Consider the following 230,686-nt stretch of genomic DNA (forward strand, 5'->3'; position numbering starts at 1 on the left):
ACGCGGTTTATGCTCGGCGCCTTCGTGTACGACTGGGCGGCGCGAGGCTGCCACGCCATCTGGCGATGGTGATGGACGGCAACCGTCGGTGGGCTCGGCAGATGGGCTTCGACGATCCGAAAATCGGCCACCGGTACGGCGCGGAGCACCTCGCCGAGGTGCTGGGCTGGTGCGTCGAGGTCGACATCAGGCACGTCACGGTCTTCCTCGCCTCGGTGGACAACATGCGCAAGCGCGACTCCGACGAGGTCGACAACCTCATGCGGATGATCGAGGAGGTCATCGTCCGGCGACTCTCCCAGCCGACGAGTCTGTGGCGGCTGCACCTCGCAGGACGGTTGGACGTCCTGCCGGACTCGACCCGCCACGCGTTGAAACTCGCCGAGGAATCCACTCGTGACACCGGGGCGAAGTTCCACCTCAACATCGCCATCGGGTACGACGGCCGCGAGGAGATCGTCAACGCCGTACGCTCCCTGCTGGAGGAAGAGGTACGGGCCGGCTACGACGTCGAGGACATAGCCCAGCGGCTCACCCCGGACGCGATCGCCGGCCACCTCTACACCAGTGGTCAGCCCGATCCGGACCTGGTCATCCGTACCAGTGGGGAACGGCGCATGTCGGGGTTCCTGCTCTGGCAGGCGGCCTACTCCGAGCTGCACTTCTGCGACGTCTACTGGCCGGGCTTCCGGAAGGTCGACTTCCTGCGGGCCCTGCGTTCCTACGCGGCTCGTACGTCGGCGGCCGAGCGGGAGGACGCTCAGTTGAGGGTCTGGCCGAGGAAGCCCCGGATGTAGCCGGTGATCGGGTCGAGGTGGGTTTCGAGGGCGAAGTGGCCGGTGTCCAGGAGGTGGACCTCCGCGTCGGGAAGGTCACGCTGGAAGGCGCGTGCCCCGTCCGGGCCGAAGATCTCGTCGTTGCCGCCCCAGACAGCGAGCAGCGGCACCTTCGTACGCCGGAAACAGTCCTGGGCAGCCGGGTAGATGTCGAGATTCGTCTTGTAGTCACGGAAGAGCTGGAGCTGGATCTCTTCGTTGCCCGGCCGGTCGAGCCTCGACTGGGCGTGCAGGTACGCGTCCGGGCTGATCAGGCTCACGTCGGGTACGCCGTTCTCCCACTGCCACCGGACCTCGTCGGGCGTGAAGGCCGCCCGAACCGTCTTCTCCGTCTCCGGACCGGGAGCCTTCCCGTACGCGAAAAGCGGTGTCCAGAACGCGTCCACGAAACCCTCCATGTACGCGTTCCCGCTCTGGCTGATGATCGCGCTGATCTGATCGGGCTTGCGCAGGAACAGCCGCAGGGCGATGGGTGCGCCGTAGTCGTGCATGTAGACCGCGTACCGGCGGATCTTGAGCTGGTCCAGCAGCTTGGCCGTGACGTCGGTGAGCGAGTCGAAGCTGTACGGGAACTCGGCCGGACTCGGGTCGGACGAGTAGCCGAAGCCGAGGTGGTCCGGAGCCACCAGGTGATAGCGGTCGGCCAGCGCCGGGATCAGCTCGCGGAACATGTGCGAGCTGGTCGGGAAGCCGTGCAGCAGGACCAGCGTCGGCGAGGTCGGTGCGCCCGCCTCACGGTAGAACACCTCGAAACCGTCGACCTTCGCGGTCCGGTGATGCACAGGGATCATGTTCGCCAGTATCGGGTTGGCCGCCGGCCAAGTCCCGATATCCGCGAATTACCCCACTTCCGGCGCTGCCTGAGGTTCAGGCTACGAAGCTCACCGCCTTGACACCATCGACAAATGCCTGCCAGCCCGCTGGGCTGAGAGTAAGGGTCGGTCCGGTCTTGTCCTTGCTGTCGCGTACGGCCACGGCGTGGCCCTGGTCCATGGCTTCCACACACTGACCGTTGCTGCCCGACCGGCTCGACTTGCGCCACACGTTCGGTTCCACTGGCCGCTCCTTGATCAACGTTGGTGCCGCCGGCCGCACAACGGGTCCGGTGGTGGCTGATGCCCATTGCCAATCACACGTTGATTGCCGACGATACCTCTGAGCCACGAGGAGGCCGAGCGATGCAGGCGGTAGCGGTGACCGCGCAGGGCGGTCCGGAGGTTTTGCAGGTTATCGAGCGGCCGGACCCGGTTCCCGGTCCTGGACAGGTGCTGGTCCGGGTGCTGGCGGCGGTGGTCCACCCGGCCGACGTGGCCGCCAGGCTCGGGCTCATCCCCGGTGGGCCGATCGAACCGCCGTTCCTGCCCGGCTGGGACTTCGCCGGTGAGGTCGTCGAGGTCGGCGACGGGGGCGGCGAATACCGGCCCGGTGACCGGGTGGTCGGAATGGTGCCCTGGTACCGGACCCGAGGCGAGGTCGGGGCGTACGCCGAACTGATCGCCGCCGACAGCGACTGGGTGGTGCCGCTTCCCGAGGGACTGGACCCGGCGGTTGCGGCCACCGTGCCGCTGAACGCGTTGACCGCACGTCAGGCACTCGACCTGATGGCCCTGCCGCCGATGTCCACTGTGCTCATCACCGGGGCGAGCGGCGGGGTCGGCGGCTTCGCCGCCCAACTGGCGGTACGGGCAGGCCACCGGGTGCTCGCCCACGCCGGCCGCGACGATGAGGACTGGGTACGTGACCTGGGGGTGGCGCAGGTCGTACCGAAGGAGGTCGACCTGGCCGAGATCGGCCCGGTGCCGGCGGTCCTGGACGCGGTGCCACTCGCCGAGTCCGCCGCAGTGGCGGTCACCGACGGCGGCACCCTGCTCACCACCCGCCCCACCCCGCCGGTCGACCCGGCGCGGGGCGTCCGGCAGCAGGTTGTCCTGATCCAGTTCGACCGGTCGCTGCTGGGCGAGCTGATCGTCGAGGTCGCCCAGGGGCGGCTGCGGACCAGGGTCGCGACCACGTTGCCACTGACCAGCGCCGCCGAGGCGCACCGAATCGTGGAGGCCGGCGGCGTACGCGGCAAGGTCGTGCTGACCCCCGCGTGCGGGACCTCCGGCTAGAGGGCTCCGGCGCCCGCCTCGGCCACGCTCTGGTCCTGGTCACCCATGCCGCCGCTGACGCCGATGGCGCCGATCATCTTGCCGTCGCGGACGAGTGGGATCCCACCGGCGAAGATGACCACCCGGCCGTTGTTCGTGGTGTTGAAGCCGAAGAACTGCTGACCGGGTTGGGTGTTCGTGGCCAGGTCCTTGGTCTGGATGTCGAACGCCCGCGCGGTCCAGGCCTTGTTGATGCTGACGTCGACGCTGCCGAACCACGCCCCGTCCATCCGGACGTGGGCGATCAGGTTGCCACCGGCATCGACCACCGCGATGTTCTCCGGCTGGCCGATCTCGTTGGCGCGGGCCTCGGCTGCGGCGATCACCTTGCGGGCGTCGGCAAGCTTCAGCATGGACATGGGCGCTCCTTCGACGAGAGTGGGAATCACCGCCCGGTTCAGGCGGCGGGCTTCAGCACGACCTTCGAGTAGCCGTCCTCCCGGCGGTCGAACCGGGCGTACGCGTCCGGTGCGTCGTCCAGCGGCAGCCTCTTGCTGACCACGAAACTCGGCGTCGCCCGGCCGGCGATGATCAGGTCCCGCAACTGCTCGTTGTACGCCTTCACGTTCGCCTGCCCGGTACCCATCCGCTGCCCCTTCTCGAAGAACTTGCCGACCTTGAACAGCAGTTCCCCGTGGGCGGAGTGCTCGTCGGGTGCGCCCGGATCGTGGGGCAGGTAGAGGCCGACGACCCCGATCCGCCCGGTGGCCCGGACGATCTCGACCAGGTTGTTCAGCACGAGTGCGGGCTGTTCCTTCCCGCCCGTACCGTGTGCCTGGTAGCCGACGGCGTCGACGCCCTTGTCGGTCCCGTGGCCGTCGGTCTGGTCCAGGATCTGCATCACCGGGTCGGCGTTGCCGAAGTCGATCGGGATCGCACCGATCGACTCGGCCAACCGGAGCCGGGAGGCCACCCGGTCGACCACGAAGACCTTCGCCGCCCCGATGAGCATCGCCGAGTACGCGGCCATCAGCCCGACCGGTCCGCCGCCCATCACCGCCACCGTCTCGCCCGGCTGGAGGTCGGCGAGGGCGACGCCGTGGTAGCCGGTGGGGAAGACGTCGGCGAGCATGGCGAAGTCGTCCTCGTGCTCGTCACCGGGCGGCAGGTCCAGGCAGTTGAAGTCGGCGAACGGGACCCGGAGGTACTCCGCCTGACCACCCCGGTACGGCCCCATCGCGGCGTAGCCGTACGCGCCGCCGGCGAAGTCGGTGTTGACCGTCAGGCAGAACGCGGTGTTGCCGGCAAAGCAGTTCTTGCAGAATCCGCAGGCCACGTTGAAGGGGATGGACACCCGGTCGCCCTTGCGGACCCGGGAGACACCGGGGCCGACCTCGGTGACGATGCCCATGTTCTCGTGGCCGAACACCATGCCCGGTTGCGCCTTGGTCCGCCCCTCGTACATGTGCAGGTCGGAACCGCAGATCGCGGTAGTCGTGATCTTGATGATGACGTCGTTCGGAGCCTCGATCCGCGGGTCCTCGACGTTCTCGACCGAGACGTTGTTGGCACCGTGGTAGACAACCGCCCTCATGTCCGCTCCCTGTCCCCAGCCCGGGATCCTGCTTCCGACCCTAGGACGGCTCCCCGGCCCGCTATGCCGGAATGCGGAAACGGCGAACCCCCGCGACGGTGCGCGGGGGTCCGCCGTTCGACGGTTGCGGCAGGTGCGCCGCCGCGAGGTCTACTGCGCCGCGAGTACGTCGACCACGAAGCGGAGCGCGCCGGCCGGAGCGCCGTTGCCCGGGTTGTCGCCGTACGCGAGCGCGGGCGGGATGTCGAGCTGGATCCGGCTGCCGACCTTGACGCCGACCAGGCCCTGGTCCCAGCCGGGGATGACCTGACCGGTGCCGATCTGGAACGGAACCGCCTGGGACTGCTTCCAGGACGAGTCGAACTCCTGCCCGTCCTTGTACGTCACGCCGACGTAGTTCACGGTGATCTGCTGACCGGCCTGGACCACCGGGCCGGTCCCCTCGATCAGGGCCTTCGAGGTCAGCTTCGTCAGCTCACCCTCGCCCTTGGTCACGACCGGCTCCTTGCCCAGAGCCGGGTCCGCGCCCTCCGGCAGCGGCGGGAACTCCGCGTCGGCCGGAGGAGCGGCGGGATCCGCCGGGGGAGCGGCCGGATCCGCCGGGGCGGTGGCGCTCGGGACCGAGGCGACGTTGTTGTCGGCCGGCTCCTTGCCGGTGTCGTCGAGGGCGACGAACGCGACGACGATCACGGCGACCACGGCCAGCCCGGCGAACGCACCGGCGAGCGCCTGGTTGCGGCGCTTCCTCGCGGCGGCCTTCGCCTTGGCGGCCTTCGCCAGGGCACGCTTCTCGGACTTGGTCAGCGGCGGCTGCTCACTCGGGACGTAGGAGGAGTGGCTCTGGACCTGGTCGCTCATAGGTGTCGGCTCCTGCAGGAAGAGATCGGGGCGGGGCGGCCTCGCCCGGATGTGTTCCGACCGAAGGGCCTTGCATACGGTACTCGGCCAACCGCCGGTTGGGGCCGGTCCGATGATCACAAGCCCCACCCGCCACAGCGGCCACCCTCGTCACGCCGACTTGCGGGCGGTCTTCTTCGCCGGGGTGCTCTTCTTCGCGCCGGTGGCCTTCGCGCCGGCCGACTTGGTGCCCGTGGACTTGGTGCCGGTCGATTTCTCGGCGGCGGATTTCGCGGCGGCGGACTTGGTGGCCTTCTTCTCGGCCGTCTTCTTCTGGGCGGTCTTCTTCGCCGGGGCCTTCGCGGCCGTTGCCGCCTTGGCCGCCTGCTGGGCGGATTTCGCCGCCGAGATCGGCGTCGCCTTGGCCACCCCACGGCCGCCGGACGGCTCCTCACCGCGGGCCGCCCTGGCCCGGTCCACCGAGGCGCGCAACGCCGCCATCAGGTCCACGGCGGCCGGCGGCGCCTCCTCCGCCTCCTCCGGTTGCACCACCTCCCGGCCCTCGACCTTGGCGTTGATCACTTCCTGCAACGCCGTCCGGTAGTCGTCGGTGAAGACGGACGGCTCGAACTCGCCGGCCATCGAGTCGATCAACGAGCTGGCCATCGCCAGCTCCGGCGGGCGGACGCTGATGTCCTCGTCGAGGAACCCGAAATCGGGTACGCGTACCTCGTCCGGCCAGAGCATGGTGTTGAGCAGCAGCACTCCCTCGCGTACGCGCAGGGTGGCGAGCTGTTCGCGCTGGCGCAGGGCCACCTTCACGATCGCCACCCGGTCCGAGTCGGTCAGCGCGTCCCGCAGCAGCACGTACGGCTTGGTCGCCGCACCGTCCGGCTCCAGGAAGTACGCCTTGTTGTAGAGGATCGGGTCGACCTGCTCGGCCGGTACGAATTCCAGCACGTCGATCGCGTGCGAGGTGGTCAGCGGCAGTTCGGCGAAGTCGTCGTCGGTGAGGATCACCATCTCGCCACCGCCGAGGTCGTACCCCTTGGCGATGTCGTCGTAGCTGACCTCCTCACCGTCGATCGAGCAGGTGCGCTTGTATTTGATCCGCCCGCCGTCGGTTCGGTGCACCTGATGAAACCGTATGTCCTTTTCCTCGGTGGCCGAATATAGCCGCACACCGATGGACACCAGACCGAATGAGACCGCACCTCGCCAGATAGCCCGCATTCCCCCGCTCCTTTCCCCGGTATTGACCAGGATTGCATCTGATAGAAGGTGGGGCGAGTGTTTCCTTGCGGACCTAGAGTGATGTCGTGCCGGGCGCACCGCTCAGACCGATGCTCGCCATGACCGGGGAGCTGCCCAGCGGCCCCGGCTGGGCGTATGAGTTCAAGTGGGACGGAGTACGCGCTCTCGCCCAGATCAACGACGGTGCCGTACGCCTGTTCGCCCGTTCCGGTTCCGAGATCACCGCCGCCTATCCGGAGCTGGTGCCCCTGGGCGCACAGGTGCCCGACGCCCTGCTCGACGGCGAGGTGGTGGTGCTGACCGACACGGGACAGCCCTCGTTCACCGCACTCGCCGAGCGGATGCACGTACGCGAACCGGGCCGGGCGGCGCGACTGGCGGTGACCGTACCGGTGACGTACATGATCTTCGACGTGTTGCGACTTGCCGGCGCGGACCTGACCCGGCAGCCGTACGAGCAGCGCCGGGCGACCCTCGACGGCCTCGGCCTGGGCGGCGCACGGTGGGCCGCCCCGCCGGTCTTCCCGGACGGCCCGGCCACCTACGAGGCCGCCGGTGAGCACGGGCTGGAGGGCGTGGTCGCCAAGCGGCTCGAGTCGGTCTACCGACCGGGGGTCCGGTCACCGGACTGGCTCAAGGTCAAACTGGAGGTGACCGGGGACTTCGTCATCGGCGGCTGGCGTCCCGGCGCCCGCCGGCTCGGCGGACTGCTGGTCGGGGTGCCGGCGCCGGACGGCCGGCTGATCTTCCGGGGTCGGGTCGGTGGCGGGATCGGCGCGGCTGCCGAACGTGAACTCCTGGCCGTGCTGGAACCGCTCCGGGTCGACACGGCCCCGTTCGTCGACACCGTGCCCCGCGAGGATGCCAAGGGCGCAATCTGGGTACGTCCCGAGATCGTGGTCGAGGTGAAGTACGGCCAGCGCACCCCGGACGGGCGGCTGCGGTTCCCCCGCCTGCGCCGGTTGCGTCCCGACAAGACGGCGGAGGAAGTCGACGATGCCGGCTGAGAAGATCAGGGTCGAGGTCGAGGAACGCACGCTCGAGGTCTCCAACCTGGACAAGGTGCTCTATCCGGAGGTCGGTTTCACCAAGGGTGAGGTGATCGACTACTACACCCGGATCGCCCCGGTGCTGCTGCCGCACCTGCGGGACCGGCCGCTGACCCGGATCCGCTACCCGAACGGGGTGGACTCGTCCTTCTTCTTCGAGAAGAACGCCCCGGCCAGCACTCCGGAATGGGTACGCCTGGAGCGGCTGCCCGCCCCCGGCTCGTCCAAGGACCGCGACGAACTGGACTATGTGGTCTGCGACGACCTGCCCACCCTGGTCTGGCTGGCGAACCTGGCCGCGCTGGAAATGCACACCCCGCAGTGGCGGGTGGGCACCCGCAGCCGTGGGGAGCCCCGACCGGACCTGATGGTGGTCGACCTCGATCCCGGCTCTCCGGCCGGGCTGCCGGAGTGCTGCGTGGTGGCGGTACGGATGCGCGACCGGCTGGCCGAGGACGGCATCGCCAGTTACCCGAAGACCTCGGGCAAGAAGGGGATGCAGCTCTGCTGCCCGATCGCCGGCAAACAGTCCGCCGAGGAGGTCTCCGGTTACGCCCGGCGGATCGCCGAGGAGTTGGAGCAGGGCGACCCGAAGCTGGTCACGGCGAAGATGGCGAAGCGGCTGCGACCAGGCAAGATCTTCATCGACTGGAGTCAGAACAACTCGGCGAAGACGACGGTTGCGCCGTACTCGCTGCGGGCTCAGGCGGTGCCGGCCGCGTCGACGCCGCTGACCTGGACCGAGGTGGAGGCGGCAAGCTCGGGGGAGTTGGGCGCCGTCCGCCCGTTCACCGCCGCCGAGGTGCTGGCCAGGGCCGAGGAGTACGGCGACCTGATGGCGGACCTGCTCGTCGCCGGCCCCAAACTCCCGCGCTGATTCCGGGCGGTCGGGCGGCCGGTCCGCGCGGGACCAACACATGCGAAAACTTTCTTACATCTTCTTTGATGTACGTACATCAAAGAAGATGTAAGAAGAAATCGAGTTACACCACAAATTTGGTTGTCCACAGGGTTATCCACAGGAGTACCGGGCGGGGTGGCGACCTGTGGGCAGGACGTGCACCATCGGCGGATGTCGAACAGACCACTCGCCGGTCAACTCGGTCACCTGCTCCGGACCGAGCGGGAAGCGGCCGGACTCACCCAGGCGAGGCTCGCCGTCCGGGCCGGCGTCTCCCAGCAGTCCCTGTCGCGATTCGAGAGTGGCCGCCTGGCACCCACCACAACCGTGGTGGAACGGCTCTTCGACGCGCTCGGCAAGCAGCTCCGGCTGGAGGTCGAGGAACGCGACGCCGACCTGGACGCGGCGATCGACGCGATCAGCGAGTACGAGGGGATCGAGTCGGACCACGTCGAGATGTGCCTCGACGACCTGAACATGATGCACCGGCGGGCGCCGGACGGGTTGGTCTACCTGATCGACGGTCGGCTGGCGGCGGTGCTGCAGGGGGTGCCGATCCGGCCCACCAGGGTCGAGGTGGCGATCGCGGAGGACGACCTGCCCCGGCTGGACGATTGGATCTACGCGATCCCCAACTGTCGGCGCTGGGTGGAGCGCTGGCGGGACTTCAGCGGGTACGACATCAGCCCACTGCGACCCGGCCCCCTGCGCTGGGCGTCCACCAGCGGCGAACTGTGCGTACGGCTGCTGCCCCGGCTGCCGGACGCGGTGCCGATCCGGTCGCGGGACCGGGAGTTGGCGGTCCGGCCGCTGGTCGAGGTCGAGCGGGACGACCCGCAGATCGCCCGGATCGCCGCCCGGGTCAGAGCCCGGACGGCGAGCCGGTAGGACCTGCTCAGTCGACGCTGGGCAGCGGCGGCCCGAGTACGTCGTCGGCGTCCACGATCCGGTAGGCGTAACCCTGCTCGGCGAGGAAACGCTGCCGGTGCGCGGCGTACTCGGTGTCGATGGTGTCCCGGGACACCACCGTGTAGAAGTGCGCCTGCCTGCGGTCGGCCTTCGGGCGGAGCACCCGGCCGAGCCGCTGCGCCTCCTCCTGCCGGGAACCGAACGTGCCGGAGACCTGGATCGCGATCCCGGCCTCGGGCAGGTCGATGGAGAAGTTGCCCACCTTCGAGATGACCAGGGTTGGCACCTCGCCCGAACGGAACGCGTCGAACAGCCGCTCGCGTTCCTTGTTCGTGGTGGAACCCTCCACGATCGGCGCGTCCAGGAACTCGCCCAACTGGTGCAACTGGTCGATGTAACCGCCGATCACCAGCACCTGGTCGCCCCGGTGCCGCTCGATCAGCGCCTTCACCACCGGCAGCTTCGTACGCGCGGTCGCCGCCATCCGGTAACGCTCCTCCGGCTCGGCGGTCGCGTACGCCATCCGCTCGGCGTCGGTCAGCGTCACCCGTACCTCGGTGCAGTCGGCCGGGGCGATCCAGCCCTGCGCCTCGATGTCCTTCCACGGCGCGTCGTACCGCTTCGGGCCGATCAGGGAGAAGACGTCGCCCTCGCGGCCGTCCTCGCGTACCAGGGTCGCGGTCAGGCCCAGCCGGCGGCGGGCCTGGAGGTCCGCGGTGAACCGGAAGATCGGCGCCGGCAGCAGGTGCACCTCGTCGTAGATGACCAGGCCCCAGTCGCGGGCACCGAACAGGTCCAGGTGGGTGAAGGCGCCGTTGCGGCGCGCGGTGAGCACCTGGTACGTCGCGATGGTGACCGGACGGATCTCCTTGCGCTCACCCGAGTACTCGCCGATCTCCTCCTCGGTCAACGAGGTACGGGCGATCAGCTCGCGCTTCCACTGCCGGCCGGCGACCGTGTTCGTCACCAGGATCAGGGTGGTCGCCTTCGCCTCGGCCATCGCCGCGGCGCCGACCATGGTCTTGCCCGCCCCGCAGGGGAGCACCACCACACCCGACCCACCGGCCCAGAAGTGCTGCACCGCCTCCCGCTGGTACGACCGCAGCGTCCAGGGCGCCTGGTGCCGGGCCGGGTGCCGGCCGTCCGCCGGTACGTCCTTGCCCGCCTCGGCCAGCTCGATCGGGTGCGCCTCGCCGTCGACGTAACCGGCCAGGTCCTCCGCCGGCCAGCCCAGCTTGAGCAGCCCCTGCTTGAGCCGGCCGCGCTCGGACGGGTGGACGACCATGGTGTCGTCGTCGACCTTCGCGCCGAGCATCCCGGCCAGTTTCTTGCTCTTCGCGACCTCGATCAGCACCATCCGGTCGAGCGCGTGCAGGACCAACCCGTGGTTCGGGTGGTTCATCAGCTGCAACCGGCCGTACCGGTCCATGGTCTCGGCGATGTCGACCAGCAGCGCGTGCGGCACCGGATAGCGGGAGAACTTCAGCAGCGCGTCGACCACGCCCTCGGCGTCGTGCCCGGCGGCCCGCGCGTTCCAGAGCCCCAACGGGGTCAGCCGGTAGGTGTGCACGTGTTCCGGCGAGCGCTCCAGCTCGGCGAAGGGTGCGATGGCCATCCGGCAGGCGAGCGCGTCCGGATGGTCGACCTCCAGCAGCAGCGTTTTGTCGGATTGCACGATCAATGGGCCACTGCTCACGCTCAGTTCCTCTCGACAGCGCGGAACAAGACCCTCAAGTGTTGCACGGTCGGTAATAAAAAAATCCTTCATCTCAGGCAACCCTGACCACCCTCCCGGCGTCTAGCAGACGACGACCGCTCTGGGTCAGGGCGCCGGAGGAATCCATCCGGTGGCCGCCCCGCGTGGTGGTCATGCTGGTCGGCGCCGGTGTACGCGCGTTCGATCCGCCGGGCGACCGGGGTGGGTGCGGGGGCACCAGCCGGTCACCGCGGCGGAAGGCAACGGGGGCGAACGGCTCGCCGGCGCCCGACCAGCTTCCGCGCCCCTGTCACCACGGGCGTCCGGGTGCGAGTCTTGACGAACACGACGGGCCCGGGTGGGGAGGCAGCGATGTCACTGGACCGTGAGCTGAGAACCGGACCGCAACTGCCCGTGGACAAGCCCGTCGCCCCGCCGGACCGGAATGCCCCGGTCTCCCGGGCCACCCTGATCGGGTACGCGACGGTCGCCGTCGGCCTGGTCGGCTGGTTCCTGTTCGGCTGGCTGGTGGAACGCCAGGGCTTCGTCAACTCCGTCGGTGAGGCGGCCGGCAGCGCGTTCACGCTCCTGCTGGTCATCGCGATCGTCGGCACCGTACGCCGCAGCCGCTCCGACCCGTCGGCTACTCGTCCAGCACCGCCGCCGTGATCCGGTGCAACGCGAACGTGTGCAGCATCTCGGTCCGCTCGTCCTCGGCACGCAGGTACCCGGCGCCGATCGAGACCGGCCGGACCAGGCGGGACGTCGTCGCCCCGTGGGCGTCGACGTAACCGACCCAGACCGGCGACTTGTCCCGGATCGCCTGCTGGAGCACCGCGAGTGCCTGGGTGTGCGCGTGTGCCGGAGTCGCGCTCCCGCCGGCCCGCCCGGCCGTGCCCCGGACGGGATCCGGAGCCCGTCTGGCGGCCCGCGCGGCGGCGTCACCCCGGCGCATCTGCTCGACGATGCCGAGGACCCGGGGCGTGGTCAGCCTGGGCGTGGCAAGCGGATCGCCGACCCGGTTCGTGACCGGCACCCGGGCCGGGGCCCGACGCACCTTCGTCCGGCTGAGCACCACCGCGCCGCTCGCGTCCTCCGGGACCGGCGCGTACCCGGCCTCGCGCAACATGGTGAGCAGCCGACCCACCTGGAACGGGGTGGCCAGGACCGTCGGGGCCAGCCGCCGGAGCGACATGGTGCTCAGCCGGCGGTCGGCGACCACCTCGGCGAGCAGCGCCTCGTCGTCACTGCGGACGTACGCACCGGCGGAGCCGACCCGCAGCCCACCGTGCTTGCGGGCCACGTCGTCGACCAGGTACGTCAACCCCTGCGGCACCGGCGTACGGGACCGGCGCTGGAAGAGCGCGTGCAGGTCCTCGGCGGCGTACCCGGCGTCCAGGGCGCGACGCAGGCTGGTCGAGGTCACCCGGTACACGCTGGCCCCACCGGCCGACTCCGGGTCGGCGAGCGCCTCCAACTCCGCCGCCAGGGTCGGCTCGGGCGGGCCGGGCACCACCAGGCTCAGATCGGCCTGGAGCAGGAAGTGGTCCACCGGTGCCGGGAGCAGTTCGTCCAGCGCCCGGACCGCCGTCGACGCCTCACCGGCGGACTCGTCCGCGCCCAGCCGTACGCCCAGCGGGTCGTCGGTCCCGGCGGTCAGCCGGTCCTCGGCGCCGGCCGAGTCGGTCAGCAGCAGCCGCCCGTACGAGGTGATCGCCCCGAGACCGGTCAGGCCGAGCTTCGCCGCCTCGGCGAGCACCTCCCGCTGGGCGGCCTCGCGGCCCCGCAGCCGCCGGGGCGAGCGCCAGGCGAGCAGCGCCAGCACCTCGTCGGGGCCGGGCGCCGTCCCCGGATCCAGCCCGGCGAGTACGCCGAGCAGCGCCCGCCGGGCGGTCGGCGTACCGGCCCGTTCCAGCTCCGGTGAGAGGACGGTGATCAACCGGTCCCGCTCGTCGCGCTGGCCGATCAGCCCCGGCTGCCGGGTCATGGCCAGCCACGCGTGGGCCAACTGCTCCCAGCGCCGGGCCAGCGTTCCGGCCCGCCACGCCTCGTAGCCGGCGGTCGGCAGCACCTGCTGGTCGGCGCCGGCCCGGGTGGTGGTGGCGCCGGCCAGGTCGACCTCCCCGGCCAGCCCGGCGGCGTAGACGACCTCCAGCAGCAGTCCCGTGGTCGGCTCGTCCAACCCGACACCGCGGGCGATCCGCCGCAGGTCACGTACGCCCAGACCGCCGGAGCGCAGCACCGGGGGCGGCTCGGCGGCGAGCGCCTCCAGCACCGTCTCGGCCTGCCGGACCACCTCCATCGCCTGCCCGGCGCCGGCCGAGTCGACGGCCTTCGGCTCCCGCAGGGCGGCGGTGCCGAGCGCCGGTGGCAGCGGCTGCATCGGCCCGAGCGGGCCGGAGTCGCGGCGCAGCAGCAGTCCGATCTCGCGGGGCAGTTCGACCGCGCTGCCGCCCGACCCGGAATCGGCGTCCGAGATCGGGACGAGCAGGGCGTTCTCCACCAGCCAACGCACCGGTGAACCGGCACCGGGTGCGTCCGGGTCGTCGGCCGGCGGGGCGTCCAGCGCCTTCGGCGGGAGCGTGCCCACCGGAGGACCGGCCGCGAGCCGGTCCAGGATCGCGCGGGCGGCCGGCGGCGCAGCCAGCACCGTCCGGCGCAACCGGGCCGGGTCGGCGCAGAGGGCCGCCGCGGCCGGGTCCAGGTCCGTCGCGCTCCGCCCCAGACCGGCCGGGTACGGGGAACTGACCTCGTCGACCCCCTGTACGACCCGCAGCGCGTGCTCCGGGCCGTACAGCAGGAAGAGGGCGCGGAGCCGGTTGAGCGCGGCCCGTACGGCGGCGGGGTCGGCGCCGTGCGTGGGCACCGCCGCGACGGCCAGGATCGCGTCGACGGAGGTGGTGCCGTCCGCCGGATCGCGGGCGAGCCGGGCACCGTCGAGGATCTGCAGGGTGAACTGGTCCAGCCCGTCCAGGGCGCGGGCGACCGACACCCGCGACTGCGCCCGGATGGCGAGCGCGGAGATGTCCGCCGGCACCGGCAGGACCAGATCGGGGCGCAGTTGAAGCAGCGCTGCCAGGGCTTCGTCCGGCAGCGACCGGAGGTGATCGGCGAGTGAGGTGGTCATCGTCATTCCACGCTATCCGGCCGAGTGCCAGTGGCGCCCCTCGGTCGGCCGGCTGGACTCCTCGACTCGGTCGGCGTGCGACGATGATCGGATGGCGACCACCCCCTCGGTCGGGTTCGACCTCGACATGACCCTGATCGACTCCCGGCCCGGCATCGCCGCCACGTACCGCGAGCTGACGGCCAGGACCGGGGTGCACGTCGACGCCGACCTCGCGGTCAGCCGGCTCGGCCCGCCGCTGCGGCACGAGCTGGCGCACTGGTTCCCGCCGGAGCAGGTGGAGGAGGCGGTGGTGACGTTCCGCTCGCTCTACCCGGCGTACGCGGTCACCCCGGCCCTGCTGCTGCCCGGCGCCGCCGAGACGCTGGCCGCGGTACGCGACGCCGGCCTGCGTGTGTTGGTTGTCACCTCGAAGCTCGGCCGGCTGGCCCGGCTGCACGTGGAGCACCTGGGGCTGCCGGTGGACGAGGTGGCCGGTGACCTGTTCGCCGAGCAGAAGGCGACCGCGTTGCGGGAGTACGACGCCCGCGTCTACGTCGGTGACCACGTCGCGGACATGACCGCCGCCCGGATCGCCGGGGTCCCCGGGGTCGGTGTCGCCACCGGGCCGTGCGATGTGGATGAGCTGCGCACGGCCGGGGCGGAGCTGGTCCTCGATGACCTGACCGGATTCCCAGCGGCGTTGCCGGGCCTGTTGCGGCTAGCCTTGTGAGGTCAGCAGCCGCATACGGAGTCGAGGTCAATCAGGTGCCGACGGGTCGAGTGAAGTGGTACGACGCGGCCAAGGGTTATGGATTCGTCACCAGTGACGAGGGCGGCGACGTGTTCCTACCCAAGAGTGCGTTGCCCGCTGGCGTCACCGATCTCAAGGGGGGTCAGCGGATCGAGTTCGGCGTCGTGGACAGTCGCAAGGGCGCCCAGGCCCACGCCGCGAAACTGCTGGACGCGCCGCCGTCCATGGCGGAACTCCGCCGCCGCCCCGCCGAGGAACTGCACGGTCTGGTCGAAGACATGATCAAGGTCCTGGAGGCCAAGATCCAGCCCGATCTGCGCCGTGGCCGGTTCCCGGACAAGAAGACCGCAGCGACTGTCGCTCAGCTGGTCCACGCGGTGGCCAGCGAACTGGAAGTCTGAGGGGTCGCCGGGGTCAACCCGGCAGCCGCGGCCCGGCGGAGCAGGGTGTCGATCGCGTGATAGCCGTCCTCGCCGAGATCCGCGGTGAACTCGTTCACATAGAGCCCGATGTGCTGGTCGACCACGTCCGGTTCCATCTCCTGCGCGTGCGCCAACACGTACTCGCGGGTGCCGGCCGGGTCGGCCCAGGCCTGTTTCACGGACGCGCGGATCCAGTCCGCCGCGGCCACCGGATCCACGGTGCCGCGGCGGGCCAGGATGGCGCCGAGCGGGATCGGCAGGCCGGTGTTCAACTCCCACCACTCACCGAGGTCGACCAGGGCGGTCAGCCCGTGCCGGTGGTACGTGAACCGGGCCTCGTGGATGACCAGTCCGGCGTCGTAGCGACCGGCCGCCACCCCCGGCATGATCTCGTGGAACGGCACGACCTCGATCCTCGCCGGCCGCTGGTCCGCCGCCCAGAGCCGGAACAGCAGGTACGCCGTGGTCCGGTCGCCGGGCACCGCGACGGTCGCCCCGCCCAGGTCGGTCCGGTCGCCCCGGGTCAGCACCAGCGGCCCGCAGCCCCGGCCCAGCGCACCGCCGCAGGGCAGCAACTGGTAGTCGTCGAGCAGCCACGGGAGTGCGGCGTAACTCACCTTCACGATGTCGTACGCACCCTGCTGGGCGGCGGTGTTGGTGACGTCCACGTCGGCGTAGGTCACCTCGACCGGTGGCGCACCCGGCACCAGACCGTGCACCAGGGCATGGAAGACGAAGGTGTCGTTGGGGCAGGGGGAGAACGCCAGCGAGAGTGCCACGTCCCCCACCGTAACCCGCTGTGGATCAGCGCAGCGCGGCGGCTGCTGAGCGGAGCGCCTCGAACGCCTCGGTGATCCGCCACGCACCCCGGTCCCGGGGGCCGACCGGGTTGGAGATGGTCCGCAGCTCGGCGAAGGGGACCCCGGCCTGGGCGGCGGCGGTGGCCACCCCGTACCCCTCCATCGCCTCGGCGACCGCGTCCGGGTAGCGGGCGGCGAGCGCGCTGGCGCTCTCGGACGTACCGGTGACGGTGCTGCACGTGATCACGGCCCCGACGGTGGCCCGGGGCAGCGCCTCGCGCAGCCGCTCCAGCAGGGCCGGGTCGGCGGGGGCCGACGACGGTCCGAAGCCCAGTTCGTCGAGCGGGAGGAAACCCTCCGGCGACTCGGCGCCCAGGTCGGCGGCGATGCTCCGGGTGGCCAGCACGATGGTGCCGAGCGCGACCCGGTTCGGGAAGCCGCCGCCGATCCCGGCGCTGATCACCGCCTGGTACGGCTGCCCGCCCGCCTCGGCCAGCGCGAGCAGCCGGGCGGTGCCCGCACCGGCGGCGGCCGGCCCGACCCCGACCGGCGCGACGGTCACCGTGGTGCTGGACAGACCGGCCCGGACCGCCTCCGCCTCGGCCGGCACGGCGGTGACGATCAGCAGTCCAGCGCTCATGTGGTCGGCTCCCGGGGTTCACGTTGTTGGCGCGCACCGTCGTCGCCGGAACCCGGTGCGGGTACGGCCGACGACGGTCGGTAGATGTGGTAGCCGGGCGGGGCCAACGGCCGGTCGCCACCGCCCGAGTTCCCGGTCTGTGCGGCTGCCGCCGTCGCCGGTTCGGTGATCCCGGACCGGTTCCCGGCTTCCGTCGCGGCCGTGGCCCGCTGCCGTTCGGCCTCGTCCCGGGCCTGTTGTTCGGCGGCCCGCTGTTCGGCGGCGGCCTGTTCCTCGGCGGCTTCCTGTTCGGCGTCGGGGATGGCCCGCCCGTGCAGCCGTTCCCCGCGCAGCCGGCCGGCGACCACCACCGCGCGTACGGCGGAGAGCGTGGCGAGCCCGCTCAGCACGGCGATGCCGACCCGGCCGTCGAACGGGATCAGGCCGATCGCGCCACCGGCCACGAAGGCCAGCATCAGCGCCGTCTCGGAGTGGGCGAACGCGCTCGCCCGTGATCGTTCCCGGACCCGTTCCTGGATCGAGGCGTCGACGGCGAGCTTGGCGATCCCGCTGACCAGGGCGGTGACCAGGCAGAGCAGGGCGACCGTGAGCAGCGAGAACTCGACCGTGGTCAGCACCGCCAGAGCGGCGACGATGACCAGGCCGCTGGACTGGATGGCGGTCGGCCGGTGGATGCGCAGCCGGGTGCCGAGCGCGGTGGCCAGGAAGGTCCCGACCACCAGTGCCCCGCCGACCAGACCCAGTGCGGCCTGGTCGGAGAGGTTCCGCCCGAGGACGACGGTGGTCACGTCGCCGCTCTTGATCGCGAAGGCGAGGAAGAGCAGGAGGAAGCCGTACAGGCCGCGCAGGGTGGCGCCGCCGACCAGGGTGCCGATCACCAGCCGACCGCCCGGACCGCCGCTGAGCGCCCCGGTGCCGTTGCCCCGCCAGATGCCGCGCCACGCCCGGGGCACCGCCTCCGGCGGCTCGGAGTCGGCGCGTGGCGGCAGCCGGAGCGCGATCACCATCCCGACCAGGAAGATCACCGAGGCGACCCGGAGCGGCCACTGTGGACCGAGCCAGAACGCGGCCAGGCCCAGCGGGGCCACCACGGCGCCGGCGATGGTGCCGTAGACGCTGGCCCGTGCTCCCGCCTGGGACAGGCCGATCCCCGCGGGCAGCAGCCGGGGTACGGCGGCCGACCGGGCCACCCCGTACGCGCGGGAGAGGGCCAGTACGCCGAACGCGGCGGGGTAGAGGCCGAACCCGTGGATGTAGTCGGAGATCAACCAGGCCAGGAAGGCGCGGCCGAGCATGGTGGCGGCGAGGGCGTACCGGCGGCCGTGCCGGAAGTGGTCGAGCAGCGGGCCGACCACGGGGGCGAGCAGCGCGAACGGGACCATGGTGATCAGCAGGTAGAGGGCGACCTTGCCCCGCGCCTCGCCGAGCGGGGCGTTGAAGAAGATCGTTCCGGCCAGCCCGATCGTGATCAGTACGTCCCCGGCACACGAGACGGCGTGCAGGTCGAACAGGCGCACCATGCCGGTCTCGCCGCCGGCGCCCCTGGTCCGTACCCGCCCGGCGCCTCGGGTGATCCAGGCGCCGCCCCGGAATGTCCCGCGCAGGACCGCGCGGGTGCCCCGGATCGTCCTACCGAGGGCACGCCCGAGGAACGACCCCTTGGGGCGGTTGAACAGCGGCATGTGCACCATCCTCGCCCATCCGGCGCACGCCCGGAGGATGTGGCGCGAGAACGTGTACGGGGAGTCCCTGCCGCCAGGCTGACGGGATAGGGAAGAATGAGCATGTGACCAGGACCGTCGGCGCTCGCGCAGCCCGTCTCGACCAGGTTTGTGCCGCTGCCGTTGAGGTGGCGCGGGCCGGCATCACCGAGGTGGAGCCGACCGACGTCGGCGATCACCTGGAGGTGGTTGCCGAGGGTGAACGCCTGGTTACCCATTTCTTCGAATGTCTGCTCGACGGCTACCGGGGTTGGCGTTGGGCGGTGACCGTCACCCGGGTCTCGCGCAGCAAGCAGGTGACCATCTGCGAGACGGTCCTGCTGCCCGGCCCGGACGCCCTGCTGGCGCCGAGCTGGCTGCCCTGGCAGGAACGGCTCCAGCCGGGTGACCTGGGTGTTGGTGACCTGCTCCCGGCCCCGGCCGACGACGACCGGCTCGTACCCGGTTACGTCCTCTCCGACGACCCGGCGGTCGAGGAGACCGTCTGGGAACTCGGGCTCGGCCGGTCCCGGGTGATGTCCAAGGAGGGCCGGGAGGAGACCGCGCAGCGCTGGTACGACGGCGACCACGGCCCGACCGCGCCGATCTCCGCCGCCGCTCCCCGTACCGCCCGGTGCGGGACGTGCGGCTTCTACCTGCCCCTGGCCGGCGCCATGCGTCAGGCCTTCGGTGTCTGCGGCAACTTCTACGCCCCCGACGACGGCCGGGCGGTCAGCGCCGACCACGGGTGCGGGGCCCATTCGGAGACCATGCTCGACACGGTCGAGACGCCGGTGGACGAGCTGCCGACGATCTACGACGACAACGAGGTCGAGGCGGTCTCGGTGAGCCGGGCGCCCGGTTCGGTGGCCAGCGAGGAGCCCGCCGAGCCGTACGGCCACGGCTGACCGGACCGGGTGCCGGTCAGTGCTGCTGGCCGGCCCGGCGGCGACGGCGGTTGGCGTCGTGCCGCAGCATCACGGCCAGTCCGGGGAAGCCGACCAGGAAGCCGGCGAGGCAGGTCCAGAGCCAGTCCCGGTGACCGTGCTCGGTCAGCCAGTCGTTGAAGAAGATCAGCAGAACCAGCCCGACCACCGCCCAGATCACGATGCCGCCGACGGCGAACGGGACCATCGGTGGGTCGAGCGGCTCCGGCCGCGGTTGCTGCTGCTCCGGCACGTGATCAGCGTACCCGTGGGCAGGGATCGAACTTCGTAACCGGAACGTACTTTCCCGGTAACCGGTCGTCTGGGACGATGCGCGGATCAAACCCCCTTGATCGCTGCATGCGAGGTACCCATATGACGACCACCTCCACGGAAGCCGGCGCGCCGCCGGCGACCACACCCCCACCCAACGGCTTCGACCGGTACTTCGAGATCTCCGCCCGTGGCTCGACGATCAGTCGTGAGATCCGGGGCGGACTCGCCACCTTCTTCACGATGGCCTACATCGTGGTGCTCAACCCGCTGATCCTCGGCAACGCGGTCGACGGGGACGGGCAACGGCTGGCCATTCCGGCGGTGGCCGCCGCAACCGCCCTGGTCGCCGGGGTGATGACGATCCTGATGGGGGTGGTCGGCCGGTTCCCGCTCGCCCTGGCCGCCGGCCTCGGCGTGAACGCCCTGGTCGCGTACGAGATCGCCCCGCAGATGACCTGGGCCGACGCGATGGGCCTGGTGGTGATCGAGGGTGTGATCATCGCGATCCTGGTGCTGACCGGCTTGCGTACGGCCGTGTTCCACTCGGTGCCGACCCAGCTCAAGACCGCGATCGGGGTGGGCATCGGCCTGTTCCTGACCATCATCGGGCTGGTCGACGCCGGGTTCGTCCGGCGGATCCCGGACGCCGCCGGCACCACCGTCCCGGTCGGCCTGGGCATCAACGGCAAGCTGGTCACCTGGCCGGCGCTGGTCTTCGTGCTCGGTCTGCTGATCACCCTGGTACTGGTGGTACGCAAGGTGCGGGGCGCGATCCTGATCGGCATCGTCGCCTCGACCGTGCTGGCTCTCGTGGTGGAGGCGATCGCCAACGTCGGCCCGTCGTTCGTCGACGGCAAGCCGAACCCCTCGGGTTGGTCGCTGAACGTGCCGGAGTTGCCGTCCACCGTGCTGGACACCCCCGACCTCTCCCTGCTGGGCAACTTCAACGTGCTCGGCTCGTGGTCGACCGCCGGTTGGCTGGTCGCGCTGATGTTCGTCTTCACCCTCCTGGTCACCGACTTCTTCGACACCATGGGCACGATGGTGGCGGTCGCGCAGGAGGGCGACCTGCTGGACGAGAACCAGACACCCCCGCGTACGCGGGAGATCCTGCTGGTCGACTCGATCGCGGCGGCGGCCGGCGGGGCGGCGAGCACGTCGAGCAACACCTCGTACATCGAGAGCGCGGCCGGGGTGGCGGAGGGTGCCCGTACCGGGGTGGCGAACCTGGTCACCGGCGCGCTGTTCCTGCTGGCCATGTTCCTGGCCCCGCTGGTCGTGGTGGTGCCGTTCGAGGCCGCCTCGACCGCGCTGGTGGTGGTCGGCTTCCTGATGATGACCGGCGTACGGAGCATCGACTGGACCGACTACGAGATCGCCGTACCGGCCTTCCTGACCATCGTGCTGATGCCGTTCACGTACTCGATCTCGAACGGGATCGGCGCGGGGGTGATCACCTTCGTGGTACTGAAGCTGGCCCGGGGCAAGGCCCGCGAGGTGCACCCGCTTTTGTACGGCGTGGCCGTGCTCTTCGTCCTGTACTTCCTGCGTGGCCCGATCGAGACGCTGATCGGCTGACCGGTCGCGGGTACCTGGCACGGGCGGGGGAAACTGGTGGTCACCGGGTCCCCCGCCCGTTCGCGGGTTCGGTGACCGTGGTCATAACAGTGGTCGTTAGCAAGGCTTATTAGTTAGGCTAACTATCGTGACGGAGCGGACGGTGATGGCGCAACGTGTGCCACCTGCGCAGCTGGCAAGTTTGCTGCGCGATGCGATCACCCGGCTCAATCGACGGGTCCGGCAGTCCCGGCCGGTCGGTGAACTGACGCTGACCCAGTTGTCCGCCCTGACCAGCCTCGAGCTGGCGGGTGCGCTGAGTCCGCGTGAGTTGGCCGACACCGAACGGGTGCAGCCACCGACGATGACCAAGATCGTCGCGAAGCTGGAGGAGCGTGGCCTGGTACGCCGCACTCCCCATCCGACCGACGGACGACAGGTCATTCTCTCGACGACCGAGTCCGGCCGCGCGGTGTTCGCCGATTTCGAGCGGGCCCGCAACGAGTGGCTGGGCCACCGGCTCGCCGAGCTGACCCCGGAGGAACGGGAAACGCTGCGGCTGGCCGCGGCGATCCTGCAGAAGGTGGCTCGCGCCTGATCGGCGCCGCTCACCGGGTCCGCTTCGTCCGCTGTGGATGACGCGTACGACCCGAGGAGGCGCACCCCGAGTGCGGGCAAAACTAGGTACCACCTTCCAGTCCCTGCAGGTTCGAAACTACCGGCTGTTCGCGATCGGTCAGCTCACCAAGCTGATCGGCGTGTGGATGATGTTCACCGCGCAGGACTGGCTCGTACTCGACCTCTCCGACAACTCGGCGACCGCGCTCGGCTGGGTCACCGCGCTGCAGTTCACCCCCGTACTGCTGCTCACGCTCTTCTCCGGCCGCCTGGCCGACCGGTACGACAAGCGCCTGCTGCTCTTCATCGCCAACGCCGCCTGGTGCGTGCTGGCGCTGGGCATGAGCCTGCTGGTGGTCACCGGAGTGATCGAGCTCTGGCACGTCTTCGTCTTCGCCGCCCTGCTCGGTACGGCGAACGCGGTCGAGACGCCGGTACGCCAGTCCTTCGTCTCCGAACTCGTCGGCACCCCGCTGCTGCCGAACGCGCTCTCCCTCTCCGCCGCGACCTTCAACTCCGCGCGGATCATCGGCCCGGCCGTCGCCGGTGTGGCGATCGCCCTCTTCGACGTCGGACCGGTCTTCCTGATCAGCGTCTTCGGCGCGCTCGCCCCGCTGATCGGCCTGGTCCGGATGCGCGGCGAGGAACTGCACCGCGAAGCCCTGCCGCCGATGGACGAACGCGCCCCCGCCAAGGTCATCGACGGCCTCCGGTACGTCCGGGTCCGGCCCGACCTGGTGCTCCCGATGGTGCTCATGTCGGTGATGGGGATGACCCTGTTCAACTTCCAGATCACCCTGGCCGCGCTCGCCAAGACCGTCTTCAACACCGGGGCGGCCTCGTTCGGGCTGTTCACCACGGCACTGGCCGTCGGCGCGCTCGGCGGCGCCCTGGCCGGCAGCGGCCGGCGTAGCCGCCCGTCGGTCTGGGTGGTCCTCGGTGCCGCCGTGGCCTGCGCCATCGCCGGCACCCTGGTCGGGGTGGCGACCACGTACTGGCTGGTCCTGGTGCTGCTGGTGCCGGCCGGCTTCCTGATGGTCTACTTCGCCCAGGCGTCCAACCAGCGGGTCCAGCTCGGTGTCGACGCCGCGTTCCGGGGCCGGGTGATGGCCCTGTGGGTGCTGGTCTTCCTCGGCACCAACCCGGTCGGTGCACCGGTGATCGGGTGGGTCGCCGAGCACGCCGGTGCCAACGCCGCGATCTGGATCGGCGGGCTCATCTCGCTGGCCGCCGCCCTGCTCGCCGTGCTCTGGCAGCTGCGCCACGACGGCTCCCGGCTCCGGCTGCGGATCGCCCCGCTGCCCCGTTTCTACGTCGTACCCGCCGACGCCAACTGATCGGGGAAGGGCCCCCGGTTCCCGAATTCCGGACCGGAAGGGGCCCTTCCCGACCGTGATGGTGGTGGGAACTGTCGTAGGTGTCTGATTGGTTGGTGTGATGGAAACGTCGCGGTTCGGCGCGGCAACCCGGTAGCGACCCGGCTCACTTTGCAAATCGGTGGCGTGCCCCGATCGTGGGGCCTAGCGTCGGAGGATGGCCGTCGTGCAGGTTTTCGTGCTGGCCCTGGCACTCCTGTCACTGGTCTGCCTTCCGGCGCTGGTCGCCGGGGTCCTCTTCGCCGACGAACTGGTCACCTGGCTGGCGGCTGAGGCGGTCAACCGGCGTACCGGACGGCGGCAGCGGCGCGAACTCGACCGCCTCGACCGTACGTTCCGGGCCGGGGCGGGGCGGCATCACCTCGATCCGTCCGAGTTGGACCGGCCGGGCGGGCCCGCGATCGAGCAGGTCGCCGCCGATCTTCGCCGGCTCGGCGGGCAGCGGCTGGGACGGCCGCCCCGGTCCCGGTCGGCGCACGGCGAGCTGCTGCGGGCGTACGACGAGCAGTTGCGGGTGGCCAGCCGCTACCTGGGGGTGGCCGAGCACCTGGCGGACCTCGACGGGCTGGACCGGGAGATCGAGCGGGTACGGGTCGAGGGCGAGTTGCAGGCCGCCGGTCTGGTCCTGTCCACCGCCGACCGACCCTTCCGGCCATGAGCGCGCCGGCACCGAGCGGGGTGCGCCGGTGCGCCTGTTCGTAGCGATCTACCCGTCGCCGGAGGCGTTGGCCGACCTGACCGGGGAACTGGCCCGGCTGCGGGTCGGTACGGCACACGCGTCCGGTGTCGACGTACGGCTGACCCCGCCGGACAACCTGCACCTGACCGTGGTCTTCATCGGCGAGGTGGCCGACACCCGGCTACCCGAGGTGCGGTCGGCGCTGGACCGGGCGGCCCGGACCTGGCGGCCTCCGCTCGGCACCGACGGCTCGGTGGAGGTCGTCGGCGTACCCCGGTTGTCGCTGGGCGGGGGCGGTCTGTTCGGGGCGGCGCCGGACACCGTGCTCTGGGTGGGGGTGCGCGGGGACGTCGACGCCCTGCACGCGGTGAGCCTGGCCACCCGACGGGAACTCGCCACCATCGGGCTGTCGTCCGACCTCCGGCCGTACGTCCCGCACCTCACCCTGGCCCGGCCGGGAAGGCGGGTCCCCCCTGAGGCCGTCGAGGCGGACCGGGCGGTGCTGGACGGCTACCTCGGCCCGACCTGGCCGGTGACCGAGATGGTGCTGGTACGCAGCCACCCCGGCCCCCGGCCGGTCTACGAACGCCTGGCGGCCTGGTCGCTGTAGGGCCAGGCCACCGTGGGAGTCGTTACCAGGCCCAGGCCTCCGGGCCGGCGCCGCCCTTGCCGACCGGCGGGAACAGCTCGTCCAGCCGGGCCAGGGTCTCCTCGGAGAGGTCGACCTCCAGCGCACCGAGGCTCGCGTCGAGCTGCTGCACGGTACGCGGCCCGATGATCGGCGAGGTCACCCCGGGACGGGAGAGCAGCCAGCCGAGCGCGACGTCGGCCGGGTCGCTGCCCAGGTCCGCACAGAGCTTCTCGTACGCCTCGATGGTCGTACGGTGCTGGGCCAGGACATCGGTGACCCGCTCGGCCCTGGACCGCTCGGCCCCACCCTCGGCCAGCTTGCGGATCGCCCCGCTGAGCAGCCCGCCCTGCAACGGCGACCAGGGGATGATCCCGATGCCGTAGTGCTGGGCCGCGGGGATGACCTCGAGTTCGACCGCCCGGGTGAACAGGTTGTAGATGCTCTGCTCGGAGACCAGCCCGAGGAAGTGCCGCCGGGCGGCCGATTCCTGGGCGGCGGCCAGGTGCCACCCGGCGAAGTTCGACGAGCCGACGTACTGCACCTTGCCCTGGGCGACCAGGGTCTCCATCGCCTGCCAGATCTCCTCCCACGGGGTGGTGCGATCCACGTGGTGCATCTGGAACAGGTCGATCCAGTCGGTCTGGAGCCGGCGCAGCGACTCCTCGCAGGAGCGGATGATGTGCCGGGCGGAGAGCCCGCGCTCGTTGGGCCAGTCACCCATCCGGCCGTAGACCTTGGTGGCCAGCACGATCCTGTCCCGTCGGCCGTCACCCTGGGCCAACCAGCGACCGATGATCTGCTCGGTCCAGCCCTCGCCGAGCCGCTGACCGTAGACGTTCGCGGTGTCGAAGAAGTTGATGCCGTGCTCCAGCGCCCGATCCATGATCTCGAAGCTGTCGGGTTCGCTGGTTTGTGGCCCGAAGTTCATCGTGCCCAGGCAGAGGCGGCTCACGGACAGGCCGGTACGGCCGAGTGTCGTGTATTCCATCTCCCTACCCTGCCACGCGCCAACGGTAGATGTCGATCAAGAAGATCGGCGCGCAGCGGGGAGGGCGGTCAGGAGGTTTCGCGTTGTGCGGGACCGCTGCCGAACAGGACGTCGTCCCAGCTCGGGAGCCGCTTGCGGGGCTTGCCGGACTGGTCGGTGGTCTCGTTCGTGGCCGCCGGTGCGGTGGTCCGACGGGGCCGGAGCACCGCCAGCGACGGTACCGCGGGGACCTCCTTGGGCAGGTCCGCGTCGTCGTCGAAGGCCGAACCCTGGCCCCCGCCGAGCAGTGCCGCGGCACCACCGGCGACCGGCCGTGGCCGGGGCGCCTCGTAGTTGGTGTGGGCGGCGGGGGAGACCGGTTCGAGCCCGCGACCGGCGCTCGACCCGAGTGGACGGTCGAGCGAGGCGAGCAGCGCGTCCCGACCGGCCCGGATCGGGTCCCGGGTCGGGCGGGGGGCGTGCTGGTCGCCGGTGGCGGCCGGCAGACCGTGCCCACCACGGGTCGGCTCGACCCGCGTCGGGCCGGGCAGCCCGTGTCCGCCCCGCTCCGGCGACGGCTCCTGGCCGAGGATCGGCGTCGGCCGCTCGGCGCACAGGTATTGCGCCATGTCGTCGTGCGGGGACACCATCTGCCGGGTCTTGTCGAGGTCCCAGACGGCCTGGGCGGTGGCCTTGCCGGACGGCCAGCTCGCGATGATCCGCCAGGTGCCGTCGTCGCGGCGGTACGCGTCCCAGGAGATCTTCTCGGTGTCGATGCTGTGCTGGGCCAACCGGCCGTCGACCACCTCGGCGAGCGGAACGCTCTTCTCCGAGTTCTTCAGCCGGGTACGCCGCGCGTGCTGGGCGACCATCGCCCGCTCCTGCAGGACCGGGCCGGCGTAACGCAGCACCCGGTCGACCGGGACCCCGGCGATCCGGGCGACGTCCTCGGCGGACTCGCCGGCGCGGATCCGGGCCTGGATGTCCCGTGGCGACAGTGAGGCCACCGGGTCCTGTGCCGGGGAGACCACCGTCAGGGGAGTGCCACCCGGTTCGGCGTGCAGAACCGTGGCAACCCGCTCGTCGATGGGGAGCGCGAGCAGGCGGCCCACCTCGTCGGCGAGCACCAAAGCCTGGCCGTCCTCGGAGAGGGCGACGAAGCGTACCGGTCGCATCGCGTTGCCTCCGTCCCGCTTGCTCGGCCCACGCCACGAGCCAGCCACCCGGGCGTCCTCGCCACACGGTACGCCGGTCCGCCCGCGCGTGGGGGATGCCACGCCCGCATGTCGTGGGTGAGCTGCACGAATGATCAATGAACACCCCGTGCAGCCGGGCATCCGACACCCGCCCCGCCGACCGGGTGGCCCGGACGCGTTCGTAGGGTACGCGTCCGGGCACTCCGGGTTGGACCACGGGAACCGTCGGCGGGGGTCCGGCGGATGCTAGAGCGCGGCGACCACGTGGTCGATGCAGGCGGTCAGCGCCTCCACGTCGGCCGGCTCGACCGCCGGGTAGAGCGCCACCCGGAGCTGGTTGCGGCCCAGCTTCCGGTACGGCTCGGTGTCCACGATCCCATTGGCCCGCAACACCTTCGCGATCGCGGCGGCGTCCACCCGATCGGTGAAGTCGATCGTGGCGACCACGTTCGAGCGCAGCGCCGGGTCGATCACGTACGGTGTCGCCACTTCGGAGCGTTCGGCCCAGCCGTACACGATGGCGGCGCTCTCGGCGGTGCGCTTGGCCGCCCAGGCCAACCCGCCCTGCTTGTTCATCCAGTCGGTCTGCTCCGCGGCCAGGAAGATGGTCGCCAGCGCCGGGGTGTTGTAGGTCTGCTCCAGCCGGGAGTTGTCGACCGCGGTGACCAGGTCGAGGAAGGCCGGGATGTAGCGCCCCGACTCCTTGATCTCGGTGGCGCGGGCCAGCGCGGCCGGGGACATCAGCGCGATCCAGATGCCGCCGTCGGAGGCGAAGCACTTCTGCGGGGCGAAGTAGTAGACGTCGGTCTCGCGTACGTCGACGTCGAGCCCGCCCGCGCCGGAGGTCGCGTCGACCAGCAGCAGCGAGTCCGGGTCGGCGCCGGCCACCCGGCGGACCGGCACCGCCACGCCGGTCGAGGTCTCGTTCTGCGGGGTGGCGTAGACGTCCACACCGGCCTCGGCGACCAGCGCCGGAGCGGAGCCGGCCTCGGCCTTGCGTACGGTCGGCGTACCGAGGAACGGTGCGTCACCGACCGCCTTGGCGAACTTGGCGCCGAACTCGCCGAAGTTGGCGAACTGCGCCCGGTCGCGGACCAGACCGAAGGTGGCGACGTCCCAGAAGGCGGTGGTGCCGCCGTTGCTGAGGACGACCTCGTATCCCTCGGGCAGGGAGAAGAAGTCGGCGAGGCCCTGGCGCAGCCGGGCGACCTGGTCGCGTACGGTCCGCTGCCGGTGGGAGGTGCCGAGGAACGTCGTCGCCACGTCGGCGAGCGCGGAGACGGCCGCCGGGCGGATCTTGGACGGGCCGGCACCGAACCGGCCGTCGGCGGGTTTCAACTCGTCGGGGATCCTGATGGTCGATGGGTCAGCCACGGTTATCGACGATCCTTCCGATGGGCCGGCGCGGCCCGGGACCTGGGATGCGGGGACTCCGGGCGCGCGGGCAGCGGGGGCGCCGCGAGCCGGATCCATGGATGTCCGGCGACGCTGCCGAGCCCTCATCCTCGCACTACCCGAGCCCCTGACCCGGTGCAGTCCCACCGCCCCGGTGAGTCGTCCGCCACAGCCGTGGGGCGGAAACGGCGGTGGCCCACCCGACCGGAGTCGGATGGGCCACCAGCGTGGTCGGGATCACACGTTGTGGACGACCGCGTCCCAGCCCTCGACGTCGGCCGGCTTGCGGGTGCCCGGACCGGTGTAACGGGCGGCCGGGCGGACCAGCCGGCCGAGCTTCTTCTGCTCCAGGATGTGCGCGCTCCACCCGCCCATCCGGGCACAGGTGAACATCGAGGTGAACATGTGCGCCGGCACCTCGGCGAAGTCGAGCACGACCGCGGACCAGAACTCGACGTTGGTGGCGAGCACCCGGTCCGGCTTGCGGGCCTGCAACTCGGCGAGGGCGGCCTTTTCCAGCGCCTCGGCGATCTCGAACCGGGGGGCGCCCAGTTCCTTGGCGGTACGCCGCAGCACGCGCGCCCGCGGGTCCTCGGCCCGGTAGATCCGGTGGCCGAAGCCCATCAGCCGCTCGCCCCGGTCGAGTACGCCCTTGACGTACCCCTCGGCGTCGCCGCTGCGCTCCACCGCCTCGATCATGTGCAGCACCCGGGACGGCGCACCGCCGTGCAGCGGGCCGGACAGCGCACCGATGCCGGAGGAGATGCAGGCCGCCGCGTCGGCGCCGGTGGAGGCGACGATCCGGGCGGTGAAGGTGGAGGCGTTCAGGCCGTGCTCGGCGGCGGAGATGAAGTACGCGTCGACCGCCTTGACGTGCCGGGGGTCCGGCTCGCCGCGCCAGCGCTTCATGAACCGTTCGACGATCGTCTGGGCCTTGTCGATCTCCTTCTGCGGCACCGCCGGCAGGCCCAGGCCACGGGCCGACTGGGCGACGAAGGAGAGGGCGGTGACGGAGACCCGGGCGAGGTCCTCGCGTACCTGCTCGTCCTTGATGTCGAGGAGCTGGTCGAGACCCCAGTACGGGGCGAGCATCGCGACCGCGGACTGTACGTCCACCCGGATGTCGCCGGAGTGCACCGGCACCGGGAACGGCTCGGCCGGCGGCAGGCCGGGGCCGAACCGGCCGTCCACCAGCAACGCCCACACGTTGCCGAAGGAGACCTGTCCGATCAGATCCTCGATGTCAACGCCTCGATAGCGCAGCGAGCCGCCCTCTTTGTCGGGCTCGGCAATCTCGGTCTCGAAGGCGATCACGCCTTCCAGCCCCGGCTTGAAGTCGGACATTTCGCTCTCCTGGATCTGCATCGTCCGTACACCCGGGGCTCATCGGCGTAACCGGAGCTCCTTAGGCGACCCTCAGGGATGTATTTCGTGCCATCTTGCCTGGTGAGTAACTAACTTTGCGACCCGAACGGGTTGTGCTACGCACAACACAGGTGTGGCCGGGAACCCGGCGCGGATTCATCGACTGCCGGCAAATTACCTGGCCGGTGCCGGTTCGCGCAGGTCGTAGCGGGTGCAGCAAGATGGCGGGGTGACGGGAGACACAGTTCCACCAGCGGGTATTCGCCGCGATTATTCCGGCGAACGCGGCCTGCACCGCGCCGATCTGGCCCCGGACTGGTTCACCCAGTTCGACCGCTGGTTCGCCGATGCGGTCGCCGCCGGCCTGCCCGAGCCGAACGCGATGGTGGTCGCCACCGCGGATGCCGCCGGTCGGCCGAGCGGGCGGACCGTACTGCTCAAGGGGTACGACGAGCGCGGGTTGGTGTTCTTCACCAACTACGGGTCGCGCAAGGGCCTCGAAGCGTTCGCGAACCCGTACGCGAGCCTGGTTTTTCCGTGGTTCCCGATGCAACGCCAGGTGGTGGTCTGCGGGGCGGTGGAGCCGGTGGACCGGGCCGAGACCGAGGCGTACTTCGACAGCCGGCCGCGCGGTTCCCGGCTCGGGGCGTGGGCGAGCCCACAGTCGCAGGTTCTCCCGGACCGGGAGACCCTCGACGCCGGCTACCGGGAGGTTGTGGACCGGTTCGGCGACGATGACCCGATTCCACCGCCGCCGAACTGGGGCGGCCTGCGGGTGCTGCCGGAGACGGTGGAGTTCTGGCAGGGACGGACCAGCAGGCTGCACGATCGGCTGCGCTACCGTCGAGGCGACGAACAGGGGTGGATCATCGAACGACTGGCACCATGAGTTCAGCGCTCGCGGCGGACAAGAACGAGAAGACACCGTCGCGGTGGGCGATCGACGTACGCCCGCTCCGGGTGCCCGCGTACCGCCGGTTGTGGATCGGCAACGGCGTGTCGATGTACGGCATGCAGTTCACGGCGGTCGCCGTACCGGTGGAGATGTACAGCCTGACCCACGACTCGCTCTGGGTCGGCCTGCTCGGGCTCGCCACCCTGGTGCCGTTGGTGATCTTCGGCATCTGGGGCGGAGCCGTCGCCGACCTGGTCGACCGGCGCAAGCTGCTGCTGGTCAGCACCACCCTGCTCTGGGCCACCACCCTCGGCCTGCTGCTCCAGGCGGTGTTCCGGGTGGGCAGTCCGGTGCTGCTGCTCGCCCTGGTCGCGGTCCAGTCGGCCGCGTTCGGGATCAGCTCACCGGCCCGCCAGGCGATCATCACCCGGCTGGTGCCGACCCGGCTGGTGCCGGCCGCGTTGACCCTCGGCTTCACCACCTCGCAGGCCGCCGGGGTGGCCGGGCCGCTCACCGCCGGCCTGATCTTCTCCGCCTGGGCCCCGGCGACCGGCCTGCCGCTGGCGTACGGGGTGGACGCGGTGCTGTTCACCGTCTCGCTCTGGGCCACCTACCGGCTGCCCTCGCTGGCGCCCCTGGTCGAGGACGCGACCGAGGGTGACGCCGCCGCGCCGCCCGCCCGCCGGTCCGGCCTGCGCACCATCGCGGACGGCTTCCACTACCTGGCCACCACGCCCCTGCTCCTGCTCTCCTTCGCCATCGACCTGATCGCGATGGTCCTGGCCATGCCCCGCAGCCTCTTCCCCGAGGTGGCCGAGGAACGGTTCGGCGGCGGTGCGGCGATCGGCCTGCTCTACAGCGCGATCGCGATCGGATCGGTGCTCGGCGGGCTCACCTCGGGCTGGATCGGGCGGATCCAGCGCCAGGGCCTCGCCCTGGTTGTCGCGGTGGTCGGTTGGGGGATCAGCATCGCGCTGGCCGGTCTGGCGCACCAGCTCTGGCTGGTGGTCGGGCTGCTCGCCCTGGCCGGCGCCGCCGACCTGGTCAGCTCGGTGTTCCGGCAGTCGATGCTGCAGGTCTACGTGCCGGACCGGATGCGCGGCCGGTTGCAGGGTGTCAACATCACCGTGGTGGCCGGTGGGCCCCGGCTCGGTGACCTGCGGGCCGGGCTGATGGCCTCGTCGCTCGGGGTCGGGTTCGCCTGGGTCGGCGGTGGGCTGGCGGTTGTCGTGCTGGCCCCGCTGCTCGCGCTCGCCTTCCCGGCCCTGCTGCGCTACCGGGCCCCGGCCACCCCGGCGGACTGACTCGCTGGTGGCCGGGTCGGCGGGTGACCGGGCGGTGGCCGGGGACAACCGATATCGTCCCGGCATGGACAACGTCGAGACCGGGCCCCGCCCGCTGTCCGGAACACAGTGGACGATCACGGGTGGCGACCAGCAGGCCGTCGTGGTGGAGGTGGGCGGTGGACTGCGCGCCTACCGGGTGGGCGGGGTGGACTACCTCGACGGGTACGCCGACGACGAGGTCTCGCCGGGCAGTGCCGGACAGGTGCTCGCCCCGTGGCCGAACCGGATCCGGGACGGCCGGTACAGCTTCGGCGGGCGGGCGTACCAGCTCTCGCTGACCGAGCCGGACAAGCACACCGCGATCCACGGGCTGGTCAACTGGCTGCCCTGGCACCTGGTCGAGCAGGCCCCGGACGCGATCACGGTCGCCTGTGAGCTGCCGCCCCAGATCGGCTACCCGTGGCCGTTGCGGCTGAGCACCCGGTGGTCGATCGGCCCGGACGGGCTTCGCGCCGAGCACGAGGTGACCAACCTGGGCGCGCAGGAGTGCCCGTTCGGGCTCTCCGTGCATCCGTACTTCCGGCTGCCGGGGGTGCCGGTCGAGGAGGTGCGGGTCCGGGTGCCGGGGCGCAGCCGGCTGCTGACCGACGGTCGGCTGCTGCCGATCGGGGCGGTGAAGGTGACCGGCAGTGAGTACGACTTCACCGAGCCCCGGCGGATCGGTGAGGCGGTGCTCGACGTCACCTTCGGCGACATCGACCAGGGGCCGGACGGCTCCAGCGTGACGCTCGCCGGCCCGGTCGGGGAGCCTGCGGTCAGCATCTGGGCGGATCCGGCGTTCGGCTGGTGGCAGGTGTTCACCGGCGACACCCTGATCGGGGACCGGTACCGCCGTTCGGTCGCGGTGGAGCCGATGACCTGCCCGCCGGACGCGTTCCGGTCCGGCCGGGACGTGATCGTGCTGGCACCCGGCGCGACCTGGCGGGCGAGCTGGGGCATCCGCCCTGCCGCCGAATAGGCATCGGGTCGCTCGGATGGAATTCGCGGAGGTCGTACGGCGACGGCGGATGGTGCGCAACTACGACCCGGACCGACCGGTCCCGCCGGAGGTGGTCGACCGACTGCTGGACCACGCGGTACGGGCACCGTCGGCCGGGTTCTCCCAGGGCTGGGGCTTCCTGGTGTTGTCCGACGCCCCGGACCGGGACCGGTTCTGGGGCGCGGCGACTCCGGCGCGGGCGGGGCGGGGGCGGTGGCTCGACGGGATGCGGCGGGCCCCGCTGATCGTGGTCCCGCACGCCAACCGCTCGGCCTACCTGGACCGGTACGCCGAACCGGACAAGGGTTGGGCCGATCGGGACGAGAACCGGTGGCCGGTGCCGTACTGGTATGTCGACACCGGTTTCGCCGCTCTTTTGATGCTGCTCACCGCGGTTGACGAAGGGCTCGGTGCGTGTTTCTTCGGCATCCCGCCGGAGCGGCTTTCGTCGTACCGGGAGGCGTTCGGCGTACCGGAGGAATTTGTTCCCATCGGGGCGATCACCATCGGTTATCGCGCTCCGGACCATCGGTCGCCGTCGTTGGATCGAGGTCGTCGCCCGGTTGAACAGGTCGTGCATCGCGGTCAATGGAGTTGACCGGTTGGTCGGCAGTCGCCGGACGGGCAGTAACGAAATCGACATCCGGGAACAAACCGCAATGTCGTTGTCGGTCGCTAGGCTGACACCGGCCTTCGGTTTGGTGCCGGTGTCACCGGGCGTGGTGAGGCACGGTCAGACTGGCACGGTCGAATGGCAGGGCCGGCTCGGCCACGGGGAGGGGAGCGTACCGTCGTGATCTTCAAAGCGGTTCGGGACGGACGTCCCTACCCGGACCACGAGTTCACCCTGAAGCAGTGGGCGGAGATCCCGCCGCGTCCGATCCGGCTCGACCAGCTCATCACCACCAAGCGGGAGCTGGCTCTGGACAAGCTGCTGGCCGAGGACTCCACCTTCTACGGCGACCTGTTCCCGCACGTCGTGCAGTGGAACAACGGCCTCTACCTGGAGGACGGCCTGCACCGGGCGCTCCGTGCGGCGTTGCAGCAGCGCAACCAGATCCACGCCCGGGTGCTCGTGCTCGGGGCGACCCAGTGAACGCGCCCGCCTCGCCCCTGGACCTGCTCGACCTGGACGCGCTGCTGTCCGAGGAGGAGCGGCAGATCCGTTCGGTCGTACGCCGGCTGGTCGACGACCGGGTCCGCCCGCACGTCGCCGGGTGGTACGAGTCCGGCGAGGCGCCGATCCGCGAGCTGGCGGTCGAGTTCGGCAAACTGGGCCTGCTCGGCATGCACCTGACCGGGTACGGCTGCGCCGGCGCCTCGGCGGTCGCGTACGGGCTGGCCTGTCTGGAGCTCGAGGCGGGCGACTCCGGGCTGCGGTCCCTGGTGTCGGTGCAGGGCTCGCTCGCCATGTACGCCATCTGGCGGTACGGCAGCGAGGAGCAGAAGCAGTCCTGGCTGCCGACGATGGCGACGGGCGAGACGATCGGCTGCTTCGGCCTGACCGAACCCGACCACGGCTCGGATCCGGCCTCGATGGCGACCACCGCCCGCCGCGACGGCACCGACTGGGTGCTGACCGGCACCAAGATGTGGATCACCAACGCCCCGCTGGCCGACCTGGCGGTGGTCTGGGCCCGGACCGACGACGGGGTACGCGGTTTTGTCGTACCGCTGGACAGCGCCGGGGTGACCGCCCGCGAGATCCGGCACAAGATGTCGCTGCGCGCATCCTCCACGGGTGAACTCGTCCTGGACGGGGTAAGGCTGCCGGCAGCGGCCCGGTTGCCGGGGGCGACCGGGTTGAAGGCGCCGCTGTCCTGCCTGACCGAGGCGCGGTTCGGGATCGTCTGGGGTGCGCTCGGCGCGGCCCGGGACTGCCTGGAGGTCGCGCTGGACTACGCGGTCAACCGGACCCAGTTCGGCCGACCGATCGCCGGTTTCCAGCTCACCCAGGCGAAGCTGGCCGACATGGCGGTCGAGTTGCAGAAGGGCAACCTGCTCGCGCTGCACCTGGGTCGGCTTGCCGACAGCGGTGTGCTGCGCCCGGACCAGGTCAGCGTCGGCAAGCTGAACAACGTACGGGAGGCGCTGGCCATCGCCCGGCAGTGCCGGACGATCCTCGGTGCGAACGGGATCAGCGGCGAGTACCCGGTGCTGCGCCATGCCAGCAACCTGGAGACCGTGTTGACCTACGAGGGCACCTCGGAGATCCACCAGTTGGTGATCGGCCAGCGGTTGACCGGAATCGCCGCGTTCAACTGACCGTCCCGTCGGGTACAAGTACGGCAGTGGTCGTGTTGTCGTACCCGACCCGTACCGTTTGTACCAGGCAAACGGTCTGATGAGGACGGTGAGGGCAGATGTCCCGTAGCGGAGATGTCAACGAGCCCACCCGGGAATACCCGGAGTACGCGCAGGGCAAGGCACCGGCGGCGCAGGGCAAGGCGGCACCGACCGCCCCGGCCCCCGATCGCCGCTGGGCCGCCGACGCCGAGGATGCCGACCACCCGGTGGACCACGACCACGGGACGGATCCCACCCAGCCGGAGCCGGTGATCACCACCGCCCCGGCGCGCGGGCGCGGACTGTTCTGGCTGGCCGGCGCGCTCGCCGTGGTTCTGGTTCTGGTCCTCGGCGTACGGGCGACCGGGTTGTGGCCGACCTGGCGGAACCCGTTCGCGCAGGAGACGACCGATCGCAGCCAGCCGCCGTTGCTGAAGTCGATCCAGGACCTGAGTCGGTACGTGGCCGCCGAGGGGAACTTCCAGGTGGTGATCGACCTCCAGCAGGACCGCAAGTACGTCCCCGACTTCCTGCTCAACGAACGTACCCTTTTTGTCGGAGCGGGATCTGTTGAGTCATATGTCGACTTTGCGAAGATTTCCGAGGGTGGAGTGATCGAATCCGCCGATCGGAAGTCGGTGGAGATCCGGTTGCCCGCACCGCAACTCGGCGAGACCAATCTCGATCTGGAGAAGAGCTACGTATTCGCCGAGGATCGGGGGCTGCTCAACCGGCTCGGCGAGGTCTTCGGTGGCGATCCGAACCGGCAGCGCGAGGTCTATCAGAAGGCGGAGGAGAGCATTGCCGCCGCGGCTCGGGACAGCGGACTCGGTGACCGGGCCCAGGAGAACACCCGGAAAATGCTCGAGGGACTGCTGCGCTCACTCGGCTACGAGAAGGTGACCGTCACCTATACCGCTCCCTGAGCGTAGGAGTTCGATGACTCGGTGTCATCCCAGGTCAGCCAGGTATGCCGGGTATTCTCCTAGCGTCCCCTGGTGGCGTCTCAACGCGGGCGGGATGTGGCGGTAGGATCCAGCGGCGTCTTGAGAAGGCGGCCGACGGAGCACCGCGCTGCCCTCGCCGCCGGCCCCTCGCCAATCGACACACCGAGAAATCGAATCGGGAGAAACGCCTGTGGCACTTTCTGTTGCCGGAGACGAGATCGAGGTTACCGTCCTGCTGCCCTGCCTGAACGAGGCAGAGACGTTGGAGATCTGCGTCACCAAAGCTGTCCGGGCTCTGGCCGAACTCGGCGTGGTGGGCGAGGTGCTGGTCAGCGACAACGGGTCCACCGACGGTTCGCAGGAGATCGCCACCCGGGCGGGGGCGCGGGTGTCACACGCCCCCATCCGTGGTTACGGCGGCGCCCTGCTCAACGGCATCGAGCAGGCCCGCGGCAAGTACATCATCATGGGCGACGCGGACGACTCGTACGATCTGTCCGGTCTTGAGCCGTTCATCCGTGAACTGCGCGCCGGGCACGACCTGGTCATGGGCAACCGGTTCCGTGGCGGCATCGCCAAGGGTGCGATGCCGCCGCTGCACCGCTACCTGGGCAACCCGGTGCTGTCCTGGCTGGGGCGCCGGCTGTTCGGGCTGCGCAACGTCGGCGACTTCCACTGCGGCATCCGGGGCTTCAACCGGGACCGCATCCGCGAACTGCAGCTCTGCATGCCGGGCATGGAGTTCGCCTCCGAGCTGGTGGTCCGGGCCGCCCTCAACAAGTACGACATCGTCGAGGTGCCGACCACGCTCCAGAAGGACGGCCGCAGCCGCCCGCCGCACCTGCGTACCTGGCGGGACGGCTGGCGTCACCTGCGCTTCCTGCTGGTCTTCGCCCCCCGCAAGACACTGATCTGGCCGGGGCTGGTGCTGTTCGTGCTCGGTCTGCTCGGCACCGCGACGCTCTCCTTCGGGCCGCTGCAGGTGGCCGGGGTCGGCTTCGACATCAGCACCATGGTCTACACCTGTTTGGCCGTACTGAGCGGTGCGCAACTACTGCTCTTCGGGGTCTTCGCGCTGCTCTACGGGCACACCGAGGGGATCACCAACCAGGACCAGGTGGCCTGGTGGGGCAGGTGGGTACGGTTCGAGACCTGCACCGCCGCCGGGCTGTTCCTGATCCTGCTCGGGCTGGCCGGGTCGATTCTCGCCGTCACCGCCTGGGGAGCCAGCGGCTTCGGTGAGCAGAACCTCGCCGAGACCCTGCGGGTGGTGCTTCCCTCGTCCACGGTGATCGGCCTGGGCGTGACGGTCCTCTTCTCCGGCCTCTTCGCCAGCCTGCTCAACCTGCGCCGGGTCAGCCCGAGCGTGAACGCCGCCGTCACCCCGGTCGACGACGCGCGCACCGACAGCGACCTCGCCTCGGCCCGCGGCTGAGTACGCCGTGACGCTGCAGACCACGCCCGACGGGTCGGCCAAGCCGGCCGGCCCCGCTCGGCCGGACCAGGCCGACGAGTCACCCGAGGCGAACGTGTCAACCGAAGACCGCAACGCGGCCGACTCGACGGCAGCCGTCGAGCCGGCCGGGACCGCCGCGACCACCACCACCACCACCGACGCGCCGGCGACCACGGGTCGCCGGGTGCCGGGCTGGCTGGGCAACGGCGGCACGGTGGCCGTACTCACCTGGCTCGTGGCGACCCCGGTCGCGATCCTCATCCCCCGGCTGATCGACCGGAACCCGTTCTCGGCGGGCGCGTCCACCATCCCGCTCGCGGCGGCGTTCCTGCTGATCATCGCGGTGTTCGTACTGGCCCTGCGCTGGTCCGGCGAGGCGGTAGCCGGGATGGCGGCCGGTCTCGGCGCGGCCTGGACCGTGCTGATGCTCCGGTCGGCACTCAACGGCACCCCGTTCGGCTTCGCCGGACTGGTCGGCGACATGGGCCGGATGTCGGCCTCGGCGGAGCGCTACACCACCACCATCGCCTCCAGCGACACCCTGGTCCACGGGCTTCCGTCGGAGTACCCGCCGTTCTACGCCTGGCTGGTCGGGCGGGCGTCGGTCGTCCTGGACGAGCCGGCCTGGCGACTGCTCGCCGACGCCGAGGTGCTGTTCAGCTCCCTGGCGGTGCTCGCCGCGTTCCTGATGTGGCGCCGGCTGGTCGGGCCGTGGGTGGCCGTGGCCATCTCCGCCCTGACACTGATCACCTGGTCGGACCCGCGCAAGGCGTTCGAGGTAGTGACCCTGGCGATCTTCGTACCGTGGGCGCTGGAGGTCTTCGCCCGTCCGGCCCGGCGCCGGATGCACTGGCTGCCGGCCGGCATCCTCGGCGGATTCATCGTGATCACCTACCAGGCGTGGATGGTCTACGCGGCGATCGGCCTGATCACCCTGATCGTGATCGCCTGGCGGACCGAGCCGGACCGGTGGGCGTACCTGCGTCGGCTGGGCCTGATCGTGCTGGTCTCGTTCGTGGTCGCGTCCTGGTACATCGTGCCGTTCGGCTGGGCCACCCTCACCAAGGGCGGACAGTCGATCTCCGACCTGTACGTCTCCGGCTCGCTGAACTCCGACCTGTTCCCGTTCCTGAACGTCAACCCGATCGGGCTGCTGCAACTGGTCGGTCTGGTCGGCCTGGTGTGGCTGTGGCGCTCGGTCTGGTGGGCCCGGCCGCTGCTCCTGCTGATCATCTCCGCGTACGGCTACCGGGTGCTGTCGATGATCCGGTACGTGCTGACCCAGCACACCGGGTTCATGCACTACACCGCCCGCCTCTACGGGATCCTGTTCACCGTCGCCGGCATCCTCGTGGTCGCCCACCTCGCCCCGATCGTGCTGCGCCGGCTACGGCTGACCCCGCCCCGGCTGGCCGGGTCGGCGCTGCTCGCCGTTGTGCTCGCCTGGACCGCGGCCGGCTTCACCAGCACCTGGATGCCGGAGAGCGGCAGCAAGTACGCGATCATGGCGCACAGCGAACCGCTGCCCGGTGGGGGCTACCCGACCTACGCCCCGAAGGAGGGTCGCCGCCCCGGCTTCCCGATCACCGAGGTCGAGCAGGCGGTCGAACGGGAACTCGGGCCGAAGGCGCAGCCGATCACCCTCGCCACCGACGACCGGGTCTTCTCGTTCCTGCCCTGGCCCGGCTTCATGGACAACGACCGGACCGCCGGCAGCACCCTGTCGCGGTGGGACGACCGGCTGGACGAGGTGGAGAAGCTCGCCTCGACCCGTGATCCGGCGGCGTTCGCGGCCAAGGCGGCGAACGTCGGCGAGTTCGGGCCGATCCAGGTCTTCGTGCTGAGCGAGCAGCCGGACGGCTGGGCCTGGCGCAGCCTGCGGTTCACCCCGGACCAGTTCTCGACCTCGGACTGGACCATCGTCGAGCTGCCGCAGAACGTCGTGGTGGCCATCCGGCGCTGACCGGCGCCCGGGAACACGAGCAGGACCACGAATCGGGGCCGTACCCAGCCGGGTACGGCCCCGATCGGCGTTGCTAGGCGACGTACGCCTGCTGGGCGTTCTCGTTCGGCATGATGATCCACAGCGCGATGTAGAGCAGCACCTGCGGGCCGGGCAGGATCACGGAGAGCACGAAGAGGAGCCGGACCACTCCGGTGGAGAGACCGAAGCGGCGGGCCAGCCCGGCGCAGACTCCGGCGATCATCCGGTGGTCCCGGGGTCGTACCAGTTTGCGACTCATGGTCGTCGTCTCCCAACTCTGCGGCCGTCCGCCGCGTCTGTATCCACCGTACGAACCGACATCCACCGACGCCCTCCGCCCTGAGGGCGATTCGGCGCATCCGTACCCGTAGGTGCTTACCCCGGTTGGCCGCCCGGGACGCATGCTTGGGGTGACGGGTAGGCTCGCCGCTCGGTGCTGGCCTGACCCAACGGCAACGGAGCCGGATGCGGCAGCGCGAGCGGCGGGAGGAGGATCGATGATCAGCGTCTTCGATCTGTTCACGGTAGGGATCGGGCCGTCCAGCTCACACACGGTGGGGCCGATGCGGGCGGCGCGTACGTTCGTCACCGGTCTCAAGGCCGACGGACTGCTCGTCGGCACCACCCGGATCCACGCCGAACTCTTCGGTTCGCTCGGCGCCACCGGTCACGGGCACGGCAGCGACCGGGCGGTCCTGCTCGGGCTGGCCGGTGAGGCACCCGAGACCGTGGACCCGGACCGGGTCGACGCGGCGGTGGCCGAGATCCGGGAGACCGGGCGGCTGGCCGTACTCGGTGCGCACACCATCGACTTCGATCCGGCCCGTGACCTGGTGCTGCACCGCCGCCGATCGCTGCCGTTCCACCCGAACGGGATGACCTTCACCGCGTACGACGAGACCGGTGAGGCGGTACGGGACCGGACGTACTACTCGGTCGGCGGCGGTTTTGTGGTCGACGAGGCGGCGGCCGGTGCCGACCGGATCAAGCCGGACCCGACTCGGGTGCCGTACCCGTTCAGCACGGGGGCGGAACTACTCAAGGTGACCGAGGAGACCGGGCTCTCGATCAGCGGGGTGATGTTCGCCAACGAGCGCGCCCGGCGCGGGGCGGACGAGATCCGTACCGGCCTGCTGGAGATCTGGCGGGTGATGCAGGAGTGCGTCGAGCGGGGCAGCCACCGTGACGGGGTGCTACCGGGCGGTCTCAAGGTGCGCCGGCGGGCGGCCGAGCTGCGGCGGTCCCTGGCGACCGAACGCGGGGCCGGCTGGTCGGGGACCGGAGGGTCGGAGGACCCGCTGCGGGTGATGGACTGGGTCACCCTGTTCGCGCTCGCGGTGAACGAGGAGAACGCCTCCGGCGGCCGGGTGGTCACCGCGCCGACCAACGGGGCCGCCGGCATCATCCCGGCGGTGCTGCACTACTACACCCGGTTCGTCGCCACCGCGTCGCCGGACGGTGTGGTCCGTTTCATGCTCGCCGCGGCGGCGATCGGGGTGCTGTTCAAGGAGAACGCCTCGATCTCCGGGGCCGAGGTCGGCTGCCAGGGCGAGGTCGGATCGGCCTGCTCGATGGCGGCGGCCGGGCTGGCCGAGGCACTGGGCGGGACCCCGGCCCAGGTGGAGAACGCGGCCGAGATCGGGATGGAGCACAACCTCGGCCTGACCTGTGACCCGGTCGGCGGGCTGGTGCAGATCCCGTGCATCGAGCGGAACGCGGTGGCGAGCATCAAGGCGATCACCGCGGCCCGGCTGGCGCTGCGCGGGGACGGCGTACACACGGTCTCCCTGGACAAGGTCATCAAGACCATGCGGGAGACCGGTGCGGACATGAAGGTCAAGTACAAGGAGACCGCGCGGGGTGGGCTGGCGGTCAATGTCATCGAGTGCTGAGGGTTGATGGATCCGCGCTCAGCAGCGCTCGCGCAGGCCCGGCACCGCCTACCGAGCGTGCTGACCGACTGCTAACCTATGGCGCGTCAGCGGCCCGCCCTGGCGGGGCCCGCAGCCGCGGTCCGGGTGCCGTGTCCGAGATTCCGGCACGAGACGCGGGAGCACAATAGCTGTTAGGGCGGTCGCGGACGGTGACCGGGAGAGGTCGTCACGTGATCCGTACCGGACGCGTCGGTGGGTCCTTCCGGCGCAGCCGCCCTCGATCATTTTCCGGTTCGGGAAGGCGGCCATGACAACGAGCGTCGCGGGTGTGTGGAGCCATCGCAACGCGCTACGGCTGCTGGTTCGCCGGGACCTGGCGGTCAAGTACCAGCAGTCGTTCCTCGGCTATTTCTGGTCGTTGCTCGAGCCGCTCGCCATGGGGGCCATCTACTGGTTCGTCTTCGGTGTGCTCTACGGCACCAGCAACCACGCCGGCCCGGCGAAGGACTCGTACCCGCTGTTCCTGGTGACCGGCATCTTCGCCTGGATGTGGACGAACTCCGCGATCAGCGAGGCCACCAGTGCGCTGACCGGCCAGGCCCGGTTGATCACCACAATGAAGGTGCCCCGCGAGGTCTTCCCGATCGGGCGGGTGATCGGCCGGTTCGCCGAGTACGTCGCCGGCCTGCCGGTACTGGTCGTGCTCGCCGCGTACTTCGGTGAACTGCACTTCGGCTGGGAACTTCTGTCGCTGCCGCTGGCGGTGCTGTTGCAGACCATCCTGCTCACCGGCGTCGCGCTGCTGCTGTCGTCGCTGAACGTGCTGCTGCGGGACGTGGACCGGCTGATGCGGCTGTTCACCCGGCTGCTCTTCTACGGGACCCCGATCATCTACCCGTTGCAGCTCGTCCAGGAGTCCGGCATGCCGGGCTGGGTGAAGACGATCTACGAGCTGAACCCGCTGGTCGGCATCTTCGAGCTGTTCCGCGCCATCTGGTACCCGTCGGAATTCCCCGACGCCGGACTGCTCGCCACCTCGGTGGTCGGCAGCCTGGTGCTGTTCTTCGGCGGCTGGTGGGTCTTCCGCCGGCTCGAGCCCGCCGTGCTCAAGGAGCTGTAGTGAGCAAGCCGATCATCGAGGCGCACAACCTCGGCATCCAGTTCGTCCGCGGCCGGCGGCGTCAGCTGCGCCTGCGGGAGATGTTCATCCACCGGGGCGGGCGGCAGCCGAAGGCGAACGAGTTCTGGCCGCTGCGCAACGTGTCGTTCGAGGTACAGGCGGGTGACGCGGTCGGCGTCATCGGCAAGAACGGCACCGGCAAGAGCACCCTGCTCCGGCTGATCGCCGGGGTGCTGATCCAGGACGAGGGCACGATCGCCGTACGCGGTGAGGTGGCGCCCCTGCTGGAGCTCTCCGCCGGGTTCTCCAACGACCTCACCGGCCGGGAGAACGTGCACCTGGTCGGGTCCCTGCACGGGCTCAGCTCGCAGTACCTGAAGACCCACTTCGACGACATCGTCTCGTTCGCCGGTGATCAGGTGGAGAAGGCGATCGACACCCCGGTACGGCACTACTCGTCCGGTATGAAGGTCCGGCTGGGGTTCTCGGTCATCTCCCACCTGCAACACCCGATCCTGCTGATGGACGAGGTGATGGCGGTCGGCGACACCGAGTTCCGGAAGAAGTGCTACACCACCATCGAGCGGATGCTCGGTGAGGGGCGTTCGCTGGTGCTGGTCTCGCACAACGAGAGCGACCTGACCCGGTTCTGCAACCGGGGGCTCTACTTCAACGCCGGCAAGCTGGAGATCGACGGCACTGTCCGCGAGGCGCTCGACGCGTACAACAACGTGGTCCGGACGTGACGCTGGCCGTCATCCTCACCCGTTCCGCGTACCCCGGTCAGGCCCAGCCGGTCGACGGCGTACCGCCGGTCGACCGGCTGCGCGACCAGTTGGGCCGGGCCGGTGCCCGGCAGGTCGTGGTCACCGCCGACCCGACCGAGGTCGCCACGCTGGCCGAACACGCCACCGAGCCGGTCCTGCTCTGCGCGGACGACCTGGTCGCGCACGCCGCGGTCCTGCGCCACCTCAACACCAGCCCGGTCGGCCCGACCGTGGCGCTGGTGCTGACCGATCCCGCCGCGACCGGTCAGGCGGTGCTCCGGGAGGAACGCGGCCAGGTGGTCGCCGCCGGCCTCGACGCCGGCCGGTTCACCGACGCGACCGGCACCTTCGGCGGGGCGGTCCGGGTCGGGGTCGAGGACCTTCCGGCCCTCGCCGCCGCCGCCCGGCAGGCCGGCCCGGGATCCGCGCCGGACCGGGTGTTCACGGCCCTGACCGGCACCGACGCCACGATCTTCACCCATCGGGTACGCCTGCTCGTCGCCCACCGCGCCACCGACGCCGAGAGCATCAACGAGGCCGTGTCGGCCATCGGCTCGGTCGACGAGGACAAGGCCGAGCTGCGGTTGTCGGTCAAGGAGAAGGACGACTTCTTCACCACGTACTTCGTCAGCACCTGGTCGCCGTACGTCACGAAGTTGTCCGCCCGGGTCGGGCTCGGCCCGACCGGGGTGACCGCGCTGTCGGTGCTGTTCGCCCTGGCCGCCGCCGCCCTGTTCGGGTACGGCGCCCGGTGGGCGGCGGTGCTCGGCGCGATCCTGCTCTACCTCGGCTTCGTCCTCGACTGCGTGGACGGGCAACTGGCCAGGTACACCCGGCAGTTCAGCCCCTGGGGTGGTTGGCTGGACACGATGGCCGACCGGGCGAAGGAGTACGTCGTCTACGCCGGTCTGGCGGTCGGTGTCGACCGGGCCGGACTCGGCAACGGCTGGACGCTGGCGATCGCCGCGCTGACCCTCCAGACGGCCAGGCACATGACCGACACCTGGTACGGCGCCCTGCACGACGAGGCCGCCCGCCGCCCGAATCCGTCCGGGGCGTCCGGTGGAGGGCTCGGTGGCCGGCTCAGCCAGGCATCGAACCGGGTGCAGGCCGACACGGGTTCGCTGTCGTACTGGCTCAAGCGGACCGTTGTTTTCCCGATCGGTGAGCGGTGGGCGCTGATCGCGCTGACCGTGGCCCTGTTCAACCCGCTGGTGAGCCTGGTCGCGGTCCTGGTCTGGGGCGGGCTGGCGGCGGCGTACACGTTGGCGCTGCGTACGGTGCGGGCCCGGTCGATGCGGGTCTCGGTGCTGGGTCGGGTCGACACCGCGCTCTACCGCGACGACGGTCCGATCGCCGGCTGGCTCGGCACCCTCGGCCGCCGGCTGCCCGGCTGGGCCGGACCGCTGCCGCTCGGTGTGCTGGCGGTCGCCGCCAGCGCGACCCTGCTGGGGCTGGCGCTGGCCGGACTGGGTGACACCGGGGTACGCGTCGCGGTGGCCGCGACCGGGTTGGTGGCCGTACTCGCCGCCGGGCTGCCGGCCGGCAGGTCGCACAACCGGCCGCTGGACTGGCTGGTGCCGGCAGCCCTCCGGGCCGCCGAGTACCTGTTTGTCATCGCCATCGACGTGGCTGCCGGCGTTCCCGGTCCGGTGACCTTCGCACTGCTTTTTGTGCTGGCGTTGCACCACTACGACCTGACCGCCCGGCTGGAGAAACGGGGCGCGGCGCCCGAGTTGCGGCAGTACGGCCTGGGCTGGGACGGGCGGCTGTTGCTGCTGGTGGCGGTGGTGCTGGCGGGAGTCGCCGCCGCGGGTGAAGCGACGCTGGCCGGGTACCTCTTCGTGATCCTGACCCTGGGCGCGGTCAGCGGGTGGATGCTGCCGGCCGCACCGGCCCGCCGTACGCCCGGTGCCGGGCACGGTGTCGACGGCCGGGCCGCCATGGCGGCCGGGGAGGAGCGGAACCGATGACCCTGATCAGCTTTGTCGTGCCGGCCTACAAGGTCGAGGGCTACCTGCGGGAATGCCTCGACTCGATTCTCGGGCAGCCGTTCACCGACATCGAGGTGATCGGGGTCGACGACCGCTCCCCGGACAGCAGCGGTGAGATCTTCGCCGAGTACGCCGCCCGCGATCCCCGGCTGACCGTGGTGTCGCTGCCGGAGAACGTCGGCCTGGGCGAGGCGCGCAACATCGGCCTCGACCGCGCCACCGGCGAGTACGTCTGGTTCGTCGACAGCGACGACTGGCTCGCCCCCGACTGCCTGCCGACGGTGGCCCGGCGACTGCGGGAAACCTCCCCGGAGCTGTTGATCGTCGACCACGTCCGGTCGTACTGGGACAACGCGGTCCTCGGCAGCGCGATGCGGGAAGTGTTCCCGACCTCGCCCGGTCCGACCACGTTCAGCCTGCGCCAACGGCCGGAACTCATCGGTCTGCTGCACACCGCCTGGAACAAGCTGGTCCGGCGGGACTTCCTGGTCGACCTCGGGCTCCGGTTCGGCCCCGGCTGGTACGAGGACGTGTCGTTCACGTACCCGCTGGTGCTGGCGGCGGAGCGGATCAGCGTGCTCGACCTGGTCTGCGTGAACTACCGGCAGCGCCGGTCCGGCGCGATCACCCGTACCCAGGGGGACCGGCACTTCGAGGTCTTCCCGCACTGGCAGCGGGTGTTCGAGCTGGTGGACGAGTGGTCACCCCGGGTCGACGACCTGCGCCCGGTGCTCTTCCGGCGGATGATCTGGCACTACCTGACCATCCTCGGCAACGGGGACCGGATCGGGCCGAAGTTGCGGCCGGCGTTCTTCGCCCGGATGCACGCCGACTACCGGCGGTGGCTGCCGCCGGGCGGTTACCCGGTGCCGGGTGGCGCCGAGGGGCTCAAGCACCGGCTGGTGGGCGAGGGCAAGTGGCGTACGTTCAGCGCCCTGCGTACCGCGCACCTGGTCCGGGGCCGGTTGCGCGACGGCGTCGGCGCGGCCCGACGCGCGGTGGTGCCCCCGGCCCGGCGGTCCGCCCGGCTCGGCCGGGACGCGGTCCTGCGCGGCTACTACCAGGCCCAGTTGCGGCTCCCGATCGACCGGTCGCTGGCCCTGTACGCCGCCTACTGGTACCGCGGTTACGCCTGCAACCCGGCGGCGATCCACGCCAAGGCCGCCGAGCTGGCTCCGCACATCCGGGGCGTTTTTGTGGTCCGCCGCGACCGGGTGTCGAGCCTCCCGCCCGGCGTGGAGTACGTGGTCGCCGGCACGCCCGCCTACTACCGGGCGCTGGCGCGGGCGAAGTGGCTGATCAACAACGTCAACTTCCCCGACTTCGTGGTGAAGCGGCCCGGCTCGGTGCACATCCAGACCCACCACGGCACCCCGGTCAAGGTGATGGGGCTGGACCAGCAGCGGTACCCGACCGGTGCGGTCGGGATGGAGTTCCCGAAGCTGCTGCGCCGGATCGACCGGTGGGACTTCAGCATCAGCTCGAACACCTTCTCCACCCAGATGTGGGACCGGGCCTACCCGGCGAACTACGTCGCGTTGAACACCGGCTACCCGCGCAACGACCGGCTCGCGAACGCCACCGCCGACGAGGTCGCCGCGATCCGGTCCGATCTCGGGTTCGCCCCCGAGGACCTGGTGGTGCTCTACGCGCCGACCCACCGGGAGCACCTGCCCGGTTACCGGCCGCCGTTCGACCCGACCGAGTTCGTCGAGGCGCTCGGCCCGCACGGTCGGCTGCTGATGCGCAGCCACTACTTCCACGACCGGGACGTGGCCGCCGAGGTCAGCGCCTCCGGCCGGGTACGCGACGTCAGCGCCCACCCGTCCGTCGAGGACCTCTACCTCGCCGCGGACGTCCTGGTCACGGACTATTCGTCGGCGATGTTCGACTACGGCACCCTGGACCGGCCGATCGTCATCTACGCCCCGGACTGGGACGCGTACCGGCTCGCCCGAGGGGTCTACTTCGACGTCACCGCCGAACCGCCGGGTGCGGTCGCGACGAGCTTCCCGGACCTGCTGGACCTGTTCCGCGCCGGTGCGGTCGACAACGACGCCGCGGCGAAGTCCCGCGCCCACTTCCGGGTCCGCTTCTGCGTGCTCGACGACGGCCGGGCCGCGGAGCGGGTGGTACGCCGTACGCTGCTCGGCGAGCCCGGCTGACACGGGTGCCTGGGAGGCCGGCTTTGGGCGCGTTGATCACCGTCGTCGTACCGATCTACAACGTACGTAGTTACCTGGTCGAGTGTCTCGACTCGATCGCCGGTCAGACGTACCCGGATCTGGACGTGGTCCTGGTCGACGACGGGTCCACCGACGACAGTGGCGAGATCGCCGAGCGGTACACCGCCACCGACAACCGGTTCCGGCTGATCCGACAGGAGAACCGGGGACTGGGTGCCGCCCGGAACACCGGGGTGGAGGCCGCCGCCGGTGACTACCTGACCTTCGTGGACAGCGACGACCTGCTGCCGCCGTACGCGCTGGAGTTGCTGGTCGGGGCGCTGGAGCAGACCGGGTCCGACTTCGCCTCCGGCAACGTCGCCCTGCTCACCTCGCGCGGGCTGCGGCAGTCGCCGCTGCACCGGGGCACCCATCGGGTCACCGCCCTGCGGACCAGCCTGAAGGCGCAGCGGAACCTGGTCTACGACCGGCTGGCCTGCAACAAGGTGTTCCGCCGCTCGTTCTGGGACAAGCACGGGCTCCGGTTCCCGGAGGGGGTGCGCTACGAGGACATCCCGCTGACCGTGCCCGCGTACGCGTTGGCCGGGTCGGTGGACGTGCTCGACCTGCCGGTCTACTACTGGCGCCAACGTGAGCCGGGCGCCGAGTTGTCGATCACCCAACGGCAGCACGAGGTGCGCAACCTGGTCGACCGGTTCGCCGCCGTGGACAGCGCCAGCCGGTCGCTCGCCGCCCTCGACCGCAAGCTCAAGGACTGGTACGACGAGACCACGCTCGTCAACGACCTGCGGATCTTCCTGGATCTGCTGCCGGACGTCGACCAGGCGTACCGGGAGCGTTTCCGCGACCTGGCCACCGACTACCTGAGCCGGGTCGACGAGCGGGTGCTCGACCGGCTGGTGGCGCGGCTGCGGGTGGCCTGGCACCTGGCCCGCGCACGGGCCCTGCCGGAGGTGGTCGAGGTGGTGGCGGCCAGCCGGCTCGACGCCACCCCGCCGGTGGTACGCCGGGGCGGCGGGCGTTACCTCCGGTTGCCGCTGCTCGACGCCGGTCACCCGGCCGCACCCCGTCGACTGTTCCAGCTCGGCCCGGGGGTGCGGACCGAGGTGCACGAGGCGCGCTGGGTCGACGGGCGGCTGCACGTACGCGGCCTGGCCTACGACGTGGCCCGTGGGGCGGCCCAACCGTGGGCCTCGGCTCGGGTGTTCTGGCTGCGTGAGGCGACCGGTCGGCGCCGGATCCTGCGCCTGCCGAGCCGTCCCCGTCGGGTGGCCGAGGCGCCCAGTTCGGTGCCGTACGGCTGGTCCGGGTTCTCCGCCGTGGTCGACCCGCGCCGGTTGACGGGGCGGGACGGGTGGCGGGCCGGCGAGTGGGTCTTCAACGTGGCGTTGGTCAATCCCGGTGGACCGCAGCGGCGCACCCTCGGCCTCGGCGACGCCCGGCCGGCGCTGCCCGCCCGCTGGGTCGCCGACGGGGTACGGGTGGTTCCGTACCCGCACCGCGCCGGGTTGCGGCTGCGGGTGGAACGGCCGCAGGCGTGGGTCACCGGCACCCGGATCGACGGCAACACCCTGCTGGTCGAGGGGCGGGCGCTGAGCCGTCCGGCGGGGGCGACGCTGCGGCTGGCCCGTACCGCAGGGGTGCTCTGGCGTTCGTACCCGGTGGAGCCGGCCGACGGCGGTTCGGTCGAGGCGGCGTCGGTTGGAGTCGGTGCCGGGGCGGGGCCGTGCGGGGTGGGGTGGACGGCACGGATTCCGGTTGCTGAGCTGGTGACCGCCGCCGGGTTGGCGCACTGGTCACCCCTGGTCGGCGAGGTGGGCGCCGGGTGGCGGGTGGCCTACGCCGACCCGGACGGCGGGGCGTGGGAACTGCCGGTGGCCGCCGGCTTCACCGGTGCCCGGCAGACCGTCGGCGAGGTGGAGGTGCTCGCCCGCCCGACCGACGACGAGATCCTGGCGGTGCGGGTGCTGCCGCCGGGTCCGGTGGTGCATGCCGCCGAACTGGCCGACGGCATGCTGTCGTTCCTCGGTGAGCTGCCCGGCGGTCAGCACGACTGGGGTGACCTGCGGATCGTGCTGCGCCAGCGCACCGGCGCGGACCCGAACGAGGTCCTCCCGCCCGATCTCGAACTGCCGGCCGAGGTCTCCGCCGGCTGGCGGGTACGGATCCCGGTCGCCGGTGCGACCGCCCTCCCGGACGGCGACTGGCTCCTGCTCTACCGGCAGGGAGCCGACGCACCCCCCGTCGACCTCCCCTTCGACGTCGCCGCCCGCCGCTCCCTCCCCCGCGACGTCGCGGTCGCGGGCCGCCGCCTCGAACTCCTCCCCGACCGAGAACGAGAAGCAATCCGCCTCACCCCCCTCACCTAGCCCCCACCCCTCCCCACCCCCCGCCCCTATGAACGCGACGATCTTGCAGTTGTGGTGGTGCACAAATGCGACTACTCGCGCATCTTGGGCGCCACAACTGCAAGATCGTCGGCAGGGTGGGGCTGGGGGTTAGTTCGACGGTGGGGTGGGGCGGGTTACGCGGCGGCGGACTTTGCGGGCTACGCCGATGGCGGCCTGGCGGGCGACGAAGCGGGTGGCGTTGGCCAGGGAGCGTACGCCGCCGACGGGGATGGTCTCGGTGTCGCTGTACGACCGGCGGGCGCGCTTGCCGGACGGCTGGACCAACCGGGGTCGGGGCGAGGTCAGACCGGCGGGGGAGAGCAGGGCGAGGTTGACCACCCCGAACTCGTCACCGCTGACCCAGCGCTCGCCGGCCACCTCCGCCACCACCTTGTCGAGCTGCTCGCCCGGTCGGCGTACGCGCTGGGCGCGACTCAGGGCGGAGGTACGCCACAGGGCCAGCGCCTCGGCCGGCGATGTCGCCCCGGTGGGCAGCAACCGGACCAGGCCGGCCTGCCACTCGTCGGCCTCCGCCACCATCCGCCGTACGGTGTTGACGTCCACCCCGAGGTGCGGCGGGACGTTCAGCAGGAACGGGGACGGGAAGACGGTCTCCGGCGCCTGGCGTACGAGTTCGACCCGGGACTCGGACCGGTAGGTGACCTGGAGCAGCCGCCGGTCGAGCAGCGGATCGGCGAGTACGGACCGACGGTTGTCGTCGATCGCGTCCCAGTCCGCCACCAGCTTGACCCGCAGGTCGGTCTGGTCCCCGGCGAGGAGCCGGTCGACGCAGGCGCGTACCAGTTCGAACGACCCCTCGGCCTGGACCACGGCGGTGATCAGCGGGACCGCCCAGGACCGGTTCGCGGCCGGTCGCAGGTAGCGCGGGTGGGGCATCAGTTCGGCCAGGTACGGGTGGTTGTAGCGGCGCAGCGCGTCGCCCTTGGTCATCATGTGGGTGGCACCCATGTGCCAGCTCCCGGCCCGTGGCTCGGGGATGAGAACGGCGCCGAGCTGGGTCAGCCGGTAGCCGAACTCGGTGTCCTCGCCCAGCCGCAGTTCGGTGTTGAGGCCACCGGCGGCGAGGTAGAGGGTGCGGGTGAGCGCGGCGGTCGCGCCGACGTGGGCCCGGAAGTTGAGGTGGTCACCGCCCCGGAGCTGGTCGGTGTCGTTGATCAGCTTCTCGACGTAGTCGTGCGGCTCGGTGTCCTGGATCCGGTAGAGCTTGTCGAGGGTCCCGGCCACGGCCCGCTCGGAGACCTCCTCCGGCGTCGGGAAGTCGCTCGCCACGAACCTCTTGTAACCGAGAGTGACCGCCTCTTCGGATACGTGGTGCCAGCGGACCTGGGCCTCGACGTGCTCCGGGAAGACGACCATGTCGGCGTCGAGCCAGTGCAGGATCTCGCCTTCGCTGTTGATCGCACCGACGTGCAGGGCGTTGGATCGGCCCCAACCGGTGGAGTGGTCCGGGACCCGGACGATCCGGCAGTTGGTCGGGCGGATCTTCGGCAGTTCGATCGGTGGTTCACTGCCGTCGTCGGCGACGACCACCTCGAGCAGGTGGTCCGGGTACGTCTGGTGGCTCAGCGAGGCCAGGGTGAGATTCAGCGACTCCTGGCAGTTGTACGCGGGGATAACGACCGAGACCGACCTCGTCGGCTGCCACTCGCCTATTTCGCCTGGCTTGAGCGGGCTCCAATCGTTGCGGACCAACTTGACCTGATGTGGGTGCACATCCGATGGGACACGATTCCGGCTCGACACGAACCACAGTCTAACGATGTGCAACCGCCGTACCGGGCGGTGCTCGCCGGTCGGAGCCGCCCGTCCACCGGTTCGAGAGCGCCCCGCCGACCCGAACGTAACCGGCCCGGAGCACCCCGTGCACATCGGATGAGCTGCCGAACCGGTTCGCCTACGGGCTTGCGGGCAACTCGGCGCGTACGCTTTTGACGGGCTATCGTGGGATCTTCGGGGTTGTCAGTACGGCTGTGGCGGCGTCTGTCCGGCGTCACAGGCTGTCGGCGGCGAGCCCGCCCTCGGCCGCCACCAGACGCAGAGAGGGACCGGGTTTGTCGAGCAAGGACACGCCGGAGATGTACAGCCACTGGCGGCTGGTGATCGGTGACCGGCGAGGTCTGCGCCGTCGGCGCTGGCCGGTCGCGATGATGGGCTCCGGACTGACCGAGGTGCCCGGCAGGTCCGGCGGCCGTCCGGCGCCGGGACCCGGTGACCAGGTCGGCCGGGTGGCGATCGCGGCCGAGTCCGTCGACTGGCTGCGGCACCTGCTCGACCACCCCTTCTCACTGGTTCACGTACGCCGGGTCACCGTTGTGGTCGACTCCTGGCGGATCCCGCAGGGCGGCTGGTCCGGCCGGCTCGGCGCGATCCGGCACGTACTCGCGCACCGGACCCGGTTCCCGCGTACCGGTGAGGGTCGGGCGATGGTCGACATCGAGGTGCGCTGGTCGACCCCGCTACGCTCCGTACTCGCCGCGGTCATCCCGCTGTTCACCCCGGTCCGGGCGTTGCCGCAGCCGGCGAGCGCCGACGTGACCGCCCAGGACGTACTGCCGGCCTGGCTCGGCGGGGGACAGAACACCGCCGTGGTCTCCGGGGCGCTGCCGGAGAACAACGACATCCGGGCCCATGACCTGGTGCTGACCGCCAGTGGTGAGCCCCGGCCGCTGGAGCAGCCGGCCGTCACCGAGACCAGCGTCGTCGAGGTGGTCGACTCCGCGGTGGCCGCACCCACCCCGGCCGACCTGTACGCGACCACCCTCGCCGCCAACCCGTACGGTGCCGGCGCCGCCTCCCGGCCGGCGACGGTCCTGGTCGACCTCGAACGTTCGGTGGTGCAACACCGCTACGGCCCGTTCGGCCGGTCCGCCGGCCGGGCCGAGTTGACCTTCACCGACGCCGAGGACGGTTGGGGTTACCGGCTCACCGGCCCGGACGGTCCGCTCTGCGAGGGCCGGATCGACCGGCCGTGGTTCGGCGAGGAGGCGCTCGCGGCGCTGGTCTCGACCGGGGTGGTGCACTGCGCCCGGGTTCCGGCCCGGCATCCGGTCGCCGAGGCCGCGTTCCTGGTGCACCTGGTCCTGGCCGGGCTGCTGGTGCACGTACCAGGGCTGCCGGACGAGGTCGGGGTGCACCTGGCCGACGAGGTACGCGACGCGCTGCGTGAGGACCTGCCCGCCCGCAGCGACGACGACCTGGAGTGGGAGGTACGCGCGGTCGCGCTGCGCCGGTCGGCGATGCGGCTGCACGCCAGCGGGTTCACGTTGCCCCGGCTGGCCGCCACCACGTTCCCGAGCCTGACGGCGGTCCCGTCGGTGAGCGCGTTGCTGGTGACGAAGCGTCTCCAGCACGTGATCGAGGCGGTCAACGCGATCGAGAACCAGACGTACCCGAATCTGGAGATCGTGCTCTGCCTGCACGGCGTCGAGCTGCCGGCGGAGTTGCGCGCCCGGGTGGCCCGCAATTCCCGGCCGATCGAGATCATGACGCTGCCGCCGGAGCACGGTTTCGGTGAGGCGATCGGTGCCGCCACCGCCCGCGCCCGGGGCAGCCTGGTGACGAAGTTCGACGACGACGACACGTACGGCCCGGAACACGTCTGGGATCTGGTGCTGGCCCGGCACTATTCGGGCGCGACCCTGGTCGGCAAGGGTGCGGAGTTCGTCTACCTGCAGACCCTGGACACCACCGTCCGCCGGGACGTCGGCCTCGCCGAGGAGTACATCTCGGTGGTCGCCGGCGGCACGATGCTGATCAGCCGGGGCGACCTGGAGCAGGTCGGCGGCTGGCGTCCGGTGCCGCGCTCGATCGACCGGGGACTGCTCGACCGGGTACGCCGTTCCGGTGGCCTGATCTACCGGACCCACCCGCTCGGTTACGTCTACCAGCGCCGCTCGGACGGCCACACCTGGGATCCGGGTCTGGAATATTTCCTGCGCGGCGCCGGGATGCAGTGGTCCGGCCTGCCCCGGCACCGGGAGTTCGGGACCGAGTCCAGCCTCACCGGGCTGACCGGGCTGGGGGTCGACCAGGACACCGAACCGTGGGTGACACACCGGCGCTGACCAGCGTCTATGCGTACCGGTCGGTGTGGCCGGGTCGCCACGCGCGGGACCCAACGGCCGGGCCGGCGGGGTCCGCGTACGGGCTAGCAGAGTCCTTTTGCGAGCGAGTTACCGCGTCGTCACAGTATGAGCATGGAACGTTTACCCGATGGGCGTGGGCGATGATCCTCGTCACAGTCATCTCGGGGGCCGGCTCGATGCTGCGGGGAGGTGACGGTGACAACCGTCGCGCTCAAAGACGTGACCAAGGTGTTCGCGGACGGAACGGTCGCGGTCGACAGCGTGAATCTCGACGTCAACGACGGCGAGTTCATGGTGCTGCTCGGACCGTCGGGCTGCGGCAAGTCCACCGTGCTGCGGATGGTCGCCGGGCTGGAGGAGCCGAGCAGCGGTGCGATCCTGCTCGACGGCGAACTCGCCAACGACCTGCCGCCCCGCGACCGCCGGATCGCCATGGTCTTCCAGGACTTCGCGCTCTATCCACACATGACAGTCGGCGACAACATCGCGTTCCCGCTGCGGCTGTCCGGGGTCGAGCCGACGCCGAGGGCCGAACGGGTCAACGACGTGGCCAGCGCACTGGGCATCGGTGACGTACTCGCCCGCAAGCCGAGCCAGCTCTCCGGCGGGCAGCGGCAGCGGGTGGCGATGGGGCGGGCGATCGTACGCCGACCCGGCCTGTTCCTGATGGACGAGCCGCTGTCCAACCTCGACAGCGGTCTCCGGGCCGAGCTGCGGGCGGAGATCTCCGGCCTGGTCCGCGAACTCGGCGTCAGCACCATCTACGTCACCCACGACCAGGCCGAGGCGCTGACCATGGCCGACCGGGTCGCGATCATGCGCAAGGGCGTGCTCCAGGACGTCGGTACGCCGACCCAGGTCTACGGCCGCCCCGCCACCCTCTACGTCGCCGCCTTCCTCGGCAGCCCGAGGATGAACCTGCTGGAGGCGTCGGTCTACGTCCACCTCGACCGGTACGTGACCCTCAACCTCGGGGAGCAGTCGCTCTACCTGCCGTGGGACGACATCCGGTCGCGGGCGGTGGCGCACTACCACGGTGAGCGGATCGTGGTCGGGATGCGGGCCGAGGCGCTGACCCCGGTCGCGGCGGACGCCCCCGGTGACGTGCTCCAGGGCCGGATCCGCTACCTGGAGCACCACGGGCACGAGTCGCTCGCCTTCCTGGACATCGGCGCCACCGCCATCGTCGTAGACGAACTCGGTGGGCCGACGCGGGAGCAGGCCGCCAGCGGCAGCCGGCTGCGCCGGTTCGGCCACGCCGTGCAGCGGCTCACCGGTCGGGCCGCCGTGCCGAACCAGCCCGGCGTCGAGCGGGAGACGGTCGGCCCCGGTGCGCGTACCAGCGTGCTCAACGATCCGGGCCGGCACCATCGCCGTCCGGCGGAGCTGGCCGTCCGGCTGGCGCCGTACCCGGCGGTCGCGGCCGGACATCCACTGGCCATTTCGGTACGCATGGACGCGCTGCACTTTTTCGACGAACGCGGCGACCGGATCGATGTGGGGTGGCGGTAACGCGCCCCCACCACTTAGCGTCAATGGGCTGAGTTTCGCTTTCCACCACCGAAAGGGATCATCCGTGGCAACTGACGGCTCCGGCCTGCTCGTCATCGAGCGCATTCTCCGGGATCGGCACGGCATCTGGCAGCAGGTGGTCGAGGAGCGGGACCTGAACGCGTTGACCGGCAAGATGCTGGCCGCGTCGGCGATTGCCCTCGCCTGTTACGGCGCCGTGCTCGGCGCCTTCCACAGTTTCCTGATGGCGCTCACCTCGGCGGTGAAACTGCCACTGCTGTTCCTGATCACGCTGGCGATCTGTCTGCCGACGCTGTATCTGTTCAATCTGGTCTTCGGCGCCCGCCTCTCCGTACGCCAGGCGGTGGCGATGGTGATGGTCGCGATCACGGTCACCTCGATGTTGGCGGTGGCGTTCGCGCCGATCAGCCTCTTCTTCCTGATCACCGCACCGGACTACGGATTCTTCAAACTGCTCAACGTGGCGATCCTGACCCTCTCCGCCTTTGTCGGGCTGAAATTCCTGACCGGCGGCATGCAGGTCCTCAACGAGCACGGCCTGCTCGCTCCCGCCCAGCCACAGCCGCAGGCCCAGCCGGCGCAGGTGCCGCAGCAGGCGCAGGTTCCGGTCGCTCCCGCCGAGGTGCCCGCCGTTCCGGCGCCGGTCACGGTCGGTGCGGCGAACGGTGACGGGGGAGCGCCGCTCGCCGCGCCCGTACCGGTGACCGCCGCGCCCGTACCGGTCGCCGCGGCACCCGCCGCCCCGGCCCAGGGTGCCCCGGCGCAGGTGGCGACCCAGCCGGCCTGGCCGTTGTACCAGCTTCCGCCCGGATACCGGCAGCAGCCCGGTGCCCGGGTGGCGCCGGCCGGTACCGGTCAGCGGCCGGCGAGCATGACCCTGCTCTACATCTGGATCCTGCTGTTCGGCTTCGTCGGCACCCAGCTCGCCTGGACCCTCCGGCCGTTCTTCGGCAGCCCCGGGCAGGACTTCGCGTTCTTCCGCAGCATCGACGGCAACTTCTACGCCGAGATCCTCCGGACCATCGCCAACCTCTGACCGTCGCCCGCCCCGTTCCGCCCCGACCCGGCGACCTGCCCGGTCGGGGCGGGGCGATGCAGCAACAGGTTTCCGTTGGGTATTGCCGAGGTAAATTACTGGCGAGTAGCCTCCGGCTCATGACCATCGACTCACGTCAGATCGCGGCCGGCATGCTCGACGCGGTGCCGTTCGTCCGTACCCTCGGGTTCGAATTCGTGGAGATCGCCCCCGACGGCGCCGAAGGCGTCCGGGTCGGGGTCCGGTTGCCGGACAGGCCCGCCACCCACAACCACGTCGGCGGCCCGCACGCCGGGGCGCTGTTCACCCTCGGGGAAACCGCCTCCGGAGCGGTGGTGCTCGCCGCCTTCGGGACGATGCTCGACCGGGCGGTGCCGCTGGCCGTCACCGCGAACATCGCCTACCGGAAGCTGGCCCTCGGCCCGGTACGGGCAACCGCCCGGCTCGGACGACCCGTGGCCGAGGTGACTGCCGAGTTCGACGCCGGCACCCGTCCCGAGTTCCCCGTGCTGGTCGAGATCGGCACCGAGGACGGCGAGGTGACCGCCGAGATGACCGTGGTCTGGACGCTGCGCCGCCGCTGACCTCGTACGAGGTGGGAAACACCATCGAGGAAAGACGTTTATCCGACCGGTTCCCCCGGATAAGTTGAGAGCGTGCTGGGTCTACCCGCTCATGTGACCGCGTGCCTCTTCGACCTCGACGGAGTGCTGACCCAGACTGCCCGGGTCCACAACTCCGCCTGGGCCGAGACGTTCGACGCCTTCCTGCGTCAGTGGGCCGACGCCCACGGGCAACCGTTCGTGGCGTACGACCCGGGGCCGGACTACAACCGGTACGTCGACGGGCGCCCCCGAGCCGACGGCGTACGGACCTTCCTCGCCTCCCGTGGCATCGAACTGCCGGAGGGGAAACCCGACGACCCGCCCGAGGCGAACACGGTCAACGGCGTCGGCAACCGGAAGAACGAGATCCTGCTCCGCCGGATCCACACCGACGGCGTCCAGGTGTACGACGGATCGGTCGCGTACCTGCACGCCGCCGCCCGCGCCGGGCTGCGCCGGGCGGTCGTGTCGGCCAGCGCGAACTGCCGGGACGTGGTGGCCTCCGCGGGACTCGAGGACCTGCTGGAGGTACGGGTCGACGGGGTGGTGGCCGCCCAGCGGGGGTTGCGCGGCAAACCGCACCCGGACACCTTCCTGGCCGCCGCCGAGCAGCTCGGCGTCAAGCCCGACCAGGCCGCCGTCTTCGAGGACGCGCTGTCCGGGGTCGAGGCGGGCCGGGCCGGTGGCTTCGGCTATGTGGTCGGGGTCGACCGGGTCGGGCAGGCCACGGCGCTGCGCGAGCACGGTGCCAGCACCGTCGTCACCGACCTGGCCGAACTGCTGACCCGCGAGGATGCCGCATGATCCGGGAACGGGCCTATCCGGTCGAGCCCTGGCACGTCCGGGAGACCCGCCTCGACGTCGACGTGCTTGCCCAGTCGGAGTCGGTGTTCGCCCTCGCCAACGGTCACATCGGACTGCGCGGCAACCTGGACGAGGGCGAGCCGCACGGGCTGCCCGGCACCTATCTCAACTCGTTCTTCGAACTCCGGCCGCTGCCGTACGCCGAGGCGGGTTACGGCTTCCCCGAGTCCGGGCAGACCATCGTCAACGTCACCAACGGCAAGCTGATCCGGCTGCTCGTCGACGACGAACCCTTCGACGTCCGGTACGGCGAGCTGTTCGACCACGAACGGGTCCTCGACCTGCGGGCCGGGACCCTGCACCGGGAGGTGCTCTGGCGTTCCCCGGCCGGCAAGCGGGTACGGATCCGCAGCACCCGACTGGTCTCCTTCACCCAGCGCTCGGTCGCGGCCATCCGGTACGAGGTGGAGCCGGTCGACGAGCCGCTGCGGCTGATCGTGCAGTCGGAACTGGTCGCCAACGAGGTCCTGCCGGCGCAGAGCAAGGATCCCCGGGTCGCGGCGGTGCTGGAGTCGCCGCTGCAGTCCGAGGAGCACCTGGCCCTGGAGGACGGGGGTCTGCTGGTTCACACCACCAGGGCCAGCGGGCTCCGGCTGGCCGCGGCGATGGGCCACGAACTGGAGGCACCGGCCCGGACCACGCTGAGCACCGAAACCTTCGACGACTGGGCCCGGACCACCATCACCTGCGTACTCCAGCCGGGTGAGCGGATCCGGTTGGACAAGTACGTCGCGTACGGGTGGTCCAGCGAACGGTCCCGACCCGCCCTGCGCGACCAGGTCGGCGCCGCCCTGGCCGGGGCACGTTTCTCCGGCTGGGAGGGGCTCTGCGCAGAGCAGCGCGACTACCTGGACACCTTCTGGGACACCTCCGACGTACGGGTCGAGGGCGATCCGGAGGTGCAGCAGGCGGTCCGGTTCGGCCTGTTCCACGTACTCCAGGCCGGTGCGCGGGCCGAGTTGCGACCGATCGCGGCCAAGGGGCTGACCGGTCCGGGGTACGACGGGCACGTCTTCTGGGACACCGAGACGTTCGTGCTGCCGGTGCTGACGTACACCCTGCCGTCGGCGGTGGCGTCCGGGCTCCGGTGGCGGCACTCCACCCTCCCGATGGCCCAGGAACGGGCCCGGACCCTCGGGCTGAACGGGGCCGCGTTCCCGTGGCGGACCATCCGGGGCCAGGAATGTTCGGCGTACTGGCCGGCCGGCACGGCCGCGTTCCACATCGCGGCGGACATCGCCGACGCCGTACGCCGCTACGTGCAGGCCACCGGCGACCAGGACTTCGAGCGCGAGATCGGGCTGGAGTTGCTGGTCGAGACGGCCAGACTGTGGCGTTCGCTCGGGCACCACGACCGGGCCGGCAAGTTCCACCTGGACGGGATGACCGGCCCGGACGAGTACACCGCGGTGAAGAGCGACAACGTCTACACCAACCTGATGGCGCAGCGGAACCTGCTCTCCGCCGCCGACGCCGTGTCGAGGCACAGCGACCACGCCTGGCGGTTGGGCGTGGACGACGAGGAGACCGCCGCCTGGCGGGACGCGGCGAACGCCATGCACATCCCGTACGACGAGGAGTTGGGCGTACACCAGCAGGTGGAGGGCTTCACCCGGCTCCAGGAGTGGGACTTCGCGGGCACCCCGCCGGAGAAGTACCCGCTGCTGCTGAACTACCCGTACTTCGACCTGTACCGCAAGCAGGTGGTGAAGCAGTCCGACCTGGTGCTCGCCATGCACTGGCGCGGGGACGCGTTCACCCCGGAGGAGAAGTCCCGCAACTTCGCCTACTACGAGCGGCGTACGGTCCGCGACTCGTCGTTGTCGGCCTGCACCCAGGCGGTGCTCGCGGCCGAGGTGGGGCATCTCGAACTGGCCCACGACTACCTGGGCGAGGCCGCCCTGATGGACCTGCACGACCTGAACCAGAACACCCGTGACGGGGTGCACGTCGCCTCACTGGCCGGGGCGTGGATCGCGCTGGTCGCCGGGTTCGGCGGGATGCGCGACCACGGGGACACCCTCTTTTTCGCGCCCCGGCTACCGAACCGGATCGATCGGCTGGAGTTCTCGCTGGTCTGGCACGGGCACCGGCTCCGGGTCGACGTACGCGAACGCGAGACGACGTACTCCCTGCGCGACGGCGACAGCAGCGGCGGGGTGGTGGAGCTGTTCCACCACGGGGAGAAGGTCCGGGTCACCTCCGGCGAACCGGTGACCAAACCGGTGCCGGAAGCGCGCCCCGCGGGTCCCGCACCGAAGCAGCCGCCCGGCCGCGCCCCGGCCCGCAGGGCTTCGGTGGCCGAGATCGCCGGTCCGACCGTCAAGTCCGAGGTGGAGCCCCAACGCCCCCGCGCCCAGAAGTAGGTCTGCGGCCGTCCCCGGTCAGAGCAGGGACAGGTGTACGTGGTTGGTGTGGTCGCTGGACGGGTCGCCCTTCCCGGACGAGTACGCCTTCCAGCCCGTTGCCGGGAACCAGATCTGCCGGTACCAGATCACGTAGAGGATGCCGAGCCGGTCGGCGTTGCGGACCAGGAACGCGGCGAGGTTGTTTCCGTACGTCTTGTCGCCGCCGCTGGCGTCCCCGCCGAACCCGCCGGCTTTCGCGGAGAAGTCGCAGGCCCGGCCCTTCGGGTGTTCGAACGGCCCACCGCTGCGGTAACACGACACGTAACGGGTGAAGCCGAGCCGTTTGGTCTCGGTCAGCGCATGCAGGGTGCGCGGGGTGAGGCAACCGCTGGTGGTCGGGTCGTTCTGGTTGCAGGACTGCGCCGGCAGGGACCCGTCCCGGTTGCGTGGCACGGGTTGCGCGACCGGTGAGCTGGCGTTCACGAAACCCTCGGTCGTGGTGCCGCCGACCTGGGAGAGGGCGCGTTCCGCCGCCTCCTTCTGCTTGGCCATCACGGAGAGCTGGCGCTGCTCCTCGGCCATCGCCACGTCGGCCGCCGCCTTCGCCCGGGTGGCCCGGTCGCGTGCCTCGTACAGTTGGCGAAGTTTGCTGTTGTCGCGCTGCGCGATCAGGTCGAGCCCCCCGGCCCGGTCCATGAAGTCGTCCGGTGAGGCGCTGCCGAGCAGCGCGGAGATCGGCCCGATCCGGCCGATCCGGTAGGCGCTGACGGCGACCTCTCCGACCTCGGGCGTGAGCTGGTCGAGCTGTGCCTCGATCTGCCGCAGTTCGTCGGCGAGCGCCACCTGGTGCTTGCGGGCGTTCTCCACCCCGACGCTCGCAGCGGCGTAACCACGCCCGGCCGACTCGAGTACGTCACGTAAGAGGGGGTTGCCGCCCTCGTCCCCCGGCGCGGTCGGCGAGGAGGGTGCGGCTGCGGCCGGCCCGGCCGCGACGGCGGCACCGCCCAGCAGAGTCACCACGGCGAGCAGGGTCAGGGCCAGCGAGAACCGCTGACGCTTAGGTCTCGTCATGCACGTTCCTCCCGTCGGCCGCCGACCGGGTTAGCTGACGGGTTCGGGACGGAACAGGCCCTACCGCGTGTGCGGACTCACCCCGACTACCTGGTTCCCCGGCTCGCACAAGGCGATTGGGCGGCGGTCGTCGCCGACAGCAGAGGGGGTACCACCGGGTCGGAACCGAGGGTGACATTACCGGATCAGACGGACTTAGTACCCGATTTCAGGGTCGCCGCCAGAGATTTCTCCTGCTAGCGCACCGAACCCCGGCGGGCCTCCGTGAGGAGTGCCCGCCGGGGCGTGTCGTCGTGCCCGGCCCCTGCCGCGTCCCGGAGACCGAAATCTCCGGTGTCGGCCGAGCCATGGTGTCTCTCCTGGTCTAGCGGCGGTCCCCGGTCGAGGGAACACCCGAAGGGTCGTGCGGGGTCACCCGGCGCGGGTCGTCCGAGGCCCGTGCCTGTGCCGCCTCGTCCGCCCAGTCCCGCCGCGCACCCTCGCGCTTGTCGCGTTTGTCCTTCGGCGGACTGGTGCCGGCTCGACCGGACTCCGACTTAGCGGATTTGTGGTGGGTCATGGCATCCTCACGATCGCCTCAGCGCGGGCCGCTGCCACGGCCGCCGTGGTCTTCCTGCCTGACCCGGTTCGCCTTCCCGACCACCGAGCCCGCAAACGGGGATTGGCGGCCCGGCGGCGGGTTGTTCCACTCGTAGGCGGGTACCGGACAGCGGGTGGAGACAGTGACGACCGAGACCACGATCTGGGCCGGGGAGGTGCAGCTCACCGCCGACCTGGTCACCCCCACCGAGGGGACGGTCGGGGTGGTGCTGTTCGCCCACGGCAGCGGCAGCTCCCGGCGCAGCCCGCGCAACGTCGCGGTGGCCAGGATACTCAACCAGCGGGCCCTGGCGACCGTGCTCGTCGACCTGCTCACGCCCGAGGAGGAGCAGGTCGACGAGAAGACCGCGGAGCTGCGCTTCGACATACCGATGCTCGCCGGCCGGGTGGTCGGTGTGATCGACTGGCTGCGGGCCGAGCCCGACACGGCCGCCGTGCCGATCGGGCTGTTCGGCGCGAGCACGGGTGCGGCGGCGGCACTGGTAGCCGCGGCCGAGCGGCCGGAGCACGTACCGGCGGTCGTCTCCCGCGGCGGCCGCGCGGACCTGGCGGGTCCGGCCCTTTCCCGCGTACGGGCGGCGACCCTGCTGCTGGTCGGGGGTCAGGACGAACAGGTGATCCAGTTCAACCAGCAGGCCCGCGACGCGCTCGGCGGGGAGGTGGAACTGCGGATCATCCCGGACGCGACCCACCTGTTCCCGGAGCCCGGAGCGCTGGAGCAGGTGGCCGACCAGGCCGCCGACTGGTTCGCCGACCGCCTACCCAGCTTCGGCGCCGCCCCCTGACCGGTGCGCGCTTTCGCCGCTGCCCGAGGCCGTCCGTCTGCGGCCCGGACGCCGAACGCGGACCCCCGTCCGACCCGTTCATCGGCGGGATTGGCGGGTAACCCGCTGGCATGCACATCGGGATCATCGGCGCAGGAAACGTAGGTGGAACGCTCGCCCGTCGTCTCGCCGCGGCGGGCCACGAGATCGCGATCGCGAACGCGAGCGGCCCACAGAAGATGCAGGACCTCATGGGCGATCTCGGACACCGGGCGCACGCGGTACCCCCGTCGGAAGCGGCGCGCTTCGGTGACGTGGTGATCGTCGCCGTACCGTTCGGACGGTACAACGAACTGCCCACGGCGGAGCTGAAGGGCAAAACCGTCATGGACACCGGGAACTACACACCGGACCGGGACGGGAACATCCCCGAGTTGGACCAGGACCAGACCACCTCCAGCGAGATGGTGCAGCAGCACCTGCGCGGTGCGCACGTGGTCAAGGCGTTCAACACCCTGCACGCCGAGAACATGCGCGACCACGCCCGCCAGTCCTCGGCCCAGGAGCGGTACGGCATTCCGATGTCCGGGGACGATCCGCAGGCCAAGCGGGCCGTCGCGGACCTGGTGGAAGAGCTCGGTTTCCAGCCGGTGGACGCCGGTGATCTCGCGTCCGGTGGGCGCAAGCAGCAGCCGGGCGGCATCACCTACGACGCCGACTTCACGGCAGACGAGCTGGTCGAGGCGTTACGCCTGGACTCCTGACCCAACCACGTCGCTGCCGTCGGCTGGCTGCCTCCGCAGTGCCGGTCACGAGGGGTCCCGCCCCTGCCGGAGTGCGGTGATGGTGTCGACAACCCGGTAGACCACCGCGGTCACCGGCACCGCCACGAAGGCCCCGGCGATCCCGCCGAAGAGCGTGCCTGCGGTGACCGCCACCAGGATCACCACCGGGTGCAGGCGCACCTGCCGTTTCATGATCAGTGGTTCGAGCAGGTTGCCCTCGGTCTGCTGTACGGCGATCACCGCCAGGAGCGTCAGCAGGGCGGTGGTCGGACCGTTGGCGGCGAGGGCGACCAGGACCGCGACGCTGCCGGCGACGGTGGCGCCGATGATCGGGATGAACCCGCCGAGGAAGGTGACCACCGCCAGCGGAAAGGCGAGCGGGACCCCGAGCAGGACCAGCGCCAACCCGATGCCGATGCCGTCGATCGCCGCGATCGCCACCGTCCCCCGGGTGTACGCGCTCAGCGTGTGCCAGCCGTTGCGCCCGGCCTGGACGAAGGCGGGACGGGACCGTTCGGAGACCCGGCTCAGCACCCAATGCCACATCGGCCGCCCGTCCTTGAGCAGGAAGAACAGCAGCACGAAAATCAGCAGTACGGCGCCCGCCACCTCGGCTGCCGTACGGGCGCCGGCCACCGGGTCCGGTGTCGACCGGCGCAGCCCGTCGGTCGCCTGCTTGGTCCACCGGTCCAGTTGCTCGGGGCTGACCGGCAGCGACCCGGTGATGAAGTCCCGGGTCCGGTCCAGCCCCTCGTCCAGTTGCTTGCTCAGGCTGGAGAACTGGTCCGCGGTGAGGGTCCACACCAGGTACGCGGCCCCGCCGATCACCGCCAGCAGGAGGAAGAGGGAGATCAGCGCGGCCAGTGCCGGGGGCAGGCGCAACCGGCGCAGCCGTACGGCCAGCGGGTCGAGCATGGCGGCCAGGAAGAGGGTGGCGGCGAGCGCGATGGTCAGCGGCGCGAGCCGGGAGGCGAGGGTCGCGAGCAGGTAGACCCCACCCGCGATGATCAGCAGGCAGGCGCTCCAGACCACGGACCAGCGCAGGAACCAGGGCAGACTGTCCCAGGTGCTGTGCACCCGTTGCTGGGCACCCTGGATCCGATCGAGCCTGCCGTGCAGCGGGGCCTCCGGCTCCGGCGCTGCCGGGCCCGCCCCGACAGCCTCCGGATCGGGTGCCGCGGTGCCGTCAGACACTGTCGGCCCCTCGCTCGCTCGCCATGGTCACGGTGACCCCTCTCGATGTCGGCGGAGGGGCAGTACCCGGTCAGGGGTGGGTCGACACGTCTGGGCGGGGCGTCCAGAAGCCTACGCGATGAGGCGATAGCTCCGGGTTTCGTCCTGAATATCGCTCCGTCGGCGTTCCGGTAGCCCGCCGCCGCCCACGCTGCTGTGGTCACCGTCCGCGGTGGTCGCGGCGCTGCTGAGTCTCCGGGAGTCGGGCGGCGTCGAGGGCCCCGGGTCCGGGTCGGGCCCGGCGTCGCCAGGACAGACGGATGGGGGCTCCCGCTGGCACGGGAGCCCCCATCGGGTCAGGTCGGATCAGGGACGGCCGTCGGCACCGCACTTGATGATCGGCCGGATGCAGTCCTGCACCCGGCGGGCCATCTCGGCCTCGGGCCAGGCGTTGAAGAAGTCGCCGTGCATCGTGTAGCCAGCACCGGAGGCGAGCCGGAACCGGGCCGGGTCACCATTGGCCGGGTACCGCAGGACCTGGCGCAACTTCGGGACCGGCACCGGATGGGTGCTCGGGCAGCCACCGTTGACCGGGTACGCCATGTGGCTCTTGTGGTCGGGTGAGTCGAGGTCGACCCCGTTCCAGCACTGCGGGAAGTCCAGATACGACTCGATCATGCTTCCGGCGGGACAGTTCACGAAGTCCTTCGACGCACCGACCTCGCCGTGATGCAGACAGGACCAGCGGGAGTTGGTGGAATCGTCCGGCGCGGTCGCCCTGGCGTTACCGGCGACGATCCGCAGCCCGAGCGGCAGCGGCTGGATCTGCGCGATCACATCGTCGCGTACGCCCTCGCCGAGGTAGTAGAACGTGGTGATCTCGGGCTCGACCGGCTGGTCACTGACGTACAGGGTCGGCACCCAGTACGACGACTTGTCCACCGCCGGATTGCAGTTGCTGTTCGCGTTGAGCAGGTCCGGCAGCTCGGTGTGGGCGTTGGTGACCTCGCTGCCGAAGAAGCTGTGCATGTGCGAGGCGCCGGGCAGGCCGGGGAAGACGATCGGGTCGTCGGGCAGGCGGTGGCTGAACGGGCAGTCGGCGAGGAACTCCGCCACCCTGACCGGTTCGGCGGCGGCGTCGGCCTTCGACACGGCGGCGGTGAGGTAGCTGCCCATGAGCGCGACCAGGGCGGCGAAGAGCAGGGCCAGGCGCAGGCGTGGCCGGGTGACGAGAGCGGATCTCCGGTGCATACGGAAACTCCTTGGGCTCACGGGTGGGGGTACGTGCGGTGGAGTGCCGGGGCGCCGAGGGGACGCCCGCGGGGGCCGGCCGGGGTGACCGGCCCCCGAAGCGAGAGACGGTTACTGGTAGACGCGTACGTAGTCGACGAGCATCCGGGACGGGAACGGGGTGGTGCCGTCCACCGGTCCGGGGAAGTCGCCGCCGACCGCCAGGTTGAGGATGATGTAGAACGGGTGGTCGAAGATCCACGGCCCGCGGGTCGCCTCGACCGTCTCCTTGCTGGCGTAGAAGACCGTCTGGCCGTCGAGCTTGAACGTGATTCCCCGGCTGTCCCACTCGGCGGCCCAGACGTGGAAGTCGTCGGCCAGGTCGACCCCGCCGGGCGCCGGATACTTCTGCCCATAGCCGCCACCGCCGTTGTACTGCGGTGCGTGGAGGGTGGAGTAGCCCTCGAACGTGTTGCGGCCGAGGACCTCCATGATGTCGATCTCACCGTTGTACGGCCACGGGCGGCCGGTGAGGAAGTCGGCGCCCATCATCCAGAACGCCGGCCACAACCCGTTGCCCTTCGGCACCTTGACCCGGGCCTCGACCCGCCCGTACTGGACGGTGAACTTGCCGCCGGTGTTCATCCGGTGCGACGTGTAGTCACGGCCACCTGCAGTTTCGCGCCGCGCTTCCAGGACGAGCGAGCCGTTGCCGTCCATGTTGGCGTTGTTGTTGTCGGTGTAGTACTGGACCTCGTTGTTCTGCCCGGTGCCCGGGTCGATGGTCCACTTCGCCGGGTCCGGCTTGCTGCCGGCGGCACCGTTGAACTCGTCGCTCCAGACCAGCTCCGTGGCCGGGAACGTCGGGTCGGCCGGCTGCGCGGGCGGGGCGGTCGGGTTGCCGCCGGTCCCGTACACCTTGAACTCGTAGAGCGAGTAGCCGTACGGCCCGGACCGGGCGGTGCCGTACATCCGGACGTAGCGACCGGTGCCGGTGGCGTTGATCGTTTCCTTGAAGCCCCGACCGGTGGTGGTGGAGTAGATGGTGGTCCAGGTGGTCGCATCGGGCGAGACCTGGATCTGGTACGCGGCCGCGTACGCCGGATCCCACTGGAGGACCACCTGACTCACCGTTGCGGTGGCACCGAGGTCGACATAGATCCAACCGGGATCTACCCAGCCCGTGGTGGAACTGGTTGCCCAGCGGCTCGCCGGGTCGAGGTCGAACGCCTTGTCGGGTGTGCACTCGAAGCAGTTCACGTCGCTCTGGTCGGTCGAGGCGACGGCCGGCTTGCCGTACGACAGCAGCCCTTCCTCGGCGGCGCTGGCCGCGCCCGGCGTGACGGTCAAATAGCCGCCGAGCAGGGCGACCAACGCGGTCAGCGTGGCGATCCCGCGCCACCGACCAATGCTTGGAGCAGTAGGAGCCCGATCCATCAGTCCTCCTTCGCGGAGTAGGACGAATGGCATCAACCCATGATGGGCTGGTGTCATCTGGACGAAGAGAGCGCTCCCTTGCAACCCACTCTTAACCGGATCATCACCACTGTCAATTCGGGGAGGTGGTCGGAGAGCGCTCTCCCTTCCGGGTAGCGCTCCCAGGTGGGTGATCGAAGGACGGGCTGGCAGAGACCTCGCCGGACCAGCGAAAGGTCTGAATTGCCAGGTAGAGAGCGCTCCCGCAACAAACGCTCGACCGATCGATCACGGCGCCCCGGCCCGGCGCCCCAGATTTCTCAAAAATTTCGCCGATATCGTGCTGTGGCATGAGCATCGAACCCTCGCAGACCACCCACGAGCGCGGCACGACCGTGCCGGAGCTGACCGAACGGCTGCGGACGTTCGTCGCCGAGCGCGACTGGCAGCAGTTCCACACCGCGAAGAACCTGTCCATGGCGCTGGCCGGCGAGGTCGGTGAACTGCTGGCCGAGTTGCAGTGGCTCACCCCGGACCAGGCGGCCCGGGTGATGACCGACGACCCGGCGGCCGGCGCGCGGATCCGCGCCGAGATCGGGGACGTGATGATCTACCTGACCCGGCTGGCGGACGTACTCGACATCGACCTGGTGGCCGCCGCCCACGACAAGCTCGACGACTCGGCCCTGCGCTACACGGTCGAGCGGTCCTACGGCTCGGTCGCAAAGGTCCCACCCAACCAGCCGTCCGGGTTGTAGCCCTCGGTTGATCTTCTGGCTACAGTCGTGGCAACAAAGCGGTCCGACGGGCTTCCGAGGTCTGGATATGCCCCCCATCCGCACGATCAATTCGTGCTGCCCGGGGGCAACTGTCGATGTCGGCGTACCGTACGTCCGCTGCTGGTCTATTGCGTCTGGCCACCGAGGGCACCCTCGCTGACCGAGTGAACGAACAGGTCACGATGGCACGCGGTCACGGAGTCGGCCTCGCGGAAAGGCGATCCTGGGCGCGCAGCCTCTCCGTGCTGGCCCAGGACCTGGTCGACGCCGGGCTCGGCCAGGTGGAGGTGCTCGCGGAGTACCAGTTGCCGCTCACCAGCAAACGGGTCGACGCGATTCTGGCCGGAGTGGATCCTCGTACCGGCGCCGACTCGTTCGTTGTGGTCGAGCTGAAACAGTGGTCGTACGCGACCGCTTACGAGGACTCGTCCACGCTGGTCGCGGTCGAACATGCCCGAGGTCCGCGACTACATCCCGGTGAACAGGTTGCCGACTACTGCGAGTACCTCACCGACTTCCTCGGAGTGCTGCATGACCAACGCAACCCGGTGCACGGGCTGGCGTACCTGCACAACGCGATGGATCGGGACGTCAGCGATCTGTTCCAGCGGCAGCCGAGCGAGCAGAGCCTGATCTTCACGAAGCAGCGGCGCGGGCAGCTTCTCGACTACCTTCGGGAACGTCTCGCCCCGGAACCCGGTGCACCGGCCGCGGACCGGTTCCTGAGCAGTTCCGTACGGCCGAGCAAGCATCTGCTCACCCACGCTGCGGCTGAACTGAAGGAACGATCGAACTTCACCCTGCTCGATGAGCAGCGGGTCGCGTACGAGTTGGTGTTGCACTCGGTCGAGCGAGCGCGCTCGGCGGACCACAAGCGGATCGTGGTGGTGGCCGGCGGACCCGGCAGCGGCAAGAGTGTCATCGCGCTGTCGGTGCTCGGCGAACTGGCCCGCCAACAGCGGCCGGTGATGCATGCGACCGGGTCGCGATCGTTCACCCAGACCCTGCGCAGATACGCTGGCCGCGGATCGACCCGACTACAGGCGATGTTCAAGTATTTCAACAGCTTCATGGACGCGGACCGAAACGGCTTCGACGTGCTGATCTGCGACGAGGCACACCGAATCCGGGAGACGTCGGTCAACCGGTACACCCCGAAAACAAAGCGTGACTCCGCCCGGCCACAGCTCGACGAACTGATCGCCGCGGCACGGGTGCCGGTCTTCCTGCTCGACGAACACCAGGTGGTCAAACCAGGTGAACTGGGCAACGTCGACATCATCTCGTCGTATGCGGAGAAACTCGGGCTGACCGTCGACGTCGTGTCGTTGCACGACCAGTACCGGTGCGGCGGCAGCGAGCTGTACGAGAGTTGGGTGATGGATCTACTTGGCCTGACCGGCCACGGCCCATCGATCTGGGACGACGATGGACGGGTTGATCTGCGACTGGCCGAGTCGCCGGAGGAGCTGGAGTCGTTTCTCGCCGAGCAGCAGCAGCGGGGTGAAACAGCGAGGATGTCGGCCGGTTACTGCTGGCCGTGGAGCGACCCCCGCTCGGATGACACGCTCGTGCCTGACGTCCGGATCGGCGCGTGGGAGCGACCTTGGAATGTCAAGAGTGACCGCAGTGTCGGCGATGCCCCAGGCAGCGCGTTCTGGGCAACAGATCCCAACGGCTTTGGCCAGGTGGGATGCGTCTATACCGCCCAGGGCTTTGAGTACGACTGGTCAGGCGTCATCATCGGACCTGATCTGGTGGCGAGGGACGGGCGGTTGATCACCCGGCGGAGCGAGTCGAAGGACCCGGCTTTCAAAAGCCGCAAGTCGGTCAGCGACGAGGAGGCGGACCGGCTGATTCGCAACACGTACAAGGTGCTCCTCACTCGGGGAATGAGCGGCACGATGCTCTACTCCACCGACCCCGAGACGCGCGACTACCTCGCGAAGCTGGTGCGACCCCGCCGCCGTTTGGGAACCCGGTAGGAGTCGATCGCCGACGGGTGCGCCGGGTTGACAAGGTAGCTATAGGCGGCCGAGGTGGCTACAGTTTGAGCGGTTAGGCGGATCGACGGGCTTTCGGTGAACACGGACACGCCCCCACCGCACGAGTTTTCGTGCTGTCGGGGGTTCCACCGGTGTCGGCGTTCCACAGCTCGCCCGAAGATATCTGGCGATTGATCAAGACCCGTGAGCTTGTGCCGAGGATCGAAGCAAAGCTGCTGGCGAAAGGCCACCAGCCGGAGCAGTCCGAGCGAAACTCCTGGATGAACAGCCTTACCGCGCTGGTGACGCCGCTGATCGCCACAGGTCTCGGCAACATCGACATGCTGGTCGAGTTCCAGCTACCGCAGACCAGCCGTCGGGTGGACGTCATCCTGGCAGGTCTTCATCCCGAGACAGGACGAGACTCCTATCTCGTCGTCGAGCTGAAACAGTGGTCCGGCGCCGAACCTGTCGATGATGCCGAACACCTGGTCAAGGCGAGCGGGGTCGAAAAGCTGCAGCTACACCCGATGACCCAGGTCACCGGGTACTGCGACTACGTGGCCGATTTCCTCGCCGTGCTGTGGGAGTGGCCCGAGGCATTGCGTGGCCTGGCTTTCCTTCATAACGTACGTGGCCAACGGGCCAGCGCGTTTCCACGCCGGTTCGAGACCGATCGGGTACGGCTGTTCACCGGGGACGATCGGCGCGAACTCGTCGCGTTCGTGAAGTCACACCTGCGCCCTGCTCCGGGTAGGGGAGTGGCCGATCGTCTGCTCGAGAGCGCGGTCCGGCCGAGTCGCCAACTGCTTTCGTATGCCGCTGACGAACTCGCGGACCGTAGCCATTTCGTCCTGCTCGACCGGCAGCGGGAAGCCTTCGAAAAGGTCCAGCTGGCGGTGCGCCGGGCGCAGCGCGGACGGCGGAAAAAGGTCGTCATCGTCAGTGGCGGCCCAGGTAGCGGAAAAAGCGTCATCGCGCTGTCGCTGCTTGCCGCGCTTGCCAGGGAGGGGCGCCTGATCGCCCATGCCACCGGCTCTCGTGCCTTCACCCGAAGCATGCAGCGGTACGCCGCCCGTGATCCCGAGGTTCGTAGCTCGCGCCAGGCGCCTCTGTTCAAATACTTCTACGACTACATGGAGGCCGGGCGGGACGATCTCGACGTGCTCGTCTGCGACGAATCGCACCGCATCCGCGAGTGGTCGAAAAAGGGCAAGATACGCGGTGAAGTGACGCAGATCGAGGAGTTGATCGACGCGGCCAAGGTGCCGGTCTTCTTCCTTGACGACCGTCAGGCGGTGCGGCCAGGCGAGATGGGCACCGTTCGTGCCATCAGCGACCACGCACGGCACGCGGGCTACGAGTTCGAGGTGATCGACCTCAACGGACAGCACCGTTGTGGCGGGAGCGTCGAGTTCGAGCGATGGGTCGATCGGCTGCTCGGACTGACCGAAGGTGGCCCGTATCCGTGGCCGGGGGATGACCGCTTTCATGTTGGAGTGGTGGACACACCAGAGGTGATGGAGTCGCTGCTCGCTCGGCAGCAGAAGGATGGCTCAACAGCTCGGATGACCGCCGGCTTCTGCTGGCGCTGGAGCAAGAAGCCGTTACGAGACGGCACTCTCGTCCCAGACGTAGTGATCGGCGACTGGAAGCGTCCATGGAACGCGTCTGAGGACTACCCCAAGGGCGGGGTACCGACAAGTGCCTACTGGGCGACCGATCCCGCCGGGTTCGGGCAGATCGGCTGCATCTACACGGCCCAGGGCTTCGAGTACGACTGGAACGGGGTGATCATCGGTCCCGACCTGGTGGTTCGTGATGGTCAATTCACCACTCGCCTCGGCGCGTCACGGGATCCAGCATTCAACGGCGAGGAGCCACCCTCTCCTGAGGATGCGGATCCACTGCTGAAAAACGCGTACAAGGTTCTGCTCACACGAGGGCTGAAGGGCGTCCTGATCTACTCGACCGACGCGGCGACCCACCGGTTCCTTGCCGATTTGGTTGGTCCTGCGCGTGTGCTGCGCGCAGCCACCGATGAGGAGCAGGCGGGCGTTTACCGGATCAAAGCGCGAACGGGTGACGCGCTTGATCAGGAGGCAGGATCAACGGACGTCAATTCGGCAGCACCTGCACCACACCGGCAACGCAACTGATAGCGCATCCTGGCAGCGTGGATGACCTGAACGGTCGGCTGGACAACATCCTGAATGGTGATGCCTACCCTGTGCTCCACCCTGGCTGGCGCCGCACCGATGACTGGTCGATCACGTACGACTACCTTCGCTCAGCAGATTTCGCCGTTGCGCGAGCTACTCGAAGGGGTTGCCCCGAGAGATGGCGACTGCCGATAGCAGCGGCTTGAGGAGACGCGGCGGACGTTGACCGACTTGGCCGAGGGATGCCGCCAGGCGCTTACCGTCACCCCTGCCTGACCTGGCATCACATGAACTTTGCTGCGGTCTCCTCCACTTCGGAGATGAACTCCTCGAGCTGAGGCTCCGTCAGATCCTCGTCCCGCAACAGCTTGCCGAGCATGACGATCTGGATCTGCAGCGCGTCGTCGGGCGTGATGCTGTCGACCAAATCGACCTCGCCCAGCGCGGCCCTGATGAGTCCCTCCATCTCAAGCGCGGAGAGTTGGCGACTGTCCTCGAACTGAGACCGGGTCTCGGCGACCAGACGCGTGATTTCGCGCAGGTCGGAGGTCGAGTCGAACCGGCGGTGAACGGCTATCGCGAACGCGGCACCTATGACCTGAGTGCTGCCCTGCCAGCCCAACTGGTCGAGCTCGGCTATGAGGCGGTCAGCGCTTCCCCAGTCACGGCGAGCTATCGCGCGGATCAGATCGCTCAGTTCGATCCTTGTGCCCATCTTTTCTCAACCTCGCTATCCCGTTGCTAATCGTCTGGCTGAGCCTGTATATCGCAACCCCGGTCACCAGACCGACGACGACGATGTGTCCCGCTGCTTCGGGTGCATCGATCTTCGGCCTGGGCGGTGATGCTGGCATGGTCGGTGTGCTCGTCTCGGGCTGGTGGAGTCCGGGTGGACCCGGCGGCTTACGGACGATGTTGACTGCTTGCTGGACCGTCTCGGTCGAATTCTTTGCGGCGTCCTGGAGGTTCTCGACACCGCGCGTCATCCTACCCAGGTAGCTGTCGATGCTTCGTCGTGCGTTTGACCGTTCGACCGAATCCGTGAGGATCTGCTCGCCGGTAGGCGTCGCCGAGTCGGCAGCCTGGTGAGCGGGTACGGAGCCGGGGGCGATGGTGTTGAGGTAGGTGGTCAGGCTCTCGTTTGCCTTCGCCAGGAGGCGGGCGTACCTGGCTGCTTTCTGGCTGGCGGTGCGGCTGGCGGTGATGGCCTCGCGGATCTCCTTGTGGTCGGTCCCCATCGCAACCTCGGCGAAGTGGTTCGCTGCCTGGTCGGCGTCGGCCTGGGCGCGTAGCGCGGTGACGGCGGCGGCGTCCAGGCTTTCGAGCACGGCGCGCAGTTGCCCGACGACCTCGCCGATGCTGACGGTCATCCGAGCTTGGTGAGGTAGGTGCCGGCATCCTCGGCTGCGGCGGCGAAACGGCCGAGGGTCCGGTCGGCCTCGGTTTGCGCGTCGTCCAGATTGTCCCGGACTTCATCGACGTGCTCATTTTGGCTGTCATGCAGGAGTCGCATTGCGCGTCGCGTTGCCTCCGTGGCATCGCTGGCCGCCCGCTCGAACGTGTCCTGCCCATGCTTGATCGCCTGGATGCCTTGACGCAGGGTCGCCTTCACCTCGTTGATGCTCACCGGCTCGGCTCCGGGTCAGCCGAGGAGGCCGATGTAGGCGCGGGCGGCCTGTTCACTGCCCTGGATCAGGGTCGCCGCTTCGCTGAGGCGTTGCTTGCTTTGTTCGGCCCGGGCGATGGCCTCGCCGATGGTCTGGTGGCCGGAGCCGGCCGCGACGGCGCGGAGCCGCGCGAGTAGCTGCTCGGTGCTGCTGATCGCGCCCTGGATCTGGCTGACCGTGGTGTTGCCCTGCTCCGCGGCCTGCATCAGCGCCGCCTTCACTTCCTCGATGCTGGCCACATCCGCTCCCTCGGCTCGCCGTTGTCACGGGCTGACCACTCGTGCGGGCAACTTCGCGTGGACAACCCGAGCGGTCGTCACGTTTGAGTGGTCTGCCGAACACTATCGGGAGTGATCGATCGATCGCAGCCCCGAAACCGACAGTGCGCTGATCGGTCGTAGTGGTGGACGCTGCGGCAGAAGGCCGGGGGTGGCTCAGGCGGCCTCGCCCTCCGAGTCGACCGAGCCCCGAGGTGGGCTGAACAGCGTCAGCTCCAGTAGATCCGGTCCGATGGCCAACTGGTCGGCGGTCTGATTCATCCAATGCAGGTACACGGCGTATCGGTAGGGCGTCCAGGTCACCGATCGGCCATCGGGTGTAACGAGATGCTCCATCCCGCTGATCTTGTGGACCGTGTTGGCAAGAACGTTGTCCAGGATCAGAGCGCCTGGGGTGGAGAAATACAGGAACTTGGTGAAGAAGGCGGGGCCGAACCGGTGGATCCTTGCCCAGGGTGCTTGGAAGGCGCGCGCTCGTGTCTTCCGATCGTCGCCGCCGTACAGCGCGGCGTAGCCGGCTATCGGGTCTTCGGCGGCCTCGGCTAACGCCGACGACAATGCGGGCTCGAGGCGGTCGCCCGCTGTGTCGGCGATGTCGTGGTGTCGGGAGGCGCCGTAACCGGTCATGCCTGTGCCCCAGAGGAAGCTGGCGGTGAAGAGATCCGTCGCTGGTCGTGTGTGTTGACGTACCTCTGCGGCGATGTCGAACACATCCCCACGGGAGATCTTTCCGGAGTTGACGACGTGACCAGGTAGCCGTCCCAGTGAGTCGGCCCAGGCCGAGTTGGAAAACCCGACGGGGTGCGCGAGCACGCCCAGCGGGCCCAATTCTTTGATCTTGCGTTGAGAAAGTTGCCGCAGTCGCGCAAGCTTTTCTCGGGCTGGTGGGTGACTGGCCGCCTCACGTCGGGCTTCGTCATCGTGTCGGTAAGTCATGGCGGCACTTTGCCACGGGCATGCGACTGATTCAGCGACCGATCGGCCTTCCCTGCAAGCCGAAAAGACAAGTGCCCCGGCCAGAGCCGGGGCACCGGGAGACGCAGGTCGGTCAGCGAGTGCGGGTGGCGGCCTTGACGCTGGAGACGAAGGCGGACCAGGCGTACGGGTGGAAGGCGAGGACCGGTCCGGCCTGGTCCTTGCTGTCGCGTACGGCGACGATGTCGGTCAGGTTGTCGGCGATCTCGACGCAGTCGCCTCCGTTGTCGCCACTGCGGGTGCTCTTGCGCCACTCGGCATCGGTCAGGTTAATCATGGTGGACCTCCCCAATGATCTTGTCGATCATGAGCCTCGATTGTCCCTCACTCAGGGCGAGTCTGTTCAGACCAGTCCACACGCTTTCGTAGGCAGCGATTTCGTCCGGTCGATCAAGGTAGAGCGCCCCGGTCAGCGACTCGCAGTAGATGAGCGGAGGCTCCGGGGTCGCCCGGTTGCCTGGCGGGAAGCTGAGCATGACGAACGTCCCGGCAACGGCGCCGGGATGCAGCCCGGTTGTGAGCGGGAGCACCCGGATGGAGACGTTGGGGAGGGCGCTGACCTGTTGCAGGTGACGTAGCTGCTCGGCCATGATCTCCCGGCTTCCGACGATCCGTAGCAGGGCTGCTTCATGGATGACGACCTCCATCCTGGGCGCAGGTGGTAGGCGACGAGTCAGCAGGGACTGTCGTTGGAGTCGGATCTCGACCAGGCGATCCCGCTCCTCGAAGGGCATCTCCGTCCGATGCTGGTACACAGCGAGGGCGTAGTCCTTGGTCTGGAGTAACCCTGGGACCAGTGTCTCGTCATAGCGTCGGATGCGGGAGGCGGCGGCTTCGAGGCCGACGTACATCTCGAACCACTCGGGGATGGCGTCGCCGTACGCGTGCCACCAGCCCTTGGCCTTGGTTTCGCCGGCCAGCCCGACCAGGGCGGTGACCAGCTCCGGCGTCGCGTCGTAGAGCTGGCACATCGCCTTGACGTCGAGCGAGCGGACCGAGCCGAGTCCACTCTCGATCCGCCAGACCTTCTGCCGGCTGCACTCCAGCGTCTCGGCCGCTCCGTCCAGGGTCACCCCAGCCTCGGTACGGAGCTGACCCAGGGTCCGGCCGAGTTGCCGCCGGGGCACCGTCGAGCCCATGTCCTCTGCCATTTGATCACGCCCCCGTTCGTTTTTTTAACATCCCGCCGCCTCCACTGCAACGCCTGCCCGTTGCGCGAAAATAAGCGAACGGGCGTGGCCGGATTCCACTGAAGAATTCATTGCGATCCCCGTATCGCACATTACAAGATGACGCTTGTAAGGGCGACCATCAATACGGTCCGCGTTCAGCTCATCGAGCTGATCAACAATTTTTCGCCGAAAGGTTGATGCCGTCGCGTGCGTACCCGTCTCTCGTCAATGGTCAAGTGATCGCCGATGACCGGGCCGATCGTCGTCACCTGCCATCGGTGCGCCGGAACGACCGTCACCGAAGGGCCGTGTGCTTGCCTCAACGGTGGGAACCGGCTGCTGGTCACCGACGATCCGGTGCCGCGCGAGGCGTACCGGGAGTGCAGGATGTGCGGCGGATCGGGCAGGGTCGCGACTGCCTGCCACACGTGCGGACAACGCGGCCGGCAGCGGGCGCAGATTGTGCTCACCGTCGCCAACGTCGACACCGGTGCGGTCGCCTCGACCAGCGTCGAGCCCGGCACGGTGGCCCCCGTGCCCGACATCGGCGGCGGCTGGCGGCTGCGCCTCGGCCCGCTGATCGGCGAGCTGGCCGCCACGGTCGGGGCCGCCACCTGGTCCGACGTATGGGGGAGGCCGGACGGCGACCTGGACGTTTCCCTACCCCGGGACTGGCGACCCGACCTGCCGCTCGAACGTTGGCGGGCGCTGGAGGCAGCGGCGATCGCCGCCCAGGCGGGCGAGGGATGGCACCTGTATCTGGGCCGGAGTATTGCCGCGTCGCCGGTCGACCCGGAGCGGCGGTTGGGCGAGTTGTGCGCGGTTGCCGACCTGCTCAGCCTCGATCTGGTCGTGGAGGCGCGGCGCAACCGGACCGAGGATCAGCTTTACTGGAACATTCGGTACGACGTATTCGGTGCCAGGGTGCCGGCGCGGCCCCGGCTGGATGCGACCAGCCTGGCCCTCGCGGCCACCGCCGCCACCGTCCTGCGTGCGATCGGCGGCATCTCCGCCCGAGGGTTGACCGCACCCGCCCACTACCTGCGTCAGGCTGGCGAATCCGTGCCGGTCAGGACTCAGGTCAACCTGGACGAGTTGGAACGGCGGGTGGTTGCCGACTGCACCGACCTGCGTACCGGTCTGACGCTGCCCGGTGCCCAGGCGATCTGGCGCGACGGGCGGTGGTGGCACACGAGTTTGCGGGTCACCGGCCACATCGAGAGCCTGAGCGAGCAGCAGACCGGTCAGCTCCTCCGACGGGTGACGCCGGTGTTGGAGCGTGGCTGGGAGCCGCCCGCTCCGACCTGGCTCGGCGAGCCGATCGAACACTCGCCCTGCCCCGACTGCGATCCCGGCAGCCGGTTGCGGGCCTGTCTCTGCAGCATCGGTGGCAGCCCGGTCGACCCCGACTGCGGCAGTTGCGGTGGTGCGGGCGTACGCGCCTTTGCGCTGCCCTGCCACACCTGCGGGGACAGCCACCGGATCCACTCCGGGGTCGTCGTCACAATGACCGACCTGGATCGGCGGGTCGAGCATCTTCGGTGGCGGGCCGGCGAGGTCGTGCCCAGTCCGCAGGTCGCCACCCACCCGAACGGGAAGTCGCTGGTCCAGCTTCCCGACCGCTACCGGCTGGACGCCCAGGCCAGCAGGATCGGCGTACGGCCGGAGGACCTCACCGAGCTCGACGGTGGCTGGCAGGTTGACCGGGACCTGCGCGAAGGGCTGGTAACCCTGCATCGGAGCGACGTGGACGGGCTGACCCAGTTCGTCGCGCGGGCCGCACGGGGGCATCCCGGTGCCCGGTTGCTCGTGCTCGCCGTCCCGCCGGACGTACCCTCGCTGGCCGAGCTGGTCCGGCTTGCTGTCGGGCTCGGTCTGGGTCTCGTTGTCACCCTGAGGGACAACCGGATCAACGCGGGCGACCCCACACGTGCCGGTGGGATGGCATGGCACGTCGAGTTCACGCCGGCTGACCCGCCGACCGTCACCATCGACCCGCCCACCCGGCCGAGCCTGGCGGCGGCAGTCGCGTACGGACTCGAATATCTGGAGACCGCCCTCGCCGACGAAGTGCCGACCGACCCTGCCCAGCCGATCCCGGCACCGCAGTGTCCCGATCCGACGACAATCGAAGACCCGGAACGGCTCATTCGTCGGCTTGCCGCGCATCACGGTGGCGAGCAGGTGTCCGTCCAGTTCGGTGTGAACGAATGCCACGTCTATCTGCGTGAGGAGGATGACCTTCGCCTGTTGGCCAGCGCGAGGGACGTGATCGCCGCGTTTGCGGCGTTGGGCATGGCCTCGCAGGCGTCGACCGGACAGCCGCCCGAGAGCTGAGCCGAGCGCGCCAGACGGTGTGGGGCCACGTGTTGGTAGCACCTGACGGCTGTGTGATGAGTCACTATTACCCCTTTTGTCCTGGCGTGAATGCTGTGGAACAGTCGTTCCCTGCGGCGTGGGGCATCAGGTGCGGGCAGGGAGCGCGAGCCATGTCTCGGGCGGGAGCGGACGCTGAACCGCTGGGGGCCTGCGGCCGTGTAGAAGTCGGGTCCGAGTCAGAACGAGCAGAGAGAGCTGAACAGCCACCATGAGCGTCAAGATGGCCGATGTCCGCGACATGTACACCGTACATATCGCGTTTCGGCGTGAGTTCGGCCAGCTAGCGTCGTTGGTACGGGCGGTCGGGGACGGCGACACCGCCCGCGCGGAACTGCTCGGCGATCACATCGAGCTCCTCTGCGCCGCGCTGCACTCCCACCACACCGGTGAGGACGAACTGCTGTGGCCGAAGTTGCTGGAGCGTGGTGCCGAGGAGGTCGCACCCCTGGTGCACCTGATGGAGGCACAGCACCAGGCGGTCGACAACGCCATCACGGAGATCAACGGGACGTTGCCCCTGTGGCGCAGCACCGCTTCCGCGACCGGTCGGGAGACGCTGGCGGATGCCCTCGACCGGCTGAACGCATCGCTGATCGAGCACCTGGGCATGGAGGAGGAGCGGATCCTTCCGCTGGCCGAGAAGCACATCACAGCAGTGGAGTGGGAGCAGCTCGGGCAGCACTCCATGGCGGGCATGCCGAAGAAGCGGCTGCCCCTGATCTTCGGCATGGTCATGTACGAGGGCGACCCGCAGGTGATCAAGGAGGTCCTCGACACGATGCCGCTCCTGGCACGCCTGCTCATGCCGACAATCGCCCGCCGGTTGTTCGCCTCGCACTCCAAGCGGATCCACGGCACTGCCAGCCCCACCCGCGTGGCCGCCCACTGACGGCCGGCATCCAGCGATAACCCGTGCCCCTGGCCGACGGTTGGGGGCACGGGTCGTGCAGCCGGTAGCACGATGGCCCTCTACTCACTGCCGAGCGGATTCGCATCAACTCTCAAGCCCGGATACCGAAGACGGTCGCGTAGGCCTGACGGAAAAGTGGCCATCCGGTCCGGTCGGCAACCTCCACAAGCGACGCCTGTCGGGCGGTGGTCGATCGCGCAAACGGTCATCGGCCTTCCGGTGATGCTCATTACCAGATTGTTTCCGGCGACCGCACCCTCGGCCGGTGTGCGTAACTACTGCTTGTCGTCAGACTGCTACACGTCAAGTGCGGTACATGGCTTCAATCGGTATCAGCTGGGAGTGAGATGGTGCGGGAATCGCGAGTCCTCTGGCCGTTCGGCGCTCGACGCGCTATTCGACCGACCCGTTGGATAGTTGCTTCCGCTGCGGTCGGTCTGCTGGTGGCCTGCGGCCCACAGACCGGTTCCGAGGCGTTGCCCGGTCCGACCGCCGCCGCGAGTGAGTCGGCGAGTGCTACGCCATCCGCGACACCATCTGCTACGCCTTCTGCGGAACCTTTGGCGAGCACGGCACCGCCGCCAGCGCCGGTCGTACCGGTTCCCGCAGGCGCGCCGAAGGCACCCACGGTGGTGAAGAAAACCGTCACCGAGACGAAGTCGATTCCGTTCAGCACCAAGACGGTGAACGACGCCACCCTCGCGAAGGGCACCAAGAAAACGAAGGCCAAGGGCGTTGCCGGGGTCAAGACGCTCACCTACGAGGTGACCACAACCGATGGAAAGCAGACCGGCAAAAAGCTGGTTCGCGAGGTGGTGACCAAGGCACCGGTCACACAGGTGGTCGCCGTCGGCACCAAGGTGGAGAGCAAAAAATGCGACCCGAACTACAGCGGATGCGTACCGATCGCCAGTGATGTGGACTGTGCGGGTGGCAGTGGAAACGGACCCGCGTACGTCACCGGCCCGGTGAGGGTGATCGGCAGTGACATCTACGACCTAGACCGGGACAACGACGGGTACGGCTGCGACGACTGAACCAACGACTAACCGGTCCGGCGCCTCGGCTCGGCCACGGGGCGCCGGATATTCCATCGGGTCACTCCCGGTCGGACGGCGTGGACGGCCGGCGGGGTGCGCCTCGGTAGGTGCCGAACGACCAGTGGTTTCCCTCCGGGTCGAGCACGATGAAGTCGCGCGAGCCGTAGTCGGTGTCGTGGAGGCCCCGTACGACCTTGGCGCCGGCTGCGGTGGCTCGCGCAAAGAGCGCGTCCGGGTCGTCGGTGACGACGTACGCGCCGAAGGTGCCCGGTGACAGTGACCAGGCGTCGTCGGCGGTGCCGCGGTCGGTGCCGAGCATGATGCCGCCGCCGAGCGGCCAGGCGAGTTCGGCGTGGTCGACCCGGTCCCCTTCGGCGTAGACGGCGGTTTCCTCGAACCCGAAGGCGGTCACCAGGAACCTGATCAGCCCGAGCGCGTCGCGGGCGGTGAGGCTGGGCCAGACCTGCGGCGGTGGAGGTGCCACATTGTCGGTCTTGGTCGACGGCGTTTCGTCAGTCATGATTCGAAGTCTTCCGGGTCGCCGGTCTCCATGACTTGGACGTTTCGGAACTCCTCGGCCAGCCACCGGCTCGGCGCACAGCCGGCGAACTCGCGGAACTCGCGGGCCAGATGTGCCTGGTCGTAGTAGCCGCCGGACGTGGCCAGGTCGGCCAGCGCGATCGGTTCGCCGTTCGAGGCCCGGCGCAACAACACCCGACGCGTACGGTCGAAGCGCACCACCCGGGCGGCGACCTTGGGGCTGAGTCCGATCTCGTCCCGGAACCGCTGACCCAGGTGGCGGGTGCTCCACCCGACCTCGCGGGCCAACTCGGTCACCGGGACGCAGCCGTCGGTGGCACCGAGGCGTCGCCAGGCCCAGGCCACCTCGGGACGGACTCCCGGTGCCCGATCGAGCCGGGCGAGCAGCAGCGAGTCCAGGGTGGCGAACCGGTCGGCCCAGCCGTCGCCGGCCAGCAACCGCTCCCGTAGCCGGACCGCGAACCGCCCGAGTACGTCCGTACCGTCGAGATCCGCGTTGGCGAGTTCGCCGGCCGGCAGGCCGAGCAGCGTACGGGCGCCGAGCGGCGACAGGGCCAGTTGCACCCCTGACTGCCGACCGTCGTGCGTGATGATCGCCGGGGCGGTGTGCAGGCCGCCGACGAGGGTGTCGTACCGGCCGGCGGGTGCCTTCGGATCGGGGTGCGCGGCCACCACCAGCGGGTCGTCCAACGTGACGATCATCGTCAGGTACGGCGACGGCAGCCCCCGGTGGCGTGCCGGCTCGACCCCGACCTGCCGGTACCCGCTGTACCAGGCGACGTACGGCCGCAGCGGCGGCGCCGGACGCCACTGGACGAAGTCCGAGAGCGGCCCAGCCTGACTCATCTCGTCACTGTGCCACAGAACCCCTGCTCAGCAGCGCAGTCGCGGCGGCAGGGCCACGTCGGGTCGGTCCCGGTTGAGGTAGGTCGACTCGGCGAAGGCGAGGAACCGTTGCGCGTCGGCCGCGTTCGAGGCCAGCCCGAACGAGACCCGGATCGCGCCTCCGGTCGGGACCCGCATCACGTCGAGGTACTCGTCGACGGTGGTGATGTTGCGCATCAGCGTCCGGGCCAGCCGCCACTTCGTGATGCCGAACGCGCCCTCGCCCGCGCCGGGATTGCAGAAGCAGCCCGTACGCAAGGACAGGCCGGCGGCGGTCGACTCGGCCGCGACCAGCCGCTCGTCGACCAGGGTGCCGTCCGGGTGAAGGAAGTTGAACGAGATCGTCCCGCCCCGGCGGTCGTTGGTCGCCGGGCCGTAGACCCGGACCAGGGACTCGCCGGTGCGGTGCCGCAGCGCGGTCAGGTTGTCCAGGAGCCACCCGGTCAGCGCGTCGACCCGGGTGTGGATGACGTCGATCCCGATGTTGTCGACCCAGTCCAGGCCGAACTCGACGTCGGGGATGCCGAGGAAGTTGAGCGTCCCGTCCTCGAACGCGGACTCGTCGTCCATCGACTCGTACCAGTCGCCCTGGACGCTCACCGCCCGGATGGTGCCGCCGGCGAACCACGGCCGTCGCAGCCGGGCCAGGGCGTCCCGGCGGGCGATGAGGGCGCCGATCCCGGTCGGGTACCCGAACAGTTTGTACCAGCTCAGGCAGACGAACTCGGGTTGGACCGCGCCGAGGTCCAGCCGGCTCGTCGGTACGAACGCGGCGGCGTCGAGCAGTACGTCGTACCCGTGGCGCTGGGCCAGCCCGACCCACTCCAGGGGATGCTGCACCCCGCTGAAGTTGCTCTGCGCCGGGAAGGCGAACAGCCCCCGCCGCTGCCCTCGCCGCCCCCACCGGAGGCTCCGGCGGGTCAGCGCCGCCTCCACATCGGACTGCTCGACCCGCAACGCGTCCCCGCGTACGGGCACGTAGCGGAAGGCGGCGCCGGCGGTACGGGCGTACTCGCGGATGCCGTTGACCGAGTTGTGGTTGTCGGCGGTCAGCACCAGCGGAGTTCCCCGCCCGAACGGGTACGCCTCACCGACCAGCCGGCAGGCGCCGCTGGCGTTCGGGGTGAAGATGACCGCGTACTGCGCCGGGTCGGCGTTGAAGAAGGCGAGGATCGCGCGCCGGGCCGACTCGACCAGGGTGCCGGCCGCCACCGATGTCGGGTTCTCCGAGTGCGGGTTGCTGTAGAGCCCCGAGGTCAGCCGCCGATGGTGGGCCTCGATCTGGGCTCGGGCGGGCACCCCCGCACCCGCGTAGTCGAGGTAGACCTGCCCGTCCTGGTCGAGGTGGTTGTACTCGGTCGCGCGGAGTTCGTCGATCCGGCGGGTGGCGGCGTACGCCGGGTTGTCCGCCGTCAGCAGGTCAGGCCGTGCCACGGTGGTCCTTCCGGGCCAGCACGGTCCACGCGGCGGCGAGGAAGGCGACCAGGAATCCGGTGAGGATCAACCAGTCCACCCAGGCCGGGCGGGCGAAGCTGTCGCCGTAACTGGCCAGCAGCGGTGGGCCGAGCGGGGATGCGCCGTCGCGCCAGATCCGTTCCACCTCGGCGGTGTGGCCGAGCCCCTCGAACGCCCACCGGTTGGACATGGCGTAGCTGAGCCACCGGCCTCCGGCTGCCATCTCCGGGACCGGCAGGATCGCCCCGACGAACAGCACCTGCGGGAAGCAGAGCATCGGCAGCATCAGGGTCGCCTGGGCGGCGTCGGCCACCGACGCGGAGCAGAGCAGGCCGAGGGCGAGCGCCCCGGCCGAGGAGAGGAGCAGGGTGAGGTAGAGGGCGGCGAACGCGCCGCCGCCGGCCGCCGGCAACCGGTCGATGCCGCGCAACACCCCGAGCAGGGCCAGGTCGACCAGGGCCAGCAGCGGGAGCAGGACCGCGACCTTGGCCAACAGGTACGGTCCGACGCGTACGCCGGCCAGCCGTTCCCGCCGTACGATCGGCAGCTCGGTGCAGATCTGGAGCAGCCCGTAGGTGAGCCCGAAGAAGAAACCGCCGAACGCGATCCAGAACAGGATCATCACCATCACGTTCGGGCTCGGATTGGCCGGTTCGAAGGCACCGGGCCGGAACAGCAGGGCGAACATGCCGAGCACCATCAGCGGCGATCCGAGCAGGATGGCCAGGGTGAGCCGGTTGCGGCCGACGATCTCCAGGTTCCGGCCGGTCAGCACCACCCACTGGCGCACCGGCCCGACCCGTCGGCCCGGCCCGCGAACCGCCACCGGTGCGGTGACCGCCGGTTCCGGTTGCTCGTCACGGGCGGCGAACCGGTCGGGCCAGGCAGCCGGTTCGGGTTCCTCATCCAACCGTAGGTAGACCTCGGCGAGCGTGGTCACCCCGAAGAACTCCCGTGCCGCGGCCGGGGTGCCGGCGAAGGCCAGCGCCCCCTGCCGGGTCAGTACGACCACCCGGTCGCAGAACTCCACGTCGGTGACCTGGTGCGTGGTCAGCACCACCGTGGCGGCCGAGTCGGCCAACCCCCGCAGTACGCGCAACAGGTCGACGGCGATCGCCGGGTCCAGCCCGGAGGTCGGCTCGTCCAGGAAGAACACCCCCGGCCGGGTGAGCAGTTCGACCGCGATGCTGGCCCGTTTGCGCTCGCCGCCGCTGAGCCGTCCGACCGGCACCCCCGCCCGTTCGGTCAGGCCGAGTTCGGCCATCACCTCGTGGACCCGTCGGTTGATCGCGGTCGGGTCGGTACCCGGTGCGAGCCGGAGCCGGGCGGCGTACCGCAGGGTCCGTTCCAGCGGCAGCTCGTGGTGGATGATGTCGTCCTGCGGCACGTAACCGACGGCGGATGGTTCCCCGGTTTGACGGGCGTCCGTGTTGTGCCGTCGGTCCACTGTGCCGGAACTCGCCGGTCGTACCCCGGCGAGGGTTTCCAGCAGGGTCGTCTTGCCGGCGCCGCTGGCACCGATGATCGCCACGAGTTCGCCGGGTTCGATGGTGAGCGACACGTCGCGCAGGGTCTGCCGACCGCCGCGAACGGTCTGGCTCAGCCGGGACGCGGTGATGCGTACCCCGGCCGGTGGCGCCGTGATCAGTTCGGAGGGCTTCATGTCCGTCGATTTTCTGCGAGGGGCTGTACGGCTGGGTTTGCGGTGTGGTTGACCCGGCCCGCGATCCATCGACCGCCAGCCTGCGGTCTGCCGAATATGGCACGTCGTTCACATTTCGTCAGCGTTCATCCGAGTCGGATATCGGCGCCCTCGGTAACGCCGCAGGTCGTGGATCCGTACGGGATATCGTTTGGCGTTGGCTCGCCCGTGCCGGGGCGGCAATCGAGGAGGAGCTGACTGGTGGCCAGGACGAGGCGCCGTGCGCTGGTACGAGGCCACGGGCATCCCCGGATCCGGGCCACCCACGCCAAGACGTTGGAGTTCACCCACGACAACGAGGTGACCGAACGGGCCACCTGCGTGGTCGGGGTCGCCGCCGAGCTGGATCCGACCGAACTCGGCCTGCTGCGGGGACGGGTGCGGTTCACCGTCGAGGCCGCCGGGCACGAGGCGACCGGCGAGGCGACGATCAACCCCGACCATGCCGTACGCGACGGGCTGGTGCTGCGTCGCAGCCACCACACCGACTCCGGCACCCTGGCCGTGGCGGCCACGCTGACCGCCGAGGACCTCGATCGGGACCTGACCGCCGCGCTGACCGACCCGGCGACGGCGGTGACCCTGACCCTGGTCGAGGTGACCCCGCCCACACCGCTGATCCTGCTCCGGCCGGCGGGACAGTCCGTACCCGTGGGCCGGCTCGACCTGCTCTGGCGGCACGCCGACGAGACGGTCGACCTGGTCGGGTCCCGCGAGCCGGTGGCCGCCGGGGCGGTTCTCGACCGCGCCGGGATCGTCGCCGTGACGCTGCCCCCGGCGGGGGAGGGACCGTCGGGCACGGCGCTCGCCTGGCTCTCCGCCGCCGCCGGGGCCGGCGCCCGGTTCGCCCTGCTCGGCGGGGCGGGCGGTCCGACCGAGGTGCTGTTCGCCGCGGGCCTGTCGCCGACTCCGGCGCTTCTGCTGGGGCGGGTGGACCGGCGGGCGGTACGCCGGCCCGAGGTCGAGTTGTCGCTGCGTTCCGCCCTGGCGCCGACCGTGCTGGTGGTGCCGGCCGACGAGGTCGACGCGGTGCTCGAACACGTGGTCGCGGCGACGCCCGCGCGCCGGGTCGCCGTACCGGACGGACAGCCGGACCTGGGGACCGCTATGCGGTGGACCACCGCCGAGCGCGCCGGTGCCGCCGTACGCCGGGTCGGTGTCCCGGAGGTCACCATCGTGCTGGCGTCCTCGCCGGCCACCGACGAGCCGGTCGACCTGGACGCCCTGGTCCGGGCGCTCGCCTCCGCCGGGGTCTCGCCGAGGACGCTGAGTGAGGCGCTGGCCCCGTTCGGGCTGAACCGCCGTCGGGTGTACGACGCGCTGGGCCCGGACCGGTCTGCGGGCGGTCCGGCGGAACCTGGCGTACGCACCTGACAGAATCGCCGGATGCAGGTCGTACAGGGCAAGCGCCTGGTCACGCCCGACGGCGAGGTTCTCGACACCCTCCGGTCCCGGGCCGCCCGGGTGATCGTCGATGTCGGTACGGGAGACGCGCGCACCGCGTACCGGCTCGCCAAGGCGCAGCCGGAGTGGCTGGTGGTCGGGATCGACCCGGCCTGGCAGCGGATGTCGCCGACCAGCGTTCGGGCCAGCCGCAAGCCGGCCAAGGGCGGTGCGCCGAACCTGCTCCTGGTCAACTCCGCGATCGAGACCGTGCCCGCCGAGCTGCACGGGATCGCCGACGAGGTGTCGGTGCTGATGCCCTGGGGCAAGCTGCTGCGCGGCGTCGTGCAGGGCGACGGGGACGTCTGCGCGGGGCTGCGGGCGGTGGCCCGTACCGGTGCGGGTCTCGACATCACCGTCGGCACCAGCATCTGGCGGGACCCGGTGCCGTTGGAAATCCGCGAGCTGCCCGAACTCACCCCCGAGTACGTCGACACCGTCCTCGCCGGTCGGCTCGCCGAGTGTGGTTGGCAGGTCACCGGGGCAGAGGTGATCAGTGGGGCCGAGATGGACCGGATGAGTTCCTCCTGGGCCCGGCGGCTCGGCTCCGGCAACCCCGAGGTGGTCATCCACGTACGGGCCACCGCCGTCACCTCGGCGGAGGTCGCCGCCGGCTCAGCCGGCTGACCCGGCCCCGAGTGCCTGGCCCGTACGGTGGAGCTTGTGCCAGCGCAGCCGTGCCCCGGTCAGCGCGGTGGCCAGCGACTGGATCAGCACCAGGTACATCATCTGCCGGTAGACGAACTGCTGCAGTGGCAGGGCCCAGAGCGGGCCGAGCTTCTCCCGGTCGAGCCGGAACGCCACCACCGCGGTGATGAACTGCAATCCGAGCATGGCCGACCAGGCGAGCAGCGTCTCGACGCTGTTGAAGAAGAACAGCCCGTAGAGCGCGAGCAGGTCGATCACGGGGGCGAGCAGCGGCAGCGCCACCCCGAACAGGGCCAGGAACGGCAGTCCGCGTCGCCCGAACCGGCCGGACGCGCCGTGTTCGGTGACCGCCTTCCGGTGTTTCCACATCGCCTGCATGGTGCCGTAGCTCCACCGGTAGCGCTGCTTCCACAACTGTCCCAGGGTCGCCGGTGCCTCGGTCCAGGCGCGCGCCTTCTCCTCGTACACCACCTTCCAGCCGGCCCGGCACAGGGCCATGGTGATGTCGGTGTCCTCGGCCAGGGTCTCGTCGGTCATCCCGCCGGCACCCACCAGCGCGGAGCGGCGGAACGCACCGATCGCCCCGGGTACGGTCGGCATGCAGCGCAGCGTCTCGTAGAGCCGGCGGTCGAGGTTGAAGCCGATGACGTACTCGATGTGTTGCCACTTCGCGACCAGGCTGCGCCGATTGCCCACCTTGACGTTGCCGGCCACCGCGCCCACCCGGGGGTCGGCGAACGGCTGGACCAGGTGCCGGATCGAGTCGGGCTCGAAGACGGTGTCGCCGTCCACCATCACGATCAGGTCGTGCCGGGCCAGGGCCACGCCCGTGTTCAGTGCGCTCGGCTTGCCGCCGTTGGGTTTGCGGACCACCCGGACGTTGGGTAACCGGAGCGCGGCGGCGATGTCCGCGGTGTCGTCGGTCGAACCGTCGTCCACCACGATGACCTCGATGCCCGGGTGGTCACCGGCGGCGAGCGACCGGACCGCGGCGGCGATTCCCTCTTTCTCGTTGTACGCCGGAACGATCACCGAGACCGGTTCGGTCACCGGCGGACCCCAGGACCAGTCGGGGGAGCGCCGACGCCGCGCGTGCCGGCCCGCGAGCAGGAAGAGCAGCGCCGTACGTCCGATGGCCAGCACCCCCACGATGACAAAGAGCACTCCGAGTACGTCGATGGTGCCGTCGGCTATCTGGACCGCCCAGACCAGTGCCGCGCCCCGCCAGCGGTCGGCGCTCGGTGCGGCGGTGTGCCCGACCACCTGTTGTGGGTTGGCCGTCTCCGCCAGGCTCAGGTTCAACCCCTGGCTGACGGTGGTGAACCGGTAGCCCTTCGCCTTCAGCTCCGGGATGAATCGGTGCAGTGCGGCGACGGTCTGTTCGCGGTCGCCCCCGGCGTCGTGGAACAGGACGATCGCGCCGGTATCACCGGTCGGGGTGGCGTTGCGGACGATGGCATCGACGCCGGGACGGGCCCAGTCCACGCTGTCGGTGTCGTTCACCACCGTCAGGTAGCCCAGCTCCCCGGCCTCGCGGACGAGAGGCCAGTTGCGGTCGTCGATGGCATCCGCTCGGGACGAGTACGGGAAGCGGATCAGTGACGTCTTCACCCCGGTTGCCTTGGCGATCGCCAACTGGGTCTGGTTGTACTCCATCCGCCGACGCCAGCTCGGCAGTCCGGCCAGGTTCGGGTGGGTGAAGGTGTGCACGCCGAGATCGTGACCGCCGTCCGCGATCCGTGCGGTCAGCTCCGGGTAGCGGCCCACCTGGGAGCCGACGACGAAGAAGGTGGCCGGCACCTCGTGCTCGTGGAGCAACTCGAGGATCTTCGGGGTCCACACAGGATCGGGGCCGTCGTCGAAGGTGAGCGCGATCGTCTTCGCCGGCAACCGGTAGGACTGGACCGACCCGTACCCGGTGTTGATGATCGGGCCGCCGGTTCGGACCGAGTCCGGGACGGAACTCTGGCCCTGGCGGTCGTGGGTGCCGTCCGGGGTGAACTTCGCGTTCACGTACGCCTCGACGGCCAGCAGGCTGATGAGCACGACGAGCAACATGGCGGGGATGACGCGGCTCGGGCGGGGCACCATCCGCCGGCCCGGTGTGCTCGACGTACTGGGGTTGGGCCGGACGGATGTGGTCGGGGCAGTGGACATCACGCGGCCGACTCGGCCGCCGGGTCGGCGAGCGGTTCCCCGGTCGGCTCGGTCACGGTCGGTGGGGTCGGGTCCGGCTCGGAGACCGGGTCGGGGGCGGCCGGCGTGGGTTCGACCGGTATCACCGGCGGGTGGGGGTCCGGCGCCGGATTTCCCGGCTGGGTGACGGTCGGGCCGCTGGTCGCGGTCGCGGTCCGGTTGGGGGTGGCCGTGCCGGTGGCGGTCCCGCTCGGTCGGACCGCCCGGTCGGGTAGGGCCGGGTCACCGCTGGTGCTCGGTTGCGCCGTCGGTGTCGGATCGGCCGGTGCGACGGGGGCCGGGATCGGCAGTGGTGGTTGTGGCCTGCCGACCAGGTCCGCGAAGGGCAGCACGGAGCCGGGATTCACCGGCCCGCCGGCCAGGCTTACTCCGACCAGGGCGGTGTAGGTGAGGGCCAGCGCGCCGACGCCGTACGCGACGTATCGCACGAATCGCCGTCGCCGCCCGGTCGCATCGACGAACACCGGAGGGGGTTCGGTCACGGCGGCCAGTACGACGGTGTGGGATTCGGTCACGTCCGGCGAGCCTAATCAGGAGATCGTCACGCGTGATCAACAAATCGGGTCGTCCGAATGCCCGTACGGGGCGCGACATCGCCGAGCGGAGTCCGATCATGTCCACACGGATCGTCTGTCTGTCGGGTTAAGTGCAGTGGACCGGATGGGTCGGCGGTGCCCGCGCGCCCCGCCGTCGACTCTCCGGTCCGCCCTGCCTCCCCCGCGACGGCACGAGGTGAGCCGAGGACGCGGTGTCGCTGCGTACGGTCGCACAACGGGTACGTCACGTCACCCGTCGATGGGTGAATTGTTGTTCGTACGCCGACCAGGTGGGGGATGGCAGCCGGCCCGCGGCCGTTCCCCACCTGGCGGTTGAAAGACACCTCGTAGAGGTTGTGACGGCCACGTTTCCATTCCGTGGCAGGCGGATCCGCTGGTCCGATCCGCACTCGGACAGTGTTGCCAGGGTGGCATTGCGTGAACCGAAAGTCGTGTAACCGGCAGTAGGCCACTATGGGCCGACCGAGGGTACGCGTCCTGCGCACGGAGTCAGTAGCATCGGGGCCATGCCACGCCGTACGCCGCTTGCGGAGCGCGACTCGACACAGGTTATCGACATGTCCGGAGGGGGAGGGGCGAAGACCAAGAAAGCCCCCTCGAAGCACCGGCGGACGAAGCGGATCATCCTCATCACCGCGCTGGTGTTCGCACTGCTCGGCGGCGGCGGCGCGATGGCCGCGGGTCTCTACCTCCGTTCGTTGGAGTCGGGCATCGCCCGGGTCGACGCGTTCAACGAGGTGCCCGAGGAGTCGCGGCCGGAGAAGGTGGCCGACGGTGCGATGAACATCCTCCTGCTGGGCAGCGACACCCGTGACCCCAGCAGCGAATCCGGATCACGGACCGACACGATCATTCTCGCCCACCTGACGGCGGACAAGTCGAGTGCGCAGTTGGTCTCGATCCCCCGTGACACCTGGGTGCACGTGCCGGCGTCAAAGGACGGCCGTCGTGGCAACAAGGAGGCGAAGATCAATGCCTCCTTCGCCTGGGGCGGCATTCCGCTGATGGTGCAGACGGTCGAGTCGTTCACCGGCGTACGCGTCGACCATGTCGCGGTCATCGACTTCGCCGGCTTCAAGGACATTGTCGACGCGCTCGACGGGGTCAGGGTCGACGTGGAGAAGAGCTTCACCACGGCCTATTCGCTGAGCCCGAGCGGAAGGCGGACCTTCACCAAGGGCCCGCAGACCCTGGACGGTGCGGCGGCCCTGGACTACGCCCGTGAGCGGCACGCCTTCGCCGACGGTGACCTGGCCCGGATCCGGCACCAGCAGGACGTCATCAAGGGCATCCTGGACAAGGCCGCCTCCGGCGGTCTGCTCACCAACCCGGCGAAGCTCAACTCCTTCGTCAAGGCGTCCTCGGACACAGTGAAGGTGGACGACACCCTCTCCCTCACCGACATGGCGATGAGCCTGCGGCACCTGCGCAGCAGCAACCTGACGTTCATGACGAGCCCCACCGAGGGCACCGGTACGCGGGGCACCGAAAGTGTCGTGGTGGCGAATACGGCGCAGGCAAAGCTTCTCTACGACGCGATGCGCCGTGACTCCGTTCCCGAGATCCTGGCGGCCGGCGTCAAGAAATAGGCGCCACTTCGACGGGTGGTTCCCGAGCCCGTGAAAAGCGCCCATGTGCGGTACGTGACCCGGGCAACCCGTACGGTGGTTGTCCGGGTCGCGGCATCATTTCGACAGTTCCGGCCGGCAGGCAACGCGACGGTCCCGGTGATCGAGGGAACTTACTCGGGGGCCGGTTGCAGGGCTTCGCGCGGTCGGGTAGAAAGTGCGAGCGACATACGACACAACTGCGTCGTACACCAAGCTTCAAACACAGTTACGTCGCGCTTCTGGTAGGGGAGGACCCGGTGGGGGGCGTTACCCTGCTCAAAAGGCGCCGCGCCACCACGGCCCAGGACGGCGAACCGGATGGGTCCACGCCGAAATCCCGTCGGCCGCTGCGGCTGCTCTCCCCCGAACGCCTCTACATCGCCGCCCTCGGTCTCACCGGGCTCGCGGCGGTGGTGTCGGTCACCCTGCCGGCGGCGGAGCGGGGTGAACTCGCCGCCAACATGGTCAGCGCCACCCTCGGCGCCGCCATCGGCGGCTTGTCCCTGGACACCTTCATGCTGTCCCGTCCGGGTGGCTGGGTCTTCTCCCGTGGCCGCAACTGGGTGCTGGCGATCCTCGTCGCGTCGGTCCTGCTGTCCGGCGTGGCCGCCGCGATACTCACCGCGGTCGCCGGCATCGGCAGCTACGTGGTCGGCGTCGGCGCCGCCTTCGGTCTGACGATTTTCAACACCGTCTCGTCGTTCGCCCTGCGCCAGAAACACTTCTGGCTGGTCTATTCGATGCGCGCGATCAGCGGCGCGATCCTGGTCGGCGGGTACGCGATCCTCTACGCCCGCGGACAGGTCGACGGTGGCCTGTGGAGTATGGTCTGGCTCGCGGTCCAGTGGCTCGGCGCCCTCGCGGTATGCGGTGTTGTACTGCGCCTGGTGTTGCGGGCCGGACCGATGCCGGCGGCAACTGCCACCGGCGCGGACTACCGCGCCGATCTGGTCGCGGTGGGCAAGCTTCACGTAGGGGTCTTCGCACAGATGCTGACGCTCCGGTTCAACCAGATCCTGGTGGCCAGGTTCGTCGGAGCCGGACCCCTCGGTGTCTACGCCCTGGCGGTGGCCGCGTTGGAGTTCGCGCAGGCCGGTGCCGTGGTACGAGCCCAGCAGATCCTCGCCGACCGGGACGCCGAGAACGGACCGGACCGGACCGGGGCGGTGGTCAAGGCGGCGCTGCCGATCGCCCTGCTGGCCGTCGTCGGGCTCGCCGTACTGGGCTTCCTGAATTCGGAGTACCGGCACGCCTGGATTCTCGGGCTCTGCCTGCTGCCGGGTTCGCTGGCCACCTCGGCCGGCAAGACCTGGAGCGCCATGCTGCTGAAGAAACGGGGCGAACACGCGACGACCGTGGTCGCCCTCATCACGTTCGCCGCGGCGATCCCCGCGTACTTCGGGATCATCCCGTGGGCCGGGCTGATCGGGGCGGCGCTCGCCTCGTCGTTCGCCTACGCCGTACACGCCTTCGCCTCGCGAGCGAGCCTGCGGAAGTCGCAGCCCCCGAATAATGGGACGGTTTGAGTTGGATGTCTCGATTGTGGTCCTCGCCTGGGAGGACTTCGAACGGACCCGTGCGTGTGTTCTGTCCCTGCCGGTCGAGGCCGAGATCGTCGTGGTCGACAACGGGAGTTCCGAGGACATCCAGCGGGCGCTGAGCGAGTTCTGTGCCGAACAGGGCGTCACGTACGTCCAGTCCGGCTCGAACCTCGGTTACGCCCGGGGCATGAACCTCGGCGTCCGGCACACCACCCGGTCGAACGTCATCCTGTCGAACAACGACATCCTGGTGCACGAGGACGCCGTGACCCGGCTGCTGACCGCCCTGGAGGATCCCGAGGTGGGCGCGGCGTTCCCCGGCGTGGTCACGCCGACGGGTGTGCAGCAGACCGAGGGCGGGCGGTTCCTGAGCCTGAAGGTCGGGCTCGCCCACGCCACCGGGCTGAGCCTCGTGATGCCGAGCCTGCGGCTCGTCGCGCCGCCGGAGAAGGCGGACTGGCTGACCGGGCCGTTCGTCGCGATGCGGCGCAGCGCGTTCGACGCGATCGGTGGTGTCGACGAGACGTCGTTCTTCTACTCCGAGGACATGCGTCTCTGCTGGGCCGTACGCCAGCACGGGATGCGTCTCGCGTACCTGCCGGACGCGGTGATCATGCACGAGGACGACGCGACCGCGAAGCGGCGCTGGTCCGAGGAGGAGATCTCGCAGCGCCGGACGAAGGAGTTCATCCGCGCCAGCCGGCACATGGGCGGCCGGGTGGCCTGCACCGCCTACGTCTGGGGCACGGTGCTCCGGGCGGTGGTCGGGCGCAACGCGGTCCGTCGGGCGATCGCCCGGGGCGCGGTCGAGGGACTGCGCGCCCGATGAAGGTGCTGTTCGTGTGCACCACCGGCGGCTCGGGCCGCCGGCAGCTCGGTGGCGCGGAACGGATCCTGACGGAGATCATTCCGGCGCACGCCCGCAGCGGTGTCGAGGTTGTCGCCGCCACCTCCGACGACGAGGTGGGCAGCGAACTGCGCGCCGCCGGAGTCCCGTGGGTCGAGCTGAGCGCCACCAGCCGGATCGACCTGAACTACGTACGCGAACTGCGGCGCCTCGTCCACGAGGTGAAGCCGGACGTGGTCTGCGCGCACCTGCTCTCCGCCGCGATGCACGCGCGGGCCGCGTTGAGCACCGAACGCCGTACGCCGCTGGTCGTCACCCTGCACAACAGCCTGTGGCAGTACCGTGACGCCGCGTCGTCGTTGAAGCAGAAGGCCGCGATCCAGTCGAACATCACCCTCGACCTGGCGATGCGCCGGCTGCGCCCGCACGCCACCGTGGCGGTCTCCGAGTTCGAGGCCGACGAGCTGCGCAACCGTGGCCACGTCAGCAAGAACATCCACCTGATCCCGAACCCGCTGCCGGTCGCCTGGCCCGCGCCGACGCCCGCTGCCGAGCCGGTGGTCGGCCGGCGACCGGTGGTCGGCTTCATGGGTCGGCTGGAGCTGGAGAAGGGCGTCGACCTGCTCTCCGAGGTCGCGTCCCACCTGCCGGAGGCGGACTTCAAGGTGGCGGGCGCCGGTTCGGTGCCGGTCGCCGGGCAGCCGAACCTCGAACTGGTCGGCCGGGTCAACGCCGCCGACTTCCTGCGCGGAATCGACTGCCTCGTGGTCCCGTCCCGGGTCGAGTCGTTCGGCCTCAGCGCACTCGAGGCACTGTCGCTGGGCGTACCGGTGGTCCACTCCGGGGCCGGCGGCCTGGCCGAGGTCACCCGCCACGCCACCGGAACGCTCGCCCTCCGCGCCGATCTCACCCCCGCCGCCATCGCCGGGGCCATCCGCGAGGCGACCGCGGGAACACCACCGGAGCGCAGAGAGGCGGTCGCGAAATGGTACGCGGAGGAGTACGCCTTCGAACGATGCGTCCAGCGGTGGCAGGACCTCTACCGGTCGCTGCACTGATGGCCACCGACACCGGGGCGACCGACCCGACGAGCGAACCGCCGCACCAGCCGGCGGACCGGACGAGATTGGTGATGCCCGCGTGCCAGCGCTGACCGTCGTCACGGTGCTCTACCGCTCCGCGGACATGCTCGCCGACACGCTCCCGACCTGGGTGAGCAGTGCCGCCGGGCTCCCGGTGAACTTCATCTTCGCCGACAACTGGCCCGAGGACGGGTGCGAGAAGGTGATCGCCGGCTGTCTCGACGAGGACCGGTACACGTACCTGCCCGACTCGTCGAATCCGGGCTTCGCGGCCGGGTGCAACCGGGCCGTGGCCGCCGTACCGGACGGGCACGTGCTGCTGCTGAACCCGGACGTCTGGCTGCCCGAGGACGCGCTGGCCAGGATCTGCGCCGCCATCGAGGAGGATCCCGGCGTACCGGTCGCGGTCGGCCTCGCCATGCACGGCGGCGAGTACGTCGGGATCGACCTGAACCCGATCTCGCTGTTCATCGACCGACCGGCCGGGGCGGCGCGCGGACCGCTCGGACCCTCCGGTGGTGCCGCCGTCTTCCCGACCGAACTCTTCCGCCGGTTCGGCGGGTTCTACGAGCACCTGTTCGCCTGGGGCGAGGACGCCGACCTGGCGTTCCGGCTGTACGCCAGCGGTCTGCGTACCCGGAAGATGGACCTGATTCTGCCGCACGCCGGCGGCCACAGCGTCGAGGGCGACAACAAGCTGCTCGGGTTCCGGGCCTTCCTGCTCGCCCGCAACCGGGTCCTGGTGGCGTCCAGGACCTTCACCCGGCCACTGATGATCTTCGCGATCCCGCTGATCGTGGTGGCGCACTGCGGCCTGGCCCTGCGACGGATCCGGCAGGGTCTGCTGCGGCCGTTCCTGCGCGGTGTGCTGCGCGGCCTCCGGGAGGGGCCGAAGGCGCGTCGTGAGTGGACCGGAGCACGGTTCGGGATCGTCTCCCTGTTGGGCTACCTGAGGGTTCGGAGAGCAGGATGACCAGTCACCTGTGGAGTGTCGTGACCGTCACCTACAACTCGGCGGACGCGCTGAGGCAGTGCTGGGGTGGCGCGAAGCCGTACGAGTGGATCGTGGTGGACAACAACTCGACCGACGACTCGGTCGAGGTCGCGGAGAAGCTGGGCGCCCGGGTGATCCGGCTGCCGGAGAACGTCGGCTTCTCCAAGGCGAACAACGTCGCCGTACGTCAGGTGACCACCGAGTACGTCCTGTTCGCCAACCCCGACCTGGAGGTCGGCCCGGACGGGCTCGACGTACTGCGGGCCCATCTCGAGGTGCACGGTGGTCTGGCCGCCCCGCAGCTCCTCTCCTCGGCGGGGACCCTGCAACCCAACGGGCGCGGTTTCCCGTACGCCACGGCCAAACTGGGCAACCGGAAGATCTGGCCGCTGTCCCGGATGCACTCCTCGTACCGGCTGATTGCCGACCCCGGCGAGGCGATCTGGGTCGCCTGGGTGATGGGTGCGGCGGTCGCCGCCCGTACGGCGGACTTCATGCGCATCGGTGGCTGGAACGAGCGGTTCTTCCTCTACTACGAGGACCACGAACTCGGGCTGCGCGCCTGGCGGCACGGGGAACCGGTGGCGCTCATCGGCGACGTCCGGTGGACCCACCACTGGGCCCGTGCCACCAACTCGTTCCGCTGGTCGAAGGCGCACACCTTCGAGATCGAGAGCGCCCGTACGTTCTACGGCATGTTCCCCGAGTTCGTGGTCGGCATGCCGCCGGCGCCGCGCCGGCACCCTCGGGCGGCGGCCCTGATCGGATCACCGGTCCGGTCCAGCCACATCCCGGCCGGGGCCTAGGGAAGGAAACGCCGATGACGATGCCGGAACACCCGGTCGCGCCGGTCACGCCGCAGTCGGTCCTCAGCCCGCTGACCAGTTCGGCCATGTTCCTCGTCGTCACCATCGACCCCGGCGGCGAGCAGGCCGTACGGGACCTGCTCGCCGACATCGCCGGGCTGCAACGGTCGGTCGGCTCCCGGGCCGAGTCGGCCGCCCTGTCCTGCGTGACCGGGATCGGCTCGCTCGCCTGGGACCGGCTGTTCACCGGGCCGCGACCGGCCGGGCTGCATCCGTTCCGGGAGATCGCCGGCTCCCGGCACCGTGCCGTGTCCACCCCCGGCGACCTGTTGTTCCACCTGCGGGCGGGGCAGCTCGACCTGTGCTTCGAACTGGCCTCGCAGATCATGAAGCGGCTGGACGGTGCGGCCCGGATGGTCGACGAGGTGTCCGGGTTCAAGTACTTCGACGGGCGGGACCTGCTCGGCTTCGTCGACGGTACGGAGAACCCCACCGGTACGGCCGCACACCGGGCGGTGGTGATCGGCGCCGAGGACGCGGACTTCGCCGGTGGCAGTTACGTCATGGTGCAGAAGTACCTGCACGACCTGACGGCGTGGAACGCGCTCCCGGTCGAGGCGCAGGAGAAGGTGATCGGGCGGACCAAGCTCGACAACATCGAGTTGGACGACGAGGTCAAGCCGGCCAACTCGCACGTGGCGCTGAACGTCATCACCGGGCCGGACGGCCGGCAGCAGCAGGTCCTGCGGGACAACATGGCGTTCGGGTCGCCGGGGCGCGGTGAGTTCGGGACGTACTACATCGCCTACTCGGCCACTCCCGACGTCACCGAGCGGATGCTGACGAACATGTTCGTCGGGGACCCGCCGGGCAACTACGACCGGATCCTGGACTTCTCGACCGCCGTGACCGGGAACCTCTTCTTCGTACCGTCCCTCGACTTCCTGGACGACCTGCCCGACGCGCCGTCGGACGAGGCGGGGGAGCGGACCGACGGACCGGTGCCGACCCAGGCCACGGCGGAGCACCGCCGGATATAGCGCGATTGCTGGCAGCTCTGTCCCCTGTGGACAGGGGCGGCCGGTGAATCGGGTCGGCAAATGGTCGTGCCAGCTATAGCGCGGGACACGATCGACGGGGTAGAAACACACCGATCCCTTCCTTCGCGGCTTGGACCGGGCCGGGCCGGTGGAGAGAGCGCTCTCTCCGCTGGCCGGTGACGACTCGCCGCCGTCCCCGACAGGCAGGTCGATGAAACCCATCCAAGACCAGGGCGTACGAGCGACCGCGCGCCCGCGTACCAATGGCATTCTGCGCCGCCTCGGCACCGTCATCTCCTCGGCCGCGCTGCTCACCGCCGGCGGCCTCGTGCCGCTGGCCGGCACCGCCGCCGCACACGGGGGCGGACGCCCCGACTTCGGACCCAACGTCTTCGTCTACGACCCGTCGACACCGGTCACCCAGATCCAGGCCAAGTTCGACGAACTCTTCGCCCAGCAGGAAGAGAACGAGATGGGTACGAACAGGTACGCCATCCTGTTCAAGCCCGGCCAGTACGACGTCAACGGCAAACTCGGCTACTACACCACCGTCGCCGGCCTCGGCCAGTCACCGGACGACGTCGACATCCGGGGTGCCGTACGCGTCATCGGCCAGCCCGACCCCGGCTCGGCCGCCGGGATCTCCGCGCTCACCAACTTCTGGCGCTCGGCGGAGAACCTGTCCGTGACACCGACCGACTGGTCCAACCAGTGGGCGGTCTCGCAGGCGTCCCCGATGCGCCGGGTGCACATCAAGGGCGTGCTCTGGCTCGAACCCGGCAACGCCGGCTTCTCCAGCGGCGGCTACATCGCCGACTCGAAGGTCGACGGGGTCACCATCAACGGCTCTCAGCAGCAGTGGATCACCCGGGACAGCCAGCTCGGCGACGTCTGGACCAACGGCGTCTGGAACCAGGTCTTCTCCGGCGTCGTCGGGGCACCCGAGACGGGCTTCCCGAACCCGCCGTACACCACGCTCCCGACCAGCCCGGTCACCCGCGAGAAGCCTTACCTGTACGTCGACGCACGAGGCGACTACCGGGTCTTCGTACCGACGCTGCGGCACAACACCTCCGGCACCACCTGGGGCGACGGGCAGCGGCAGGAGGGCTACTCGCTCCCGATCGGCGACTTCTACATCGCCAAGCCCTCCGACAGCGAACACACCATCAACAAGGCCCTGGCCCGGGGCAAGCACCTCCTGCTCACCCCCGGCGTCTACCACCTCGACCGGGCCCTGCGGGTCAAGCACAAGAACACCATCGTGCTCGGCCTCGGCATGCCGAGCCTCGCCCCGGACCGGGGTGACGCCGCCCTGCGGGTCGACGACGTCGACGGCGTACGGATCGCCGGTGTGCTGGTCGACGCCGGTGCCCGCGAGTCCGACGTACTGGTCGAAGTCGGTGACAAGCACAGCCGCAAGGACCACTCCCGCAACCCGATCTCGTTGCAGGACGTCTTCTTCCGCATCGGCGGACCCTGGGTCGGCAAGGCCAAGACCAGCCTCGTGGTGAACAGCGACGACACCATCATCGACAACATCTGGGCCTGGCGCGGCGACCACGGCAACGGCATCGGCTGGTCGCAGAACACCGCCGACACCGGCGTCGTGGTCAACGGCGACGACGTCACCGCGTACGGGCTCTTCGTCGAGCACTACCAGAAGTACCAGACCATCTGGAACGGCGAGGACGGCCGGACCATCTTCTACCAGAGCGAACTGCCCTACGACCCGCCGAGCCAGGCCGCGTGGACCAGCCCCACCGGCAAGGGGTACGCCTCGTACAAGGTCGGCCGGCACGTACGCGAGCACGAAGCGTGGGGTCTCGGCGTCTACTCGTACTTCAACCAGGAGGTCGACATCCGGGCGGACCGGGGGATCGAGGTTCCCCGTACCCCGAAGGTGAAGTTCCACAACATGGTCACCGTCTTCCTCGACGGCAGTGGCGGGATCGAGCGGACCATCAACGACGCCGGCACCCCGGTCGTCGGCTCGTACGGCACCAGCACCATCGTGAGCTACCCCGAGGGCTGACCGGGACAGCGGTCAGCACAACCGGCGGCGGCCGGCCCGGAACCAACCGGGTCGGCCGCCGCCGGCCTTTTCTTTCCGTTCGTCTTCCTTCATGGAATGCGCCGTCCGTTTCCGCTGAACGCCGCCGCCCCGCGAACACGTACAACCGAATCCCGGTGGCGCCCGTCAGAAGAGGGGATCCCAGGGAGGTAGCGCCGGATGCGCGATGGATCGGAACGGGAATACGTCGAGTACGTCACCGCACGACTGCCCGCACTGCGCCGGCTGGCGTACTCGCTCTGCGGGGACGAGCACCAGGCCGACGACCTGGTCCAGGAGGCGGTCACCAAGCTCTACCTGAGCTGGGCGAAGTCGTCCAGGGCCAATTCGCTCGACGCCTGGGTGCGGGTGATCCTCGTACGCGTCTTCCTCGACAGTCAGCGCAAGGGCTGGTGGAAGGTCCGCCTGTTCGGGATGGCACCCGACGTACGCGCCAGCGTCGACCAGCCCACCGAGGACCGGACCGTGCTGCACGCCGCGTTGGCCAAGGTGCCACCGAGGCAGCGAGCCGTCCTGGTCCTGCGCTACCTGCACGATCTGCCGGTGAACGAGGTGGCCGAGGTGCTCGGCTGTTCCGCCGGCACGGTCAAGAGCCAGACCTCGCACGGGCTGAAGGCGCTGCGCCGACTCCTGGGCGACCAGGACCTCGCCGGCGCGGTCGGCGGATCACGCGAAGCAGTCACGTCGCCGCGCGGAGTCGGCGCCTTGCCACGCGGAGCAGTCGCAACGACACGGGAAGGATGAGAGATGGACAACGAAGACGAGTACGCGATCGCCCTGCTGCGCCGGCTCGACGACGAGCCGAGCACCCCGAGTCGGGTGGACCTCGGTAGGGCGATCATCGAGGGGGGACGGCGCCGCCGGACCCGACGCGCGCTCGGCGGAGGGGGCGCGGTCGTACTGGTGGCGGTCATGGTGGCGACGGTGCCGGTCGCGCTCACCGCCCTGCGCCCGGATCCGTCCGGGCCGAAGAACCAGGCCGCCGAGGCCACCGCCCCGGCCACCGGGAAGCCCGCCGCGACCCGGCCCGCGCCGACCGTGGCGGCGCCCACCGACTGCTCCGTGCAACGGCTGCCGCTGCCTGACAAGGAACCGATGAGCCTGGTCACCGGCGCCGACCCGACCGGACGGTTCATCGCCGGCCGGACCTACCCGGACAAGCGGCAGGACGGCTATCCGATCCTGATCTGGGACAACGGGGTACCGCACCGGATCGTCCTACCCGGCGCCGACCAGGCCCTGGACGACATCAACACCTCCGGCGTCGCCGTCGGCGCGGGTTGGCTCGACGACGGGCCGCACGCGTACGTCTACCGGGACGGAAAGGTCAGTCCGTTGCCCGCGAAGGGCAGCGCGGAGGCGCGGGCGATCAACGACGCCGGGCAGATCGTCGGGGTCCGCGGAGAGGCCGTGGTGGGGTCGCAACCGATCCTCTGGCCGAACGCGTCGGCCCAGCCGGTTGACCTGCCACTGCCCGGTCCCGGCTGGGTGGGCCAGGTCGCGGGGATCGACGAGGACGGGACCGTTGCCGGCGTGGTGTGGGAGATCCCCCGAAACCCCGGGCGGACCGAGTCGCAGGATCCCGGTACGCCGAAGAACCCCCGGTCGGGCATGGCCCGCTCGGCGGGTTACCTGTGGCTGCCCGACGGTTCGGTACGGGAACTGCCGAAGCCGACCGTGCAGGGCCGGCCGGCGGACGCGTTCCTGCCGAGGAGCATCCGCAACGGCTGGATCATCGGAAACGCGGTCAGCTACACGGAGAACGGCGACCAGACCATGACCGCCGCCCGCTACCACCTGCCGACGAACGAGTTCGTCGACTTTCCGACCGGGGCGTTCGATGCGGAGTCCGGCAACGGACAGGGATGGGCCAACGGTTCGTTGCCGGACCGACGGCTGGCGCTGCTCACCGACACCATGACGGTCGAGCTGCCCTTCATCGAGCCGCACAAGCTGGAGAACGGGGACCGCGCCCTGACGATGAGCGACGACGGACGGATCGTCGCCGGCCAGAGCGAGGACGCCGACAACGTCATCCAGGCGGTCGTCTGGAACTGTCGCTGACCGGAGTTTCTCTGTTACGACTCCCGAGCCTGTCCCGTCCGCCACGGGACAGGCTCGGGACCCGGCGGCTGATCAGTTCTCGTCATCCCCGTTGCCCCGTCCGTTGCCCCGCCCCTTTCCGACCGGGGGCAGGCTTTCGGCGAGGCTGTCGAGGTTCGCCCGCAGAACGTCGTACGCCCCGGAGCTGACCTGGTCGTCCTCGCGAAGATCGGTGAGCCGGTCGCGTACGTCGGCGAGCTTCTTCGCGGCATCCTCGGCGTCGCCCTCGGCCAGCTTCCGGGCGACCTCGTCCAGCTTGTCGTTCAGGTCCTCGGCCGCGTCGGCGTCCACCTCTCCGGCCTGCACCTGAAGATCGAGCGACGTCTGCAGGGCGACCAGACGCGCGGTGGTGCCCCCGGCCGGACGGCTGGTCGGACTGGTCGGGCTGGTCGGGCTGCTTGTTGGGTTACCGGCGGCGGGGGTGGGCGCGGCAGCCGAGGCGGACGCGCCGGAGGACACGCCGGGGGACACCTCGCCGGCTTCCAGGCCGGTGTTCCCATCACCGGTACGGGTCGCCAGCAGTGTGCCGACCACGATGACGGCGAGCAGAATCGCGCCGATTGTCACCATCACCACCCGCCGGGAGCCGTCACCGCGCGATCCGACCGTCGTCCCGCCGCTGCCGCTGCCGCTGCCGCTGCCGCTGCTGTGGCTGTCGGTGAGGGTCGGCATGGTTCGGGTACGGGACATCACCGAGGCGGCGGCGCGTACCGGCGCGGCCGATTCGGGCTCGGGTGAGTGCGGCTGGGGGGCTGTGTCGACCACGACCGTCCTCTGCTCACCGGAGGACGGTCCGGCGGACGACAGCGCTGCCAGGCGGTCGCGTACCTCGGTGGCGCTGGTGGGGCGGTCGGCGGGATTCTTGGCCAACAGTTGACCGACCAGGCGATCGAGACCGGCCGGAATCCCGGGCCGGACCGATGCGAGCGCCGGGGCGGGTTCGTGCAGGTGCTGCCACAGCACCCGGAGCGGGTTGTCCCCGGTGAACGGAGGCTGGCCGGTCAGCATCGCGTACAGCAGGCAGCCGAGCGCGTACAGATCGGTTCGCGCGTCCACCGGGTCGCCGGCGGCCTGCTCGGGCGCCATGTACTGGCTGGTGCCGACGGTGGTGGCCGGGGCGGTCAACGTCGCCTGACCGGCGTGCAGGAGGCGGGCGATGCCGAAGTCGCACACCTTCACCGTGCCCGCCGGGTCGAGCAGGATGTTTGCCGGCTTGATGTCGCGGTGCACCACGCCCGCCGCGTGCGCCGTGGCGAGTGCGCCGCAGACCTGACCCGCGACCTCCAGCGCCCGGTCGGGCCCGAGCGGGCCGTCGCCGAGCAGCGTCGCCAGGTTGGGCCCGTCGACCAACTCCATGACCAGGTACGGCTCACCGCCGTCGCTGCCCACGTCGTGCACCGCCACGATGTTGGGGTGACCCAGGCGGGCGGCCGTACGCGCCTCACGGTCGAACCGCTCCAGCATGCTCGGGTCCGCCATCCCGGCCGGGTTGAGCAGCTTGACCGCGACCGACCTGCCCAACCGGAGATCGACGCCGCGCCAGACCACCGCCATGCCGCCCCGGCCCAGCATCGTCTGTAGTTCGTAACGGTCAGCTATCACACGCCCGGCCACGAGCCCACCCTGACACATCAACCGGGCAGCCCGCTGCCTGGGCGCCGTACCCCCTTTGTTCATCCCGGTTGCTCATCCCGAAACCGGCGCCGCCGAAGCCGGCGCCGGCCATGGTGGTGGTGGGCCGGCGGCGGTGGTGAGCCGTGCTCGAGTCCGTGGCGTGTCGGGCACTTGATTTTGGCAATATCAACTGGGGGATCGGCTAAGTTTTCCCGATGGGCTTGCTGGGTGACGCGGTGGCGGTGCTGGACGAGCGCGGAGTGCTGGACCGCCTGGGTCGGCTGATCCAGCAGGTGTACCGGCGTGCGGCGGACCGGCACGAGCCGGAACTCGGCGACGACGCGATGAGCTTCGGGACCACCGTGTGGCGGAACCTGGTTCACCTCGGGCAGGCCGAGTTCAACGGCGTCGACGGGGTCCGCGCCAGGCTCGACGACAACTCGCTGGAAATCCTCTGCGCGGGGTACGTGGTGCGGCTGTACTCGTTGCAGGGCGGGATCGAGTCGATCCGGTGGGAGGGCAGCGAGGCCCGGCTCGGTGGGGCGGTGGAGAACAGCCGCGACCGGCAGTTGGCGTTCGACGACGAGGGCCAGTTCCCGGAGGTGTTCGCCGGGGTGGTGCCGCCGAAGCGGCACGTGCGGATCGCGCACACCGGTGACATCGCCACTGGTGAGGCGGTCGCGTACATCGGCCTGCCGAGGGACAACCGTGACGGCGGTTCACCCTGGTTCGAGGTGACACTGTGGTTCGGTGAGGCGGCCCTGCCGGGCACGCCGTTGCCGGTGGCGGACGGTGCGACGGTGGTGTCGCAGTCGCGGCACGACGAGCTGCCGCTGCCGGAGCTTGACCTGCTGACCCTGCGGCCGGGCCGGGTCTCCGGCCGGTCGGCGTGACGCGGGCGCTACGACCGCCGGTTCCCGCTGCCGTCGCCGCCGCGGCGTTCGAGCCCCACGCTCTGGCGCTCGCCCGCCGGTGGCGACGGATGCGCAAAAACGAACTCGCCCGGCAGGTCGGGGTGACCGCCGCAGCGGTCAGCCAGTACGAACTGGGCCAGGTACGCCCGTCGGCGTCGGTGCTGGCCCGGTTGGCGTTGGCGCTGTCGATGCCGGTGGAGTTCTTCGCCGGTGGGTTCCCGGTTCCGGTCACTCCCGGTCATGCCCACTTCCGTAGTCTCCGTGCGGCCACGCAGGCCGAGCGGGATCAGGCGGAGGCGTTCGGTGAAATCGCCTGGCGCATGGTCGAGGTGGTCGAACGGCACCTGCGGCTGCCCGAGCTGCGGCTGCCGCACCTGGACCTGGCCGAGCCGGCCACCCCCGACGACGTACGGGCAGCCGCAGTAACCGCCCGCGAGGCCTTCGGCCTCGGGCCGGGTCCGGTGGCGCACATGGTGCGGCTGCTGGAGTCGTACGGGGTGATCGTGCTGGCCCTGCCCGACGTCTCCGAACGGGTCGACGCCTTCTCCCACTGGTACGGGCAGCGCCCGTTCGTCTTCCTGAGCCCGGCCAAGGACGACAAGGCACGCTCCCGGATGGACACCGCACACGAACTCGGCCACCTGCTGATGCACCACGACGCCGAACCGGGCAGCCAGATCCTCGAACGGGAGGCCACCGCGTTCGCGTCCGAGTTCCTCGTACCCAGTGCGGTGCTGCGCGACGAACTGCCGCCCCGGCTCGACTTCGACCGGCTGCACGAACTCAAACGCCGGTGGGGGATCAGCCTCAAGGCGTTGGTGTACCGGGGACACGAGCTGGGGGTCTACCGGGAGCACACGTACCGGCGCGGGATGAGTCTGCTCGCCCAGTGGGGCTACCCCGAACCCGGTGACCTGGGACCTCGCGAACAGCCGTCACTGCTGGGCAAGGCCGTCGAACTCCTCGAGCAGGAGCAGGTCACCCCTGCCCGGCTGGCCGCCCAGGCGGCACTGCCGCCGACGCTCGCCCGTACGGTCATCGACGCCGCCACCGACCACCTCCCCGAACTGCACCTCGCGTCGAAATGAGCCCCTGGCAGATATCCGGCGAATTCTTCGCGGTGCACGGGTGAGGTCTTGCTGGCACGGCGGCCGCGTCCGTCTGCGTAGGATTGCTTGGTGGCAGAGGAAGACCGAGCGCTGCCGGCCGTGATCGAAGAAGCACACGCGGCGGGGTTCTTCGAAGAGCACGATGGCCACGACTTCCAGCCGGACGATGTGTTCATGTGGTCCGGCGAGACCACCGAGTGGTGGCGTCACTGGACCGGCGACCCAGCCGCCGGCGTCCCACCCTTTCGGATCTTCGGACGCGATGGGTCCGGTGGGCTGGTGGCCTTCTGGACTCGTACGCCGGGCGATGCAATCGAAAACGCACCCATCGTGTTCCTCGGTGCGGAGGGCGAAGTGCATGTCATCGCCCGGGACCTGGGTGACTACCTCTGGCTGCTGGCAAACGGCGTGGGCCCCTTGGAGACCGTCGACGGCCTTCATCGCGTACCGGAGCCGATCCAAGAGCTCGTCGCAATCGCTCAGCGACACACCGGCACTGCGTTGAAGCCGGTCGAAGCCCTGATCGCCGCCGCCGATGCCGAGCTGCCCGCGTTGACGGCGTTCATCAATTCCGCGACCGAGTAGGCAGCGGAGGTTTTGTACGGCAACGCGTCCACTTCCATCGATTCGGCTCGCGTTGCTCCAGATGCGTGGTCCATCGGCGTACGGTCTGCTCCAATCGACCCACTCAGCCCTGATATCGACATTCGTGTGGTGCCAGGCCCCGCGTCGCGGCTGAACCCGACGGCCGCCTCGGATAGTGGCGCAGTCTGCGCTACCGGCCGGCGAGGCGGTGGCCCTATCCTCTTTCGCAACCGGCACAGGCGTGGCGAGATCGCGGCGCCATACTTCAGACTTCGCCCCCCGTCCAAAAGGTAAGCAAGCCACCATCGCGCCAGAATGGCTCTGCTTCAGGGAATTATCGCGTCTCTGACATCTTTGATGGCGCTACTCGCCAGGGCAGCGCGGGCTGCTTCCGCGATAGGGGCGTGGGGGCTGCTGAGGTCTTGGGTGAGGGCTAGGTTCCATTTAGCCACCCTCTTGAGGACGTGGTCTACGGCTTGCAAGTCGGTAGCAAATAGGGCAGCCGTCAGCGCGATGAGGTCGGCACGGGCCGAGCCCTCCGGAGCCGGGATGTGCCTCAGACGCGGTAGAACGCGGTCTGCGGCAAGTGCCGGGCAAGCCGTGGCGAGGGCAGCAAGCAGAAAGCGGGCTGGTGCGTTCTCCCGGTCCCAGCGGTCCAGTAAGCGCGGCACCTCGTGCACCACGGCGTCCCGAACCTCGTCGACGTAGCGAGTATCGAGAGTGCCTCCCTGCGCGAATAGCCGGTCAGCTGCGGATACCGTGGACTTGTCGCCCAGCACCGCGTACTCAAGCAGCCTGCCTAGCACGGACAACCGGACTCCCGCCGGTAGCGCTTCCTCGCGGGCCAGGGACGCCATGAACGGAATGAGGGCCGCGGTGTCATGGTCGGGATGTGAATCCAGCTGGTCCGCGTTATCCACCAACTCCATCAGTTCGTCGACGAACTCTCGCGTGGTTTCGTCTGCCTCGACGGGAACTGGCTCGTCCAGCAACCACTCGACCGCAGCGGGCACGTCCTCCTGCCCGCCGAACAATCGACGTGCCACACCGGCGACGGCCGTAACGACATCGTCGTGAACGCCGAGCGGCAAACTCGCCCACCGTGGGCCGAGCTCCGCGGGCATCGGATCCACCGGCAGTGGTTCAGGCAGCGTGACCTCCGCTCCCGGCTACTCACGGACGTGCTGCTGTGGCGTACGGCCGCCAGAGTCATCGCCGCCCACCAGCCCCAACCCGACCGGCCAACCCGCTGCGGGAGCCTGCTCTGTACCGGGCAGCACTACCCGTGCCTGCCCGTACGCGCCGCCCGCCGCGCCCAACAGCTCAGCCGCACCGACACACCGGCGGTGCCGGAAACACCCGAGACGCCAGCGCGGGGCCGCGCCACCGTGGCGATGCCCCGCCAACCCCGCGACACCCAACCCCGCCACCGGCTCGCTGACTGGTCCACCGCAATCCGCGCGGCGATCAACTCGCACCCGATCCCGCCAACACGATGGCCATCCCGGACCCTTTCGGCCCGGCGCGCGTGGGCCACCTAAACGGCTCTTGCTCCAGCGGTCGGGCGACTGGCATCATCCGGGGCATGATCGAAAGAATCGAGTCCTCCGTCCGCCGGTGAGCGTGACACCCGAGCCCGGACCGCTCGGACCCCAGATCAGTCTGTTCGAGCACGCACTCCGCCTGCACCGCCTGCATCCCGATGCACCCCTGCCGCGCGAGGGCTATCCCTACCCTGACGAAGCCCGACCCACCCGGCGACCCGCGTCCAGAGCGCCAGAGGACCGACGCCGCGAGGGCGTCGACGTGGCCGCGGTTCTCGACGCGCACTTCGCCAATCCCACGGCACCACCCAGCGAACTCGCCGGCGCGTTCAACGGGCTCTATGTTCCGATCCAGCGCAACGAACACATCGCCGCCGCCGCGCTGCGGGCCGACGAGCAGCGTGTTCGCCAGACCGGGCGGTGGCTGGTCCGGCACGGCACAGACCGGAACCCGGTCACCGTCGGGCTGGCCCTACTCACCACCTCGTGGGCAGAGGAAGACATCCCGCTGATCCAGACCATCGGCCTGCTGTCGGACCGGTTCGGGCCCCTGGCCGCGTATGCCCTGAGACGGCGGCTTGCCATCGACGCCCTGATCTGGCTCGCGGACAGGGTGAGCGGCTGGGGCCGGGTGTACGTGGTGGAGCAACTCTGCGCAGTCGGTTCGTCGGTGGCCCGCCCGTGGCTCCTGCGCCAGGCCTGTGACGGCGACTTCCTCAACGGATACTTCGCGGGCAAGGTCGCTACCCAGGCGCACCTGCACGAGGCGATTACCCAGCCTGATACTGACGACGACCTGGTGGACCATACCGGCCGCGTCCTCAAGATCATGACAGGTTGTGGTGGCATGGGGATGACCGTCGCGAGCTACCCGCCGGCACGCCTCGTCCTCGCGGCACACGCCGACCATCTCAGCCGCCAGCCACCGGCCGTGCGCCGCTACCTCGACGCCGCGATCATCGCCGATCATCTGGCGCAGCATCCGCCAAAGCAGTCTGGATGTACCGAGAAGGAACGGCAGGCCATCCTCACCCGGTACCTTGCGGTGCTCGACCAGGACGACTGGTGCGCCGCGGTTCGGCCCAACGTGAAACCGGATGACGACTTCTACGCCTGGTTCACCGGCACCATCGCATCCCGCCTACGGCTACGTGCATTCGCGGGGCTCACCGAGACATGACCACCCCGGGTGCGGCGGCGCGACCGCCGCCGCACCCGTGAGCCATCCAAAGATCCTCGAACTGCAGCTCGCCCGCTCTCAAAGATTCCCGGTCGAGACGCGCCGATGGGTGACCGTTCGGCCGTGTCCGCAGGTGAGGCGGCATAGTGTCCCTCGGGTGGAGACGGGCAGCGGAGCACCGCGAGAGGTGGTCCGGTCGAGCACTGGCTACCGCGCCGCATTCGACCGGCTCTTCGACCAGGGACGCACCGCTGTTCAGACTGGCAACCATTACCGCGACTCACCACCCGTCGACGGCGGCCGCTGGGGAATGTCCGTGGTCTTACAGCCCGACGCGAGGTACGCGATGCGCCTGGCAGAGGTGACCGCCGCCGCGCAACTGGTCGCCGGTGCGGCCCACTGGCCCACGGGTGCGCCCGACGCGGTGCATCTCACAGTTCGAGCCATCCAGGCACACCGCTCCGTCATCCCGGCCAACGATCCCCTGGCGACGCGGTGGGCAGCCGCGCTCGGACGGGCGGCTGCCGCGTCGAGACCCGTGAGGCTCCGGTTCCAGGGCTTGACGCTGACGCCATCGGGCGTCATGGCCTGCGCGTACCCGGCTGATTCGGCCGCAGACGACTTCGCCGCTCGACTGGCTGAGGAACTGGGCGAAGACGGCTGGTTCGAGACGGGCTTCGTTAGGGACATCTGGTACGCCACCTTGATCCACTTCAGCGGACCGATACGGCATCTTGTCGACTTGGTGGACTGGGTTGCGGCGCGTAGGGACCTTGAGCTGGGCCAGACGATCGTCCATGAGGCCGAGTTGGTGCGTTTTCGGTACAACGGCCGCCAGCCGATACGGGTAGCGCTCGCGACCGCGCCGTTCGGAGCGCCCCATTCCTAGCGTGTCGCGCGTTCGACTCTAGCCCGTAGACGATCTGCCGCAGGCGAGCGTGGTCAAGGCATCAAGAGTCCCGCAATGGTCGATGACTTCGATATCGGTGGCGGTCAGGTCCCCGTACCCCGAGACGAAGCTTTTCTGTAGGTCCGGACGATCAATCCAGATTCTGGTGGCCAGGCGGACGAGGTCTCGGGCGGCGAGGTCGTAGCGGCTGTGCTCGAAGTCGATCAGGCGCAGTGTGCCGTCGTCGGCGTGCATCAGGTTTCGCGGCATGAAATCCAGGTGGCACGGCACTGTTGGTAGGGGTGCGAGGTCCCGGAGCGCACGCATGTGGGCGCGCACGTCGTTGCGGTAGGTGCGCGAAATCCGGTCCCCGGCCTGGTGGATCCAGTACTCGGCGCGATCGGCGAGCCAGGCAGCCCAATCCGGTTCCCACCGTGGCGCCCCGGCGCCGTGAAGCTTTCTGAGTAGGTGTCCCGCCTGCTGATACGCATCCTGCTCACCCGCCCGATCTAGCTGCCGCTGGGCGAGTGGGATACCTGGGACGGTGGTGACGACTATGGCCGGCGGATCACCGTTGGTCGCAAGAAGCCGAGGTGCTCGCTCGCCAAGCGCGGGGGTCCAGGTGCGGTAGGCGTGAACTTCCTGTACATGCCGCTCCTGGGCGCGATGTACCTTGACGATGACCCCTCCGTGATCTTCGGTTTTCGCGCGGAGTAGGTGGGTGCCGGCGTGCCCGTCGTGCCAGGCGACAGCCATTGTCGCCTGGCCGAGCAGGCGGCGGCTCAGATGGAGAACTAGCTGCTGCTCAATCATGGTGAGGGCCGAGATGGTTCGTGTCGTTGTGGGCGACGAGTTGCCAGATGGTGCGGCCGAAGCGGTTGGTTGGTCGCTGCCACCGGGAGACTGAGGCGTGTTCGGTGACGAAACCGAACCGCAGGCACGCGTTCCGGGGGAGGCCGAGGAGCAGGCTGTGGGCGGCCTCGACGGTTTCGCCGTGGGCGGTAATGAGTATCCGTCCGCCGTCGTGCCGAGCGAGGATCTTCTGCAGGGCATGGGTCGCTCGTTGGAGATACTGGTTCCAGGTCTCGGACCCTGCGGCGTACTGGCTGTCGGGGGCGTGTTGAGGGGGACCTTGGAACGCGGTTTTGACATCTGACCAGGGCTGGCCGTCGGCATCCCCGTGGTCAGGGCCAAGGAGTCCCGAGTCGGTGGTGGCAGGCAGACGCAGGGCCTGGGCGATGATCGCGGCTGTCTGCACGACTCGCAATCGTGACGTTGCGTAGAAGGCGTCGTAGGGCCGCTGCGCGTGCTCAGCGGCCAGGCGGGCGGAAAGCCGTTCGACCTGGCTCCGGCCGAGGTCGGTCAGCCCGGTACAGCCGCGTTCGCCGCCGACGATGCCGGCGGCATTGCAGGCGGCCTCGCCGTGACGGGCGATGACGAGTTCGGTGGGTGCGGCCATTCAGGTTCCCTTCGATGACGGCGTTCAGTCAGGCCCGAACGGTTCGGGCCAGGGCCGAACGGTTGGCCAGGGGTAGCGGTAGCCGTTGCGTCCGAGGTAGGGCAGCGTGAGTAGATGATGGAGTTCTGCGTACCGCTGCAGGTCCTTCAGCCCCGTCGATCGCGGGGTGCTTGCGGCGTTGTACGTGTCCAGGCAACGCAAGACATCCTGCGCATCAAGCCGACCGTGGGTCATGGCGCTGGTGACGAGTAGTCCGGCCAGGTCGTAGCCGAACGGGGCGAGGGTCAGGTCGTCGAAATCGACGACGGCGATGTCCTCGTCGTCAACGAGGTAGTTCCGTAGGTTCGGATCCTTGTAGAAGGCGACCGGCAAGCCTGGTTGGTCGAGGACCCGCTCGATCGCGACCGGGTCAAGGCCGGTAGCGAGTGCCGCGCCATGCAGGACTTTCCGACGGGGTGAAGCGAAATCCGGGAGGACCAGCCCGGTCGCCGAGGTGTGCGGTTGATTGAGTTGGGCAGCGTGCAGTTCGTGCCGGTATGCGGCGGCGTGCAGGCGGCCGAGTGTGGCCGCGGTCCGGGGGAGGTCGACGGGCTTGGGTGTATGTCCGGGCAACCGCTCGAAGACCAGATGCCTGGTGTGTTGGGCGTAGAGGTGCGGAAGGCGGACGCCCGATTCCAGGCTGGCGAGCCACCGATAATGAGCGGCTGCGGTAGCGCACCGGATGGGGTCCTCGTACGGCTTGACGAAGATTGCCCTGCTCATGGACGTACTACCAGGGCGTAGCTGACGGTGGAGCGTGCGATGTAGGGCGGAGGGGGTAGTCGTCGCTGGAGTTCGACGGCGAGGGACTGCGAGCCACCGGTCATCGCCATCTGATACTTCGGTGTCGTAGCCAGGTACGCCGCCAGGTGTGTGGCGTCCACGAAGCGGAAGACGTGCTCGTCGTGGATGACATTGAGCACGGTGAGGCTGCTGGCGGCGACGTCGAGCAGGTTGCCGCTGTGGAAGCTCTGGTAGAGGCTTGTCCGCTCGGTGGCGTTCGGGTCGAGGCCGGTGGCCTGGACGAGGTGGTCGAGTTCGCGGTAACTGTCCAGCGACTTGGTGACCAGGACCGCGACGCCGCCGGGCCGTAGACAGCGAGCGATCTCGGCCACGGCGAGGCTCGGTTGGGGCGAGTGATAGAGGCAGAAGGCTGCGACCGCCGCGTCAGCAAACCGGTCCGGCAGCGGCAGCCGGTGGAAGTCCGCGCACACGGTCCAGACGTCGTCTACGGCGCCACCGAGGCGACTCCGAAGAGCGCTGAGGAGTGCGGCCGACGCGTCCACCGCGATCAGTGGGCGAGGGCGGAGCCGTGCAGCCAGGTACAGCGTGGTCGTGCCGCGTCCGCAGCCCACGTCGAGCACCGTCGCGCCTTCGGAGAGCTGGGCGGCGAGCAGGTCGGCGATCACGACGGCGACGTGGCGTCCGTCGACCTTCGCGGCGTGCAATGCCTGGGTACGGTGCCTAAGCCGGCCAGCATCCCGGTAGAGATCACCGTGGACCCGGAGCGGGTCAAGGAACGGGTTGGCCGGCATGAGCCGCCTCCCGTTCCGGGCCGATCAGATGAAGGGCTGGCTCTCTCCCCGTACGCGTTCGAGGAGCTGGTTCGCCCGGCGGCGACTGGTGAGCGAGATCAGTTGGACGTGTGGGCCGTGCTCGCGGACCAGGTCTCGCACCCGGGGCCGCATGGAGCGCCGGTAGCCGAGGATGTAGCGGACGAAGTTCCAGGTGATCCGGTCGTAGACGCCATCCTGCTGGTGCTGTCCTCCCCGGTAGCGCCAGCGGCGCTGCGCGATACCCCACAGGCAGGTCGAGGCGGGCAGGTCGAGGAAGATCACCGTGTCTGCCGCGGCCAGCCGGATGGGCAGGGTGCCGGCGTAGTTGCCCTCGATGATCCAGCGTTCGCCCGCCACGAGCTTTTCCTGCTGGGCGGCGAACTCGTCCTGTGGCAGCGGCTGCCAATGCTCGTCGTAGTAGATCGCGTCGAGGTGGGTCAGCGGCGCGTTGAGGATTCGGGCCAGTTGCCGGGCGACGGTGGATTTGCCGCTGCCGCCGCAGCCGATGACGGCGATCCTGTCCATAGGTCTCCAGGGTAGGGGTATGGCGATGTCGACCTGTCTCGACACGGTGGGTCATGGCGTCACCGCCGCTTCCGGGTGACGTAGGAGATGGTCGAGTACGTCGAGCTGGATGGAGAGCCGGAACGGGTCGAGGTAGTGCAGGCACTCGGCGATGAGTTTGGTGTGCTCGTCAGTGCCGGCGATCTCGACCAGCCAGGCGACCTGGTGCCGGACCTCGGTGGCGTTGGCGACGCGCAGGCTGGGCGGGACGAACGCAGCGGCGCCCCGGACCTCGTTCGGCAGCAGCGGCAGGCATCCGGCGAGAGTCGCTTCGAAGATGCGTTGGGTCATCTGGCCGGCGTGGGCGTAGCGGGCCGGCAGTAGGAGGACGGTGGCGAGCGCGTCGGCGTAGATCGCGGCCACCTGCGGGAAGGGCACGCGGCCGATGAACCGCAGGCCGGTCCATCGGCTGGCGTTGTTCCACTTGCCGGCGACCAGGTGCGGCAACTGGCTGGCGGCGGGTGCGAAGTAGTTGTCGAAGGCGTCGTCGCGGTCGTACTGGTTGCCGACGTAGACCAGCGGGGTGCGACGCGGCAGAGCGGCGAGCGCGGCGGGGTCGGCGGTGTCGATCGCCGTGTCGGCGACCGGGAAGAACAGAGGTACGGCGCCAGGGTTCGGGTACAGCGCGGGCTCGCACACCGTGACGTTGCGGGTACGACGGAGCGCGTCATCGATGGCTAGTTGTCGGTCCTTGTCCCACACAATCGTTGGGATGCGGTGCCGGTCGATGTAGTGAGTGAGCAGTTCGTCCTGGCGGTGCAGGTCGCAGGTATGCCCTGGTCGGCCGCAGGGGGTGGTGTTGCGACCGGGAATGGGCCAGCGCCACTCGATGAACAGCGCATCGATGTCGGGCAGCCCGGCATCCCAGCGGTAGCGCTCACTGAGGTCCAGCCCCGCCTCGCACAGGTCACGGTCGGGCTGCAGGAAGATGATCTCGTGCCCGGCGGCACGGAGTCCGTCTACCAGGGTGCGGCGATGGCTGCGCCCTCCGTCCGGGGTGTCGGTGACGCCGGGACCGAGGAATCCCCAGAAGCTGTATCCGATCCTCATCTGGTAACCCACCACCCCTCGATGAGCAGGGCGTCCAGGCCGGATTCGACGAGGCAGTCCAGGGCCATATCGGGTGTGCCGCAGATCGGCTTGCCCTTGATGTTCAGCGAGGTATTGATCAAGACGGGATGTCCGGTGATCTCGCCGAAAACGTCAAGGACACCCGCGAGGAAGGGGTGTTGCTCGTGCGTGAGGGTCTGCGCCCGGGTTGTGCCGTTTCCGTGGACGATCGCTGGCAGCTCGTCCCGAGCCAAATCGGTGACGGGGGCGGCGAGGGCCATGTACGGCGACGATTGGCGCAGCCGTACGTAGTCGACGGCCTTGTCCGCGAGCATGACCGGAGCGAAGGGCCGGAAGGGTTCGCGGAACTTGACGGTCGCGTTGAGCCGTTCGATCACGTCGGCTTCCAACGGCGAGGCGAGAATCGACCGATGCCCGAGCGCGCGCGGTCCGGCCTCCAGTTCGCCCGTGAACAGTCCGACGATCGCGCCGTTGGCAAGGCTCTGGGCCAGGCGCCGGACGGGATCGGCCGGACGGCTGGCTCGTAGTCCGGGTCGGGGAGGCGCCGTTATCGGGGGATGCGGGTAGGCGGGGCCGAGGTAGCAGCGGTTTTCGACTCCGCCGGGGAGGTCACCGGTCGCGTTGAGCCAGACGGAGGCTGCGGCGCCGATCGCGGTGCCTGAATCACCGGGCGCGGGCGGTATATGAACCTCGTCGAAGATGCCGGCCTGGGCGATGGTGCCTGCGGCGACGCAGTTCATCGCGACGCCGCCGCCCAGGCAGAGCAGCCCGGAGCCGGTCAATTGCCGCGCGCGGGTGGCGAGGTGCATCATCACCTGCTCGGTGCGTTCCTGCAGCGCCGCGGCGAGGTCAGCGTGTACGGGTTCCACTGGCGTGTCCGGCGAGCGAGGCGGGCAGGTCGCGGTGATGAATGCGTTCGTGACCCGGCCGTACCCACTGGAGAGAACCCGGAGGGCGAGCAGCGACGGGTTGAGGGTGAAGCCGTCAGGGGTGATCGGGATGGCCCGCGTCATCACGCTTTGGAAGCGAGCGGGGTCGCCGAGTGCGGCCAGGGCCATGACGGTGCCCTCCTCATCACCGCGACGCCATCCGAGGTGTTCGGTGACAGCGCCGTAGGCGTAGCCGAGCGAGGCCGGGTCGTTGATCGAGTGGACCAGGTCGAGGCCGAGCCAGGATTCGCCGACACGCTGGGCACGCCAGGTGGTGGTGCTCTGTAGTTCGCCGAGGCTGTCGGCGATGAGGACCGCCGCGTCGTCCACACCGGCGGAGAGGAACGAGTAGAGGGCGTGCGTTCGGTGGTGAAGTACGGGCTGGAGGCGTGCCCGCGGGAACTGCTGCGACAGGTTCCGCATCCGTGCCTGGTAGCGGCGGTGCACGGTCGTGAAGCTGCGCGCTCGTGGCAGTGCTCGCGTACGGGCGGCCGAGCGCAGTAGGTGCGCCGGAATCTGCCCGAGTGCCGACAGGTAGCGGCGGCCGTCGAAGTTGTACGCCACCGCGGTCACGTCCTTGGGCGACAAGCCGGCCGCTTTGAGTAACCAGCCGATCCCGTTCGCCGGGTACGCCTTGCTGTGCTTCACCCCGTCGAGTCGTTCCTCCTCGACGAAGCCAACCAGCTGTCCGTCGACCAGGAGAGCCGCCGCCGAGTCGTGCGTGTACGCGCACAACCCGAGCACAACTCCGACGTCCCTGGGCGATGCTGTCATGACGGTTCACCACTGCGGATCGCCGCTGCGGCCGGCGTCAAGCGGTCGTACCAGCTGGCGAGGGCGACGCCGAGCGGGCCAGGCGTCTCATCGGCCAGCTTGTGTGCCTGCTCCCGCTCGCCCGACTTCCAGTTTCGGTAGCCGGCCAGTACCCGTCCGAACGTTTCCCACGGGGTGTTGGCCGGTGGGAGACCTGTGGGGGAGGTGACCTGGTCGATGACGGTGTCCAGATCTGGCCAGGCCACGGAGAGGGGGTCCATCGCAGTGGTGATGGGGTCGTGGCGCAGGCAGTCGGCGGCAGCCTCGGCGTTCTCGGCGTACAGATGCAGGGAGTCGACGTGGTGGTGGTACTCGCCGACCTCGACCTGAAGCCAGCCGGCAAGCAGTTCCTGTAGGAGCGTGGTGGCGTAGATGTCGTACGGGAAGCCGAGCCAGAGGTCCTGGCTACGCATGCTGGTGTGCATCTCCAACCGGCCGCGCCTGATGAAGAAGCGGTACCCGAGGGTGCACGGCACATCCCGGTGGCCACGGTGATCACGCGACGGGTCGAAGATCTGGATCGCCGCCTGCCGCGACTCGCGGTCGGTGGACAGTTTCTGCCGTACCGCGTCGAGCTGGTCGACCGTGCCACCCCACCGCCGCAGACGCGGCCCGTACGCACCCTGAAGAACACCGTCATCGGCGTAGCGGCGCAGCTTGTCGTTGAAGTCGAAAATCCACGGGTCGTCCGAGCCGGAAAGGATCCAGAGCGCCTCGGCGACCGCGAAGGCCGGGTTGATCACGCGTACGGGCGGGATGGCCACCAGCCGCCGGCGAGGGTTCGTCAGGGTCAGGTGCGCGCCGATGACCTCAGTTGTCATCATGTCGCGGGGGCACGCGATCCGGCCGTTGAGCAGCACCGCCTGACAGGCGGCGTTGAACAACTCACTGGCGGAGTCAGCGGTCAAGACGATCATGCGGGTTCCTTCGTGCTCAAGAGGTGAAGGCGGCGAGGCGATCGCGGGACAGGCTGACCAGCCAGGCGGATTGGCGGGCCATGCCCTCGTGGAGGCCAACGGTGGGCCAGTAGCCGAGCAGCCGTCCGGCGAATGTGAGGTCGGCGGAAGTCGCCGGTACGTCGCCGGCCTGGGCGTCGGTGACCTTGACCGGCACCCGCCGACCGGTGACCTTGGATGCCACCTCGATCGCACCGAGCATGGAGATGCTCTCGCCACCGCCCACGTTGACGACCGCGTGGCGCGCGTCGATGTACGCGGCGGCGATCGTCGCCGCGATGACATCGCTGATATAGGTGAACTCTCGCCGTTGGCGGCCGTCACCGAAGATCGTGACTGGAAAGCCGGTGTAGGCGGCGAACAGCAGGCGACCGATTGCCATGTCGGGCCGCTGTCGAGGTCCGTACACGGTGAAGTACCGCAACGCGACCACGCTGAGCCGGCTGTCCGGACGGCGGGCGTAGGCCAGGCACAACTGCTCGGCGGCGAGTTTGCTCACCCCGTACGGCGAGACCGGGCAGGTCGGGTCGCCCTCCCGGCTGGGCCGGTCCGCCGGGCCGTAGACGCTCGATGACGAGGCGTAGACCAGGCGCGACACGCCGCTGCGGACGCACGCGTCGAGCAACCGATGCGTGCCGAGCACGTTCGCCTGGGCGTAGTCGAGAAACTCGTTGCCCCACGAAGCCCGGACCCCGGGCCGGGCGGCAAGATGAAAGACGGTGTCGCACCCGGCTACCGCCTCGTCGAGCTGGTCTGCGGCAAGATCCAGGGAGAGTGGCATGAACCGCGGATTCCCGACCGTAGCGGCGAGGTTTTCCTCGGCGAGGGCGTGTTCGGCGAGCGGACGGCGGTCCAGCCCGACGACCGTGGCGCCCCGGGCCAGTAGGGCGTCGACCAAGTGTGAGCCGATGAAGCCGGCAGCGCCCGTGACCAGGACTTTCGGCATCAGCCGTGACCGCCTTTGCCGGTCCCTTGCGCGAAAACGCGGCGCCAGGCATGGGTGAGCAGAGGGGGATCAACCCAGACGACCCCCGCTCGGCCGATCGCCGCCGCCCCTCTATGAGTAGGCGCCGCCGGGCGCGGCCTGGAAGCTGTGCTGGTGGCGGCGTTTCGGGAGACGTAGAGGGTCATGGCCGCACCGCCGTCTGATGAACCCCGCCGAGGTCGTTCCGGAACGGGGCCGGTACAACCCTGGCCAGTAGGCGCTCCAGCTGGCCATGGCGGATCCACCGGCGTCCCGGTGGATCCGCCATCGCGAGGCGGCGGCCACGAACGACCCGCCGGTCACCCACCCGCGCAGCCCCGATGGCGGTACGCAGGCGAGGAATCAACCTCACGACAAACGGCCCAGCCGCCACGGTCGGCTGGATCAGCTCACTGAGCGCCTTGCAACGTTCGATCAATCTGTCCACCATGAAGTCCTCGGCGTCGATGACGAGTTGTCGGTGAGCTGGTCCGCTTGATCAGCGGCGGCCGTCGATGCTCGTCAACAGGAAACCGTCAACAGGACCGGGGCGGTACCGTCCACTACCCATCCGTTCGCGACCAGGTAGTGACGATCTGTTGCCGCGCTGGCTAGCGTGAACCCATCGACATCCGATCCGCGGAGGTATCCGGATGACCGGACGGCGCTACCCACCGAACCGGCGGCTGTCGTGGGAGAGGCTCCAGCGGGGCTGGTCCTACGAAGAGATCGCCGAACGCGTTCGTACCGAGATGACCCGCGCCGGAGAGGCCGACAGCGGCCTCAACGCCAACACGGTGCGGCGATGGGAGACCGGCGAGCGGTGGCCAGACCCGCGCTACCGCAAACACCTGGTCACCATCCTCGGCATGCCAGCCGCCGACCTCGGTCTACTCACGCCGGACGAGCTGGCCATGCGTCCGCAAGCGGAGACACTGCACGAGTTCAGGAGGTTGTGGGACATGCTCACCGGAGACGAAAACGGCACGGGCTGGGACCGGGCATCCGTACTGCGCGCGCTGTTCGGCGCCAGCATGCTGCCCCTGGTCGCGCCACTGCTGTCACTCGACCCGCACGCCGCCCACGCGCACGGCAAGACCATCGACCCAGATTCGTACAGCCAGATCGTGCGATGCCAGCGCGAGCTGTACTGGACCAGCCCGTCCCGACCGCTTTACGAGGCCGCGTACGCCCACACCCAGCTCGGCATCGGACTCCTGCGTGCGGCTGGCGGCAACAGCCGATCCACCCTCGCCGCATCGCTCGCGGAATCCGCGCTGCTCACCGCCAGGCTCGCCTTCTTCGACCTCAGCCAACCCGCGATTGCCGAACGCTGCTACGACGTAGCCCTGGCCGCGACCCGCGAAGCCGGCGACCACGCCCTGGCAGCGGCCGTCCTCGGCCACATGGCCTTCATCCCCGCCTTCAGCAACGACCCGACCGGCGCCCGACCTCTGATCGATGCCGCCCTCCAGCACACCTGGCACGGGGTCAGCCCGATGGTCCGCTCCTGGCTGCACTGCGTCGCCTCGGAGGTCGAGGCGCGCGCCGGGGCGGGGACGACCAGTCGCCACCACATCGACCTAGCCACCACCGCGATCGAGACCAGCAGTACGGCACCTGAATGGCTCGACTTCTACGATGCCGGGCGGCTGCACTCCTTCGCCGGCTACTCGGCGCTCGCGGCGGGCGACCATGCCGTGGCCGCGGACCAGCTCACCAGGGCACTCGCCGGTCTGACCGGCCACGGCGCGAAGCAACGCAGCGTCGTCCTGGCCGACCTCGCCACTGCGCACGCTGCCGATGGCGACCACGCCGCCGACTACCTCAACCAGGCCATCGACGCGCTGCACACCGACTGGTACGGGACCGGCCTGGATCGGGTCAGGGCTGTACGCCCCGTACTTGGCGACGGCCGGCACGGCACCCAGCTTGACGAACGCATCGCCGCTCTCACCACCGGCAGGGCGGCCCTGCCGGGAAGCTAGGCGACCGACTCGTTGTGCTTGCGTACCAGCTCGGGTAAGTCAGCCAGCGAGTCGAGCTGGAACAGGCATCGCTCGCTGATGGTCTTGTCGTCGAGGATGTGGCCCCAGGGCCCTCGGCGAATCATGGCGGTCGGGATTCCAGCCTCCTGCGCTGGCCGGATGTCGTTGTCCAAGCGGTCACCGATGTACAGGACCTGGTCGGCTCGGCAGCCCGCTTCAGCGACCACCCGATCGAAGAAAGCCACCGACGGCTTCTCCACGCCCCAACCGTCGGACGTGCCGATCACATCGACCGGTAGGTCCAGGGCACGCAGGATCGTCTCCGCCCTCGCCGTCTGGTTACCTGCCAGACCGACCTGTAGGCCCAGCTCCCGCAACGAGGCCAAGCACGGACGGGCATCCGGATAAAGGTCCTCTTCCGAGAAGTGCTCAGGCTGCCCGGCTGCGGTACGACTCGCCCGCTCCTTGGCCAGGTCGAATCCGGGCTGAAACACCTGGAAAGTTTCCCGGTAGTCCAGGCCGCGAGCGATCACAGCGCCGAAGACGGCAGAGAACGTGTGCCGAGGCACGCCCAGCCAGTCCGCCCAGGTCCCGTACTCCCGGGACTCGTCGACGATCGTTTCACCCACATCGAAGAAGACGCTCGCGATCATCCAAACAGTCTGCCCTGCCAGCCATGCCCATTCCAGTGGCCCACGCCGGTGTCGCGTCCTTCGGTAACTCCCGACCCCCTGCCGCTGGGCGCCCTGTTTGGCGCACCCCAGGGCGCTCTTAGGCGACGTTCACGACGTTGATGGTCTTTGGCGACTTGAACCCCTGGCTGCCGCGCCGGGCGACTCTATCGGTCATACGCACTTTTGAGGCCTGCGGAATCTCGCCGACACCCTGCGGCAGGTGTTCGCCTGATGACCAAGCTGGTCGGTATCCTCCACGAGTTCGTGAGGCGAGCACCCGGCTGCCGCGGTCACTGGCGACGCACCCCGAAGAAGGGGAGGCTAGCCGTGGCCACGCTGTTCGCAGTCGACGGACATCATCTGCTCTACCGTGCCTGGTTCGGATTTCCCACTCGCATCCTCAGCCGCGACAAAACCCGAGACCTCACCGGCGTGTTCGGCTTCATCGCACTCGCCAGGAAAGCTCACCGACTCCATGCCCCCGACAGCGAGATGCTCGTCGTCTTCGACGGCGAGAACGCCGCCGCCACACGGGCAGGCATGGATCCCGCCTACAAGGCCAACCGCGCGACGGCCGACCACACTCCGATCAAGTCGCTCGCGCCGCTGAAGCAGGTACTCGACGTCGCCGGTCTGCGCTGGGTCGAGCTTGACGACCATGAGGGCGACGACGTGATCGGCACGGCGATCAAGCAGGCAACGGCGGCGGGCCGTGATGCCATCTGCTACTCCGGAGACAAGGACTTCTACCAGCTCCTCGACACGGCACGGGTAAAGATCCTCACCCCCGGGCGGACCGAACTTGCCGGAAGAGACATCGAACGGAGATTCGGCATCAAGCCCGAGCAGTGGCCGGACTACCGAGCGCTGATCGGGGATCCCGCCGACAACATCCCCGGCATCCGCGGCGTCGGCCCCAAAACCGCCCGTGACCTGCTCGCCGATGGCCTGAAGCTCGAAGACCTGAAGGGGTCACCTCGGCTGCGCAACCCTCGGTGCGCTTCTCTGAGTAGTGCCTGGGACCAGCTGCTCACCTGGCGCAGGATCATCGAGATTGATCACCAGGTACCGCTCCCACTAGACCTGACCACCAACAGAGCGACCCCAACGCTGCCGCCCGCAGCCAGATTGCTCGAAGGAGCCAACCTCTGGTGACCCCGACCCTTGTTGTCTCCGCCTCTCACACCGCTGACGTTCGCAACCGCCGTCTGGGCGACAACTTGTTCTGCCATGCGCAGCCGACGGTGGCGATTCGTCATGTACGGCCTTCTGGTGCTACGGCGCTCGTTTGGCGTACCTTTGCGGGCGTTGCCGCATCTCGTGATCCAGGATAAGCGCGTGAAACCCGCCGAAGCCCTCACCAAGATGCAAGAGGCCGCCGCTCTGTGGAGTCTTGGCGAGCTTCAAGCGAGCGAGTTGGTCGATGTTGCTTGCGACCTGTTGGTTGCTGGTTACGACGGACCCAACCTCGCCATGCTCGCCGGAATCCACGGCCGGAACGCCGACGTTGAGGTGCCGGAGCTGCTGGAAGCCGCGCTGGCAGATCTTGGCCTCGTTTACTACCTGCCAGGCAGCCCGACCGGGCAGGAAGCCGTAGTCAGGATCTTCGCCTCGCGGGTCGTGGCAGGGCTTATGCCTCCCATGGACCTTGCCGTGTGGGCCCACTCCAACGTCGGCCACAACGGGCTGACCCTCGCCAGTCGTCTCGTCGAGCTCGATGACGTCTACGACACGCTCGAGTACACCGACATGACCGAGCAAGACGTCAACGACGAGATCCTCGCGGAAGCACGACGCATCCTCGCAACGCCACGAACATGTGCGTGACGTGTTTTCCCAGCTCATGGCCGCCGAGTGCATCCGTGCCGATCGGTAAGATCGAGCAGGACTACCTGCGCCGCATTGTGTTGCGCGAGCGCGACGCGGACCAGGGCGTCGCGGTGCATCTGATCGCGCAGACGGCCCGGTTCGCGCTGGAGCATGGCTTTCACGTCATCCTTGAGGGGATCCTGGTCGCCCACCGGTACGGGTCGATGATCACCTCGCTGTTGCGGGACAACCGGGGCGAGAGTTTCGTCTACTACCTCGATGTCTCGCTGCCGGAGACGCTGCGGCGGCACACGCTACGCCCACAGGCGGCCGAGTTCACCGGCGAGGACATGCAGGGCTGGTACCTGCCGCGAGACGTTCTCGGATGCGACGGCGAGTACGGCGAGGAGTCCTCGTTCGACGAGACGCTGACCCTCATCGAGGCAACCGCCGGCCTGACCACAGCCAGAGCTGATACTGTCCCGCAGCAGGGTCGGATGGGTGCTCTGCCGTAGCGATTCCAGAATCAGCGGTAGAGCATAGCGAGCCGTACCCTGCACGAGGTCGGCTCTCTGACTACGGGTGGCGTTCGCTGGCCCGTCGACCGGGTCGCGACCCGGCTCGTCCGAGGTCACCAAATCTGCTGACTGAATATTGTTGACCTGGGCTGTCAGTGCCGCACATGCGACTGACAGTCGCGCCCTGCCGGGAGCTTCCTCTCCAGACACCCTCCCGTATGGGAGGGACCCCTTCCTGCCTAGGGGGCGCAGCGGTGTATACCCGTGTCTCCCACCTCGACGAAGCCTGATCCGCCTGCCGTGTTCAGCCGTGCTGCTTCCGGGACCGTCTGTTGTTGTCTCTGCTCGCCGAGCACTACCTGCTGGTTTTGCGCCGGCGAGGGCGTCTGCAGGAGCTGCTCTCCGAGCATGGCCCTCGTCCGCGACCAACCCTGCCGCTTCATCGACGAGGCAGGCGTTTGAGTCTCAGAGCGAACCCTTCGGCCGCTACCGCCTGAAAGGCCGTGGCCTCGGCCGCGTTCGCGCGGCCACCCAACCAACAACTAACAAGATCTACGCGGCGAGGGGGTCAGTTATCACCCGTCGCCAGGGGGTCAGAGCCAGACTTCAGGCGCCGATGACACAGCGCAGGTCAACCGGGACGTGCGGGAGTGGACAAGCTCGTTTCTCGCCTTGGGTTCGCCTGGGTGCTGACGACTTCTGTCAGACCGCAACATCATTTGTGAGTGCGACGGAGTCTTACAACGACGCCACGCGCAGCGCCCAGTACGCGCTGACAAAGTCTCACACCGCAGGTCCACCCCGGTTCCTGCGCCCTTCTTTGCTGGACGGCGCTGACAGAGCGGGCAGCTATGGTTCAGGCATCACAACACCTCACATTTAGCACTACCTGGTCGGTCCCACCGATGGACCTGCTCGCCGCATCCCGGCGCGTAACGCCCACCCGCCCCCGCGGCCGGTCGGCCCCAGCGTCCGCGACGAACCCGTCGGTCGTACCAACCGCCCCACGCCAACCCCACCGGCCGGCAGCCCTCGTATCCAGGGGGCACGGCTATCCGCGCGCGCCTGAAACACCGCGCACACCACCCTGAAGGACCCAACTCCCATAGCCGAGAGCACGGCCCCCCCATGGCCATCCCGGACGCCGCTGTCCGCGTCATGACCGAATCTGTCCCGAACGACCCGCCAACCGAGGTGACTCAACCGCACCCGGAACCTCGCCAAGCACTCCGACGTTTCCGACACCAGCGCCGCTCGATGCTGAGCCTCGGCAAGGCCCTCGCTCCGGTGTGCCCACACCGCACGAGGCGGCATCGACGGAATCGAGCTGGCGGCCGGCTCGGTCCTTGTCCTTAGCCGACACCACAAATACCGTCGACCGGTTTGGTGCACTGCAGGCTGGCGTGTCGCCATCTACCCCAATCTCGACAACCACCTCACGTGGTCGACCATCCACGTGCCCGCCACGCCTGAGGCACCGCGTCGCGGCTGAACCCGCCGGGCGCCCCAGGCAGGGGCGCAGTCTGCGCTACCGGCCCGCAAGACGGCCGCCCTTTACCTCTTTCGCAACCAGCATGCCCGTTGCATTGAGCCCGGCGCTCCGGTCGCCGGCCCACGGCGCCACGCGGACAGCCACGACGGGCGGTTGAGCTCTGCTCTCGCTTGGATTTGACCTGTGACTTTGCCTGTCTTCTATGCGCGCCCGGAGCTCGCGGGCAGCACACTCAACGTTCCGCCTGCCCTGGCCAGCTGGGACACGGCTGGGTCACCTGGCCAGGTTCGCGCCGCCGCCTTCGCCGCCGACGTCCGGGCGGCCGTCGCCGAGCAGTTGCGCGTCACACCGGATCCACTCGCGTTGCGCGTGGACGTCGGGCTGCCGGACATCGTGCCCCTGCTCGCGCTCAACGACCTCGACAACTATCTGTTTCCGCCCGTCCCGAAGCTGACCCAGGGCACCGGGCGGCAGTTCGCTTCGGTGTGGGCGACCAAGCGGCACGCAGCGAGGTCCTCGGTCGCGGTGTGCCAGACGCACACTGTCCAGGATCCCGGCGGCGAGTACTCGCTGCAGGTTCGCACCACTGCGTCGACCAGTACCACCGCCTACAAGCGGCAGATCCGCGACCAGATCACCGCCGCTCAACCACTTCCCGATGGCGGTGTCGCCCTCCAGCTTGCGTTCGTGGTTGGGCCCCGCCGTGCCTGGCCGAACCTCTGGAAGGCCACGATCGATTCGCTCGGCCTAATCTTGGGGCGTGACGTCGGCGCCCGCGAGTGGGACGTACGCGACGGCCGCATCACAGACCTTGGACTGCACTGTGTCATCGACCCCTCCATCGGCAACCAAGTCGCCATTGCGATCCGAGCCTGCACGGTCGGCAGGCAAGCCGTCCGCTGACGAGACGCCGATGCCGCCGCACGACCTGGGTTCGGCACAGCGATCAACGGTCAGGCAGGCCGATGCCGTGACGCCACAGGCACGGGCACGGGCACGGGCCTAGCGCACGGACGGCGGCAGATGCGCGCATGCGGGACCGCTCGCGCACGCCTTTTCGGATGGCGGCGCCGGCCGGGCGCGGAAACGCTCTGGGCCGATCACCAGAATGTTGGATGCGTGGCTCGCACGGCCACCTCGCAACCACGATTGGCGAGGAGTAGACCATCGACAACCCCGACACGATCACCTTGTGGCGGCCCACCGGGCAGGCCGAACTTGACCTCGTGGCGGCGTCGGGGTGGCGGGCTTGGCCGCCACGCCTGGCGGACCAGCCGATCTTTTACCCCGTCCTCAACCGCTGGTACGCCACGAAGATCGCCCGCGAGTGGAACGTCCCCGCCGAGAGTGTCGGCTACGTAACCCGGTTCGACGTCGAGCGGTCGTACCTGGACCGTTACGAGGTTCACCAGGCCGGTGGCCGCGAGGTGCTGGAGTACTGGATCCCCGCCGAGGAACTCGCCGACCTCAACGCCCACATCGTTGGCGCGATCATTGAGGAAGCCGAGTACCGCGGCCCAGTGAACGACCAGGAGTTCACCAACGCAGACAAGGCCCTGGGCCGGTCTCTGCCGGCCGCTTGGCGAACCTACCTTCAAGGTGAGTCGTGGTTCCGGCGAGGCTGGGTGTCCAGCGGAGCCTACGTTTGGCTCAATTCGCCACGCGAGATGCTCGAGTTGCATGACGCATGGGCCGAAGCCACCGATGAGCATCCCGGCATCGCGATCATCGGCGGTGACGGCTCGCGTGAACAGCTTGTGCTCGACCTGCGCAGCGACCCTGCACCGGTGCTACTGGCCGACATCACAAGCGGTGGCTGGGAAAGCGCGATCCGGCAAGCCGACGATGTCAGCCAGCTCATCGACCGCATTGAGGCGGGCACCTTCGAGTTCAACTTCGAGGATTAGGGGGGATCAGCGGTGTGATCGACCGTGCACCTAGCGGCAATTGCCGGCTTCTCCGGCTCGCCCCCAGTCACAGCATCTGTCAGGCGGCCAGCCGTCCGAACGACGCGTTTGACCCTTTGGCGCGATGCTGACCCGACCCGACCTCACATCGCTGAGAGGACGTCATGCCCGAGAGAGTCGTCAAGGAAAAGGTGCTCTGCTACATCGTGCGCGACGGTCGCCTGCTCGTCTTCCGGCACGTTGACTTCAGCTACGAGGAGGTGGGCATCCAGGTTCCAGCGGGCAGCATCCGCTGCGGCGAGGCACCGGAAGATGCGGCGCTGCGTGAGGCCCGTGAGGAAACCGGGCTCAAGCATTTCAAGATCGTTCGTAAGCTTGGGGAGGTTGAGTACGACATCAGCCCGTACCGGTTCGAGATTCAACATCGTCACGTCTTCCACCTGCAGTGCACTCAGCCCGCCCCGCCGCGGTGGCTGAGCCAGGAAGATCACGACGGTCAGCAGGAGCCAACCCGACTTGAGTGCTTCTGGCTGCCATTGGAGGCGGCGCACATCCTGCAGTCCGGCCAAGGTGCGCTCCTGGGACGACTGTTCGACTGACCCGGACGCGACGCGCCGGGAGGGAGGTCGTCGCGCGGCATGATCACCGGAGGGTCGGGACATCGGGCACGGAACAGGCCGATCGACGTGTGGTCTGCTCTGAAATGACCTACTGCACTTGATATTGATGATCTTTGCATGTGTGCACGATGTGTGCTCATCGCTCGTTGTGTGTTGGTGAGTGGCGATGAGTCATCGTGCGCGGTGGTGGCGGTTGACGGCCTGACCGGCGATCACGTGTGGTCGGGTTGTGATCCGCAGGTGGCGCTGCCAGCGCTGACAGATTCTGAGGGTCCCTGTCGCCCGCCGGCCGCTGCTGCTAGGTACCCTGTAGCCTCGCGCCCTCGTAGCTCAGGGGATAGAGCATCGGTTTCCTAAACCGTGTGTCGCAGGTTCGAATCCTGCCGGGGGCACCTCGAAGATCAGCAAAAACGTGCTCTGACCAGCAGATACGTGCCAGCGTTGATGATCCGCGGTATGCAGCCAACTGTCGTCCGAAGCCGCCGTTTGTCGCCATCCACGGACTATTCGCGGATTGATCTTGAAGGCGTCCGCCCAGGTCAGGGCTGCTGGCGTGCCCAAGACCCGGACTGGTGGGCGTGGTCAGGAGGTTAGCCACGCTGGCCCCGCAGCGCGTCCGTGATTCGCTGGTTGACGGTCGCCTCCTGGCCGTCGATGCACTTGGCGTACACCTTCAACAGCACGTCGACCGAGTGGCCCGCCCGTTCGGCGACCTCGGTTGCCGGAACACCAGCGTTCAGCCACAGTGACACCGCCGCGTGCCGCAGGTCGTACGGCCGACCGGCCAACGGCGAGGCGACCTGGGCCGGGCTCAGCGCCAGGGTGCGCGCCTCGTCCCAGACCCGGGAGTACGTCGAAGCCGCCACCACATTGCCCCGCTCGCTGGCGAATAGCCTCCCGTCGGTGGTGACCCCGAACCGGTCGATGTGTTCTCGCAGGATCGTCACCAGTTCCTCCGGGATCGGTACGCCCCGCGGTTCCGACTCCGCCCGGTGCTTGAGCCCGCGCCGGTCGTGCGCCTCTCCGGTGTCGGTCCACCGTTTGCCCGACTGCGGCCGGTTGTCGACCAGCGTCAGCCGGCCCCACCCGGTTGCCGGAAGATGGCAGTCCTGCTCGCGCAGCCCCAACGCCTCACCCGGACGCAGCGCGGCGAAGTACAGGCAGGCGAAGAAGGCGACCAGGCGCTCACCCCGCCGAACCTTGCCACGCCGGCCGACGTACGACACCGCCGTCAACAATTCCTGGCCCTGCTGCGGGTTGACCACCACCCGCCGGTCAACCCCCGTGCTCACCTTCTTGCGCACGGAATGCACCCGCAACTTGTCGATCGGGTTGAACTCCAACGATTCCAGCTCGACCGCGTATTGAAGCGCGTTGTAGAACACGGCCCGTTTCCGCCTGGTCGTGGTCGCGGCGGCTGACCGGCCGTCGAGCGTCAGCGCCAGGGCGTCGAGCGCCCGCCGTACGGTTGCAGCCTGGGCCAGTTCGGCGAGCGGCAGCGACGACCGGCGCAGCCAGCGCAGAGCCGGTGCCAACTCGACCGGCACCTCAGACTCCCGAGCGGCCGGTGGCAAGGCGTACTCGCGGAGCAGCCGCCGCAGCTCCTCCACCTCAGGCTGCCCGGCCAGGTCGGACACCAGCACGGGAGTGACCGTGGCCAGCGACTCGACCAGGCTCGCCCGGGACTTCGCGGCGGACCCGGGCCACTTCATCGAGACGTACGACTGCGCGAACTCCAACCATGTCACCGCGCTTTTTGCCTCAACCATCGAGTCGGGCAGCCCTGAATCCGGGTCGAACGCCTCACCGCGGTTGGTCGCCTGCATCAGATCGGAGCGGAAGTTGTCCGCCAGCGCCCGCGTACCGAAGTTCCGCGCCTTCTCCCGCCCGCCGACGATCCAGCGAACCGTGTACGTCTTCTTCTTGCCGTTCTTGTTCGGCCGGATGTCCCAGATCCGTACCGAGCGCGATTTCACGCTGCCTCCCGGTGCCGCTCAAGCCAGGCCCGGAAGTCCCGCCGTTCGATGCGCAGCTCACCGTTGGGGAGCTTGAAGCACTCCGGTGCGATGCCCAGCTCGCGCCAGCGGTAGAAGGTGCGCCGGGAGACGTTGTTGAGCGCGGCGAGGACCTGGGGGACGGTCATCAGCTCGTCGTTCATGGGGGTGGTTTCCTCCGAGGGTCAGGCTGCGGGGGCGAGGGATGCTGTGGTTGCCGAAAGCGCGCCGGGCGGGTGTTGCCTCGCGGAGTCGGCGGCTCGTCGGGCGTTGTCGAGGGTGGAGCGCCAGCGCATTCGGGCGGAGACGGCGCGCAGGATGCGGTGTTCGAGGGGTAGGACGTCTGGGTCTTCGGGGCGGGCGAGTTCGAATCGGTACCGCTCCGGTTGGTCGGTGGTCGCCTGGTCCTGGTGGTGTTGTTCGGTGTCGGCCATGTCTCCGGCGAGGACGGCGCGGATCCAGGCCCGGTTGTCCGCGCGGTGGTCGGCGAGGGTCTTGCCGGACCACTGCCGGGAGACGAGTACGCGGCGGCCGGTGAAGCCGAGGGTGTTGCGTTGGTGGACTTTGCCGGTGCAGCGGCCGGGGGTGAGGCCGGGTTTGGCTCCGTCGGGTTGGACGCCGTAGAGGAGCCAGTTCGCGCACGTTGGCGAGCAGGGCAGGATCGATAGTTCGGCGTGGAGCCGGTCGAAGTGTGCTTTTTGTGCGTCGGATCGGGGTTTGGCTTGGTCGGTCAGGTCCTTGGTGACGTACTTCGTCACGTAGCGGATGGACCGCTCGGCGTCCTTGGTGCCCTGCTCGATCCCCCGCGCGTCGATCCGCCCGAGTCTGGCCACGTACGCCGGGCGTGCGTCTTCGATCTCCAGGTCGTCCAGGGCGTAGGCCCACGAGGTCAGCGGCTTGCGCGTCTTGGGGTCGACGTATGCCTGCTGGTCGACGTCCCAGACCGGCGGCTTCTCGACGCTGTAGACCGGTTGGTCGAACGATGGCCACCACACCTGGTGGTAGGTCGCGGCGGCGATCTCCTTGAGTAGTCGGCGGGGCAGGGTGCCTCGGATGGCGAAGTGCGCGTGTGGGGCGAGGCGGCGTTGTAGCTCGACGGCTCCGGCGTATTGGACGTTCCAGCCGGCGGCGCGGCGGACGTTCTGCCACCACCGGTCCAGCACCCTGGCGAAGTGGATCGAGTCCAAGGCCGCCCGCCGGTAGTCGTAGCTGGCCGGGTCAACCGGCGTACTCAGCACGTCGTCGTAGGGGCCGTGCCGGTCGCCGCACTCGCAGGGCGCGACGTACGCGCCTCGGCGCAGGTGGGAGTGGACAGCACCGTGTGTGCCGAGGGTGAGGGTCACCAGCATCGACGGCCGGTACGTCTTGCCAGCCCTCCCGGCGTAGGCACGCCCAACCGTGCGAGGCGACACCGGCAGCCGAGGTAGGTCGGGTGAGTCCTGCCGCCGCTTCGTTGACCGTTTTCGGCGCGGGCGCTCGTCGCGTTCCTTCGGGGTGAGGTGCCCGCGCAGGTTCGTCTCCCCCAGGGCCTCGTCCAGTTCGGCGATGCCTGCGTCGAGGTCGGCGAGTTGGGCTGCCCGCTGGTCGGGGTGCATGGGTTCGTACTGGAGTGCTTCGCGTTCGAACTCCATGTGTGCCCGGACTCGGACCAGGGCGAGGACGTCTTCGGTGGGGTGTTCGGGGCGGATGGCGGGTTCGTCGGCGAGGTGCCAGCCCTCCCGGATCTGCTGGATCCGCAGCCTGCGGTTTCGTTCGGCGCAGGGCTTGCACTTCACGGCGAGGGTTGCCCCGCACGGGACCTCTACGACCTCGGTCAGCCCGGTCACGACGTCGGTGCGGCGGAGGGGAAGGGGGCGGACGCAGACGCCGTGCTGTTCCGCGAGTTGCTTGAGCGCGTCCTTGGCGAGCGGTCGACGCATCCGGTCCGCCCGCGATCCCGGCCGGATCTCAGCCGCGAGGGTGGGGCCGGGTGTCGGCTTGCCTGGGGCGGGGGCGAGTTGCAGTTCGAGTTGGGTCACGGGGTGGCCTCCGAGGGTGCCGAAGGGGTGTACGAGGTGCCGTTGCGGGACGCGAACGCGGCAGCCGGGACAGGGACCAGGGCGGGACGTTCGGACTCCCGGACCAGGCGCAGGAGTTCGGACGCCGTCCCGTTGGCGACCCGCAGGACGGCCCGGAGTTCATCGCGAGTGATCTGCCGCCCGGTCGCCGCCCGATGCTCGGCCGCGTACTGCCGGGCGAGTTGGACCAGGTCGACGGTGACCACCTGGTCGTCGTCCCCACCGTCCGTGTCGCCGTCCCGGACGTCATGCTCATCCTGGGCGTTGACCTGGGCGGGTACGGGTTCGGGACGATCACCGTCCTGCCCGTCCTCACCTGCCAGGGCAGGGGACGGCGCAGGGGACGCCGGTTCGGGTTTCACCGACAGGACGAGTTTCGACAGGCCGAGGAAGGCCAGGGCGGGGACGGCAGAGATCAGCCACCCGGACAGGCCCGGTTTCGCGACCGCGAGCTGCGCCGACAGCGACAGGGCCACCGCGGACACGAGGAGGAACATCGGGTAGCCGATCGGCCCGCCGGTCCGTCGCCGACGCCGGATCGTCAGCAGCGCCGCGAGCGGGATCAGTTCGGAGATCGCGGCGTTGGCCCACCCGAACCAGTCCCCGGTACCAGCGGGTGAGTTCGTCATGGTCCAGTCGTGGACGTGGGTGAACGACGCCGCCCCGGCCAGGCCGCCGACGACAAGGAGGATGAGGACCAGGACCACGCCCTCCACCCGCTCGGTTCGCGACTTTGCCACGGTGGCGCTCACGCCTGCTCCTGCTCGTCGGTGTGTCGCCGGTAGGTGCGGGCGAGGTCGTTGATGTGGGTGTCGGTGAGGTAGGAGAAGCGGACGCGGACGGGTTCGCGGACGCCGTCGAGGACGACGAACCCGACACCGGGGGTCGCTTCGGGGATCTGGTCGCAGACCGCGCCTCGGTCGCGGGCACCGTCGCCGAGGACCATGTCCGCCTGCTCCGGCTCGGTCATCCGCAACGCGATCCGGGTGGGGAACAGGTCCCGGAACGGCAACACGTCCTTGCGCGGGTCCTGCAACGCCGCGATCACATGCACTCCGACCGCCCGGCCCTGCGACAGGAGCAGGCCGAGGGCTTCGCGGATGCGGTCGCGGACTTTCCGGTCGGTCAGGTAGGCGGTGAGCGCGGCCAGCTCGTCCACCACGATCACCAACAGCGGATCGTCAACGGTCGGGGTGTGCTGACGGGAAACACCACGCAGCCGGGCCGCCCGTAGGCGCATGCGCTTCACGGCCTCTTCGAGGACACCGGCCATGCTGTCCGGGTCGTCGTAGGCGAACCGGGCGAACAACGGCGCCCCAGCGGCGAGTTCCATCCCGCCCTTCGGGTCGAACGCCCACAGCTCCACCAGACCCGAGCGGATGCCGGACGCGAGGGAACGGATCAGGGACCAGATCACCGACCCCTTGCCCGAGTTCGTCGCCCCCGCGATCAGCACATGCGTGCCAGCCAGCCGCAGCGAATACGGGTCCCCGTCCTCCCGCACACCGAGTGCCAGGTTGGTGAAGTCCGGTACCTGCGGCACCGGCAGCGGTACGACCATGCCCGCGAGGGGGTCACGGCGGCGGAAGTGCAGCACCACCCGATCCGGCCTGCTCGTTGACCGCGCCCGCCCCTCCCGGAGCCGGAACGCGTACGCGAGGCGTTCCGCCGCCCTGCCCCAGTCATCGGGGATCTGGCCGGGCAGCATCCGTACCGTCACCCGGTCGCCGTACCGGTCACACCGCACCGACAGCAGCAGCGGCACGTACCGGTCACCGGCGAACGCGGTAGCCAGCCCACAGGTAGCCATGATCGAGGCCCAGCCTCGCCGGTACACCCACAGCCGCCGCCACCGGGCCAGGACCGGGTACCACCCGAACCGCAACCACGATGCCGGATGCCACCGCCACCACGCGACGCAAGCCGCCGTGATGCCGAGGATGACGGTGACGAGGGTTGGCCAGCCGTAGGACGCCCACACCCACCACACAAAGCTGGACGGGCCGCTGATCCACCAGTAGCGAACCGCGAGGACCGTGAGCCGAACCAGGCCCCGCAGCAGCCACCAGACAACCAGGAGCCAACCGGGGATCCGCCAGGCGGGTAGCCGGACGTTCATCGGCGCGACCGGGATCTTTTCCCCCGGAATCACGTTGATCAACGGCATCAGCGGTCACCCCTGGCCGTCGCAGGAGCGCGGGTCACCACAGCAGGTCACCCCCACGTCCGGGGCGGGCGAGCGTGGCATGGCAGGTCCGGCATGCCATGTGGACCAGGTCGAACCGGTGCGGCGCGACCCAGCACAGGCAACGCGGGCAGCGGATCTCATCGACCAGCAGCGGCGCGGCCGGCATCCCGAGCAGCCGGCGGAACACGTTGACGACGGCGCGGGTGAGGTCCCGCGACCAGCGGGAGAGGAGGCGGCGCATCACGACCACCGCCCGACGAGGGACAGGGGGTGCGGCGACTTTCGGGCAGCACGAACTACGGTGGGCACCAGGCCCTCCTTCAACTTGAGGGGTGAGGTCACACGCGGGACGGGCCGGGACTCTTGGCGGGGAAACGGCCCGCCCCGCGAACAACAGAGAAGCGGTCAGGCAGCAGCCGGCACAGCGGCAACCACGGCCGGGACGATCGCCGTAGCGCGCAGCGAGTACGCCATCCGCGCCTTGCACTGGCCCGACGACTTGCACCGCTGCGAATCCACATACGGGGTCAGGGTCAGACCCTCGAACTGCACAGCCGGCGGGTAACCCGGCACCATCGACGGCGGCGGAACCGGCTGATGCGCCCCGATGACCTTCACCTTCACCTCAGTCGGGCGACCGAACTTCCCAGCCTCCGGGTCCAGATCCATCACCCGCACCACCCACACCCGCTCACCGGTCTCCTTGTCCCTCGCCTGGTTGTCCTGCTCACCACGCCGCTCGAAATCGATCTGCGCGTCGACACCGAGGCAGAGCGCCCCGGAGGGGAAGACGTACTCGGACGGGACCGGCACCTTCAACGTCAGCGGAACCACGAACGCAGCCTCCTAGCCGATTCTGGAACGTAGCAACTTGGCTACTTGACTTGTTAAGTCCGAACGTAGCTCGCGTTGACTTGACTTGTCAACCAGTTGGGTGGCCGTCCATCGTGGTTTCCGAGGGCCGGGGCAGGCGCCAGCGGTGGGGACGGGCGATGTTGCGTTGACAAGGCCGAGGGCGGCACATCCGTGCCGCCCTCCCTGACGACCGCATTTCGAACCGAACATGACCCATCTAGCGTCGCTGCTGCACGACAGGCTCGCGAGCGAGACAAGCTCACTCGGTCACGGTCGACTCGGCTGACTGGTCAGCGTCGTCCGATGTAGAGCGCAGCTACGCCGAACGCGGCCGTGACGATCGCGCCGACCGTAGCGAGGCCGGCGGTTGCAGTACCTCCCCAGCCGCCCAGGGCCGTCAGCAGTACAACCACACCCAATGCCCCGCCAGCCATGAGGAACGTCAGACGCATTACTGACAGATCCGGCTGGTGGCGCTGGCGCTCCTCGGCGTCTGGATCATCGGGCGTTAGAGTGCTCACTACGTCCTCGTCCTTCCGTTATGCGCGGCAGGCCAGCAGGACTTCGAGGCCTCCTTGTTGGCGCAGGGAGGCCTTCCTGCTTTGCGCAAGTATGCACGCGAGACGACGTGAGTGGGAATCTCACTCACCACGATCAACGCGATCTCGGGTTACAAAACAGGAGTAAGCGGGACCTAGTGCCGTCCAAAAGGGAAAAAGTCCGTCACACGTCGTGCGGGAGAATGACGTAGCTCTGTCGCTCGCCGACGTGACAGCAAAGAGCTAGCCCAGCGGATACACGTCTTCCAGCTCGTGACGAGAGGCCGGTAGCAAGACGTCAACCGCCAGCAGGGGAGCACCTGTCCGGTCGCAGATCGACAGCAGCACTGTCAGCAGCGGATCGCGGGAGCCGACCTGGAGTAGCGACGCCTCGTCGCCGGCCGGCAGGCGGGCGGAGATCTGTTCGCTCACATGGTCGAACTGGACCGCCTTGCGGGTAGTCAGGTGCCGTAACAGTCCCTCGCCCAGCGGCTCCCGCGAACCCACGCCGGTTCCCTCGGCCAGGTTCGTTGGCACATACGCCGTCCCCAACTCGATCGGGCCAAGCTCGTCGACCACGACGAGGCGACGCCGCGCGACGACCGACGTACCGATCTCCAAACGCAGGGCCGACGCGGCACGGGGTGGCGCCGGCACCACCCCGGCCGCGAGGAGCTGTGAGTCAGCCGACTCGACCGCGTCCAGTACGGCGTAGCTGCGTTCCCGGCCCCGTCGCTGTTCCTGCCTAGGTGTGCCGAGTACGAACCGGCCCTTGCCCTGGCGGCTGTCGATCCAGCCGTCCTGGCGAAGGAGGTCCAGTGCCCGGACGACCACCGGACGGGACGCCCCGAACTCGCGGACCAGTTCCGTTTCGCTGGGCAGCATCGCGCCTTGGGGGTAGGTGCCGTTCTCGATGCGCTGCTGCAACGCGTTCACGATCACGACGTACTTCGGTTGCCCCACTACGAGCGGCACACTTCACCCCCAGACAACAAGTCAGCTTGTCAAGAGGCTAGCTGCGCCTCTAACGATCTGTCCATCGGCCCGTGTTACCGGGTCTGCTGATCCGGGACTGTTCCTCGTGCCATGCGCGCAGCGCGTCCTTGAGCCTGATGTTCTCCTCCCGCAGCCCTGCCTCAGCGGCGTCACGGGCAACCAGCTCGTCCACCATCCGCCGGACGAAGGCGTAGACCTGATCCTCGGCCAGGCCGCGACGCCCGAATCGGGTACGGGCGAACCGTGTGGTTCGCACCTGATCCGGCCGCAGCCGGGTAAGCCGCTGGACCGCTCGGGAGACTCCGATCGCCGAGGTCACGACAACCACCCACCACGGACGCTCGCCACACCTGGTCGCGCCGGCACCCCAAGCCGAGGGTCCGGTACGCCGGCCCGGTCGGGACCTGCGGCGGACATCTGACCGACCACCGTTTCCATGATCATGACTCCTTCCGATCGAACGTCATCCGTCGCGGCATGTGCAGGCCGGACGGATAGGTCAGCGGCGGATGCCGGTTGTTGGCCCGGCCGGGCGCCGTACGGCTGTTCTGCCGGGTGTTGCCGCGACAACGCCGGGCCGGTTGGCGGCCTGCGCTGGCTTGTGTGGGCGAGCGAGCAGGTGCAGCCCGTCGTACTGCACGAAGATCTCCCGTTTCTCGGTCGCCTCGCCCTTCCGGTCGAGCACGTATCCGTGAAGCCAAACCCAGCCGTCGTACGTCGGCTGCTTCGAGACGACCGTGACGCGGAAGACGATGGCGCTGGCGCCGCCGAACTGGACCGATGCCGCCGCGCCTATCCGCAGTACGTCACCCGGTTCGGGCACCACGCCCCTGCCTCCTACTCGCCGAGATGGAAGGCGCCGAGGCGGGCGGGGACCAATGCCTTGTCTGTCGATTGCCTTCGTCAGACGGGTCACCTACCCAGCACCCACCCCGGCGCCGGCTCAACCGGAATGCGCCTCGTCCACGATCGGCGCACTCGGCGTGTTTTCTCCCGTACCGCCGCAGTCCGGGCATGGTCGCCGCCGTAGGCGTTGCGGATCGTCAGGAGCGCGCAACCACCGACGAGGACTCGCCAGCTTCCAGCCCCGCCCACCGCACGCCTCACACGAGCCCGGTCCAGGCTCGGCCGACCCGACCGGCTCTACCGGCTGCGGCCGTAGCCGAACGCCCAGGGGGTGACAGGCAACCGCCGGTCCACGGCGGACCGGCGGGAACATGGGTACGGGTGCGGAGATCGACGGACCGACGCCCCGACCGGCGCGCGATAACCTCGAATCACTGAGCGGTACGTCATGCGAGCGATTCATGCAGTGATCGTGTATCCGTCAATATGGACCCATCGAGGGCCTGGTACCGGACCGCTGTGGGACCTCGGACGGACATCAGAGGGACATGCATTGATGGCAGGACCTACGTAGGCGAGCGTAGGCAGTAAGCCCATCCAGAGAGGCGACACCGATGGCCCGAGACCGGCGCGAACCCCGCACGATGCTGGAGCATCTGATCCAGCAGAGCGACCGCACGTACGAGGAGTTGGCCGAGGAGTTCTCCCGGCACGACTCCCGCGCGGCGATCAGCGCCCGGCACCTCGGCCGCCTCGCACGCGGTGAACGGCAACTGGCCGACTCCACCCCGGCCACCCGCCGCGCGTTGCAGGCCCTGTTCGGTAAGCCCGTCGAAGAGTTGCAGCTTCCCTGGACGGCCGACCGCCCCTCCGCCGCACCGGTCAAGTCCGCCGCCCTGGCGCTGCCCGGTACTGGTCCAGAAAGGAACATCCTCGCCATGGCCGCTCAACGCGCCCGCCAGTACGCCATGCTTGCCGCCGAAGCCACCACCCCCGCCGCCATCCAGCAGCTCGCCGAAGACGTGCAGCGCCTCGCCCTGGCCTACCCGCAGCGACCGGTCAACGAGGTCATCGGCGACCTGGCCGAAACCCAGGACACCCTTTTCACCCTCCTGGAGCGCCGGCAACCGCCGGATCAGTCACGGGACCTGAACTTCCTCGCCGGCATCACCAGCGGCCTGCTCGCCAAGGTCTCGCACGACCTGGCCGACCCGCACTCCGCGATGCTCCAAGCCCGCACCGCCGTACTCTGCGCCGAGCAAGCCGGCCACCCCGGCCTGCAAGCCTGGCTACGCGGCATGCAATCCCTCGTCGCCTACTGGGCAGGCCGGTACGCCGAAGCCGTCCGCTACGCCGACGCCGGCCGCGAGTACGCCGCCCAGGCCGGCGGCACCTCCGCTGTCTGGCTCCCGATCAGCGCCGCCCGCGCCTACGCTGCCCTCGGCAACGCCGAGCAGGCCAAAGCCGCGATCGCCGAGGCCGAGCAGTCCTGGTCACGGGTACGCCCCGACGAGATGGACGCCATGGGCGGCATCTGCACCTTCAACCAGCCCCGCACCCTCTACTACGCAGCCGACGCCCTCGCCTGGCTCCCCAGCGAGGCAGCCGCAGCCGCGGACTACTCCGCCCAGGCCGTCAACGCGTACGCCGACCCGCACGACCCCTCATGGGCCTTCGGCGACCAGGCCGGATCACACGCCGACCTCGCCATTGCCCGCATCGCCAGCCGCGACCTGGGCGCCGCCGCCGAAGCTCTCGCCCCCGTCCTGGAACTCCCCGCCGAGCGGCGGATCAACGGGATCGTGCACTCCGTTCGCCGCGTCCACCAGGCCGTCACCCGCGCCGGACTCGCCAGCGACGCCCGCGACCTCATCGACGGCATCGAGCACTTCACCCACACCCCCGCCAACGCCCTCCCGCGATAGGGCAAGATCGGCGACATGTACCCCGTCACACTGACCGGCCACGCCGTCAAGCTGCGCGAATTCCGGCCTGACGATGTGGCCGACGCTCTAGCCATCAACGGCGACGACCGGGTCACCCGATGGCTGTCCTACGACAGCCGAGACGAAGCCACCACCGCTGCCATGATCAGCGGCGCGATAGAACGAGCCCAACTCAACCCACGTACCGAGTATTTCCTCGCGGTAGCGGACCGGGACGACCGCATGATCGGGTTCGCCCGGCTCGGCCTCACCGGCCACCAGGCCGCCAAACTCGGGTACGCCATCAACGCCGACCACTGGGGCCACGGCTACGCCACCGACGCCGCCCGCACCCTCATTACGTACGGCTTCCACCAGCTCGGCCTACACCGCATCACCGCCGCCATCGGCCCCGACAACGGGGCCAGCATTGCCGTCGCGACCCGGCTCGGCTTGCAGCACGAAGGTCGCCTACGCGACCACGTCTTCACCAACGGCGCCTGGCGAGACTCCCTGCTCTACTCCATCCTCACCACCGAATGGACCGCCAGCCAGGGCGAGTCGTAACGCCGCTGACCCAGCACCGCTGACCATCACCGACAAGATCGGTTGGCATCCCCGCGTCTGTACCATCGCGACATGCGCGACACAGCCACGCCACCTGACGACGGCCCTAGCGCACGCCAGCCCGAGGCACCCACGCCCCAGCAGCGAGCCGCCACCATCCGTGAGTACACGACCGAGGTCCTTGCCCGCGTAGAGCAATGGCGTGGGTCCCCGGCCTGGCATGACGACGAAATTAACCGGCGTCGGTACAACGTCACAGTCGACGCCGCCGCTCAACTCGACGCTTTGCCAGATCCAGTACACCAGGACAGCCTGGTCGTCATGGTCGACGCCATTCGCCCCATCCTCAATGAATGGCGTCCCAGCCGCCCCGGCAACGAACAAGCCATCTATGCCGCCGTAGAACGGCTCGGACGCGCGACTGGCCGACGCCAATAATTATGCGGACCGGGTACGCGAGGTACCTCAACTAGGATCGACCAACTGAACACGTGTCCGTTGGACACCATCGCCGGTGCTGCTAGTCCGACATCGGCCGTGGTGCAGGAACGGTTGGAGCGGATCTCAGGTACGACATGGTAGCGGCAGCGTTAGAGACCTGCGTTCTAACGTCAGAGAGTATTAGAAACACTCGCTCCTGAATCGTCTTCCAGTCTTCCAACTCGACATACTGCTCGCGCCCATGTGCAATGGAATTGCGGTTCTTTAGGAGCCTAGAATCGATTAGCGAACGGTGAATCTCGTGGCGGGATGCGTCGCAACCGATTGAATGCATGATGTCCTCGAAGCGGTCAAAGTTTAGGTTGGAGAAGGTGCGGATCATCGCCTGGTCGTAAGGAAGGCGGGCGGGCGCACCGGCCTCCTCGCGTATGGCAAGCACAATCCTCGTGTGATCTGACGATTTTTTGGAGGTCTCGCCAGAGCCAAGCAATCCCCGAAGTGCGACCGCCGCCAGCTCAGGCCGCAGTTGAGACACGGCAAGTCCCTTTTTCGCGACATATTCGAGGTACATCGCGACTCCCGCCTTAACGTAGCCCTCCCAATGCCCATACAGGATTCCTAGGCCTCCCCTCAGGATTGCCGGCAGTTCGTGGGGTCGGACTGACCGAGCCACTGCCTCCCATTGGTGAATCTCACGCGTTCGCCACTTCAGCTCCTCGGTCAGAGCCGCCTCTAACTGGTCAAGCGTCCTTAGGGCCATGACGCGTCAGGGGATGAAGATTCGCGAGCCAATTGGACCCATCTTTGGTATCCTTGTCGTTGCGCGCACTCCTGCGCCGGAGTTCTTGTTAAACTCCGCGTCGTTCCATAGCTCCGAAACCCTAACCTTAAGCCTATCGGGGCGATCCGACTGTGGCACCTCAAGCCAGTCGCTCAAGTTCGCCGCGACACCTAGAGTGACCGCTTCGAAGGCTGAAACACTAAACGCTCCAGCGGACTTGTTCTTGGGTCTGTTGTAGCGACGGAAGACCTCGGGCCCAAGCGCCCCAAGGACATCGAACAAATCCTTAAACTCCCGCTCTTTGTCGCCGAAGGCAAAGTCTGAATCCTGCGCAAATTGGAGGGATTTATCCGTAAGGAAGCTATCGACATCCGCAAACGACCGGAGTTCCGCAGGGGCGCTATTGCTGAAAACAAGATACCTGACAACCAGTTCCAAATCGTATTGCTCAGCAAGTTGGCGTTCCGTGAGCGGTACGCAGTCTTCGTAGCCGCCGTGCTTGCGCAATGCGTCGAGCCAATCATAGAAACGAGGATTTGCCATGAGAAGTTGCGCCGTCCGTACTTCCTGAGGAGAGGTTGGCGTTCCTCCGCTGTTCAGGCGATCGAAAACTTCATACTTGACTGTATCATCGCTCTCCTTGAGTAGAATTCTGAAGTCCAGTCGAGCCCGCTTGAAGCTGATCCTGAGTGAGTTTGGAAAGGGATTGCTTCCATCCGAGAACGTGGCACCCTCAAGTCTGGTCAAGTATTTCGTCTTGACGAGCGTCGTCGGGGGTCTCATTTCGCCGGTCGCCGCGTCATGGAGTTCGCCCATGAACTGAAGAATTGTCGAAAGTCGTTGTAGTCCATCAACCACCTCCCAAACCCCATCTTCTCGTTGGGCCACGAAAATGGTTGGAAGAGGAATATCTAAAAGGATGGACTCAATTAGCCGGGATTGCTGTTCAATCGACCATCGAAACAAGCGCTGAAACTCTGGCCGAATAATGATTTCGCCATCTCGATAGAGGTTAGCCACTTCGCCGATCGACATTTGATAGCCGTCGGACCGAATGCTCTGGCGATTCTGGTCTACCTCTTGCTCCAGACTCATTCGGTAACTCCATTCGAATCTCAAGGGCTCGCGCTATCACTCAAACCTTAGTCCTGAACCATACTTCGGAATTGACCGCATGGCTAGGACAGGGTGGTCATCCCTAGCCGGACCATCGATTCAGTCCGTTCCTTCGTGTACCAGTGTGTCAAGGTAGCCACAGTGTCACGGCAGGTGCAGGCGTTGCGGCGACGGTGCGGCATACCGACGACCTAGTGACTTCGTCTGTGGGGCGCAGGGTGCCAGAGCTGCCGGGGCGCGACACCAAGGCCGCCGGGCAGATTGCCGAAACGCTCTCTTTAGGATCAAGGCGCCACGCTCCGCGTGACGCAGGGCGCACGGCCCGGTGCGTCCGCGTCCACCGCGGTGGGAACCGTAGAGACGTGTGGAGCTGCGTCGCGCACAGGATCCAAGGCACGTCGCGGCTGTTGGTGCAAAGATCGCCCGGTTCCTCCGCTGTACCATGCGTGGTACGGAAGCCCGCCTGCGGATCTATGACCGGGTTGGGGGCTTCCGGCTGCCGCGCCAGTCCAACCCCGGGACTGGCTTGCCCTCGCATCGCTGGAGTGACGCGCCGTACACCTGGCGTTGTCTTCGGCGATCCTAGGGCAAGATCGCAAACCCTCGCCTTGGTGCGTCTGCGTCCTCGACCACCGATCTAGCTATGGTGGGGCGTGACCACACCGAGGCAGAGAGTACCCCGCGGAAGCCTGTTCCCGATCGTCGAGGCATTCGGCTTCCCACACGACAGCACCTCCCCCGGAGCGAAGGAAACGTGGCAAGACCGGGCCTGTCCTTTCGTCGGTAACCGATGCGAGAAGTACGTTCAGTACACCTATGGATACTGCTCGGTCACGTACGCCGCGGAGTGGGACAAGGGCGTACCACACACGTATGCCGTGTGCGATCACCGACTTGATGGCGAGCCGGTTGATTGGGTGCTCATGGATCATTTCAATACGACAGACGTCACCGTCGTTCCCGAGGTGACTGCAATTGCTAAGCCTAAGCTGAACATCGACTTTGTTGCCTTCAAAGAAGATGCGAAGGCGCAAGAGGGTGTCGACCTGGTAGCTATCGAGGCTCAAGCGATCGACCTCCGCGGAGGCGGAGTCGGGCCGGCGTGGCGTGCATGGGAAGATGGTCAGACGTCGGAGTGGCGCTCGTATTTCAGTGAAGCTGCCAAAGAGAAGAATCGGCGCGACACGATTGACTACGGTGTGAACGTCGGGAACGTATACAAGCGTCTGGGAACGCAGGTTGCGGTGAAGGGCGAGTACTTCAAGCAGATCAATGTTCCGCTCTACGTAGTTGCCCAGCATCGAATCCTTGAGCAACTACGGGCCAGGGTTGACTTCGACCCGGTCCCTGTTGGTCATGAGTGGGACATAACGTTCGCGAGCTTCGACTACGATGGCACTCGGGAATTAGATGGGAGGCTTGCGTTCCGCTTCCGTGAAGCGGTCCGAACTACGCTGCCCAATTACCTCAATGCCTTGACGTCAAGTCGTGCAGTGACCGAGTACCTAAGGTCCGACTTTATTGATAAGGTTCGCATGAAGTCGGAGAGGTAGCAGTAACGGCCTGGAGGTAACCCGCCACAAGTGGCAGTCCTCCAGGCCGTTCCGAGTCAGGTGCTACTACATCTCCAGGGTTCCTTGAATTGCCGCAACATTCGCTTTGGCTGCTGCAAAAAATGTTGGTGCCATTTCAAAACCCAAAGCTCTGCGCCCATTGTCAACCGCTACGGTCAATGCGCGTCCAGTGCCACAAAATGGATCCAGTACCAAGCCGCCTTGCGGGCTTGAGCTCACAATTCTAGGCCGAATTAGCTCGGTTGGAAACGTAGCTGAGTGTCCGTCCGAACCAGCCCGTACGTTCACGGTGACGACATCCCGTGCGCCGGACTCAACCGCAGAGATGTCGTAGTAGTACTTCGGTCGCCCTTCCTTGGGTCGCTTCACGAAGTGGAAGAAGTGTTCGTGTGCAAGACGCAGGCGATCCTTCTCGGGGCGAGGTGGTACGTTGCGCTTCTCCCAGATCAGATCATTTCGCAGGATCCAACGCACGCTCTGCATGCCGATGGCAAATCTTGCAGGAATGAGTAGAAGCTGCTTTTCCTGGCGGAAGCCACCCATCGGAGTCTTGCGCCGCGCCCGCGGGTTGTCGCCGAGTCCTTGCCGGCCATCCATGCGGATGCTGGACCAACGCGCGAAATAGGTGTCTCCGATGTTTACCCATAGGCTGCCGCCGGGCTTTAGGGCAAATGAGCCTCTTTGGAAGATCTCGACCAGATGGTCTACGAACCACTCTGGCAGTGGTTCTAGACCCAAAGATCCCCCATGTAGCCTGTACCAATCATAGGGTGGTGTCGTGTCCTGGTCGCCACCCTCGGCTTTCCATTCGGCCAGAATGTTCTCGTTATGACTCTGCCCGTATGTGCGGAGTCCCCAATACGGAGGGGAGGTGATGATCAGATCGACCGATTCCGGTGCCAACTTGGCTAAGAGGTCGTATGCATCTCCTTCGCGAACCTCAGCCATAGCGTGACCGGCTGATGACTCGGTGTCTTGCTGAGTCGTCATGGCATGAATCCTAAGGGTCATGGCTGCTCAGGGCAGCCTTGGCGGGGCCGTGAGGTTGACAGCATCACTAGCTGGGGTCGAGCGGCGTGGGGAGTCGATAGCAAGGCATGTGCCCCCGGTGGGCTCCTCGCTCTGGACCAACTCCTACGCAGGCAACCCCTTCGCGTCCTCACGGAGCCCAGCCAGAACCGGGTAGCAACGAGCACCCGGTTCTGATGATCTTAGAGTCAGGCCGTGCTCTGGTGATCTCCGGCTGTCGCCGGGCTGTCGGGAGGCAACGTGTGAGGAGCAAAGTTGCCGAGGGCTGACCGATCGACGACCCGGTCAGAGCGGGGATCGGGCTTACGGCCAGGTGAGAGATGGACGAGTAGACCTGTACGGATTCTGTGTCCAGCCCAAGTAGTTGGGCTGCGGACCGCCCTGCGGGCGGCCTCCGGCCGTCCTCGGGAGCCCGCAGCCCGCAACTAGCCAGGGCGCGGACCCGGCACGGACTGATCTTGGGTTGCTGCACCTCTCTCTGATGCGTTATCGCAGGGAGATGCCGTTGTGGCAGCCTGAGCTGTAGTCCATTCCTAAACCGTGTGTCGCAGGTTCGAATCCTGCCGGGGGCACCTCGAAGATCAGCAAAACGTCACCTGACCAGCAGGAATGCCCGCCGGTCGATCTGATCTCGTAGGCAGTCGTAGGCCGCCTGTAGCCACCGTCTGACGGTGGTCGCGCAAAACACGTGCAATGATCTTGAAGCGCTGTGGGGCAGTGTTGATGCAGCTCAGACAGCGCAAACGTGAGAGGCCGCAGCGTCAGCCACGGCCTGTCGGACCCTACCGCTGATCGTCATGCCGACAGTGCCCTGGCCACCCGTTCGTTGAACCTGGCTCCAGTCTCCGTCGATGCAATTCACGTACGACTTGAGCGGCAGGTCCAAGGAGTGAACCGCGCAGCAGCAGCGCTTGTGACGGCGTTCAGGGCGCGGCACAAGCCGGCTCGTGTCGGCTGCTGGCGGTGCTCGTCATCTGCCGCCCAGTCGGCTGCAGCGGGCCAAGATCATGGATAGACGTCATGGCGCGGAGGAACCCAGTCTGGCCACCATGGAGGCTCACCTGCCGGGCACAGGGCGTTCTGTAGCGGCAGACCGGCCAGCGCGAAGTACGCCCACGAGACGGCGGCGACCACAATGACGCTGATGAGAACGGCTGACGCGACCCAGGCCCGGCCCGGTGCAATCCATCGACGGAGCAGGGTATATCCGACCGCGAGGGCCACTACGTGGGTGAGGAGCAGCACCGGCGCCATCAGCATCAGCCCCATGTTCGCCGTCGCGTTCACGCCGACATCGCACATGTTGTAGGCCCGGAAGACCACCACCGGGCCGGCACACGACGCGAGCACGGCCAGGACCAGCGCGACAGGCGCGATGCGGCTCAGACGGAGTTGGTCTCGGCGTACCGCCCCCTGCTCCATGGTGTCCCCCCACCTGGCCGGTCCGGGGTCTGATCATGGCAGGCTTTTTCGGTAGGTGCCTACCCCGAGCCGTACGCCGCAGTGCCGTGACGATCGCGAGGGTGGCCGCCCGCATTCGCGGCTAAGTGATCGACTGCCATGCCGCTTCGGCCACCGCTACCCGACCGTTGACCAGGCGTAACGGACGTATCTGGACAGTCGGAAACGGTTCTCCGAACTGACGGTGCCGTTCCTAGGCGTGGGGGCGTCGGGAACGGACGAGATCTGCGTACTCCGCACCTGTCATGCCGGAGTTGACCCAGCGATCGGGATGCGCGCCGGCAAGGCCTTCGGCGTACGCGATGGCCTCTGCCTCGTCGGCGACGTGCGCCGTAGGGCGCTCAGGGTGAACGACCGCGTCAGGTATCGCATCAGCGGATCCTAGAGCCGCTCTCGGTACCGCCTTGGCGCGATGACGCCTGTGCCGTGGTGGGAGGCGGCCGAGAGGCCCTGGTATCGCCGGCCGGACTGGGACGACATCGCGACAGGACCGGATTGCTACGGCGACGATTTGGGCGCGAGGTGAGCTGGGGAGCGCCACCTCGCGCCGACGACCGCCGCAGCCGTCCTCGGCCACCGTGCTCCGAAGCTTCTTCCGTGAATCCCGATCCGTCTACAGCTCGGTTCGTCCGGGCGGTGCCCCGCTGGTCACTGACTCCCGCTCCGGGTTGGGCTCTGCAGGGGCCGGTGCCTCCTCCGCCGGCACTCGCGAAACCGATGTTGCCCCGGCCGCTGACCGTCGCCGTTCTGCCAGGGACCAGACCAGTGGCAGGCCGATGGCCGCGATCACCCATACGGGGGTGTAGAGGCGGTCGAACTCGCCCCACATCGGGTGGGCGACCTCGGTCGCGATGCCGGTCATGCCCGCCGCGACGACCAGCAGTGCCACGGACCGCTGCCACCGCCACAGTGCCACCGCGCCGACGATGATGGCGACCAGCAGGAGTGGCCGGTTGCCCTGCTCCTGGACGAACCACGTCCAGTACGCCTTGTTGAACATGACGAACCGGTACCACGGCACATCCACGTCGGGGTTGGCGAAGTGTTCGGTGAACGTGTCCTGGAGGGACTCACTGAACCCGGGCCAACCAAGGATTTTGGGTACGAGGAGGCTGACCGCCAGTACGAGGATCGAGTTGACGGCGAGCAGCACGGTTCCGAGGTGACGGCGCTGCCGGTCGAACAGCCAGATGCCGACTGCGGCCGCGACCAGGGTCAGGCTCAGCATGGTGACCTGCGAGAACTTGACCAGGAATCCGAGCAGTTGGCCGCCGACGACGAGGGCCAGTCCGAGTTTGATGTTCCGTTGCAGGAGGAACCACGCACCGGCGATGGTGATCAGGGTCGTCAGCACCATCGATCCCTCGGCGAGGGTTCGGGCCGACCAGTAGCCGACCGGGAGCACGTAGAAGAGCACCTGCCCGACGAGTGCCACCCCACGGGTGGCCCCGAACAGCCGGAGAAGCAGGAAGACCATCAGTCCGGCTCCGGCGGCAATCAGCCAGGCAGTGAGGAACATCCCCCGTTCCAGGCCGAGGACCTTTACCAGGGGTGCCGACATCAGGGGATATCCGTACCGGTTTTCGAAGATCGCCTGGTAGCGCGGGGAGTTCGGGGTGAAGCCGTCGGCGGTCGGGACGCTCCGGACACAGTCGGCGTACGAGCTGTCGAGCATGGGTGGGTTCGTGAACAGTTGCACCGGGTGCAGCGTGCGTGCCTGTTCGTATCCCAGTGCACCCCGCTTGCAGATCATCCGGATGGACTCGTCGTGCGCCTCCTGTTCGGAAGCGCCGAGGATCTTCATCGTCAGCATGCCGTACCGGTACGAATCGTTGTATGCGGCCTCTTGGCGCATCCCGATTAACTGGAGAAGCACGAACGCCAGCGCCAGCCCGGCCGGGGCCCAGCGCAGCACCCAGCCACGGTCGATCGAAACGCGCACCCTGCCGCCACCCATCATTGAGCCGTGTCGCAACGGTAAAGATCACTGACCGAATCAACCGCGAGAATAGGGGCGGCGGCAGGAGACTGACAAGCCGGCCCTCATCGCGCAGGACGACGGGCGACAGGGTGTCTGGGGCTTCCGGGGGACGGGCGAAGGTCCTTGCCGCCGGGCGAACCGGATGACGGAGGCAGCTCCTCGCCGCCGGCTGAACCGGTTGACCGGGATGGGTTGGGGCTCACCGGCGTGACCGGGACGGGTTGGGGACCACCGGCGTGACCGTGGGCGAGCCACGAAGGACAGCCGGGTGGCGACCGCCGTCGGTGTCCTCGTGGTGACCGGTGCATGACGGCATGGCAACCGGCGCATGGTGACCTGGTGACCGGTGACCTGGTGTGCGGGGTACGGCGACGGCACTGGCCGCTCTGCCCGAAAGGCGAATAGTTTCACCCCATGACCTGCTGATCACCGATCTCGAAATACCGCTGTATGTCTTCGATTCGCTGATCCGGGTCACGCATTCTCCGATAGATCCATTCGATTCTCATGTGTTCAAGTACGTATTCCAAACGCCTCCCGGGACTGCGGCGCCTTTACAGCGGAGGTCGGAGCGGAGGACCGGAGGACCGGGGATCGGGGGACGGTCCGACCCCGGCGGCAGGGAAGGGTTCCATGTCGGTGCCCGTGTCGGCGTCGTGTCGGGGCGGTGTCAGGTGCACCCCGCAGGCTGGGTGACATGACAGCAGATCTGGTGATCGAGGCAGAGGGCCTCGTCAAGCAATTCGGGAAGACGAGGGCGCTACAAGGCGTCGATCTTGCCGTACCGAGGGGGACGGTGCTGGGAGTGCTCGGCCCGAACGGTGCCGGCAAGACCACGGCGGTACGGATCCTCTCCACGCTCCTGACCCCGGACGCCGGCACGGCCAGGATCAGCGGGTTCGACGTCGTACGCGACGCGGGGCGGGTCCGGCAGGCGATCGGTCTGACCGGCCAGTACGCCTCCGTGGACGAGGACCTGACCGGCCGGCAGAACCTGGAACTGTTCGGCACACTGCTCGAACTGGGGCGCGCGGGATCCCGACGGCGGGCCGCCGAACTGCTCGAATGGTTCGATCTCACCGAGGCGGCCAACCGGCAGGCCAAGACGTACTCCGGGGGCATGCGGCGGCGGCTGGACCTGGCCGCGAGCCTCGTCGGCTCCCCGGACGTGATTTTCCTCGACGAGCCGACAACGGGACTCGACCCGGCCAAGCGCGAGGACATGTGGGACGTGGTCCGGTCGCTGGTCACGAACGGGGCGACCGTGCTGCTCACCACCCAGTATCTGGAGGAGGCGGACGCGCTCGCGGACGCGATCACGGTCATCGACCACGGCCGGGTGATCGCGTACGACACACCCGAGGGGCTCAAGCGGGTCGTCGGCGGTCAGACGCTCGAGGTCCGGCCGTCGGATCCGGCGAACCTGGCCCGGACCGCGTCGATCCTGTCCGAGGTGTCGTCCGGGGCCCAGGCCGACGAGATCCGCAAGGGCGTGCTCGCGGTCCCGGTCGCCGACGACGCGGCCCTGACCGAGAGTGTCGCGCGGTTCGCCACCGCCGGTATCGCGGTCACCGAACTGTCCCTGCACCTGCCGAGTCTGGACGAGGTCTTCTTCACCCTCACCGGCCGGACCGCGTCCGAGGACGACACCACCAGGACCGAAGACCCCACCGGGACCGGCAACATCACCAAGACCAAGGAGGTCGTGGCATGAGCACCATGGTCGGCGTACGCCCGACAACCGGCGGCGCGCTGTCGGCGGTGGCCCCGAACCCGCGACCGTTCCGGCTCGTCCGGCACTCACTGGCACTCGCCAAGCGCAGCCTGATCAAGACCTGGCGTACGCCCGAGGCCCTCATCGACGTCACGCTGCAGCCGGTGCTGTTCCTCATCATCTTCGTCTACATTTTCGGCGGGGCGGTCGCCGGATCGACCCACGACTACCTTCAGTTCCTGCTGCCCGGCATCCTGGCGCAGACGATCGCGACCGGTGCGATCGCGATCGGCGTCAACCTCAACACCGACATCGCCAAGGGCATCTTCGACCGGTTCCGGTCGTTGCCGATCCCGCGCTCGGCGCCGCTCGTCGGTGCGGTCCTCGGCGACGTCGTCCGGTACGTGATCGTCACGATCTCGACTCTCGCGATCGGCTACCTGCTCGGCTTCCGGATTGAGACCGACCCGTTGAGCGCGATCGCGGGGTGCCTGCTCGCGGTCTTGTTCGCGCTCTGCCTGAGCTGGCTGCCGGTGTTCGTCTCGATGAAGGTACGCACACCGGGTGCCGTACAGGGTCTGATGTTCGCCCTGATCATGCCGCTGAGTTTCGCCTCCAACGTGTTCGTCGACGCCAACACCCTGCCCGGCTGGATGCAGGCGTTCGTCAAGGTCAACCCGATGACGCACCTGGTGGACGCGGTACGCGGACTGTTCCTCGGCACCCCGGTCGGCTCGCACGTGTGGTGGACCCTCGCCTGGTGTGCCGGGTTCGTCGCGGTGTTCATGCCGCTGGCGCTGCGGGCGTACCGGAAGAAGGTCTGAGCTAGGCGAGCAGGTCGGCCATCAGTTCGCGGATGCGGGCGCTGGTCGCGGCGATCGACCGCTCACGCCATGCGGCCAGCAACGGCTCACGCTGCTCCTCGTCACCGGGGGCGGCGGTGAGCCGTTCGCCGTCTCCGGGCGGGAACATGCGGCTGACGTTGCCGCCGATTCTGGTCCCCAGCGCCCACAGTTCGGTCGCGGTCGCCGGATCGCCCCGGTACGCGGCGAACTCGGCTCCGCCCAGCGCCCATGCCCCGATCACCGGATAGTCGTGGCTGGCCAGCGCCTCGTCCCGGGCGAGCGTCAGCAACGCGACCGTGTGGGCGACGGGGTCGTCTCCCGAGGTCGGCCACACCTCGGCCATCCTGAGGTGGAGAACCGCGACCGCGACCCGGAGAACGACGCACGCCTGCGCCGGCAGCGGGTTGGCGGACCTGGCAACGGTCCGGGTCACCAGGTGGGCGTAGGTGAGCGCCTCGTCGTACCGCTGGCGCTGCCAGGCCAGGTGGGCGAGTCCGAGGGTGGCCTGGGCGACGTCCATCTCCTCGGCCTGACCGGACGCCCTGGTGTCGTGCAGCCGCTGCTCCGCGTCCGTGTCGCCGCCCAGGGCCAGTTGCGCGTCCAGCATCACCCTGATCGACCGGGCGTCCTGGGTCGCGCCGACCAGGTCCATGTGGCGGACGCTGCGGGCCAGCCACTCGGTGGCCTGCGGATCGTCGCGTGAGTTGACCAGGTGTCCGGCCGCCTGCGCCGCCATCGCCATGCCCCAGTGGTCACCGGCCACCTCGAACAGGCGGTACGCCCGTTTGGCGTCGGCGACCGACTCGTCGGACATGCCCCAGTTTTCCCGTACGGCGGCGCGGGCGAACAGGCCCAGCCCCTGCACGTACGGGTCCGGGTGGGCGATCATCTCGGCGGCGCCCTTCGCGCTCTCCTCCGGGTCGAACTTGTCGAACCCGGGCAACGCCGACGCCAGTACGGTGTGCCGCGACGACACCTCACCGGGCCGTTCGGCGAACACGGTACGCAGCGCCCGCCGGGCGAGTACGGCCAGCCGGATCGGTCCGGCTATCCCGGCGTTGACCCCGATCAGCAGGCAGGTCCAGGCGAGTCGGTCGGCGTTCGGCAGCGGCCTGCCCGTGGCCCGGCCGCGCAGGATCGCCGAACCCGACCGCAGCTCCGGCTCGTCGGCGTGCAGCAGACCACGGGCCCAGCCGGTGACCTCCAGGTGCAGGCCACGCACCGTCCAGAGGTGGAACAGCGCGGTGGCGATGTCGATCGCGGCGGGTTCGTCGCCGTGCCTGAGCGCCCACCGCAGCCCCGCGACGAGGTTGTCCTGCTCCGCCGCGCACTTCGCGAACGCGTCGAGCTGGCCGGTGCCGGTGAAGTGTTCGGCGAGCGTGACGGCCTGCTCCCGGGCCCATTCGACCAGTCCGGCCATCGCCGGTTCCCGGTCGCCGGCCGCGTCGAGGCGGGCTTCGCCGTACTCGCGGACGGTTTCGAGCATCCGGTACCGGGGCGGTCCGTCCCCCTCGACCAGGGTCAGCAGGGACTGTTCGACCAGGGTCGCCAACCCACGCCGTACGTCCGGGGTTGCCGTCACCGCGGCGGCGAGGTCGGCGGTGAACGGTGCCGGGATGACGGCGAGGCGTTGCAGCAGGTCACGGTCGCCGGGGGAGAGGAGTTCCCGGCTCCAGTCGACCATCGCCCACAGGCTGGCGTGCCGGTCCGGTAGCCCCCTCAACGCGTCGTCGAGCAGCGCGAACCGGTCGGTCAGACCGGCGATGACGTCGTCGATCGGCATGTGCCGCAGCCGGGCGGCGGCGAGTTCGAGCGCCAGGGGCAGGTTGTCGAGCCGGTGACACAGCAGGAGGGCTCGTTCGGTGTCCCAGGTCGGTACGGCCCCACCGGCTCGGGCCCGCGTCTGCACCAGCCCGAGGGCGTCCGCGTCCGGCAACGCCGTCAGCCGGTGGACCAGCTCGCCGACCAGGCCCAGCGGGGCGCGGCTCGTGGCGAGCACCGCGACCTCGGGGGAGGCGACCGCGAGCAGGTCCGCGACCACGGTGGCCACGGCGTCGAGGACGTGCTCGCAGTTGTCCAGCACCACGAGCCCGTCGAGGTCCGGCGCGATCATGCGCAGCCGTTCCTCCGGGGTCAGCACCCGCCGGTCGAGTCCGAGGTTGGCCCCGGTCGGCGAGGTGTCCGCGCCGCCGAAGGCGCCCAGGACCGTGGGCAGGACCTCGTCGGGCGAGCGCAGCCCGGCGAGTTCGAGAACGCGTACGGTCTGCCCCTTGGCCGCCGTACGCCGGGCGACCTCGGCGGCGAGCCGGGTCTTGCCTGCCCCGCCGGTCGCCACGATCGTCACCAGGGGCGCGTCGACGAGGGACGCGCTCACCGCGGCCACGTCCCCCTCCCGGCCGACGAGGGCGGTCGCGGATCGGCGCCACGCGGCGGGCAGGGCGATCGTCGCCGGGCGGCGGGGTGCCTCCACGGGGGCGGGGGAGGCGAGTTCTCCGCGTAACAGGGCCAGGTGGACCTGCGTGATCACCGGCGACGGGTCGGTGCCGTACCGGTCGGCCAGTTCCGCGCGGAGCTGCTCGACCACCTCCAGCGCCTCCGCGTCCCGGCCCTGCGCCGCCAGGACGCGTACGAGCAGCGCGGCCGACGGCTCATCCGGTGGGGTGTGCGCGACGAGCCGGCGCAGGTCGCCCTCGTCGAACGGCCCGGCACCGGCGAGTGCCGCCTGGGCGCGCACCGCGGCGACATCGGCGAACAGGCGGGTGCTCTCGGCGGTGACCAGCTCCGGGACCTCGGGGAACAGCGCCCTGGCCTGGTCGGCGCAGCGGCGTGCGGCGCCCGCGTCACCCGTACCCAGTACGGCCCGCGCCCGCTCCACCAGCGACCGGGCCTCGACGGCGTCGACCTCGACCTGCTCCGGGGGAACCCGGTATCCCCCCGGTACGGCGACCACGGGCAGCCCGAGGCGGCGTACCCGGGACACGAGTGCCTGGACGGCCCCGGTGGTGTCGTCGGGCGGTGTGCCGTCCCAGACGGCGTCGACGAGCGCCGCGACGGACACCGCCCGCCCACGCGCGCCGACGAGCTCGCGGACCATCGCCGCGAGCCGCTCGCCCCGAACCGGCGCGCCGTCGACGGCGAGCGGGCCGAGGGTGGTGATCTGCACGGTCCCAGCATCCCCCACCGACGCACCGATCCGTCCGCCACCACCCGCGACCGCCCGTCCGGCACGCGCGAGCCGGCCGGGGGCGGCACGATCCACGATCAGCCGAGCAGTACGGCGAGGGTCGCGTCGTCGTGGCGTTTGACCGTACGTCCGGTCGTGCGCAGCCGCTCGGGGCGCTCGACCTCGCACCGCCGTACCGCCTCGATCGCCGCGCCGGGGCCCCGCCGCTCGACCAGGTCGAACACCTCGGGCCAGGTGAAACCGAAGAAGTCGACCAGTCGGGACACCCCGTCGGTGCAGAGCAGCAGCCGGGACAGTTCGGACCGGCCGATACTGCCCGTGATCGCCTCGGTGGCCGCTGCGGGATCCGTCGACGCCACCCAGAATCCGCCCCGCCGGTTGCGGAGCCGGGCGACGCTGACCCGGTCGTACGCCGGCAGCCCGCCGGTACGGTCGTCGTTGATCACGGTGATCCCGTCGGCGTGCTCGAAGACCACCGCCGAGTCGCAGAGGACGAGGTAGTCGACCTGTCCGTCCCGTTCTCGGACGATCGCCACTGTTGATGACGGACTGTCCGGGTTCGTCAGGTCGCATTCGTGGGCGTGGCGCCGGCTGACGCCCTCGATCGCCCCGGCCAGTACCTCGTCGAGCCCGGCCGCCCGGTCCGCCGAGAGCGCCTCGGTGAGGTGCGCGCCGAGCATCCGTACCAGCCAATTCGGCCCGTGCAGACAGCCCGAGTCGAGGCCGGGAAGCTGGGTGACACCGTCCAGCAGGATCGCGAACCGGGCCGACACCACAACATGATCCTCGTTGCGCCGGCCCGGAGCCGGGTCGGTCGCGAAGGCAAAATCCATGGGTACGATTCTTCCCCCGAATCCGTACCGACGATCTCGCCCGAACCATGGTCGAGAGCGTTCGTCGGCCGGGGACGCAGGCGGCCGATGCCCGGTGGCCGTACTCGGGCGCTCGGTAAGCTATGTAGTCGTGACCACCACGTTTGCTGACCTGACCACGATGCGGATCGGCGGCCCGGTAGGGCGGCTGCACGTCGCCACGAGCATCCCGCACGCCATCGAGCTGCTGCGCGCCGAGGACAACGCGGGAGAGCCCCTGCTGGTGATGGGCGGCGGGTCCAACCTCGTCGTCGGCGACCTGGGTTGGCCCGACACCGTGATCAAGATGGCGTCGACCGAACTCGACATCGACGGGGACCTGGTCACCGCCGCCGCCGGGGTCGAATGGGACCAACTCGTCAAGACCGTCGTCGCGGACGGGCTCGCGGGCATCGAGGCCCTGTCCGGGATTCCGGGCTCGGTCGGCGGCACGCCGGTGCAGAACGTGGGGGCGTACGGCACCCTCACCTCGGACGTGCTCGAATCGCTCACCGTCTACGACCGGGAAACCGGCCTGGTCGAGCGTTGGCTGCCCGAGCAGTGCGGTTTCGGCAGCCACCGGCAGTCGGTCTTCAAGCACAGCGACCGCTGGGTGGTGCTCGACGTGACGCTGCGCCTGCGCCGCGACGGCCAGTCGAACCCGGTCACCTTCCCCCAGGTCGCCGAGCGGCTGGGCATCGAGGTCGGCGGGACTGCGGCACCGGCCGACGTACGCGAGGCCGTAATCGCCCAGCGCCGAGACCGGGGAATGGTGTTGAACCCCGACGACCACGACACCTGGAGCGTCGGGTCCTTCTTCATCAACCCGGTCCTCACCGAGGTGCCCAAGCGCGCCGCCGAGTGCCCGAGCCACCCGGACATCAAGGGCACGAAGCTCTCCGCGGCCTGGCTGATCCAGCACGCCGGCTTCCCGCCCGGGTACGGCCAGGACTGGGGTAACGGAACCGTCGCCCTGTCCAGCCGGCACGCGCTCGCGGTGACGAACCGGGGCGGCGCCACGACGGCGGACGTGATGAAGTTCGCCGCGCACATCCGCGACGGCGTCGCGGCCATGTACGACGTCCGACTGAACCCGGAGTGCGACCTCATCAACTGCTCGTACTGACCGGCCCGACCCGGCGCAGGGATGCGGCCGGGCGCAAAGCGGTTGGCTGGGCGGAAGACACGCCGTACGTTCCACCGGTGACGACCTGGATCGAGCGTTTCGAGCCGTCTCCCGGAGCCGTACGCGTGGCGGTGAAGGATGCCATCGACGTGGCCGGCACGGTCACCACCGCGGGCTGTGCGGCCGTACGGGACCGGGCCACACCGGCCGTCGCGGATGCCGCCTGCCTGGCCGGGGTGCGGGCCGGCGACGCGCAGATCGTGGGGAAGACGAACCTGACCGAACTCTGTCTGAGCCCGGTCGGCGACAACGCCACGTTCGGCACCCCGGTGAATCCGCTGGCACCCGATCGCATTCCGGGCGGTTCGTCCAGTGGCAGCGCGGTCGCGGTCGCGTCCGCCGAGGCCGATGTCGCCCTGGGTACGGACACCGGCGGATCGGTACGCATTCCCGCCGCCTGCTGCGGGATCGTCGGTCTCAAGACGACCCGGGGGCGGATTCCCACCGCCGGGGTGTGGCCGCTCGCCCCCAGCCTCGACACCGTCGGCCCGCTGGCCAGGGACGTGGCCGGTGTGGTCACCGGGATGCGGCTGCTCGAACCGGGCTGGACCGTCGCCACCGGGGCGGCCCGGACCGTCGGGCGGCTGCGGATCGACGGGGTGGACCCCGGCGTCGAGGAGGCCGTCGACGCCGCGCTCGCCGCCGCCGGGCTCACCGTCCTGGCCGTACGACTGGACGGGTGGGATGCCAGCCACGTCGCCTTCGACACCATCGTGGTCGCCGAGTTCTGGCAGGCCCACCGGACGCTTCTCGATGCCGACGGGGTGAGTGAGTTCGCCAACGGTGGCCTTCGGGCGGGCAGTGCGGTGAGCGGCGAGGAGTTGGCCGAGGCGAGATCCGTCCAGCGGGCCTGGCAGGCGGAGATGACCGCCGCCCTGGCCGAGGTCGATGTGTTGGTGCTGCCGACGCTGGTCGCGCCACCGCCGCTGTTGACCGACTTCGTCGGCTTCCCGCTCACCGCGCTGACCGCGCCCGTCAACCTCGCCGGTCTACCCGCACTCGCGATGCCCGTTCCGGCGCTGGCTCCGGAAGAGGTCGTACCGCCGAGTCTGCAACTGATCGGTCCCGCCTTCGGCGAGGACCTGCTCTGCGCGACCGCGCTGGTCCTGGAGAGCCGGCTGCGCGAAGCTCCGCCACCGTTCAGCGGTCGGCGGTAGGGCGGGTGGTCCCACGGATCCGGCGAATTCCCGGCACCGCCAGGCCGACCAGCGCCACGCCGATCACGGCCCAGATCCCGAACGCGAAGGACGTCGAGTGCTGCTCCGCCAGCACCCCGAGACCCGGCCGGGCCACGGCGATCCCGACCCCGCCGACACATGCGATCACCCCGAAGATGGTGGCGCGTACGGCGCGGGGGGTGACCTCGTTGGTGAAGACCTCCAGCACCGTCAGGCCGAGGGTGTACCCGAATCCCATCAGCGGCAGGAAGACGAACGGGCCGAGCCGATCCACCTGGTTGGTCGCCACCAGCGAGGCGAGGATGAGCAGGAACGCGGCGCCGAGTGCGACCGCCCGGTGTTGCTGGCGTACGTGTCCGGCGACCAGTCCACCGAGGACCGAGGCAGCCGCGAAGACCCCGTACATCCAGCCGGTGACCTGGGCGGTCAGGCCCAGTTCGAGTGCCAGCGGCTGGAACAGGATGCGGGCGCTCCAGCCGAACAGCAGCAGCAGGGCACCCAGCCACACGGCCCGGCGTACCCGGGGATCGGCGGCCGCGACCCGGATGTCCGCCAGCACCGAGGAGAGGGTGGCGACCATCCGCGAGCCGGCGATCTCCGGCAGGGTGTACGCGAGCAGGAAAGCCAGCGCGGCAAGCACCGCCGTGACGGTGAACGGCAGCCGGTGGTCCACCTCGTACAGGTAGCCGGCGGCCAGCAGCGAGACGAGTACGGAGACGTTGCCGACCGCCCGTACCAGGCCGAACGCCCTGGTCGGGTCGATGTCGAGTTCGTCCTGCGCACACAGTTCGTACAGGTAGGTACTGGCGGCACCGGAGGAGAGCGCCCACAGCACGCCCCAGAGCACCCACGCTCCGAACAGCACCTGCACCGACCGGATCTGGGTGATGGCGGCGAAGGTCAGCACCGTTCCGCCGGCCAGCGACAGGTAGGTACGCCGACGCCCGATCCGGTCCGCGATCAGCCCCACCGGGAACTCGCAGATCACCGAGACGATCCGGAACACCCCGTCGGCGAGCACGGCGGTGGTCAGCGGGAAGCCGAGGTCGAGCAGGTAGATCAGCCAGATGGGAAACCAGAACTGGACCTCGAGCAGGAACTGGGTGATGGTCAGTGTGCGGATCGACCGACTGCGCAGGGCTGTTCTCATCAGGTCCGGTCGCGTCCCCGTCAGGTCCGGTCGCGGCGGAAGAACAGGTACATGATCACCAGGAGCAGTGACACCACCCCTGAGGTGACCAGGATGGCGTCCGCCGGCTGCGAGGCCACCCACTCCACGATGGATGATCGGCCCAGGTCGTAGACGGCCATGTCCGGATCGTTGGCCATCGACCGCCCGAACTCGGTGACCGCGAGCGCCGTGGCGAGGATCGAGGTCACACCGATGCCCAGCAGGATGAGGTCGGTGAACATCGCCGACCGGGTGGTACGCCGGGCCGCGAGTTCGGCCAGGCGCCGGTCGCAAATCTCGATCTTAAACCGTACGGGCTGCGCCAGCAGACCCTCGTAGTCCCAGAACTCGAGGATCGCGTCCATCTCCACCCGTACCGCGCGTTTGAGGTACTTCGACAGGTCCTGGCGCTCCATGATGATCAGCTCGGCGCGCTGGCTCAGGCCCAGCAGGTTTCCCCTGAGCTGTTCGAGCTCCCAACGGGAACCGGTCGCCGCCGAGTCCGCCAGGATCTTCGACAGCCGGGTGTCGATCCGGTCCAGGGTCCCGTAGAACACCTGCGCGTAGCGCAGGGCGTCCCACTGGTCGCGGAACGGGTCACCGGGCAGCATCCGCCCGCCCACCCCCGTACGGTCCATGAAGATGTAGTTCAGCCAGCGGACGAGGTGCTCCAACTCCCCGTCGAGCAGGCGGTCCGCCGGGTTCCGGGCGTCACCGCCGATCACCACGTCCTTGATCCAGTGCCGCGTCACCGCATCGGCACCCGGCTGCGCCGGGTCGAGTACGAGGCTGCGGGTGACCCAGAGCGGTTCACCGAACTCCGCCGTCAACGGGTCGTCCTCAGCGGTCGCCTCGACCAGGATCCTGTCCTCCCGATCGGCCTGCCGGAGCAGCCGCAACACCGGATCCAGGTACCGCGCGACGGTTTCCAGCGCCACCCGCTCACCCATCAGCACCGCCCGCGCCTGGAGCTCGTCGAGCCGGTCCGCCAGGCCTTCGGTCTGTCCGCCGGGCGCCGGATCCACGTCGGCCAGCATCTCCAGCAACATCAGACCGTGGTCGTAGAGCCGGAAGCTGATCTCGGTGACCCCGTCGTGCGGGGCGGTGGTCACCTTGCTGAACTCACCCGGCAGGTGCTCCGGGTAGAGGGTGCCGGTGAGGACGTGCATCGTGCGCTCGACGGCGTGGTCGCTGATGGTCCGGTAGAGGTTCAGTGAACTCGTGGGCCGGGTGTGTTCCAGCACGACGGACGGGAGCCGGCGCGGCCGATCCGGTGGTGGGTCCGGTGCCTGCTCGGCGAGCAACTCGTCCACGGCCGGCTGCTGCTCGGCCCAGAAGCGTGCGTACCCGTGCGGGTCGCGCAGGGACGCCCCGGGTACGGCGTAGTAGTCCACCACCACCGGAGCCAGGATCCGTAGCTGGATCATCACGGCCCCGCTTCGAGCAGCAGGGCACGGGCGTCGACGTGCACCACCCGGCCCTGGGCGGGACCGTTGGTGACCTTCACCCTGACCAGGATCCGCGCCGGTGGCGGGGTACCCGTGCCGACGAACGCCTCGGGCCAGGACAGCACCCGTGCCCGGGTGCCCTTCGGGGCGAGAAGCACCGTTCTGCCGTCCTGGTCGAGGAGTTCCACCAGGCCCGTTTCGCCAACCGGGGTCAGGGTCACCTCGGGGACCGTGGACGGTTCGAGTTCGGCGACGATGTCCTCGTACTCCGGGCTCTGGCGCATCTTCGCCAGGGTGGTGTTGAACTTCGCCATCACCGGGGCGGCCTCGTCGGTCTTCGCCATCATGAAGTACAGGCCCTCGACCGAGTGCACGAGCGGGTTGTCGCCCTGGAGGTGGCCGAAGTTGTCGGCGTCCTCGGCGAAGGACGGGTCGGTGAGCACCGCCCGGCCGGAGAGCAGTCCCTCGGCGAGCAGGTCGATCCGCCCCTCGGCAAGCGCCCGAAAGCCCTCCAGCGCCGATCCGAACCCCACGAATTCCGGAACCGCCGACTCCAGGTCCTGCCAGTAGTCGTACCCTGCGATGCCGCCGACCCGTAACGCGTGCAGGTCGGCGGCTGACGAGATCTTCGGCGTGCCGCTGCGGCGGTTGTAGAACAGCACGTACTCGAAGTCGATGAGCCGGTCGGACAGGAGGAGGCCCGCACGCCGTGACTCGCTGCCGACCAGTGGGAACGCCCCGATCGAGGCGCCGGAGGAGACCTGCTCCTCGGCCAGCGACCAGGAGGTGTACCTGACCTCGGGGGAGTAACCGGAGCGGCCGAGCACCTCGACGACCAACTCCGTCACCGGTCCGCCGGCGGGCAACTCCGGCCCCACGAACGGTGCCCACGAGCCGCTGGAAACCAGCACCGCCCGGGACGGTGCGGTGGGGGAGCCCCGCAGACCGACGGCCACGATTCCGGTGGCCACGACCACCGCCCCCAACAGGACCAACGCGGGCACCCAACTCCGAAGCGGCTTCAGCAGGGCGGACAGCCGGCGTGAGTTCGGGGTCACAAACGGTGATCCTATCCGGACCGATCCATGTCCAACCCGCCGAAGATCGGCCGTCGGCTCCTGCGCTCAGCCAACAAGCGCGGCCGGCAGCGGGCGGGTGTGAAGGATGTCCAATCGGGACACCGCGCGGGTGAGGACCACGTACAGGCGGTGGGCGCCACGGGGTTCGGCGTCCACGATCTCCGCCGGCTCGACCACGATCACGTGGTCGTACTCCAGTCCCTTGGCCAGCGTCGCGGGCAGCACGGTGACCCGCGCCGTGCCGGCGTCGGGCCGGTCGATGGTCGTACTGGCGATGCCCGCGTGATGCAGGGCGGCGGTCAGGGCCGGTGCCCGCTCGTCGGTGCAGATGACGGCGATCGAGCCCGGCTGGCCCAGGGCGGCGGTCACCGCCGCGACCGTGGCCGGATCTACGTCGACCACCGGGTCGACCCGCAACTCGCCGTCGTGCCGCAGCGACCGGGTCGGCGGTACGTCGACCGCCAGCGTCGCCAGCAGCCGGTTGCTCAGCTCGACCACGCTCGCCGGCACCCGGAATCCGATGGTCAGCGGCACGATCGACGCCTCCGGTTTGCCGAGGTGGGCCATCTGTTCGTCCCAGGACCGGGTCGCCCAGTCGCTGGTTGCCTGGGCCAGGTCACCGAGCACGGTCAGGCTGCCGTTCGTGCTGCGGCGGGCGACCGCCCGGCACTGCATCGGGGAGAGGTCCTGTGCCTCGTCGACGACGATGTGTCCGTACCCGGTTGGGCGTTCGATCAGGCCGGCGACCTCGTCGACGAGGAGGAGGTCGGCGGCGGACCAGCGGGCCCGTTTTGCCGTACGCCGCACGCTCCACCGGATCGCCGCCCGCTCCCGCGCGTCGAGTACGCCGTCCGCCGCGCCCGCGAGCAGATCCGGATCGCCGAGCAGCTCGGCGACCAGCTCCTCCGGGCGTACGGCCGGCCAGATCCCGGCGAGCAGTTCGTTGACCGGACGGCAGCGGCTCATCCGACGTACCCAGCCGGGGCCGGGTGCTTCCCGGGTTTCGGCGTGCCGTTGCAGCCGCCCCACGATCCGGGTACGCAGCCGTTCCCGGCCCAGCCCGTACGGGAGGTCCGCCTGTCGTACCTCGTGCAGGATCCGGCGCAGCGCCTCGGCCGACACCCGCCAACGGTACGAACCGTCCGGTACGACCAGCGCCTCCTCCGGTGTACGGATCCGGGAGTACAGGGCGCGGCGGAGCACCTCTGCCATCCGTACGTCGTGTTTCACCGCCGCGGCCTCGGCCGTGTCGACGGCCTGGACCGGGTGTCGGTCGACGAGTTCGTCCACGGTGTGCTGGGCGATGTCGACCTCGCCGAGGGCCGGCAGCACCGCCGAGATGTAGTGCAGGAAGGCCCGGTTCGGCCCGAGGATCAGTACGCCGGTGCGTTTGAGCTGCCGTGGGTAGGTGTAGAGCAGGTACGCCGCCCGGTGCAGCCCGACCGCCGTCTTACCGGTCCCCGGCGCGCCCTGTACGCAGACCGATTCGTGCAGTTCGGCGCGGACCAGGTTGTCCTGTTCGGGTTGGATGGTGGCGACGATGTCGCGCATCGGCCCGATCCGTGGGCGTTCGATCTCGGCGGTGACCAGGCGACTCAGCCCGTCCGCCAGCTCGGTGGCGGCCAACCGTGCCGCGCTGGTGGTGAGTGGCTCGTCCTCGAAGCCGGTGAGTTGGGCCGGGCCGTCCGGGATCCGGTTCCAGCCGAAGCGGCGCCGTACCGCGACTCCCTCGGGTTCGCCGCGGCTGGCCCGGTAGAAGGCGCGGGAGATTGGCGCCCGCCAGTCGAGGACCCGGGGCAGGCCGGTGGGGTCGGTGATGTGGCGGCGGCCGATGTAGTAGCGCTCGCCCCGGTGGTCGCCGGCAGCCGGGGTGTCGCCGAAGTCGAGCCGGCCGAAGTAGAGCGGGCTGTCGGGTTCCTCGGCCAGCGCCTTGGCGTGGCTGCGCAGCATCCGGCCGAGGGTCTCGGCGGTGTAGCGGTCACCGGCGATCGCGGCGCCGGTGGCCACCCGGTACCGGGCGGTGTCGATCATCCGGGTCAGTGCCGCCCGCGACTCGGCCAGGTACGCCTGCTCCCGCGCCAGCTCGGCGTCGAGGGGCTGCTCCGCACCGATCTCCCGCTCCGACAGATCGATCTTTCGCCCCGAGAGATCGGCAAGCACGACGCCTCCTCGCTCCGAACCCCACCGAACCGAACCCGCCAGAAACTTAACCGAGTAAAGCATACAACCCGGTTAAGTTTTTGACCCGGTTAGGTGGCGGTATCCTGGACCCGTGAACGAGCCGGGTGGACTGCGCGAGCGCAAGCGGGAACGGACGCACCAGGCCATCTCGGCGGCGGCGATCACGCTCTTCCTCGACCGTGGCTTCGACCAGGTCTCGGTGGCGGACATCGCGGCGGCGGCGGAGGTCTCCAAGCCGACCCTGTTCAAGTACTTCGCCAGCAAGGAGGAGCTGGCCCTGCACCGGATCGCGGACCACCGGGAGGAGGCGGCGACCGTGGTCCGGCAACGTGCGACGGGGCAGGGCCCGCTGGCCGCGCTGCACCGGCACTTCCTCGACGGACTACGGGACCGCGACCCGGTCACCGGCCTCAACGACCATCCCCAGGTGCTCGCGTACCACCGGATGATCTTCGCGACGCCGAGTCTGCGGGCGGCCCGGTTGCAGTACACCGAGCACGACGAGCAGGCGTTGGCCGAGGCGCTCGACGAATACCGTGGAGCGGCGGGGCCGAGCGGGATCACCGCCGGGCTCGCCGCCGGGCAGCTCATCGCCGTACAGCGGGTCCTGGCCCGGGAGAACTGGCGCCGGCTGGTCGACGGTCGCTCCGCCGACCAGCAGTACGGCGACGCCGTGGCCGCCGCCGACCACGCCTTCGACCTGCTCCGCCGCGCCTACGGGGAGTACTACGGGTGAGGGTTCGGCTCAGGCCGAGGGCGTCTCGCGCATCGGCTTGAGCGCCAGCGCCCACCGGGCCAGCTCGTCGAGCAGGGCGGTCGCCTGGTTCTCCATCTGCTCGGTCGGCCGGATCTCGGTCCCGTCCTCGCTGCGCAGCGACCCGACGTACGGGATCATCACGGACTCGTTCAGCGGGACCATCTTCAGCGACAGCAGCACCGGCTTGAGCTGCTGCTGGGCCCGGGTGCCGGCGGCAACCCCGCCGTAGCTGACCAGGCCGATCGGCTTGTACTGCCACTCGTTGTGCAGGTAGTCGATGGCGTTCTTCAGCGGCGCGGTGTAGCCGTAGTTGTACTCCGGCATCACCAGGACGTACGCGTCCCCGGCGTCGATCTTCGCGCTCCAGTCCAGCGCGTGCTGGCCCTCATACTGGCGCATCCGGGGATGGTTCGGCTCGTCCATCATCGGCAGGTTCCACTCGGCCAGGTCGATCAGTTCCACGTCGAAGGCGCCGTGCTTGACCGCGCGGTCGAAGAACCACTCGCCGACCGGCAGGCCGATCCGGCCGGGGCGGGTGCTGGCGATGATGACGTGCAGCTTCGGCATGGCCGCGTACGTCCCCTCTGACGGTGCGGTACGAACTACCTGGCCGGATCAGCGTCTCACGGCCGGGACGTGCCGGATCCGGGGGAGTCGGTCAGTCGAAGAAGCGGGCCAGATGGCTGCTCGTCGGCTCCGGGTCGCCCGGCTCCAGCGGGGTCATGTCGGCGAAGATCGAGGCGCCGTCGCACCCGGCGTGCAGCGGGTACCAGCGCGGGGTCCCCGGCGGGCGGGAGCAGATCCCCTTGATCGTCTGTACGTCCAACAGCCGTACGTGGGTCGGGTCGGCAACCGCGTTCACATGCCCCCACCAGGGGCTCATGATGTGCAGGGTGCCGCCCGGCCGGAGCACCCGGTGGCACTCGTCGACCAGGGACAGGAAGTCGATCAGGTGCTCCAGGATGTGCACCGTGAAGATCACGTCGACCGAGTTGTCGGCGAGCGGCAGCGCACCGGACAGGTCCGCCTGGGCGTCCACCCCGTCCGCCCGGCGCAGGTCCAGTCCGAGGTTCTCCGGATACTGCTTCGCCGCCCCGCACCCCAGATCCATCACGACCGGTTCCCGGCCACCGACCCGGATCCGGGACCAGACCGCGAGGACCCCGTCGAACCGCCCGATCAGCTGCCGGACCAGGCGGAGCTGAGCCAGGTCGGCGACCTCGCCGGTCAGGTGCGCCACGCCCCGGTCGAAGCGGACGTCGACCTCCACCCCGCGCAGCCGGGCATCGTGCTCGGCCAGATCGGCGCAGGACTCGGCGAGAAAACCGTCGACCTCGCGGAGCCGCTCGCCGGAGGACGCCGTACGCGCCAACGAGACCATGGGCCCACCTCCCGGCCCGGCCTACCCACGAACGGCACACCCATGCCTGCCGCGTCGGAGCAGTTCCCGGCGCCGCTCAGCAGGGCAGACAGTTGTCAGCGGGGCGAGGGGCGGCGGCCGAGCCGGGTGGCCCGGATCCGCTGCCGGGGCGGTGCCGCCGGCAGCACCCGTTTCAGGTGGTAGCGGTGCAGCTCAGCGGTGCCCTCCATCGAGCTGTCGTCGGTGACCGCGACCAGGTCCCAGCCCTGCAGACCGGCCCGGTTCAGGTGCTCCAGGGCGGTCTCCCCGTACGCGGAGACGTCCAGCATCGAGCCGTCCGGGCCGTACCAGGTGTAGATGAGTTCCCAACCGGTGTCCTCTAGCCGGGCCTGCCGGCGCCGCACGAGCAAGGCGTACTCGAACTGGACCATGGGCTCATTGTCGTCTATCTTGGCCGGTCGGCAAGGGGAGAGCGGTGGCGACCCGCCGGGCCGGTCAGCGCTCGGTGACCCGGCCGGCGTCGACCTCGATGTGCCGGGTGGTCCGGACCGCCTCAAGCATCCGGCGGTCGTGCGTGACCAGGAGCAAAGTGCCCGGGTACGCGTCCAGCGCCGACTCGAGCTGCTCGATCGCGGTGAGGTCGAGGTGGTTGGTCGGCTCGTCCAGCACCAGCAGGTTCACCCCGCGGGCCTGGAGCAGGGCGAGCGCCGCCCGGGTCCGTTCACCGGGGGACAGGGTCGCCGCCGGGCGGAGTACGTGCCCGGCGCGCAGCCCGAACTTCGCCAGCAGGGTCCGTACGTCGGCCGGTGCCAGTTCCGGTACGGCGGCGCCGAACGCGTCCACCAGCGGTTGGTCGCCGAGGAAGAGTCCACGGGCCTGGTCGACCTCGCCGACCACCACCCCCGGGCCGAGGGAGGCGTGCCCGGCGGTCAGCGGCAGTCGCCCCAGCAGGGCGGCGAGCAGGGTCGACTTGCCGGCACCGTTCGCCCCGGTGATCGCCACCTTTTCCGCCCAGCCGATCTGGAGGTCGACCGGCCCGAGGGTGAACCCGCCCCGGTCCACCACCGCGCCGCGCAGTGCGGCGACGACCGTACCGGCGCGGGGTGCGGCGGCGATCTCCATCCGCAGCTCCCACTCCTTGCGGGGCTCCTCGACCACGTCCAGGCGCTCGATCAGCTTCTCGGTCTGCCGGGCCTTCGCCGCCTGCTTCTCGCTCGTCTCGCCCCGCATGTGCTTGGCGATCTTGTCGTTGTCCGGGGCCTTGCGGCGGGCGTTGCGTACGCCCTTCTCCATCCAGGCCCGCTGGGTACGCGCCCGCGCCTCCAGCCCGGCGCGGGTGTCGGCGTACTCCTCGTAGTCGGCGCGGGCGTGCCGGCGGGCCACCTCCCGCTCCTCCAGGTACGCGGCGTAACCGCCACCGAAGAGCCGTACCTGCTGCTGGACCAAATCCAGTTCCAGTACGGCGGTCACGGTCCGGGTGAGGAACTCCCGGTCGTGACTGACCAGGACGGTGCCGGCCCGCAGCCCGGTGACGAACCGTTCGAGCCGGTCCAGACCGGCCAGGTCGAGATCGTTGGTCGGCTCGTCGAGCAGGAAGATGTCGTACCGGCTGAGCAGCAGCGAGGCCATGCCCGCACGGGCCGCCTGGCCACCGGAGAGGGTGGTCATCGGGGCGTCCAGGTCGACGGTGAGCCCGAGTTCGGCGGCCACCTGTTCGGCGCGCTCGTCGAGGTCCGCGCCGCCGAGCGCGAGCCACCGTTCGAGCGCCGTCCCGTACGCGTCGTCGGCGCCCGGTGCCCCGACGGTGAGCGCCTCGGTGGCCTCGTCCAGGGCGGCCTGCGCCGCGGTGACCCCGGTACGCCGGGCCAGGAAGTCCCGGACGGCCTCGCCCGGTCGACGTTCCGGCTCCTGCGGCAGGTGCCCGACGTTGGCTCCGGGCGGGTTGAGCTGCACCGTCCCCTGTTCCGGCGGCTGGAGCCCGGCGAGGGTACGCAGCAGGGTGGACTTGCCGGCGCCGTTCACCCCGACCAGCCCGATCACGTCACCCGGGGCGACGACCAGGTCCAGCCCGGTGAACAGGACACGGTCCCCGTGTCCGGCGGTCAGGTCCTTGGCGATCAGCGTGGCACTCATGAGACCGCCGATGTTATCCGGCCGCCCGCCATGAACGCCGGGGATATCCGGCCGGGGAACGCCCCGTCGGCGGGTCGGGTCGATCCATCCGGCCGGCCGGGAGGCGGGCCGGGGTGGTGGCGGGGCAGACTGGGCCGGTGGCGACCACTCTCGCGATCGACTGCGGTGGCGGCGGGCTGAAGGCGTCGGTGCTGGACGAGGCGGGGACGATGCGGGCCCGGCCGATCCGGGTACCGACCCCGTACCCGTTGCCGCCCTCGCTCTTTGTCAAGACCCTGGTGGATCTCGGCGGCCAGCTCCCGGGCGCGGACCGGGTCACCGTCGGCATGCCGGGCATGCTGCGCCACGGCGTGGTGGTGGCGACCCCGCACTACGTCACCCGCGCCGGCCCCCGTACGAAACCGGACCCGGACCTGATCGCCGAGTGGTCCGGTTTCGATGCCCGTACCGCGCTCACCGACGCGTTCGGCCTGCCGGTGCTGGTGCTCAACGACGCCGAGGTGCACGGCGCCGGGGTGGTCGCCGGGACCGGCTCGGAGCTGGTCCTCACCCTCGGCACGGGGCTTGGCTGCGCGCTGTTCGACGGCGGGGCGCTCGCCCCGCACCTGGAGCTGTCCCAGGCGCCGGTGCGGTGGGGGATGAGCTACGACACCTACATCGGCGAGCACGAACGCCGCCGGCTGGGCGACGGGTTCTGGTCCCGCCGGGTACGCGGGGTCGTCGAGGGACTCCGCCCGGTCTTCCACTGGGACCGGCTCTACCTCGGCGGCGGGAACTCGCGCCTGATCCGCCCGGAGCAACTCGCCCGGATGGGCGATGACGTGGTGGTCGTACCGAACACGGCGGGGATTCTCGGTGGTGTCCGGGCCTGGTCGATTTCGGCCGGCTGATCCGGGCGGGACGGGGCCGGGGAACAACGGCTGCGGGAACAGTCGCCATTCGTCCGGTGTTGTGTCAGCGTCAGTGGGGACTGGTTGGTACGGGACGAGGGGGTTGGTCTAGTGGATCTTCTGGCTGAGTACCGGCGGGCGACCATGTTCTTCGAGACCGGGGATCCGACCGGGGCGGCCCGGTTGCTGGAGCCGATCGTCGAGGCCGAGCCCACGAACGCGTCCGTACGCCAGCTCCTGGCTCGGGCGTACTTCCAGTCGGCCCAGTTGGGCCGGGCGGAGGAGCAGTTGCGGGTACTGGTCGACCGCGACCCGAGTGACCACTACGCGCACCACGTGCTCGGCCGGACCCTGGAGCGGGTCGGACGGGCCCCGGAGGCGCTGCGGCACCTGCGGATCGCGGCGGCGATGCACTCGGAGAACGACGACTACCAGACCGCGTTGCGGCGGGTGGAGACGAAGGTCGGCGGTGCCCGCTGAGCTGACCTGCCTACGATGGGTGCCCATCCGGCTGACCGGCCGGTGGGCGGCGACGAAAGCGGGCGGGCGATGAAGGCGGGCGTGCGATGAAGCTCAAGCTCGATCTGCACGACATCTTCAACCGCGGGCACGACATCGACCGCGCGCTGCGCGGGATCATCGACGAGGCGGTGGCCAAGAAGGCCACCCTCGTCGAGATCATCCCCGGCAAGGGGTCCGGTCAGCTCAAGAAGCGGGTGCTGCGCTTTCTCGACCAGAAGGAGATCAAGCAGATCTACCACCGGGTGGAGAAGGACTCGAACAACTTCGGTCGGGTTTTTGTCCACTTCAGGTGGAAGTAGGACTGTTGTAGAAAAGCGGCCAACTCAGGCGAGTTGGCCGCTTTTGTTTGCCCTAGAGGTGGAGACATTGACATGCTTGAAATGCACTGTCAATATCGCCGTAGTCCTGGGAGCGCTTCCATTACGTCGAGCGCCGTGACCCGTACACGGTGGTGAAGCCGCACCCGGCCGGAACGTGTCCTCCACCGAAAGGACCCCCGTGCGAAACCGACCACCCACCCGGCGTACCGCACCGCTCGCGATACTCACCGTGGCCGCCCTGGCCAGCACCGGACTGAGCAGCCCGGCCGCGTACGCCGAAGACCCCGAACCCGGTCCGGAGCAGATCGTCAACGGCACCTTCGACGGCGGCCACGCCCCCTGGTGGGGAACCGGCAACCTCACCCTCGACAGCAGCACCGGACGGCTCTGCGCCGACGTACCCGGTGGCACGGTCAACCCGTGGGACGTCATCATCGGCCAGGACAACGTCCCGCTGGTCGCCGGCGAGACGTACGAGTTCCAGTTCTTCGGCAGTGCCACACCGGGCAAGGTCGGCAAGGCGCTGGTGCAACTGCCGGTCGACCCGTACACCCAGTACCTCTCCGCCAATCCCGAGCTGAGCGTCTCCGGCAACGACTACCGCTACACCTTCACCTCCCCGGTCGACCTGCCCAACGCACAGGTCGCCTTCCAACTCGGCGGCAGCGTCGAGCCGTGGACGGTCTGCCTGGACAACGTCTCACTGCGGGGTGGCGCGGTCCCCGACGTGTACGTACCGGAGACCGGCCCGCGGGTCCGGGTCAACCAGGTCGGCTACCTGCCCCGAGGCCCGAAGAACGCGACCGTGGTCACCGACGCCACCGCCGCGCTGCCCTGGTCGCTGCGCAACCGGACCGGCCGGGTGGTGGCCACCGGCCGTACCACGCCGCGCGGGCTGGACGCCTCCTCCGGGCAACGGGTGCACTCGATCGACTTCAGTCGCTACACCGCCACCGGCACCGGCTACACACTCGTCGCCGACGGTGAGACCAGCCGGCCGTTCGACCTCGGCACCGACTTCTACGAGCGGCTGCGTACCGACGCGCTGAAGTTCTACTACACCCAGCGCAGCGGGGTGGAGATCCTCGACCGGCTCCGCCCCGGATACGGCCGCCCGGCCGGGCACGTCGGCCTCGCACCGAACCAGGGCGACACCGCCGTACCGTGCCAACCGGGCGTCTGTGACTACACCCTGGACGTCTCCGGCGGCTGGTACGACGCCGGCGACCACGGCAAGTACGTCGTCAACGGCGGCATCTCCGTACACCAGCTCATGAGCGAGTACGAACGCTCCCGCCGCGCCGACACCGCACAGCCGTGGCACCTCGGCGACCGGACCCTCGACCTGCCGGAGAGCGGCAACCGGGTGCCGGACATCCTCGACGAGGCCCGCTGGGAACAGGAGTTCCTGCTCAGCATGCAGGTCCCGGCCGGCAAGCCGAAGGCCGGGATGGCCCACCACAAGATCCACGACGACTCCTGGACCGGGCTGCCGCTGCTGCCCCACCTGGACGACAAGCGGCGCGAACTGCACCCGCCCACCACCGCCGCCACGCTCAACCTGGCCGCCACCGCGGCACAGGCGGCGCGCGTCTTCCGCCCGTACGACAAGGGGTTCGCCGACCGCAACCTGCGCGCGGCAAAGACCGCCTGGGCCGCGGCCCGGGCGAACCCGTCGATCTACGCGGACCCGGCCGACGGCAACGGTGGCGGCGCCTACAACGACAACGACGTCAGCGACGAGTTCTACTGGGCCGCCGCCGAACTGTTCCTCACCACCGGGGCGCGCGAATACCGCGACGCGGTGCTCGCCTCGCCGCACCACACCGGTGACATCTGGCGGGATCGGGGCTTCGACTGGGGCAACACCGCCCAACTCGGCCGGCTCGACCTGGCGACGCTGCCCAGTGCTCTGCCGGACCGCAACCGGGTACGCGCCTCGGTGGTCCAGGGCGCCGACCGCTACCTGGCCACGATCGAGGCCCATCCGTACGGGGTGCCGTACGCACCGGCCGACAACCTGTGGGACTGGGGTTCCAACAACCTGATCATCAACAACGCGATCGTGCTGGCGACCGCCTTCGACCTGACCGGTCGGGACCGCTACCGCGACGGGGTGCTGGAGACGATGGACTACCTGTTCGGCCGCAACGCGCTGAACCAGTCGTACGTCACCGGCTACGGCGAGGTGGCCTCGCGCAACCAGCACAGCCGCTGGTACGCCCACCAGCTCAACCCGGACCTGCCGAACCCGCCCCGGGGGACGCTCTCCGGTGGCCCGAACTCGGCCATCCAGGACCCGGTGGCGCAGCAGAAACTACGCGGATGCGCGCCGCAGTTCTGCTACCTCGACGACATCGAATCCTGGTCGACGAACGAGCTGACCATCAACTGGAACGCCCCGCTGGCCTGGATCGCCGCATTCGTCGCCGACCAGGACAGCGGCGAGACACGCCGCTGATCCTGGTCCGGGAAGGGCCCCTGCTGTCGCTGCTCGCGTAGCAGGGGCCCTTCCCAACCTCTCGGTAGGAGCCTTCCCGACCTCTCAGTAGGAGTAGGTGCGGGCGACCGCGACCATCTCCGAGCTGTGCGAGCCGACCACGCCCACACCGGCCGGGCGGGGCTGGAAGCCGGGCAGTCCGGACAGGTCGTCACTGGCGTCCATCGCGCGCAGCGACACCGGGCCGCCCCGGAGCGAGAGGACCAGCTCGATCTCGATCCCGTCGGTCGGCGGGGCGTGGAAGACCAACCCGAACGACCACGGTCCGCCGTCGGTCACCGGTGCCACGGGTACGTCCCGTCCCGCCACCGTCGCCCGTACCACCGTTGCGGTGGAGGCGGCCACGTGCAGGCTGGCCAGGCGTACCTGCCGTTGCGGGGTCAGCCGCAGCCGCAGCGTGCGCCGGTCACCATCGGTCCGGTCGGCGAGCACGGTCAGGACCGGGGCGGGCAGGGCAGCCGCCTGCGCCGGACCGGCGAGCATGGTGTCGTCGCCGAGCGCCGGGAAGTCGGACCGGGTCGACGTCGGGGTGTTGACGTACCGGGCGGTCCAGGGCTGGGGGTCGGTCTCGTGGCTGAGCCACCGGGCCGTACCGGTGTTGGTGTCGAGGGCGTACATCAGGTGGGTCGGTACCGGGTGGTCGGCGTCGAACCGGTCGACCACCAGCCCGATGCCGGCGAGCACCAGCGCGGCCAGCGCCGCCGCGAGCGCGGGCACCGCGACGCGCCGACGCGCCGAGGCCCCGGGAACCACCTCCCCCGGTCCGGCGGGCTCGGTTCCGGTCGGCTCCGCTCCCGTCCGCTCCTTCTCGGCCGGAGCTGCGCCGGGTGGCTGGGCGGGGAGGGCGGGGTGGAGCAGGTCGAGGACCGGGAGGGCGCCGAGGCCGAGCAGGACGGCGAAGAGCGCCGCGACCCCGCCCATCGCCATGCCCAGCGCGGGGAAGAGCAGCATGACGGTCGGCAGCAGGATCAGTACCCCGACGGCCGCCCCGGCCGTCACCGCGACCACCGCCCACCGGCTGCCCGGCCGTACGGCGAGCGCCACCAGCCCGCCGGCCGCGCCGGCCAGCGCGGGCAGGGTCGCCAGGTACGCCCCACCCGGAGTGAGTACGGCGAGCAGGACCCCGAGTACGGCCAGCCAGCCGACCCCGCCGACGGCCAGTGCCGCCGCCCCGATCCGGCGACGGAACAGCGCGTACCAGCCGAGCAGTACGGCGGCGGCCAGCGCCAGCACCGCCAGCCGGTACCACAGCGGCCGGTACGGGTCGAGCAGCTCGGCGTAGCCGGGGCGGATGGTGGTGATGGCCAGCCAGAGCACCTGCGCCAGCACCGGCGCGACCACGATCGGCACCAGGGTCAGCCCGAACCCGGCGCTCATCCGGGACCAGGAGGCGTGACCCCGACGTCGGGTGGTCCAGCCGAAAAGCCCGACCGCGACAACCGCCAGCAGGGCCAGTGGCCACGTCAGCCAGCCGGGGTAGCGGACCAGGGTGCCCGGCACCGGGAAGTAGGTGGCGTCGTTGCCGGCGCGCAGGTCGGCCAGGTCCGTGGCACCGAACTCGCGGGCCAGCGCCAGGGCGTTGTCGCCGTGCTGTTGCAGGCTGCCCCGGTCGACCGTGGCCGGGGTGTCCAGCGGGGTGTGGTAGATCGCCCCGCCGTCCAGGTAGGCCGAGTTCAGCCCGGTGAAGCCGTGGTCGAGGAAGGCGGTGAAGTCGGTGTCGTTGGGCAGCAGCCGGTAGACCTCGACCGCGAACGAGGTGCCCACCGCGTGCGGTGCGGCCCTTCCGAAGACGCCGACCAGTCCGGCGTTGTCCGGTGAGGTTTCGAACATGATCACCGGCCCGGTGCTGCCGCGCGCCTCCAGGTTGAGCACCACACCGCCGTCGGCGGCGAGCGGGTGACCGGAGGCGAAGGCGGAGGCGCCGCAGAGGCACGCCTCCTCGGCGTCGGTGAGGACGAACACGATGTCGTTGCGGGGGCGGGGGCCGGTGCTCAGCGCGCGGGCCACCTCCAGGATGGCCGAGGTGCCGACCGCGTCGTCGTTCCCGCCGGGACCGGACTGGACCGAGTCGTAGTGGGCGACCAGGAAGACCCGACCGGTCGGGTCGGTTCCGGGGATCCGGGCCACCACGTTGCGTACCCGGGCCAGGGTGGCGCCGCCGGCCGCGCCGCTGAGCTGACCGGCCTCCTCGGCCACCGTGTCCTGCACCTCGGTCGACAGGCCGAGGTCGCGCAGGGTGCTTTCGAGGTAGGTCCGTACCTGGTCGTTGGCGGGGCTCCCGGCGACGTGCGTACGGGCACCGACGACCGCCACGTGTTCGGCGGCCCGACCGGCGCTGAACTGTCCGGCGGGGGCGTCGGTGCCGACCGGCGCGGGGGTACGCAGGTCGAGCAGTGCGGCGGCGCCGATGGCGACCAGTACGGCCAGCGCGGCGGCTGCGGTCAGCCCGCGCCGGGTACGCCGCACGGTCGGAGGCGGGGCGTGTTCGAGTGGTGACTCAACGGATGTGGCCACGTGTTTCTCCTGGGGGAAGGGGGGTCTTCCTGGGCCTCGGTGAATATTGTTACCGGTGCGTAGGGGTGGCCCCATCCTGCCCGCTCCCGGGCCTCGGTGGGCGACTGCCGGCGGGGACCGGTTGTCGCATAGCGTGGAGGTATGACCGCGGTGCATGAGCCTGATCCGATCGACCTGCTGCGGCAGTTCGTCGAGCGGGTGTCGCCGTACGACCCCGACCCGGCGGGTGCCCCGATCGCCTCGATCGAGCTGCGGCACCGCCACGCCGTCGAGCGTTTCCCGCTCACCCCGCACCTGGTCCGGGCGCTCGGCGCCGCCCTGGCCGGCTACCGTGATCCGGGTGACCGGGGCCGCTGCGGGCAGTGTGGCGGCCGGCGGCTCGACGACAACCTGCACTGCGTCGACTGCGGTCGGCTGCACGGGGTGCTCGGCGAGGTGATCGCCGCCCGCGCCGAGCGGCTGGCACGTGGTGGGAGCGCGACCGGGGGGCCGGTCGGATGAGCCGAGGACCGGCGCGGGTGACCGCGTTCCCCGTGTTGTGTGGCAGCGTTGGGTGGTACAGGATCAGCAGGTTGACCGCTAAGGAGCCGGACATCAGTATCGAGGACCCCCGATCCGGGGCCGGTCCGCGGTGGTACGGAGTACCAGCATGACCGGTTCCTCCGTGGTGCCCCAACGGACCTACCCGCACGGCGGGTTCGGCCGGCATCCCAACCTGCCCGCGGGCGAGCGGCTGCGGGTGCTGCTGGTTGAGGACGACGAGGGCGACGCCTTCCTGGTCGGCGAGCTGCTCGCCGAGACCCAGTCGGCGATCGACCTGCTGGTGGCGACGAGCCTCAACCAGGCCAAGCAGCAGATCGCCGACGTCGACTGCGTACTGCTCGACCTCGGCCTGCCGGACGCCGAGGGGCTGGACGGGCTCCGTCAGGTCCTCGCCATGTCCACCGGTGCGGCGGTCTGCGTACTCACCGGCCGGCAGGACGAGCGGCTCGGTGTCGACGCGGTGGCCGAGGGCGCCCAGGACTACCTGGTCAAGGGGCAGGTCGACGGGGTCCTGCTGTCCCGGGCGCTGCGGTACGCGGTCGAGCGCAAGCGGGCCGACGAGAACGCCCGGCGGCTGCGCGAGGTGGAACTGCGCCAGGCGGAGTCGGCCCGGCTGGAGCGCGGCCTGCTGCCGCAGCCGCTGATGGACACCGACCAGGTCGAGGTGCACACCTTCTACCGGCCGGGGCGGCACGCCGCCCTGATCGGCGGCGACTTCTACGACGTGGTGCAGACCACCCCGGACCGGGTCGACCTGATCGTCGGCGACGTCTGCGGGCACGGGGTCGACGAGGCGGCGCTCGGCGTCGAGCTGCGGGTCGCCTGGCGCGCCCTGGTGCTCGCCCGGGTGCCGGACGACGAGGTGCTGCCCGCGCTGGAACAGGTGCTGATGAGTGAGCGCCGGCTCCGCGAGATCTTCGCGACGGTGGCCACCGTACGGCTCGACCTGGCCGCGAACCGGGCCACCTTCCGGCTCGCCGGGCATCCGCCCCCGCTGCTGCTCTCCGGTGGACGGGTCGCCCCCGTCCAGGTGCCCGGCAGTTTGCTGCTCGGGGTCCGCCCCCGCCCGCCGATCGCTTTCGATCTGGCTTTCGACACCGAGGACTGGTCCTTGCTGCTCTACACCGATGGATTGATCGAGGGGCGGGTCGGCGAGGGGCCGGACCGGCTCGACGTACCGGGGCTGCGTGAACTGGTCGCCGACCCGGCGGCCCGGGATGTGCCGCTGGCCGACCTGCCCAGTTGGCTGGTCAGCCGGGCCGAGGAGCTCAACGGTGGTCCGTTCGCCGACGACGTGGCGATGCTTCTGGTCAGCCGGGGCGGTGGTCGGTGATGGAGATGGGGATGACAACCACACGTTCGGCGCGGCGCCCGTTCGGCTGGAGCCTGCGCCGCCGGGTCACCGCGCTCTGCGTGGTGGTGGGTTCGGTGCTGGCCCTGCTCGCCGTCGGCGAGGCACTGGTGGCCAACGCGAACCGGAATCACCTGGACACTCTGCTGACCAAGACCGGCCCGTTGCGTACCGACGCGGAGTCGCTGCCGACCGCGCTGGTCAACCAGCAGACCGCCGTACGCGGCTTCGCGGTCAGCGGTGACCGGGCGGACCTGGCGCCGTACGAGGACGGGCTGAAGCAGGAGAGCCTTCTGATCACCCGGATGGACGCGCTGCTCGACGACCATCCGGAGATCCGCCAGCAACTGCACCTGGTCCGGGACCAGGCGGCGCAGTGGCGGACGGACGTGGCGGTGCCGATCATCAGCGCGACCACCACCGGTGGCCCGAGCGCGGGGCAGCCACTGGTCAACGAGCGGGGACGGCAGCAGTTCGACACCCTGCGCGCCTCGACTGAACGGTTGCAGGACCTGATCCTCGACCTGCGCAACGAGGTCGCCACCAAGGCGCGTAAGACCGGCAACACGCTGGTCCTGCTGCTGATCCTCGCCGCGGTGGTGGTGATCCTCGCCGGGGTGGCGCTGCTGGTGTCGCTCAACCGGGCGGTCATCGGTCCGGTGACCCGACTGGCCGAGCAGGTGCGCGCGGTCGCCCAGGGCGACTACCAGCGCGACATCGAACAGGTGGGCCCACCCGAACTGGCCCTGCTCGCCGCCGACGTGGACGCGATGCGCCGCAAGATCGCCGCCGACCTGGCCGAGGTACGCGAGGCGCGGACCCGGATCGAGTGGGTCAACAGCCAGTTGCAGAAGCAGGCCGAGGAGCTGGTCCGGTCCAACCGTGACCTGGAACAGTTCGCGTACGTCGCCTCGCACGACCTGCAGGAGCCGCTGCGCAAGGTGGCGAGCTTCTGCCAGCTCCTGCAACGCCGGTACGCCGGACAGCTCGACGAGCGCGCCGACCAGTACATCGCGTTCGCGGTGGACGGCGCCCAGCGGATGCAGCGGCTGATCAACGACCTGCTCGCCTTCTCCCGGATCGGCCGGCTCACCACGGGTTTTGTCGAGGTGGACCTGAACCAGGTGATGAGCGACGTCGCCGGGCAGACCGAGGCGGCCCGCCAGTACGCCGGTGGCGAGCTGACCTGGTCCGACCTGCCGGTGGTGCTGGGCGAGGAACCGCTGCTGACGAACCTGCTGGCGAACCTGGTCAGCAACTCGTTCAAGTTCCGCCGCCCGGACGTCCCGCCGAAGGTACGGATCTCGGCCCGCCGGGTCGACAACGAGTGGGAGATCAGCTGCGAGGACAACGGCATCGGGATCGAGGCCGAGTTCGTCGACAAGATCTTCGTGATCTTCCAGCGGTTGCACTCGAAGGACGCGTACCCGGGCACCGGGATCGGGCTGGCGATCGTGAAGAAGATCGTCGAGTACCACGGTGGGCGGATCTGGGTGGACCTCGACGCCGTCGAGGGGACCATCATCCGGTTCACCCTGCCGGTGACCGTGGAAGCCGAGCCCGCGGAGCTGGCCGCCGCGCCGGCCGTACCGGAGCAGTCCGGTGGCCCGGACGAGCAACCGGACGCCACCGTGGACACGGCCGGACAGCAGGGTTCGGACGAGGACGACAACAATTCGAGTGGGCCGGGTGGCCCGGCGGCCGATGGGTCGGACGGACCGAAGACCGGCGAGATAAAGGAGATCGTGGCATGACGGCACCGCCGGACGGCAGAAGCCCGATAGAGGTCCTCCTGGTCGAGGACGACCCCGGCGACGTGCTCATGACGCAGGAGGCGTTCGAGGAGCACAAGCTGCGCAATCGGCTGACTGTGGTCTCCGACGGCGCGGAGGCGCTCGCCTACCTGCGGCGCGAGGGCCAGTACGCGGACGCGACGTCGCCGGACCTGATCCTGCTCGACCTCAACCTGCCCCGCCGCGACGGGCGCGAGGTGCTGCGCGAGATCAAGAACGACGAACAGCTCTGCCGGATCCCGGTGGTGGTGCTGACCACCTCCCAGGCCGACGAGGACATCCTGCGCAGCTACCAGTTGCACGCGAACGCGTACGTGACCAAGCCGGTCGACTTCGAGCGGTTCATCACGGTGGTCCGGCAGATCGACGAGTTCTTCGTCAGCGTGGTGAAGCTCCCGCCGCGGGGCTGACGCCATGATCGAAGAAGTGGGGGCGTTACTCAGGACCGTCGCGGCCGATGTCATCCTGCCGCTCTTCGGCCATCTGGGACGGGACGACGTGTCCGAGAAGGCTCCGGGCGAGCTGGTCACGGTCGCCGACCGGCGGGCCGAGCTGATCCTCGCCGAGGGACTGCTCCGGCTGCTGCCCGAATCCGTCGTGGTCGGCGAGGAGGGCGTCGCCGCCGAGCCCGCGCTTCTGGACCACCTGCACCGTACGACCCCGGTCTGGCTGGTCGACCCGATCGACGGTACGGCCAACTACGCCGCCGGGCGGGAGCCGTTCGCGGTGATGGTGGCGCTGATCGAGGCGGGCGTGAGCCGGGCGAGTTGGATCCTCGACCCGATCTCGGACCGGCTGCTGACCGCCGAGGCGGGGCGGGGGACGTACCTCGACGGGGTGGCGGTGCGGCCGGCGGTCGACCGGCCGGCGACGGCCCTGCGCGGCGCGGTGATGACCCGGTTCCTGCCCCCGGCCTGGCGGGCCTCGGTGGAGGCCGGCGCACACCGGCTCGGTACGGTCCTGCCCGGACTGCACTGCGCCGGCCGCGAGTACGCGGACATCCTCACCGGCGAACAGCAGTTCGCGTTCTTCTGGCGCACCCTGCCCTGGGACCACGCCCCCGGGGTGATGCTCCTGCGGGAGGCGGGCGGGGTGGCGCGACGGCTCGACGGGACGCCGTACGACCCGGCCGACGACCGGTTCGGTTTGCTCGTCGCCGCCGACGAACGAATCTGGCACACGGTACGGGAAACGCTCGTTCCGACCCTGTGATCGGAACGCTTCGGTGTGAGCACTGATACACAGAGTGAATGCCGTGTTTCACTCACCGACGACGATGCGATGTGGTAGACGCGCAGGGCCGACAGCGCGTCCGTGGTCCGGTAGTGTGACCCCCGGTCTCCCGCCCGGAGGCGCCGCATCCGGCGCCGGCGGTGGCCGCCGCCGAAAGAGCTACCAGGTAACCGGGGGTAGGCGGCCGACGGAAGGAACGGCTTTCGTGCCTCGCAGGACGGCCAGAATCCGGCGCCGCGCGTCGGGAACGCTCGCGGCACTGCTCGCCGCCGTGGTGGTCGCTACCGGAACTCCCGCCGCCGCGGCCCCCGCCGCCCAGTCCCTCGGTTACGGACCGCTCGCGCTCGCGCCCAGCAGCCCCGGTGACGAGGGCGGCAGCAAGAACCTGCGCGACACGCTCGAAGCCGTCTCCAAGGGACATATCGAGGCCAAGGCCAAACTCGACAATTCGGTCAAGCGTCAGGCCGCGCTCACCGCCGAACTGGCCAAGGTCGAGGTCCGGCTGACCGAGCTGAACGCGGTGGTCGCCGAGGTCGCCGTCGAGTCCTACCGGCTCGGCCGGCTCAGTGCCGTAGCCACCCTGCTCAACAGTGCCTCGCCCGAGGCGTTCCTGGAGCGGGCCGCCGGGCTGGAGGTGATGGCCCAGCGCGACGACAAGCAGCTCCGGGCGCTCACCGAGGCGCGCGAGGAGGCGACCCGGGCCAAGGCCGCGATCGACAACGAGGTACGGGAGCAGCAGAAACAGCTCGCCGTGATCGCCAAGCGGAAGACCGACGCCGAACGCGCCCTCGCCGCTGTCGGGGGCAAGTCCAGCACCGGGTTCGTCGCCGCCAACTCACCCGCGGCCAAGCCGGCGCCGAAGAACTCCGACGGCTCCTGGCCGAAGGAGTCCTGCACCATCAACGACCCCACCACCACCGGCTGCATCACCCCCCGGACCCTGCACGCGATGAACCAGGCGCAGGCCGCCGGCTACAAGCGCTACGTCTCCTGCCACCGCCCCAGCGGCGGCGGTGAACACCCCAAGGGACGCGCCTGCGACTTCGCCTCCGCGACCAGCGGCTTCAAGGACGCCGACGCGACCGGCGGCGACCGCACGTACGGCAACAACCTGGCCGCGTACTACGTCAAGAACGCCAGCTCCCTCGGTGTGCTCTACGTGATCTGGTACCGACAGATCTGGATGCCCGGCACCGGGTGGCGGTCCTACAGCGGCGGCGGCAGCCCGGCCGGCGACCACACGAACCATGTTCATCTCTCGATGGTTTGACATCGAAGCGCCCCTGGCCTGCGTACGATCGCTCCGATGGAGACAACACCTGCGAACGTACCCGCTCAGGCGAGCGTGCCCGTGACGCCGACGAGCCCACCCGTGACCGACGCGGCCGGGCCCCGCGCGCTGCCGAACGGGCTCGCCGCGACCCTCGTTTTCCTCGCCAGCGGCGCGGTGCTCGTACTGGAGACCGTGTCCCTGCGCCTGGTCGGCCCGTACCTCGGAGTCACCCTCCAGGTCACCAGCTCGGTGATCGGGGTGGCGCTCGGCGCCATCGCGTACGGGGCGTGGCTCGGCGGGTGGCTTGCCGACCGGCGCGACCCCCGTACGCTGCTCGCCCCGGCCCTGGTCCTCGCCGGGATCACCACCGCGATCACCCTGCCGGTGGTCCGGTACGCCGGTGAGGTGCTGCGCGGCGGCGCCACCGCCGGCATCCTGCTGCTGACCGCGCTGGCGGTGTTCCTGCCGGCCGCACTGCTCGCCGCGGTCACCCCGCTGGTGGTGAAGTTGCAGCTCAGCGATCTGCGCCGGACCGGTCAGGTGGTCGGGCGGCTGTCCAGCATCGGCACCCTGGGCGGCATCACCGCCACCCTCGGCACCGGATTCGTGCTGGTCGCGGCCCTGCCGAGCACCGTCATCATGGTCGGGCTCGCGCTCCTGCTCGGACTGACCGGCCTCTGGCTCGGGTGGTACCTGTGGCGGCAGGACCGGACCTCGGTGCCGGGGCGGCCCCGGGTGAAGGCGGCGGTGGCACTGCTCGGGCTGGTCGGGGCGGGACTGGCCACGGTGTCGCCGAACCCGTGCGACGTGGAGACCGCGTACCACTGCGCCAGCGTGGAGGCCGACGCCGACAACCCGGACGGCCGGCTGCTGGTGCTCAACTCGGCCTGGCACTCGTACGTCGACCTGGCCGACCCGACCCACCTGGAGTTCGCGTACACCCAGTGGATCGGTGCGGTGGCGGACGTGTTCGCGCCGGCCGGGCAGCGGCTGGACGCGGTGCACCTCGGCGGCGGCGGGTTCACCATCCCGACCTACCTGACCGCCACCCGACCGGGAACCGTCAACACGGTGTTCGAAATCGACGGTGAGCTGGTCGAGCTGGGTCGCCGCGAGTTGGGCGTACGGCCGGGCCCGGAACTGCGGGCGGTGGTCGGCGACGCCCGGATGCTGGTCGGTGAACTGCCCGACGACAGCGCCGACCTGGTCGTCGGTGACGCCTTCGGTCACCTCGTGGTGCCCTGGCACCTGGCCACCCGGGAGATGGCGGCCGACATCCGGCGCGTCGTCCGCCCCGGCGGGATGTACGTCCAGAACGTCATCGACTACCCGCCGCTGCGGTTCATCCGCGCCGAACTCGCCACCGTCAAGGCCGAGTTCACCCACGTCGCGGTCGTCGCACCGCCGAACGCGATCACCGGCGCCCGGGGCGCCAACTTCCTGATCGTCGCCGCCGACACCCCGCTGCCGATCGAGGCGCTGCGCACCCGGCTCGGCGCGCTCGACGAACCGGTGACCGTGCTGGACGGGGCGAACCTGGACGGGTTCATCGACGACGCCATCGTCCTCACCGACGAGTACGCCCCGGTGGACCAGCTCCTCGCCACCGCCTGACCGGCACCGCAGGTGATCTGCCGACGACGGGATAGTTGTTCATCTTTCGGTCAGCCACCGACCTCCTGACCGTCGCCCGTCGACGGTTGGATCGGGTTCCACCCGAACCCACGTCAGGAGACCTGCGGTGCGACGTACCCTTCCCATTCTCGGCCTGGCCGGCGTACTGCTGGCGGCGGTGGTGGCGATCCCCACCTCGTCGTCCGCCGCCCGCCACAGCGACGAGTCGGACCAGCGGCAGGCGGACAAGTCCCGCGACGCGAAGCCGCTGGTGATCGCCCACCGTGGGGCCAGCGGTTACCGGCCCGAGCACACCCTGGAGTCGTACCGGTTGGCGATCCGGCTCGGCGCCGACTTCATCGAGCCCGACCTGGTCTCCACCCGCGACGGGGTGCTGGTCGCCCGGCACGAGAACGAGATCTCCGGGACCACGAACGTCGCCGACCACCCGGAGTTCGCCGGCCGCAAGGCCACCAAGACCATCGACGGGATCGCGGTCACCGGCTGGTTCACCGAGGACTTCACCCTGGCCGAGCTGAAGACGCTGCGGGCCAAGGAGCGGCTGCCGCAGGTCCGGCCGACCAACACCGCCTTCGACGGCACCCTGGAGATCCCGACCCTCCAGGAGGTCATCGACCTCGCCAAGTCGGAGAGCCGGCGGGTCGGCCGCACCATCGGCATCTACCCGGAGACCAAGCACCCCACGTACTTCCAGTCGATCGGGCTGGCGCTGGAGGAGCCGCTGGTCCGGGTGCTCAAGCGCAACGGCCTGACCAGTCGCAAGGACGCGGTGTTCATCCAGTCCTTCGAGACCGCGAACCTGCGCAAGCTGAGCAAGCTGACCGACGTACGGCTGGCCCAGCTGCTCGACGCCACCGGGCGCCCGTACGACTTCACCGTGGCCGGTGACCCGCGCACGTACCAGGATCTGGTCAAGCCGGAGAACCTGAAGTGGATCAGCACGTACGCGGACGGGATCGGCGCGACCAAGAACCTGATCGTGCCCCGCGACGCCAACGGCAAGCTGCTCGCCCCCACCAACGTCGTACGTGACGCCCACCGGGTCGGCCTGGACGTGCACGCCTGGACGTTCCGGGCGGAGAACCAGTTCCTCCCGACCGACTTCCGCCTCGGTGCCGACCCGAACGCCCGGGGTGACATCACGTCCGAGTACGAGCTGTTCTTCAGCCTCGGCCTCGACGGTGTGTTCAGCGACCACCCCGACACCGCCGTAGCCGCCCGCGCCGCGCTCCGCTGAGCGGCCCGCCCTCGGCTCGGAGGTGAGGCAGGGCGCCCTGTTCGCACAGGCGCCCTGCCTTTTCACCGTACCGGGCGGCCCGGCCGGTTCCGGGCAACCGCCGGTACGCCCACCCGACCCCGTGGTACGACTGGACCGGCAGCCGGGCGGTCCGGGACGGGCGGGGCGGGACGAGGGTGGATGGACACGGATCAGCGGTCCGACCTGCTCCGCGACCTGGGCCAGCCGAAGGGCGTCACCTACATCGAGCTCTTCTTCGACCTGGTGTTCGTCTTCACCCTGTTCCGGCTCTCCCAGACGCTGATGGTCCACCTGGACTGGGTCGGCGCCTTCCAGACCCTGATCCTGCTGATGGCGGTCTGGTGGGTCTGGTCGTACACGAACCTGCTGACCGACACCCTGGACTCACGGCTGATCCGGCTCCAGTTCCTGATCACCGCCACCATGTTCGGCGTCCTGTTGACCTCGACCGCCATTCCGGAGGCGTTCGAGCAACGCGGGCTGCTGTTCGCGATCGCGTACGTGGCGATCAACCTCGGCCGCAGCTCGATCCTCGCCTTCGCCCTGCGGCATCATCACCTGGGCCGCCGGCCGTTGCGGGGAGCGGTCTGGTTCGCCGTCTCGGCGGTGCCCTGGTTCGCCGGGGCGATGGTGGAGGACGCCGGCCGGCTGGCCCTGTGGAGCCTGGCACTGGCGATCGACTACGTGGCCGCGCTCGTCGGCTGGCCGGTGCCGGGGCTGGGGCGTACGAACTCGGCGGAATGGAACCTGGCCGACGAGCACATGGCCGAGCGTTACCGCCTCTTCGTGATCATCGCGCTCGGCGAGACCGTCGCCATCACCGGCCGTACGTTCCACGACAGCGACTTCAGCCTCCACCGGGGTACGGCGTTCACGCTGTCCTTCTGCATCACCGTGTCGCTGTACTGGATCTACTTTCACCGGACCAGGGAGAAGCTCGGCCCGGCGTTCTCGGGCGCGAGTGACCCCGCCGACGTGAACGAGCCGCGTTCGCGGAGCAAGGAAGCGGCCCTGGCCCATCTGGTCATGGTCATGGGGGTGGTGGGCGTCACCGTCGCCGACGAGCTGGTGATCAGGCATCCGACCGGTTCCGCTCCGGCCTCCTGGGTCGCGGTCATGCTGGGCGGACCGGCGCTCTTCCTCGCCGGTCACACGCTGCTGGGGTGGCAGGTGTTCACCCGCGCGGCCACACCCCGGCTGATCGGGCTGGCGGTGCTGATCGTCGCGGCCCCGGCCATGATCGGCCTAGCACCGCTGGCCTCCACCGGACTCGCCGCGGCCGTACTCGCGGTGGTGGTGGGCTTCGAGATCCGGCTCAACGGCCCTCTGCCGGGCGGACGCAGCGTCCCACCCAGGGGCTGACGTCGGGGCGTTTCAGGTGAACAGGCCGCGACGGAACGCCTCGCCGACCGCGGCGGCCCGGTCCCGTACGCCGAGCTTGTCGTAGATGCGCAGCAGGTGGGTCTTGATGCTGGCCTCGCTGATGAACAGCTTCGACGCGGCCTCCCGGTTGGTCGCCCCGTCCGCCACGAGCTTGAGCACCTGGAGTTCACGCTGGCTGAGCGTGCCCTGGGCGGGCTTGCCGAGCCGGGCCGGCCGGCGCATCTGACCCATCAACCGACCGGCCACCGTCGGGGAGAGCACCGCCTCACCGTTGGCGGCCAGGCGTACCGCGCGGAGCAGTTCGTCGGTGGGCGCGTCCTTGAGCAGGTAACCGGTGGCGCCCGCCTCGATCGCGGGCAGCACGTCGCTGTCGGTGTCGAACGTGGTCAACACCAGCACCCGTACGGTCGGCGCGGTCCGGTTGAGTTCGCGGATCGCCTCGACACCGTCCATCCGTGGCATCCGGAGGTCCATCAGCACCACGTCCGGGCGCAGCGCGGCGACCTGCGCGAGCGCCTCCGTGCCGTCACCGGCCTCGCCCACCACCTCGAACTCGTCCGAGCCGGTGAAGGCCCCGCGCAGCCCGTTGCGGACCACCGGATGGTCGTCGACGATCAGCAGGCGTACCGGTCCGGTCTTCATGATTCGTTCTCCACCGTCGTCGGGATGCTGGCGTTGATCGCGGTCCCGTCGCGGGGCGCGGTCTCGACGGTCAGGGTGCCGTCGACCCGCTCCAGCCGCTGCCGGATCGCCCGCAACCCGAAGCCGGTGCCGTCGGGGGCGGTGCCCGGCTCGGCGACGTCCGCCATCGAGAAGCCCACTCCGTCGTCACGTACGTCCAGCATGACGAGGTCGTCCAGGTAGGAGAGGGTCACCCCGACCTTGCTCGCGCGGGCGTGCTTGGCGATGTTGGTCAGTGCCTCCTGGGCCACCCTGAACATGGCAATCTCGATCTCGGCGAGCATCGGGCGAGGGTCGCCGGTGGTCTCGACCCGGACCGGCACCCCGGACTCACGGGACCAGCGGGTGGCCAGTCCGGTGATCGCCTCGGGCAGGTGCGAGTCGTCGAGTTCGGTCGGCCGTACCGCCGCCACCGACCGGCGGGCGGCTGCGAGGCTCTCCCGGGCCAGCGCGTGTACGTGATCCATGTGGCGTTGCCACTGCTGCGGATCCTCGCGCGTACGGTCGGCGGCCTGCAACTGGGTGATGATGCCGGCGAGCCCCTGGGCCAGGGTGTCGTGGATCTCGTGCGCCATCCGCTGCCGTTCGTCGTGCACCCCGGCCTCGCGGGCCTGGATCAGCAGTTGAGCGTGCAGCCCGTCGTTCTCCGCGAGCGCGGCCTCCAGTTGGGCCAGCGCCTGCCGACGCTGCTCGCTCTCTTCGGTGAACCGTTGGCCCAGAAAGCCGAACCAGCCGATCAGGAAGATCTGGGCGAGCACCACGAGCACGGTGATCGTGATCCAGTCGCGGTTGTTCGGAACACCGGCCGGCAGGATGTTGACCAGGATCGAGGTGGCCGTGACGCAGAGGAAGCCCCAGACCGGCGGGAGCACCTCGTACGCCTGCATGAAACCGATCAGGGCGAAGAGGAGGAAGATGCCCCGGTGCGCCGTGAGCAGACCGGCGAGTGTCGTCTGTACGCCCATGAAAAGCACCACCGACCAGGTGGGCCGGGTACGGGGCGGCGGCCGGAGGGTGTTCATGAACAGCGCCCACAACGCGGTCACGGTGACCAGGCCGACGGTGGTGAGCAGGTCCCTCGCCGACTGCCCGGGGTCGAGCAGGGCGAGCAGGGTGGCCAGACCGAGCAGGACGTACGGCAGCACGACCAGGACCCGCCGCGCAGGATGATCGGGCCGGTCGGCGACGCTGGCCGTCAGCAGTGTGGAGGGGCGGGGCGTCGTGGTGCCCGCGCCGGCTGTCCCGCCCATCCGCCCCACCTCTCTGCTATTCCCAGCGGAAGTATCGCGCCGCGAGTGCCCCGGCGGCGATGGCATAAGCGGCGAGTACGGCGAGCGCCACCGCGGACGGCCAGTTTCCGTCGCTGCTGTCCCGCAGTGCCTGCACACCGGCACCGAGCGGGGTGAAGTCGCCGATCCGGACCAGCACGTCCGGCATCCCCTCGCGCGGCACCCAGAGACCGCCGAAGAACATCAGCGGGAAGAAGAGCGCGGTGCCGATTCCGGTGGCCGCACTGGCGGTGGGGACCAGGGCGGCGATGAGCAGTCCGATCGCGAGCATCGCGGCGGCGACGAGGGCGAGTGCGAGCACGAAGCCGAACCCCTGCCGGGGCAGGACGGCACCGAACAGGATCGCGGCGGTGACGAGCGTCAGCACCACCGTCACCACCACGAACCCGAGCTGTACGGCGAGCTGCGCGACCAGCACCCGGACCGCGCCGATCGGGGTGGTGGAGAGCCGGCGCAGGACGCCCTTCTGCCGGTACCCGGTGATCGTCCCCGGGGTGATGTAGAGCGTCATCATCGCCAGGATCATCACCACGATGATCGGTATGTAGAGGTCGATCACCCGCAGGTTGCCGAGCTCCGGGTCGGCCTGGCGGAATCCCGGGATGCTGCCGAGGATCACCAGCAGCAGCACCGGGAAGATCACGGTCCAGGCGTACGCGCTGGGTTCGCGCAGGAAGAGTTTGAGTTCGACGGCGGTGAGTTTGCGCAGCCCGGACATGTGGGGTCTCCTCGGGTTGGCGACGGGGGACGGAGCGAAGTCACGGCGGGAGCGGACGCGCTCAGGCGTCGGGCTGGCGGTTGGTCAGGCTGAGGAACGCGTCGTCCAGGCTGGTGTGCTCGTACCGTAGGTCGGCGGCGACGATCTGGTTGCGGGCGAGGACCGAGGTGACCGCGTGCAGCAGGTCCCCGGTGCCGGTCACGATGATCTGGGCACCCTGCCGGGTGACCTCCCGGACCTCGGGGAGCACCACCAGCAACTGGTCGTCCAGCGGTGTGGTGGGCCGGAACCGGACCCGCTGCTGCTGGTCCACTCCGGCGACCAGCCCGGCCGGGGTGTCGAGCGCCACCACCCGACCCTCGTTGATCACCGCGAGCCGGTCGCAGAGCTGCTCGGCCTCCTCCATGAAGTGGGTGACCAGCAGGATCGTCACGCCGCGCGCCCGTACCTGTTCGATCAGGCCCCAGGTGTCGCGGCGCGCCTGCGGGTCCAGGCCGGTGGTCAGCTCGTCCAGGATCGCCACCTGTGGGTTGCCGACCAGGGCGAGCGCGATGGAGAGCCGCTGCTGCTGCCCGCCGGAGAGCTTGGCGAACCTGGTGTTCCGCCTCTCGGCCAGCCCGAGTTCGTCGAGCAGGGTCCGCCAGTCGGCGGGGTCGCGGTAGAAGGACGCGTACAGCTCCAGCGCCTCGGCCACGGTGAGCTTCGCCGGCAGTTCGCTCGCCTGGAGCTGTACGCCGACCCGGTGCCGTAGTTCCGCCCCGTCCCGCCGGGGATCGAGCCCCAGTACGGAGATGTCCCCCGCGTCGGGTCGACGCAGCCCGGCGACGCACTCCACGGTGGTGGTCTTGCCCGCCCCGTTGGGGCCGAGGATGCCGAAGATCTCCCCACTGTCGACGGTGAACGAGACGTCGTCGACCGCTACCTGTGCGCCGTACCGCTTGCGTAGGTGGTTGACTGAGATGACTGGCATGCGTACTCCTCGGGGCCTGCCGCCCGCCCCCGTTGGTGTACGGGCCGATCTGCCGTACGGCCGGGCGGCTGACTACAGCCTGCGCGGATCCGGCCCGGACCGGTTCCGTCCACCAGCGGTCCGTACGGTGGAACCCGGCCCGCATCAACCGGTTGTGCACTGTCGACCGGATGGCGTCCGTTCAACCGATCGGTGGACAGCCGGCCCGTGACCGCCGCCGCGCCCCGGATCAGAAGTGGTCGAGCAGGTCGGGGAACGTCGACAGGGTCAGCACCAGGTTGTCGTCGGGATCGAGGTCGGCCTGGTCCAGCGCCCACGGGTACGCGTTCGGGATGTAGACGGCGTTCATGCCCGCCGCCCGCGCCGGCAGGATGTCCGACTTCGGGGAGTTGCCGATCATCCACGTGCTCGCCGGCAGGAGCCCGTGCTCGGCCGTGACCTGCCGGTACACCTCGACGTTCTTCTCCGCCACGATGTGCGTACGCCGGAAGTGGTGACCCAGACCGGAAGCGTCGATCTTGCGCTGCTGCTCGTCGGTGTCGCCCTTGGTCAGCAGCAGCAGGTCGTGTCGCCGGCCCAGTTCGGTCAGCGTGTCCGCCACCCCGGGTACGAGCTCGACCCGGCGCTCCACCAGCGCCACCGCCAGTTCCTCGATGCGTCGCCGCTCCGCCTCCGTGGCCGGTCGCTCCCGCAGCCGGCTCAGGCACTCGCCGAGACTGTGCAGGAAGATCGCGCTGCCGTACCCGTGGGTCACCACGTTGGCCCGCTCGATGTCGTCGAGGATCGCGCGGATCTCGACCCGGTCCAGGGTCGGGTGCGCCACCCATTCGAGAAAGTCGTCGATCACCCGCTCGAAAAGGACGTTGTTCTCCCAGAGGGTGTCGTCGGCGTCGAAGATCAGCACCTGTCCGGTGCGTCGCACACTGTTCATCCCGGTCAACTCCACGGTTCTCCTCACCCTTATTCGGGCTGGGACTGTACTCAATCGGGTCGAGAACGGCGACGGATTAGTCCCGCAACTCCGGGAGTCCAACACGACACTCGCCGGGGCATGGACCGATCGACCACGCTGGGGTAGCTTCCGCAGCCAAGACCGATGACGGGAGACCGGCAGTGGGAACGTACGCGGTCGTGACGAAGGCACCCCTGGCCCAGGTACGCGACGCCGTGAACGCGGGTCAGGTCGGTGGTTTTGTCGCACCCGATCCGCTCGGCACCATCGTGCTGTTCGACTCCCCGCGCGGGTCCAGATCCAGCAGCCGCCGCTTGGCGAGACCCGCCGCCGACCTGGTCCGGCGTACGGGGGTGCCGGCGTGGATGCTGCTCGCGAACGAGTCACTGGCGGAGGCGACGATGCTGTCCCCGGACGCCGGGCAGCAGAGTCTCCAGTGGGCGGCGAACTGGCAACCGCCGGAGGACCCGGCCGAGTACCTCTCCGACCGCAAGGCATGGGATGTCTACTGTGGGGAGATCGCGACCGCCTACGGCAGCCCGGAGCGGGGGAGCGACCTGGCGCTGATCCGCAACGACCCGGTGCCCGGCCGCCCACGGCCACTGGTCGCGGACCTGCTGCGGCAGGTCTGCCGGGTGTTCGACCTGCCGGACGTGGCGGTCGGACGTTCCCTGCTCGTCGGCGACGAACCCGGACTCTACGAGGCCGAACGGGTCGACGTGACGCAACGGGGCCTGCTCGGCCGGCTCCTGGCCCGGTCCTGAGATGACCGGGGCGGCAGCGGAGAACGGCGAGACGATCGGCGCGGTCCGGGCGACCCCGTACCGCCTCGGTGCGCTCGCCGACGCGTCACCGGTGACGGTGCTGGGCGAGGCGGACGGCTGGACCCGGGTCGACGTTGCCGACGGGGTGGACCTGAGTGCGCTCAGTGTCGCCGCCCGTACGCCGGCCTGCCTGCTGAGGGTCGACGACGACACCTTCGGGCTGCGGCTGTCCGCGTACGGGCCGGACGGCGCGTCGGTGGGTCCGCTCGACGTCACCTGCACCGAGTCGGACGCGCTGTCGGTTGTCACCCTGTTCGGGCTGCCGGACGGCGCCGCCGTGCTGCACCGGGCGCTGACCAGCCCGTCGACGGGTTACGACCCGCCGGCCCGGCTCGCCGACGCCTGCCGCGCCGTCGGCCTCCCGCTGGAACTGCTCACCCCCGCCGGGTCCGGCCCGGTCACCGTGCTCGGGGCGCCTCCGGCACAGCCGGAGGTCGGCGTGGTCCTGGTGTACGCGTCCGCGGTGAACGCCGCAGCCGCCGCCCCGCTGACCACCCAGTCAGCGTGGACGGTGCCGATCGACGGGAAGCGGAGCCTGCACCTCTGGGACGGTAGGGGCGAGCGGGCCAACCTGGCCCTGGCGGCCGAGGTGCTGGCCGACCGGCGCTGGGCCACGCTGGCGTACTGGTGGTCGGAGCGGACCGCGGGCTTCGTGCTGACCCGCGCCAACCGGGTGGCGGGTGCGCACGAGTGGGGCAGCGCGGCACCGGTGACACCGGAGGGGACCGCACGGACCGCCCGGCAGCTCGCCGAGGAGTTCGGCGTACCCGAGCAGGCACTGACCGTCACCGCGTTGCTGCGGCGTACGGATCTGGAGCCGATGGCGGCGCTCACCGAACTGGGGGACCTGCTCGGCTTACCGGTCGACGTCATCGGCCGTACCGCCGTGGAACTGGCGGGCTGGGCCGCCTCGGTTCCCGGTGCCGTACGCACCGAGCGCCTGGGCTTCGCCGCCGCCGTTGTCCACTCCGTACGGGAGCACTCGTCGAAGCCGCCGCGCGAGGATCTCTACCATCCCCGCCCGCTGTGGCGGCGCCTGCTCAGCGGGTTCCGCCTGCTGGTGTTCGTACCGATTCTGGTCCTTGTGGTGGCCGGTTGGCTGCGCGGTGATGTCAGCGGGTGGTGGGTCCTGCTCGGGTTGGCGCTGACGGCGGACGCGGCCTGGGGCGTACGTCCGGGCCGGCGCAGCCGGATGCACGTCAACCGGGGTACGACCCCCACCGGCGGGCGGCCGACCGGGTCGGGGTGAGCGGGCGGTGACCCTCCGGATTATCGCTGCGGCCCGGCGTGCCGACCCGTTCCGGAGGGTATAACCTCGGGGTCGGCAGTGACAGATCATCATCTATCTGGTCATTCGTCGTTCCCATCCTGGCCGGTGCGGAACGTGCGGGAATCAGGGAGCCGTCGAAAGGTTCACCGTCGTGCCCCGAGCCAGAAAGCGGTACCCCATTGCCCCTCGAACCTCCCGTGCGATCGCCGGACGACGAGACCGCCCGGCTGGCGGCCGTACGTCGTTACGAGATCCTCGACTCGCCCCCTGACGGCGCGTTCGACGAGATCGCGGAGCTGGCCGCGATGGTCTGCGGCACCCCGATCGCCAGCGTCAGCATCGTCGACGCCGACCGGGTCTGGCTCGCCGCCGCCAGGGGATTCGACGGGATCACCGAGGTCGGCATCGAATCCGGCCTGTGCGCCTCGGCCTTCCGCGCCGACGGCCCGTACATCGTCAACGACGCCGCGCTGGATCCGCGTACGGCCGACCACCCGCTGGTGAAGGGTGAACTGTCGCTACGGTTCTACGCGGCGGCACCGATCATCACCGCCGACGGTTTCCGGCTGGGCACGGTGAACGTGATCGACCGCAAACGCCGGCAGGTCACCGGGAACCAGATCGCGGTGCTGACAAAACTCGCCGCCCTGGTCGCGAAGCAGTTGGAACTGCGCCTGGCCGCGATCCTCGCCGTACGGGCGGAGCGGGAACGTGCCGCGGCGGCCGACGCACGGGCGACCGCCGCCAACGCCGACCTCTCCACCCGCGTACGCGACGCCGCCTCGGCCCACCGCCAGGCGCCGCACCCCGACCACTGCCAGCTCGGTGGCGCCACCACCCCCTGCCCCCGTCCGGCCGAGCTGAAGCTCGCCGACTCCTGGGGCGACTCGGCCTGGAGCTGCACCGAGCACGTCGAAGAGGCCCTGCTCAACGTCCGTTCCGTCTTCCTGGCCAGCGAGGAACTCGGCGGCCTGGCCGCCTACGTCAACCGCAACTGACCGGCGACGCATAAGCACCAACTTCTCCCTGATGTTGGTGCGTTGCATCCTAGAAAACTGGTGTACGTTTGGACCCATGACGCGCATCACCGTTGACGTGAACGACGAGTGGCTGGACGCGGCCAGGGAGGTGCTCGGCACCGACACGAAGGTCGCCACCATCAACGCGGCGTTGCATGCCTTCGCACTACGCCGGCAGGCGGTCGAGATCGTCAACGCGTTCGACAGCGTGCAGTTCGAGTTCGCGGATCCGGACCGCTCGTGGGGCTATGGCGGCGGTCGTGACCTGTCCCGGCTGGTCGAGGACGCCCGCGAGGCCGACGCCGCATGATGGCCGGCAGCATCTATCTCGCCGACACCTCCGTCTACGTCCTGCAGGGGCGCTATCCGCAGGTTCGTCGCAGGTTCGAATCGCTGCTGGCCGAGGGTCGTCTTGCGGCCTGCCAGATGACCAGCCTGGAGTGCCTGAACAACGCTCCGGACCCGAAGAGCTACGAGACCCTCTGGGGTGCCCTGCAGGGCCACCGCTGGTTCGACGTCACCGCCAAGGCGATGGACCGGGCGCTCGACACCCATCGGTCGATGGCCGTCAACAGCCAACACCGGAACTTCCGGCTGCCCGATCTGATCATCGCTGCGACCGCGGAGGAGCACGGCGCGACCGTCCTGCACTACGACGCCGACTACGACCGCATCGCCGCCGTCACCGGGCAACCCATGGAGTGGGTCGTGGCAAAGGGTTCACTCTAGGAACTCATCATCGCCGCTGTTGCCGTGGTTTGCTGAATCGGTGACGAGGTGTGGGCAGTGTGGTGCCGACGGCTCGCAGGCTGTCTGTGACGAGTTGTTCGAACGGCTGCTGGCGCTGGACCACTCCCGGCAGCCGCCCTGGGGACCGTTGCACGGTGTGGCCGTCGCCTGCTATTTCCTTCAGCACCCCCGACACCCGCTTGCTCCCGGCGACCCGACCGCGTCGCTGGCGCTGCTGCACGCGTACCTCAGTGGTGGGCAACCGGCGGTCGACGCCTTCGTCGCACAGGCCCGCCGCCGGAACTCGCACCGATACCGGGGCCGCGATGACCGGCCGGCGCCGCAGATTGTGGACCCCGCGATGGCCGCTCGTCCGGCGTCCCGGGTGTTCGTGACGAGGATCGTCGACGTGGCCGTCGACGGCAGTTTCCCCGCGCCGGTCTACCCGGACCTGGTCCGCTCCTGGGCCGAGGCGACCGCCGCCGCGTGGACGCCCGCGTCCTGACCGCCGGTTCTGAGTCAGATTGCCGTCCTATCCGCACAACCGATGGCGGTCGACCTGCGTCAATCACAGTGACGGTCCCTGACGGGGGATTGGCATCGTCGCTCCCCGATGCGTGCGTTGCCGCATGTCGGGCGGGGCGATCGTGGGCTCAAGAGAGGGAAAAGCGCTTGATGGTACGGCGTAGACACGATCTTTCGAAGGCAGTGGCGGTGACCGCAGCGCTGGTCGCCGCCACTCTCACTGTCTCCGGCAACCCGGCACTCGCACAGCCGCAGCCGTCGGTCCCGGCGCCAAAGCCGGCCGGTGGTTCCGGTGGGCCGGTGCTGGCGGCGAACAAGACGTACACGGTGACGTTGTTGACCGGTGACGTGGTGACCGTGACGGGCCGGGGTTCGGCCTGCCCGGTGGTCAGTGTGCAACCGGCGAAGCCCAGCGGTGTCCAGCACCGTAGCTGCGGCCCGGACGGTCACGTTCGGGTCGTGCCGGGCGAGGTGGCCCGACTGGTCGGATCGGTGCTGGACGAGTCGCTGTTCGACGTGACGGCGCTGATCCTCGACGGTTATGACGACGCGCGTACGGCGGAGTTGCCGCTGATCGTCCGGCCGGGCGGGGCCGGGGCGCGGGCGGCGGGCACCCTCGCCGCCGAGCCGCTGGCCGCGAGCTTGGGCGGACGCCGGACACTGCCGACCATCGGCGCGGTCGCCGGCAGCCAGCCGAAGAAGGGCGGCGCGGACTTCCTCCGTACGCTGACCTCCCGCGCGCCCGTCGTGGCCGGCGCCCGGACCGCGGACACCGGCCCGAAGGTGTGGCTGGACCGCCGGGTACGCGCCACCGGCACCACCGCACCTCTCCACGCCGCACCTGTCCACGCCGCACCGGACAGCGATCGGCAGGCGGGGAACGGTCGACTCGACCGGAACCTGACCCAGATCAGCGCGCCGAAGGCGTGGCAGGCCGGTTTCACCGGTCGGGGCAGCCGGGTGGCCGTCCTCGACACGGGAGCCGACTTCACCCATCCTGACCTGGTCGGGCAGGTGGTGGAGCGGGCCGACTTCACCGTCGATGGCGGGAACGCGGTCGACGGCAACGGGCACGGCACCCACGTGGCGGCGACGATCGCCGGCAGCGGCGCCGGAGCGCCGGGTCTGCGGCGCGGGGTCGCCCCCGATGCCGACCTGGTGATCGGCAAGGTCCTCACCGACGACGGGTACGGCACCGACTCCCAGATCATCGCCGGCATGGAATGGGCGGCGGCACGGGCCGACGTGGTCAACATGAGCCTCGGCGGGTGGGAGCCGAGCGACGGTACGGACCCGATGTCCCTCGCCGTCGACAACCTCACCGCCCAGTACGGCACCCTGTTCGTGGTCGCCGCCGGAAACGCCGGACCGACCCCCGGGCAGATCTCCTCGCCCGCTGCTGCCGGCACCGCCCTCACCGTCGGCGCGGTCGACGGGACCGACACGCTCGCCGAGTTCTCCGACCGGGGGCCGCTGGTCAACACCCAGGCCGCCAAGCCGGAACTGGTCGCCCCCGGCGTCGACATCATCGCCGCACGGGCCGCCGGTACGACCATGGGCACCCCCGTCGACAACCGCTACACCGCCGCCTCCGGCACCTCGATGGCCAGCCCGCACGTCGCCGGGGCAGCCGCACTGCTCGCCCAGCGGCACCCCGACTGGCAGGCCGGACAGCTCAAGGCGGCCCTGGTCGGAGCGGCCGACCCACTGTCGAACGTGGACACGTACGCGGTCGGCTCCGGTCGGCTGGATGCCGTACGGGCGCTCAGTGGGGTGGTTGCCGCGCAGGACGTGGTGGACCTCGGGATCTTCGCCTATCCGCAGAGCGGGACCGCGTCGACCAAGCTGAGCTGGGTCAACACCGGCCGGGGCGCCGAGAACCTGAAACTGGACCTGAATGTCCGTACCCGTGACGGGGTGAACGCACCGACGGGCGCGGTCCGGCTCTCGGCGGACCGGGTGACGGTCGGCCGTGGAGCCAGCGCCACCGTGACCCTGCGCCTCGACCCCACCCGGCTCGCCGGCAAACCGGGGCTCTACACCGCGACCGTCACCGCCCGCACGCGCGGCGGTGCGTTCGTCGCCAGCACCCCGGTTGCCTTCTACATCGAACCGCGCAGCTTCGACCTCGCGCTCAGCGTGACGTCGCTGCCGGACGCCGGGTCGACCATCGACCAGTGGGGCGGGGTACGGATCGCCAGCATCGACGACCCGACCAGGTTCAACGAGTTCACCAACCTGTCCCCGAACGAACCGGTGACGATGCGGGTGCCAGCCGGCCGGTACAGCGTCGCGGGCTACCAGGTGGAGGACAACCCGGAGACCGGGCTCAGCCGCATGGCCCTGGTCGGCGACCCGGACGTGATCGTGGACCGCGACACGACCGTGGTAGCCGACGCCGCACAGGCCAGTCCGGTGAAGGCCACCCTCGACGGGGTGGCGACCGAGGCGGCCCAGGTCGGGGCCACCTACCGGCAGTACGCCTCCGACGGCACCCAGGTCAGCGACGACTTCGCGTTCGCCTGGGGCGAGGCCGCCAAGTCCTGGGGCGCGTACGCCATGCCGATGGAGAAGCCCGGCGTCGGCCGGTTCGAGGCGTACACGAGCGTCAGCCTGCACGCCACCGGCACCGCGCCGACCCCGTTCGTCTACGAGCTGATCCGCGCCCTGCCGGACGGCATCCCACAGGATCTTTCCTGGCAGGTGTCCCCGGCCGAGCAGGCCCAGCTCATCCGGGTCGACCAGACCTTCCACACCCTGGACGCACCCGACGCGGTCACCAACCACAAGCGGTACGGCCTGACCGCCGACGGCTTCTTCCTGCTCGACGCAGCCGCGAACGAGGTGCCGGCGACCCGCGTCGACTACCTCACGCCCGGCTTCTCCTACATCGACGAGGCGTTCTTCTCCGGCGCGTTCGACCTGCTCGACCCGCACACCATGGTCGTGACCCAGGAGGCGATGCGCGAGTACCCGGCCGGCAGCCGGCAGCAGAAAACCTGGGTACGCCAACCCCTGCGCCCCGACTGGTACGACGACCCGGCGCTCTCCCCGAGCGGCTGCGTGCCCCAGCCGATCCGGCGTACGCAGGGCGTGCTGCGGGTGGACCTGGTCGAGTTGTCCGACGAGCACCAGCGGTTCGACTGCATCGATCCGTGGGACGGGTTCCACGGCCTGACCACCCGTACGCTCACCCTGCACCGGAACGGCGAGCTGATCGGCGAACAGCCGGAGTCGTACGGCGATTTCGAGATCCCGCAGGCGGCCGGTGACTACCGGCTCACCTACGACCTCGACGCCACCCGTCTGATGAGCCTGTCGACCCGGGTCAACACCGCCTGGACGTTCCGGTCCATCGGCCCGGCCGACGCCACCAGCAGCATCCCCGTGCCGCTGCTGTCGGTCGACTACGCCCTGCCGCTCGGCCCGGCGAACAAGCCGATCGGTGGCGACGCCAGCTTCACCGTGCACCAGTCGCACGGGGTGGCCAGGCAGAACATCACCGCGTTCACCCTGGAAACCTCTGTCGACGACGGTCTCACCTGGCAGGCCGCGACCGTACGGCCCGACGGTGCGGACACGTTCCGGGCCGCGCTGCCGACCGTGACGGCCGGGCAGGCGGTGTCGTTGCGGATCAAGGCGACCGCCGACGGTGGCAGCGGGATCGAGCAGACCATCATCCGCGCCTACCGGGCCGGCTGACCGACACGACGGGGCCCCGGATCGCGAACCGCGATCCGGGGCCCCTACTGCGTCCGAGTCAGTTGTTCAGACCGCAGTCCTTGCCCTCCACGGGCAGCGGGGTGCAGGGCAGCTTCTTGTAGTCGGCCGGCGCGGCGCCTTCGAGCTTTGCCAGGTTTTCCGGCGTACGCGGCAGCCACTCGAAGTCGACCGTGTCGATCGCCTTCGGCCCAGCGGAGACCTTCCGCACCGGCAGGTACGACTCGGAGTCGACCCAGATGTCGGTGGTCGAAGCCGGCACCGGCACCCACCGGAGGTGCACGGTCGCCTTACCGTCGAGCGACTCCTCACCGATCAGCTTCAATGTGCCGGTGGCGAGCGCGTCCTTCAGCTCGGCGGGATCCATCAGCGGACCAACGGCCTTCTTGCCGGTCGGCGTCTCGATCCGCTCCCCGTTCGGCCCCTGCGTGACAGTCACCTCGACCCCCTGCGGCATCGCCGCGATCTGGTCGTTCCACCACTTCTTCCGCTGGTGGTCGATGACGATCGCGTCATTGCCGTTGCCGGACTTGACGACGGTGATCGTGCCCTTGGTCTGGACGTCCTGCTCGTCCGTACGCTCACGCCCGGTCTTCGCGTCGACCCAGCGCTCGTTGGTGAGGGTCGTCCTGCCCTTGCCGTCTTTGAACTCCGAGCGGGCGTGCTGGACGGAGTCGGTCAGGTTGCCGAGCGCGCTGGTGGTGCGCTCGCTGACGAAGCTGACCGTGAGCATTTCCGGCGCGTTGTCGACGATGCTGCCGGCGTTGCCGGTGCCGGACGCGCTGGTGTTCGGTGAGGTGCCGGCCGGGGAGAGGGTCAGCGACGCCGCCAGGGCGATCGCCACGACCACCGGCACCCCACCCGCGACACGCAGCCCCCAGGTCCGCCGGTTGTGCCGGCGGTGCAGGGTCGCGGTCAGCCCCGAAGGCGCCCCGAGCCCGGCCATCTCGTCGTGCAGCCGGGTGCCGAGCTGCTGCCCCAACTGGTCCTCGTTGAGCGCGGTCATTGGAAAACCCTCATCTCCTGTGTGTCGTGCTGATCCCCGAGCAGTTCGCGGAGGCGGCCCAGGGCGCGGGATGTGTACGACTTGACGGTTCCGGGCGAGCAGCCGACCAGCAGCGCTGTCTGCTCGACCGAAAGGTCCTCGAAGAACCGGAGCACGATCACCTGCCGCTGACGGATCGGCAGGGTGGCGACCGCGTCGGCCACCAGACGCCGGTTGCCGATCGCGTCCAGGCCGGGATCATTGGTACGGAACGCGTCCCTGTCCTCGGGCAGCGGAGTCTCGCGTGGTCTACGCAGCAGTCCCCTGATCCGGTCACGGGACAGGTTGACCAGGACGTGCCGGACGTACGCCTCGGGTGCGTCGCGCGCCTTCGACCAGCGGCGCATCGTACGCAGCAGAGCGGTCTGCAACAGGTCCTCGGCATGCCCACGGTCTCCCGTGAGCAGGTACGCGAGGCGCAACAGCGCTGCCGACCGCTCCTCGACGAATGTGTCGAAGCTCGGATCAAGTCTCACGCAGCTAAGAACTCCACCCCTGTACGGGCGGTTGCCACGTCCGAGCGGCCCTCACGAGTTCTTCGTACGCTACGAACATCCCCTCCACGGGGTGCCCGGGAAGGCCCGGTGCGTTGAATTCGATCTTTATTGGTGCAGGCTGTCTGGTGTGTCGGTATTTTAACTATGTGAGTAATCGCGCGGTAGCTCCTTGCGTTTCTTTCGAATTGAAGACAACCTGGTCGCCATGGCCGCCACAGCCGAAGTGATGGACGGGCAGACGATCCTGCCCGACGCCGCAAATGCCGGGGTCGTCATCGACCTTCTCAAGGTTCTTCGCGATCGGGGCCAGGCGGTGCCGGAAGCGCGGGCGAGGCTCGTGAGCGCGAACGGGTCGAGCTCCATCGAGCTCCCCGACGGTCTTCACGACATCCTGGTCAATGCACTCGAAGCTCTGGCCCAGGGTTATGCGGTGACCATCGCGCCGCAGCACACGACCCTCACCACCCAGCAGGCAGCCGATTTGCTGGGCGTGTCGCGGCCAACCTTGATCAAGCTGCTGGACGACGGAAAGATCCCGTACGACCGCCCGAGCAGTCATCGGCGGGTCAAGCTTGCGGACCTGTTGGAATTCCAGCAGAGGCGACGGCGGGAGCGGCGCGAACTACTGGATGAAATGACCTTGGATAGCATCGACATGGGTCTGTATGAACTTGCTATGGAAGACGGCGATGACGGCGACGAGCCATCTCATGAGCGAGTTTCCGATTAGGAGACCCTCCGCCTAAGCTCTCCTGGTGCCGTTCTCCGCTCTGCTCGACGCGAACGTTCTGGTGCCGAACGCGCTCCGCGATACTTTGCTCCGAATCGCGGCAGCTGGGTTGTATCGCCCATTGTGGAGCGATGACATCCTGGCGGAGACCCGTCGCGCGGTCCTTCGGCTGCATCCGAGGATTGAGCCTGCCAGGTTCGATCGCACGATCGCGCGTATGAACGAGGCGTTCGATGACGCGCTCGTCACCGACTATCGGTCTCTCGTAGACGGCATGACCAACGATCCGGGAGATCGGCACGTGCTGGCGGCGGCGGTGGTGGGCCGGGCTGACCTGATCGTCACTCGGAACCTCAGAGACTTCCCGAGGTCGTCGCTCCTGCCGTACAACCTGGAAGCGCTGGATCCTGACCGGTTTCTCTGTGCCCAGTACGATCTTGCACCCACGCTGGTCTTTGGTGTCCTCGAAGAGCAGAGCGCGGCGACGGGTCGGCGGCCGGGCACGAGGAAGATCAGCGTCGAGGATCTGCGCATCGGACTCAGTCGTTGCGGTGCCCCCGACTTTGCGGACCGAATCAAGATTCGTTTGAGCGTCAACTGACGGTCCTGATCGAGGACGCATGCGGATCTCGCGATAGGCGTCGCCAGTTACCGGCCGTACAAAAGTACGCGTGAAAGCTGGCTCGGGTGGCCGTCGGAGATGATCACCGCTGTTTGCTGCGTCAGCGCGGAGGACGACTGCGCCATTTATGTCGTACCGGCCGTGTAGACCGTCTCGTTGTTGTCGAGATTTCAGGAGTGATCATGTCAAGGCTTGTTGATCGTCTTATTGCGGCAGTGGATGATGATCGTCGCGATGCCGGCATCGCGTTCAGCGCGACCTATCAGCCGGTGGGAGGTCAGGGCGGAAAGATCATGCCGCCCACTTTCCCGATTCCCGATCATGAAACCCGGTCCGCCCACCGCGAGGGACGGCTGCCGAGGCCGTACGTCTTCGAACGGCGCCTGGTCGACGGCGAGCAGCAGGACACCGTCGTGGTGGACCAGGTGCCGTCGCAGGCCAACCGGGTCGAGGAGGCGCTGCTCGTGGCGCGCGACGGCGGCCGGTTCGACCTGCCGCTGTTCGAGTTGGTCATGAAGGAGGAAGGGGTCAGGCTCACCTCGCTGGACTTCCCGCACCGCTACGCGGACGCGTACCTGCGGGACAGCGAAGTCGGCGGAATCCGTTTCGACAGCAGCGATGTCGGCCGTGAGCTGCGCTCGGCCACCGCTGGGGACGTACGGCCGCTTTACCGGCGGGAGCCGTACTCGTTGCTGTTCGGGGCTTGGGACTCGCACCGCAAGGGGCGGTGGCCGAAGTTCGCCCGGATCTACTCGTCCACGATGTTCGGGACGGAGTGGTTGGAGGGAGAGCGGCGGGCCGGTCGGCTCGACCCGTCGAACCTGACCGGCGCAATCGACGACAAGGCCAAGCAGGAGGGGAACTGGCGGTTCCTTCCCGAGGGCACCAAGGCCAAGGGCGGCAAGCTCAGCGAGATCGGGCACGGTCACATCGCGCCGAACGCGACCCACGGCGGGGTGACGGTCCGTGAGGTGCGCCGCCAGGGCTGGATCTCACTCGCAGGGCTGGAGCGACTGCGGTTCGGGGACGCGACCGTGGAGGCGGCGACCCTGGCCAGGGCGACGCTGGTGGCGTTGGCACTCGTCGGTGACCGGCTGACATTCGGCCGCCCGTCGCTGTGGCTGCGCTCCGGCTGCGACCTGACCAGGATCTCCGAGACGGTCTACTTCGAACGCGATGGTGGCGAGCGGGAGCCGATCGAGGTGAGCAGCGCCGAGGCCATCGCGGCTTTCGTCGCCCTGCGCGACCGGGCCACGGCGGCCGGGATCGTGATGGACACGGACGTGGTGCCGATCGCCCCGACCCGGCAACTTGCCGAGGCGATCCGATTCGCGGTGACGTCGGCCGTCGGCGACGGGGAATAGCCCGATGGCACTGAGCATCACCGTGCGGCTGCGCGACGGCCGCTACGATGCGGCGGATCTTGCGGACCGGATGGAGTGGCCGCCGCACCCCGCCCGACTGTTCTGCGCACTGCTCGCCTCGGCTGAACCCGACGCATCCGCGGCGGGCTACGCGGCCGACGACGCCGCGCTGCGCTGGCTGGAACAGGCCGGACCACCACTGGTGTTGGCGGTCCCCGTCGACCGGATCACCGCTTCGGTCCGGAGCGGCTTCGTGGTGACGAACGCGACCGACAGCAAAGCCGGGAGCACCCGGTGGCCGGGGCGTACCAACCGGGCAAGCACCCGGACCGGCGTACTGCCGGCTGATGACCAGGTGGCTTTCGTGTGGCCGGACGCGACCGCCGACGACGGGATGCTGTGGCGACTGAGCCGGCTCGCTCGGCGGGTGCCGTACTTCGGCCGGTCGACCTCGTCGGCGGAGCTGGACGTACGGGACGAGGTGGTGGAGTCGCGGCCGTCGTGGGTGACGTACCGGCCGACTCGGCTCGGCACGTCGGGTGCGCTCGCGCTGCGAGTGCCGTACGCCGGCTACACCGACCAGCTTCGGGCGGCGTACGCACAGGGCGAACGGGCCTGGCAGATGTCCCGGGCAATCGACTACACCACCGACGTCGAACCGGCAGCGGACACGGCTGCGACCAGCGCAAACGGGCCGTACCGGGAGATGCTGGTGTGGCCGGCGGAGCGGGGACGGGTGCCGATCCAGGGCGACCGTCTGCTCACCGTCACCGACATTCTGCGCCGGGCGGTGCTGGACCGGGTCGCGGATCCGGTGCCGCCGCAGGCGAGCGGGCACGGCGCGGACGGCCGACCGCACGTGGGCTTCCTGCCGCTGCTGGACGTCGGACACCGGCACGCCGACGGGCACCTGCTCGGGGTCGCGGTCGCGATCCCCGGTGACCTGCCGGACGCGGACCGGATCGCAGTGCTCCGGGGTCTGCTCGGCGACGACGGTGAGAACCCGATCCGGGTGCTCCGGGCCGGCGCCGAGGGCGTGTTCCGGTTCGACGATCCGGCCGAACCGCCGACAACCTGGGGACTGCGCCCGGACCGGTGGATGGGGCAGCCGACCGGAGCGCGGCGCTGGGTGTCGGTGACCCCGATGATGCTGGATCGCTATCCGGGCCGGAACGACCAGGCCGAGGTGCTGGCTGACGGTTTCGAGATCGCCGGTTATCCACGGCCGGAGTCGGTGACCGTGCTGGAGGCCCCACTCGTACGCGGCGCGGTGCGGCTGCCCCGGCGCGGCACCGTACCCGCCGGGCGGCCCCGACGCCCGTTCGTGCACTGCCGGGTCGAGTTCGCCACCCCGGTACGCGGCCCGGTCATCGCCGGGGCACTGCGTTACCTGGGCTGCGGCCTGTTCGTCCCGGAGGTGCCCGATGCCCGCCCCTGACCAGGACGAACAAAAGCGACTGGTGAAGCTGTTCGCCGACTTCGTCCACGAGGTGCACGGCGACCCGACCGCCCCACCAGAGAAACGACGCAAACCGTTCCCGTGGCAGTCCGCGTTGCTGCTCCGGATCATCACCGAGGGCCGGTGGCCGGACGTGATCGACGTACCGACCGGGCTGGGCAAGACGTCCGTGCTCGATGTGGCGGTGTTCGTGGCGGCATTGCGGCCGGAGCTGGCGAAACGCCGTACGTTCTTCGTGGTCGACCGGCGGCTCGTGGTGGACGAGGCACACGAACACGCCACTCGGTTGCAGGAGGCGCTGAGGAGGGCTGCCACTCCGGTCTGTGCCCGGGTCGCAAGCGCGTTGCGGGTCGACGGGGACGACGACGGTGAGTTGCTGACGGTGGCCCGGATGCGCGGCGGTGTCACCTGGGACCGGATCTGGTTGGAACGCCCCGACCGGCACGCGATCGTCACCGGCACCATCGACCAGGTCGGCAGCCGCCTGCTGTTCCGCGGCTACGGCGTCAGCGAGTACGGCCGCAGCATCGACGCAGCCCTCGTCGGCACCGACAGCCTCATCGTCGTGGACGAGGCGCATCTTGCGAACGCCTTCCGCACCACCGTTACCGCCGCGCTGGACCTGGACCGGTGGCCGCTGGAACTCGGCAACCAGCCCACGAAGGTGAAGCCGACCCTGGTCACCATGTCGGCTACCAGCGCGAAGGACGGGACCGGTCGGGAGATCACCGTGCACGGCATCTCCGACGCCGACAAGGAGGACGAGGTCGCCAGCCAACGGCTGGGGGCACGCAAGCGGCTGCGGCTGGTCGAGGTACCGACGACGAAGAAGAAGGCGAACACTGACGTACCCCGGGCCCTGGCCGACCTGGCGTTGCACCTGGCGCCGCAGGGTGTGGTCGGGGTGGTGGTCAACACCGTGTCCCGCGCCCGCGCGGTGTTCGAACTGCTCGACAAGCAGGTGGAATCGATCCTGCTGACCGGCCGCAGTCGACCGCTCGACCGGGAACTCCTGCTCGCCCGCTACTACGGGCGGATCAAGGTCGGGCGGGACTACGACGATCGGCGACCGTTTATCATCGTCGCCACCCAGACGATCGAGGTCGGCGCGAACATCGACCTGGACGCGCTGGTCACCGAGTCGGCGTCGCTGGCGGCCCTGGTCCAGCGACTCGGCCGGCTGAACCGGCTCGGGCTTCGCGAGGTTCCGGCACCGGCCTACGTCGTGCACGACAGCACCGTGGACGCGGAGGACTACGTCTACGGGGAAGCCCGCCTGGCCACCTGGCAGTGGCTCGCCGGTCAGGCACCGGTCGGCACGGTGAAGAACCTCGCGGCGGCCGAGAACGGGCTGAACGCCGCACCCGCCGCGCTGCGTACCATGGCCGCCGCCGCGCCACCGGAGACGGGCAAGGTCCGAGCGGAGGTGGTGCCGTACCTGTTTCCGGCGACCCTGGACACCTGGACGCGTACGTCCCCGGTGCCGCATCCGGATCCTCCGGTCGCGCCCTACCTGCACGGCATTGTCGAAGAGGTTCCGCCGGTCACCGTCGTCTGGCGCACCGGGATGCCGTTCGAGCAGTCGGAACGTTGGTCGGCGGTGGTCGACTTCGTCCAGCCGGTGACGGAGGAGACGATCGACATCCCGGTCCGCGAGGTGCGCCGCTGGCTGTTGGAGGAGGGCGACGCCGAACCGGTCGCCGACATTGACGTACCGGAGCCGACCGAGGCCGCGGAGTCCGGGTCCGCGGCCCAGCCGATGCCGCCCATGCGGCAACAGGCACCGCGCTCACGCGATGAGCGGGGTCATCCGAGGGTGCTGCGTTACCCGCGCCGGGGCGACGGCGAGGTGATCATCGCCCAGCGGATCCGCGGCGGTGACACGATCGTGGTGCCGGTTGAATACGGCGGCTGTGACCGCTTTGGCTGGCACCCGGACAGCGAAGCCCCGGTGGTCGACGTGGCGGACCTGGCCGACCGGCGACGCGGCCCGATCCTGCGGGTCGGCCCCCACCTGCGGAAACTCGCCGCCTACCTCACCGTTCCAACCCCGGCCGCCGACTCCGACGCCACACCCGACCCATCGGGTACGGCAACCTGCGCGCCCAACCAACGCGACGCGCTCAACCACCTACTCGCCTTAGCCACCACCGACCCGGAAGCAGACAAACCCCACGGGTACGCGGACCGCCTGCCCGCGGTCGCCGACAGCCTGGACGACGACAACCCGCTGGGCCAGGCACTGCGCTCACTGCTCCGGCCCGACCCATCGAATAAGCAGCCTGAACAGGGAAAACCCCGTCTCACGGTGACGCCGACCCGGCAACTCGACCCAACGACCGGAAAGTTCTGGATCCCGGAGTTCCCGGTCGTGCTGTCCGCCAACCGCCGCCAGGCCAACGACGACTCGGAGACCGGCAGCTCCAGCACCGCCTATCCGGGGCGCCGGATCGGCCTCGTTCTGCACCAGGAGGCGGTGGCCGCCCGTGCAGCGCAGATGGCCGCGCACCTCGGGTTGAGTCCCCGACTGTCGGAGAGCGTCCGGGTTGCGGCGCTCTGGCACGACGAGGGTAAACGTGACATCCGGTTCCAGACCATGTTGCGCGGGGGACGCCGCGCCGCAGCCGAGCTGGCAACGGAACCGCTGGCGAAGTCGGGGATCGACCCGACGAATCTGGCGGAGGCCCGCCGTGCCCGCGAAGCCGCGAAGTATCCGTCGGGGATGCGGCACGAGGCGCTGTCCGCGCGGATCGCCGCCCTGCACCTCGCCGAACATCCGGAGGACGTGGATCCGGCGCTGGTCCTGCACCTGATCGCCAGCCACCACGGCCGCAGCCGTGGCCTGCTGCCACCCGTCGTGGACCGCGAACCGGTGAAGGTTGTCGTGCCGGGACTGCCGGTCCTCGGCACCGAGGAAACGGTCGAGTGGCAGTCGCCGACCCAGTTCGACCAGCTCAACACCGAGTACGGCCGCTGGGGGCTGGCACTGCTGGAAACCGTCGTACGCCTGGCCGACATCTGGTGCTCGGCGCGGGACGAGGAGGATGGCTCATGACGTACACAGTGGAGTTGGCGGCGCTCGACGGCCGGGACGCGCTCGGCTTCCTGGCCTCTCTCGGCGTGGTGAGGTTGTTGCGCGACGAAGCACGGGTCGACGCGCGGCTGTCCTACGACGAGACCAGCGGTTGCGCGCTGCTGCACAGCCCGCTCGCCACCGTCGAGGAAATCGTGGACGCCCTGGTACCCGTGATCGGCACGATCCCCGACGACGGCGTCATCCCCAGTGTGCCGGCGATCTTCCCGCTTTCGAAGATCGGCGTCGCGCCCGACCCGATGCGGGTGCCGCGCGAGGAGTTTCGGACACTCGTCCGCGACTTGGTCGGCAGGCACCCTGAGCCGGCGCTGAGCCGTTGGCTCTCAGTGCTGGTGACCGATCTGGCAGTTGACGCGAAGGGGCGGGCGGCGCTCACCCCGTTCACCGCCCCGGCTGGACAGCAGAGCCTGCGCTCGCTTTTCAGTAAGCCGCTCGAAGAGGTGCGGAAGGATCCGCCGACCCTGATCCGGGAGGGGCTGACCCGGTGGCGGCGGGTCGACGGTTACACCGGCGAATACCTCGACCACCGGGTGCTGCGCAGCGCCGCCGACCATCCGAGCGGGGCGTCGGTCGAGGCTGGCGTGCCGGGCGCGACCTGGCTCGCCATCATGGCCCTGCCGCTGCTGCGCCTCAGCGGAAACGGCATTACGGTCCAGGCCACGCTCTGGCACAGCGTCCCCGGTCGGCGGCAGCCTGTCATGACCTGGCCCCTCTGGCGGCAACCACTCGACACATCCGGGATCACGACCCTGTTGGAACATCCCGACGTACGTCCGGGAGCCGTTGCCAAGAAGGTCACCGTGAGCCGGAGCTGCTGGCAGCCGCTCGGCATCTTCGCCGTCGCTGGGGCAGCCCGACGCCCGATCGAGGGCCGTAAATCAGCCGGCGTCCTAGCCCCGATCCCCATCCGCACCACCACCGGCCGATAGCCCACCACTGCCACAAGCCCCCACAACTCGTACGCGAGCGACCGTATCTTGACAATTACATAGCTTGTCTGGTTTGTCCTCGTGTCTCGGAACCCCAAGCTCGCACGATTTTCCGGGGAGGTCCCGAGCCAAGATTTGCGGGCAAGGCGGTTGAATCGGACACCATCGGAGCAAGTCCCATGGCGGCAGATATCTAAATATGTAGCTCGGGAAGCCTCACGCCGGTCGTTCGCGACCGGCCACTATTGCGACTGGGCGCTCTGGCCGCAGCACACGGGCGACCCGGCAGACTCACGCCGGTCGTTCGCGACCGGCCACTATTGCGACTCTGCGCTCTGCTCGACCAGGTCGTGTACGAGCCCGTCCTCACGCCGGTCGTTCGCGACCGGCCACTATTGCGACACCTCGTCGGGCACACGGGGGGCCACGCTCCCACAGCGACTCACGCCGGTCGTTCACGACCGGCCACTATTGCGACGCGGCGTCGAGAACTTTCTGCGTCTCCCGACGGGCGACACTCACGCCGGTCGTTCGCGACCGACCACCATTGCGACATCTGGAACGAGGGCTTCAAACGCCATCCGTCGTGCGACTCACGTCGGTCGTCCGTGACTGGCCACCATTGCGGACAGGGCATCCATCGGTGGTACGTTCTCATCATCCTCGACTCACGTCGGTCATTCGTGACTGGCACCCATTGCGGCGCGGTGTCGAACGGGCCACCAAGCCGCACGCTCCTCTTACACTAGTTGCTTGCGACCGACCTCCATTGCGACACCGACATTCTGTCTGGCGCTTCTCCCGGCACCAACTTCTCACGTCGGTCGTCCGCGACCGACCACCATTACGGTGCCCAGGACATCACCTACCACAAGTCCCAGCGGTCGCAGTTCATGTCCGTCGTTCGTGACCGACCTCCATTGCGACTTGAGAACCGCTTCGTTGAGCAAAACCCCGTAACGCTCTCACGTCGGTCGTTTGTGATCGACCACCATTGCGACTACATCAATGGCGTGTACTGGGAGCTGCGGCAGGCGGGGCTGAAGTCGGTCGTTGTGGCCGATCACCATTGCGACATCGGCGGCGCCATCCCGGTCACGGTCCGGACCCGCGCGCTCACGCCGGTCGTTCGCGACCGGCCACTATTGCGACTTGAGGCCGGCCGCGCTCGACACGCCTTGGGCCTGGAGGCTCACGCCGGTCGTTCGCGACCGGCCACTATTGGACCATGATCCGCAGCGAGCGATGCTGTTCGCCGACCGCTCACGCTGGTCGTTCGCGACCGGCCTCCATTGCGAGGCGTTCGACGACAACTACCAAGACGGCTCCAACCTTCCTCACGCCGGCCTTTCGCGACCGGCCTCCATTGCGACCTCCACACCCTCATCGCCGTGTTGCTGGGTCAGCAGCCCTCACACCAGTCGTTCGCGACTGACTCCGTTGCGACGGCGTCAGCCCCAGCCGGTCCTCGAGCTTGAGGGCCCGGGTTCACGTCGGCTGCTTGAGGCCGGCCACCATTGCGATAAGCGTCGCGGTGAACCCGTCGCCAGTTACGCCTGTACCCTCACGTCGTTCGTTCGCGGCCGACCACCATGGTGACAAGGGCTACGAGCCGTACATCGCGCTCACGTTGCTTGTTCGCAATCGACCACCATTGCGACCAACCGGCCTACCGCCCAGCCGATGTCGCGGCGCTGGCTCACTTGTCCAGCGTCACGTTATTCCTGCTCCCGCTGGTCGTCGTGACCGGCGTCCGTTGCCGAGGACCCCGGTCCGGGCGGTCACGTCTACCGGTTTATCGGCAGGGGGCAGACCTACGACCTTGGGATTAGAAGTCCCCTACTTTGGCGGGGCGGTCGACCGGATGATCGAGACCGCGCACAGATCCCCGAAACAAGCTTTGTCACCGGCGTTTTGTAGGGTCGGGTGCCAGAGATCTACTTGGGCGAGTGGTCGGCGACGTACGTGCCTCGGCCCGGTTGGCCGATGATGAGGTCGCGGTCGTGCAGTAGCGACAGGGCGCGGTGGACCGTACCTGGGCTGACGCCGTACTGGTCGGCGAGCTGCGAGGTGGAAGGCAGCTTGTCGCCCGGCGCGAGTTCGCCGCTTTTGATCTTGGCGGTGATCTCGTTCGCGATGATCTTGAACGGTGCTGCTGCGGTTGGCATAGAGGTGTCTCCGGTCGGTTCGGCACCTCTGATCTTGCCCTAGTTACTCCAGTTACTGCAATAGGTTGGCATCCTCCTCCATGGACTAGACCTACTCGATATAGTCGGGTAGGTTTTCCACATCTCCTCCGGTCGGTTCGGCAAATCGCCGGAGGGTGGCGACCCGGTCTGGACTTCTCCGGCGCTCCGGCCGGGTCGCCTTCCACTCCTCGCGGAAGGTGGCTGGCACGTGCGCGTACTGCTTCGAGTTCTTTCGTTTTGGCGGCGGCGGCGGCCGGCTGGGGCTGTGGTCGTGGCTCCGGTTGTGCGGCCGAGGCCGATCAGCTGGGTACGGGCGGCGGACAACCAGGCGAGCGGGTACTACCGGACGGCGACGTACCCGCCGTTGAGCGACGGGCAGGTGCGGGAGCGGCAGTTTCCGGTCCGGCGGTACGGGCTGGACCCCGAGGAGGTACGCGTCTTCCTGCATCGGGTCGCCAACGAGCTGAACGCCCTGCAAGGCGAGTTGGACCGCACCCGCAACGAGAACATCCGGATCAAGAACCACCTGCGGACCTGGCAGTCCCGGTTCACCCCCGGAGTACGGGTGTGACCACCGCAGACGCCCATTCCAACCGGTACGTCATCCACCTGCCCGTCACCGCACCCGACCTGCCCGGCGCGCTCAACCTGGCTCGCGTACTCGCCCGTTCGGTGAGTTTCCTGCCGCAGATCGACTCCACCGGAGCCGAGGTGTCCGAAGAGGACAACCAGAACGCTCGCCACCAGGTGTTCTGTGATCGTCCCACCGAGGGCGAGCGGCGGCGGTGCGGGAAAGCGGCGGCGCACTCCGGTGAGTGTCGATGAGCGCCGCGCCGATCGTGCGGCTCCGGGCCCAGCTTGTGATCACCGTTGGCAACCGGGATACCGGCGCGGTCGCCTCGGTGAACGTGGTGCCGGGTCTGGTGCAGGCGACGCCCTCACCGTACGACGGTTGGCGTTTGCCCCTGTTTCCGCTGGTCAGCGAGCTGGCGAAGCAGACCGGGACGGCGCTGCGCAGCCTGCGTGAGGTGGACCGGCCGGAGCAGCCGCTCGATCCGGACGGCGAGCTGAGCCTGCACCTGCCCCGCGCATGGCAGCCCGACCTGCCCGCCGCCGAACGCCTCGCGCTCGAAGTCACCGCACTCGGCGGCCTCTCCCGACACCCGTGGTGGGTCTACCTCGGCGACTCGACCGACCCCGGCCCACCCGACCACAACAACCTTCTCGCCCGACTCTGCCGGGCCGCCGACCTGCTCTGCCTCGACCTGGTGATCGAGGCCCGAAAATCACCCGGCGACCGTCTGACCTGGGACATCCGCTTCGAACTGCCGGGCTCGCCCATCCCGATCACCACCCACGGGTACGCCCGCAGCCTGCTGACCGCGATCGAGTGCACCACCGTCGCCGACGCGGTCTACGGTCTCGCCGAACGTTGCGCGACCGCCCCGGCGCACTACCTCACACCCTCAATCAAACCCGACCGGGTGTGGAGTGAACCCGACGTCGACCAGCTCGAACGGCGGATCATGCGGGACTGCGCGGATGACAACCCGGGTGCCCAGGCGATCTGGCGAAACCGGAACTGGTGGCACGCCAGCCTGCGAAGCGCCGAGCAGGCGGTGCATCGCGGTTGGGAGCCGCCGTCCCCGGCTTACCTCGGTGACCCGATCCCGAGCGTGACCTGCCCGGACTGTCACGGCAGCGGCACCACCTGGCAGGGGACCAGGCGCTGTCCCAGCTGCTCCGGTCAACGTCGGCTGCACCAGGGCGCGGCGGTTGTCCTCACCGACCTGGGCAACCAGACCATTTGGCTCAACTGGCGGCGGCCGGACGACGAGGGCAGCGGCACTGGCGGGTCCGGCGCGGTGGTGGCGAGGGAGGTCGCCGGTCAACCGATCGTGCAGCTCGGCGAGCGTTACCGGCTCGGCTCGTGGGTGGGGCTGTTCGGCCGGGGACCGGAGGCGATGGCCGAGTTCGACGGCATCGGGACGGTCGACCATCGGTTGTGCCACGGGCTGGTCATGCTGCCGGAACCGGACGCGGACCCGCTCGACCGGTACCTGGCACTCGCTGGCGGGTTACGTCCCGGTGGGCGGTTGCTGATCCGGGTGACGGGCTGGTCGGAGCTGTCGCTCGGGCAGCTCGTCCACCTGGTCCACGGCCTCGGGCTCGCGCTCCGGGTCACCGTCCAGGACCTGACGAGGAACGCCGACAACCTGGCGAAGGTGCAGGGTGTGCGCTGGGAGGTGAGGGCGGTCAGACCCGGTGACACCCCCGAACGGATCTTCCCGCCGCTGCGGAACAGCCTGCCCGAGGCGATCGACCACTGCCTGCGTCACCTGGGCTCGGCCCTGTACGCCGCCGTACCGGTTGATCCGGTCCGGCCGCTCCTGGTTCCGCAGCAGCTCGCATCGGCGGCGGGGCCGCTCGAACTGGAGTCGGCGTTGCCGCTGGCTGCTCGGAGTCGCCCCGGTGAGCCGGTTTCGGTTCGGCTGGACCCGGATCGGGGCGACGGCCACGGTCCCGACGAGTAATGCCGAAAGTTTCGTACATCGAATTTGATGTAAGAACATCATCTTTGATGTACGAACTTTCGGCGTTATAACTCCGCGACGGCGAATCGCCAGCCAGCCAGCCAGCGGTGCGCCTCAGATCGTGACGACGAGTTTCCCGGTGGTGTGTGCGCGGGCGAAGTCGACGCAGGCTTGGACGCCCTGGTCGAGCGTGTAGCGGCGGCCGATCGTGGCCCCCAGTTCACCACGGGCGGCCAGTTCGCCGACTTCGCGCATCCCGCCGAACGTGCCGTCCATGTCCAGCACGAACAGCAGCTCCACGTCATCCCGGCCGATCCACCCCTGCTCCGGCACCGGGTACGTGATGGTGAGCAGCCGTCCACCCGGGCGTACGGCGGCTGCCACTGCGGTGAGCTGGTCGCTCGGCAGGGTCAGGTTGAAGGCGACGTCGACGTTGGACGGGTACTCGGCTTCGGCGTACCCGATGGTTCGGGTGGCGCCGAGGGCGCGCAGGGTGTGGGCGTCGGCGGTGGTGGAGGTGGCGATGACCTGGGCTTTTGCGGCGGCGAGCAGTGGGAGAACCGCGGTGCCGACGCCGCCGGTGGCGCCGATGACCAGGACGGTTTCGCCGGGTTGGATTTTGGCGGTGGCCATCAGGGCGCGGGCGGTCAGGCCGGTGGTGGGCAGGGCCGCCGCCTGTTCGACGGTGAGGCTGGCCGGGCGGTGGGCCAGGAACGGGGTGTCGGCTTCGAAGACCGCGTACTCGGCGAGCGAGCCGGTGCTCAGCGACGGGCGGTTCGCGCCGGCCATCGCCCGCAGGGCCCGGGGCACGGCCTGGCCGAAGATCTCGTCACCCACCCGGTAGGAAACAACGCCGGCGCCGACCTCGCTGACCGTGCCGGCGAAGTCGTTGCCGGGTACGTGCGGGAACTCCAGCGGCGCGAAGTCGTGGAAAGCCCCGCTGGGCAGCCGGATGTCGGCGGGGTTGATCGAGGCGGCGGCGATCCGTACCTGGAGTTGACCCGGACCGGGGCGGGGCACCGGGACGTCGGCGATCGTGTACTCCTCGGGCGGTCCGTAGTGGGTGACGACAACAGCCTTCATGGATGCCTCCAGGAAACGGACCGGGCGGTCAGGTTATGTCGGGAAGCTAGCAATAAACGGACCGGGCGGTCAACTTGTTAGGGTGGCGGCGTGACCTCGACCCGTCCCCTGCGCGCCGACGCCGTACGCAACCGGCAGTTGCTTCTGACGGCGGCGGCGGACGAGTTCGCGGAGCGGGGAATGGACGCCTCGGTCGCCGACATCGCCCGCCGAGCCGGGGTCGGCAAGGGCACCGTCTTCCGGCACTTCGCCACCAAGGACGACCTGATCGCCGCGATCGTCCTCGACCGGATCGACGAGCTGAACACGGCCGGCGAAAGGCTGCTCGAAGCGGCGGATCCGGGCGCCGGGCTGCTGGAGTTCCTCACCGTCGCCGCGCACCAACGACAGCAACGCGATTTGTCGTTCCTGCACGAGGCCGGCGAGCTCAGTGCGGAGGTGACCAGGGTCCGTGAGCAGATGTACGACACGGTGCAGAAGCTGGTCGACCGGGCCCGCGAGCACCGCGCCGTACGCGACGACGTCACCGGGACCGACATCATCCTGCTGATGTGCGCACCGAACTACGTCACCAGCTACGTGCCGGACGCCCCGCCGGACCTGTGGCACCGGTACCTTGCCATCATCTTCGACGGACTACGCCCGGAAGGCGCCCATCCGCTGCCGCACCCGCCGCCCTCGACAGTGTGAGATCCCGAGCGCATCGTCGCTCCGGATGGGCAAACCCAACACCTGCGTGAGCGCAGTCATGGGCGGTGAGGTTGATCGATCGAGCGCTGGCTGTGAGATCAGGCCACCCAACCAGTGTTACTTATGGGTTTCGCCCACATAGCCCGTGCGTGACGTCACTCCTAGCGTGAGCCGACAAACAAGTTACCCACTACTCCCTCACGTGGAGCCATACATGACGGTCCGGACCACCCGGCGAGCGCTCGTCGCAGCCGCCAGCTTGATGGCCGTGGCGCTCGCCGCCGCGGCATGTGGCAGCCCGCAGGACACCGCCACCGGGGGCGGCGACTCCAACACCACCCCGGTCAAGGTCGGCCTGGTCTACTCCCAGTCGGGAGCGCTGGCCAGCTACGGCAAGCAGTACATCGAGGGTTTCAAGGCCGGCCTGTCGTACGCGACCAAGGGCACCAACAAGATCGGTGACCGGCCGGTCGAGGTGACCGAGGTCGACGACGCCGGTGACCCGGCCAAGGCGGTCTCCGCCGCCAAGGACCTGATCGGCAAGGGCACGAAGATCATCGCCGGGTCGACCGCCTCCGGTGTCGCGCTCCAGGTCGCCCCGATCGCCGCCCAGAACAAGACGCTGTTCATCTCCGGCCCGGCCGCCACCGACGGGGTCACCGGGGTCAACAAGTACACGTTCCGCTCGGGACGGCAGTCGTACCAGGACGTTGTCACCGCAAAGTCGTTCATCGGCGACGCCAAGGGCAAGAAGGTTGTCGTCTTCGCCCAGGACAGCGCGTTCGGCAAGAGCAACGAGGCGGCCGTACAGGCGGTCATCGGCGGGGCAGGGGCCACCGTGAGCAGCGTGCTCGCACCGGCCAGCGCCACCGAGTTCACCCCGTTCGCCAGCCAGATCAGCGCCGCCAAGCCCGACCTGCTCTTTGTCGCCTGGGCCGGCACCACCGCCCCGGCGATGTGGCAGACCCTCGACCAGCAGGGCGTACTCGCCGCCACCACCGTGGTGACCGGGCTCGACATCCGGGCCTCGTGGGCGACCTTCGGTGCCGCCGGCACGAAGATCTCGTTCCTGTCGCACTTCTTCGACGGCGCCGTCGACAACGACGCCACCAAGGCACTCAAGGCTGGCGTACCCGGCGGGACGCTCGACCTGTTCCACCCGGACGGCTTCACCGCCGCCCAGATGGTGGTCCGGGCCGCGACCGAGGGCGGCGACGACGTCGACAAGATGGTCACCGCCCTCGAAGGGTGGAGCTTCGACGGGGTCAAGGGCAAGAACACCATCCGCCCCGCCGACCACGCCCTGCTCCAGCCGATGTTCCAGGCCAAGCTGACCGGCAGCGGCGACCAGATCAAGGCAGAGCTCCAGAAGGCCCTGACCAGCGACGAGACGGCGCCGCCCGCGGTAGCCATGAAGGGCTGAGTGAAGTAGTGCTGGCCACCCGAGGCCTCAGTTGGCGAATCGGCGAAGTCGCCATCGTCGACGACGTCTCCTTCGACCTGGCGCCGGGAGAGTTCCTCGGCGTGATCGGGCCGAACGGAGCGGGCAAGACGTCCCTGTTCAACCTGATCTCCGGGCTCCGGCGTCCCACCGAGGGGCAGGTGCTGCTGCACGGGCAGGACATCAGCGGGCTCCCGCCGCACCGGCGGGCCGGCCTCGGGCTCGGCCGCACCTTCCAGGCATCCTCGGTGTTCGGCTCGCTCGACGTGCGGGAGAACGTGCGGCTCGCCGTACAGGCGCATCGTGGCGGGTCGATGAAGCTGTGGCGGCGGGCGGCGGCCGACAAGGACGTGGCCGCCGCCGCCGACGAGGCCCTCGACCGGGTCGGCCTCAGCCACCGGGGTACGGCACTCGCCGGCACCCTCGCCCACGGCGAGAAGCGCAAACTCGAAATCGCGCTCCTGCTCGCCGGGGAACCGAAGGTGATGCTCCTGGACGAGCCGATGGCCGGGGTCAGCGCCGAGGACGTGCCGGAACTCGTCGCGGTGATCCGGTCGCTGACCGGGGACAGCGGCCGGTCGGTGCTGATGGTCGAGCACCACATGGACGTGATCCTGGAACTCGCCGACCGGATCGCGGTCATGCACCACGGCGCGCTGCTCGCCATCGACACCCCGGACACCGTCATGGCCAACGCCACCGTGCAAGAGGCGTACCTGGGGGAGTCGCTATGAGCAACGAACCGATTCTGACCGTCGAGGATCTTTCGGTACGGATCGCCGGGCTGCACATCCTCCAGGGCGTCTCCTTCACGGTGGCGCCTACCGGGGTGACCGTGCTGCTCGGGCGCAACGGGGTCGGCAAGACCACCACGTTGCGCGCCATCATCGGGCTCACCCCCCGCAACGGCGAGGTGAGCGGCAGCATCCGTACCGGGTCGCAGAGCCTCACCGGGCAGGCGACGCACAAACTGGTCCGGGGCGGGCTCGGTTACGTACCCGAGGACCGGTGCGTGTTCGCCGGACTCACCGTCACCGAAAATCTGCGGCTCGCCGAACAGCGGGGCGCGAAACCGGCGTACGACAAGGTCTACGAGCTTTTCCCGGAGCTGGACCGGCGCGGACGGCAACGGGCCGGATCGCTCTCCGGTGGCCAGCAGCAGATGCTCGCCATCGGCCGGGTCCTGCTCAACAACAACAAACTGCTGCTGGTCGACGAGCCGACCAAGGGGCTCGCCCCGAAGGTCGTCACCGAGGTCGCCGAGGTGCTGGAACGGGTCGCGGTCACCGTCCCGGTCCTGCTCGTCGAACAGAACCTCGCGGTCGTACGCCGGCTCGCCCAGGACGCGATCGTGCTCGACGCCGGACGGGTCGCCTGGACCGGCGGCGCCCGGCAACTGCTGGAGGAGCCGGACCTGACCAAGAACCTGCTCGGAGTCGGATCGTCGGGGGTACACGCCTGATGGGCACCATCGTGCTGTTGACGCTCACCGGGCTCGGCCTGGCCGCGTTGTACTTCCTCGTCGCCGCCGGGCTCTCCCTGGTGTTCGGCCTCGCCGACGTACTCAACTTCGCCCACGGGCTGTTCCTCTCCGTCGGCGCGTACGGCACCTGGTGGGCGGCGAACCACCTGCCCGGTGCCGGACCGGGCGGCTTCGGTTTCGTGCTCGCCGTCGCGTTCGGTGTGGCCGCCGGTGCGCTGGTCGGGGCACTGGTCGAACTGGTGATGATCCGGCCGCTCTACTCGCGCAACATCGAACAGGTGCTGGTCACCGTCGGGTTGTCGCTGGCCGGGGTGGCGTTGCTCCAGGCATCCTGGGGTGCCGACCCGCGCGACTTTCCCCGGCCGGAGTGGAGCCGGCAGGTGACCGTGGTGCTCGGCGCCAAGGTGCCGAACTCCATCCTGCTGCTGATCGTCGCCGCCGTCGTGGTGCTCGCCGCGCTGCTGGCCTTCCTCCGCTACACCCGCTACGGCCTGATCATCCGGGCCGGGGTGGAGAACCGGGAGATGGTCACCGCGCTCGGCATCGACGTACGCAAGGCGTTCACCCTGGTCTTCGTCATCGGCGGGGCCGTTGCGGCACTCGCCGGTGGGCTCGGCGGCGTCTACTACGGCTCGGTGTCACCGAGCCAGGGCGGTTCGCTGCTCATCTTCGCCTTCATCGTGGTGGTGATCGGCGGGATGGGCTCGGTGGTCGGCTCCGCGTACGCGGCGGTCGTCGTCGGGCTGTTGCAGCAGTTCGTCAACTACTACGGCACCTCGGGCGCCGGTGACCTCTGCGTCGTCGCGCTGCTCGCGGCGGTGCTGCTGCTCCGCCCGCAGGGCATCGCCGGGAAGGCGGTAACGGCATGACCGAGCGCAGCGAGGTCATCAGTCAGCTCAGTCGTGCGTGGCATGCCGGCGACGAGCGAAGCGAGGAGCTGGCATGACCGAGGTTCAGACTGCTGTGGCGGCGCCGGAGGTGGTCGCGCCACCAGAGCCGGAACGCCGGGGCTGGTTCGGGATCGTCCGGCCCTGGTTGCCGCTGGTGGCGTTGGCGGTCTTCGCGATACTGCCGTACTCGACGGTGTCGCTGCCGGGGCTCTTCGACGGGCCGCTCAACTCGCCCGGCACCCTGCAACTGCTCGCCATCTGCCTGGTCTTCGGTGGCCTCGCCGCCGGGTACGACCTGCTGTTCGGGCGTACGGGCATGCTCTCCTTCGGGCACGCGCTCTACTTCGCCGCCGGGGTCTACGGCACCGACATCCTGGTCACCAAGGGCGGGCTCCCGCTGTGGCAGGCGGCTCTGCTCACCCTCGCCGGTGGCGCGATCCTGGCCGCCCTGCTCGGCGCGATCGCGTTGCGTACGGCCGGGATCGCCTTCGCCATGGTCACGCTCGCCTTCGCGCAGGTCGGTGCGACCCTGGTCGCCCTGGACTCCGGTGGCCTGACCGGTGGTGAGGAGGGTCTGCCGCTGGACGTGTCAGGGTTGCCGGACAGCCTGGTCGGGGTGGCGAACACGGTCAACCTCTACTGGTTGGCGCTGGCGTACCTGGCCCTGGTGGTTTTCGTGGTGGCCCGGGTCGCCGCCTCGCCGACCGGTCGGGTGCTCGCCGGACTCCGCGACGACGAGCGGCGGATCGGTGTGCTCGGGCTTGATCCGTACCGGTTCAAGCTGGTCGCGTTCACCCTCTCCGGCAGTCTCGCCACCGCCGGTGGCGTGATCTACTGCCTGCTCGTCGGTGGCGCGTCACCGCACATCACCTCGTCCGAGCTGACCCTGTCGCTGCTGGTCATGGTGGTCCTCGGTGGACCCGGTACGCGTTGGGGCCCGGTCATCGGCGGTTTCCTCTACATGTACCTGGACCACCGCCTCACCGACTTCGGCTCCTCCTCGGCAGTCGACAGCCTCCCGACAGTCCTCAGCGCCCCCCTCTCCCAACCCCTGTTCGTCCTGGGAACGGTCTTCATCCTCGCCGTCTACTTCTTCCCCGGCGGCCTGGCCAGCCTAAAAACCCGCCTAACCCCCCTCCACCGCCTAACCTCCCGCCCCCGCCGCTAGGGGCCGTTGATCATGAAGTTAGCGCGGCGACACGCCGACATCGACCGCGCTAACTTCATGATCAACCGGAGGGTTCGGGGTCAGGGGGCGAGGAGGTTGTAGAGGGTCAGGGGAGGGTGGAGGGGGGTGGTGGGGTCGGGGAGGGAGATTGTGGGGGTGGTGCCGTAATTGCGGTAGGTGATGGTGTGTTCGTACGCTGCGGTGTCGCCGACCTTGGGGACGCTGACCGCCATGGTGGCGAGGCGGCCCTGCTGGTCGAGCGTGGCCCGGAAGGGCAGCCATACACCCGTGTCGCCGAGCTTCTGGACCGCCTCCTCGGACAGGTACTTCTCCGCCGCCCCACCCGCCAGGTCGACCCGCCCGGTGAAGATCCCGGGCTCGCTCTCGTTCACCGAGGTGGCGTGTGACAGCAACCCCCAGACGCCGCCCACGTCCGGCTCCGTGTACCTCGGTGGCATCGGTGTGTCGACGTGCATCCGGCTGTAGTTCAACAGCATCCACTCGTCCGGGAAGGTCGGCAGCTTCCTGGGATCCTTCGCGTCGGTGAACTCGACCTTCGCCCAGATCTGGTTACGCGAACAGAGATAGGTCACCTCCACGGTGGCGCCCAACTCCTGGTTGCGGTGCGATGTCCGCTGTTGGAAAGCTCCGGCGGACGGCCCCACCTCGCCGACGAAGGTCCGCTCCCAGTTGGTGATGGTGTAACCGAAGCCGGGTCCGGTAGCGCTCGGCAGTGCGGCGAAGAGCCTCGACTTCTCGCCCGGCGGCGCTTCGGCCACCGGTTCGCCTCCGCACTGGCACAGGGCGCCGAGCAGGCAGACGATCAACGTGATCCCGACTGTGAGGCCGAAGTTGCGTAGCGCCTTGCTGTGAGTGACGTGCGATTGCTGCATGTCCCGTCCCTGTCGGTGGTCGCGCGACGTGGTTCGCGGCAGGTATTCGTCGATTGTGGACTGTCGGCGATCCTGCCGGATGACCGCCACCGGTCGCCCGGGCCCACCCCCGGTGCCCCGTTCGGCGCGCGGAGGGGGTGGCGGCCCCCCGTGTGGCCGCCACCCCCTCGTCACATGCTCAGGATCAGGAGTTGATCAGCTCGTACGCCGCGGCCGGTGCCGCAACCGCGTCAGCGGCAGCCGGTACGGCCACAGCCGGGGCAGTGCCGTAGTCGGCGTAGGTGACGCTGTAGTCGTACGCCTTGGTCTTGCCCACCGTGGGCACGTTCACCAGGAAGCTGGTGAGCCGGCCCTCGGCGTCGACGGTCGCCTGGAAGGGCAGGGTCTTCGCCGCCTCGCCGATTCCGGCGGCGGTCTCCTCCGAGAAGATGTTGGTACCGGCCGCGCCGCTCAGGTCGACGGTGCCCGCGTACTTCCCGCCCGCACTCTCGGTGATGGTGGTGTTCGCCAGCAGCGGCTTCAGGTCGGCCACGTCGGCGCCGGTGTACTCGGTCGGCACGCCTTCCGCGTCGGTCAGCTTGGCCGGATCCAGCAGCATCCACTTCGCGGGCAGCTTGGGCAGCCCGGTCAGGCCCTCCGCACCGGTGAAGGTGATCTTGGTCCAGCTCTGCTTGTCCACGGTCAGGTACGCCATGTGCATGGTGAAGCCCAGCGACGGTTCCTTGATCTCCATCCGCAGGTGCGTCGCCTTGGTCGTCGGCGCCACCTCGCCGGTGAGGGTCGTCTCCCAGTCCTTGATGGTGTAGCTGAAGCCGGGACGGGTCTCGTCCGGGACGGCGGCGAGCAGGGTCTCCTTGGGGTTGGGTGCTGCGGTCGTCGTCGCCGGTGCCGCCTCCGACCCGGCCGTGTCCTGCCCACATCCGGCCAGCAGACCAGCCGCTGCCGTGACTGCCGCGACGGTGACGGTTGCCCGCCGAAGGGTGTGAATCATGGTGTTTCGTCGCCGCATGTCTATCTCTCCGTTAAGGTCCGCCCGGGCTGATCCGGGCGGGGACGTTCGTGTCGATCATGAGAGTGCTCGCACATACTGCCGGACGACTGTCGTTATGCTGCCGTCCGGCTGACGTGTACTGCCGTCGGCGGAATCCGAGGTCAGGAGCGAGGTGCACATGGGGGCGGGCCTGCGCTTCGAACTTCTCGGACCGCTGCGGGCGTGGCACGGGGACCGGGAACTGGACCTCGGGCCGGGCAAGCAACGGGCGGTGCTCGCCATGCTCCTGCTCTACGCCGGACGTCCGGTCTCGCCCACCCAGATCGTCGACTCGGTGTGGCAGGACGACCCGCCGATGAACGGCCCCAACGTGGTGCAGAAGTACGTTGCCGGGCTGCGCCGGATCCTGGAACCGGAACGATCGCCGCGCAGTCCGGGGCAACTGTTGACCCTCACCGACACCGGTTACCAGTTGCGGGTCTCCGCCGAGAACCTCGACACGGAACTCTTCGAGCGCCGGGTACGGCGGGCGACCGCCGCGCGTACGCAGGGACGGCTGGGTGAGGCGGCCGACGAACTCCGGCAGGCACTCGCGCTCTGGCAGGGCGAGCCACTCGTCGGCTTCACCGGTACGTTCTTCGACTCGGCGCGGGCCCGGCTGGTCGAGGGTCGGGCGGCGGCCCTGGAATCGTGGGCCGAGACCGAGCTGAATCTCGGGCGTCACAAGGAGATGGTCACCGACCTGATCCAGGCGGTCGGCCGGTTCCCGGTCCGGGAGCAGTTGCACGGGCTGCTGATGCTGGCGCTCTACCGCTCCGGCCGGCAGGCCGAGGCCCTGGCGGCGTTCCGCGAGGTACGGGCACTGCTCAGCGAGGAGTACGGCGTCGAGCCCGGCGAGAGCCTGCAGGAACTGCACCGGCGGATCCTGCGGTCCGATCCGGCACTGGGCGTAGCGGGCGAGCCGGATCGGCTCGTACCGCCGGTCCTGGTCGCCCCGGCCGTGCCCGTACCCGTCGCGATGCCGAGAGCCGTGCCCGTCGCGTCGTCGGGAGCCGTGCCCGTCGCGTCGTCGGGAGCCGTGCCCGTCGCGTCGTCGGGAGCCGTACCCGTCGCGTCGTCGGAAGCCGTGCCCGTCGCGATGTCGGGAGCCGTGCCCGTGGTGGCTGCCGCACCCACAGCCGTGCTGACCGGTGTGCCGCCGACGGTGATCCCGGCCCCGGCCCCGGTCGCGACTCCGGTACCGCAGGCGGCCCCGCTGCCCCCGGCGCTCCTGCCGCCGTCGCTGCCCATGCCGCTGTCGTCCCTGTTCGCCCCGGTGACCGGCACGGAATCGTCGGGACACCCCGGCAAACCGCTCGGAGGTTGGGTCGAGACCGGGTTCGGGCTACTGGTCGTGATCGGCAGCCTCGGCTTCCTGACCTGGGGGATCATCGCCTACCACGCGGTTCGACGGCGCAGCGTCTGGCTGGGGGCGACCGCCTTGCTCATCCTGGTCCTGACCGTGCTGTTCTGCACCTGGGGAGTGGAGCCGATCGAGGAAGACCTGCGCGTTTTCGACATCGTCGCGGTGTTCTACTGGGGAGTGATCTCGTTCGGTGGAGCGGCCTTCGTCCTTATGATGCACTGGCGACCGGCTCGATCCGTCGGGGTCCCGGCCGCCTTCATGGCGGCCCAACGGACGCGTCGGGAGCAGGCCCGACACCTCTTCTACCACTACCCGGCGGCTCGGGTCGACCTCCAGATCGGTCGGCCCGATCTGCTCCGCTCCTTCGACGACGGCGGCCTGATCGACGTCAACGCGGTCATCGACCAGGTGCTCTGGAGTCTGCCCGGGATCACGCCGGAGCAGGGGCGGCACATTGCCCACGAGCGGTCCCAGCGGGGCGGGTTCACCTCGATGGACGACTTCGCCGCCCGATCCCGCCTTTCCCGCGGCGTACTGAACCAGCTCCGCGAGGTTCTCCTGTTCCAACCCCCGATCACCGCCGCGCCGCCCGCCTGACCAGGAAGATGGCGACACGTCCGCCGGGTTGTGCCGATCTCTGCCCGGATCGGCGATCCCGGGGGCGGGTACGACGGAAACGTCCGTCCGCGCTGGTAGAAATGCCAGGTGACAGATGACCGGGTGGCGGTACGGGAACGGGCCGAGGCGGTGTTGCGCCGGCTCGCCGGTGATCACGCCCGGCTCCGCGAGGACCAGTGGCGGGCGATCGAGGCGCTGGTGGTCGACCAGCGACGGGTGCTCTGCGTACAGCGCACCGGGTGGGGCAAGTCGGCGGTCTACTTCGTGGCCACGGCGCTGCTGCGCGCCGGGGACGGGAGCGGGAGTGGGGCCGCCGGGCCGACCGTGATCGTGTCGCCGCTGCTGGCGCTGATGCGCAACCAGGTGGAGGCGGCGGCTCGGGCGGGCATCCGGGCTCGTACGATCAACTCCGCGAACCTGGACGAGTGGGATGAGATCGCCAGGGAGATCCACGCCGGTACGGTCGACGTCCTGCTGATCAGCCCGGAGCGGCTGAACAACCCCGACTTCCGGGACAGTGTGCTGCCCCGGCTCGCGGCCACCACCGGACTGCTCGTGGTCGACGAGGCGCACTGCGTCTCCGACTGGGGACACGACTTCCGCCCCGACTACCGCCGGCTGCGTACGTTCCTCGCCGGGTTGCCGGACCGGACCCCGGTGCTGGCCACCACCGCCACCGCCAACCAGCGGGTCACCGACGACGTGGCCGAACAGCTCAACACCGGCACCGCACCCGGTCAGACCGGTGGGGCGCTGGTCCTGCGCGGGGCCCTGGACCGGGCCTCGCTGCGGTTGGCCGTACTCGACCTGCCGAGTCCGGCGCACCGGCTCGGCTGGCTCGCCGACCACCTCGACGAGCTGCCCGGTTCGGGGATCATCTACACCCTCACCGTCGCCGCGGCCGGTGAGACGGCCGAGTTCCTCCGCTCCCGTGGGTACGCCGTGGCCGCGTACACCGGGCAGTCCGACGACGCCGAACGCCGGGCCGCCGAGCAGGACCTGCTCGACAACAAGATCAAGGCGTTGGTGGCGACGTCGGCGCTGGGCATGGGGTTCGACAAGCCGGACCTCGGATTTGTCGCCCATCTTGGCGCACCGCCCTCGCCGATCGCCTACTACCAACAGGTCGGCCGGGCCGGTCGCGCCGTCGAGCACGCCGAGGTGCTGCTCCTGCCCGGCGCCGAGGACCAGGCGATCTGGCGTTACTTCGCCTCGCTCGCCTTCCCGCCCGAGGAGCAGGTACGCGCCGTGCTCGCCGCGCTGGACCCCGACCGTCCACTGTCCACTCCCGCGCTGGAGCCGATCGTCGACCTTCGGCGTACCCGGCTCGAACTGATGCTGAAGGTGCTCGACGTCGACGGCGCGGTGCGTCGCGTACGCGGAGGTTGGCTGGCCACCGGGCAACCGTGGCAGTACGACGAGGCCCGGCTGCGCCGGGTGGCCCAGGCACGCACCGCCGAGCAGCAGTCGATGCGCGAGTACGTCAGCACCACCGACTGCCGGATGGAGTTTCTCCGCCGCTGCCTGGACGACCCCGAGGCCGTCCCCTGTGGACGGTGCGACCGGTGCGCGGGCGGACAGTACAACACCGACGTCTCCGCGCCCGCGCTCGCCGCCGCGCAGGCCTGGCTCGGCCGCCCCGGTGTGGACATCGCGCCGAAGAAGCTCTGGCCGACCGGTCTGGAGGCGGTCGGCGTACCGCTTCGCGGCAAGATCGGCCCGAGTGAGCAGGCACTGCCCGGCCGGGCCCTCGGGCGCCTCTCCGACCTGGGCTGGGGAGGGCGGCTGCGTAATCTCGTGGCACCGGAGGCCACCGACGCGACCATCCCCGACGACGTGGCGGCGGCGATGGTCGGGGTGCTCCGGGACTGGTCGCGCGGCTCCGACCCCTGGCCGGCCCGGCCGGTGGCGGTGGTCGCGATCGGCTCCCGCCGCCGCCCCCGACTCGTGCACAGCCTCGCCGAGCGGATCGCCACCGTCGGCCGGTTGCCGCTGCTCGGGGAGGTGCCGGCCCGCGAAGGCGCGTCCGGCGGTGACGGTCCGCGCGGCAACAGCGCCCAACGCGTACGCGCACTGCACGACGCTTTTGCCGTACCACCGGCACTGGCCGACGCCCTCGCCGACCTCGACGGTCCGGTCCTGCTGATCGACGACCTGGTCGACTCCGGCTGGACCATGACCATGGTCGCCCGCCTGCTCCGCCGCTCCGGCGCCCCCGCCGTCCTCCCCCTGTCCCTAGCCCTCGCCGCCTAACCCACCCCACCCGCCCCGCCGCCGTGCCCGCCCGCCCGCCCGCCGGCCACTAATACAGAAAAAGAGTGGCTATCCGACGCTGGATAACCACTCTTTCTCTGTATTAGGCGCCAGGGGGAGGGGAGAGGGGGGCGCGGTCAGGTGGGGCGGCCGTAGCCGTGGATGGGTTGGTAGTCGACGCGTTCGAGTTGGACCGGTTTGCCGGAACGGGGGGCGTGGATGATGTTGCCGTCGCCGACGTAGATCCCCACGTGGTGGATGTCGGCGTAGTAGAAGACCAGGTCGCCGGGCTGGCGCTCGGCGCGGCTGATCCGCTTCACCACGCGCCACTGCCGGGCGGCGTTGTGCGGCAACTGCACACCGCCCGCGCGCCAGGCGGCCGAGGTGAGGCCGGAGCAGTCGTACCCGTCCGGGCCCTCGCCGCCCCACTGGTACCGCTTGCCGAGCTGGGCGTACGCGAACCGGACCGCCGACGCGGCGGTGCCGCTGCCCAGGTCGCCGGGTGGGCGGGGCGCGGACCGGGGTGGGGCGGGCTCGCGCTCGCCGGTCGCGTCCCGCAGTCGGCTCAGCCGGCTGATCTCGCTTTCGATGTGCTGCTTGCGCAACGCCAGTTGGCGTTCCTGGACCCGCTGCTGCTCGTCCAGCGCCCGCGCCTCGGCTCGGGCGACGGAGAGCTGGTCGTGGGTGACGGCGAGCTGCGCGACGATGCGACGCTGGTCCCGACTCAGCCGGTTCAATATCAGCAGGGAGCCGAGCAGGTCGTCGGTGGACGCGGTGAGCAGCGCCGAGACGGCCGCGAGCGGCTGCGCCCCGTGGCCCCGGTAGACCTGTGCGGCCAACCGGGCCGCCTCCGTGCGGTGGGCGTTCATGGCGTCCGCCAGTACGGCCAGGTCGCGGTCCAGCTCGGCCGCCCGGACCCGGGACCCGCGCAGCTCCTCGTGCAGGCCGTTGTACTGCTCGATGACGATCTCGAGCTGCTCGGCAGCGGCGGCGAGCTGCTGTTCGGTGGTCTTGCCGGGTGGCTCGGCATCAGCCGGCTCGGGCGCGGCGGCGAGCGCCAACACGACGGACATCCCGGCTGCGAACGCCGCAGTGCGGCGCGGTACGACGGTTGTCGGCACGACCTGCTCAACGACTGACCATCGACGTTGGCGACGGGATCCACCGAGATGGGCGTGGATACGACCGGGGGGTATTCTGCTCGGCATGACCGAAGAGCCGCCGGCGCAGACCCCTCCCGCCGACCCCGCTCCGGCCCCCTCCGCCGACGCCGCTCCGACCGCAGCCGGGCACGGCCCCTACTGGTACGCCTCGGACAAGCAGGCCATCCTGGGCCGGTTGCGCCGGGTCGAGGGCCAGGTACGCGGCCTGCACCGGATGGTCGAGGAGGACACGTACTGCATCGACGTGCTCACCCAGATCTCGGCCGCGACCAAGGCACTCCAGGCTGTTGCGGTCGGCCTGCTGGAGGGACACATCGCGCACTGCGTGATGGAGGCGGCCCGGGACGGCAGTGACCCGTCCGCCAAGGTCAAGGAAGCGTCCGACGCCATCGCCCGCCTCGTCCGTTCGTAGAGGAGACCAGCTCATGTCGTCGTCGTCCGTGGTCGGATCAGAGTCGGTGGTCGGATCGGAGTCGGTGGCGACGGATGCCACGTTGGAGCCGCCCCCGGCGCCGGAGCGGGGTTCGGCGCGGATGGCCCTCTTCGTCGGCGGGGTGGTCCTCGCCCTGGTCGGCGGGTTCGGGCTCGGCCGGATGAACACCGACAGCGCCGGTTCCTCCGCCGGTACGCCGTCCGCGGTGGGCGACCACACCCACGCGCCGGGCACCGGGGCGCACGAGCACGGGCCGGGAACGACCACCACCGGCGGCACCGCCACGGCCGGTACGGAGGTCGGCGGGCTCTCGCTCAGCGCCTCCGGGTTCACCCTGGTGCCGACGACCAGCGCGTTCCAGCCCGGCCGGGAACAGCCGTTCCAGTTCCGGGTGCTCGGCACCGACCGTCGACCGGTCACGAAGTTCACGGTTGTCCACGACAAGCAGTTGCACCTGATCGTGGCCCGCCGTGATCTCTCCGGTTACCAGCACCTGCACCCGACGATGGCACCGGACGGCACCTGGAGCGTGCCGCTGACCCTGGCCACGCCCGGCATCTGGCGGGCGTACGCGGACTTCACCGCGCTCGACGCCACCGGCAAGGAGACCGCCGCCACGCTCGGCGTCGACCTGGTCGTCAACGGCGACTACGCCCCCAAGGCCCTGCCGGCGGCGGCCCGGGAGGCGACGGTCGGGGAGTTCACGGTCACGTACGAGGGGACCCCGCAGGTGGGTGCCACCCAACCGCTGCTGTTCCGGGTCTTCGCCAACGGCAGCCCGGTGGCCGGGCTGGAGCGCTACCTGGGCGCGTACGGGCACCTGGTCGCGTTGCGCGCGGGTGACCTGGGCTATGTGCACGTGCACCCGGAGGAGCAACTGGTCGGCGGTGCGGTGAAGTTCTGGCTGGCCGCGCCGAGTCCGGGTAGCTACCGGATGTTCTTCGACTTCCAGGTCGCCGGGGTGGTGCACACCGCCGAGTTCACCCTGACCGTGCCCTGACCCCCGGCTCGGGCTCAGCCGGCTTTGCGTACCGGGCGTTGGGCGAGGTAACGCAGCAGGTCGCGGATCAGTTGTTTCTCGTCCGCCGGCACGGTCGGGTCGGCGAGCCGGGTGAGGATCACCCGTACGTCCGCGTCGATCTGCGTATCACCGCGTTTCGTGGCGCGACCCGCGCGGACTGTCGTGCCGGACGGGGTGCGGCGGCGGTCGTCGCGCACCGGTTCGCCGTCGGGCAGGCCGAGCGCCCGGAACGCCGCCGTGACCGGTACGTCGAGCGCGGCGCAGAAGCCGCGCACCTTCGCCAGCTCGGGATAGTCGTGCCAGTCGCCGGCCAACCAGCGGAACACGGTGGACCGTCCGACGCCGGTGTGTGCGGCCAGATCGGTGACGCTCCAACCTCGGTCGTCCTTGGCATCGTCGATGGCTCTGCGGACGAAGCGGGCGAATGCCGCCTGGGGTGAGTCCGATGCGGCACCCATTGTCAGTGGACAGCCCTCTCCTGCTGGAGCACGACCTTTGCCCCTTGAGCGTAGTGCCATCTCGGCGCTTCGCCACTCAAGCAGCCATCGACTAGTCTCGTGGCCGGGACTGCCCCGGTGGTGCCTCGGCGCCGGATCGACGACCCGCCCTGGCCTGTCCGGAGTGGGAGCGCCCGGCGCGGGACGTTACGGCGACGGTCTCCCGCTGACCGGGGGGTAGCGGGAGACCGTGTCGACCGGGCCGACCACCACTCCCGGTGATCGGTTGAATCCACTATGCTCGACCATCGCGCGGGTCGACCGAATCGAGTCAGGCCGGTCGACCGCTGACCGTCGTCTGGCGTCCATCGCCTGCTGGCACGTCCCCACCGAGGCGAGTGAAGAGGATCAACGTGGCCAATCCAGCCCCACCGCTCCCACACCGACCCGGATCGATCAGCCTGTTCTTCGTGGCCAAGGCCGCGGTCTTCGCGGCCGGCTTCTGGATCTGGCTGCTGGTGCTGGTCTTCACGCGTACGGAGGTGAGCGGACTGCACGTACTGGCCGCCACCGGGACGATCATCACCACCCTGGTGTCGGTAGTGCTCGGGGTCCGGATGGCGTTGCAGCGCAACGCCGCCGACCGGCACGCCGAACTCAAGCGGCTGCTGGTCGACATCTCCTGGAACGCCTTTGCCGCCGCCGGCAACGCCGAACCCGAGAGCAACGGCAACGTCGTACCGTTCCCGACCACGGCGTACGACGTTCCCACCCCGTCCGGGCGTACGCCGGGCGACAGCAACGGGGACCGCCGCCGCTGACCCCGCGAGGGTCAGCCCAGCAGGGTTTCCAACCGGGGTACGACCTGCCACTGCGACACCAGACCCCGGTACTCCGCCCGCTGCTCCGGTGTCGGCTCGGCACCGGTACGACGGGCCCGCAGCAGCAGGTTGCGCGGCGTGTGCTGGCTGTCGACGAACTCGACCACCTCTACCCGGTACCCGTGCAGCCGCAGCAACCCGGCCCGCAGCGAGTCGGTGAGTACGTCGGCGAACCGCTCCCGCAGGATGCCCTCCCGGGTCAGCAGGTCGTACGGCTCCGGAGCCGGCCGGGCACGCAACTGCCGGGCCAGGTCGTGGTGGCAGCACGGAGCGGCGAGCACCCACCGGGCGCCCCACCCGACCGCGCGGGCGAGCGCCTCGTCGGTGGCGGTGTCGCAGGCGTGCAGGGCCAGCACCAGGTCGGGTGCCGGTTCGACCACCGCGTCCAGGATGGTGCCGGCGACGAACCGTACCCGGTCGGCGCACCCCAGTTCCTCGGCCAACTCGGTGTTGCGCTGCCGCTGGTCCTCCCGTACGTCCACACCGACCAGTTCGACATCCACCCCGCGCCCGGTCAGATAGCGGTACGCCGCGAAGGTCAGGTACGCGTTGCCGCAGCCGAGGTCGACCACCCGCAGCGGCCCGGTCAGCTCGGCCGGGAGGGTTGCCGCCAGCGCCCGGAGGAACGCGTCGACCTGGCGGCGCTTGGCCGCGCTGCCGCCGACCGCGGCGAACAGCGGGTCGCCCGGATCGAGCAGGTACTCCTTGGCCCGGTCGTGTCCGGCCGGTGCGACCGAGGTGCGGTCGGCAGCCGCCCGGTGCACCTGGGCGTCGCCCTTCTTGGTCACCCGTACCTGGACGGTGGCGGTCGCCGTCTCCACGTGCCAGTTGCCGAACGGCTCGGCGAGCAGGGCGTCCACCGCCTCGTCCGACTCCGGACCGGGTGCCACGTTGCGGGTGTACGGCCGGGAGCCGTCGAAGGTCGCGATCTGCAGCCGGGGACCGGCCTTGAGGGCAACCGGTCGCAGTTCGGCGCGGACCAGGGTCGGTGCCTGTCCCCGGCGACGGCCGGCGGCGACCGCACGGGTCAGCCCGGGATCGAGCAGCAGCGCCCGTACCTCGGCGAGTGCGAGTTCGAGTTGTTCGGGCATGTGTCTACCTGGCCTTTTCGCGCGGGGTCGGGTCGAGGGCCGACACGGTTCCGGCCTCCGCCGATGATCGGGGAGGCCGGAACCGATGAGCTGTGGTGACGGTGGTCAGGCGCTGGCGGAGTCCGCCGGGGCCGAACCGTCGCCCGTGGAGCGCGCGTTCGGCGTACCGGAATCGGTGGCGCCGGTGTCGGTGGATGCCGAACCGGCCCGCGAACCCCGACCGCCACGGCGGCGGCGCCGGGTACGGGTGCGACCGGTGCCGGCCTCGTCCGATCCCTCGCCGGTGGTCTCGGCGACCGGGCCGGTACCGTCGGTCACGACCACGGTGGCAGCGGCGGTGCCGGTGTCGGTGCCGTCACCGACGACAACCTCGCCCGCGCGACGCCGACGGCGCTGCCGGGTGCTGGTCCGGACCACCTCGTCGGCCTGGTCGACCGGCGCGTCCGGGGTGGTGGCGGCCGATCGGCCACCACCGGAGCGACCGTCGCCGTCCCGGCGGCCCCGGGTACGACCCGCGCCGCGACCGGCGCTGTCGCCGCCCCGTCCGCCGTCGGGCCGGCGAGCGGTGCGGGACCGGCCACCGAGGTCTTCCTCGACCTCGGCGGAGAGGCCGACCCGGGTCCGGTCGGCGGTCGGGAGCGTGCCCGAGACGTCGGTCGGGATGTGCAGGTCGGTGTAGAGGTGCGGGGACGTGTGGTACGTCTCCGGCGGCTCCGGCATGTCGAGCCCGAGCGTCTTGTCGATGATCCGCCACCGGGGCATGTCGTCCCAGTCGACGAAGGTGATCGCGACACCGGTGGCGCCGGCCCGGCCGGTACGACCGATCCGGTGCGTGTACGTGTCCTGGTCTTCCGGACAGTCGTAGTTGATCACGTGGGTGACGCCGGTGACGTCGAGCCCACGGGCCGCGACGTCGGTGGCGACCAGAACGTCGATCTTGCCGGTACGGAACGCCCGCAGCGCCCGCTCCCGGGCACCCTGTCCCAGGTCACCGTGGACCGCCGCGACCGCGAAGCCACGGAAGTCGAGGTCCTCGGCCACCCGGTCGGCGGCCCGCTTGGTCCGCGTGAAGATCATCGTCAGGCCACGGCCCTCGGCCTGCATGATCCGGGCGACGATCTCGACCTTGTTCATCGAGTGGGTGCGGTAGACGAGCTGCTGGGTCAGCGGCGACGGGCCGGTCTCGGCGGTGTGCCCGGCGTGGATCGTCACCGGCTGGTGCAGGAAGCGCCGGGCCAACGTGACGATCGGGTCCGGCATGGTGGCCGAGAAGAGCATCGTCTGCCGCTTCTCCGGCAACATCGCCAGGATCTTCTCGACGTCGTCGAGGAAGCCCAGGTCGAGCATCCGGTCGGCCTCGTCGAGAACCAGGGCGTGCACCCCGTCGAGCCGCAGGTGCTTCTGCTTCGCCAGGTCCATCAACCGGCCGGGCGTACCGACCAGGATCTCGACACCCTTGCGCAGCGCCTCGACCTGCGGCTCGTACGCCACCCCGCCGTAGATCGGCAGTACGCGTACGCCACGGGTCTTGCCGGCGGCG

At 69.5% G+C, this 230,686-nt stretch carries 206 protein-coding genes, 1 tRNA gene, 1 pseudogene and 1 riboswitch (2 of these 209 running past the window's edge); of the genes and pseudogenes, 118 read left to right on the forward strand and 90 right to left on the reverse strand.

Annotation, left to right across the window (positions count from 1 at the left end; translation table 11 throughout):
* Positions 1-797, forward strand: partial view of a polyprenyl diphosphate synthase gene (gene uppS, locus ACWEFB_RS11985; protein ID WP_452284768.1) — the 3' portion only. The gene continues 28 nt to the left of window position 1, outside the view; only the last 797 of its 825 coding nucleotides appear in the window; its start codon lies off the left edge, out of view; its stop codon occupies positions 795-797.
* Here uppS and ACWEFB_RS11990 read toward each other — a convergent pair.
* Together ACWEFB_RS11990 and ACWEFB_RS11995 are read right to left on the reverse strand one after the other, a co-directional pair.
* Positions 761-1,627, reverse strand: coding sequence for an alpha/beta fold hydrolase (locus ACWEFB_RS11990; protein WP_452284769.1), 867 nt, complete (start codon positions 1,625-1,627; stop codon positions 761-763). The genes uppS and ACWEFB_RS11990 overlap by 37 nt on opposite strands.
* 76 nt (positions 1,628-1,703) lie before the next feature.
* On the reverse strand, positions 1,704-1,892 hold the full coding sequence (locus ACWEFB_RS11995; protein WP_452284771.1) for a DUF397 domain-containing protein: 189 nt from the start codon (positions 1,890-1,892) through the stop codon (positions 1,704-1,706).
* 122 nt (positions 1,893-2,014) lie between these two features.
* Here ACWEFB_RS11995 and ACWEFB_RS12000 point away from each other — a divergent pair, with 122 nt between their 5' ends.
* Positions 2,015-2,947: an NADP-dependent oxidoreductase gene (locus tag ACWEFB_RS12000; protein WP_452284773.1), complete on the forward strand. Its 933-nt coding sequence runs from the start codon at positions 2,015-2,017 to the stop codon at positions 2,945-2,947.
* On the opposite strand, the gene ACWEFB_RS12005 is transcribed toward ACWEFB_RS12000, so the two are convergent.
* The 4 genes from ACWEFB_RS12005 to ku form a co-directional block, all read right to left on the reverse strand.
* Positions 2,944-3,345 (reverse strand): GlcG/HbpS family heme-binding protein, encoded by a 402-nt coding sequence (locus ACWEFB_RS12005; protein WP_452284775.1) that lies wholly within the window; start codon positions 3,343-3,345, stop codon positions 2,944-2,946. The two genes, ACWEFB_RS12000 and ACWEFB_RS12005, sit on opposite strands and share 4 nt — an antisense overlap.
* A 38-nt stretch (positions 3,346-3,383) precedes the next feature.
* A complete protein-coding gene (locus tag ACWEFB_RS12010; RefSeq protein WP_452284777.1) occupies positions 3,384-4,520 on the reverse strand; it encodes a glutathione-independent formaldehyde dehydrogenase in 1,137 nt (378 codons plus the stop codon).
* 150 nt (positions 4,521-4,670) lie between these two features.
* Entirely contained in the window at positions 4,671-5,378 is a 708-nt protein-coding gene (locus ACWEFB_RS12015; protein ID WP_452284779.1) for an FKBP-type peptidyl-prolyl cis-trans isomerase, read from the reverse strand.
* Between the two features lie 150 nt (positions 5,379-5,528).
* Positions 5,529-6,590 (reverse strand): non-homologous end joining protein Ku, encoded by a 1,062-nt coding sequence (gene ku, locus ACWEFB_RS12020; RefSeq protein WP_452284781.1) that lies wholly within the window; start codon positions 6,588-6,590, stop codon positions 5,529-5,531.
* A gap of 86 nt (positions 6,591-6,676) precedes the next feature.
* On the opposite strand from ku, the gene ligD (ACWEFB_RS12025) reads away from it, so the two are divergent.
* The 3 genes from ligD (ACWEFB_RS12025) (at position 6,677) to ACWEFB_RS12035 (ending at position 9,449) form a co-directional block, all read left to right on the forward strand.
* On the forward strand, positions 6,677-7,618 hold the full coding sequence (ligD, locus tag ACWEFB_RS12025) for a non-homologous end-joining DNA ligase (RefSeq protein ID WP_452284783.1): 942 nt from the start codon (positions 6,677-6,679) through the stop codon (positions 7,616-7,618).
* Positions 7,608-8,537 carry a non-homologous end-joining DNA ligase gene (gene ligD, locus ACWEFB_RS12030; RefSeq protein WP_326561323.1) on the forward strand — a complete coding sequence of 310 codons (930 nt, stop codon included), beginning with the start codon at positions 7,608-7,610 and terminating at the stop codon, positions 8,535-8,537. Before ligD (ACWEFB_RS12025) ends, ligD (ACWEFB_RS12030) begins: the two co-directional genes overlap by 11 nt.
* Before the next feature lie 195 nt (positions 8,538-8,732).
* Complete coding sequence (locus ACWEFB_RS12035) at positions 8,733-9,449, forward strand: helix-turn-helix domain-containing protein (protein ID WP_452284785.1); 717 nt, start codon at positions 8,733-8,735, stop codon at positions 9,447-9,449.
* 7 nt (positions 9,450-9,456) lie between these two features.
* On the opposite strand, the gene ACWEFB_RS12040 is transcribed toward ACWEFB_RS12035, so the two are convergent.
* Complete coding sequence (locus ACWEFB_RS12040; RefSeq protein ID WP_326561321.1) at positions 9,457-11,166, reverse strand: DNA repair helicase XPB; 1,710 nt, start codon at positions 11,164-11,166, stop codon at positions 9,457-9,459.
* A gap of 372 nt (positions 11,167-11,538) precedes the next feature.
* Between ACWEFB_RS12040 and ACWEFB_RS12045 the strand changes: the two genes are divergently transcribed.
* Entirely contained in the window at positions 11,539-11,835 is a 297-nt protein-coding gene (locus tag ACWEFB_RS12045; RefSeq protein ID WP_452284787.1) for a hypothetical protein, read from the forward strand.
* Here the strand turns inward: ACWEFB_RS12045 and ACWEFB_RS12050 are convergent.
* A complete protein-coding gene (locus ACWEFB_RS12050; RefSeq protein WP_452284789.1) occupies positions 11,810-14,293 on the reverse strand; it encodes a helicase-associated domain-containing protein in 2,484 nt (827 codons plus the stop codon). The two genes, ACWEFB_RS12045 and ACWEFB_RS12050, sit on opposite strands and share 26 nt — an antisense overlap.
* A gap of 91 nt (positions 14,294-14,384) precedes the next feature.
* Here ACWEFB_RS12050 and ACWEFB_RS12055 point away from each other — a divergent pair, with 91 nt between their 5' ends.
* Positions 14,385-15,005 (forward strand): HAD family hydrolase, encoded by a 621-nt coding sequence (locus tag ACWEFB_RS12055; RefSeq protein WP_452284791.1) that lies wholly within the window; start codon positions 14,385-14,387, stop codon positions 15,003-15,005.
* Positions 15,006-15,040: 35 nt separating this feature from the next.
* Entirely contained in the window at positions 15,041-15,427 is a 387-nt protein-coding gene (locus ACWEFB_RS12060) for a cold-shock protein (RefSeq protein WP_452284793.1), read from the forward strand.
* Here ACWEFB_RS12060 and ACWEFB_RS12065 read toward each other — a convergent pair.
* From ACWEFB_RS12065 to ACWEFB_RS12075, 3 genes are read right to left on the reverse strand one after another with little or no spacing between them, the layout of a single operon-like run.
* Positions 15,388-16,227, reverse strand: a complete 840-nt coding sequence (locus ACWEFB_RS12065) for a 1,4-dihydroxy-6-naphthoate synthase (protein ID WP_452284795.1) — start codon at positions 16,225-16,227, stop codon at positions 15,388-15,390. The two genes, ACWEFB_RS12060 and ACWEFB_RS12065, sit on opposite strands and share 40 nt — an antisense overlap.
* 25 nt (positions 16,228-16,252) lie before the next feature.
* Positions 16,253-16,888, reverse strand: a complete 636-nt coding sequence (locus ACWEFB_RS12070; RefSeq protein ID WP_452284797.1) for a futalosine hydrolase — start codon at positions 16,886-16,888, stop codon at positions 16,253-16,255.
* Complete coding sequence (locus ACWEFB_RS12075; RefSeq protein WP_452284799.1) at positions 16,885-18,570, reverse strand: MFS transporter; 1,686 nt, start codon at positions 18,568-18,570, stop codon at positions 16,885-16,887. The genes ACWEFB_RS12070 and ACWEFB_RS12075 overlap by 4 nt, the downstream gene beginning before the upstream one ends.
* An 86-nt stretch (positions 18,571-18,656) precedes the next feature.
* On the opposite strand from ACWEFB_RS12075, the gene ACWEFB_RS12080 reads away from it, so the two are divergent.
* Positions 18,657-19,496 carry a DUF3027 domain-containing protein gene (locus tag ACWEFB_RS12080; RefSeq protein WP_326563049.1) on the forward strand — a complete coding sequence of 280 codons (840 nt, stop codon included), beginning with the start codon at positions 18,657-18,659 and terminating at the stop codon, positions 19,494-19,496.
* Positions 19,497-19,512: 16 nt separating this feature from the next.
* On the opposite strand, the gene ACWEFB_RS12085 is transcribed toward ACWEFB_RS12080, so the two are convergent.
* Complete coding sequence (locus ACWEFB_RS12085) at positions 19,513-19,767, reverse strand: DUF2530 domain-containing protein (protein ID WP_326561313.1); 255 nt, start codon at positions 19,765-19,767, stop codon at positions 19,513-19,515.
* Between the two features lie 122 nt (positions 19,768-19,889).
* Here ACWEFB_RS12085 and ACWEFB_RS12090 point away from each other — a divergent pair, with 122 nt between their 5' ends.
* The 5 genes from ACWEFB_RS12090 to thpR all read left to right on the forward strand — a co-directional run bounded on the left by ACWEFB_RS12090 (position 19,890) and on the right by thpR (position 24,630).
* Complete coding sequence (locus ACWEFB_RS12090) at positions 19,890-21,368, forward strand: NCS2 family permease (protein WP_452284801.1); 1,479 nt, start codon at positions 19,890-19,892, stop codon at positions 21,366-21,368.
* Positions 21,369-21,495: 127 nt separating this feature from the next.
* On the forward strand, positions 21,496-21,945 hold the full coding sequence (locus tag ACWEFB_RS12095; RefSeq protein ID WP_326561311.1) for a MarR family winged helix-turn-helix transcriptional regulator: 450 nt from the start codon (positions 21,496-21,498) through the stop codon (positions 21,943-21,945).
* A gap of 70 nt (positions 21,946-22,015) precedes the next feature.
* Complete coding sequence (locus ACWEFB_RS12100; protein ID WP_452284803.1) at positions 22,016-23,302, forward strand: MFS transporter; 1,287 nt, start codon at positions 22,016-22,018, stop codon at positions 23,300-23,302.
* A gap of 196 nt (positions 23,303-23,498) precedes the next feature.
* Positions 23,499-23,999, forward strand: coding sequence for a hypothetical protein (locus tag ACWEFB_RS12105; protein ID WP_452284805.1), 501 nt, complete (start codon positions 23,499-23,501; stop codon positions 23,997-23,999).
* 28 nt (positions 24,000-24,027) lie between these two features.
* Positions 24,028-24,630 carry an RNA 2',3'-cyclic phosphodiesterase gene (gene thpR / locus ACWEFB_RS12110; protein ID WP_452284807.1) on the forward strand — a complete coding sequence of 201 codons (603 nt, stop codon included), beginning with the start codon at positions 24,028-24,030 and terminating at the stop codon, positions 24,628-24,630.
* A 22-nt stretch (positions 24,631-24,652) separates the two neighbouring features.
* On the opposite strand, the gene ACWEFB_RS12115 is transcribed toward thpR, so the two are convergent.
* The 4 genes from ACWEFB_RS12115 to ACWEFB_RS12130 all read right to left on the reverse strand — a co-directional run bounded on the left by ACWEFB_RS12115 (position 24,653) and on the right by ACWEFB_RS12130 (position 29,553).
* Entirely contained in the window at positions 24,653-25,639 is a 987-nt protein-coding gene (locus tag ACWEFB_RS12115) for an aldo/keto reductase (protein WP_452284809.1), read from the reverse strand.
* Between the two features lie 68 nt (positions 25,640-25,707).
* Positions 25,708-26,793, reverse strand: a complete 1,086-nt coding sequence (sepH, locus tag ACWEFB_RS12120; RefSeq protein WP_326561305.1) for a septation protein SepH — start codon at positions 26,791-26,793, stop codon at positions 25,708-25,710.
* 267 nt (positions 26,794-27,060) lie between these two features.
* A complete protein-coding gene (gene serC / locus ACWEFB_RS12125) occupies positions 27,061-28,188 on the reverse strand; it encodes a phosphoserine transaminase (protein WP_452284811.1) in 1,128 nt (375 codons plus the stop codon).
* Between the two features lie 258 nt (positions 28,189-28,446).
* On the reverse strand, positions 28,447-29,553 hold the full coding sequence (locus ACWEFB_RS12130) for a citrate synthase 2 (protein ID WP_452284813.1): 1,107 nt from the start codon (positions 29,551-29,553) through the stop codon (positions 28,447-28,449).
* 250 nt (positions 29,554-29,803) lie between these two features.
* On the opposite strand from ACWEFB_RS12130, the gene pdxH reads away from it, so the two are divergent.
* The 9 genes from pdxH (at position 29,804) to ACWEFB_RS12175 (ending at position 39,446) form a co-directional block, all read left to right on the forward strand.
* The gene (gene pdxH / locus ACWEFB_RS12135) at positions 29,804-30,463 is read left to right on the forward strand and encodes a pyridoxamine 5'-phosphate oxidase (RefSeq protein WP_452284815.1); all 660 of its coding nucleotides are present in this window, start codon (positions 29,804-29,806) and stop codon (positions 30,461-30,463) included.
* Positions 30,460-31,773 carry an MFS transporter gene (locus tag ACWEFB_RS12140; RefSeq protein WP_452284817.1) on the forward strand — a complete coding sequence of 438 codons (1,314 nt, stop codon included), beginning with the start codon at positions 30,460-30,462 and terminating at the stop codon, positions 31,771-31,773. Before pdxH ends, ACWEFB_RS12140 begins: the two co-directional genes overlap by 4 nt.
* A 64-nt stretch (positions 31,774-31,837) precedes the next feature.
* Positions 31,838-32,773 carry an aldose 1-epimerase family protein gene (locus tag ACWEFB_RS12145; RefSeq protein WP_452284819.1) on the forward strand — a complete coding sequence of 312 codons (936 nt, stop codon included), beginning with the start codon at positions 31,838-31,840 and terminating at the stop codon, positions 32,771-32,773.
* Positions 32,774-32,789: 16 nt separating this feature from the next.
* Complete coding sequence (locus ACWEFB_RS12150; RefSeq protein WP_452284821.1) at positions 32,790-33,392, forward strand: nitroreductase family protein; 603 nt, start codon at positions 32,790-32,792, stop codon at positions 33,390-33,392.
* Positions 33,393-33,587: 195 nt separating this feature from the next.
* Positions 33,588-33,890 (forward strand): type II toxin-antitoxin system VapB family antitoxin, encoded by a 303-nt coding sequence (locus ACWEFB_RS12155; protein ID WP_326561298.1) that lies wholly within the window; start codon positions 33,588-33,590, stop codon positions 33,888-33,890.
* On the forward strand, positions 33,887-35,059 hold the full coding sequence (locus tag ACWEFB_RS12160; protein ID WP_452284823.1) for an acyl-CoA dehydrogenase family protein: 1,173 nt from the start codon (positions 33,887-33,889) through the stop codon (positions 35,057-35,059). Before ACWEFB_RS12155 ends, ACWEFB_RS12160 begins: the two co-directional genes overlap by 4 nt.
* 98 nt (positions 35,060-35,157) lie before the next feature.
* Positions 35,158-36,006, forward strand: coding sequence for a DUF4230 domain-containing protein (locus tag ACWEFB_RS12165; RefSeq protein ID WP_452284825.1), 849 nt, complete (start codon positions 35,158-35,160; stop codon positions 36,004-36,006).
* A gap of 211 nt (positions 36,007-36,217) precedes the next feature.
* Positions 36,218-37,462 (forward strand): glycosyltransferase family 2 protein, encoded by a 1,245-nt coding sequence (locus ACWEFB_RS12170; protein WP_326561295.1) that lies wholly within the window; start codon positions 36,218-36,220, stop codon positions 37,460-37,462.
* Between the two features lie 7 nt (positions 37,463-37,469).
* Complete coding sequence (locus ACWEFB_RS12175) at positions 37,470-39,446, forward strand: arabinofuranosyltransferase (RefSeq protein ID WP_452284827.1); 1,977 nt, start codon at positions 37,470-37,472, stop codon at positions 39,444-39,446.
* Between the two features lie 73 nt (positions 39,447-39,519).
* Here ACWEFB_RS12175 and ACWEFB_RS12180 read toward each other — a convergent pair whose 3' ends face one another.
* Positions 39,520-39,726, reverse strand: coding sequence for a PspC domain-containing protein (locus ACWEFB_RS12180; RefSeq protein WP_326561293.1), 207 nt, complete (start codon positions 39,724-39,726; stop codon positions 39,520-39,522).
* Positions 39,727-39,964: 238 nt separating this feature from the next.
* Between ACWEFB_RS12180 and ACWEFB_RS12185 the strand changes: the two genes are divergently transcribed.
* The 6 genes from ACWEFB_RS12185 (at position 39,965) to ACWEFB_RS12210 (ending at position 49,777) form a co-directional block, all read left to right on the forward strand.
* Positions 39,965-41,359, forward strand: coding sequence for an L-serine ammonia-lyase (locus ACWEFB_RS12185; protein ID WP_452284829.1), 1,395 nt, complete (start codon positions 39,965-39,967; stop codon positions 41,357-41,359).
* A gap of 289 nt (positions 41,360-41,648) precedes the next feature.
* Positions 41,649-42,461: an ABC transporter permease gene (locus tag ACWEFB_RS12190; RefSeq protein WP_326561291.1), complete on the forward strand. Its 813-nt coding sequence runs from the start codon at positions 41,649-41,651 to the stop codon at positions 42,459-42,461.
* Positions 42,461-43,207, forward strand: a complete 747-nt coding sequence (locus ACWEFB_RS12195; RefSeq protein ID WP_326561290.1) for an ABC transporter ATP-binding protein — start codon at positions 42,461-42,463, stop codon at positions 43,205-43,207. The genes ACWEFB_RS12190 and ACWEFB_RS12195 overlap by 1 nt, the downstream gene beginning before the upstream one ends.
* A complete protein-coding gene (locus ACWEFB_RS12200; RefSeq protein ID WP_452284832.1) occupies positions 43,204-45,201 on the forward strand; it encodes a DUF5941 domain-containing protein in 1,998 nt (665 codons plus the stop codon). The genes ACWEFB_RS12195 and ACWEFB_RS12200 overlap by 4 nt, the downstream gene beginning before the upstream one ends.
* Positions 45,198-47,387, forward strand: coding sequence for a bifunctional glycosyltransferase/CDP-glycerol:glycerophosphate glycerophosphotransferase (locus tag ACWEFB_RS12205; RefSeq protein ID WP_452284834.1), 2,190 nt, complete (start codon positions 45,198-45,200; stop codon positions 47,385-47,387). Before ACWEFB_RS12200 ends, ACWEFB_RS12205 begins: the two co-directional genes overlap by 4 nt.
* Before the next feature lie 23 nt (positions 47,388-47,410).
* Entirely contained in the window at positions 47,411-49,777 is a 2,367-nt protein-coding gene (locus ACWEFB_RS12210) for a glycosyltransferase (RefSeq protein ID WP_452284836.1), read from the forward strand.
* A gap of 129 nt (positions 49,778-49,906) precedes the next feature.
* On the opposite strand, the gene ACWEFB_RS12215 is transcribed toward ACWEFB_RS12210, so the two are convergent.
* Positions 49,907-51,511, reverse strand: coding sequence for a glycosyltransferase (locus ACWEFB_RS12215; RefSeq protein ID WP_452284838.1), 1,605 nt, complete (start codon positions 51,509-51,511; stop codon positions 49,907-49,909).
* Positions 51,512-51,870: 359 nt separating this feature from the next.
* On the opposite strand from ACWEFB_RS12215, the gene ACWEFB_RS12220 reads away from it, so the two are divergent.
* The 6 genes from ACWEFB_RS12220 (at position 51,871) to ACWEFB_RS12245 (ending at position 60,308) form a co-directional block, all read left to right on the forward strand.
* The gene (locus ACWEFB_RS12220; RefSeq protein WP_452284840.1) at positions 51,871-53,883 is read left to right on the forward strand and encodes a glycosyltransferase; all 2,013 of its coding nucleotides are present in this window, start codon (positions 51,871-51,873) and stop codon (positions 53,881-53,883) included.
* 216 nt (positions 53,884-54,099) lie between these two features.
* On the forward strand, positions 54,100-55,416 hold the full coding sequence (locus ACWEFB_RS12225; RefSeq protein WP_452284842.1) for an ABC transporter ATP-binding protein: 1,317 nt from the start codon (positions 54,100-54,102) through the stop codon (positions 55,414-55,416).
* 64 nt (positions 55,417-55,480) lie between these two features.
* Complete coding sequence (locus ACWEFB_RS12230; protein ID WP_452284844.1) at positions 55,481-56,473, forward strand: hypothetical protein; 993 nt, start codon at positions 55,481-55,483, stop codon at positions 56,471-56,473.
* A 119-nt stretch (positions 56,474-56,592) separates the two neighbouring features.
* Positions 56,593-57,057, forward strand: coding sequence for a DUF4442 domain-containing protein (locus ACWEFB_RS12235; protein WP_452284846.1), 465 nt, complete (start codon positions 56,593-56,595; stop codon positions 57,055-57,057).
* Between the two features lie 72 nt (positions 57,058-57,129).
* Entirely contained in the window at positions 57,130-57,882 is a 753-nt protein-coding gene (locus ACWEFB_RS12240) for an HAD family hydrolase (protein WP_452284848.1), read from the forward strand.
* Positions 57,879-60,308, forward strand: a complete 2,430-nt coding sequence (locus ACWEFB_RS12245) for a glycoside hydrolase family 65 protein (protein ID WP_452284850.1) — start codon at positions 57,879-57,881, stop codon at positions 60,306-60,308. Before ACWEFB_RS12240 ends, ACWEFB_RS12245 begins: the two co-directional genes overlap by 4 nt.
* Positions 60,309-60,326: 18 nt before the next feature.
* Here ACWEFB_RS12245 and ACWEFB_RS12250 read toward each other — a convergent pair whose 3' ends face one another.
* The gene (locus tag ACWEFB_RS12250) at positions 60,327-61,361 is read right to left on the reverse strand and encodes a coiled-coil domain-containing protein (protein ID WP_452284852.1); all 1,035 of its coding nucleotides are present in this window, start codon (positions 61,359-61,361) and stop codon (positions 60,327-60,329) included.
* A 3-nt stretch (positions 61,362-61,364) separates the two neighbouring features.
* Positions 61,365-61,494, reverse strand: a riboswitch (cyclic di-AMP (ydaO/yuaA leader).
* 589 nt (positions 61,495-62,083) lie between these two features.
* On the opposite strand from ACWEFB_RS12250, the gene ACWEFB_RS12255 reads away from it, so the two are divergent.
* Together ACWEFB_RS12255 and ACWEFB_RS12260 are read left to right on the forward strand one after the other, a co-directional pair.
* Positions 62,084-62,746 carry a dienelactone hydrolase family protein gene (locus tag ACWEFB_RS12255; protein ID WP_452284854.1) on the forward strand — a complete coding sequence of 221 codons (663 nt, stop codon included), beginning with the start codon at positions 62,084-62,086 and terminating at the stop codon, positions 62,744-62,746.
* A gap of 110 nt (positions 62,747-62,856) precedes the next feature.
* Positions 62,857-63,489: an NADPH-dependent F420 reductase gene (locus ACWEFB_RS12260; RefSeq protein WP_326561279.1), complete on the forward strand. Its 633-nt coding sequence runs from the start codon at positions 62,857-62,859 to the stop codon at positions 63,487-63,489.
* A 45-nt stretch (positions 63,490-63,534) separates the two neighbouring features.
* On the opposite strand, the gene ACWEFB_RS12265 is transcribed toward ACWEFB_RS12260, so the two are convergent.
* The 3 genes from ACWEFB_RS12265 to ACWEFB_RS12275 form a co-directional block, all read right to left on the reverse strand.
* On the reverse strand, positions 63,535-64,704 hold the full coding sequence (locus ACWEFB_RS12265) for an AI-2E family transporter (RefSeq protein WP_452284856.1): 1,170 nt from the start codon (positions 64,702-64,704) through the stop codon (positions 63,535-63,537).
* 345 nt (positions 64,705-65,049) lie between these two features.
* Complete coding sequence (locus tag ACWEFB_RS12270) at positions 65,050-65,934, reverse strand: DUF1996 domain-containing protein (RefSeq protein WP_452284858.1); 885 nt, start codon at positions 65,932-65,934, stop codon at positions 65,050-65,052.
* Between the two features lie 111 nt (positions 65,935-66,045).
* Complete coding sequence (locus ACWEFB_RS12275) at positions 66,046-67,350, reverse strand: family 16 glycosylhydrolase (protein WP_452284860.1); 1,305 nt, start codon at positions 67,348-67,350, stop codon at positions 66,046-66,048.
* A 329-nt stretch (positions 67,351-67,679) separates the two neighbouring features.
* On the opposite strand from ACWEFB_RS12275, the gene ACWEFB_RS12280 reads away from it, so the two are divergent.
* From ACWEFB_RS12280 to ACWEFB_RS12290, 3 genes are all read left to right on the forward strand, one after another.
* Positions 67,680-68,087: a nucleotide pyrophosphohydrolase gene (locus ACWEFB_RS12280; protein WP_452284862.1), complete on the forward strand. Its 408-nt coding sequence runs from the start codon at positions 67,680-67,682 to the stop codon at positions 68,085-68,087.
* A 116-nt stretch (positions 68,088-68,203) separates the two neighbouring features.
* Positions 68,204-70,093 carry a DNA/RNA helicase domain-containing protein gene (locus ACWEFB_RS12285; RefSeq protein ID WP_452284864.1) on the forward strand — a complete coding sequence of 630 codons (1,890 nt, stop codon included), beginning with the start codon at positions 68,204-68,206 and terminating at the stop codon, positions 70,091-70,093.
* A gap of 152 nt (positions 70,094-70,245) precedes the next feature.
* Positions 70,246-72,252 carry a DNA/RNA helicase domain-containing protein gene (locus ACWEFB_RS12290; RefSeq protein ID WP_452284866.1) on the forward strand — a complete coding sequence of 669 codons (2,007 nt, stop codon included), beginning with the start codon at positions 70,246-70,248 and terminating at the stop codon, positions 72,250-72,252.
* A gap of 286 nt (positions 72,253-72,538) precedes the next feature.
* Here ACWEFB_RS12290 and ACWEFB_RS12295 read toward each other — a convergent pair whose 3' ends face one another.
* From ACWEFB_RS12295 to ACWEFB_RS12325, 7 genes are all read right to left on the reverse strand, one after another.
* The gene (locus ACWEFB_RS12295) at positions 72,539-72,970 is read right to left on the reverse strand and encodes a hypothetical protein (protein WP_452284868.1); all 432 of its coding nucleotides are present in this window, start codon (positions 72,968-72,970) and stop codon (positions 72,539-72,541) included.
* Positions 72,918-73,625 (reverse strand): hypothetical protein, encoded by a 708-nt coding sequence (locus ACWEFB_RS12300; RefSeq protein ID WP_452284870.1) that lies wholly within the window; start codon positions 73,623-73,625, stop codon positions 72,918-72,920. Before ACWEFB_RS12300 ends, ACWEFB_RS12295 begins: the two co-directional genes overlap by 53 nt.
* Positions 73,622-73,882 (reverse strand): hypothetical protein, encoded by a 261-nt coding sequence (locus tag ACWEFB_RS12305; RefSeq protein WP_452284872.1) that lies wholly within the window; start codon positions 73,880-73,882, stop codon positions 73,622-73,624. The genes ACWEFB_RS12300 and ACWEFB_RS12305 overlap by 4 nt, the downstream gene beginning before the upstream one ends.
* A 15-nt stretch (positions 73,883-73,897) precedes the next feature.
* Entirely contained in the window at positions 73,898-74,161 is a 264-nt protein-coding gene (locus tag ACWEFB_RS12310) for a hypothetical protein (protein WP_452284874.1), read from the reverse strand.
* Positions 74,162-74,356: 195 nt separating this feature from the next.
* Complete coding sequence (locus tag ACWEFB_RS12315; RefSeq protein WP_452284876.1) at positions 74,357-75,136, reverse strand: 8-oxoguanine DNA glycosylase OGG fold protein; 780 nt, start codon at positions 75,134-75,136, stop codon at positions 74,357-74,359.
* Positions 75,137-75,248: 112 nt separating this feature from the next.
* Positions 75,249-75,452 (reverse strand): DUF397 domain-containing protein, encoded by a 204-nt coding sequence (locus tag ACWEFB_RS12320; RefSeq protein WP_452284878.1) that lies wholly within the window; start codon positions 75,450-75,452, stop codon positions 75,249-75,251.
* Positions 75,445-76,326 (reverse strand): helix-turn-helix domain-containing protein, encoded by an 882-nt coding sequence (locus ACWEFB_RS12325; protein WP_452284880.1) that lies wholly within the window; start codon positions 76,324-76,326, stop codon positions 75,445-75,447. Before ACWEFB_RS12325 ends, ACWEFB_RS12320 begins: the two co-directional genes overlap by 8 nt.
* Before the next feature lie 267 nt (positions 76,327-76,593).
* On the opposite strand from ACWEFB_RS12325, the gene ACWEFB_RS12330 reads away from it, so the two are divergent.
* From ACWEFB_RS12330 to ACWEFB_RS12340, 3 genes are all read left to right on the forward strand, one after another.
* A complete protein-coding gene (locus ACWEFB_RS12330) occupies positions 76,594-78,684 on the forward strand; it encodes a hypothetical protein (RefSeq protein ID WP_452284882.1) in 2,091 nt (696 codons plus the stop codon).
* Positions 78,685-78,934: 250 nt separating this feature from the next.
* Positions 78,935-79,615 (forward strand): hemerythrin domain-containing protein, encoded by a 681-nt coding sequence (locus ACWEFB_RS12335; RefSeq protein WP_452284884.1) that lies wholly within the window; start codon positions 78,935-78,937, stop codon positions 79,613-79,615.
* A 650-nt stretch (positions 79,616-80,265) separates the two neighbouring features.
* Positions 80,266-80,673 (forward strand): G5 domain-containing protein, encoded by a 408-nt coding sequence (locus ACWEFB_RS12340; RefSeq protein WP_452284885.1) that lies wholly within the window; start codon positions 80,266-80,268, stop codon positions 80,671-80,673.
* Positions 80,674-80,734: 61 nt separating this feature from the next.
* Here ACWEFB_RS12340 and ACWEFB_RS12345 read toward each other — a convergent pair whose 3' ends face one another.
* The 4 genes from ACWEFB_RS12345 to ACWEFB_RS12360 are packed head-to-tail and all read right to left on the reverse strand — an operon-like array spanning position 80,735 to position 85,219.
* Positions 80,735-81,196 carry a VOC family protein gene (locus tag ACWEFB_RS12345; RefSeq protein WP_452284887.1) on the reverse strand — a complete coding sequence of 154 codons (462 nt, stop codon included), beginning with the start codon at positions 81,194-81,196 and terminating at the stop codon, positions 80,735-80,737.
* Complete coding sequence (locus tag ACWEFB_RS12350; RefSeq protein WP_452284889.1) at positions 81,193-82,062, reverse strand: helix-turn-helix domain-containing protein; 870 nt, start codon at positions 82,060-82,062, stop codon at positions 81,193-81,195. Before ACWEFB_RS12350 ends, ACWEFB_RS12345 begins: the two co-directional genes overlap by 4 nt.
* A gap of 27 nt (positions 82,063-82,089) precedes the next feature.
* Positions 82,090-83,535 (reverse strand): aminotransferase class V-fold PLP-dependent enzyme, encoded by a 1,446-nt coding sequence (locus tag ACWEFB_RS12355; RefSeq protein ID WP_452284891.1) that lies wholly within the window; start codon positions 83,533-83,535, stop codon positions 82,090-82,092.
* Complete coding sequence (locus ACWEFB_RS12360; protein ID WP_452284893.1) at positions 83,522-85,219, reverse strand: ATP-binding cassette domain-containing protein; 1,698 nt, start codon at positions 85,217-85,219, stop codon at positions 83,522-83,524. The genes ACWEFB_RS12355 and ACWEFB_RS12360 overlap by 14 nt, the downstream gene beginning before the upstream one ends.
* A 240-nt stretch (positions 85,220-85,459) precedes the next feature.
* On the opposite strand from ACWEFB_RS12360, the gene ACWEFB_RS12365 reads away from it, so the two are divergent.
* Both ACWEFB_RS12365 and ACWEFB_RS12370 read left to right on the forward strand, forming a co-directional pair.
* On the forward strand, positions 85,460-86,632 hold the full coding sequence (locus tag ACWEFB_RS12365; RefSeq protein ID WP_452284895.1) for a DUF371 domain-containing protein: 1,173 nt from the start codon (positions 85,460-85,462) through the stop codon (positions 86,630-86,632).
* A 12-nt stretch (positions 86,633-86,644) separates the two neighbouring features.
* Entirely contained in the window at positions 86,645-87,328 is a 684-nt protein-coding gene (locus ACWEFB_RS12370; RefSeq protein WP_452284897.1) for a hypothetical protein, read from the forward strand.
* Here ACWEFB_RS12370 and ACWEFB_RS12375 read toward each other — a convergent pair.
* Together ACWEFB_RS12375 and ACWEFB_RS12380 are read right to left on the reverse strand one after the other, a co-directional pair.
* Entirely contained in the window at positions 87,317-89,407 is a 2,091-nt protein-coding gene (locus tag ACWEFB_RS12375; protein ID WP_452284899.1) for a bifunctional polysaccharide deacetylase/glycosyltransferase family 2 protein, read from the reverse strand. The genes ACWEFB_RS12370 and ACWEFB_RS12375 overlap by 12 nt on opposite strands.
* 98 nt (positions 89,408-89,505) lie before the next feature.
* Entirely contained in the window at positions 89,506-90,060 is a 555-nt protein-coding gene (locus ACWEFB_RS12380; protein ID WP_452284901.1) for a hypothetical protein, read from the reverse strand.
* 599 nt (positions 90,061-90,659) lie between these two features.
* On the opposite strand from ACWEFB_RS12380, the gene ACWEFB_RS12385 reads away from it, so the two are divergent.
* From ACWEFB_RS12385 to ACWEFB_RS12430, 10 genes are all read left to right on the forward strand, one after another.
* Complete coding sequence (locus ACWEFB_RS12385) at positions 90,660-91,691, forward strand: LCP family protein (RefSeq protein WP_326561256.1); 1,032 nt, start codon at positions 90,660-90,662, stop codon at positions 91,689-91,691.
* 278 nt (positions 91,692-91,969) lie between these two features.
* Complete coding sequence (locus ACWEFB_RS12390; RefSeq protein ID WP_452284903.1) at positions 91,970-93,238, forward strand: lipopolysaccharide biosynthesis protein; 1,269 nt, start codon at positions 91,970-91,972, stop codon at positions 93,236-93,238.
* Between the two features lies 1 nt (position 93,239).
* Complete coding sequence (locus ACWEFB_RS12395) at positions 93,240-94,082, forward strand: glycosyltransferase family 2 protein (protein WP_452284905.1); 843 nt, start codon at positions 93,240-93,242, stop codon at positions 94,080-94,082.
* The gene (locus ACWEFB_RS12400; RefSeq protein WP_452284907.1) at positions 94,079-95,158 is read left to right on the forward strand and encodes a glycosyltransferase family 4 protein; all 1,080 of its coding nucleotides are present in this window, start codon (positions 94,079-94,081) and stop codon (positions 95,156-95,158) included. Before ACWEFB_RS12395 ends, ACWEFB_RS12400 begins: the two co-directional genes overlap by 4 nt.
* A gap of 82 nt (positions 95,159-95,240) precedes the next feature.
* Complete coding sequence (locus tag ACWEFB_RS12405) at positions 95,241-96,155, forward strand: glycosyltransferase family 2 protein (RefSeq protein ID WP_326561252.1); 915 nt, start codon at positions 95,241-95,243, stop codon at positions 96,153-96,155.
* Positions 96,152-96,982 (forward strand): glycosyltransferase family 2 protein, encoded by an 831-nt coding sequence (locus ACWEFB_RS12410; protein WP_452284909.1) that lies wholly within the window; start codon positions 96,152-96,154, stop codon positions 96,980-96,982. The genes ACWEFB_RS12405 and ACWEFB_RS12410 overlap by 4 nt, the downstream gene beginning before the upstream one ends.
* Before the next feature lie 14 nt (positions 96,983-96,996).
* Positions 96,997-98,022, forward strand: coding sequence for a Dyp-type peroxidase (locus ACWEFB_RS12415; RefSeq protein ID WP_452284911.1), 1,026 nt, complete (start codon positions 96,997-96,999; stop codon positions 98,020-98,022).
* A gap of 211 nt (positions 98,023-98,233) precedes the next feature.
* Positions 98,234-100,057, forward strand: coding sequence for an adenylyl cyclase (locus tag ACWEFB_RS12420; protein WP_452284913.1), 1,824 nt, complete (start codon positions 98,234-98,236; stop codon positions 100,055-100,057).
* A 198-nt stretch (positions 100,058-100,255) separates the two neighbouring features.
* Positions 100,256-100,840, forward strand: coding sequence for a SigE family RNA polymerase sigma factor (locus ACWEFB_RS12425; RefSeq protein WP_452284915.1), 585 nt, complete (start codon positions 100,256-100,258; stop codon positions 100,838-100,840).
* Positions 100,841-100,843: 3 nt separating this feature from the next.
* Positions 100,844-102,160 (forward strand): hypothetical protein, encoded by a 1,317-nt coding sequence (locus ACWEFB_RS12430; RefSeq protein ID WP_452284917.1) that lies wholly within the window; start codon positions 100,844-100,846, stop codon positions 102,158-102,160.
* Positions 102,161-102,232: 72 nt separating this feature from the next.
* Here ACWEFB_RS12430 and ACWEFB_RS12435 read toward each other — a convergent pair whose 3' ends face one another.
* Complete coding sequence (locus ACWEFB_RS12435) at positions 102,233-103,813, reverse strand: protein kinase domain-containing protein (protein ID WP_452284919.1); 1,581 nt, start codon at positions 103,811-103,813, stop codon at positions 102,233-102,235.
* A 215-nt stretch (positions 103,814-104,028) separates the two neighbouring features.
* Between ACWEFB_RS12435 and ACWEFB_RS12440 the strand changes: the two genes are divergently transcribed.
* The 3 genes from ACWEFB_RS12440 (at position 104,029) to ACWEFB_RS12450 (ending at position 106,421) form a co-directional block, all read left to right on the forward strand.
* A complete protein-coding gene (locus ACWEFB_RS12440) occupies positions 104,029-104,706 on the forward strand; it encodes a hypothetical protein (protein WP_326561245.1) in 678 nt (225 codons plus the stop codon).
* Positions 104,703-105,815, forward strand: coding sequence for a helix-turn-helix domain-containing protein (locus tag ACWEFB_RS12445; RefSeq protein WP_452284921.1), 1,113 nt, complete (start codon positions 104,703-104,705; stop codon positions 105,813-105,815). The genes ACWEFB_RS12440 and ACWEFB_RS12445 overlap by 4 nt, the downstream gene beginning before the upstream one ends.
* 90 nt (positions 105,816-105,905) lie before the next feature.
* On the forward strand, positions 105,906-106,421 hold the full coding sequence (locus tag ACWEFB_RS12450) for an SMI1/KNR4 family protein (RefSeq protein ID WP_452284923.1): 516 nt from the start codon (positions 105,906-105,908) through the stop codon (positions 106,419-106,421).
* Positions 106,422-106,747: 326 nt separating this feature from the next.
* On the opposite strand, the gene ACWEFB_RS12455 is transcribed toward ACWEFB_RS12450, so the two are convergent.
* Entirely contained in the window at positions 106,748-107,545 is a 798-nt protein-coding gene (locus ACWEFB_RS12455; protein WP_452284925.1) for a hypothetical protein, read from the reverse strand.
* A gap of 493 nt (positions 107,546-108,038) precedes the next feature.
* Between ACWEFB_RS12455 and ACWEFB_RS12460 the strand changes: the two genes are divergently transcribed.
* Both ACWEFB_RS12460 and ACWEFB_RS12465 read left to right on the forward strand, forming a co-directional pair.
* A complete protein-coding gene (locus ACWEFB_RS12460; protein WP_452284927.1) occupies positions 108,039-109,145 on the forward strand; it encodes a hypothetical protein in 1,107 nt (368 codons plus the stop codon).
* Between the two features lie 157 nt (positions 109,146-109,302).
* On the forward strand, positions 109,303-110,034 hold the full coding sequence (locus ACWEFB_RS12465; RefSeq protein WP_452284929.1) for a hypothetical protein: 732 nt from the start codon (positions 109,303-109,305) through the stop codon (positions 110,032-110,034).
* Positions 110,035-110,052: 18 nt separating this feature from the next.
* On the opposite strand, the gene ACWEFB_RS12470 is transcribed toward ACWEFB_RS12465, so the two are convergent.
* From ACWEFB_RS12470 to amcA, 10 genes are read right to left on the reverse strand one after another with little or no spacing between them, the layout of a single operon-like run.
* Positions 110,053-110,847, reverse strand: coding sequence for a phosphotransferase enzyme family protein (locus ACWEFB_RS12470; protein ID WP_452284931.1), 795 nt, complete (start codon positions 110,845-110,847; stop codon positions 110,053-110,055).
* Entirely contained in the window at positions 110,840-111,493 is a 654-nt protein-coding gene (locus ACWEFB_RS12475) for a histidine phosphatase family protein (RefSeq protein ID WP_452284932.1), read from the reverse strand. The genes ACWEFB_RS12470 and ACWEFB_RS12475 overlap by 8 nt, the downstream gene beginning before the upstream one ends.
* 24 nt (positions 111,494-111,517) lie before the next feature.
* Entirely contained in the window at positions 111,518-112,255 is a 738-nt protein-coding gene (locus ACWEFB_RS12480; RefSeq protein ID WP_452284934.1) for a phosphotransferase, read from the reverse strand.
* Positions 112,252-113,067 carry a class I SAM-dependent methyltransferase gene (locus ACWEFB_RS12485; RefSeq protein ID WP_452284936.1) on the reverse strand — a complete coding sequence of 272 codons (816 nt, stop codon included), beginning with the start codon at positions 113,065-113,067 and terminating at the stop codon, positions 112,252-112,254. Before ACWEFB_RS12485 ends, ACWEFB_RS12480 begins: the two co-directional genes overlap by 4 nt.
* Positions 113,068-113,091: 24 nt before the next feature.
* The gene (locus tag ACWEFB_RS12490) at positions 113,092-113,613 is read right to left on the reverse strand and encodes a topology modulation protein (protein WP_452284937.1); all 522 of its coding nucleotides are present in this window, start codon (positions 113,611-113,613) and stop codon (positions 113,092-113,094) included.
* A gap of 51 nt (positions 113,614-113,664) precedes the next feature.
* Positions 113,665-114,702 carry a hypothetical protein gene (locus ACWEFB_RS12495; protein ID WP_452284939.1) on the reverse strand — a complete coding sequence of 346 codons (1,038 nt, stop codon included), beginning with the start codon at positions 114,700-114,702 and terminating at the stop codon, positions 113,665-113,667.
* A complete protein-coding gene (locus ACWEFB_RS12500; protein WP_452284941.1) occupies positions 114,699-116,426 on the reverse strand; it encodes a carbamoyltransferase family protein in 1,728 nt (575 codons plus the stop codon). Before ACWEFB_RS12500 ends, ACWEFB_RS12495 begins: the two co-directional genes overlap by 4 nt.
* Positions 116,423-117,382, reverse strand: a complete 960-nt coding sequence (locus tag ACWEFB_RS12505) for a thymidylate synthase (RefSeq protein WP_452284943.1) — start codon at positions 117,380-117,382, stop codon at positions 116,423-116,425. Before ACWEFB_RS12505 ends, ACWEFB_RS12500 begins: the two co-directional genes overlap by 4 nt.
* A gap of 16 nt (positions 117,383-117,398) precedes the next feature.
* A complete protein-coding gene (locus ACWEFB_RS12510; RefSeq protein ID WP_452284945.1) occupies positions 117,399-118,367 on the reverse strand; it encodes an NAD-dependent epimerase/dehydratase family protein in 969 nt (322 codons plus the stop codon).
* A complete protein-coding gene (gene amcA / locus ACWEFB_RS12515; RefSeq protein ID WP_452284947.1) occupies positions 118,367-118,552 on the reverse strand; it encodes a multiple cyclophane-containing RiPP AmcA in 186 nt (61 codons plus the stop codon). Before amcA ends, ACWEFB_RS12510 begins: the two co-directional genes overlap by 1 nt.
* 486 nt (positions 118,553-119,038) lie before the next feature.
* Here amcA and ACWEFB_RS12520 point away from each other — a divergent pair, with 486 nt between their 5' ends.
* A complete protein-coding gene (locus tag ACWEFB_RS12520) occupies positions 119,039-120,373 on the forward strand; it encodes a helix-turn-helix domain-containing protein (protein WP_452284949.1) in 1,335 nt (444 codons plus the stop codon).
* On the opposite strand, the gene ACWEFB_RS12525 is transcribed toward ACWEFB_RS12520, so the two are convergent.
* Positions 120,370-121,026, reverse strand: coding sequence for an HAD family hydrolase (locus ACWEFB_RS12525; RefSeq protein WP_452284951.1), 657 nt, complete (start codon positions 121,024-121,026; stop codon positions 120,370-120,372). The genes ACWEFB_RS12520 and ACWEFB_RS12525 overlap by 4 nt on opposite strands.
* Positions 121,027-121,278: 252 nt before the next feature.
* Here ACWEFB_RS12525 and ACWEFB_RS12530 point away from each other — a divergent pair, with 252 nt between their 5' ends.
* The 7 genes and pseudogenes from ACWEFB_RS12530 to ACWEFB_RS12560 all read left to right on the forward strand — a co-directional run bounded on the left by ACWEFB_RS12530 (position 121,279) and on the right by ACWEFB_RS12560 (position 127,785).
* The gene (locus ACWEFB_RS12530; RefSeq protein WP_452284953.1) at positions 121,279-122,202 is read left to right on the forward strand and encodes a 5'-3' exonuclease; all 924 of its coding nucleotides are present in this window, start codon (positions 121,279-121,281) and stop codon (positions 122,200-122,202) included.
* A 102-nt stretch (positions 122,203-122,304) separates the two neighbouring features.
* Positions 122,305-122,874, forward strand: coding sequence for a hypothetical protein (locus tag ACWEFB_RS12535; RefSeq protein WP_452284955.1), 570 nt, complete (start codon positions 122,305-122,307; stop codon positions 122,872-122,874).
* A 35-nt stretch (positions 122,875-122,909) separates the two neighbouring features.
* Positions 122,910-123,371 (forward strand): kinase, encoded by a 462-nt coding sequence (locus ACWEFB_RS12540; RefSeq protein WP_452284957.1) that lies wholly within the window; start codon positions 122,910-122,912, stop codon positions 123,369-123,371.
* Positions 123,372-125,049: 1,678 nt separating this feature from the next.
* On the forward strand, positions 125,050-125,769 hold the full coding sequence (locus tag ACWEFB_RS12545) for a hypothetical protein (protein WP_452284959.1): 720 nt from the start codon (positions 125,050-125,052) through the stop codon (positions 125,767-125,769).
* Between the two features lie 263 nt (positions 125,770-126,032).
* Positions 126,033-126,380, forward strand: a pseudogene (locus ACWEFB_RS12550) (ADP-ribosylation/crystallin J1); the annotation flags it as partial.
* 557 nt (positions 126,381-126,937) lie between these two features.
* The gene (locus tag ACWEFB_RS12555; protein ID WP_452284961.1) at positions 126,938-127,372 is read left to right on the forward strand and encodes an NUDIX hydrolase; all 435 of its coding nucleotides are present in this window, start codon (positions 126,938-126,940) and stop codon (positions 127,370-127,372) included.
* Between the two features lie 340 nt (positions 127,373-127,712).
* Positions 127,713-127,785, forward strand: a tRNA-Arg gene (locus ACWEFB_RS12560).
* Positions 127,786-127,983: 198 nt separating this feature from the next.
* Here ACWEFB_RS12560 and ACWEFB_RS12565 read toward each other — a convergent pair.
* The 11 genes from ACWEFB_RS12565 to ACWEFB_RS12615 all read right to left on the reverse strand — a co-directional run bounded on the left by ACWEFB_RS12565 (position 127,984) and on the right by ACWEFB_RS12615 (position 136,848).
* Positions 127,984-129,369 carry a tyrosine-type recombinase/integrase gene (locus ACWEFB_RS12565; protein WP_452284963.1) on the reverse strand — a complete coding sequence of 462 codons (1,386 nt, stop codon included), beginning with the start codon at positions 129,367-129,369 and terminating at the stop codon, positions 127,984-127,986.
* Positions 129,366-129,551, reverse strand: a complete 186-nt coding sequence (locus ACWEFB_RS12570) for a helix-turn-helix transcriptional regulator (RefSeq protein WP_452284965.1) — start codon at positions 129,549-129,551, stop codon at positions 129,366-129,368. Before ACWEFB_RS12570 ends, ACWEFB_RS12565 begins: the two co-directional genes overlap by 4 nt.
* A 21-nt stretch (positions 129,552-129,572) precedes the next feature.
* Positions 129,573-131,306 (reverse strand): replication initiator, encoded by a 1,734-nt coding sequence (locus ACWEFB_RS12575; RefSeq protein WP_452285148.1) that lies wholly within the window; start codon positions 131,304-131,306, stop codon positions 129,573-129,575.
* Between the two features lie 95 nt (positions 131,307-131,401).
* Positions 131,402-132,196: a DUF2637 domain-containing protein gene (locus ACWEFB_RS12580; protein ID WP_452284967.1), complete on the reverse strand. Its 795-nt coding sequence runs from the start codon at positions 132,194-132,196 to the stop codon at positions 131,402-131,404.
* Positions 132,193-133,611, reverse strand: a complete 1,419-nt coding sequence (locus tag ACWEFB_RS12585; protein WP_452284969.1) for an FtsK/SpoIIIE domain-containing protein — start codon at positions 133,609-133,611, stop codon at positions 132,193-132,195. The genes ACWEFB_RS12580 and ACWEFB_RS12585 overlap by 4 nt, the downstream gene beginning before the upstream one ends.
* Before the next feature lie 34 nt (positions 133,612-133,645).
* Positions 133,646-133,873 carry a hypothetical protein gene (locus ACWEFB_RS12590; RefSeq protein ID WP_452284971.1) on the reverse strand — a complete coding sequence of 76 codons (228 nt, stop codon included), beginning with the start codon at positions 133,871-133,873 and terminating at the stop codon, positions 133,646-133,648.
* 164 nt (positions 133,874-134,037) lie between these two features.
* Positions 134,038-134,466, reverse strand: coding sequence for a hypothetical protein (locus ACWEFB_RS12595; protein ID WP_452284973.1), 429 nt, complete (start codon positions 134,464-134,466; stop codon positions 134,038-134,040).
* Between the two features lie 311 nt (positions 134,467-134,777).
* Complete coding sequence (locus ACWEFB_RS12600; RefSeq protein ID WP_452284975.1) at positions 134,778-135,008, reverse strand: hypothetical protein; 231 nt, start codon at positions 135,006-135,008, stop codon at positions 134,778-134,780.
* A gap of 261 nt (positions 135,009-135,269) precedes the next feature.
* Positions 135,270-136,001: a GntR family transcriptional regulator gene (locus tag ACWEFB_RS12605; protein WP_452284977.1), complete on the reverse strand. Its 732-nt coding sequence runs from the start codon at positions 135,999-136,001 to the stop codon at positions 135,270-135,272.
* Positions 136,002-136,050: 49 nt separating this feature from the next.
* Positions 136,051-136,350 carry a DivIVA domain-containing protein gene (locus ACWEFB_RS12610; RefSeq protein ID WP_452284979.1) on the reverse strand — a complete coding sequence of 100 codons (300 nt, stop codon included), beginning with the start codon at positions 136,348-136,350 and terminating at the stop codon, positions 136,051-136,053.
* Positions 136,351-136,521: 171 nt separating this feature from the next.
* Complete coding sequence (locus tag ACWEFB_RS12615) at positions 136,522-136,848, reverse strand: hypothetical protein (RefSeq protein WP_452284981.1); 327 nt, start codon at positions 136,846-136,848, stop codon at positions 136,522-136,524.
* A 634-nt stretch (positions 136,849-137,482) separates the two neighbouring features.
* Here ACWEFB_RS12615 and ACWEFB_RS12620 point away from each other — a divergent pair.
* From ACWEFB_RS12620 to ACWEFB_RS12630, 3 genes are all read left to right on the forward strand, one after another.
* Positions 137,483-138,793, forward strand: coding sequence for a hypothetical protein (locus tag ACWEFB_RS12620; protein ID WP_452284983.1), 1,311 nt, complete (start codon positions 137,483-137,485; stop codon positions 138,791-138,793).
* 15 nt (positions 138,794-138,808) lie between these two features.
* Entirely contained in the window at positions 138,809-139,360 is a 552-nt protein-coding gene (locus ACWEFB_RS12625; protein ID WP_452284985.1) for a GNAT family N-acetyltransferase, read from the forward strand.
* Between the two features lie 72 nt (positions 139,361-139,432).
* Entirely contained in the window at positions 139,433-139,798 is a 366-nt protein-coding gene (locus tag ACWEFB_RS12630; RefSeq protein WP_452284987.1) for a hypothetical protein, read from the forward strand.
* A gap of 82 nt (positions 139,799-139,880) precedes the next feature.
* On the opposite strand, the gene ACWEFB_RS12635 is transcribed toward ACWEFB_RS12630, so the two are convergent.
* Together ACWEFB_RS12635 and ACWEFB_RS12640 are read right to left on the reverse strand one after the other, a co-directional pair.
* On the reverse strand, positions 139,881-140,561 hold the full coding sequence (locus ACWEFB_RS12635) for an MAE_28990/MAE_18760 family HEPN-like nuclease (protein ID WP_452284989.1): 681 nt from the start codon (positions 140,559-140,561) through the stop codon (positions 139,881-139,883).
* Positions 140,562-140,567: 6 nt separating this feature from the next.
* A complete protein-coding gene (locus ACWEFB_RS12640) occupies positions 140,568-141,677 on the reverse strand; it encodes a DUF262 domain-containing protein (protein ID WP_452284991.1) in 1,110 nt (369 codons plus the stop codon).
* 674 nt (positions 141,678-142,351) lie between these two features.
* Between ACWEFB_RS12640 and ACWEFB_RS12645 the strand changes: the two genes are divergently transcribed.
* Entirely contained in the window at positions 142,352-143,251 is a 900-nt protein-coding gene (locus tag ACWEFB_RS12645; protein ID WP_452284993.1) for a hypothetical protein, read from the forward strand.
* 66 nt (positions 143,252-143,317) lie between these two features.
* Here ACWEFB_RS12645 and ACWEFB_RS12650 read toward each other — a convergent pair whose 3' ends face one another.
* The 3 genes from ACWEFB_RS12650 to ACWEFB_RS12660 all read right to left on the reverse strand — a co-directional run bounded on the left by ACWEFB_RS12650 (position 143,318) and on the right by ACWEFB_RS12660 (position 147,704).
* Positions 143,318-144,262: a DNA-methyltransferase gene (locus ACWEFB_RS12650; protein ID WP_452284995.1), complete on the reverse strand. Its 945-nt coding sequence runs from the start codon at positions 144,260-144,262 to the stop codon at positions 143,318-143,320.
* A 1,044-nt stretch (positions 144,263-145,306) separates the two neighbouring features.
* Complete coding sequence (locus tag ACWEFB_RS12655; protein WP_452284997.1) at positions 145,307-145,723, reverse strand: hypothetical protein; 417 nt, start codon at positions 145,721-145,723, stop codon at positions 145,307-145,309.
* A gap of 652 nt (positions 145,724-146,375) precedes the next feature.
* Positions 146,376-147,704, reverse strand: coding sequence for a hypothetical protein (locus tag ACWEFB_RS12660; RefSeq protein WP_452284998.1), 1,329 nt, complete (start codon positions 147,702-147,704; stop codon positions 146,376-146,378).
* A 736-nt stretch (positions 147,705-148,440) separates the two neighbouring features.
* Here ACWEFB_RS12660 and ACWEFB_RS12665 point away from each other — a divergent pair.
* Entirely contained in the window at positions 148,441-149,457 is a 1,017-nt protein-coding gene (locus ACWEFB_RS12665) for an ATP-binding cassette domain-containing protein (RefSeq protein WP_452285000.1), read from the forward strand.
* Complete coding sequence (locus ACWEFB_RS12670; RefSeq protein WP_452285002.1) at positions 149,454-150,281, forward strand: ABC transporter permease; 828 nt, start codon at positions 149,454-149,456, stop codon at positions 150,279-150,281. Before ACWEFB_RS12665 ends, ACWEFB_RS12670 begins: the two co-directional genes overlap by 4 nt.
* Position 150,282: 1 nt before the next feature.
* Here the strand turns inward: ACWEFB_RS12670 and ACWEFB_RS12675 are convergent, their stop codons facing one another.
* Complete coding sequence (locus tag ACWEFB_RS12675; protein ID WP_452285004.1) at positions 150,283-153,465, reverse strand: BTAD domain-containing putative transcriptional regulator; 3,183 nt, start codon at positions 153,463-153,465, stop codon at positions 150,283-150,285.
* A gap of 98 nt (positions 153,466-153,563) precedes the next feature.
* On the reverse strand, positions 153,564-154,319 hold the full coding sequence (locus ACWEFB_RS12680) for a protein phosphatase 2C domain-containing protein (RefSeq protein WP_452285006.1): 756 nt from the start codon (positions 154,317-154,319) through the stop codon (positions 153,564-153,566).
* 130 nt (positions 154,320-154,449) lie between these two features.
* Between ACWEFB_RS12680 and ACWEFB_RS12685 the strand changes: the two genes are divergently transcribed.
* Positions 154,450-155,463: a UDP-N-acetylmuramate dehydrogenase gene (locus ACWEFB_RS12685; protein ID WP_452285008.1), complete on the forward strand. Its 1,014-nt coding sequence runs from the start codon at positions 154,450-154,452 to the stop codon at positions 155,461-155,463.
* Between the two features lie 77 nt (positions 155,464-155,540).
* Entirely contained in the window at positions 155,541-156,680 is a 1,140-nt protein-coding gene (locus tag ACWEFB_RS12690; RefSeq protein WP_452285010.1) for an amidase, read from the forward strand.
* Here the strand turns inward: ACWEFB_RS12690 and ACWEFB_RS12695 are convergent.
* The 4 genes from ACWEFB_RS12695 to ACWEFB_RS12710 form a co-directional block, all read right to left on the reverse strand.
* The gene (locus tag ACWEFB_RS12695) at positions 156,664-157,851 is read right to left on the reverse strand and encodes an MFS transporter (RefSeq protein ID WP_452285011.1); all 1,188 of its coding nucleotides are present in this window, start codon (positions 157,849-157,851) and stop codon (positions 156,664-156,666) included. The genes ACWEFB_RS12690 and ACWEFB_RS12695 overlap by 17 nt on opposite strands.
* Positions 157,852-157,871: 20 nt before the next feature.
* Positions 157,872-159,299 (reverse strand): hypothetical protein, encoded by a 1,428-nt coding sequence (locus tag ACWEFB_RS12700; protein ID WP_452285013.1) that lies wholly within the window; start codon positions 159,297-159,299, stop codon positions 157,872-157,874.
* The gene (locus ACWEFB_RS12705; RefSeq protein WP_452285015.1) at positions 159,299-160,378 is read right to left on the reverse strand and encodes a substrate-binding periplasmic protein; all 1,080 of its coding nucleotides are present in this window, start codon (positions 160,376-160,378) and stop codon (positions 159,299-159,301) included. Before ACWEFB_RS12705 ends, ACWEFB_RS12700 begins: the two co-directional genes overlap by 1 nt.
* 66 nt (positions 160,379-160,444) lie before the next feature.
* A complete protein-coding gene (locus tag ACWEFB_RS12710; protein ID WP_452285017.1) occupies positions 160,445-162,559 on the reverse strand; it encodes a HelD family protein in 2,115 nt (704 codons plus the stop codon).
* 112 nt (positions 162,560-162,671) lie between these two features.
* On the opposite strand from ACWEFB_RS12710, the gene ACWEFB_RS12715 reads away from it, so the two are divergent.
* The gene (locus ACWEFB_RS12715; RefSeq protein WP_452285019.1) at positions 162,672-163,316 is read left to right on the forward strand and encodes a TetR/AcrR family transcriptional regulator; all 645 of its coding nucleotides are present in this window, start codon (positions 162,672-162,674) and stop codon (positions 163,314-163,316) included.
* Positions 163,317-163,325: 9 nt separating this feature from the next.
* Here ACWEFB_RS12715 and ACWEFB_RS12720 read toward each other — a convergent pair whose 3' ends face one another.
* The 4 genes from ACWEFB_RS12720 to ACWEFB_RS12735 form a co-directional block, all read right to left on the reverse strand.
* Entirely contained in the window at positions 163,326-163,904 is a 579-nt protein-coding gene (locus ACWEFB_RS12720) for an NADPH-dependent FMN reductase (RefSeq protein ID WP_452285021.1), read from the reverse strand.
* 91 nt (positions 163,905-163,995) lie between these two features.
* Positions 163,996-164,718, reverse strand: a complete 723-nt coding sequence (locus tag ACWEFB_RS12725) for a methyltransferase domain-containing protein (RefSeq protein ID WP_452285023.1) — start codon at positions 164,716-164,718, stop codon at positions 163,996-163,998.
* 95 nt (positions 164,719-164,813) lie between these two features.
* Positions 164,814-165,128: a hypothetical protein gene (locus ACWEFB_RS12730; RefSeq protein ID WP_326561201.1), complete on the reverse strand. Its 315-nt coding sequence runs from the start codon at positions 165,126-165,128 to the stop codon at positions 164,814-164,816.
* A gap of 64 nt (positions 165,129-165,192) precedes the next feature.
* The gene (locus tag ACWEFB_RS12735) at positions 165,193-166,830 is read right to left on the reverse strand and encodes an ABC-F family ATP-binding cassette domain-containing protein (RefSeq protein WP_326561200.1); all 1,638 of its coding nucleotides are present in this window, start codon (positions 166,828-166,830) and stop codon (positions 165,193-165,195) included.
* A gap of 137 nt (positions 166,831-166,967) precedes the next feature.
* On the opposite strand from ACWEFB_RS12735, the gene ACWEFB_RS12740 reads away from it, so the two are divergent.
* The 4 genes from ACWEFB_RS12740 to ACWEFB_RS12755 all read left to right on the forward strand — a co-directional run bounded on the left by ACWEFB_RS12740 (position 166,968) and on the right by ACWEFB_RS12755 (position 171,023).
* Positions 166,968-167,720: an ROK family protein gene (locus ACWEFB_RS12740; protein ID WP_452285025.1), complete on the forward strand. Its 753-nt coding sequence runs from the start codon at positions 166,968-166,970 to the stop codon at positions 167,718-167,720.
* Between the two features lie 111 nt (positions 167,721-167,831).
* The gene (locus tag ACWEFB_RS12745; protein ID WP_326561198.1) at positions 167,832-168,200 is read left to right on the forward strand and encodes a tetratricopeptide repeat protein; all 369 of its coding nucleotides are present in this window, start codon (positions 167,832-167,834) and stop codon (positions 168,198-168,200) included.
* 86 nt (positions 168,201-168,286) lie between these two features.
* Entirely contained in the window at positions 168,287-168,541 is a 255-nt protein-coding gene (locus ACWEFB_RS12750; RefSeq protein WP_121158332.1) for a Smr/MutS family protein, read from the forward strand.
* A 199-nt stretch (positions 168,542-168,740) separates the two neighbouring features.
* Positions 168,741-171,023: a glycoside hydrolase family 9 protein gene (locus tag ACWEFB_RS12755; RefSeq protein WP_452285028.1), complete on the forward strand. Its 2,283-nt coding sequence runs from the start codon at positions 168,741-168,743 to the stop codon at positions 171,021-171,023.
* 84 nt (positions 171,024-171,107) lie between these two features.
* On the opposite strand, the gene ACWEFB_RS12760 is transcribed toward ACWEFB_RS12755, so the two are convergent.
* A complete protein-coding gene (locus ACWEFB_RS12760) occupies positions 171,108-173,576 on the reverse strand; it encodes a M28 family peptidase (RefSeq protein ID WP_452285030.1) in 2,469 nt (822 codons plus the stop codon).
* 141 nt (positions 173,577-173,717) lie between these two features.
* Between ACWEFB_RS12760 and ACWEFB_RS12765 the strand changes: the two genes are divergently transcribed.
* From ACWEFB_RS12765 to ACWEFB_RS12805, 9 genes are all read left to right on the forward strand, one after another.
* A complete protein-coding gene (locus ACWEFB_RS12765; protein ID WP_326561194.1) occupies positions 173,718-174,077 on the forward strand; it encodes a hypothetical protein in 360 nt (119 codons plus the stop codon).
* A gap of 148 nt (positions 174,078-174,225) precedes the next feature.
* On the forward strand, positions 174,226-175,452 hold the full coding sequence (locus ACWEFB_RS12770) for a PP2C family protein-serine/threonine phosphatase (RefSeq protein WP_452285032.1): 1,227 nt from the start codon (positions 174,226-174,228) through the stop codon (positions 175,450-175,452).
* An 11-nt stretch (positions 175,453-175,463) separates the two neighbouring features.
* Positions 175,464-177,224, forward strand: a complete 1,761-nt coding sequence (locus ACWEFB_RS12775) for a sensor histidine kinase (protein WP_452285034.1) — start codon at positions 175,464-175,466, stop codon at positions 177,222-177,224.
* The gene (locus ACWEFB_RS12780; protein ID WP_452285036.1) at positions 177,221-177,673 is read left to right on the forward strand and encodes a response regulator; all 453 of its coding nucleotides are present in this window, start codon (positions 177,221-177,223) and stop codon (positions 177,671-177,673) included. Before ACWEFB_RS12775 ends, ACWEFB_RS12780 begins: the two co-directional genes overlap by 4 nt.
* A 4-nt stretch (positions 177,674-177,677) precedes the next feature.
* Entirely contained in the window at positions 177,678-178,475 is a 798-nt protein-coding gene (locus ACWEFB_RS12785) for an inositol monophosphatase family protein (RefSeq protein WP_452285037.1), read from the forward strand.
* A 226-nt stretch (positions 178,476-178,701) separates the two neighbouring features.
* Positions 178,702-179,766, forward strand: coding sequence for a coiled-coil domain-containing protein (locus ACWEFB_RS12790; protein WP_363601539.1), 1,065 nt, complete (start codon positions 178,702-178,704; stop codon positions 179,764-179,766).
* A 36-nt stretch (positions 179,767-179,802) separates the two neighbouring features.
* On the forward strand, positions 179,803-181,383 hold the full coding sequence (locus tag ACWEFB_RS12795) for a fused MFS/spermidine synthase (RefSeq protein ID WP_452285039.1): 1,581 nt from the start codon (positions 179,803-179,805) through the stop codon (positions 181,381-181,383).
* A gap of 127 nt (positions 181,384-181,510) precedes the next feature.
* Positions 181,511-182,641, forward strand: coding sequence for a glycerophosphodiester phosphodiesterase (locus tag ACWEFB_RS12800; RefSeq protein ID WP_452285041.1), 1,131 nt, complete (start codon positions 181,511-181,513; stop codon positions 182,639-182,641).
* 180 nt (positions 182,642-182,821) lie between these two features.
* On the forward strand, positions 182,822-184,024 hold the full coding sequence (locus tag ACWEFB_RS12805; RefSeq protein WP_452285043.1) for a low temperature requirement protein A: 1,203 nt from the start codon (positions 182,822-182,824) through the stop codon (positions 184,022-184,024).
* Positions 184,025-184,036: 12 nt separating this feature from the next.
* Here the strand turns inward: ACWEFB_RS12805 and ACWEFB_RS12810 are convergent, their stop codons facing one another.
* The 5 genes from ACWEFB_RS12810 to ACWEFB_RS12830 all read right to left on the reverse strand — a co-directional run bounded on the left by ACWEFB_RS12810 (position 184,037) and on the right by ACWEFB_RS12830 (position 188,634).
* Positions 184,037-184,687, reverse strand: a complete 651-nt coding sequence (locus ACWEFB_RS12810) for a response regulator (RefSeq protein ID WP_452285045.1) — start codon at positions 184,685-184,687, stop codon at positions 184,037-184,039.
* Positions 184,684-185,976: a sensor histidine kinase gene (locus ACWEFB_RS12815; protein ID WP_452285047.1), complete on the reverse strand. Its 1,293-nt coding sequence runs from the start codon at positions 185,974-185,976 to the stop codon at positions 184,684-184,686. Before ACWEFB_RS12815 ends, ACWEFB_RS12810 begins: the two co-directional genes overlap by 4 nt.
* Positions 185,977-185,992: 16 nt before the next feature.
* Entirely contained in the window at positions 185,993-186,733 is a 741-nt protein-coding gene (locus tag ACWEFB_RS12820) for an ABC transporter permease (RefSeq protein WP_452285049.1), read from the reverse strand.
* 61 nt (positions 186,734-186,794) lie between these two features.
* On the reverse strand, positions 186,795-187,703 hold the full coding sequence (locus ACWEFB_RS12825; protein ID WP_452285051.1) for an ABC transporter ATP-binding protein: 909 nt from the start codon (positions 187,701-187,703) through the stop codon (positions 186,795-186,797).
* Between the two features lie 229 nt (positions 187,704-187,932).
* Complete coding sequence (locus tag ACWEFB_RS12830) at positions 187,933-188,634, reverse strand: HAD family hydrolase (protein ID WP_452285053.1); 702 nt, start codon at positions 188,632-188,634, stop codon at positions 187,933-187,935.
* 200 nt (positions 188,635-188,834) lie between these two features.
* Here ACWEFB_RS12830 and ACWEFB_RS12835 point away from each other — a divergent pair, with 200 nt between their 5' ends.
* From ACWEFB_RS12835 to ACWEFB_RS12865, 7 genes are all read left to right on the forward strand, one after another.
* Positions 188,835-189,419 carry a hypothetical protein gene (locus ACWEFB_RS12835; RefSeq protein WP_452285055.1) on the forward strand — a complete coding sequence of 195 codons (585 nt, stop codon included), beginning with the start codon at positions 188,835-188,837 and terminating at the stop codon, positions 189,417-189,419.
* Between the two features lies 1 nt (position 189,420).
* A complete protein-coding gene (locus ACWEFB_RS12840) occupies positions 189,421-190,728 on the forward strand; it encodes a hypothetical protein (RefSeq protein WP_452285057.1) in 1,308 nt (435 codons plus the stop codon).
* Between the two features lie 218 nt (positions 190,729-190,946).
* Positions 190,947-191,747, forward strand: coding sequence for a GAF domain-containing protein (locus ACWEFB_RS12845; protein WP_452285059.1), 801 nt, complete (start codon positions 190,947-190,949; stop codon positions 191,745-191,747).
* A gap of 76 nt (positions 191,748-191,823) precedes the next feature.
* On the forward strand, positions 191,824-192,078 hold the full coding sequence (locus ACWEFB_RS12850) for a type II toxin-antitoxin system VapB family antitoxin (RefSeq protein ID WP_326561177.1): 255 nt from the start codon (positions 191,824-191,826) through the stop codon (positions 192,076-192,078).
* Positions 192,075-192,497 (forward strand): PIN domain-containing protein, encoded by a 423-nt coding sequence (locus ACWEFB_RS12855; protein ID WP_452285061.1) that lies wholly within the window; start codon positions 192,075-192,077, stop codon positions 192,495-192,497. Before ACWEFB_RS12850 ends, ACWEFB_RS12855 begins: the two co-directional genes overlap by 4 nt.
* Before the next feature lie 40 nt (positions 192,498-192,537).
* Positions 192,538-193,002, forward strand: a complete 465-nt coding sequence (locus ACWEFB_RS12860; protein ID WP_452285063.1) for a DUF5946 family protein — start codon at positions 192,538-192,540, stop codon at positions 193,000-193,002.
* Between the two features lie 209 nt (positions 193,003-193,211).
* Positions 193,212-196,724 (forward strand): S8 family peptidase, encoded by a 3,513-nt coding sequence (locus tag ACWEFB_RS12865; RefSeq protein ID WP_452285065.1) that lies wholly within the window; start codon positions 193,212-193,214, stop codon positions 196,722-196,724.
* Positions 196,725-196,782: 58 nt separating this feature from the next.
* On the opposite strand, the gene ACWEFB_RS12870 is transcribed toward ACWEFB_RS12865, so the two are convergent.
* Positions 196,783-197,748, reverse strand: coding sequence for a hypothetical protein (locus ACWEFB_RS12870; protein WP_452285066.1), 966 nt, complete (start codon positions 197,746-197,748; stop codon positions 196,783-196,785).
* The gene (locus tag ACWEFB_RS12875) at positions 197,745-198,263 is read right to left on the reverse strand and encodes a SigE family RNA polymerase sigma factor (protein ID WP_452285068.1); all 519 of its coding nucleotides are present in this window, start codon (positions 198,261-198,263) and stop codon (positions 197,745-197,747) included. Before ACWEFB_RS12875 ends, ACWEFB_RS12870 begins: the two co-directional genes overlap by 4 nt.
* A gap of 190 nt (positions 198,264-198,453) precedes the next feature.
* Between ACWEFB_RS12875 and ACWEFB_RS12880 the strand changes: the two genes are divergently transcribed.
* The 7 genes from ACWEFB_RS12880 to ACWEFB_RS12910 all read left to right on the forward strand — a co-directional run bounded on the left by ACWEFB_RS12880 (position 198,454) and on the right by ACWEFB_RS12910 (position 207,714).
* Positions 198,454-199,014: a helix-turn-helix domain-containing protein gene (locus ACWEFB_RS12880; protein WP_452285070.1), complete on the forward strand. Its 561-nt coding sequence runs from the start codon at positions 198,454-198,456 to the stop codon at positions 199,012-199,014.
* A 25-nt stretch (positions 199,015-199,039) separates the two neighbouring features.
* Positions 199,040-199,615 (forward strand): PIN domain-containing protein, encoded by a 576-nt coding sequence (locus tag ACWEFB_RS12885; RefSeq protein ID WP_452285072.1) that lies wholly within the window; start codon positions 199,040-199,042, stop codon positions 199,613-199,615.
* A gap of 236 nt (positions 199,616-199,851) precedes the next feature.
* Positions 199,852-201,000: a type I-G CRISPR-associated RAMP protein Csb1/Cas7g gene (cas7g, locus tag ACWEFB_RS12890; protein ID WP_452285074.1), complete on the forward strand. Its 1,149-nt coding sequence runs from the start codon at positions 199,852-199,854 to the stop codon at positions 200,998-201,000.
* 4 nt (positions 201,001-201,004) lie between these two features.
* Positions 201,005-202,438: a type I-G CRISPR-associated protein Csb2 gene (gene csb2 / locus ACWEFB_RS12895; RefSeq protein WP_452285076.1), complete on the forward strand. Its 1,434-nt coding sequence runs from the start codon at positions 201,005-201,007 to the stop codon at positions 202,436-202,438.
* Positions 202,425-205,514: a type I-G CRISPR-associated helicase/endonuclease Cas3g gene (cas3g, locus tag ACWEFB_RS12900; protein ID WP_452285078.1), complete on the forward strand. Its 3,090-nt coding sequence runs from the start codon at positions 202,425-202,427 to the stop codon at positions 205,512-205,514. Before csb2 ends, cas3g begins: the two co-directional genes overlap by 14 nt.
* Positions 205,511-206,482 carry a type I-G CRISPR-associated protein, Cas3-extension family gene (locus ACWEFB_RS12905; protein ID WP_452285080.1) on the forward strand — a complete coding sequence of 324 codons (972 nt, stop codon included), beginning with the start codon at positions 205,511-205,513 and terminating at the stop codon, positions 206,480-206,482. Before cas3g ends, ACWEFB_RS12905 begins: the two co-directional genes overlap by 4 nt.
* A 749-nt stretch (positions 206,483-207,231) precedes the next feature.
* The gene (locus ACWEFB_RS12910; RefSeq protein ID WP_452285082.1) at positions 207,232-207,714 is read left to right on the forward strand and encodes a hypothetical protein; all 483 of its coding nucleotides are present in this window, start codon (positions 207,232-207,234) and stop codon (positions 207,712-207,714) included.
* Positions 207,715-208,419: 705 nt separating this feature from the next.
* Here the strand turns inward: ACWEFB_RS12910 and ACWEFB_RS12915 are convergent.
* Positions 208,420-208,650 (reverse strand): winged helix-turn-helix domain-containing protein, encoded by a 231-nt coding sequence (locus tag ACWEFB_RS12915; protein WP_452285084.1) that lies wholly within the window; start codon positions 208,648-208,650, stop codon positions 208,420-208,422.
* Positions 208,651-208,942: 292 nt separating this feature from the next.
* On the opposite strand from ACWEFB_RS12915, the gene ACWEFB_RS12920 reads away from it, so the two are divergent.
* The 3 genes from ACWEFB_RS12920 to ACWEFB_RS12930 are packed head-to-tail and all read left to right on the forward strand — an operon-like array spanning position 208,943 to position 211,205.
* Positions 208,943-209,242, forward strand: a complete 300-nt coding sequence (locus ACWEFB_RS12920; RefSeq protein WP_452285086.1) for a DivIVA domain-containing protein — start codon at positions 208,943-208,945, stop codon at positions 209,240-209,242.
* A complete protein-coding gene (locus ACWEFB_RS12925) occupies positions 209,239-209,496 on the forward strand; it encodes a hypothetical protein (RefSeq protein WP_452285088.1) in 258 nt (85 codons plus the stop codon). The genes ACWEFB_RS12920 and ACWEFB_RS12925 overlap by 4 nt, the downstream gene beginning before the upstream one ends.
* Complete coding sequence (locus ACWEFB_RS12930) at positions 209,493-211,205, forward strand: hypothetical protein (protein WP_452285089.1); 1,713 nt, start codon at positions 209,493-209,495, stop codon at positions 211,203-211,205. The genes ACWEFB_RS12925 and ACWEFB_RS12930 overlap by 4 nt, the downstream gene beginning before the upstream one ends.
* Positions 211,206-211,319: 114 nt before the next feature.
* Here the strand turns inward: ACWEFB_RS12930 and ACWEFB_RS12935 are convergent, their stop codons facing one another.
* Positions 211,320-212,288: an NADP-dependent oxidoreductase gene (locus tag ACWEFB_RS12935; RefSeq protein WP_452285091.1), complete on the reverse strand. Its 969-nt coding sequence runs from the start codon at positions 212,286-212,288 to the stop codon at positions 211,320-211,322.
* A gap of 90 nt (positions 212,289-212,378) precedes the next feature.
* Here ACWEFB_RS12935 and ACWEFB_RS12940 point away from each other — a divergent pair, with 90 nt between their 5' ends.
* The 6 genes from ACWEFB_RS12940 (at position 212,379) to ACWEFB_RS12965 (ending at position 217,960) form a co-directional block, all read left to right on the forward strand.
* On the forward strand, positions 212,379-212,978 hold the full coding sequence (locus tag ACWEFB_RS12940) for a TetR/AcrR family transcriptional regulator (RefSeq protein ID WP_452285093.1): 600 nt from the start codon (positions 212,379-212,381) through the stop codon (positions 212,976-212,978).
* Between the two features lie 214 nt (positions 212,979-213,192).
* The gene (locus ACWEFB_RS12945; protein ID WP_363602971.1) at positions 213,193-214,401 is read left to right on the forward strand and encodes a substrate-binding domain-containing protein; all 1,209 of its coding nucleotides are present in this window, start codon (positions 213,193-213,195) and stop codon (positions 214,399-214,401) included.
* An 8-nt stretch (positions 214,402-214,409) separates the two neighbouring features.
* Positions 214,410-215,153 carry an ABC transporter ATP-binding protein gene (locus ACWEFB_RS12950; protein ID WP_326561160.1) on the forward strand — a complete coding sequence of 248 codons (744 nt, stop codon included), beginning with the start codon at positions 214,410-214,412 and terminating at the stop codon, positions 215,151-215,153.
* Complete coding sequence (locus ACWEFB_RS12955) at positions 215,150-215,881, forward strand: ABC transporter ATP-binding protein (protein ID WP_326561159.1); 732 nt, start codon at positions 215,150-215,152, stop codon at positions 215,879-215,881. The genes ACWEFB_RS12950 and ACWEFB_RS12955 overlap by 4 nt, the downstream gene beginning before the upstream one ends.
* Positions 215,881-216,771, forward strand: coding sequence for a branched-chain amino acid ABC transporter permease (locus tag ACWEFB_RS12960; RefSeq protein ID WP_326561158.1), 891 nt, complete (start codon positions 215,881-215,883; stop codon positions 216,769-216,771). The genes ACWEFB_RS12955 and ACWEFB_RS12960 overlap by 1 nt, the downstream gene beginning before the upstream one ends.
* Before the next feature lie 73 nt (positions 216,772-216,844).
* The gene (locus ACWEFB_RS12965) at positions 216,845-217,960 is read left to right on the forward strand and encodes a branched-chain amino acid ABC transporter permease (protein ID WP_452285096.1); all 1,116 of its coding nucleotides are present in this window, start codon (positions 216,845-216,847) and stop codon (positions 217,958-217,960) included.
* Positions 217,961-218,040: 80 nt separating this feature from the next.
* Here the strand turns inward: ACWEFB_RS12965 and ACWEFB_RS12970 are convergent, their stop codons facing one another.
* Both ACWEFB_RS12970 and ACWEFB_RS12975 read right to left on the reverse strand, forming a co-directional pair.
* Positions 218,041-218,853: a hypothetical protein gene (locus ACWEFB_RS12970; RefSeq protein ID WP_452285098.1), complete on the reverse strand. Its 813-nt coding sequence runs from the start codon at positions 218,851-218,853 to the stop codon at positions 218,041-218,043.
* Positions 218,854-219,037: 184 nt separating this feature from the next.
* Positions 219,038-219,844, reverse strand: a complete 807-nt coding sequence (locus ACWEFB_RS12975) for a hypothetical protein (protein ID WP_452285100.1) — start codon at positions 219,842-219,844, stop codon at positions 219,038-219,040.
* Positions 219,845-220,022: 178 nt separating this feature from the next.
* On the opposite strand from ACWEFB_RS12975, the gene ACWEFB_RS12980 reads away from it, so the two are divergent.
* Together ACWEFB_RS12980 and ACWEFB_RS12985 are read left to right on the forward strand one after the other, a co-directional pair.
* A complete protein-coding gene (locus ACWEFB_RS12980; protein WP_452285150.1) occupies positions 220,023-221,846 on the forward strand; it encodes a BTAD domain-containing putative transcriptional regulator in 1,824 nt (607 codons plus the stop codon).
* A gap of 108 nt (positions 221,847-221,954) precedes the next feature.
* Positions 221,955-224,120: a DEAD/DEAH box helicase gene (locus ACWEFB_RS12985; RefSeq protein ID WP_452285101.1), complete on the forward strand. Its 2,166-nt coding sequence runs from the start codon at positions 221,955-221,957 to the stop codon at positions 224,118-224,120.
* A gap of 137 nt (positions 224,121-224,257) precedes the next feature.
* Here ACWEFB_RS12985 and ACWEFB_RS12990 read toward each other — a convergent pair whose 3' ends face one another.
* A complete protein-coding gene (locus ACWEFB_RS12990) occupies positions 224,258-225,193 on the reverse strand; it encodes an NlpC/P60 family protein (RefSeq protein WP_452285103.1) in 936 nt (311 codons plus the stop codon).
* Between the two features lie 133 nt (positions 225,194-225,326).
* Here ACWEFB_RS12990 and ACWEFB_RS12995 point away from each other — a divergent pair, with 133 nt between their 5' ends.
* Both ACWEFB_RS12995 and ACWEFB_RS13000 read left to right on the forward strand, forming a co-directional pair.
* Complete coding sequence (locus tag ACWEFB_RS12995) at positions 225,327-225,695, forward strand: metal-sensitive transcriptional regulator (RefSeq protein ID WP_452285105.1); 369 nt, start codon at positions 225,327-225,329, stop codon at positions 225,693-225,695.
* Positions 225,696-225,708: 13 nt separating this feature from the next.
* Entirely contained in the window at positions 225,709-226,716 is a 1,008-nt protein-coding gene (locus tag ACWEFB_RS13000; protein ID WP_452285107.1) for a hypothetical protein, read from the forward strand.
* A gap of 14 nt (positions 226,717-226,730) precedes the next feature.
* On the opposite strand, the gene ACWEFB_RS13005 is transcribed toward ACWEFB_RS13000, so the two are convergent.
* Positions 226,731-227,195, reverse strand: coding sequence for a helix-turn-helix domain-containing protein (locus ACWEFB_RS13005; protein WP_326561151.1), 465 nt, complete (start codon positions 227,193-227,195; stop codon positions 226,731-226,733).
* 392 nt (positions 227,196-227,587) lie between these two features.
* Here ACWEFB_RS13005 and ACWEFB_RS13010 point away from each other — a divergent pair, with 392 nt between their 5' ends.
* Positions 227,588-227,995 carry a hypothetical protein gene (locus tag ACWEFB_RS13010; protein WP_452285109.1) on the forward strand — a complete coding sequence of 136 codons (408 nt, stop codon included), beginning with the start codon at positions 227,588-227,590 and terminating at the stop codon, positions 227,993-227,995.
* A gap of 11 nt (positions 227,996-228,006) precedes the next feature.
* Here the strand turns inward: ACWEFB_RS13010 and ACWEFB_RS13015 are convergent, their stop codons facing one another.
* Together ACWEFB_RS13015 and ACWEFB_RS13020 are read right to left on the reverse strand one after the other, a co-directional pair.
* Positions 228,007-229,146 (reverse strand): class I SAM-dependent methyltransferase, encoded by a 1,140-nt coding sequence (locus ACWEFB_RS13015; protein ID WP_452285111.1) that lies wholly within the window; start codon positions 229,144-229,146, stop codon positions 228,007-228,009.
* Between the two features lie 105 nt (positions 229,147-229,251).
* A protein-coding gene (locus ACWEFB_RS13020; RefSeq protein WP_452285113.1) for a DEAD/DEAH box helicase crosses the window boundary here: on the reverse strand, positions 229,252-230,686 show its 3' portion. It continues 353 nt past the right edge of the window; only the last 1,435 of its 1,788 coding nucleotides appear in the window; the start codon falls outside the window, past its right edge — the gene reads right to left on this strand; its stop codon occupies positions 229,252-229,254.

Source organism: Micromonospora sp. NPDC004704 (genome assembly GCF_053601675.1).

Coding starts and splice junctions, on each gene's coding strand:
- ACWEFB_RS12640 (WP_452284991.1), bottom strand. CDS start 141,677: ATGAGTCTGGAGCAAGAGGTAGACCAGAATCGCCAGAGCATTCGGTCC.
- ACWEFB_RS12180 (WP_326561293.1), bottom strand. CDS start 39,726: ATGAGTCGCAAACTGGTACGACCCCGGGACCACCGGATGATCGCCGGA.
- ACWEFB_RS12765 (WP_326561194.1), top strand. CDS start 173,718: ATGACCGCGGTGCATGAGCCTGATCCGATCGACCTGCTGCGGCAGTTC.
- ACWEFB_RS12850 (WP_326561177.1), top strand. CDS start 191,824: ATGACGCGCATCACCGTTGACGTGAACGACGAGTGGCTGGACGCGGCC.
- ACWEFB_RS12780 (WP_452285036.1), top strand. CDS start 177,221: ATGACGGCACCGCCGGACGGCAGAAGCCCGATAGAGGTCCTCCTGGTC.
- amcA (WP_452284947.1), bottom strand. CDS start 118,552: ATGACCCTCTACGTCTCCCGAAACGCCGCCACCAGCACAGCTTCCAGG.
- ACWEFB_RS12320 (WP_452284878.1), bottom strand. CDS start 75,452: ATGATTAACCTGACCGATGCCGAGTGGCGCAAGAGCACCCGCAGTGGC.
- ACWEFB_RS12250 (WP_452284852.1), bottom strand. CDS start 61,361: ATGACGAGACCTAAGCGTCAGCGGTTCTCGCTGGCCCTGACCCTGCTC.
- ACWEFB_RS12140 (WP_452284817.1), top strand. CDS start 30,460: ATGAGTTCAGCGCTCGCGGCGGACAAGAACGAGAAGACACCGTCGCGG.
- ACWEFB_RS12245 (WP_452284850.1), top strand. CDS start 57,879: ATGATCCGGGAACGGGCCTATCCGGTCGAGCCCTGGCACGTCCGGGAG.
- ACWEFB_RS12785 (WP_452285037.1), top strand. CDS start 177,678: ATGATCGAAGAAGTGGGGGCGTTACTCAGGACCGTCGCGGCCGATGTC.
- ACWEFB_RS12720 (WP_452285021.1), bottom strand. CDS start 163,904: ATGCCGAAGCTGCACGTCATCATCGCCAGCACCCGCCCCGGCCGGATC.
- ACWEFB_RS12725 (WP_452285023.1), bottom strand. CDS start 164,718: ATGGTCTCGTTGGCGCGTACGGCGTCCTCCGGCGAGCGGCTCCGCGAG.
- ACWEFB_RS12855 (WP_452285061.1), top strand. CDS start 192,075: ATGATGGCCGGCAGCATCTATCTCGCCGACACCTCCGTCTACGTCCTG.
- ACWEFB_RS12535 (WP_452284955.1), top strand. CDS start 122,305: ATGTACGGCCTTCTGGTGCTACGGCGCTCGTTTGGCGTACCTTTGCGG.
- ACWEFB_RS12525 (WP_452284951.1), bottom strand. CDS start 121,026: ATGATCGCGAGCGTCTTCTTCGATGTGGGTGAAACGATCGTCGACGAG.
- ACWEFB_RS12495 (WP_452284939.1), bottom strand. CDS start 114,702: ATGAGGATCGGATACAGCTTCTGGGGATTCCTCGGTCCCGGCGTCACC.
- ACWEFB_RS12975 (WP_452285100.1), bottom strand. CDS start 219,844: ATGATTCACACCCTTCGGCGGGCAACCGTCACCGTCGCGGCAGTCACG.
- ACWEFB_RS12005 (WP_452284775.1), bottom strand. CDS start 3,345: ATGTCCATGCTGAAGCTTGCCGACGCCCGCAAGGTGATCGCCGCAGCC.
- ACWEFB_RS12735 (WP_326561200.1), bottom strand. CDS start 166,830: ATGAGTGCCACGCTGATCGCCAAGGACCTGACCGCCGGACACGGGGAC.
- ACWEFB_RS12795 (WP_452285039.1), top strand. CDS start 179,803: ATGGAGACAACACCTGCGAACGTACCCGCTCAGGCGAGCGTGCCCGTG.
- ACWEFB_RS12970 (WP_452285098.1), bottom strand. CDS start 218,853: ATGCAGCAATCGCACGTCACTCACAGCAAGGCGCTACGCAACTTCGGC.
- ACWEFB_RS12260 (WP_326561279.1), top strand. CDS start 62,857: ATGCACATCGGGATCATCGGCGCAGGAAACGTAGGTGGAACGCTCGCC.
- cas3g (WP_452285078.1), top strand. CDS start 202,425: ATGCCCGCCCCTGACCAGGACGAACAAAAGCGACTGGTGAAGCTGTTC.
- ACWEFB_RS12965 (WP_452285096.1), top strand. CDS start 216,845: ATGACCGAGGTTCAGACTGCTGTGGCGGCGCCGGAGGTGGTCGCGCCA.
- ACWEFB_RS12500 (WP_452284941.1), bottom strand. CDS start 116,426: ATGACAGCATCGCCCAGGGACGTCGGAGTTGTGCTCGGGTTGTGCGCG.
- ACWEFB_RS12620 (WP_452284983.1), top strand. CDS start 137,483: ATGGCCCGAGACCGGCGCGAACCCCGCACGATGCTGGAGCATCTGATC.
- ACWEFB_RS12370 (WP_452284897.1), top strand. CDS start 86,645: ATGCAGGTCGTACAGGGCAAGCGCCTGGTCACGCCCGACGGCGAGGTT.
- csb2 (WP_452285076.1), top strand. CDS start 201,005: ATGGCACTGAGCATCACCGTGCGGCTGCGCGACGGCCGCTACGATGCG.
- ACWEFB_RS12955 (WP_326561159.1), top strand. CDS start 215,150: ATGAGCAACGAACCGATTCTGACCGTCGAGGATCTTTCGGTACGGATC.
- ACWEFB_RS12415 (WP_452284911.1), top strand. CDS start 96,997: ATGACGATGCCGGAACACCCGGTCGCGCCGGTCACGCCGCAGTCGGTC.
- ACWEFB_RS12490 (WP_452284937.1), bottom strand. CDS start 113,613: ATGGACAGGATCGCCGTCATCGGCTGCGGCGGCAGCGGCAAATCCACC.
- ACWEFB_RS12590 (WP_452284971.1), bottom strand. CDS start 133,873: ATGCGCCGCCTCCTCTCCCGCTGGTCGCGGGACCTCACCCGCGCCGTC.
- ACWEFB_RS12330 (WP_452284882.1), top strand. CDS start 76,594: ATGACCGGGCCGATCGTCGTCACCTGCCATCGGTGCGCCGGAACGACC.
- ACWEFB_RS12105 (WP_452284805.1), top strand. CDS start 23,499: ATGGCCGTCGTGCAGGTTTTCGTGCTGGCCCTGGCACTCCTGTCACTG.
- ACWEFB_RS12145 (WP_452284819.1), top strand. CDS start 31,838: ATGGACAACGTCGAGACCGGGCCCCGCCCGCTGTCCGGAACACAGTGG.
- ACWEFB_RS12270 (WP_452284858.1), bottom strand. CDS start 65,934: ATGCACCGGAGATCCGCTCTCGTCACCCGGCCACGCCTGCGCCTGGCC.
- ACWEFB_RS12840 (WP_452285057.1), top strand. CDS start 189,421: ATGACCGGGGCGGCAGCGGAGAACGGCGAGACGATCGGCGCGGTCCGG.
- ACWEFB_RS12335 (WP_452284884.1), top strand. CDS start 78,935: ATGAGCGTCAAGATGGCCGATGTCCGCGACATGTACACCGTACATATC.
- ACWEFB_RS12130 (WP_452284813.1), bottom strand. CDS start 29,553: ATGTCCGACTTCAAGCCGGGGCTGGAAGGCGTGATCGCCTTCGAGACC.
- ACWEFB_RS12325 (WP_452284880.1), bottom strand. CDS start 76,326: ATGGCAGAGGACATGGGCTCGACGGTGCCCCGGCGGCAACTCGGCCGG.
- ACWEFB_RS12935 (WP_452285091.1), bottom strand. CDS start 212,288: ATGAAGGCTGTTGTCGTCACCCACTACGGACCGCCCGAGGAGTACACG.
- ACWEFB_RS12750 (WP_121158332.1), top strand. CDS start 168,287: ATGAAGCTCAAGCTCGATCTGCACGACATCTTCAACCGCGGGCACGAC.
- ACWEFB_RS12635 (WP_452284989.1), bottom strand. CDS start 140,561: ATGGCCCTAAGGACGCTTGACCAGTTAGAGGCGGCTCTGACCGAGGAG.
- ACWEFB_RS12665 (WP_452285000.1), top strand. CDS start 148,441: ATGACAGCAGATCTGGTGATCGAGGCAGAGGGCCTCGTCAAGCAATTC.
- ACWEFB_RS12010 (WP_452284777.1), bottom strand. CDS start 4,520: ATGAGGGCGGTTGTCTACCACGGTGCCAACAACGTCTCGGTCGAGAAC.
- ACWEFB_RS12205 (WP_452284834.1), top strand. CDS start 45,198: ATGACCCTGATCAGCTTTGTCGTGCCGGCCTACAAGGTCGAGGGCTAC.
- ACWEFB_RS12625 (WP_452284985.1), top strand. CDS start 138,809: ATGTACCCCGTCACACTGACCGGCCACGCCGTCAAGCTGCGCGAATTC.
- ACWEFB_RS12650 (WP_452284995.1), bottom strand. CDS start 144,262: ATGACGACTCAGCAAGACACCGAGTCATCAGCCGGTCACGCTATGGCT.
- ku (WP_452284781.1), bottom strand. CDS start 6,590: ATGCGGGCTATCTGGCGAGGTGCGGTCTCATTCGGTCTGGTGTCCATC.
- ACWEFB_RS12775 (WP_452285034.1), top strand. CDS start 175,464: ATGACAACCACACGTTCGGCGCGGCGCCCGTTCGGCTGGAGCCTGCGC.
- ACWEFB_RS12475 (WP_452284932.1), bottom strand. CDS start 111,493: ATGGCCGCACCCACCGAACTCGTCATCGCCCGTCACGGCGAGGCCGCC.
- ACWEFB_RS12190 (WP_326561291.1), top strand. CDS start 41,649: ATGACAACGAGCGTCGCGGGTGTGTGGAGCCATCGCAACGCGCTACGG.
- ACWEFB_RS12345 (WP_452284887.1), bottom strand. CDS start 81,196: ATGACTGACGAAACGCCGTCGACCAAGACCGACAATGTGGCACCTCCA.
- ACWEFB_RS12375 (WP_452284899.1), bottom strand. CDS start 89,407: ATGTTGCTCGTCGTGCTCATCAGCCTGCTGGCCGTCGAGGCGTACGTG.
- ACWEFB_RS12440 (WP_326561245.1), top strand. CDS start 104,029: ATGGGCTTGCTGGGTGACGCGGTGGCGGTGCTGGACGAGCGCGGAGTG.
- ACWEFB_RS12870 (WP_452285066.1), bottom strand. CDS start 197,748: ATGACCGCGCTCAACGAGGACCAGTTGGGGCAGCAGCTCGGCACCCGG.
- ACWEFB_RS12905 (WP_452285080.1), top strand. CDS start 205,511: ATGACGTACACAGTGGAGTTGGCGGCGCTCGACGGCCGGGACGCGCTC.
- ACWEFB_RS12455 (WP_452284925.1), bottom strand. CDS start 107,545: ATGCCCGCGGAGCTCGGCCCACGGTGGGCGAGTTTGCCGCTCGGCGTT.
- ACWEFB_RS12185 (WP_452284829.1), top strand. CDS start 39,965: ATGATCAGCGTCTTCGATCTGTTCACGGTAGGGATCGGGCCGTCCAGC.
- ACWEFB_RS12830 (WP_452285053.1), bottom strand. CDS start 188,634: ATGAACAGTGTGCGACGCACCGGACAGGTGCTGATCTTCGACGCCGAC.
- ACWEFB_RS12430 (WP_452284917.1), top strand. CDS start 100,844: ATGGACAACGAAGACGAGTACGCGATCGCCCTGCTGCGCCGGCTCGAC.
- ACWEFB_RS12930 (WP_452285089.1), top strand. CDS start 209,493: ATGAGCGCCGCGCCGATCGTGCGGCTCCGGGCCCAGCTTGTGATCACC.
- ACWEFB_RS12165 (WP_452284825.1), top strand. CDS start 35,158: ATGTCCCGTAGCGGAGATGTCAACGAGCCCACCCGGGAATACCCGGAG.
- ACWEFB_RS13015 (WP_452285111.1), bottom strand. CDS start 229,146: ATGCCCGAACAACTCGAACTCGCACTCGCCGAGGTACGGGCGCTGCTG.
- ACWEFB_RS12695 (WP_452285011.1), bottom strand. CDS start 157,851: ATGAGAACAGCCCTGCGCAGTCGGTCGATCCGCACACTGACCATCACC.
- ACWEFB_RS12295 (WP_452284868.1), bottom strand. CDS start 72,970: ATGGGCACAAGGATCGAACTGAGCGATCTGATCCGCGCGATAGCTCGC.
- ACWEFB_RS12050 (WP_452284789.1), bottom strand. CDS start 14,293: ATGACCACCTCACTCGCCGATCACCTCCGGTCGCTGCCGGACGAAGCC.
- ACWEFB_RS12115 (WP_452284809.1), bottom strand. CDS start 25,639: ATGGAATACACGACACTCGGCCGTACCGGCCTGTCCGTGAGCCGCCTC.
- ACWEFB_RS12470 (WP_452284931.1), bottom strand. CDS start 110,847: ATGATTGAGCAGCAGCTAGTTCTCCATCTGAGCCGCCGCCTGCTCGGC.
- ACWEFB_RS12960 (WP_326561158.1), top strand. CDS start 215,881: ATGGGCACCATCGTGCTGTTGACGCTCACCGGGCTCGGCCTGGCCGCG.
- ACWEFB_RS12090 (WP_452284801.1), top strand. CDS start 19,890: ATGACGACCACCTCCACGGAAGCCGGCGCGCCGCCGGCGACCACACCC.
- ACWEFB_RS12680 (WP_452285006.1), bottom strand. CDS start 154,319: ATGGATTTTGCCTTCGCGACCGACCCGGCTCCGGGCCGGCGCAACGAG.
- ACWEFB_RS12510 (WP_452284945.1), bottom strand. CDS start 118,367: ATGCCGAAAGTCCTGGTCACGGGCGCTGCCGGCTTCATCGGCTCACAC.
- ACWEFB_RS12070 (WP_452284797.1), bottom strand. CDS start 16,888: ATGAGCGCTGGACTGCTGATCGTCACCGCCGTGCCGGCCGAGGCGGAG.
- sepH (WP_326561305.1), bottom strand. CDS start 26,793: ATGCGACCGGTACGCTTCGTCGCCCTCTCCGAGGACGGCCAGGCTTTG.
- ACWEFB_RS12420 (WP_452284913.1), top strand. CDS start 98,234: ATGAAACCCATCCAAGACCAGGGCGTACGAGCGACCGCGCGCCCGCGT.
- ACWEFB_RS12990 (WP_452285103.1), bottom strand. CDS start 225,193: ATGTCCGTCGTGTTGGCGCTCGCCGCCGCGCCCGAGCCGGCTGATGCC.
- ACWEFB_RS12700 (WP_452285013.1), bottom strand. CDS start 159,299: ATGATCCAGCTACGGATCCTGGCTCCGGTGGTGGTGGACTACTACGCC.
- ACWEFB_RS12045 (WP_452284787.1), top strand. CDS start 11,539: ATGTCACTGGACCGTGAGCTGAGAACCGGACCGCAACTGCCCGTGGAC.
- ligD (WP_326561323.1), top strand. CDS start 7,608: ATGCCGGCTGAGAAGATCAGGGTCGAGGTCGAGGAACGCACGCTCGAG.
- ACWEFB_RS12055 (WP_452284791.1), top strand. CDS start 14,385: ATGGCGACCACCCCCTCGGTCGGGTTCGACCTCGACATGACCCTGATC.
- ACWEFB_RS12350 (WP_452284889.1), bottom strand. CDS start 82,062: ATGAGTCAGGCTGGGCCGCTCTCGGACTTCGTCCAGTGGCGTCCGGCG.
- ACWEFB_RS12630 (WP_452284987.1), top strand. CDS start 139,433: ATGCGCGACACAGCCACGCCACCTGACGACGGCCCTAGCGCACGCCAG.
- ACWEFB_RS12585 (WP_452284969.1), bottom strand. CDS start 133,611: ATGCCGTTGATCAACGTGATTCCGGGGGAAAAGATCCCGGTCGCGCCG.
- ACWEFB_RS12150 (WP_452284821.1), top strand. CDS start 32,790: ATGGAATTCGCGGAGGTCGTACGGCGACGGCGGATGGTGCGCAACTAC.
- ACWEFB_RS12530 (WP_452284953.1), top strand. CDS start 121,279: ATGACCAAGCTGGTCGGTATCCTCCACGAGTTCGTGAGGCGAGCACCC.
- ACWEFB_RS12995 (WP_452285105.1), top strand. CDS start 225,327: ATGACCGAAGAGCCGCCGGCGCAGACCCCTCCCGCCGACCCCGCTCCG.
- ACWEFB_RS12410 (WP_452284909.1), top strand. CDS start 96,152: ATGACCAGTCACCTGTGGAGTGTCGTGACCGTCACCTACAACTCGGCG.
- ACWEFB_RS12235 (WP_452284846.1), top strand. CDS start 56,593: ATGACCATCGACTCACGTCAGATCGCGGCCGGCATGCTCGACGCGGTG.
- ACWEFB_RS11990 (WP_452284769.1), bottom strand. CDS start 1,627: ATGATCCCTGTGCATCACCGGACCGCGAAGGTCGACGGTTTCGAGGTG.
- ACWEFB_RS12570 (WP_452284965.1), bottom strand. CDS start 129,551: ATGAACGACGAGCTGATGACCGTCCCCCAGGTCCTCGCCGCGCTCAAC.
- ACWEFB_RS12385 (WP_326561256.1), top strand. CDS start 90,660: ATGTCCGGAGGGGGAGGGGCGAAGACCAAGAAAGCCCCCTCGAAGCAC.
- ACWEFB_RS12275 (WP_452284860.1), bottom strand. CDS start 67,350: ATGGATCGGGCTCCTACTGCTCCAAGCATTGGTCGGTGGCGCGGGATC.
- ACWEFB_RS12000 (WP_452284773.1), top strand. CDS start 2,015: ATGCAGGCGGTAGCGGTGACCGCGCAGGGCGGTCCGGAGGTTTTGCAG.
- ACWEFB_RS12770 (WP_452285032.1), top strand. CDS start 174,226: ATGACCGGTTCCTCCGTGGTGCCCCAACGGACCTACCCGCACGGCGGG.
- ACWEFB_RS12805 (WP_452285043.1), top strand. CDS start 182,822: ATGGACACGGATCAGCGGTCCGACCTGCTCCGCGACCTGGGCCAGCCG.
- ACWEFB_RS12485 (WP_452284936.1), bottom strand. CDS start 113,067: ATGCCGGCCAACCCGTTCCTTGACCCGCTCCGGGTCCACGGTGATCTC.
- ACWEFB_RS12360 (WP_452284893.1), bottom strand. CDS start 85,219: ATGAAGCCCTCCGAACTGATCACGGCGCCACCGGCCGGGGTACGCATC.
- ACWEFB_RS12815 (WP_452285047.1), bottom strand. CDS start 185,976: ATGGGCGGGACAGCCGGCGCGGGCACCACGACGCCCCGCCCCTCCACA.
- ACWEFB_RS13005 (WP_326561151.1), bottom strand. CDS start 227,195: ATGGGTGCCGCATCGGACTCACCCCAGGCGGCATTCGCCCGCTTCGTC.
- ACWEFB_RS12670 (WP_452285002.1), top strand. CDS start 149,454: ATGAGCACCATGGTCGGCGTACGCCCGACAACCGGCGGCGCGCTGTCG.
- ACWEFB_RS12315 (WP_452284876.1), bottom strand. CDS start 75,136: ATGACTTACCGACACGATGACGAAGCCCGACGTGAGGCGGCCAGTCAC.
- ACWEFB_RS12810 (WP_452285045.1), bottom strand. CDS start 184,687: ATGAAGACCGGACCGGTACGCCTGCTGATCGTCGACGACCATCCGGTG.
- ACWEFB_RS12980 (WP_452285150.1), top strand. CDS start 220,023: ATGGGGGCGGGCCTGCGCTTCGAACTTCTCGGACCGCTGCGGGCGTGG.
- ACWEFB_RS12285 (WP_452284864.1), top strand. CDS start 68,204: ATGTCGGCGTACCGTACGTCCGCTGCTGGTCTATTGCGTCTGGCCACC.
- ACWEFB_RS12825 (WP_452285051.1), bottom strand. CDS start 187,703: ATGCCAGTCATCTCAGTCAACCACCTACGCAAGCGGTACGGCGCACAG.
- ACWEFB_RS12035 (WP_452284785.1), top strand. CDS start 8,733: ATGTCGAACAGACCACTCGCCGGTCAACTCGGTCACCTGCTCCGGACC.
- ACWEFB_RS12945 (WP_363602971.1), top strand. CDS start 213,193: ATGACGGTCCGGACCACCCGGCGAGCGCTCGTCGCAGCCGCCAGCTTG.
- ACWEFB_RS12555 (WP_452284961.1), top strand. CDS start 126,938: ATGCCCGAGAGAGTCGTCAAGGAAAAGGTGCTCTGCTACATCGTGCGC.
- ACWEFB_RS12575 (WP_452285148.1), bottom strand. CDS start 131,306: ATGCGTCGACCGCTCGCCAAGGACGCGCTCAAGCAACTCGCGGAACAG.
- ACWEFB_RS12425 (WP_452284915.1), top strand. CDS start 100,256: ATGCGCGATGGATCGGAACGGGAATACGTCGAGTACGTCACCGCACGA.
- ACWEFB_RS12915 (WP_452285084.1), bottom strand. CDS start 208,650: ATGCCAACCGCAGCAGCACCGTTCAAGATCATCGCGAACGAGATCACC.
- ACWEFB_RS12505 (WP_452284943.1), bottom strand. CDS start 117,382: ATGATCGTCTTGACCGCTGACTCCGCCAGTGAGTTGTTCAACGCCGCC.
- ACWEFB_RS12480 (WP_452284934.1), bottom strand. CDS start 112,255: ATGAGCAGGGCAATCTTCGTCAAGCCGTACGAGGACCCCATCCGGTGC.
- ACWEFB_RS12400 (WP_452284907.1), top strand. CDS start 94,079: ATGAAGGTGCTGTTCGTGTGCACCACCGGCGGCTCGGGCCGCCGGCAG.
- ACWEFB_RS12820 (WP_452285049.1), bottom strand. CDS start 186,733: ATGTCCGGGCTGCGCAAACTCACCGCCGTCGAACTCAAACTCTTCCTG.
- ACWEFB_RS12300 (WP_452284870.1), bottom strand. CDS start 73,625: ATGACCGTCAGCATCGGCGAGGTCGTCGGGCAACTGCGCGCCGTGCTC.
- ACWEFB_RS12520 (WP_452284949.1), top strand. CDS start 119,039: ATGACCGGACGGCGCTACCCACCGAACCGGCGGCTGTCGTGGGAGAGG.
- ACWEFB_RS12730 (WP_326561201.1), bottom strand. CDS start 165,128: ATGGTCCAGTTCGAGTACGCCTTGCTCGTGCGGCGCCGGCAGGCCCGG.
- ACWEFB_RS13000 (WP_452285107.1), top strand. CDS start 225,709: ATGTCGTCGTCGTCCGTGGTCGGATCAGAGTCGGTGGTCGGATCGGAG.
- ACWEFB_RS12075 (WP_452284799.1), bottom strand. CDS start 18,570: ATGCCGCTGTTCAACCGCCCCAAGGGGTCGTTCCTCGGGCGTGCCCTC.
- ACWEFB_RS12280 (WP_452284862.1), top strand. CDS start 67,680: ATGAGCATCGAACCCTCGCAGACCACCCACGAGCGCGGCACGACCGTG.
- ACWEFB_RS12655 (WP_452284997.1), bottom strand. CDS start 145,723: ATGGAGCAGGGGGCGGTACGCCGAGACCAACTCCGTCTGAGCCGCATC.
- ACWEFB_RS12015 (WP_452284779.1), bottom strand. CDS start 5,378: ATGAGCGACCAGGTCCAGAGCCACTCCTCCTACGTCCCGAGTGAGCAG.